At 66.8% G+C, this 206,051-nt stretch carries 190 protein-coding genes, 1 other RNA gene and 1 pseudogene (1 of these 192 cut by a window edge); 72 read left to right on the top strand and 120 right to left on the bottom strand.

The genetic code is table 11. The annotated features are described in order from the left end of the window. Positions 1–1,383 (bottom strand): DEAD/DEAH box helicase (locus tag AC3WLF_RS09005; RefSeq protein ID WP_492358094.1); only part of this gene is annotated, 1,383 nt, incomplete at its 3' end. 300 nt (positions 1,384–1,683) lie between these two features. Between AC3WLF_RS09005 and AC3WLF_RS09000 the strand changes: the two genes are divergently transcribed. From AC3WLF_RS09000 to AC3WLF_RS08930, 15 genes are all read left to right on the top strand, one after another. Continuing rightward, a complete protein-coding gene (locus AC3WLF_RS09000) occupies positions 1,684–3,369 on the top strand; it encodes a ClcB-like voltage-gated chloride channel protein (RefSeq protein WP_492317657.1) in 1,686 nt (561 codons plus the stop codon). 113 nt (positions 3,370–3,482) lie between these two features. Further along, the gene (locus AC3WLF_RS08995; protein WP_492317658.1) at positions 3,483–3,884 is read left to right on the top strand and encodes a hypothetical protein; all 402 of its coding nucleotides are present in this window, start codon (positions 3,483–3,485) and stop codon (positions 3,882–3,884) included. A gap of 89 nt (positions 3,885–3,973) precedes the next feature. Next, positions 3,974–5,326, top strand: a complete 1,353-nt coding sequence (gene miaB, locus AC3WLF_RS08990; RefSeq protein ID WP_010813861.1) for a tRNA (N6-isopentenyl adenosine(37)-C2)-methylthiotransferase MiaB — start codon at positions 3,974–3,976, stop codon at positions 5,324–5,326. Positions 5,327–5,359: 33 nt separating this feature from the next. Further along, positions 5,360–6,358, top strand: a complete 999-nt coding sequence (locus AC3WLF_RS08985; RefSeq protein WP_010813862.1) for a PhoH family protein — start codon at positions 5,360–5,362, stop codon at positions 6,356–6,358. Beyond that, positions 6,359–7,105 (top strand): rRNA maturation RNase YbeY, encoded by a 747-nt coding sequence (gene ybeY / locus AC3WLF_RS08980; protein ID WP_492351639.1) that lies wholly within the window; start codon positions 6,359–6,361, stop codon positions 7,103–7,105. A gap of 144 nt (positions 7,106–7,249) precedes the next feature. Next, positions 7,250–8,137 (top strand): CorC family transporter, encoded by an 888-nt coding sequence (locus AC3WLF_RS08975; RefSeq protein ID WP_010813864.1) that lies wholly within the window; start codon positions 7,250–7,252, stop codon positions 8,135–8,137. Continuing rightward, on the top strand, positions 8,134–9,744 hold the full coding sequence (gene lnt / locus AC3WLF_RS08970) for an apolipoprotein N-acyltransferase (protein ID WP_492317661.1): 1,611 nt from the start codon (positions 8,134–8,136) through the stop codon (positions 9,742–9,744). The genes AC3WLF_RS08975 and lnt overlap by 4 nt, the downstream gene beginning before the upstream one ends. Positions 9,745–10,335: 591 nt before the next feature. Then, positions 10,336–11,283 carry a glycine--tRNA ligase subunit alpha gene (gene glyQ / locus AC3WLF_RS08965; RefSeq protein ID WP_492317662.1) on the top strand — a complete coding sequence of 316 codons (948 nt, stop codon included), beginning with the start codon at positions 10,336–10,338 and terminating at the stop codon, positions 11,281–11,283. Further along, positions 11,280–11,909 (top strand): hypothetical protein, encoded by a 630-nt coding sequence (locus tag AC3WLF_RS08960; RefSeq protein ID WP_492358093.1) that lies wholly within the window; start codon positions 11,280–11,282, stop codon positions 11,907–11,909. The genes glyQ and AC3WLF_RS08960 overlap by 4 nt, the downstream gene beginning before the upstream one ends. Before the next feature lie 36 nt (positions 11,910–11,945). Beyond that, positions 11,946–14,069, top strand: coding sequence for a glycine--tRNA ligase subunit beta (glyS, locus tag AC3WLF_RS08955; RefSeq protein WP_492317664.1), 2,124 nt, complete (start codon positions 11,946–11,948; stop codon positions 14,067–14,069). Positions 14,070–14,090: 21 nt separating this feature from the next. Then, a complete protein-coding gene (gene gmhB / locus AC3WLF_RS08950) occupies positions 14,091–14,678 on the top strand; it encodes a D-glycero-beta-D-manno-heptose 1,7-bisphosphate 7-phosphatase (protein ID WP_010813869.1) in 588 nt (195 codons plus the stop codon). A gap of 45 nt (positions 14,679–14,723) precedes the next feature. Next, positions 14,724–15,488 (top strand): lysophospholipid acyltransferase family protein, encoded by a 765-nt coding sequence (locus tag AC3WLF_RS08945; protein ID WP_492317665.1) that lies wholly within the window; start codon positions 14,724–14,726, stop codon positions 15,486–15,488. Continuing rightward, the gene (locus tag AC3WLF_RS08940) at positions 15,485–16,345 is read left to right on the top strand and encodes a M48 family metallopeptidase (protein WP_492317666.1); all 861 of its coding nucleotides are present in this window, start codon (positions 15,485–15,487) and stop codon (positions 16,343–16,345) included. The genes AC3WLF_RS08945 and AC3WLF_RS08940 overlap by 4 nt, the downstream gene beginning before the upstream one ends. Before the next feature lie 83 nt (positions 16,346–16,428). Continuing rightward, on the top strand, positions 16,429–16,836 hold the full coding sequence (gloA, locus tag AC3WLF_RS08935) for a lactoylglutathione lyase (protein WP_492317667.1): 408 nt from the start codon (positions 16,429–16,431) through the stop codon (positions 16,834–16,836). Positions 16,837–16,848: 12 nt separating this feature from the next. After that, positions 16,849–17,754, top strand: a complete 906-nt coding sequence (locus tag AC3WLF_RS08930) for a DMT family transporter (protein ID WP_492317668.1) — start codon at positions 16,849–16,851, stop codon at positions 17,752–17,754. Between the two features lie 52 nt (positions 17,755–17,806). Here the strand turns inward: AC3WLF_RS08930 and trpS are convergent, their stop codons facing one another. The 5 genes from trpS to AC3WLF_RS08905 all read right to left on the bottom strand — a co-directional run bounded on the left by trpS (position 17,807) and on the right by AC3WLF_RS08905 (position 24,824). Beyond that, positions 17,807–18,841, bottom strand: a complete 1,035-nt coding sequence (gene trpS / locus AC3WLF_RS08925) for a tryptophan--tRNA ligase (RefSeq protein WP_492297307.1) — start codon at positions 18,839–18,841, stop codon at positions 17,807–17,809. A 63-nt stretch (positions 18,842–18,904) separates the two neighbouring features. Beyond that, positions 18,905–19,747, bottom strand: coding sequence for a 16S rRNA (adenine(1518)-N(6)/adenine(1519)-N(6))-dimethyltransferase RsmA (gene rsmA, locus AC3WLF_RS08920; protein ID WP_018312802.1), 843 nt, complete (start codon positions 19,745–19,747; stop codon positions 18,905–18,907). Positions 19,748–19,764: 17 nt separating this feature from the next. After that, a complete protein-coding gene (gene pdxA / locus AC3WLF_RS08915; protein WP_492358092.1) occupies positions 19,765–20,868 on the bottom strand; it encodes a 4-hydroxythreonine-4-phosphate dehydrogenase PdxA in 1,104 nt (367 codons plus the stop codon). A gap of 29 nt (positions 20,869–20,897) precedes the next feature. After that, positions 20,898–22,373 carry a peptidylprolyl isomerase gene (locus AC3WLF_RS08910; protein WP_492351641.1) on the bottom strand — a complete coding sequence of 492 codons (1,476 nt, stop codon included), beginning with the start codon at positions 22,371–22,373 and terminating at the stop codon, positions 20,898–20,900. Between the two features lie 9 nt (positions 22,374–22,382). Next, entirely contained in the window at positions 22,383–24,824 is a 2,442-nt protein-coding gene (locus AC3WLF_RS08905; RefSeq protein WP_492351642.1) for an LPS-assembly protein LptD, read from the bottom strand. A 216-nt stretch (positions 24,825–25,040) separates the two neighbouring features. On the opposite strand from AC3WLF_RS08905, the gene AC3WLF_RS08900 reads away from it, so the two are divergent. The 17 genes from AC3WLF_RS08900 to AC3WLF_RS08820 all read left to right on the top strand — a co-directional run bounded on the left by AC3WLF_RS08900 (position 25,041) and on the right by AC3WLF_RS08820 (position 40,424). Next, positions 25,041–26,075, top strand: coding sequence for an aminoglycoside phosphotransferase family protein (locus AC3WLF_RS08900; protein ID WP_492317671.1), 1,035 nt, complete (start codon positions 25,041–25,043; stop codon positions 26,073–26,075). 4 nt (positions 26,076–26,079) lie between these two features. Next, complete coding sequence (locus AC3WLF_RS08895; RefSeq protein WP_492317672.1) at positions 26,080–26,883, top strand: AzlC family ABC transporter permease; 804 nt, start codon at positions 26,080–26,082, stop codon at positions 26,881–26,883. Continuing rightward, entirely contained in the window at positions 26,880–27,203 is a 324-nt protein-coding gene (locus AC3WLF_RS08890) for an AzlD domain-containing protein (RefSeq protein WP_010813881.1), read from the top strand. The genes AC3WLF_RS08895 and AC3WLF_RS08890 overlap by 4 nt, the downstream gene beginning before the upstream one ends. Beyond that, complete coding sequence (gene murU / locus AC3WLF_RS08885; RefSeq protein WP_011614547.1) at positions 27,203–27,946, top strand: N-acetylmuramate alpha-1-phosphate uridylyltransferase MurU; 744 nt, start codon at positions 27,203–27,205, stop codon at positions 27,944–27,946. The genes AC3WLF_RS08890 and murU overlap by 1 nt, the downstream gene beginning before the upstream one ends. Positions 27,947–28,052: 106 nt before the next feature. Then, positions 28,053–29,456, top strand: a complete 1,404-nt coding sequence (locus tag AC3WLF_RS08880) for an aminopeptidase P N-terminal domain-containing protein (RefSeq protein ID WP_492317674.1) — start codon at positions 28,053–28,055, stop codon at positions 29,454–29,456. After that, on the top strand, positions 29,453–29,932 hold the full coding sequence (locus AC3WLF_RS08875; RefSeq protein ID WP_010813884.1) for a hypothetical protein: 480 nt from the start codon (positions 29,453–29,455) through the stop codon (positions 29,930–29,932). Before AC3WLF_RS08880 ends, AC3WLF_RS08875 begins: the two co-directional genes overlap by 4 nt. Further along, positions 29,913–31,151 carry a UbiH/UbiF/VisC/COQ6 family ubiquinone biosynthesis hydroxylase gene (locus AC3WLF_RS08870; RefSeq protein ID WP_492358100.1) on the top strand — a complete coding sequence of 413 codons (1,239 nt, stop codon included), beginning with the start codon at positions 29,913–29,915 and terminating at the stop codon, positions 31,149–31,151. The genes AC3WLF_RS08875 and AC3WLF_RS08870 overlap by 20 nt, the downstream gene beginning before the upstream one ends. 284 nt (positions 31,152–31,435) lie before the next feature. Then, positions 31,436–32,497: a tRNA dihydrouridine synthase DusB gene (dusB, locus tag AC3WLF_RS08865; RefSeq protein WP_454749237.1), complete on the top strand. Its 1,062-nt coding sequence runs from the start codon at positions 31,436–31,438 to the stop codon at positions 32,495–32,497. Further along, entirely contained in the window at positions 32,494–32,727 is a 234-nt protein-coding gene (locus tag AC3WLF_RS08860; RefSeq protein WP_010813887.1) for a Fis family transcriptional regulator, read from the top strand. The genes dusB and AC3WLF_RS08860 overlap by 4 nt, the downstream gene beginning before the upstream one ends. Before the next feature lie 22 nt (positions 32,728–32,749). Then, the gene (purH, locus tag AC3WLF_RS08855) at positions 32,750–34,324 is read left to right on the top strand and encodes a bifunctional phosphoribosylaminoimidazolecarboxamide formyltransferase/IMP cyclohydrolase (protein WP_492317675.1); all 1,575 of its coding nucleotides are present in this window, start codon (positions 32,750–32,752) and stop codon (positions 34,322–34,324) included. Between the two features lie 149 nt (positions 34,325–34,473). Beyond that, complete coding sequence (gene ruvC, locus AC3WLF_RS08850; protein WP_492351646.1) at positions 34,474–35,019, top strand: crossover junction endodeoxyribonuclease RuvC; 546 nt, start codon at positions 34,474–34,476, stop codon at positions 35,017–35,019. Between the two features lie 80 nt (positions 35,020–35,099). Then, positions 35,100–36,332, top strand: a complete 1,233-nt coding sequence (locus AC3WLF_RS08845) for a glycerophosphodiester phosphodiesterase (RefSeq protein WP_492317676.1) — start codon at positions 35,100–35,102, stop codon at positions 36,330–36,332. A 77-nt stretch (positions 36,333–36,409) separates the two neighbouring features. After that, positions 36,410–36,991 (top strand): Holliday junction branch migration protein RuvA, encoded by a 582-nt coding sequence (gene ruvA, locus AC3WLF_RS08840; protein ID WP_010813891.1) that lies wholly within the window; start codon positions 36,410–36,412, stop codon positions 36,989–36,991. 58 nt (positions 36,992–37,049) lie between these two features. Continuing rightward, the gene (ruvB, locus tag AC3WLF_RS08835; protein ID WP_010813892.1) at positions 37,050–38,108 is read left to right on the top strand and encodes a Holliday junction branch migration DNA helicase RuvB; all 1,059 of its coding nucleotides are present in this window, start codon (positions 37,050–37,052) and stop codon (positions 38,106–38,108) included. A gap of 208 nt (positions 38,109–38,316) precedes the next feature. Continuing rightward, positions 38,317–38,910 carry a hypothetical protein gene (locus AC3WLF_RS08830; protein WP_492317677.1) on the top strand — a complete coding sequence of 198 codons (594 nt, stop codon included), beginning with the start codon at positions 38,317–38,319 and terminating at the stop codon, positions 38,908–38,910. Between the two features lie 44 nt (positions 38,911–38,954). After that, positions 38,955–39,539 (top strand): BPSL1445 family SYLF domain-containing lipoprotein, encoded by a 585-nt coding sequence (locus tag AC3WLF_RS08825; protein ID WP_010813894.1) that lies wholly within the window; start codon positions 38,955–38,957, stop codon positions 39,537–39,539. Between the two features lie 159 nt (positions 39,540–39,698). Further along, a complete protein-coding gene (locus tag AC3WLF_RS08820) occupies positions 39,699–40,424 on the top strand; it encodes a queuosine precursor transporter (protein ID WP_010813895.1) in 726 nt (241 codons plus the stop codon). A gap of 2 nt (positions 40,425–40,426) precedes the next feature. On the opposite strand, the gene AC3WLF_RS08815 is transcribed toward AC3WLF_RS08820, so the two are convergent. The 4 genes from AC3WLF_RS08815 to tyrS all read right to left on the bottom strand — a co-directional run bounded on the left by AC3WLF_RS08815 (position 40,427) and on the right by tyrS (position 43,577). Continuing rightward, on the bottom strand, positions 40,427–41,101 hold the full coding sequence (locus AC3WLF_RS08815; RefSeq protein WP_010813896.1) for a histidine phosphatase family protein: 675 nt from the start codon (positions 41,099–41,101) through the stop codon (positions 40,427–40,429). Positions 41,102–41,164: 63 nt separating this feature from the next. Then, positions 41,165–41,812, bottom strand: coding sequence for a YbhB/YbcL family Raf kinase inhibitor-like protein (locus tag AC3WLF_RS08810; protein ID WP_010813897.1), 648 nt, complete (start codon positions 41,810–41,812; stop codon positions 41,165–41,167). Positions 41,813–41,863: 51 nt separating this feature from the next. Continuing rightward, positions 41,864–42,325: a D-aminoacyl-tRNA deacylase gene (gene dtd, locus AC3WLF_RS08805; RefSeq protein WP_010813898.1), complete on the bottom strand. Its 462-nt coding sequence runs from the start codon at positions 42,323–42,325 to the stop codon at positions 41,864–41,866. Between the two features lie 10 nt (positions 42,326–42,335). Next, complete coding sequence (gene tyrS / locus AC3WLF_RS08800; protein WP_492317678.1) at positions 42,336–43,577, bottom strand: tyrosine--tRNA ligase; 1,242 nt, start codon at positions 43,575–43,577, stop codon at positions 42,336–42,338. Between the two features lie 245 nt (positions 43,578–43,822). Here tyrS and AC3WLF_RS08795 point away from each other — a divergent pair, with 245 nt between their 5' ends. Both AC3WLF_RS08795 and AC3WLF_RS08790 read left to right on the top strand, forming a co-directional pair. Next, the gene (locus AC3WLF_RS08795) at positions 43,823–45,214 is read left to right on the top strand and encodes a M23 family metallopeptidase (RefSeq protein ID WP_011614541.1); all 1,392 of its coding nucleotides are present in this window, start codon (positions 43,823–43,825) and stop codon (positions 45,212–45,214) included. A gap of 11 nt (positions 45,215–45,225) precedes the next feature. Next, positions 45,226–46,356, top strand: a complete 1,131-nt coding sequence (locus AC3WLF_RS08790) for an anhydro-N-acetylmuramic acid kinase (RefSeq protein WP_492358091.1) — start codon at positions 45,226–45,228, stop codon at positions 46,354–46,356. On the opposite strand, the gene AC3WLF_RS08785 is transcribed toward AC3WLF_RS08790, so the two are convergent. Then, complete coding sequence (locus AC3WLF_RS08785; protein WP_492317681.1) at positions 46,353–47,258, bottom strand: LysR substrate-binding domain-containing protein; 906 nt, start codon at positions 47,256–47,258, stop codon at positions 46,353–46,355. The genes AC3WLF_RS08790 and AC3WLF_RS08785 overlap by 4 nt on opposite strands. Positions 47,259–47,349: 91 nt before the next feature. On the opposite strand from AC3WLF_RS08785, the gene AC3WLF_RS08780 reads away from it, so the two are divergent. Continuing rightward, the gene (locus AC3WLF_RS08780; RefSeq protein WP_492317682.1) at positions 47,350–48,147 is read left to right on the top strand and encodes a phytanoyl-CoA dioxygenase family protein; all 798 of its coding nucleotides are present in this window, start codon (positions 47,350–47,352) and stop codon (positions 48,145–48,147) included. 59 nt (positions 48,148–48,206) lie between these two features. Here the strand turns inward: AC3WLF_RS08780 and erpA are convergent, their stop codons facing one another. The 4 genes from erpA to rplM all read right to left on the bottom strand — a co-directional run bounded on the left by erpA (position 48,207) and on the right by rplM (position 50,254). After that, complete coding sequence (gene erpA / locus AC3WLF_RS08775) at positions 48,207–48,575, bottom strand: iron-sulfur cluster insertion protein ErpA (protein WP_010813904.1); 369 nt, start codon at positions 48,573–48,575, stop codon at positions 48,207–48,209. A gap of 101 nt (positions 48,576–48,676) precedes the next feature. After that, positions 48,677–49,165: a bactofilin family protein gene (locus tag AC3WLF_RS08770; RefSeq protein ID WP_492358090.1), complete on the bottom strand. Its 489-nt coding sequence runs from the start codon at positions 49,163–49,165 to the stop codon at positions 48,677–48,679. A 255-nt stretch (positions 49,166–49,420) separates the two neighbouring features. After that, positions 49,421–49,813 (bottom strand): 30S ribosomal protein S9, encoded by a 393-nt coding sequence (rpsI, locus tag AC3WLF_RS08765; RefSeq protein WP_010813906.1) that lies wholly within the window; start codon positions 49,811–49,813, stop codon positions 49,421–49,423. Between the two features lie 12 nt (positions 49,814–49,825). Beyond that, the gene (rplM, locus tag AC3WLF_RS08760; protein WP_010813907.1) at positions 49,826–50,254 is read right to left on the bottom strand and encodes a 50S ribosomal protein L13; all 429 of its coding nucleotides are present in this window, start codon (positions 50,252–50,254) and stop codon (positions 49,826–49,828) included. A 722-nt stretch (positions 50,255–50,976) separates the two neighbouring features. Here rplM and AC3WLF_RS08755 point away from each other — a divergent pair. Continuing rightward, positions 50,977–51,399 carry an OsmC family protein gene (locus AC3WLF_RS08755; protein WP_492319063.1) on the top strand — a complete coding sequence of 141 codons (423 nt, stop codon included), beginning with the start codon at positions 50,977–50,979 and terminating at the stop codon, positions 51,397–51,399. Positions 51,400–51,453: 54 nt separating this feature from the next. Here the strand turns inward: AC3WLF_RS08755 and rnpB are convergent. The 5 genes from rnpB to AC3WLF_RS08730 all read right to left on the bottom strand — a co-directional run bounded on the left by rnpB (position 51,454) and on the right by AC3WLF_RS08730 (position 56,133). After that, an RNA gene (gene rnpB / locus AC3WLF_RS08750) (RNase P RNA component class A) lies at positions 51,454–51,794 on the bottom strand. A 34-nt stretch (positions 51,795–51,828) separates the two neighbouring features. Beyond that, entirely contained in the window at positions 51,829–52,656 is an 828-nt protein-coding gene (locus tag AC3WLF_RS08745; RefSeq protein ID WP_492358089.1) for a DUF3025 domain-containing protein, read from the bottom strand. Positions 52,657–52,676: 20 nt separating this feature from the next. Beyond that, a complete protein-coding gene (gene pyrC / locus AC3WLF_RS08740; RefSeq protein ID WP_492358088.1) occupies positions 52,677–53,711 on the bottom strand; it encodes a dihydroorotase in 1,035 nt (344 codons plus the stop codon). Positions 53,712–53,755: 44 nt separating this feature from the next. Then, the gene (locus AC3WLF_RS08735; protein ID WP_492358087.1) at positions 53,756–55,063 is read right to left on the bottom strand and encodes a glycerate kinase type-2 family protein; all 1,308 of its coding nucleotides are present in this window, start codon (positions 55,061–55,063) and stop codon (positions 53,756–53,758) included. Next, positions 55,060–56,133 carry a tartrate dehydrogenase gene (locus tag AC3WLF_RS08730; protein ID WP_492351973.1) on the bottom strand — a complete coding sequence of 358 codons (1,074 nt, stop codon included), beginning with the start codon at positions 56,131–56,133 and terminating at the stop codon, positions 55,060–55,062. Before AC3WLF_RS08730 ends, AC3WLF_RS08735 begins: the two co-directional genes overlap by 4 nt. Before the next feature lie 138 nt (positions 56,134–56,271). On the opposite strand from AC3WLF_RS08730, the gene AC3WLF_RS08725 reads away from it, so the two are divergent. After that, the gene (locus tag AC3WLF_RS08725; RefSeq protein WP_010813913.1) at positions 56,272–57,102 is read left to right on the top strand and encodes a class II glutamine amidotransferase; all 831 of its coding nucleotides are present in this window, start codon (positions 56,272–56,274) and stop codon (positions 57,100–57,102) included. A 61-nt stretch (positions 57,103–57,163) separates the two neighbouring features. On the opposite strand, the gene AC3WLF_RS08720 is transcribed toward AC3WLF_RS08725, so the two are convergent. From AC3WLF_RS08720 to AC3WLF_RS08640, 17 genes are all read right to left on the bottom strand, one after another. After that, on the bottom strand, positions 57,164–57,898 hold the full coding sequence (locus tag AC3WLF_RS08720; RefSeq protein ID WP_010813914.1) for an amino acid ABC transporter ATP-binding protein: 735 nt from the start codon (positions 57,896–57,898) through the stop codon (positions 57,164–57,166). Next, positions 57,895–58,578: a glutamate/aspartate ABC transporter permease GltK gene (gltK, locus tag AC3WLF_RS08715; protein WP_010813915.1), complete on the bottom strand. Its 684-nt coding sequence runs from the start codon at positions 58,576–58,578 to the stop codon at positions 57,895–57,897. The genes AC3WLF_RS08720 and gltK overlap by 4 nt, the downstream gene beginning before the upstream one ends. A gap of 9 nt (positions 58,579–58,587) precedes the next feature. Further along, on the bottom strand, positions 58,588–59,316 hold the full coding sequence (locus tag AC3WLF_RS08710) for an amino acid ABC transporter permease (protein ID WP_010813916.1): 729 nt from the start codon (positions 59,314–59,316) through the stop codon (positions 58,588–58,590). Positions 59,317–59,379: 63 nt separating this feature from the next. Further along, positions 59,380–60,279, bottom strand: a complete 900-nt coding sequence (locus tag AC3WLF_RS08705; protein WP_010813917.1) for a glutamate/aspartate ABC transporter substrate-binding protein — start codon at positions 60,277–60,279, stop codon at positions 59,380–59,382. Between the two features lie 266 nt (positions 60,280–60,545). After that, positions 60,546–61,853, bottom strand: coding sequence for a Glu/Leu/Phe/Val family dehydrogenase (locus tag AC3WLF_RS08700; protein ID WP_492358086.1), 1,308 nt, complete (start codon positions 61,851–61,853; stop codon positions 60,546–60,548). Positions 61,854–61,956: 103 nt separating this feature from the next. Further along, a complete protein-coding gene (locus AC3WLF_RS08695; protein WP_011614535.1) occupies positions 61,957–62,940 on the bottom strand; it encodes a LysR substrate-binding domain-containing protein in 984 nt (327 codons plus the stop codon). A 60-nt stretch (positions 62,941–63,000) separates the two neighbouring features. Continuing rightward, the gene (locus AC3WLF_RS08690; RefSeq protein WP_492319057.1) at positions 63,001–63,459 is read right to left on the bottom strand and encodes a nuclear transport factor 2 family protein; all 459 of its coding nucleotides are present in this window, start codon (positions 63,457–63,459) and stop codon (positions 63,001–63,003) included. A gap of 88 nt (positions 63,460–63,547) precedes the next feature. Beyond that, the gene (locus tag AC3WLF_RS08685) at positions 63,548–64,798 is read right to left on the bottom strand and encodes a DUF1329 domain-containing protein (RefSeq protein ID WP_492319056.1); all 1,251 of its coding nucleotides are present in this window, start codon (positions 64,796–64,798) and stop codon (positions 63,548–63,550) included. A 24-nt stretch (positions 64,799–64,822) separates the two neighbouring features. Next, complete coding sequence (locus AC3WLF_RS08680) at positions 64,823–66,415, bottom strand: DUF1302 family protein (RefSeq protein ID WP_492319055.1); 1,593 nt, start codon at positions 66,413–66,415, stop codon at positions 64,823–64,825. A 50-nt stretch (positions 66,416–66,465) separates the two neighbouring features. After that, positions 66,466–68,862 carry an efflux RND transporter permease subunit gene (locus tag AC3WLF_RS08675; protein ID WP_492351975.1) on the bottom strand — a complete coding sequence of 799 codons (2,397 nt, stop codon included), beginning with the start codon at positions 68,860–68,862 and terminating at the stop codon, positions 66,466–66,468. A gap of 40 nt (positions 68,863–68,902) precedes the next feature. Further along, positions 68,903–69,868: a sialidase family protein gene (locus AC3WLF_RS08670; RefSeq protein ID WP_492319053.1), complete on the bottom strand. Its 966-nt coding sequence runs from the start codon at positions 69,866–69,868 to the stop codon at positions 68,903–68,905. Positions 69,869–70,005: 137 nt separating this feature from the next. Continuing rightward, complete coding sequence (locus AC3WLF_RS08665; protein ID WP_492319052.1) at positions 70,006–70,350, bottom strand: YciI family protein; 345 nt, start codon at positions 70,348–70,350, stop codon at positions 70,006–70,008. Between the two features lie 90 nt (positions 70,351–70,440). Continuing rightward, positions 70,441–71,499 (bottom strand): maleylacetate reductase, encoded by a 1,059-nt coding sequence (locus AC3WLF_RS08660; protein ID WP_492319051.1) that lies wholly within the window; start codon positions 71,497–71,499, stop codon positions 70,441–70,443. 18 nt (positions 71,500–71,517) lie between these two features. Further along, positions 71,518–72,156, bottom strand: coding sequence for an alpha/beta hydrolase (locus AC3WLF_RS08655; protein WP_492351977.1), 639 nt, complete (start codon positions 72,154–72,156; stop codon positions 71,518–71,520). A gap of 85 nt (positions 72,157–72,241) precedes the next feature. Next, entirely contained in the window at positions 72,242–73,201 is a 960-nt protein-coding gene (locus AC3WLF_RS08650) for a VOC family protein (RefSeq protein WP_492319049.1), read from the bottom strand. Positions 73,202–73,258: 57 nt separating this feature from the next. Then, positions 73,259–74,047, bottom strand: a complete 789-nt coding sequence (locus AC3WLF_RS08645; RefSeq protein ID WP_492319048.1) for a citryl-CoA lyase — start codon at positions 74,045–74,047, stop codon at positions 73,259–73,261. Then, positions 74,044–75,543, bottom strand: a complete 1,500-nt coding sequence (locus tag AC3WLF_RS08640) for a class I adenylate-forming enzyme family protein (RefSeq protein WP_492319047.1) — start codon at positions 75,541–75,543, stop codon at positions 74,044–74,046. Before AC3WLF_RS08640 ends, AC3WLF_RS08645 begins: the two co-directional genes overlap by 4 nt. A gap of 203 nt (positions 75,544–75,746) precedes the next feature. On the opposite strand from AC3WLF_RS08640, the gene AC3WLF_RS08635 reads away from it, so the two are divergent. Beyond that, positions 75,747–76,517, top strand: coding sequence for a GntR family transcriptional regulator (locus tag AC3WLF_RS08635; RefSeq protein WP_492319046.1), 771 nt, complete (start codon positions 75,747–75,749; stop codon positions 76,515–76,517). Between the two features lie 7 nt (positions 76,518–76,524). Here AC3WLF_RS08635 and AC3WLF_RS08630 read toward each other — a convergent pair whose 3' ends face one another. The 4 genes from AC3WLF_RS08630 to AC3WLF_RS08615 form a co-directional block, all read right to left on the bottom strand. Further along, a complete protein-coding gene (locus tag AC3WLF_RS08630) occupies positions 76,525–77,298 on the bottom strand; it encodes an ABC transporter permease (protein ID WP_010813920.1) in 774 nt (257 codons plus the stop codon). Between the two features lie 12 nt (positions 77,299–77,310). Continuing rightward, positions 77,311–78,165 (bottom strand): ABC transporter ATP-binding protein, encoded by an 855-nt coding sequence (locus tag AC3WLF_RS08625; RefSeq protein ID WP_492319045.1) that lies wholly within the window; start codon positions 78,163–78,165, stop codon positions 77,311–77,313. Continuing rightward, entirely contained in the window at positions 78,162–79,304 is a 1,143-nt protein-coding gene (locus AC3WLF_RS08620; RefSeq protein ID WP_492355828.1) for an ABC transporter substrate-binding protein, read from the bottom strand. Before AC3WLF_RS08620 ends, AC3WLF_RS08625 begins: the two co-directional genes overlap by 4 nt. Before the next feature lie 204 nt (positions 79,305–79,508). Then, positions 79,509–81,407, bottom strand: coding sequence for an ABCB family ABC transporter ATP-binding protein/permease (locus AC3WLF_RS08615; RefSeq protein ID WP_492351980.1), 1,899 nt, complete (start codon positions 81,405–81,407; stop codon positions 79,509–79,511). Positions 81,408–81,515: 108 nt separating this feature from the next. On the opposite strand from AC3WLF_RS08615, the gene AC3WLF_RS08610 reads away from it, so the two are divergent. Then, positions 81,516–81,920, top strand: a complete 405-nt coding sequence (locus AC3WLF_RS08610; RefSeq protein WP_492355829.1) for an acyl-CoA thioesterase — start codon at positions 81,516–81,518, stop codon at positions 81,918–81,920. A gap of 398 nt (positions 81,921–82,318) precedes the next feature. Here AC3WLF_RS08610 and AC3WLF_RS08605 read toward each other — a convergent pair whose 3' ends face one another. The 9 genes from AC3WLF_RS08605 to AC3WLF_RS08565 all read right to left on the bottom strand — a co-directional run bounded on the left by AC3WLF_RS08605 (position 82,319) and on the right by AC3WLF_RS08565 (position 91,745). Continuing rightward, positions 82,319–82,924 (bottom strand): type VI secretion system amidase effector protein Tae4, encoded by a 606-nt coding sequence (locus tag AC3WLF_RS08605; protein WP_492351981.1) that lies wholly within the window; start codon positions 82,922–82,924, stop codon positions 82,319–82,321. Then, positions 82,917–83,174 carry a hypothetical protein gene (locus tag AC3WLF_RS08600; RefSeq protein ID WP_492351997.1) on the bottom strand — a complete coding sequence of 86 codons (258 nt, stop codon included), beginning with the start codon at positions 83,172–83,174 and terminating at the stop codon, positions 82,917–82,919. Before AC3WLF_RS08600 ends, AC3WLF_RS08605 begins: the two co-directional genes overlap by 8 nt. After that, positions 83,062–83,490 carry a PAAR domain-containing protein gene (locus AC3WLF_RS08595; protein ID WP_492351982.1) on the bottom strand — a complete coding sequence of 143 codons (429 nt, stop codon included), beginning with the start codon at positions 83,488–83,490 and terminating at the stop codon, positions 83,062–83,064. Before AC3WLF_RS08595 ends, AC3WLF_RS08600 begins: the two co-directional genes overlap by 113 nt. A gap of 202 nt (positions 83,491–83,692) precedes the next feature. Continuing rightward, positions 83,693–84,469, bottom strand: a complete 777-nt coding sequence (locus AC3WLF_RS08590) for an enoyl-CoA hydratase (protein WP_492351983.1) — start codon at positions 84,467–84,469, stop codon at positions 83,693–83,695. Between the two features lie 31 nt (positions 84,470–84,500). Next, positions 84,501–85,457 carry a DegV family protein gene (locus AC3WLF_RS08585; RefSeq protein ID WP_492351984.1) on the bottom strand — a complete coding sequence of 319 codons (957 nt, stop codon included), beginning with the start codon at positions 85,455–85,457 and terminating at the stop codon, positions 84,501–84,503. Between the two features lie 112 nt (positions 85,458–85,569). Then, positions 85,570–86,769 carry an acetyl-CoA C-acyltransferase gene (locus AC3WLF_RS08580; RefSeq protein WP_037025321.1) on the bottom strand — a complete coding sequence of 400 codons (1,200 nt, stop codon included), beginning with the start codon at positions 86,767–86,769 and terminating at the stop codon, positions 85,570–85,572. A gap of 21 nt (positions 86,770–86,790) precedes the next feature. Beyond that, on the bottom strand, positions 86,791–89,214 hold the full coding sequence (locus AC3WLF_RS08575; RefSeq protein ID WP_492319039.1) for a 3-hydroxyacyl-CoA dehydrogenase/enoyl-CoA hydratase family protein: 2,424 nt from the start codon (positions 89,212–89,214) through the stop codon (positions 86,791–86,793). A 76-nt stretch (positions 89,215–89,290) separates the two neighbouring features. Next, positions 89,291–91,078 carry an acyl-CoA dehydrogenase C-terminal domain-containing protein gene (locus tag AC3WLF_RS08570; protein ID WP_492319038.1) on the bottom strand — a complete coding sequence of 596 codons (1,788 nt, stop codon included), beginning with the start codon at positions 91,076–91,078 and terminating at the stop codon, positions 89,291–89,293. Positions 91,079–91,154: 76 nt separating this feature from the next. Then, positions 91,155–91,745: a TetR/AcrR family transcriptional regulator gene (locus AC3WLF_RS08565; RefSeq protein WP_026201385.1), complete on the bottom strand. Its 591-nt coding sequence runs from the start codon at positions 91,743–91,745 to the stop codon at positions 91,155–91,157. A 92-nt stretch (positions 91,746–91,837) separates the two neighbouring features. On the opposite strand from AC3WLF_RS08565, the gene AC3WLF_RS08560 reads away from it, so the two are divergent. Continuing rightward, on the top strand, positions 91,838–92,113 hold the full coding sequence (locus AC3WLF_RS08560; protein ID WP_492358085.1) for a hypothetical protein: 276 nt from the start codon (positions 91,838–91,840) through the stop codon (positions 92,111–92,113). On the opposite strand, the gene clsB is transcribed toward AC3WLF_RS08560, so the two are convergent. After that, entirely contained in the window at positions 92,107–93,450 is a 1,344-nt protein-coding gene (gene clsB, locus AC3WLF_RS08555; protein WP_492358099.1) for a cardiolipin synthase ClsB, read from the bottom strand. The two genes, AC3WLF_RS08560 and clsB, sit on opposite strands and share 7 nt — an antisense overlap. Positions 93,451–93,542: 92 nt before the next feature. Here clsB and mobB point away from each other — a divergent pair, with 92 nt between their 5' ends. Beyond that, on the top strand, positions 93,543–94,058 hold the full coding sequence (mobB, locus tag AC3WLF_RS08550) for a molybdopterin-guanine dinucleotide biosynthesis protein B (RefSeq protein ID WP_010813932.1): 516 nt from the start codon (positions 93,543–93,545) through the stop codon (positions 94,056–94,058). A gap of 2 nt (positions 94,059–94,060) precedes the next feature. Here the strand turns inward: mobB and AC3WLF_RS08545 are convergent, their stop codons facing one another. From AC3WLF_RS08545 to AC3WLF_RS08465, 17 genes are all read right to left on the bottom strand, one after another. Continuing rightward, a complete protein-coding gene (locus AC3WLF_RS08545) occupies positions 94,061–94,843 on the bottom strand; it encodes an endonuclease/exonuclease/phosphatase family protein (protein ID WP_492319037.1) in 783 nt (260 codons plus the stop codon). Then, positions 94,840–95,328 carry a dihydroneopterin triphosphate diphosphatase gene (gene nudB / locus AC3WLF_RS08540; protein ID WP_010813934.1) on the bottom strand — a complete coding sequence of 163 codons (489 nt, stop codon included), beginning with the start codon at positions 95,326–95,328 and terminating at the stop codon, positions 94,840–94,842. Before nudB ends, AC3WLF_RS08545 begins: the two co-directional genes overlap by 4 nt. 98 nt (positions 95,329–95,426) lie before the next feature. Beyond that, entirely contained in the window at positions 95,427–96,338 is a 912-nt protein-coding gene (locus AC3WLF_RS08535; protein ID WP_492297330.1) for a hypothetical protein, read from the bottom strand. A 212-nt stretch (positions 96,339–96,550) separates the two neighbouring features. Next, positions 96,551–98,359 (bottom strand): aspartate--tRNA ligase, encoded by a 1,809-nt coding sequence (gene aspS, locus AC3WLF_RS08530; RefSeq protein WP_011614526.1) that lies wholly within the window; start codon positions 98,357–98,359, stop codon positions 96,551–96,553. Positions 98,360–98,425: 66 nt separating this feature from the next. Beyond that, positions 98,426–99,148 carry a DUF502 domain-containing protein gene (locus AC3WLF_RS08525; RefSeq protein ID WP_035822762.1) on the bottom strand — a complete coding sequence of 241 codons (723 nt, stop codon included), beginning with the start codon at positions 99,146–99,148 and terminating at the stop codon, positions 98,426–98,428. Positions 99,149–99,162: 14 nt separating this feature from the next. After that, positions 99,163–99,507, bottom strand: a complete 345-nt coding sequence (locus AC3WLF_RS08520) for an FmdB family zinc ribbon protein (RefSeq protein ID WP_492319034.1) — start codon at positions 99,505–99,507, stop codon at positions 99,163–99,165. Between the two features lie 164 nt (positions 99,508–99,671). Further along, positions 99,672–101,108 carry a high affinity choline transporter 1 gene (locus AC3WLF_RS08515; RefSeq protein ID WP_492319033.1) on the bottom strand — a complete coding sequence of 479 codons (1,437 nt, stop codon included), beginning with the start codon at positions 101,106–101,108 and terminating at the stop codon, positions 99,672–99,674. 293 nt (positions 101,109–101,401) lie between these two features. Continuing rightward, a complete protein-coding gene (locus AC3WLF_RS08510) occupies positions 101,402–102,022 on the bottom strand; it encodes a methyltransferase domain-containing protein (RefSeq protein WP_492358084.1) in 621 nt (206 codons plus the stop codon). 33 nt (positions 102,023–102,055) lie between these two features. After that, positions 102,056–103,633, bottom strand: a complete 1,578-nt coding sequence (ubiB, locus tag AC3WLF_RS08505) for a ubiquinone biosynthesis regulatory protein kinase UbiB (RefSeq protein ID WP_492319031.1) — start codon at positions 103,631–103,633, stop codon at positions 102,056–102,058. Between the two features lie 67 nt (positions 103,634–103,700). Beyond that, positions 103,701–104,399 carry a ubiquinone biosynthesis accessory factor UbiJ gene (locus tag AC3WLF_RS08500; protein ID WP_492355834.1) on the bottom strand — a complete coding sequence of 233 codons (699 nt, stop codon included), beginning with the start codon at positions 104,397–104,399 and terminating at the stop codon, positions 103,701–103,703. A gap of 129 nt (positions 104,400–104,528) precedes the next feature. Continuing rightward, on the bottom strand, positions 104,529–105,518 hold the full coding sequence (locus AC3WLF_RS08495; protein ID WP_492358083.1) for a Tim44 domain-containing protein: 990 nt from the start codon (positions 105,516–105,518) through the stop codon (positions 104,529–104,531). 63 nt (positions 105,519–105,581) lie between these two features. After that, positions 105,582–106,313 carry a bifunctional demethylmenaquinone methyltransferase/2-methoxy-6-polyprenyl-1,4-benzoquinol methylase UbiE gene (gene ubiE / locus AC3WLF_RS08490; protein ID WP_010814445.1) on the bottom strand — a complete coding sequence of 244 codons (732 nt, stop codon included), beginning with the start codon at positions 106,311–106,313 and terminating at the stop codon, positions 105,582–105,584. Between the two features lie 34 nt (positions 106,314–106,347). Continuing rightward, positions 106,348–106,770, bottom strand: coding sequence for a gamma-butyrobetaine hydroxylase family protein (locus AC3WLF_RS08485; protein WP_492319028.1), 423 nt, complete (start codon positions 106,768–106,770; stop codon positions 106,348–106,350). A 72-nt stretch (positions 106,771–106,842) separates the two neighbouring features. Continuing rightward, the gene (locus tag AC3WLF_RS08480) at positions 106,843–108,708 is read right to left on the bottom strand and encodes an ABC transporter ATP-binding protein/permease (RefSeq protein ID WP_492319027.1); all 1,866 of its coding nucleotides are present in this window, start codon (positions 108,706–108,708) and stop codon (positions 106,843–106,845) included. A gap of 123 nt (positions 108,709–108,831) precedes the next feature. After that, complete coding sequence (locus AC3WLF_RS08475; protein WP_492319026.1) at positions 108,832–109,269, bottom strand: HIT family protein; 438 nt, start codon at positions 109,267–109,269, stop codon at positions 108,832–108,834. Between the two features lie 9 nt (positions 109,270–109,278). Beyond that, the gene (locus AC3WLF_RS08470) at positions 109,279–113,253 is read right to left on the bottom strand and encodes a DUF3683 domain-containing protein (protein WP_492355835.1); all 3,975 of its coding nucleotides are present in this window, start codon (positions 113,251–113,253) and stop codon (positions 109,279–109,281) included. A 180-nt stretch (positions 113,254–113,433) separates the two neighbouring features. Further along, the gene (locus tag AC3WLF_RS08465) at positions 113,434–114,012 is read right to left on the bottom strand and encodes a YqaA family protein (RefSeq protein ID WP_011614517.1); all 579 of its coding nucleotides are present in this window, start codon (positions 114,010–114,012) and stop codon (positions 113,434–113,436) included. A gap of 336 nt (positions 114,013–114,348) precedes the next feature. Here AC3WLF_RS08465 and AC3WLF_RS08460 point away from each other — a divergent pair, with 336 nt between their 5' ends. The 8 genes from AC3WLF_RS08460 (at position 114,349) to AC3WLF_RS08425 (ending at position 122,495) form a co-directional block, all read left to right on the top strand. Then, on the top strand, positions 114,349–114,846 hold the full coding sequence (locus tag AC3WLF_RS08460) for a (2Fe-2S)-binding protein (protein WP_492319023.1): 498 nt from the start codon (positions 114,349–114,351) through the stop codon (positions 114,844–114,846). Between the two features lie 12 nt (positions 114,847–114,858). Continuing rightward, a complete protein-coding gene (locus AC3WLF_RS08455; protein WP_492358082.1) occupies positions 114,859–117,234 on the top strand; it encodes a xanthine dehydrogenase family protein molybdopterin-binding subunit in 2,376 nt (791 codons plus the stop codon). 27 nt (positions 117,235–117,261) lie between these two features. Continuing rightward, positions 117,262–118,062: an FAD binding domain-containing protein gene (locus AC3WLF_RS08450; protein WP_492319021.1), complete on the top strand. Its 801-nt coding sequence runs from the start codon at positions 117,262–117,264 to the stop codon at positions 118,060–118,062. Between the two features lie 94 nt (positions 118,063–118,156). Beyond that, the gene (locus tag AC3WLF_RS08445) at positions 118,157–119,053 is read left to right on the top strand and encodes an AAA family ATPase (RefSeq protein ID WP_010814436.1); all 897 of its coding nucleotides are present in this window, start codon (positions 118,157–118,159) and stop codon (positions 119,051–119,053) included. A gap of 2 nt (positions 119,054–119,055) precedes the next feature. After that, positions 119,056–120,312, top strand: a complete 1,257-nt coding sequence (locus AC3WLF_RS08440) for a vWA domain-containing protein (protein ID WP_492355838.1) — start codon at positions 119,056–119,058, stop codon at positions 120,310–120,312. After that, the gene (locus tag AC3WLF_RS08435) at positions 120,303–120,860 is read left to right on the top strand and encodes an SRPBCC family protein (protein ID WP_010814434.1); all 558 of its coding nucleotides are present in this window, start codon (positions 120,303–120,305) and stop codon (positions 120,858–120,860) included. Before AC3WLF_RS08440 ends, AC3WLF_RS08435 begins: the two co-directional genes overlap by 10 nt. Then, positions 120,833–121,870: an XdhC family protein gene (locus AC3WLF_RS08430; RefSeq protein ID WP_492358081.1), complete on the top strand. Its 1,038-nt coding sequence runs from the start codon at positions 120,833–120,835 to the stop codon at positions 121,868–121,870. Before AC3WLF_RS08435 ends, AC3WLF_RS08430 begins: the two co-directional genes overlap by 28 nt. Before the next feature lie 19 nt (positions 121,871–121,889). Next, entirely contained in the window at positions 121,890–122,495 is a 606-nt protein-coding gene (locus tag AC3WLF_RS08425; protein ID WP_492319016.1) for a nucleotidyltransferase family protein, read from the top strand. Positions 122,496–122,506: 11 nt separating this feature from the next. On the opposite strand, the gene AC3WLF_RS08420 is transcribed toward AC3WLF_RS08425, so the two are convergent. From AC3WLF_RS08420 to otsB, 4 genes are read right to left on the bottom strand one after another with little or no spacing between them, the layout of a single operon-like run. Continuing rightward, the gene (locus tag AC3WLF_RS08420) at positions 122,507–122,851 is read right to left on the bottom strand and encodes a 4a-hydroxytetrahydrobiopterin dehydratase (protein ID WP_492319015.1); all 345 of its coding nucleotides are present in this window, start codon (positions 122,849–122,851) and stop codon (positions 122,507–122,509) included. Between the two features lie 35 nt (positions 122,852–122,886). Then, entirely contained in the window at positions 122,887–124,278 is a 1,392-nt protein-coding gene (gene otsA, locus AC3WLF_RS08415) for an alpha,alpha-trehalose-phosphate synthase (UDP-forming) (RefSeq protein WP_492319014.1), read from the bottom strand. A 48-nt stretch (positions 124,279–124,326) separates the two neighbouring features. Then, the gene (locus tag AC3WLF_RS08410) at positions 124,327–126,192 is read right to left on the bottom strand and encodes a glycoside hydrolase family 15 protein (RefSeq protein ID WP_010814429.1); all 1,866 of its coding nucleotides are present in this window, start codon (positions 126,190–126,192) and stop codon (positions 124,327–124,329) included. A gap of 13 nt (positions 126,193–126,205) precedes the next feature. After that, positions 126,206–127,006, bottom strand: a complete 801-nt coding sequence (otsB, locus tag AC3WLF_RS08405; protein ID WP_492319013.1) for a trehalose-phosphatase — start codon at positions 127,004–127,006, stop codon at positions 126,206–126,208. Positions 127,007–127,317: 311 nt separating this feature from the next. On the opposite strand from otsB, the gene ilvA reads away from it, so the two are divergent. Then, positions 127,318–128,856 carry a threonine ammonia-lyase, biosynthetic gene (gene ilvA, locus AC3WLF_RS08400; protein WP_492351993.1) on the top strand — a complete coding sequence of 513 codons (1,539 nt, stop codon included), beginning with the start codon at positions 127,318–127,320 and terminating at the stop codon, positions 128,854–128,856. A 17-nt stretch (positions 128,857–128,873) separates the two neighbouring features. After that, a complete protein-coding gene (gene queF, locus AC3WLF_RS08395; RefSeq protein WP_492358080.1) occupies positions 128,874–129,707 on the top strand; it encodes an NADPH-dependent 7-cyano-7-deazaguanine reductase QueF in 834 nt (277 codons plus the stop codon). Between the two features lie 15 nt (positions 129,708–129,722). On the opposite strand, the gene AC3WLF_RS08390 is transcribed toward queF, so the two are convergent. Then, positions 129,723–131,093, bottom strand: coding sequence for a carbohydrate porin (locus AC3WLF_RS08390; protein WP_492358079.1), 1,371 nt, complete (start codon positions 131,091–131,093; stop codon positions 129,723–129,725). A 183-nt stretch (positions 131,094–131,276) separates the two neighbouring features. Here AC3WLF_RS08390 and AC3WLF_RS08385 point away from each other — a divergent pair, with 183 nt between their 5' ends. From AC3WLF_RS08385 to AC3WLF_RS08365, 5 genes are read left to right on the top strand one after another with little or no spacing between them, the layout of a single operon-like run. Next, positions 131,277–131,972, top strand: a complete 696-nt coding sequence (locus AC3WLF_RS08385; RefSeq protein ID WP_492358078.1) for a TetR/AcrR family transcriptional regulator — start codon at positions 131,277–131,279, stop codon at positions 131,970–131,972. Beyond that, positions 131,969–132,949: an HlyD family secretion protein gene (locus tag AC3WLF_RS08380; protein WP_492355841.1), complete on the top strand. Its 981-nt coding sequence runs from the start codon at positions 131,969–131,971 to the stop codon at positions 132,947–132,949. The genes AC3WLF_RS08385 and AC3WLF_RS08380 overlap by 4 nt, the downstream gene beginning before the upstream one ends. Next, positions 132,946–133,914 carry an ABC transporter ATP-binding protein gene (locus AC3WLF_RS08375; RefSeq protein WP_492358077.1) on the top strand — a complete coding sequence of 323 codons (969 nt, stop codon included), beginning with the start codon at positions 132,946–132,948 and terminating at the stop codon, positions 133,912–133,914. The genes AC3WLF_RS08380 and AC3WLF_RS08375 overlap by 4 nt, the downstream gene beginning before the upstream one ends. Beyond that, positions 133,911–135,074 (top strand): ABC transporter permease, encoded by a 1,164-nt coding sequence (locus tag AC3WLF_RS08370; protein WP_492358076.1) that lies wholly within the window; start codon positions 133,911–133,913, stop codon positions 135,072–135,074. The genes AC3WLF_RS08375 and AC3WLF_RS08370 overlap by 4 nt, the downstream gene beginning before the upstream one ends. A gap of 11 nt (positions 135,075–135,085) precedes the next feature. Further along, a complete protein-coding gene (locus AC3WLF_RS08365; protein ID WP_492358075.1) occupies positions 135,086–136,576 on the top strand; it encodes an efflux transporter outer membrane subunit in 1,491 nt (496 codons plus the stop codon). Positions 136,577–136,586: 10 nt separating this feature from the next. Here the strand turns inward: AC3WLF_RS08365 and AC3WLF_RS08360 are convergent, their stop codons facing one another. The 6 genes from AC3WLF_RS08360 to AC3WLF_RS08335 are packed head-to-tail and all read right to left on the bottom strand — an operon-like array spanning position 136,587 to position 143,170. Beyond that, complete coding sequence (locus AC3WLF_RS08360; protein ID WP_492358074.1) at positions 136,587–139,859, bottom strand: pilus assembly protein; 3,273 nt, start codon at positions 139,857–139,859, stop codon at positions 136,587–136,589. A gap of 40 nt (positions 139,860–139,899) precedes the next feature. After that, complete coding sequence (locus tag AC3WLF_RS08355) at positions 139,900–140,457, bottom strand: pilus assembly protein (protein ID WP_492319004.1); 558 nt, start codon at positions 140,455–140,457, stop codon at positions 139,900–139,902. 34 nt (positions 140,458–140,491) lie between these two features. Then, positions 140,492–141,535 (bottom strand): PilW family protein, encoded by a 1,044-nt coding sequence (locus AC3WLF_RS08350; protein WP_492319003.1) that lies wholly within the window; start codon positions 141,533–141,535, stop codon positions 140,492–140,494. Then, a complete protein-coding gene (gene pilV / locus AC3WLF_RS08345) occupies positions 141,532–142,155 on the bottom strand; it encodes a type IV pilus modification protein PilV (protein WP_492358073.1) in 624 nt (207 codons plus the stop codon). The genes AC3WLF_RS08350 and pilV overlap by 4 nt, the downstream gene beginning before the upstream one ends. After that, positions 142,152–142,646 carry a GspH/FimT family pseudopilin gene (locus AC3WLF_RS08340; RefSeq protein ID WP_492319001.1) on the bottom strand — a complete coding sequence of 165 codons (495 nt, stop codon included), beginning with the start codon at positions 142,644–142,646 and terminating at the stop codon, positions 142,152–142,154. The genes pilV and AC3WLF_RS08340 overlap by 4 nt, the downstream gene beginning before the upstream one ends. A gap of 2 nt (positions 142,647–142,648) precedes the next feature. After that, complete coding sequence (locus AC3WLF_RS08335; protein WP_492319000.1) at positions 142,649–143,170, bottom strand: type IV pilin protein; 522 nt, start codon at positions 143,168–143,170, stop codon at positions 142,649–142,651. A gap of 287 nt (positions 143,171–143,457) precedes the next feature. Here AC3WLF_RS08335 and AC3WLF_RS08330 point away from each other — a divergent pair, with 287 nt between their 5' ends. Then, positions 143,458–144,366, top strand: coding sequence for a MurR/RpiR family transcriptional regulator (locus AC3WLF_RS08330; RefSeq protein WP_010814413.1), 909 nt, complete (start codon positions 143,458–143,460; stop codon positions 144,364–144,366). A 23-nt stretch (positions 144,367–144,389) separates the two neighbouring features. On the opposite strand, the gene AC3WLF_RS08325 is transcribed toward AC3WLF_RS08330, so the two are convergent. The 4 genes from AC3WLF_RS08325 to AC3WLF_RS08310 form a co-directional block, all read right to left on the bottom strand. Continuing rightward, complete coding sequence (locus AC3WLF_RS08325) at positions 144,390–144,740, bottom strand: hypothetical protein (protein ID WP_035822695.1); 351 nt, start codon at positions 144,738–144,740, stop codon at positions 144,390–144,392. Between the two features lie 45 nt (positions 144,741–144,785). Next, a complete protein-coding gene (locus AC3WLF_RS08320; RefSeq protein WP_492358072.1) occupies positions 144,786–146,234 on the bottom strand; it encodes an HdeD family acid-resistance protein in 1,449 nt (482 codons plus the stop codon). A 101-nt stretch (positions 146,235–146,335) separates the two neighbouring features. Further along, complete coding sequence (locus AC3WLF_RS08315; protein ID WP_010814410.1) at positions 146,336–146,836, bottom strand: potassium transporter Kef; 501 nt, start codon at positions 146,834–146,836, stop codon at positions 146,336–146,338. A gap of 179 nt (positions 146,837–147,015) precedes the next feature. After that, on the bottom strand, positions 147,016–148,047 hold the full coding sequence (locus tag AC3WLF_RS08310) for a collagen-like protein (RefSeq protein WP_492358071.1): 1,032 nt from the start codon (positions 148,045–148,047) through the stop codon (positions 147,016–147,018). A gap of 487 nt (positions 148,048–148,534) precedes the next feature. On the opposite strand from AC3WLF_RS08310, the gene AC3WLF_RS08305 reads away from it, so the two are divergent. After that, on the top strand, positions 148,535–148,783 hold the full coding sequence (locus AC3WLF_RS08305; protein WP_492318996.1) for a PA2433 domain-containing protein: 249 nt from the start codon (positions 148,535–148,537) through the stop codon (positions 148,781–148,783). A gap of 85 nt (positions 148,784–148,868) precedes the next feature. On the opposite strand, the gene AC3WLF_RS08300 is transcribed toward AC3WLF_RS08305, so the two are convergent. After that, positions 148,869–149,207, bottom strand: a complete 339-nt coding sequence (locus AC3WLF_RS08300) for an RcnB family protein (protein WP_011614497.1) — start codon at positions 149,205–149,207, stop codon at positions 148,869–148,871. A gap of 398 nt (positions 149,208–149,605) precedes the next feature. Here AC3WLF_RS08300 and AC3WLF_RS08295 point away from each other — a divergent pair, with 398 nt between their 5' ends. Continuing rightward, complete coding sequence (locus tag AC3WLF_RS08295; RefSeq protein WP_492358070.1) at positions 149,606–150,778, top strand: GGDEF domain-containing protein; 1,173 nt, start codon at positions 149,606–149,608, stop codon at positions 150,776–150,778. Positions 150,779–150,805: 27 nt separating this feature from the next. Here the strand turns inward: AC3WLF_RS08295 and AC3WLF_RS08290 are convergent, their stop codons facing one another. Further along, complete coding sequence (locus AC3WLF_RS08290) at positions 150,806–151,414, bottom strand: BMP family lipoprotein (protein WP_492355850.1); 609 nt, start codon at positions 151,412–151,414, stop codon at positions 150,806–150,808. 180 nt (positions 151,415–151,594) lie between these two features. Between AC3WLF_RS08290 and AC3WLF_RS08285 the strand changes: the two are divergent. From AC3WLF_RS08285 to AC3WLF_RS08275, 3 genes and pseudogenes are all read left to right on the top strand, one after another. Further along, positions 151,595–151,873 (top strand): annotated as a pseudogene (locus AC3WLF_RS08285) (NAD(P)H-binding protein); the annotation flags it as partial. A gap of 166 nt (positions 151,874–152,039) precedes the next feature. Further along, entirely contained in the window at positions 152,040–152,555 is a 516-nt protein-coding gene (locus AC3WLF_RS08280) for a flavodoxin family protein (RefSeq protein WP_492352536.1), read from the top strand. 366 nt (positions 152,556–152,921) lie between these two features. Then, entirely contained in the window at positions 152,922–153,701 is a 780-nt protein-coding gene (locus AC3WLF_RS08275; protein WP_492318991.1) for an IclR family transcriptional regulator, read from the top strand. Between the two features lie 39 nt (positions 153,702–153,740). On the opposite strand, the gene AC3WLF_RS08270 is transcribed toward AC3WLF_RS08275, so the two are convergent. From AC3WLF_RS08270 to AC3WLF_RS08245, 6 genes are all read right to left on the bottom strand, one after another. Beyond that, positions 153,741–154,544: an IclR family transcriptional regulator gene (locus AC3WLF_RS08270; protein ID WP_492318990.1), complete on the bottom strand. Its 804-nt coding sequence runs from the start codon at positions 154,542–154,544 to the stop codon at positions 153,741–153,743. 70 nt (positions 154,545–154,614) lie between these two features. Beyond that, positions 154,615–155,781: an acyl-CoA dehydrogenase family protein gene (locus AC3WLF_RS08265; protein ID WP_492358069.1), complete on the bottom strand. Its 1,167-nt coding sequence runs from the start codon at positions 155,779–155,781 to the stop codon at positions 154,615–154,617. Between the two features lie 24 nt (positions 155,782–155,805). After that, the gene (locus tag AC3WLF_RS08260) at positions 155,806–156,267 is read right to left on the bottom strand and encodes a MaoC family dehydratase (protein ID WP_183300181.1); all 462 of its coding nucleotides are present in this window, start codon (positions 156,265–156,267) and stop codon (positions 155,806–155,808) included. 26 nt (positions 156,268–156,293) lie between these two features. After that, entirely contained in the window at positions 156,294–157,169 is an 876-nt protein-coding gene (locus AC3WLF_RS08255; protein WP_375790502.1) for an HpcH/HpaI aldolase/citrate lyase family protein, read from the bottom strand. A gap of 180 nt (positions 157,170–157,349) precedes the next feature. Next, positions 157,350–157,820, bottom strand: a complete 471-nt coding sequence (locus AC3WLF_RS08250; protein WP_492318988.1) for a MaoC family dehydratase — start codon at positions 157,818–157,820, stop codon at positions 157,350–157,352. Between the two features lie 162 nt (positions 157,821–157,982). Then, a complete protein-coding gene (locus AC3WLF_RS08245; protein WP_354673583.1) occupies positions 157,983–158,918 on the bottom strand; it encodes a LysR family transcriptional regulator in 936 nt (311 codons plus the stop codon). 429 nt (positions 158,919–159,347) lie between these two features. Here AC3WLF_RS08245 and AC3WLF_RS08240 point away from each other — a divergent pair, with 429 nt between their 5' ends. Continuing rightward, entirely contained in the window at positions 159,348–160,691 is a 1,344-nt protein-coding gene (locus AC3WLF_RS08240; RefSeq protein ID WP_492358068.1) for an MmgE/PrpD family protein, read from the top strand. A gap of 81 nt (positions 160,692–160,772) precedes the next feature. Continuing rightward, complete coding sequence (locus AC3WLF_RS08235; RefSeq protein ID WP_492355852.1) at positions 160,773–161,474, top strand: nitroreductase; 702 nt, start codon at positions 160,773–160,775, stop codon at positions 161,472–161,474. Between the two features lie 81 nt (positions 161,475–161,555). Here the strand turns inward: AC3WLF_RS08235 and AC3WLF_RS08230 are convergent, their stop codons facing one another. Both AC3WLF_RS08230 and AC3WLF_RS08225 read right to left on the bottom strand, forming a co-directional pair. Next, positions 161,556–162,539 (bottom strand): Bug family tripartite tricarboxylate transporter substrate binding protein, encoded by a 984-nt coding sequence (locus AC3WLF_RS08230; RefSeq protein WP_492355853.1) that lies wholly within the window; start codon positions 162,537–162,539, stop codon positions 161,556–161,558. Beyond that, positions 162,536–163,690, bottom strand: a complete 1,155-nt coding sequence (locus AC3WLF_RS08225; RefSeq protein ID WP_492318985.1) for a CaiB/BaiF CoA transferase family protein — start codon at positions 163,688–163,690, stop codon at positions 162,536–162,538. Before AC3WLF_RS08225 ends, AC3WLF_RS08230 begins: the two co-directional genes overlap by 4 nt. 299 nt (positions 163,691–163,989) lie before the next feature. Here AC3WLF_RS08225 and AC3WLF_RS08220 point away from each other — a divergent pair, with 299 nt between their 5' ends. Next, positions 163,990–164,961, top strand: a complete 972-nt coding sequence (locus tag AC3WLF_RS08220) for a Bug family tripartite tricarboxylate transporter substrate binding protein (protein WP_492352529.1) — start codon at positions 163,990–163,992, stop codon at positions 164,959–164,961. A gap of 61 nt (positions 164,962–165,022) precedes the next feature. Here AC3WLF_RS08220 and AC3WLF_RS08215 read toward each other — a convergent pair whose 3' ends face one another. Next, positions 165,023–165,925, bottom strand: coding sequence for a LysR family transcriptional regulator (locus AC3WLF_RS08215; RefSeq protein ID WP_492355854.1), 903 nt, complete (start codon positions 165,923–165,925; stop codon positions 165,023–165,025). A gap of 236 nt (positions 165,926–166,161) precedes the next feature. Between AC3WLF_RS08215 and AC3WLF_RS08210 the strand changes: the two genes are divergently transcribed. Further along, the gene (locus tag AC3WLF_RS08210; protein WP_454739885.1) at positions 166,162–166,809 is read left to right on the top strand and encodes a TetR/AcrR family transcriptional regulator; all 648 of its coding nucleotides are present in this window, start codon (positions 166,162–166,164) and stop codon (positions 166,807–166,809) included. A gap of 74 nt (positions 166,810–166,883) precedes the next feature. Here AC3WLF_RS08210 and AC3WLF_RS08205 read toward each other — a convergent pair whose 3' ends face one another. The 5 genes from AC3WLF_RS08205 to AC3WLF_RS08185 all read right to left on the bottom strand — a co-directional run bounded on the left by AC3WLF_RS08205 (position 166,884) and on the right by AC3WLF_RS08185 (position 173,598). After that, entirely contained in the window at positions 166,884–167,849 is a 966-nt protein-coding gene (locus AC3WLF_RS08205; protein WP_492318982.1) for a tripartite tricarboxylate transporter substrate binding protein, read from the bottom strand. 98 nt (positions 167,850–167,947) lie between these two features. Then, positions 167,948–169,192, bottom strand: a complete 1,245-nt coding sequence (locus AC3WLF_RS08200; RefSeq protein ID WP_492318981.1) for a CaiB/BaiF CoA transferase family protein — start codon at positions 169,190–169,192, stop codon at positions 167,948–167,950. 230 nt (positions 169,193–169,422) lie between these two features. Next, positions 169,423–170,607, bottom strand: a complete 1,185-nt coding sequence (locus tag AC3WLF_RS08195; protein ID WP_492358067.1) for a CaiB/BaiF CoA transferase family protein — start codon at positions 170,605–170,607, stop codon at positions 169,423–169,425. 131 nt (positions 170,608–170,738) lie between these two features. Next, entirely contained in the window at positions 170,739–171,569 is an 831-nt protein-coding gene (locus tag AC3WLF_RS08190) for an enoyl-CoA hydratase/isomerase family protein (RefSeq protein ID WP_492352526.1), read from the bottom strand. Positions 171,570–171,657: 88 nt separating this feature from the next. After that, on the bottom strand, positions 171,658–173,598 hold the full coding sequence (locus tag AC3WLF_RS08185) for an AMP-binding protein (RefSeq protein WP_492318978.1): 1,941 nt from the start codon (positions 173,596–173,598) through the stop codon (positions 171,658–171,660). 334 nt (positions 173,599–173,932) lie between these two features. Here AC3WLF_RS08185 and AC3WLF_RS08180 point away from each other — a divergent pair, with 334 nt between their 5' ends. The 4 genes from AC3WLF_RS08180 to AC3WLF_RS08165 all read left to right on the top strand — a co-directional run bounded on the left by AC3WLF_RS08180 (position 173,933) and on the right by AC3WLF_RS08165 (position 178,831). Next, the gene (locus AC3WLF_RS08180; RefSeq protein WP_492358066.1) at positions 173,933–175,021 is read left to right on the top strand and encodes a porin; all 1,089 of its coding nucleotides are present in this window, start codon (positions 173,933–173,935) and stop codon (positions 175,019–175,021) included. A gap of 357 nt (positions 175,022–175,378) precedes the next feature. Continuing rightward, entirely contained in the window at positions 175,379–176,347 is a 969-nt protein-coding gene (locus AC3WLF_RS08175; RefSeq protein WP_492355859.1) for a Bug family tripartite tricarboxylate transporter substrate binding protein, read from the top strand. A gap of 72 nt (positions 176,348–176,419) precedes the next feature. Beyond that, a complete protein-coding gene (locus AC3WLF_RS08170) occupies positions 176,420–177,847 on the top strand; it encodes an MmgE/PrpD family protein (RefSeq protein ID WP_492358065.1) in 1,428 nt (475 codons plus the stop codon). Positions 177,848–178,387: 540 nt separating this feature from the next. Then, the gene (locus tag AC3WLF_RS08165; protein WP_492318974.1) at positions 178,388–178,831 is read left to right on the top strand and encodes a YybH family protein; all 444 of its coding nucleotides are present in this window, start codon (positions 178,388–178,390) and stop codon (positions 178,829–178,831) included. Between the two features lie 741 nt (positions 178,832–179,572). Here AC3WLF_RS08165 and AC3WLF_RS08160 read toward each other — a convergent pair. The 21 genes from AC3WLF_RS08160 to AC3WLF_RS08060 all read right to left on the bottom strand — a co-directional run bounded on the left by AC3WLF_RS08160 (position 179,573) and on the right by AC3WLF_RS08060 (position 203,721). Beyond that, positions 179,573–181,030, bottom strand: coding sequence for an NAD(P)(+) transhydrogenase (Re/Si-specific) subunit beta (locus AC3WLF_RS08160; RefSeq protein WP_492358064.1), 1,458 nt, complete (start codon positions 181,028–181,030; stop codon positions 179,573–179,575). A 20-nt stretch (positions 181,031–181,050) separates the two neighbouring features. After that, on the bottom strand, positions 181,051–181,392 hold the full coding sequence (locus AC3WLF_RS08155) for an NAD(P) transhydrogenase subunit alpha part 2 (protein ID WP_492358063.1): 342 nt from the start codon (positions 181,390–181,392) through the stop codon (positions 181,051–181,053). 15 nt (positions 181,393–181,407) lie between these two features. Further along, positions 181,408–182,526 (bottom strand): Re/Si-specific NAD(P)(+) transhydrogenase subunit alpha, encoded by a 1,119-nt coding sequence (locus AC3WLF_RS08150; RefSeq protein ID WP_492358062.1) that lies wholly within the window; start codon positions 182,524–182,526, stop codon positions 181,408–181,410. 34 nt (positions 182,527–182,560) lie between these two features. Continuing rightward, complete coding sequence (locus tag AC3WLF_RS08145) at positions 182,561–183,340, bottom strand: SDR family NAD(P)-dependent oxidoreductase (protein WP_492358061.1); 780 nt, start codon at positions 183,338–183,340, stop codon at positions 182,561–182,563. A 41-nt stretch (positions 183,341–183,381) separates the two neighbouring features. Beyond that, positions 183,382–184,449: a phosphotransferase gene (locus AC3WLF_RS08140; protein WP_492358060.1), complete on the bottom strand. Its 1,068-nt coding sequence runs from the start codon at positions 184,447–184,449 to the stop codon at positions 183,382–183,384. 13 nt (positions 184,450–184,462) lie between these two features. Further along, positions 184,463–185,134, bottom strand: a complete 672-nt coding sequence (locus AC3WLF_RS08135; RefSeq protein ID WP_492358059.1) for a hypothetical protein — start codon at positions 185,132–185,134, stop codon at positions 184,463–184,465. A 37-nt stretch (positions 185,135–185,171) separates the two neighbouring features. Further along, a complete protein-coding gene (locus tag AC3WLF_RS08130) occupies positions 185,172–185,831 on the bottom strand; it encodes a c-type cytochrome (RefSeq protein ID WP_492358058.1) in 660 nt (219 codons plus the stop codon). A 10-nt stretch (positions 185,832–185,841) separates the two neighbouring features. Further along, on the bottom strand, positions 185,842–187,311 hold the full coding sequence (locus AC3WLF_RS08125; RefSeq protein ID WP_492358057.1) for a flavin monoamine oxidase family protein: 1,470 nt from the start codon (positions 187,309–187,311) through the stop codon (positions 185,842–185,844). A 23-nt stretch (positions 187,312–187,334) separates the two neighbouring features. Beyond that, complete coding sequence (locus AC3WLF_RS08120; RefSeq protein ID WP_492358056.1) at positions 187,335–187,703, bottom strand: hypothetical protein; 369 nt, start codon at positions 187,701–187,703, stop codon at positions 187,335–187,337. 25 nt (positions 187,704–187,728) lie between these two features. Further along, positions 187,729–189,018 (bottom strand): acyl-CoA dehydrogenase family protein, encoded by a 1,290-nt coding sequence (locus AC3WLF_RS08115; protein ID WP_492358055.1) that lies wholly within the window; start codon positions 189,016–189,018, stop codon positions 187,729–187,731. Between the two features lie 160 nt (positions 189,019–189,178). After that, entirely contained in the window at positions 189,179–189,889 is a 711-nt protein-coding gene (locus tag AC3WLF_RS08110; protein ID WP_492358098.1) for a TetR/AcrR family transcriptional regulator, read from the bottom strand. Between the two features lie 112 nt (positions 189,890–190,001). Then, positions 190,002–191,342, bottom strand: a complete 1,341-nt coding sequence (locus tag AC3WLF_RS08105; RefSeq protein ID WP_492358054.1) for an NAD(P)/FAD-dependent oxidoreductase — start codon at positions 191,340–191,342, stop codon at positions 190,002–190,004. 11 nt (positions 191,343–191,353) lie between these two features. Beyond that, positions 191,354–192,595, bottom strand: coding sequence for a thiolase family protein (locus tag AC3WLF_RS08100; protein ID WP_492358053.1), 1,242 nt, complete (start codon positions 192,593–192,595; stop codon positions 191,354–191,356). 42 nt (positions 192,596–192,637) lie between these two features. After that, entirely contained in the window at positions 192,638–194,191 is a 1,554-nt protein-coding gene (locus AC3WLF_RS08095; protein ID WP_492358052.1) for an AMP-binding protein, read from the bottom strand. 71 nt (positions 194,192–194,262) lie between these two features. Then, positions 194,263–195,396 carry a saccharopine dehydrogenase family protein gene (locus AC3WLF_RS08090; RefSeq protein WP_492358051.1) on the bottom strand — a complete coding sequence of 378 codons (1,134 nt, stop codon included), beginning with the start codon at positions 195,394–195,396 and terminating at the stop codon, positions 194,263–194,265. A 121-nt stretch (positions 195,397–195,517) separates the two neighbouring features. Continuing rightward, a complete protein-coding gene (locus AC3WLF_RS08085; protein WP_492358050.1) occupies positions 195,518–196,381 on the bottom strand; it encodes a WD40/YVTN/BNR-like repeat-containing protein in 864 nt (287 codons plus the stop codon). 208 nt (positions 196,382–196,589) lie between these two features. Further along, positions 196,590–198,968, bottom strand: coding sequence for an efflux RND transporter permease subunit (locus tag AC3WLF_RS08080; RefSeq protein ID WP_492358049.1), 2,379 nt, complete (start codon positions 198,966–198,968; stop codon positions 196,590–196,592). After that, positions 198,968–200,923, bottom strand: coding sequence for a DUF1302 domain-containing protein (locus tag AC3WLF_RS08075; RefSeq protein ID WP_492358048.1), 1,956 nt, complete (start codon positions 200,921–200,923; stop codon positions 198,968–198,970). Before AC3WLF_RS08075 ends, AC3WLF_RS08080 begins: the two co-directional genes overlap by 1 nt. Before the next feature lie 30 nt (positions 200,924–200,953). Continuing rightward, the gene (locus AC3WLF_RS08070) at positions 200,954–202,318 is read right to left on the bottom strand and encodes a DUF1329 domain-containing protein (protein WP_492358047.1); all 1,365 of its coding nucleotides are present in this window, start codon (positions 202,316–202,318) and stop codon (positions 200,954–200,956) included. A gap of 134 nt (positions 202,319–202,452) precedes the next feature. Then, on the bottom strand, positions 202,453–202,854 hold the full coding sequence (locus AC3WLF_RS08065; protein ID WP_492358046.1) for a RidA family protein: 402 nt from the start codon (positions 202,852–202,854) through the stop codon (positions 202,453–202,455). A 33-nt stretch (positions 202,855–202,887) separates the two neighbouring features. Continuing rightward, positions 202,888–203,721, bottom strand: coding sequence for a phytanoyl-CoA dioxygenase family protein (locus AC3WLF_RS08060; RefSeq protein ID WP_492358045.1), 834 nt, complete (start codon positions 203,719–203,721; stop codon positions 202,888–202,890). A 244-nt stretch (positions 203,722–203,965) separates the two neighbouring features. Here AC3WLF_RS08060 and AC3WLF_RS08055 point away from each other — a divergent pair, with 244 nt between their 5' ends. Together AC3WLF_RS08055 and AC3WLF_RS08050 are read left to right on the top strand one after the other, a co-directional pair. Beyond that, the gene (locus AC3WLF_RS08055; protein WP_492358044.1) at positions 203,966–205,501 is read left to right on the top strand and encodes a flavin monoamine oxidase family protein; all 1,536 of its coding nucleotides are present in this window, start codon (positions 203,966–203,968) and stop codon (positions 205,499–205,501) included. Next, positions 205,502–206,051, top strand: partial view of a c-type cytochrome gene (locus AC3WLF_RS08050; protein ID WP_492358043.1) — the 5' portion only. The gene runs 125 nt beyond the window's last position; the window shows 550 of its 675 coding nt (coding positions 1–550); it begins with the start codon at positions 205,502–205,504; the stop codon falls past the right edge of the window.

Genomic DNA, 206,051 nt, shown 5'->3' with positions numbered 1-206,051 from the left:
GTTGCCGCGCTGGCCGCCTTCGGCAGCGCGCGTGCGCGGCTGGCCGCCCTGGGCTTGCCGCGGCGCAGCCTGCGCTTCGCGCGCCGGGCGCTGGCGCTGGGCGCCCTCGCCTTCGTTGCCGGCCGGACGCGCCTGGGCGCGTCCGCGGCCCTGGCCTTGTCCTTGCCCCTGGCCACCACCGCCACGCTGTTGGCGGCCCTTCTGGATCGGCTCGGGCGCGATGCTCGGGTCGACCTCGAAGCCCGGCAGCACAGTCTGCTCGAGCTTGCGCTTGATCAGGCGTTCGATATCGCGCAGCAGCGCAATCTCGTCCACGCAGACCAGCGAGATTGCTTCGCCCTCGGCGCCGGCGCGGCCGGTGCGGCCGATGCGGTGCACATAGTCCTCGGGCACGTTGGGCAGGTCGAAGTTGACCACGTGCGGCAGCTGGTCGATGTCGATGCCGCGCGCGGCGATATCGGTTGCCACCAGCAGCCGCAGCGTGCCGGACTTGAATTCCGACAGCGCGCGCGTGCGCGCCGACTGGCTCTTGTTGCCATGGATCGCCAGTGCCGACAGGCCGTCCTTGGTCAGTTGCTCGGCCAGGCGGTTGGCGCCGTGCTTGGTGCGCGTGAACACCAGCACCTGGTGCCAGTCATGCTGGCGCACCAGGTGGGCCAGCAGTTCGCGCTTGCGCTCGCGGTCCACCGGATAGACGCGCTGGTCCACGGTCTCGGCCGTGGTATTGCGCCGCGCCACCTCGATCGAGGCCGGGTTGTTCAGCAGGCGGTCGGCCAGCGCGCGGATATCGTCCGAGAACGTTGCCGAGAACAGCAGGTTCTGGCGCTTGGCCGGCAGCACGTTGAGGATCTTGCGGATATCGTGGATGAAGCCCATGTCGAGCATGCGGTCGGCTTCGTCCAGCACCAGCAGTTCCACCTGCGACAGGTCGATGGTGCGCTGGGACACGTGGTCCAGCAGACGGCCGGGCGTGGCCACCACGATCTCGACGCCGCGCTTGAGCTGTTCGATCTGCGGATTGATGCCGACGCCGCCGAACATCACCATCGAGCGCAGGCGCAGGTACTTGCCGTAGTTGCGCACGCTCTCCTCGACCTGGGCGGCCAGTTCGCGCGTGGGCGTCAGCACCAGTGCGCGCACCGGCAGGCGGGCCGGACGCTGCGCGCCATTGGCGCCGCGCGCCGCGGAATCGGACAGCAGCTGCAGCATCGGCAGCGTAAAGCCGGCGGTCTTGCCGGTGCCGGTCTGCGCGCCGGCGAGCAGGTCACCGCCCTTGAGGATGGCGGGGATCGCCTGGGCCTGGATGGGAGTCGGCGTGGTGTAGCCCTGTTCGGCCACGGCACGCACAATCTTGTCGGACAAGCCGAGTTCAGAAAAAGACATGAATTGCTGCTTGGGCCATCGCTGCGCACGCGGTGCGCCAAACGCCGGATGGCTCCTGGTAATCGGATCGGAATCGGAACGCGAACGCCGGGAAGCCGGCATGGCAGGGCACCGGCCCGCCCGCGAAGGAAAGAGCGGTAGTGTACCAGTCCGGGACCAGCGGGTTCTGCACCGCGCGCGGCCCCGCATGCGCGCCGGCGCACATCGGATCTGCGCGGGTGGCGCTGCGCTATCATGACAGCCTCTGCCCGCCCCCTCTCCGGCTCCGCACCCGCGCCACATGTGCCCCGGAAAGCCGCCATGCGCTTGCGTTTCCTCGAAGACCAGGAAGTCACCCTGTTCGCGGCCATCCCGGTCGGGATCGTCGCGGCCATTGCCACCACGCTGTTCAAGGAGGCGCTGGATGGCGCGGGCGTGGTCCTGTTTTCCAGCCATGCCGACGTGGTCGCCGTATTCGCCACGCTGGCGCTGGCGTGGCGCGTGGTGGTGCCGGCCGTGGGCGGCGCGCTGGCGGGCGGCCTGCTGGTGCTGGCCAATCGCCTGGCCGGCAGCCACGGCGGCGCCACCGACTACATGGAAGCGGTGGCCAACGGCAGCGGCCGCCTGCCGGTGCGGATCACCTTGCTGCGCGCGCTCTCGTCGTTTTTCTCGATCGTCAGCGGCAGCTCGGTCGGCAAGGAAGGCGCGATGATCCAACTGGCGGCGCTGTGCGGCTCGCTGTTCCCGTCGACCCGGCTGGAACGCGGCGGCGGCTCGAACATGCGTCGCATGCTGACCGCCTGCGGGGCCGCGGCGGGCCTTGCCACCGTTTATCACACCCCCTTCTCCGCTGCCGTCTTCGTTGCCGAAGTGGTGTTCGGGGCGCTCGCGGTGCAGCGCCTGATGCCGCTCTTCCTGGCTTCGGTGGCCGGTGCCATGGTCAGCCAGTGGCACGGCGGCCTGCAGCCGCTCTACCCGGGCCTGGATATCGCCCCCGACCTGCGCCCGCACATCCTGCTGGCCGCGGCCGCGCTGGGCGTGGCCGCCGGCATTGCAGGAGCGCTGTTCATGCGTGCGGCGGGCTTTGCGCGCAGCCGCTTTGCAGCGATGCCTGGCGGCCCGGTGGCCCGGCTGACGCTGGGCGGGGCGCTGGTCGGCGTGCTCGCGATGGCGGTGCCCGAGGTGGTTGGCAACGGCTATTCCACCATCCAGACCATCCTGCAGGAGCAGCCGCTGAGCGTGCCGGTGGCCGGCGTGCTGCTGGCCAAGCTGGTGGCTACGGTGATCAGCATGGGCTCGGGGGCGGTCGGCGGCGTGTTCACGCCTTCGCTGTTCGTGGGGGCGGCGCTCGGGCAGTTGCTGGCCATCGGCATGCAGGACACGGCGGCCGCTGCGGCGCCGCTGCTGCCGCTGGTGGGCATGAGCGCGTTCCTGGCGGCCACCAGCCAGGCGCCGCTGATGTCGGTGCTGATGGTGTTCGAGATGACGCTGGCGCCCGCGCTGCTGCTGCCGTCGATGATCGGCGCAGTGGCGGCGTACTACACCGCGTCACGCTGCCAGACGCTGTCTCTGTACAGCGTGATCGCCGAGCGCGCGCAGGCCTCGGCCGCGGCCGAACACGCCCGCACGCTGACGCTGGCGGGCCTGTGCGACCCGACCGATACCGTGCTCGACCCGAACGCCACCCTGGCGGCCGCGGCCGACAAGTTTGCCGAGACCGGGACGCGCTACCTCTATCTGGTCGAAACGGATGGCCGCCTGCTGGGCGCGCTGTCGATCCATGCGCTGCAGCGCGCCCAGCGCGAGGGCGCCGCGGACGACGTGCTGGCGCTGGCCGAACGCGACTTCCCCGCACTGACCCCGGATTCGGGCCTGCGCGACGCCCTGGCGGTGTTTGCCGAGCACGGCATCAACCGCATCCCGCTGGTGCGCGACAGCGCCGGCCGCGAACTGATGGGCACGGTGTCCAAGCAGCGTGTGCTGCAAGAGGCATCCTGCCTGTTCTGAGCCCCGCCGCATCGCCGACCCTGTCAGGCCGCCAGCGGGGTAAAATGCCGGGTTGCGCCCGCCTTTGGGCCATTCCCGCCAACGCGTCGACCCATTAGTCGGAGTTCTCCCCCATGCCAGCAGGTCGTGATGCGCGCCGCGAGGCGCCGGAGTCTGTCCAACCCGGGCGCGCCCGCAGGCTGTTGCCAGCGCTGGCCTGCGCCGCCGCCCTGCTGCTCGGTGCGGCAAGCGCGATGGCCCAGCCGGTGCGGGCGATCCCGGACGATGCGCAGGCGGCCAGGCTCGTTATCGCCACGCCGTCTGCCGGTGCCCCGCAGACGGCCACGCTCGACGGCAAGACCGTCGGCGTGGCGCCGGGCCTGCGCCTGTTCGGCACCGACAACCAGTTGCTGGCCAGTGCCGCGGTGGCGGGCCAGAAGCTGCCGGTGCGGTACAAGCTGGACCTGTACGGCCAGTTGCTGACCGCCTGGGTGCTGAGCGAGCCGGAACAGAAGGCGCTGAAGAAGAAATCGTAGTCCCCCGGAAGTGCGACCGGCGTACCCCACGCGCCGGCCGTGTTGTTGCAACACCCTGATGCCCCCAGGTCAACCACTGAGATCGGCATATGAAGAAAGTTTTCGTCAAGACGTACGGCTGCCAGATGAACGAGTACGACTCGGACAAGATGGTCGACGTCCTCAACGCCAGCCAGGGGCTGGAACCCACCGACAACGTCGAAGACGCCGACGTGATCCTGTTCAACACCTGTTCGGTGCGCGAGAAGGCGCAGGAGAAGGTGTTCTCGGAACTCGGCCGGATGAAGGCGCTGAAGGCGGTCAAGCCTGACCTGGTGATCGGCGTGGGCGGCTGCGTGGCCAGCCAGGAAGGCGCCAGCATCGTCTCGCGCGCGCCCTATGTCGACGTGGTGTTCGGCCCGCAGACGCTGCACCGCCTGCCCGACCTGATCGCGCGGCGCCAGCGCACCGGCCAGTCGCAGGTGGATATCTCCTTCCCCGAGATCGAGAAGTTCGACCACCTGCCGCCGGCACGCGTCGAAGGCCCGAGCGCCTTTGTCTCGATCATGGAAGGCTGCTCCAAGTACTGCAGCTACTGCGTGGTGCCCTACACCCGCGGCGAGGAAGTGTCGCGCCCGTTCGAGGACGTGCTGGCCGAAGTCGCCGGCCTGGCCGAACAGGGCGTGCGCGAAGTCACGCTGCTGGGCCAGAACGTCAACGCCTACCGCGGCAAGATGGGCGACACCACCGAGATCGCCGACTTTGCGCTGCTGATCGAGTACGTGGCCGAGATTCCCGGCATCGAGCGCATCCGCTACACCACCAGCCACCCGAAGGAATTCACCTCGCGCCTGGTCGAGCTGTATGGCCGCTGCGACAAGCTGGTCAACCACCTGCACCTGCCGGTGCAGCATGCGTCCGACCGCATCCTGATGGCGATGAAGCGCGGCTACAGCGTGCTGGAGTACAAGAGCATCATCCGCAAGCTGCGCGTGCTGCGCCCGGATATGTCGATGTCTTCGGACTTTATCGTCGGCTTCCCCGGCGAGACCGATGCCGACTTCGAGAAGCTGATGGCGATGATCGAAGAGATCGGCTACGACACCTCGTTCTCGTTCATCTTCAGCCCCCGCCCGGGCACGCCCGCTGCCAACCTGCACGACGACACCCCGCACGAGGTCAAGCTGCGCCGGCTGCAGCGGCTGCAGGCCACCATCGAGGAAAACGTGCAGCGCATCAGCCAGAACATGGTCGGCACGGTGCAGCGCATCCTGGTGGAAGGCCCCGCGCGCAAGGATCCGACCGAGCTGCACGGGCGCACCGAGAACAACCGCGTGGTCAACTTTGCGCTGCCGGGCGTGCCGCAGGCAGGCCGCGACCGGCTGGTCGGCCAGCTGGTCGATGTCAGCATCACGCAGGCCTTCCCGCACTCGCTGCGCGGCGAGATCGTGGTTCGGCAGTAACCAGGCACCATCCAGCGAGGCCATCGCCAACCGATGAAAATCCCTTCCGCAGAATTCGTCGCCCCCAAGGACGACAACACCCGGCTGCAGAACCTGTGCGGGCCGCTCGACGAGAACCTGCGCCAGATCGAGCAGGCGCTGGACGTGAACATCCAGCGCCGTGGCCACCGCATGACGGTGCGCGGCGGCAACGCGCAGGATGCGGCAACGGCGCTGGAGCGCTTCTACAACCAGGCGCGCACGCCGCTGTCGATCGACGACGTGCAACTGGGCCTGGTGGAAACACGCCAGCTGTCCGCGCATGGCAGCTACCTGCCCGGCAACGGCGACAATGTCGAAGAGCGCGAGATCGGCGACGAATCGCCGGTGCTGCACACGCGCCGCACCGGCCTGCAGGGCCGCACCGTGGCGCAGCGCGACTACCTGCGCAATATCCTGTCGCACGACCTGACCCTGGGTGTCGGCCCTGCCGGCACCGGCAAGACCTACCTGGCAGTGGCGTGCGCGGTCGACGCGCTGGAGCGCGACGCGGTCAAGCGCATCGTGCTGACCCGCCCGGCGGTGGAAGCCGGCGAGCGCCTGGGCTTCCTGCCCGGCGACCTGGCGCAGAAGGTCGACCCCTACCTGCGCCCGCTGTATGACGCGCTGTACGACCTGCTCGGCTTCGACCGCACGCAGAAGATGTTCGAGCGCCAGATGATCGAGATCGCGCCGCTGGCCTACATGCGCGGGCGCACGCTGAACCATGCCTTCATCATCCTGGACGAGGCGCAGAACACCACGCCCGAGCAGATGAAGATGTTCCTTACGCGCATCGGCTTCGGCTCCAAGGCGGTGATCACCGGCGACACCACCCAGATCGACCTGCCCAGGGGGCAGAAGAGCGGCCTGGTGGAGGCGCTGCACGTGCTGCGCGACGTGCGCGGCATTGCCTGCACCCGCTTTACCAGCATCGACGTGGTGCGCCATCCGCTGGTGGCCCGCATCGTCGATGCCTATGACGAATACCACGCCCAGCACAAGGACGCTTAATTGAAATCCCAGAAATCCAAGTCTTCCGCCGTGAGCCTGACCCTGTTCGACGGCGACGGCCGCGCGCGCAAGAGCGCCGCGCACGCGCTGCGCGTGCAGCTGCCCGACGGCCGCAGCCTGACGCTGGACCTGTCGCAGGCAGCCGACGGCGTGGTCGCGCTGCTGGCCGAGCACACCGACACCAACCAGCAGGCTGGCCTGCTGGTGCGCCCGGACAACCATGACTCGCTGTCGGTGGCCGTGACCGCCACGCCGGTGGTCACCACCACCGGCACGCCGGCCACTCCGCCCGGGCTGGAGCTCGAGATCCAGAACGGCGACGGCGTCGGCAAGCGCGCCGGCCTGCCGCCGCGCCGCAAGATCGAGACCTGGGTCAAGTCGGCGCTATATGCCGACGCCGCGCTGACCATCCGCTTCGTCGACGAGGAAGAAGGCCGCACGCTGAACCGCACCTATCGCGGCAAGGATTACGCCACCAATGTGCTGACCTTTGCCTATGCGGAGAACGAGGAAGACCCGGTCACGGGCGATATCGTGCTGTGCTGCCCGGTGGTGGAAACCGAGGCGCGCGAGCAGCGCAAGCCGCTGGAAGCGCACTATGCGCACCTGATCGTCCACGGCGTGCTGCACGCGCAAGGCTACGAGCACGAGGAAGACGTCGAAGCCGAGGAAATGGAAGCGATCGAGACCGAAACGCTGCTGGCGCTCGGTTACGCCGACCCCTACCACAGCGACCGCGCCGCGTGATCCCCGCGTAATCCCTTTCTCACGGGCGGCGCCGACCGGGCGCCGCATGCTGCACATATCGTCGCAGGACACCGCCCGCCGTCACGGGACGGCCAGGCTTTTAGTGTATCCTTCAGACGATCTCCACCACGCGCTCGCCGCGAAATGAACGACCCTTATCCCAGTTCGAAGCCCGCTTACCTGAAGCAGGCCGATCGTCCCAGATCGCTTCTCGAACGCCTGTCAGACCTGATTTCCCCCGAGCCGGACACCCGCGCGGAATTGCTCGAAGTGCTCCAGGAAGCGCATGAGCGCAACCTGATCGACGCCGACTCGCTGTCGATGATCGAGGGCGTGTTCCAGGTCTCCGAACTGACCGCGAGCGACATCATGGTGCCGCGCGCGCAGATGGATATGGTCAATATCGCGGATGCCCCGGAGGCGTTCATCCCCTTCATGCAGCAGACCGCGCACTCGCGCTTTCCGGTCTATGAAGGCAGCCGTGACAACATCATCGGCATCCTGCTGGCCAAGGACCTGCTGCGCTACTACACCGACCCCGCCTTCGACCTGCGCGAGACCCTGCGCCCGGCGGTGTTCATCCCCGAGTCCAAGCGCCTGAACATCCTGCTGCGCGACTTCCGCATCAACCGCAACCATATCGCCATGGTCGTCGACGAGTACGGCGGCGTGGCCGGCCTGGTGACGATCGAGGACGTGCTGGAGCAGATCGTCGGCGACATCGAGGATGAGTTCGACCTCGACGAAGACCAGGACAATATCCTGCCAATGCCCGACGGCAGCTGGCGCGTGCACGGCCTGACCGAGATCGCCCAGTTCAACGACGCCTTCGGCACCGCCTTCTCCGACCACGACGTCGATACCGTGGGCGGGCTGCTGTCCAACCACGTGGGCCACGTGCCCCACCGCGGCGAGGTCATCACCCTGCCGCCGATCCGCTTCGAGGTGCTGCGCGCCGACGCGCGCCAGGTGCACCTGCTGCAGGTGCACCGGGAATCCAACGGCGACAACGCGGGCGCGGCCGGCGCATGAAGCGTTCCGCCCCGATCCTCAACGGCGCCGCCGCTGCCGACGCCGCCCCGGCGGGTGTGCCTGGCACGCGCGCGCATTCGCGCACGGCGACCATGGCGCGGCTGCTGCTGGCCGGCGTGCTCGGCATCGCCCATACGCAAGCCTTCGCCCCCCATGACTGGTGGTGGCTGCAGATCCTGTCGCTGGCCGGCCTGGCCGCGCTGATGGCCGACGCGCCGCGCGCGCGCCTGGCCGCCGCCACTGGCTACGCCTTCGGGCTGGGCTGGTTCCTGTCCGGCATCTGGTGGCTCTATATCAGCATGCACGTCTACGGCGAGATGCCGGCGTGGATGGCCGCGCTCGCGGTGGTGCTGTTCTCTGGCTTCCTGTCGCTCTACCCGGCGCTGGCCGGCGCGCTGTGGCATCGGCTGACGGCGCGCCTGCCCGGGGCCACGCTGCTGGCGCCGCTGGCCTTCGGCGCTGCCTGGGGTCTCACCGAATGGCTGCGCGGCGTGGTGTTTACCGGCTTCCCGTGGCTGTCGGGCGGATATGCCCATGCCGATGGCCCGCTGGCCGGCTTCGCGCCGCTGCTTGGCGTATACGGCATCGGCGCCCTGGCAGCCGCGGTGGCGGCACTGCTGGCGGCTGCCGTACGCGGGCTGGGCCGCGGCGAGCGCGGCCGGGCGCTGGGCGCCTTGGCACTGGCACTGGCCCTGCCCGCCGCGGGCGCCGCGCTGGCGCCGCTGGCCTGGACCACGCCCGCCGGCAAGCCGCTGTCGGTGCGGCTGCTGCAAGGCAACGTGGCCCAGGACATCAAGTTCGAGCCCGCCGGCATCCAGCGCTCGATCGAGCTGTACCGCGACATGATCACCGCCGCGCCGGCCGACCTCGTGGTCACGCCGGAAACCGCGTTCCCGGTCATCCTGCAGGAGCTGCCGGTCGACGTGGCCGTGGCGGTGCGCGACTACGCGCTGGCCAGCGGCACCACGGTGCTGTTCGGCGCCGCCGGCGCCGACTCGCCGGTGGACTTCACCAACAGCGTCTTCGGCCTGGGCCCCGAGACCGAACGCCTGTACCGCTACAACAAGCACCACCTGGTGCCGTTCGGCGAATTCATCCCGCTGGGGTTCCGCTGGTTCGTCGACATGATGAAGATGCCGCTGGGCGACTTCCGCCGCGGCGGGCTCGACCAGGCCTCGCTGCCGGTGCGCGGCGTGCGCGTGGCGCCCAATATCTGCTACGAGGATCTGTTCGGCGAGGAGATCGCGCAGACGCTGCGCCAGCAGCCGGCGCCGGCCAATGTCCTGGCCAACCTGACCAACCTGGCGTGGTTCGGCGACACCATCGCGCTGGACCAGCACCTGCAGATCTCGCGCATGCGCGCACTGGAAACGCGCCGGCCGATGCTGCGCTCGACCAATACCGGCATGACTGCGGTGGTGCGTCCGGACGGCTCGGTGCAGCAACGCCTGCCGACCTTCACGGTCGGCACGCTGGCGGCCGAGGTGCAGGGCATGCAGGGCTTGACGCCCTATATCCGCTGGGGGAACGCGCCGGTGCTGGCGCTGTTTGCACTGGTGCTGGGGCTTGCTGCCTGGCGTATGCGCAAGCTGCGCGGTGCAGGCTGAAGGCACAGGCTGGCGCAGGCACCGGACGCGGCGGGATCGCCGCCGCCGTCCGGCGCTGGATTGCGGTGCCGGTGGTGGCGCCTCAGGTGAGCGCCAGCCGGTTCAGTTCAGCAGCCCGGTCGCCACGGACACGGTGGCCGCGGCGATCATGACCGCGATTGCGACCAGGTAAGGTTTGCGAGAAAGAAGTGCCATGATGCCAAGTCCCCATCAATAATCAGTTACCGACAAACGGCCACTGCGGTGCCAGCCAGCAGCCGCCGTGCCCGCCATGCCGGCACGGACTGTCAATCGCAACGCTCTGAAACGGGTTGCTTACTCATACTGTATACAAAAACGTTATCGGCCAGCAGCGGCCAAACCTGAAATCCGCCTCGGTATTTTCCCGATGCGTTGCGTAGGACCGACATTGGCGGGCATCCTCCACCATCGGTGCGTGACCTAGCCGGCCCCGCCAAACGGGGCGCCTCGCCAAAAAGCCGATAGAATTCAGGGTTTGGCAAAATCCGCATGCGCCGGCTCCGGCACGCGCCGCGCGGCCTGCATGCCGGGCGCCGCGACCGCGCCCGGGTGCCTCTACCTAGTCTTCATATGCTGACCTTCCAACAAATGATTCTGACCCTGCAGGCCTATTGGGACCGGCAGGGCTGCGCGCTGTTGCAACCCATCGATCTGGAGGTCGGCGCCGGCACATCCCACGTACACACCTTCCTGCGCGCGCTCGGCCCCGAGCCGTGGCGCGCCGCCTACGTGCAGCCGTCGCGCCGCCCCAAGGACGGCCGCTATGGCGAGAACCCCAACCGCCTGCAGCACTACTACCAGTACCAGGTGGTGCTCAAGCCCGCGCCGGAGAACATCCTGGAGCTGTACCTGGGCTCGCTCGAGGCGCTCGGCCTGGACCTGAAGCAGAACGACATCCGCTTCGTCGAGGACGACTGGGAGAACCCCACGCTGGGTGCCTGGGGCCTGGGCTGGGAAGTCTGGCTCAACGGCATGGAAGTGACGCAGTTCACCTACTTCCAGCAGGTGGGCGGGATCGACTGCAAGCCCATCACCGGCGAGATCACCTACGGCATCGAACGCCTGGCGATGTACCTGCAGAAGGTCGAGAACGTCTATGACCTGATCTGGACCGAGTGGGTCGAGAACGGCGAGACGCGCCGCCTGACCTATGGCGACGTGTACCACCAGAATGAAGTCGAACAGTCGACCTACAACTTCGAGCACAGCAACACCGAGATCCTGTTCCGCCATTTCGCCGAGCACGAAGGCGAGGCCAAGCGGCTGATGGGCAACGGCGAAGGCACCGAGGAAGGCCAGGCCGCCGGCACGCGCCTGGCGCTGCCCGCCTACGAGCAGGTGCTCAAGGCCGCCCACACCTTCAACCTGCTGGACGCGCGCGGCGCGATCTCGGTGACCGAGCGCGCGGCGTATATCGGCCGCATCCGCAACCTGTCGCGCCAGGTGGCGCAGGCCTACTACGACTCGCGCGAGGCCCTCGGCTTCCCGATGTGCGGCAACGGCGGAGCCCGGGCATGACGCAACTGGCGCGCAGCGCGTTGTGCTGCGCCACGGCGATCGCCGCGCTCGCCGCCGCCGGCAATGCCATCGGCGCGCGCGCGCAGGCGGCACCCAGCGCGCAGGTGCTGATGCTGCCGGCCGAACTGAGCAATGTGTGCGAGGCCGATCCGCAGGCGCTGCAGCTGGCCATGGCGCGCCAATGGCGCCCGTCGCTGAATGCGCTCGACCAGTGGACGCAGCTGGTGCGCTCGTTCTCGTGCGACCTGTCCGGCCAGCGCGACCTGGGCTGGCACCGCGTGCCGCTGCGCGCCTATGAAAGCGCGATCCGCTACCCGCTGACGTGGGTGGAGATGGAGACCCACAACGGCCGCACCCGCCGCACGGTCAAGACTTACTACTCGGCGGCGCAGCTGCCGCCGAAGATCGATTTCTGGGTGGGCGGGCGCATCGACGAGATCCGCTACGACAAGCGCCTGCGCCGCATCGACGCACGCTTCCCGGCTGCAGGCAGCCGCGGCGGCGGCAACGGCGCGGCCAGCGCCGCGGCGGCCGCGCAATGCGCCTACACCACGCTGCAATTCCGGCAACAGAACGGCCTGTGGCTGCTGTCCGGAGTGGAACCTAATCTTTCGCCACGCTGCTGATAAGCGGCGCGCGCTACAACCTGTTGGATACGATTCATGTCGCAACCCATGACCGACTCGCTGCTGATCGAACTGTTCACCGAAGAGCTGCCACCCAAGGCGCTGGCGCGCCTGGGCGACGCCTTCGCGCAGGGCCTGTTCGCCGGCCTGGGCGAGCGCGACCTGCTTGAGCCGGGCGCCACCGTGACGCCGTTCGCCACCCCGCGCCGCCTGGCCGCGCTGGTGTCGGGCGTGCGCCGCAGCGCGCCGGACCGCGAGCAGCGCGAGAAGGTCCTGCCGCTGTCGGTGGCGCTGGACGCCAACGGCGAGCCCACCGCGCCGCTGGCCAAGAAGCTGGCTGCGCTGGCCAAGTCGGTCGGCGTTGCCGAGATCGACTGGCAGTCGCTGGAGCGCGCCTCCGACGGCAAGGCCGAGGCCTTCTTCTACCGCTATACCGCACGCGGCGCCGAACTGGCTGCCGCGGTGCAGGCAGCGCTGGAAGACACCATTGCGAAGCTGCCGATCCCCAAGGTCATGAGCTACCAGCGCCCGGACGGCAGCACCGTGCATTTCGTGCGCCCGGCGCACAGCCTGATCGCACTGTTCGGCGCCGAGATCCTGCCGGTGACGCTGCTGGGGCTGCAGGCCAGCAACCTGACCCAGGGCCACCGCTTCCTGTCGCATGGCGTGATCGAGATCGCGCATGCCAATGACTATGCGCAGCGGCTGGAATCCGCCGGCCACGTGGTCGCCAGCTACGCCGAGCGCCGCGAGCGCATGCGCGCCGCGCTGCTCAAGGAAGCCGGCGCCGACCAGGTGATCATGCCCGAGCCGCTGCTCGATGAAGTCAATTCGCTGGTGGAATGGCCGGTGGTCTATGCCTGCCATTTCGAGGAAGCCTTCCTGGCAGTGCCGCAGGAATGCCTGATCCTGACCATGCAGACCAACCAGAAGTACTTTGCGCTGACCGATGCCGACGGCCACCTGCGCAACCGCTTCCTGATCGTGTCGAACCTGGCCACCGAGACGCCGCAGTCGATCATCACCGGCAACGAGCGCGTGGTGCGCCCGCGCCTGGCCGATGCCAAGTTCTTCTTCGACCAGGACCGCAAGAAGACGCTGGCGTCGCGCGTGCCGCAGCTGGCCAGCGTGGTCTACCACAACAAGATCGGCACCCAGCTGGACCGCGTGCAGCGCCTGCAGCAGATCGCCGGCCATATCGCCGATGCGCTCAACGCAGTCGGCGTGCCTACCGACAAGGCCGCCGCGATGCGCGGCGCCGAACTGGCCAAGGCCGACCTGCTGACCGACATGGTCGGCGAGTTCCCCGAGCTGCAGGGCACCATGGGCACGTACTATGCCCGCCACGACGACGAAGCCGAAGACGTGGCGCTGGCCTGCTCCGAACACTACCGACCGCGCTTTGCCGGCGATGCGCTGCCCGCAGGTGCGGTCAGCACCGCCGTGGCGCTGGCCGACAAGCTCGAGACCCTGGTCGGGATCTGGGGCATCGGCCTGCAGCCCACCGGCGAGAAGGATCCGTTCGCGCTGCGCCGCCATGCGCTGGGCATCCTGCGCATGCTGATCGAAAAGCCGCTGGCGCTGTCGCTGACGTCGATGCTGGCGCTGACGCAGCAGGCCTTTGCCGGCATCGCTGCAGTCAAGCCGGCACCCGAGGCGATCGCCGACTTCCTGTACGACCGCGTGCGCGGCTACCTGAAGGACAAGGGCTACACCACCAACGAAGTCGAGGCCGTGGTCAGCCTGCGCCCGGACCAGCTGCACGACATCCTGGGCCGCATGGAAGCCGTGCGCACCTTTGCCGCGCTGCCCGAGGCCGAGGCCCTGGCCGCCGCCAACAAGCGCATCACCAACATCCTGCGCAAGAACACCGAGCCGGTCGGCACGGTCGATCCGACGCTGTTCCGGGAAGAGGCCGAAGGCGCGCTGCACGCCGCCATCGAGCGCGTGCGCCCGGCCGTGGAAGCCGCCTTCGCCAGCGGCGATTTCACCGCCGCGCTGCGCGACCTGGCCCAGCTGCGCGATGCCGTCGACCGTTTCTTCAATGATGTGATGGTGATGGCCGAGGACGCGCAGCTGCGCGCCAACCGCCTGGCGCTGCTGGCTTCGCTGCACGCGATGGCCAACCGCGTGGCCGACATCTCCAAGCTGGCCGCCTGATCTCAGCCACCGGAGCCGCACATGCCGCAGACGCCGCCCAAGTTTGTCATCCTGGACCGCGACGGGGTGGTCAACCTCGACAGCGACCAGTTCATCAAGACGCCCGATGAATGGGTGCCGATAGACGGCAGCCTTGAGGCCATCGCCGCGCTGAACCAGGCCGGCTACCGCGTGGTCCTCGCCAGCAACCAGTCCGGCATCGGCCGCGGGCTGTTCGAGATGAGCGCGCTCAACGCCATGCACGAGAAGATGCACACGTTGCTCGCGCGCCTGGGCGGGCGCGTCGACGCGGTGTTCTTCTGCCCGCATACCGCCGCGGACGGCTGCGATTGCCGCAAGCCCAAGCCCGGCATGCTGGAGCAGATCAGCGAGCGCTTCGGCATCGAGCTCCGCGGCGTGCCCATCGTTGGCGATTCGTTGCGCGACCTGGAAGCCGGCGTGGCGGTCGGTTGCGCGCCGCACTTGGTACGCAGCGGCAAGGGCCAGAAGACCCTCGACCAGGGCGCCCTGCCGCCGGGCACGCAAGTGCACGACGACCTGCTCGCGTTTGCGCGCTGGCTGACCGGCAACGGCGGCGCACAGCGCCCGCCCACTCATAGCGCCGGCTGACCGCCCGCATCCATTCCCTATTCGCACCCCCGCGCGCCCCCCCGCATGACGTTTCTCCGTTCCCTGTTGTTTGCGCTGTACCTGCTGGTGCTGACGCCGCCGTACGCCTGCGCCTGCTTCCTGGTGTTCCCGTTCATGAATGCCGACCAGCGCTTCCGCTTCGTGCGCGGCTGGCCCCTGCTGGTGATCTGGGCCGCGCGCGGCATCTGCGGCATCCAATACCGCATCGAAGGCCATGAGCATATGGACGTGATGCTCGACAAGCCGGTGGTGCTGCTGTCCAAGCACCAGTCAGCCTGGGAAACCGTGGCCTACGTGGCGCTGATGCCCAAGCCGCTGTGCTTCGTGTTCAAGCGCGAGCTGCTGCTGGTGCCGTTCTTCGGCTGGGCGCTGGGCATGCTGAAGATGGTCCATATCAACCGCAAGGAAGGCACCCGCGCCTTCGCCTCGGCCGCGCGCCAGGGCCGCGAGCGGCTGGCCGAAGGCGCCTGGATCATCATGTTCCCGGAAGGCACGCGCACGCCTTCGGGCCTGGAGAAGGCACGCTACAAGAGCGGCGGCGCGCGCCTGGCGGTGGAAACCGGCGCCTGGGTGCTGCCGATGGCGGTCAACTCGGGCCGGGTGTGGCCGCGCAATTCGTTCCTGAAGCACCCGGGCATGGTGACGATCTCGGTCGGCCCGGCGATCGCCTCGGCCAACAAGACCGCGGACCAGCTCAACCAGGAGGTGGCGGAATGGATCGAGCGCGACATGCGCCGCATCGATCCGCAGAGCTACCGGAGCGCGGCCCCGGCCGGGCCCGCCGCATGAAGCTGCTGCGACCCGCCACCGACGCCGACGGCGCGCAGCTGGAGCTGCCGCTGGCGGAGTCCGCCCAGGCGCCGCAGCCTGCGGCCCCGCTTGCGCCGGAGCCCCCGCAGCAGCCCGCCTGGCCGGTGCCGCAACCCAACGCACGCCTGCTGCGTATCGGCGAACGGCCGCTGCACTACACGCTCAAGCGCTCGGCGCGCCGCACCATCGGCTTCACCATCGACGACCGCGGCCTGTCGATCACGGCGCCGCGCTGGGTCACGCTGGCGGACATCGAGTCGGCCATCCTGGAAAAACAGCGCTGGATCTTCAACAAGCTGGGCGAGTGGCGCCACCGCGAGTCGCGCCGCATCCTGCCCACGGTGCAATGGCGCGACGGCGCCAGCCTGCCCTTCCTGGGGCAGCCGCTGACGCTGTCGCTGGAGTCGCCGCTCGGCGCGCTGCTGTTCGATGCCGACCGCCGCGTGCTGCACCTGGCGCTGCCGGGCCATGCCGACGAGCAGCAGATCAAGGACCGCGTGCAGGGCTGGCTGCAGCAGCAGGCGCGCCGGCTGCTGGCCGAGCGCCTCGATATCTACGCCGACAAGCTGGGCGTGCGCCACACCGGCTTTGCGCTGACCTCGGCCGCCACGCGCTGGGGCAGCTGCACCGCCGACGGCAAGATCCGGCTGAACTGGCGCCTGATGCATTTCCCGCTGTCGATGATCGACTATGTCGCCGCGCACGAGCTGGCGCACCTGAAGGAAATGAACCACGGCCCGCGTTTCTGGCAGACCGTGGAATCGATCTTCCCCGAGTTCCGCGATGCGCGCGCGCAACTGCGGGCGCACCCGCCCGAGCTGTTGCCGACATTCTGAGCGAGCGGGAGCGGGCCGGTACGTTTCGGCCAAACGCACTAAAATGGCGCCTTCCTATACCTAAAACAGTTGAAGGCCCTCAAATGCGACTCCTCCACACCATGCTGCGCGTCGGCGACATGCAGCGCTCCATCGATTTCTACACCCGCGTGCTCGGCATGCAGCTGCTGCGCCAGAGCGACAACCCTGAGTACAAGTACCGCCTCGCCTTCGTCGGCTACGGCCCCGAGAGCGAGACCGCGGTGCTGGAGCTGACCTACAACTACGGCGTCGACCAGTATGACCTGGGCACGGCCTACGGCCATATCGCGCTGGAGACCGACGATGCCGCGGCCGCCTGCGAGCGCATCCGCGCCGCCGGCGGCAAGGTCACGCGCGAAGCCGGCCCGGTCAAGGGCGGCACCACCGTGATCGCCTTTGTCGAAGACCCGGACGGCTACAAGATCGAACTGATCGAGCGCCATTCCACCCGCGACGCCAGCCGTCCCTGACGGACGCTGACGATGAGCACGCAAGCCCTGACCCGGCAGCCGCTCGACGGCATCGCCGTGGGCCTGATGGTGGTGCTGTGCGCCGCCTGGGGCCTGCAGCAGGTGGTGATCAAGGTCACCGCGCCGCTGATGGGCGCGGTGCTGCAGGCCGGCGTGCGCTCGGCGGTGGCGGCGTTGCTGGTGTTCGGCTTTGCCGCCTGGCGCGGCACGCCGCTGTGGCGGCGCGACGGCACGCTGAACGCCGGCTTGCTGGCCGGGCTGCTGTTCGGCGCAGAGTTCTTCTGCATCTTCGTCGGGCTGGGACACACCACGGCCTCGCGCATGGCGGTGTTCCTGTACACCGCGCCGATCTTCACCGCGCTGGGCCTGCATTTCGTGGTGCCGGGCGAGCGCTTGCACACCGGGCAATGGCTGGGCGTGGCGCTCGCGTTCGCGGGCATGGCGCTGGCCTTTGCCGATGGCATTGCCGCGCCGTCGGCGCAGGGCAGCACGCTGCTGGGCGATGCGCTTGGCATCCTCGCCGGCGCACTGTGGGCTGCCACCACCGTGGTGGTGCGCGCCAGCCCGCTGGCCAGCGCCCCGGCCAGCAAGACCCTGCTGTACCAGCTGGCGGTGTCCGCGGTGATGCTGCTGGCGATGGCGGTGGCCGCCGGCCAGACCGCAACCGTGCAGATCGACGGGGTGGTGCTGGCGAGCCTGTTCTACCAGTCAGTGCTGATCGCGTTTGCCAGCTACCTGACCTGGTTCTGGCTGCTGCGGCGCTACCTGGCGTCGCGGCTGTCGGTATTTTCCTTCCTGACGCCGCTGTTCGGGGTCGCCTTCGGCGTGGTGCTGATGCACGACGCGGTGGGCCCGCGCTTTGCCATGGCGGCACTCCTGGTGCTGGCCGGCATCGTGCTGGTCAATCGCCGCGCCTGAGCGGCGCGGCAAGCGCAATACTGCGGCGGCCGGAGCCGCCGCTGCCTGACGCTCAGCGGCGTGCCTCGAACGAAAACATGCCGAGCGCGTCGCGCACTTCGTCCAGCGTCTGCTGGGTCAGCGCGCGTGCCTTCGCGGTGCCCTGGCGCAGGATGTCGAACACATAGTCCGGATCCTTGGCCAGTTCTTCGCGGCGCGCGCGGATCGGGGCCAGCATGTCCTGCAGGATGCCCTCGACGCGGCGCTTGAGCACCATGTCGCCCAGGCCGCCCTTCTGGTAGTGCTCCTTCAGCGCCTTGACTTCCTCGGTGTTGGGATCGAACGCATCCAGGTAGGTGAACACCACGTTGCCCTCGACCTGGCCCGGGTCCGACACGCGCAGGTGGTTGGGGTCGGTGTACATGCTGTGCACCGCAGCCTTGATCTGCTCGGGCGAAGCCCCCAGCGCGATCGCGTTGCCCAGCGACTTGCTCATCTTGGCCTTGCCGTCGACGCCAGGCAGGCGGCCGAACTCGGGGATCAGGGCCTTGCATTCGGGCAGAACTTCGCGGCCGACCTGGTGGTTGATGCGGCGCACGATCTCGTTGGTCTGCTCGATCAGCGGCGCCTGGTCTTCGCCCACCGGCACCACGTGGGCCTTGAAGGCAGTGATGTCCGCGGCCTGCGATGCCGGGTAGCACAGGAAGCCGGCCGGGATGTCGCGGCCAAAGCCACGCGCCTGGATCTCTTCCTTGATGGTCGGGTTGCGCTCGAGCCGCGCCACCGTGACGAAGTTCAGGTACATCAGCGTCAGCTCGGCCAGCGCCGGCAGGTGCGACTGCACGGTGATGGTGGTCTTGGCCGGGTCGATGCCCACGGCCAGGTAGTCCAGCGCCACTTCCAGCACGTTGCGGCGCACCTTGTCGGGATCGTGCGCGTTGTCGGTCATGGCCTGGGTGTCGGCCAGCAGCACGTATTGCTCATGCGTGTCCTGCAGCGTCACGCGGCTCTTCAGCGAGCCGACATAGTGGCCAAGGTGCAGCGGGCCGGTGGGACGGTCGCCGGTCAGGATCACGGGACGCCGGTTGGTTTGGGTCTGGGCTGTCATGGGACGGTCTTGCACGAAATAGTCGCGGGAAACTCGGGATTCGGGAATCGGGATGTGCGGGCCTCAGGCGGCCTGTCCGGCCTGGCCGGATGGCGTACCACCGAGGCGCCGGGCCAGTTCGACATATTCGCCGACGGGCACTTCCTCGGCGCGGCGGCCGAGGTCGAAGCCCATCGCATCGAAGTCGACCTGGTCGCGCAGGAACGAGAGCGTGTTGCGCAGCACCTTGCGCCGCTGCGAGAACGCTGCAGTGACCACGTCGCCCAGCACGGTGATGTCGCAATCGGCATGCGGCGAACGCAGCCGGCCGTCGCTGTGGCGCGGCCACGGGATCATGCGGACCACGGCGGAATCGACCTTGGGCGGCGGATTGAAGGCGCCCGGCGGTACGTCCAGCACGTGTTCCATGTAGTAGCGCACCTGCAGCATGATCGAGAGCCGGCCGAAGGCCTTGCTGCCGGGTTCGGCCACCATGCGCTCCACCACCTCTTTCTGCAGCATGAAGTGCTGGTCGCGCACCTGGTCGGCGAAATCCATCAGGTGGAACAGCAGCGGGCTGGAGATGTTGTACGGCAGGTTGCCGACGATGCGCAGCGGGCGGCCGGGCACGGCGAGCTTGTCGAAATCGAACGCCAGCGCATCGCCGGCGTGGACCTGCAGGCGCTCGCCATAGCGGCGGCGCAGGCGCTCGACCAGATCGCGGTCCAGCTCAACCACCTGCATCTGCGGGATCCGTTCGAGCAGCGGGTCGGTCAGCGCGCCCAGACCGGGACCGATCTCGACCAGCACGTCGTCGGCCTGCGGGCTGATGGCATTGACGATGCCGTGGATGATGGTGTCGTCGACCAGGAAGTTCTGCCCGAATCGTTTGCGGGCCACATGGCCCTGGTGCACGTTTGAACGCATGGGTTATTCGTCCAGCTTCAGCATGGCGGCTGCAGGCCGGAATGGGTGTGGCCAGGATGGCTGCCCGTGGCACCGTTGCTGCCAGGGCGCCGGCCATTGGCGTGGCCGGCCATGGTGACCGCACTGCGGATGGCCTCGATCATGCTGCCGTGTTCGGCCTGGCCGGTGCCGGCAAGGTCGAGCGCGGTGCCATGGTCCACCGAGGTGCGGATAAAGGGCAGCCCCAGCGTGATATTCACGCCGTGGCCGAAGGTGCCGTATTTCAATGGCGCCAGCCCCTGGTCATGGTACATCGCCAGCACGCAGTCGGCATCGCGCAGGTGGCGCGGCTGGAACAGCGTGTCGGCCGGAAAGGGCCCGCGCGCGTCGATGCCGGCATCTTTTGCCTGCGCCAGCGCGGGCGTGATGATGTCGATCTCTTCGCGGCCCATATGGCCGCTTTCGCCGGCGTGCGGGTTCAGGCCCGTGACCAGGATGCGCGGCCGCGAGATGCCGAAGTAGTGGCGCAGGTCGGCATCGATGATCGACAGCGTCTGCACCAGCAGCGGCACCGACAGCGCATCGGGCACCGCGCGCAGCGGCAGGTGGGTGGTGGCCAGCGCCACGCGCAGCATGGCGCCGTCGTGCGCGGGCTGCGGGCCGGCCAGCATCATCACCACGCGCGGCACGCGGGCGCTCTCGGCCAGGTATTCGGTATGGCCGGTGAAGGGGACGCCGGCGTCGTTGATGGTGCTCTTCTGCACCGGCGCCGTGATCATTGCGGCATACCGGGGCGCGGCCTTGCCGCGCGCGCGGCAGCCGCGGATGGCGGCATCGAGCAGCTTCAGCACATAGGGGCCGTTGCGCGCGTCGAGCCGCCCGGCCTCGCACGCGACCGCCAGCGGGATATCCTCGACCACCACGTCGCCGTCGGCAATGCGCCGCTCCCAGGCGTGCGTGGCGCCCAGCGCCGCCGCGCGGTCGGCCAGCAGGCGGGCATCGCCCAGCACATGGAAGCGGTATTGCCCGCCGCCGACGCCATTGTTGGCGCCCGCCAGCTGCAGCAACGCCCCGATGGTGATATCGGGACCGATGCCGGCGGGTTCTCCGGTCGAGATGGCAAGGGCTAGCGGGTCGGGCATGTCAGGTCAGCGGATCGGGGACCGGCGCTTCAGCGCTGCCGGTTGACCCGGTACTCCACGTACGCCTGCGAACGCAGCTGGCGCACCCAGTCATCATAGGCTGCGCGCAGCTTCTGTTCGCGGACTTCGGCACGGGCGAAGTCGCGCTGCTTCTCGGGCGACATCTCGGTCTCGCGCCGGTTGAGCACCTGGATCAGGTGCACGCCGAACTGCGTGACCACCGGCTCCGAGATCTCGTTCGGGCGCAGACGGCTCATGGCCTGCTCGAACTCGGGCACCAGCTCTCCCGGCGAGACCCAGCCGAGGTCGCCGCCGTTCTGCGCCGAGCCGTCCTGCGAGAAGCGCTTGGCCGCGTCGGCAAAATCGCCGCCGTGGGTGATGCGGTCGCGCAGCGTGCTGAGCTGGCGGCGCGCCTCGGCCTCGGGCATGTTGGGGCCGGTGCGGATCAGGATATGGCGCACCTGGGTCTGGGTGATCTTCGAGGCCGCGGCCGGGCCGGATGCCGGCGCCGCGCGCTTGGCCACCAGCTTGACCACATGGAAGCCCGCCGCGCTCTCCACCACCTGCGGCGCCACCCCGCCAGCCTGCAGGTCGACCACGGCGTTGGCGAACAGTGCCGGCAGGCGGCCGATCTCGCGGAAGCCCATCGCGCCGCCCTGGGCCGCCTCGGGGCCCTCGGAGTTGGCCTGCGCCAGCTGTGCGAAGTCGGCACCGCCCTGGGCCTGCTTGAGCAGCCCTTCGGCCTTGGCGCGCTGCGCCTGCTTCTGTGCGTCCGAGGCATTCTCGGGCACGCGCACGAGGATCTGCGCCACGTTGTATTCGGTCGGGCCGCTGGCGGCGCCCTGTCCGCCGCGGGCCGCCAGGTAGTTGTCGATCTCGCCGTCGTAGACCTGCACCTTGGAATCGACCTCGCGCTCGCGCAGGCGGATCACCTGCACCTGCTTGCGCAGTTCCTCGCGGTACTTGGTCCAGGTCATGCCGCTGGCCTCGACGCGGCGGCGCAGCTCGGTCGCGTTCAGCCGGTTCTGCTGTGCCACCGATTCGATGGCACGGTCGATTTCCTGGTCGGTCACGCGGATGCCGGCCTCCTGCGCGGCCTGGGTCTGCACGCGCTCCATTACCAGGCGCTCAAGCACCTCGCCCAGCAGGTCGGCGCGCGCGGGCGCCGGGCGGCCGGCGGCACGCAGCTGGCCTTCGATTTCATCGGCACGGTCGAGCAGCTCGCGCCGCGTGATCACGCTGTTGTTGACGACCGCGACCACTTCGTCGACCAGTTGCGAACGCTTCTGGCCCCCGGCCTGGGGCACGCCCAGCTTGGGCTGGCTCGACGGCGCCGCGACGTCAGACGCCTGCGGCACGAAGATGCCACTGGAGCGCGGCGCCGTCCCGGGCGCCTTGAGCTGCGCCGCAGCCGGCACCGTCATGGCGGCCAGCACGGCCGGCAGCAGCAAGCGGTGCCAGGACGTCAGGAGAAAGGAAAACACGGCGAATTCTTGACGTTTCATCGTAATCCGTCATTCATAGTGATCGAACTGGGTCGTCGGCACCGGCTTGGCCGACACCGGCTCATAGCCGGGCACGTTCAGGCGCAGGATGTTCAACGGGTTGGAACCGATCTTGGAAAGGCCACGGAACTCCACCTGCAGGAAGACCCGCCCGGTGTAGCCTTGCGTGGTGTTGCGGAAGCGCTGGTAGACCACGCGGCCGACCCAGCAGTCGGCGGCGTACTCGACGCCGGCCAGCGCATCGACCATCTGGCTCGCGGTCAGGTCGAAGGCAAAGCGTGCGATGCCGTAGGCACGGCGCGTGATCGGCCACTGGCTTGACACCTCGAACTGGTCGATCGCGGTGTTGTCGGTCACCGAAGTCGGGCGGCGGTAGCGGTAGCCTGCATTAATCACCTTGCGCGACTCGGGCCGGTAAGAGACCGCCACGTTGCCGTAGTTGATCCGGTCGCTGTCCGGGTTGTACTGCACGCCCGCGTCCAGGTAATAGCCGCGGAACATCTGGATGGTGGTGGCCGCCAGCAGGTCCGAGAAACCCGCCTTGGGATCCGCCAGCGTGCCGTTGATCTGCACGCGCTGGCCGGTGAAGTCGTAGCGCTGCGCGATGGTGCCACGGAAGCGCTCGATTCCGGTGTCGGCTTCGATCAGGCGCGTGGTCAGGCCGCCGGTCAGCTTGTTGTTGTCGGCGACGCGGTCGTAGCCGGTGAACGGGTTCTCGCTGAAGATCTGCCCGTAGCCGAAGTCGGACTGCACCGTGTCGAACAGCGGGAACTGGCTCTGGTCGCGGAACGGGGTGTACACGTAGAACAGGCGCGGCTCCAGCGTCTGCACATAGTTCACGCCGAACAGGCGGCTGACAGTCGGTGCTTCGCGCTCGAACGTCATGCCCGAATCCAGGCTCATGGTCGGCAGCACGCGCGAGAAGTTATTCTGCGCCGTAGGCGCATTGGAAGCCGCCTCCATCTGGTACTGCGCCGCGTTGAAGGTAACCTTCGGCGTCACGAACCAGCCCGCCCGCACGATCGGGTAGCTGATGCTCGGCTGAATATACATGCGCTCGCCCTGCGGCTGCTGGAAGCCGGTGGACGTCAGCGGAATGCGGAAGCGCGTATAGTCCGCTTCCACCTGCACGTCGAAACCGCCCAGGTCATAGCGGATGTACTTGCCGTTGAGCTGCGGCACGCGCTCGTACGAGGGTTCGCTGGGACGCAGCGTCTGGAACTTCTGCACCCGCGCCAACAGCGTGAAATCCTGCCAGTTGTAGGTAACGCCGCCTTCTTGCGTGTACTGGCGTTGCGCGGACTGCGCAACGCTGCGGTTGAAGTCGTCCGGATATCGGTCGTCCGATACCCGGTTCACGTTCAGGTAGGCATTGAGCCCCTTGGCCAGGTTCTGGCTATGCTGGATCGAGTAGGCCCAGCGGTCCGAATTGGTCCTCTTGTCGTCCGGCAGGAACTCGGCGCGCAGGCGCCCGCTGTAGCCCTGACCGAGATAGCGGTACTCGCCGCCGAGCTGCAGGCCACGCTCGGTCATCAGCCGTGGATAAATGGTCAGGTCGCGGTTTGGCGCAATATTGACGTAGTACGGCGTGGTCAGGTCGAAGCCCGCACGCGAACTGTAGCCCATCAGCGGCGGCAGGAAACCGCTGCGGCGGTCGTCGTTCAGCGGAAAGCTGAACGCCGGCGCCGCCGCGATCGGCACGCCGAAGAAATTCAGCACGCCGCCGTAGGCCACGCCCACCTGGCGGTCGTTGTCCAGGTCGATCCGGTTCGCGCTGAAATACCAGTCGGCGTTGTCCGGCGAACAGGTGGTGTATGACGCGTGCCTGGCGGTGCTGCGGTCCTTGTCCAGGAAGTCGATGCGCTCGGCCTTGCCCGAGCCGCCGGTCTGCTGGAAATAATAGTCCGGCGACAGCATATAGCCTTCGTTGGCCTCGACCTTCATCCGCGCCTCGGGGCCGACCGCCAGCGTGCCGCTGCGCGACATGCGCACATTGCCCTGCGCGAAGGCTTCGTCGGTGTCCTGGTCGTAGGTCAGCTTGTCGCCCTTGATCGCACCGCCGTCACGGCGCAGCTCGGCATGGCCTTCCAGCTCGACGCCGCGCTCGCTGTAGCCGGTCATGCGGTCGGCCTCGATAAAGGTCGGGGCGTCGGAGCCGGCGTCAGACTGTTTGCCGGGTTCGGCAAGCCGCGGCACCAGTTCGCCGGATTCCACGGGAAGCGGCGGCGCTTTCGGCGCGGCTTCGAACACCGGCTCGACCTGGTCGAGATCGGGGATCGCCGAACCGGACATCTGCGCGTGTGCGCCGGCCGAAAGGCTGGCCATGGCCAGCACCAGCGGCCGCAGCGCGCCCGCGTGCAGGCCGCCGGCGCGCCTGGCTCGGGCAGGAACGCTGGTTGGGGCAGGCGAAGGCAAGGCCCTGTTGTTCGGTGATCGTCGTTGTTCGGTCATTCGCACGGGTTGTCAGTCTCGGCGTCGGCTGCGGCCCGCCTGCAAGCCGCCAGCCCCCGCCGGAGCAGGCTGCGGGGCACCGAATGGCCCCACCCGGGGGCCGCCCGGCGCCCGGGTCTGGTCGGGTATTATACGGGGCAACCTAGGGTCGCCTTCCCGCTTACTTTCGGTTTCATTTACGTTTCCACTCTGCGCCCGTTCCCCACACGTATCTGTATGGCAGCTCTCCCCCACGACCCGCGCCTGGACCAGCTCAAGGCCTGGGTATCCGGACTTGGCCCGACTTGGTCCGCCGATCCCGATTCCTGCGCCCCCGCCTCGGCCGACGCCAGCTTCCGGCGCTATTTCCGCGTCAGCACCGGCCATCCGGCGCATCCCACCGCCATCGTGATGGACGCCCCGCCGGCGCACGAGGACTGCCGCCCGTTCATCCACGTATGCGGGCTGTTCGGCGCGGCCGGCGTGACCGTGCCGACCGTGCTGGCGCAGGATCTGGAGCAGGGTTTCCTGCTGCTGGCCGACCTTGGCAACCAGACCTACCTGTCGCGGCTCGATGACTCCACCGCCCACGGCATGTACGCCGACGCGGCCGCCGCGCTGGTCCGCATCCAGGCCGCCACCCGCCCCGGCGAGCTGCCGGCCTACGACCGCGCGCTGCTGCAGCGCGAGCTCGACCTGTTCCCGCAGTGGTATGTGGCCAGGCACCTCGGCGCCACCCTGACCGAGGCTCAGCAGGCGGACCTGCGCGAAGTGACTGAAGCGCTACTCGCGAATATCCTGGCGCAGCCGCAGGTCTACGTGCACCGCGATTTCCACTCGCGCAACCTGATGGTGCTCGACGGCGGCGCCAACCCGGGCGTACTCGACTTCCAGGACGCGGTGATCGGCCCGATCACCTACGACGCGGTCTCGCTGTGGCGCGACGCCTATATCGAATGGGACGAGGAGCAGCAGCTGGACTGGCTGATCCGCTACTGGGAGCGCGCGCGCAAGGCCGGCCTGCCGGTCAGCGCCGACTTTGGCGAGTTCTATCGCGATTTTGAGTGGATGGGCCTGCAGCGCCACCTCAAGGTGCTGGGCATCTTTGCCCGCCTGTACCACCGCGACGGCAAGGACGGCTACCTGGCCAACCTGCCGCTGGTGATGAAGTACACCCGCCAGGTGGCCGGCCGCTACACCGAACTGCGCAAGCTGATCCGGCTGCTGGACGCGCTCGAAGGCGTGGCCAGCCCGGCCGGCTACACGTTCTGACGCCGTGCCCGACAACCAGCCCGTTCTGCCCGACCACCGCGCGCCCGCCATCACCGCCGCCGGCGAATGGCTGGCCGGCGCGCGCGCGCTCGCGCCGATGCTGCTGGGCGTGGTGCCGTTCGGCCTGATCTACGGCGTGCTGGCCGTCGGCGCCGGCATGCCGGCGTGGCTGGCCTGCGCGATGAGCGTGGTTGTGTTCGGCGGCGCCTCGCAGATGATCCTGACCCAGTTGTGGACTGCCGGCACGCCGGCAGTGGTGATCACGCTGACGGTGGCCATGGTCAACCTGCGCCACGCGCTGTATTCCGCCACCATCGCGCCCACGCTCGCGCACCTGCCGCGGCGCTGGAAGGCGCTGATCGCCTACCTGCTGACCGACGAAGCCTTTGCCGCGATGACGCACCGGCTTGGCGACAGCGGCCCGCGCGCCCGCTACCGCCACTGGTACTACTTCGGCGGCGGCTTCGCGCTGTGGGCCAGCTGGCAGCTGTCGACGCTGGCCGGCGTGCTGGTCGGCGCCCAGGTGCCGCGCGACTGGCCGCTCGATTTCTTCCTGCCGCTGACCTTCATCGGCATCATCGTGCCGGGCCTGAAGCACCGCTCGCACGTGGCCGCGGCGCTGGCCGCCAGCGTGCTGGCGGTGGCCTGCTACAGCCTGCCGCACAAGCTCGGGCTGATGGTGGCGGCGCTCGGCGGCATTGCCGTGGGCATGCTGGTGCTGGGCCGCGGCAACCGCCCCGGGCAACGCCCGGCCAGCCGTGGCGCCGATGCCACGCCAGGCGGAACAGCCGGCAAGGAGGCCGCATGAGTGCGATGACCCTGCTGTGGGTCTTCCTTGCCGCGGGCCTGGCGACCTTCCTGATCCGCCTGTCGTTCATCGCCGTGGAAGGCCGCGTGCGGCTGCCGTCGTGGTTCCGCACCGCGCTGCAGTTCGTGCCGGCAGCGATGCTGTCGGCGCTGATCGCCCCTGACCTGCTGATGCAGCATGGCGAGCTTGCCCTCACCCCCGCCAACGCGCGGCTGGTGGCCGGCGTGGTGGCCATCCTGATCGCCGCTCGAACCCGCAGCGTGGGCTGGACCATCGCCGGTGGCATGGCCGCGCTGCTTGCCCTGGAGGCTCTGTTCTGATGAAGGCCATGATCTTCGCCGCCGGCCGCGGCGACCGCATGCGTCCGTTGACCGATACCTGCCCCAAGCCGCTGCTGGCAGTGGGCGGCAAGCCACTGATCGTCTGGAAGATCGAGGCGCTGGCGCGTGCCGGCCTGCGCGACATCGTCATCAACCATGCCTGGCTGGGCGGACAGATCGAAGCCGCGCTGGGAGACGGCAGCCGTTTTGGCGTGCGGCTGGCCTATTCTGCCGAGGGCACTGCGCTGGAAACCGCCGGTGGCATCGCACAGGCCCTGCCGCTGCTGTCCGCGCACCCGGAGCGCGGCGAGATCTTCCTGGCCGTGTCGGGCGACATTTTCTGCGACTACGACTTCCGCAGGCTGTTGCCTCGCGCGCACGACATGGCCGGCGCGCCCGCCCCGCGCATGCACCTGGTGATGGTGCCCAACCCGGACTTTCACCCGAACGGCGACTTCACCTTGCAACCGAACGGGCTGCTGACGCTCGACGGGACACTGGCCAACGGTGGCGAACGGCTGACATTCGGCAATATCGGCCTGTACGACACGCGCCTCTTCACCGCCATCGAACCTGGCACCAAAATGCCGATGACACCCTACTACTGGGAGGCCATCGAGGCCGGCGCCGCTACCGGCGAACGCTTCGACGGACGCTGGGAGAACGTGGGCACGCCGGCGCAGCTGGCCGAGCTGGATGCGGCGCTTGCGACAGCAGCGCCTGTGGCGGCGCACGGGCGCTAGGTCGACTGACTGGGCGGGGGCTGGCAAGGCGCCCGGACGATCCCGCGGCCAGCGAGGCGCCAGCGGCGGTAGAATCGCCCTGATCCTCCTCATCCCAGGCCCTACCATGTCCTCACCCGACAACGCCCTCCTCGCCGCCTGCCGCGACCGCCGCGCCCGTGTGCTGCAGCACCTGCGCGCCGGCGGCGGCGGCGTGGCGATCCTGCCCACGGCGCCGGAAGCCATGCGCAACCGCGACAGCGACTACCCGTACCGGCACGACAGCTATTTCTATTACCTGAGCGGCTTTACCGAGCCCGATGCCGTGCTGGTGCTGGTGGCCGGCGCGCCGGGCGACCCCGCCGATGCCGACCGCAGCATCCTGTTCTGCCGCCCCAAGCATGAAGAGCGCGAGATCTGGGACGGTTTCCGTTTCGGCCCGGATGGCGCGCGCGCCGCGTTCGGCTTCGATGAAGCGCATTCGGTCGAAGAGATCGACGCCGCGCTCCCGCCGCTGCTGGCCAACCGCGCGCAGATCGCCTACCCGCTGGCCGACTCGACCCGCACCGACGTGCAGATGCGGCGCTGGATGGACGCCGTGCGCATGCAGGGCCGCGCCGGGGTGGCCGCGCCGTCGGTTGCGCTCGACATCCGCACCGTGCTCGATGAAATGCGCCTGTTCAAGGATGCCGGCGAGCTGGCCACCATGCGCCGCGCGGCGCAGATCTCCGCCGGGGCCCATGTGCGGGCCATGCAGGCCACCCGCGCCGGGCTGCGTGAATACCACCTGGAGGCGGAACTGCTCTATGAGTTCCGCCGCCATGGCGCGCAGAGCGTGGCCTATAACTCGATCGTCGCGGCCGGCCCCAACGCCTGCGTGCTGCACTACCGCGCCGGCCCCGCCGAACTGAGGGACGGCGACCTCTGCCTGATCGATGCCGGCTGCGAGTTCGACGGCTACGCCTCGGACATCACCCGCACCTTCCCGGTCTCGGGCCGCTTCTCGCCGGCGCAGCGAGAGCTGTACGACCTGGTGGTGGCCGCGCAGGACGCCGCCATTGCCGAGACCCGCGCCGGCGTGCCCTACAACGTGCCGCATGACGCCGCCGTGCGCGTGCTGGCACAGGGCATGCTCGATACCGGCCTGCTCGACCGCAACAAGGAGGGCACGCTCGACGATGTGCTCGCCAGCGGCAGCTACCGCCGCTTCTACATGCACCGCACCGGCCACTGGCTAGGCATGGATGTCCATGACGTGGGCGAATACCGCGTGGCCAGCCACGGCGGCGAAGGCGAGCGTCCGTGGCGACCGCTGCAGCCGGGCATGGTGCTGACCATCGAGCCCGGCATCTATGTGCGCCCGGCCGAGGACATACCCGAGCGCTATTGGCATGTCGGCATCCGCATCGAGGACGACGCCGTGGTCACCGAGGGCGACTGCGAGCTGATCACGCGCGGCGTGCCGGTGCTGGCCGACGAGATCGAGGCGCTGATGCGCGACAACGCGAGCGTTGCCGGAGGTCTGCGATGATCGGCTGGCTGCGCAGGATCTTTCCGGGCCAGGCCCGCAGCGGCAGCAATGCTGGCAGCGACCGCCGGCCCGATCCGTCCGAACCCTTCATCATCAACCTGTACGACGACCGCGTGGTGGTGCACCGCCCCGACGGCCAGCGCGAGGAAGTCGCCTGGGACACGCTCGAGCGCGTGGTGGTGCGGGTGTCCGACCGCGCGCCCTGGGCCGGCACGGCCTGGCTGATCCTGATCGGCACGCCCGATTCGGGCCAGGGCTGCGTGGCGCCGCTGAATGCCGCCAACCATGGTGCACTGCTTGAGCAGCTGCGCGCACTGCCGGGTTTCAACCACCAGAAGCTCGAGAACGCGCTGCGCGACGCTGCGGCCGGCAAGTCGCGCTCGGATGCGATCTGCTGGAAGCGCGATGCGGCAGCACCAACGGAGGCGGATGCGGGTCATGCAGGAGGCAGCGACGATGCCGGCCGCGCAGCCTGATTTCCAAAGCCTGCGCGATATCGCCATCGTCGGCGGCGGCCCGGTCGGGCTGGCGCTGGCCTGCCAGTTGCTCCGCACTACCGGCTGGCGCCTGACACTGGTCGATGCCGCCACGCCGGCGCGCGCCGCGCGCGATCCGCGCGCGATCGCGCTGTCGCATGGCAGCCGCCAGCTGCTGGAGCAGATCGGCGCCTGGCCGGTGCCCGGCAGCCCGATCGAGCATATCCATGTCTCGCAGCGCGGCCGCTTCGGCCATGTGCGGCTGCACCATGACGACTACGGCGTGCCGGCGCTCGGTTACGTGGTCCGCTACGGCGACTTGTGCGAGGCACTGGAGCGCGCGCTCGCCCATGCCGCGCAGGCGGCGGGCGAAGACCGGCTGCAGCGCGTGTTCGAGACCCGCATCGACCAGATCGCACAGGAGCCCGCGCCGAGCGCCGCGGACGATCCCGATGCCGGCGCCGTGCGACTGGCCGGCACCGGCCACGACGGCCAGGTGGAGCACCTGGCCGCGCGCCTGGTGGTGCAGGCCGAGGGCGGGCTGTTCCACCAGCAGGCCGCCCACCAGGGTCGCGGCGCGCGCACGCGCGACTATCGCCAGACCGCGCTGATCGCCCATGTGACCTGCTCGCGCCCGCAGCCGGGCTGGGCCTGGGAGCGCTTTACCGACGAAGGCCCGCTGGCGCTGCTGCCGCACGAGGAGCACGGCGTGCCGGGCTATGCGCTGGTGTGGTGCTGCCCGCCGGAGCAGGCCGCGCGGCGCATCGCGCTGCCGGAAGCGGAGTTCGCGGCGGAACTGGGCCGGGCCTTTGGCGACCGCATGGGCCATTTCACGCTGGCCGGCAAGCGCCATGCCTTCCCGCTCGGCCTGAATGCGGCCCCGGTGACCGTCAACGGCCGCGTGGCGGCCGTCGGCAATGCCGCGCAAACGCTGCACCCGGTGGCCGGACAGGGGCTCAACCTGGGCTTGCGCGACGCCTTCGCGCTGGCCGATTCGCTGCGCAGCGCCTGCACGCCGCAGGCGCTGCAAGCCTTCGCCAGCCGCCACCGGCTCGACCGCGCCGTCACCATCGGCGTGACCGACCTGCTGCCACGCGTGTTCGGCATCTCCTACCCGCTGGCCGCGCACGCGCGGGGCGCGTCGCTGGCCGTGCTGGCCTGCCTGCCGCCGCTGCGGCACGCGCTGGCGCGCCACATGATGTTCGGGATGCGTCGCTGACCTCGCCAGTGGCGCAAGCGCCACGCGCATGGCGGCGTTTGCGCCACGGTCCCTGCCGGGTTGCGCTCCGGATGCTCAAATCTTGGGCAATGGCGATGGTTTGGCGGTAGAATCCTGCCCTCGCACATGTCCCGATCCAACGCCGGCAGCAGTTTCGGCAGGGGCATGTTTTTCCGTTTCGTCTTCCGTCTCAGAGCAGGCTGTCCCGATCCCTTCCCTGGCGCCATCCGCGCCGCGAGGGCGCTACGGTCACCGGGACGGCCTCTCAGAACCGCCGCCCAACCGTGCAGATCGGACCTCACCAACTCCGCAACAACCTGTTTGTCGCCCCGATGGCGGGCGTGACGGACCGGCCCTTCCGCCAGCTGTGCAAGCAGCTCGGCGCGGGCTATGCGGTGTCGGAAATGGTGGCGTCCAACGCACAGCTGTGGAAGAGCGAGAAAACCATGCGCCGCGCCAACCACGCCGGCGAGGTCGAACCCATCGCCGTGCAGATCGCCGGCGCCGAGCCGTCGATGATGGCCGAGGCCGCGCGCTACAACGTGGACCGCGGCGCGCAGATCATCGACATCAACATGGGCTGCCCGGCCAAGAAGGTGTGCAACGTCGCCGCCGGCTCGGCCCTGCTGCAGAACGAGCCGCTGGTGGTGCGCATCGTCCAGGCCGTGGTCGGCGCCGTGGGCGACCGGGTGCCGGTCACGCTGAAGATCCGCACCGGCTGGAACCGCGAGAACCGCAATGCGCTGCGCATCGCGCACATGGTCGAGGATGCGGGCATCAGCATGCTGACCATCCACGGCCGCACCCGCGCCGACCTGTACCACGGTGACGCCGAGTACGAGACCATTGCCGCGGTCAAGGCAGCGGTCTCGATCCCGGTGGTCGCCAACGGCGACATCACCACGCCGCAGAAGGCCAAGCAAGTGCTGGCGCTGACCGGCGCGGACGCGATCATGATCGGCCGCGCGGCGCAGGGCCGGCCCTGGCTGTTCCGTGAGATCGAGCACTTCCTGAAGACCGGCGAGATGCTGCCGTCGCCGGAAGTGGCCGAGATCCGTGCCATCATGAATGCGCACCTGGAAGACCACTACGCTTTCTATGGCGAATTCACCGGCGTGCGCACCGCGCGCAAGCATATTGCCTGGTACACGCGCGGGCTGCGCGGCGCCAACCTGTTCCGCCACCGCATGAACACGCTGGAGAGCACCGCCGAACAACTGGCGGCGGTCAATGCGTTCTTCGACGAGCAGGCGCAGATCTCTGACCGGCTGGTGTACGTGGACGACGCAGCACAAGACCAAGACGAAGCGAACAACAACAAAAACGGGGAGTTGCTTGCCGCATGAGCCGCAACGCTATCGACCAGTGCATCCGGGAAAGCCTGGACACTTATTTTCGCGACCTGGACGGCGAAGAGCCGTCGAATATGTACAACATGGTGCTCGAGGCGGTCGAACGGCCGCTGCTGGAAGCCGTGATGGTGCGCGCCGAGCGCAACCAGTCGCTGGCCGCCGCCTATCTGGGCATCAATCGCAATACGCTGCGCAAGAAGCTGCAGCAGCACGGTTTACTTTGAATTTGAAGCGTCTCCCACAGCCATGATCAAGCAAGCCCTACTCTCCGTTTCCGACAAGACCGGCATCGTCGATTTCGCGCGCGAACTGAACGCGCTCGGCGTCACGCTGCTTTCCACCGGCGGCACCGCCAAGCTGCTGGCCGACAGCGGCCTGCCCGTGACGGAGGTGGCCGACTACACCGGCTTCCCGGAAATGCTCGACGGCCGCGTCAAGACGCTGCACCCGAAGGTGCACGGCGGCATCCTGGCGCGCCGCGACCTGCCCGAGCACATGGCCGCGCTGGCCGAGCACGACATCCCGACCATCGACTTGCTGGTGGTGAACCTGTACCCGTTCCAGCAGACCGTGGCCAAGGATGACTGCACCCTGCCCGACGCGATCGAGAACATCGACATCGGCGGTCCGACCATGCTGCGTTCGGCGGCCAAAAACCATCGCGACGTGACCGTGATCGTCGACCCGGCCGACTATGGCGTGGTGCTCGACGAAATGCGCGCCAACGCCAACAGCGTCGGCTACGACACCAATTTCCGCCTGGCCACCAAGGTGTTCGCGCACACCGCGCAATACGACGGCGCCATCACCAACTACCTGACCAGCCTCGGTGCCGACAAGTCGCACCAGGGCCGCAGCGCCTACCCGCAGACGCTGAACCTGGCCTTCGACAAGGTGCAGGAAATGCGTTACGGCGAGAACCCGCACCAGTCGGCCGCGTTCTACCGCGACCTGAAGGCCGTGGACGGCGCGCTGGCCAACTACGTGCAGCTGCAGGGCAAGGAACTGTCGTACAACAACATCGCCGACGCCGATGCGGCCTGGGAATGCGTCAAGTCGTTCGACGCCGCCAGCGGCGCCGCCTGCGTCATCATCAAGCACGCCAACCCGTGCGGCGTGGCGCTCGGCGCGAATGCGCTGGAAGCCTATGACAAGGCCTTCAAGACCGATTCGACCTCGGCCTTCGGCGGCATCATCGCCTTCAACGTCGAGCTGGACGAAAGCGCCGCGCAGGCCGTGGCCAAGCAGTTCGTCGAAGTGCTGATCGCCCCGTCGTTCAGCGCCGGCGCGCGTGCCGTGTTCGCGGCCAAGCAGAACGTGCGCCTGCTCGAGATCCCGCTGGGCAAGGGCATCAACCAGTATGACTTCAAGCGTGTCGGCGGCGGCCTGCTGGTGCAGAGCCCGGACGCCAGGAACGTGCAGCCGTCCGAGCTGCGCGTGGTGACGCGCCGCCACCCGACCCCGAAGGAAATGGACGACCTGATGTTCGCCTGGCGCGTGGCCAAGTTCGTCAAGTCCAATGCCATCGTGTTCTGCGGCGGCGGCATGACGCTGGGCGTGGGCGCGGGCCAGATGAGCCGCGTCGATTCGGCCCGCATCGCCAGCATCAAGGCGCAGAACGCCGGCCTGACGCTGGCCGGCTCGGCAGTGGCATCGGACGCGTTCTTCCCGTTCCGTGACGGCCTGGACGTGGTGGTCGACGCGGGCGCGACCTGCGTGATCCAGCCTGGCGGCTCGATGCGCGACGACGAAGTGATCGCCGCCGCCGACGAGCGCGGCATCGCCATGGTGGTGACCGGCACGCGGCATTTCCGCCACTAAGCACTGGCAGTGCTTGCAGTCTTGCCTGGCAAGGCCGCCGGCTCCCGAAGCGGTTTCGTTCTCCTGCAAGGGAAAGCGAAACCGCTTTTTGCATTAGGTGCCGGCGCAAAAGGCAATACACTAGCGACGGCATCCACCCTACCCACCCAATGCGAATCCTAGGCATCGACCCCGGCCTGCGCACCACCGGCTTCGGCGTGATCGAGAAGCACGGCAACAAGCTTGCCTACGTGGCCTCGGGCACGATCAAGAGCGACGGCAATTCAACGCTGCCGGAACGGCTGAAGACCCTCTACGACGGCATCAGCGAAGTGTCGCGCACCTATGCACCCGACTGCGCCGCGATCGAGAAGGTCTTCGTCAACGTCAACCCGCAGTCCACGCTGCTGCTCGGCCAGGCCCGCGGCGCGGTGATCTGCGGGTTGGTGGGCTACGGCTTGCCGGTGTTCGAGTACACCGCGCTGCAACTGAAGGTGGCGGTGGTCGGCTATGGCCGCGCCAACAAGGCGCAGGTGCAGGAAATGGTGACGCGGCTGCTGATGCTGCCCGGCCAGCCCGGCAGCGATGCGGCGGATGCGCTCGGCGTGGCGATCTGCCATGCCAACGGCAGCGATACCCTGGGCACGCTGTCGGGCCTGGCGCCCGACCTGGTGCGCAAAGGCATGCGCGTGCGGCGCGGGCGGCTGGTCGGCTGAGCACGCCAGCGGCTGGCGCTTGCTGCGCCCGCTTCCCCATCTTTTACAATCGGGCCTTGGTCTCACCACAGGAACGCTGCATGCCTAGCCAGTCCCGATTGAGCGCGCCGCGCCGGCGCCCCAGCCTCTTCCCTGTTCTTGCCTTCCGGCGCTGGCTGTTTCCGGCCGCCGCGGCCTGCGCCGCGCTGGTCGCGGGCTGCGCCACCGCGCCGCGCCCTAAGCCCGTGTCCGCGGCTCCGGTGCCGGCACCCACCGCGAGCGCTGCGCCTGCGGCCGCCGCCACCCAGCCTCCCAAACCGCTGGTGATCGCCCATCGCGGCGCCAGCGCACTGCGCCCCGAACATACGCTTGCCGCCTACGCCAAAGCCATCGAGGACGGCGCCGACGCCATCGAGCCCGACCTGGTCATGACACGCGACGGCGTGCTGGTAGCGCGCCACGAAAACGACATCACCGGCACCACCAATGTGGCCGAGCTGCCGCAGTTTGCCGAGCGCAAGCGCACCAAGGTGATCGACGGCGAGCGCGTGAGCGGCTGGTTCACCGAAGACTTCACGCTGGCCGAGCTCAAGACGCTGCGCGCGCGTGAGCGTATCCCGCGCCTGCGCCCGGACAATGCGCGCCTGAACGACCAGTTCGAGGTGCCGACCTTCGACGAGATCGTGCGCCTGGCCGAGCAGGCTGCGCTGCGCACCGGCAAACCCATCGGCATCTACGCGGAGCTGAAGCACCCGAGCTACTTCCGCGGCATCGGGCTGCCGCTCGAGGACAAGCTGGTGGCCGCGCTCCGGGCACAACCCTACCTGCGCAACGCACCCGTTTTTATCCAGTGCTTCGAGACCGGCAGCCTGCGCGCGCTGCGGCGCACGCTTGGCAGCGGGCAGCCCAACGTGAAGCTGGTGCAGCTCATCGGCAACCCGCGCAAGGGCCCGGCCGACTGGAAGCTGGCGGGCGACGGCCGCACCTTCGGCGACATGCTGGGCGCGACCGGCCTGCGCGAGGTGGCGGCCTATGCCGACGGCATCGGCCCCGAGAAGAGCAGCGTGGTGCCGCGCGATGCGCAGGGCGCGCTGGCTGCGCCGACGCCGGTGGTGCGCCAGGCGCATGCTGCCGGGCTGTTCGTCCATCCCTACACCTTCCGTCCGGAAAACAGCTTCCTGCCCAAGGCGCTGCAGACCGGCGGCGACGACGCCACGCGCAGCCCGTCCGGCATGGAGCGGGAGGTGCAGGCCTTTATCGCGGCCGGCATCGATGGCTTCTTCACCGACGACCCGGCGCTGGGCCGGCGCGCGGTGGATACGCCGGCGCGCTGACCCGGCCGTGCGGCCGCTGGGCTACACTTGCGGCCGCCTGTTCCCTGACCCCCACCTTCCATTCCCTCCTCCGCACCATGATCGGACGCATCGCCGGCACCCTTATCGAGAAGAATCCCCCGCACCTGCTGGTCGATTGCCACGGCGTCGGCTACGAGGTGGACGTGCCGATGAGCACCTTCTACAACCTGCCCGCGGTGGGCCAGCCGGTGACGCTGCTGACGCAGCTGATCGTGCGCGAGGACGCGCACCTGCTGTACGGCTTCGGCACCGCATCGGAGCGCAACACCTTCCGCGAGCTGATCAAGATCACCGGCATCGGCGCGCGCATGGCACTGGCGGTGCTGTCGGGCATGTCGGTGCCCGAGCTGGCGCAGGCCATCACGCTGCAGGAAGCCGGCCGCCTCACGCGCATTCCCGGCATCGGCAAGAAGACCGCGGAGCGGCTGCTGCTCGAACTCAAGGGCAAGCTGGGCGCGGAGCTGGGCCACGTGCCGGGCACGCCGGCGGTGCCGGACAGCGCCGTCGACGTGCTCAATGCGCTGCTGGCGCTGGGCTACTCGGAGAAGGAAGCCGCCGCCGCGATCAAGCAGGTGCCGGCGGGGACCGGCGTGTCGGATGGCATCAAGCTGGCGCTCAAGGCATTGTCCAAGGCTTGAGACCTGCATAGGCGCGTAGAATGGCGGATTGTTGCCGCTGTCCGGGCCCCTGACCACCATGATCGAAACTGACAAGCTTGCCGCCCCCGCCCGCGTAATTGCCGCCACCCCCGCCTCGTCGCAGGAGGAGGCGTTCGAGCGCGCGCTGCGGCCCAAGCTGCTGGACGAATATGTCGGCCAGGAAAAGGTGCGCGGGCAGCTCGATATATTCATGCACGCCGCGCGCAACCGGCGCGAGGCGCTGGACCACGTGCTGCTGTTCGGCCCGCCGGGCCTGGGCAAGACCACGCTGGCCCACATCATCGCGCGCGAGATGGGCGTCAACCTGCGCCAGACCTCGGGCCCCGTGCTGGAGCGCCCGGGCGACCTGGCCGCGCTGCTGACCAACCTGGAAGCCAACGACGTGCTGTTCATCGACGAGATCCACCGGCTCTCGCCGGTCGTCGAGGAAATCCTGTACCCGGCGCTCGAGGACTACCAGATCGACATCATGATCGGCGAGGGCCCGGCGGCGCGCTCGGTCAAGCTCGACCTGCAGCCGTTCACGCTGGTGGGCGCCACCACGCGTGCCGGCATGCTGACCAACCCGCTGCGCGACCGCTTCGGCATCGTGGCGCGGCTGGAGTTCTATACCGCCGATGAGCTGGCCCGCATCGTCACGCGCTCGGCGCAGCTGCTGCATGCACGCATCGATCCGCAGGGCGCGCTGGAAATCGCCCGGCGCGCGCGCGGCACGCCCCGTATCGCCAACCGGCTGCTGCGCCGGGTGCGCGACTACGCCGAGGTCAAGGGTGACGGGAACATCACCCGCGCCATGGCCGACGCGGCGCTGGCCATGCTGGACGTGGACAGCGTCGGCTTCGACCTGATGGACCGCAAGCTGCTGGAAGCCGTGCTGCACAAGTTCGGCGGCGGCCCCGTGGGCGTGGACAACCTGGCCGCGGCCATCGGTGAGGAGCGCGACACCATCGAGGACGTGCTCGAGCCCTACCTGATCCAGCAAGGCTACCTGCAGCGCACGCCGCGCGGGCGCGTGGCCACGGCTGCCGCCTACCGGCATTTCGGCCTGGCCAACCCGCAAGGCAGCGGCGCCAGCGAGCTGTTCGGCGACGCCTGACAGGCGAGCTGCAGCGCAGAACTGACGCCTTGGCAGGGCCCCGGCGCAGCACCAATTAAACGTTTTAATTTCGCGCTCCAAATTTTTTCGAAGTGGATTGCTGGCCCGTGGCCGATTGTCCACAATGGCTTTATCGGCACCGGCCCGGTGCTGCGATGGCCGCGCCCCGCCAGGCACGGCACCTTTACAAATACGTCAAGGAAAGCCAATGATTCGCCATTCGTCCAGCCTGCTCGCCGCAGCCCTCGCCGCCACCGCGTTCGCCGCCGGCAGTGCCAACGCCCAGCGCCCGCCGGCGCCAGTCGGCGTGGCCGAAGAGGCGGTCATCAGCGGCAAGATCGTCGATATCGATCCCCAATCCAAGGCCGTGCTGGTCCAGGGCCCGCGCGGCAACGTGGTCGAACTGGTGGCTGGCGACGAAGCCCGCAACTTTGGCCAGATCCGCAAGGGCGACATCCTCACGGTGGCGCGTGGCGCCGCGCTGGTCGCCGCGCTTGAGCCGGTCGACAGCAAGGCCACCGCACTGGCCGAATCGGTCGACCGCACCACGCGCGCCGCCGAGGGCGGCAAGCCCGGCATCATGCGCGAGATCACCACCACAGTGACCGCACAGATCACCAAGGTCGACCCGGCCAAGCGCCTGATCACCTTCCGCGGTCCGCGCGAGACGCTGCGCACCGTGAAAGTGCAGGATCCGGCCATCGACCTGAACGGCATCAAGCAGGGCCAGATGGCCAAGATCGTCTACCGTGAAGTCGTGGCCATTACGGTCAAGGCACCCGCGGCAGCCGCAGCCAACTGAGCCACTGAGCCAGACGCGGTACTTTTCCCATCAGGAGGTTACCTATGAATCGTCGCCACTTTGTTACCCGGGTTGCCGGATCGGGCCTGCTCGTTGCCACCGCAATGGCGGCAGGCTGCACCACCACCGGCACCAGCGCCTCGAAGGACCCGGTCGCCAAGAAGCAGGAAATCGATGCAGGGGTGGACGGAGCGCTGAACCGGCTGTTCTCCGCCAATCCCGGCGCACGCGACCTGGCGCAGCGTGCGCAAGGGGTCCTGGTGTTCCCGCGTGTCATCTCGGCCGGCCTGGTGGTAGGCGGCGAGTACGGCGAGGGTGCGCTGCGATCGAAGGGCGCGACGGTCGGCTACTACAGCACGACGCAGGCCTCGGTCGGGCTGACCGCCGGCGGGCAGTCCAAGGCCGTCATCATCATGTTCATGACCCCGGAGGCCTACAACAAGTTTGTTGCCAGCAAGGGCTGGACCGCCGGCGCCGATGCCAACGTGGCGGTGGCCAAGGTCGGCGCGGACGGCAGGCTCGACACCCTGACCAGCCAGCAGCCGGTGATTGCCTTTGTGCAGACCAATGCCGGCCTGATGTTCGACGTCTCGGTAAACGGCTCCAAGATCAGCAAGCTGGATATCTGACCCGGCTGCGCCGCTCCACCTGAAGTTCCCGGCTTCGGCCGGGAATTTTCATTTCAGGCGGCCGCAGCAACGCTTGCGCACGCCGCGGCAGAATCCGGGGCCCGCTGGCATAATCGCGCCCAAAACACCGCGCGCCAGCGCGTCCGACCGGGAGCCCCCATGTCCGCCATCCCCGCCAGCGCAGGCCCCGCCGGCCGCGTCTACCGTTACTATGACTTCGTCATGGTGGCCTTTGTCACCGTGCTGCTGTGCTCGAACCTGATCGGCGCGGCCAAGGCGGCACAGGTGACGCTGCCCGTGATCGGCACGGTGACCTTCGGCGCCGGCGTGCTGTTCTTCCCGATCTCCTACATCTTCGGCGACGTGTTGACCGAGGTCTACGGCTACGGCCGCGACCGGCGCGTGGTCTGGGCCGGCTTTGCCGCGCTGGCTTTCGCCACCTTCATGAGCCTGGTGGTGCTGAACATGCCGGTCGCGCCCTTCATGGCGGACTACCAGAAAAGCCTGCAGGACGTGTTCGGCAACACCTGGCGGATTGCACTCGGCTCGCTGATCGCCTTCTGCTGCGGCAGCTTCACCAACAGCTACGTGCTGGCCAAGATGAAGCTGTGGACCTCGGGGCGGTGGCTGTGGACGCGCACGATCGGCTCCACGCTGGCCGGGGAGCTGGTCGACTCGTCGCTGTTCTACGTGATCGCCTTCTACGGCATCTGGCCGCTGGAGAAGGTGATCCAGGTGGCAGTGGCGCAGTACGTGCTGAAGACCGGCTGGGAAGTGGTGATGACACCGGTGACGTACAAGGTGGTGGGGTTCCTGAAGCGGGCCGAGAACGAGGATTATTTCGACCGCAATACCGACTTCACCCCGTTCCGCGTCCGCGTGTAGCGCTAAGGCACGCGCCGGTCCACCTCGTCCAGCGCCAGGTTTTCAAGGTGGCTGACATCGCCCCACTGCGCCAGCGTCAGGTGGCTGCTGTCGCTGCGTAGCCGGTTGACGCTGGCATTGAGCAGTTCATGCTGGCGCGGCGCTTCCAGCGTCATGCCGGTGGCCTCGCGGTACAGGCAGTCGAGCACGCCGCCGTGCGCCACCAGTGCGATACGCTCACCGGGATGCCGGCGCGACAGCGCCAGCACCACCTCGACCGCGCGCTCATGGAAGCCCAGCAGCGACTCGCCTTCAGGCGGTGCGTAGTCCGGCACGCGCGCCTGCCAGCGGGCGAAATCCTCGGGCAGGTGCTCGGCCACTTCGGCGTAGGTCTTGCCCTGCAGCGTGCCGTAGCTGCGCTCGCGCAGGCGCGCATCGGGGCGCACCTGCAGCCCGAGCACCTCGGCCAGCGGCGCAGCGGTTTCCATCGCACGCGACAGGTCGCTGGCATAGACCGCATCGATCGGCTCGCCCGCCAGCGCCGTGGCCAGCGCGCGCGCCTGGGCGCGGCCGGTCTCGTTCAGGGGAATGTCGAGCTGGCCCTGCAGCCGGCGCTCCCGGTTCCAGGCCGTTTCGCCGTGGCGGATCACGATCAGGTGGGTATAGGCCAGCGAATGCGGCCCGGGGCTTTGCGACATGCCGTTTCCTTCGGGATTTCCTTGAGGCCGGCGCCGCGCGGCTGGCGCGGCGCCGGCCAGGCGTTATTTCGCCAGATTAGGGTTCAGCGTATAGGTGCCGGTGAGGCTGGCCTGCGCCAGCACATGGCCCTGGATCGCCTCGCGCACCTGCGCGCCGGTGAAGGTGCCATCGAGCGGCAGCCGGTCGATGTCCAGCGCATACAGCGTGAACACGTAGTGGTGCAGCAGCGTGTCGTTCCACGGGGGGCACGGGCCGTCATAGCCGTAGTAGTCGCCTTTCATGTCGGCATCGCCGGCGAACCAGCCGGTGTAGTCGTTGATGCCGTGGCGCAGGCCGCCCGCGGTGGCGGTGCCGCCGGTGGCTTCGGGGCCCGGCTTGCCGCGCGCGATCACGCCGTCGCTGTGCGAGCCCGCCGCGATCGAGGTCAGCCCCGGCGGGATGTCGACCAGCACCCAGTGGAAGAAGTCCACGCGCGGCAGCGCGGCCGGCACTTCGCGGCCTTCCTGGTTGACGTCGTCGCCCTTGCTGGGGACGTCGCGGTCGTGGCAGATCAGCACGAACGAGCGCGTCTCGGCCGGGGCGTCTTCCCAGCGCAGGTCGGGATTGCGGTTGTTCGACAGGGCCACGTGGGCAGCGGCGTCGGGCACGCAGAAGGCGAACTCGCCGGGAATCGGCGCGTTGTCGTTGAAGGACTTGCTCCAGAGTTTCATTTGTCTCTCCTGTCTTGATGCCGCGCCGGAGCGCGGCAGCTTGAAATCTGTTCAGGCCGGCGGCACCCGCAGCCAGAAGGTGACCGGGCCGTCGTTGACCAGGCTGACCTGCATCATCGCGCCGAACTCGCCGGTCTGCACTTGCGGATGGGCGGCGCGCGCCTGCGCCACGAAATGCTCGTACAGGCGCCGGCCGTCCTCGGGCGATGCCGCGGGCGTGAAACTCGGCCGCGTGCCGCTGTTGGTATCGGCCGCCAGCGTAAACTGCGACACCACCAGCAGCCCGCCGGCGTTGCCGTTGCCGTCCATGTTCTGCACCGGCAGGTTCATCTTGCCGGCCGCATCGGAAAACACCCGGTACGACAGCATCTTGGCCAGCAGCCGCTCGGCCTGCGCCTCGGTGTCGCCGCGCTCGGCGCAGACCAGCGCCAGCAGGCCGGCGCCGATTTCACCGGTGGTGCGGCCTTCGACCGTGACGCGGGCCTGGGCCACCCGCTGGATCAGCGCGATCATCCCGGCCGCCTCAGGCCAGCGTCACGCGCGCGAAGCGGCGCTTGCCGACCTGCACGACATAGGTGCCCGCCGCCACCCTGGTGGCCTTGTCGCTGACCGTGGCGCCGTCGATCTTGACGCCGCCCTGCTCGATATTGCGGTTGGCTTCCGAGGTGGACGGCACCAGGTTGGCCTGCTTGAGCAGCTGCGCGATGCCCAGCGGCGCGCCAGTCAGACTCACTGCCGGGATATCGTCCGGCACGCCGCCGCGGGCGCGGTGGTTGAAATCTTCCAGCGCCTTCTCGGCATCGGCCTGGCTGTGGAAGCGCGCCACGATCTCCTGCGCCAGCAGCACCTTGCAGTCGCGCGGATTGCGGCCCAGCGCGATTTCCTGCTTCATCAGCTCGATCTCGGCCAGCGGGCGGAACGACAGCAGCGTGTAGTACTGCCACATCAGGTCGTCCGAGATGCTCATCAGCTTGCCGAACATCTCGTTGGGCGCCTCGGTCACGCCGACGTAGTTGCCCTTTGACTTGGACATCTTCTCGACGCCGTCCAGGCCAACCAGCAGCGGCATGGTCAGGATGCATTGCGGCTCCTGGCCGTATTCCTTCTGCAGCTCGCGCCCGACCAGCAGGTTGAACTTCTGGTCGGTGCCGCCGAGCTCCAGGTCTGACTTGAGCGCGACCGAGTCATAGCCCTGCATCAGCGGGTAGAGGAACTCATGCACGGAGATCGGAATCCCGGAGCGGAAACGCTTGGTGAAGTCGTCGCGCTCCATCATGCGCGCCACGGTGTACTTGGCCGCCAGCTGGATCATGCCGCGCGCGCCCAGCGGATCGCACCACTCGCTGTTGTAGCGGATTTCGGTGCGGGCCGGGTCCAGCACCAGGCTGGCCTGGCGGTAGTAGGTCTGGGCGTTGGCCTCGATCTGCTCGCGCGTGAGCGGCGGGCGCGTGCTGTTGCGGCCCGACGGATCGCCGATGGTCGAGGTGAAGTCGCCGATCAGGAAGATCACCTGGTGGCCGAGGTCCTGCAGCTGGCGCAGCTTGTTCAGCACCACGGTGTGGCCGATATGGATGTCGGGCGCGGTCGGATCCAGGCCCAGCTTGATGCGCAGCGGCACGCCGGTGGCCTCGCTGCGCGCCAGCTTCTGCGCCCACTCGGATTCGATCAGCAGTTCGTCGCAGCCTCGCCTGGAGACTTCCAGGGCCTGCATCACCGACGGCGTCAGGGGGTATTTGGCCGTGGGGCCCGTGGCAACTTCAGTCATGACGTAAGTCTTTGAAATACTTGAAATTTTAGGAAATTTCCTGACAGCCGCCAGGGCCGGATTTTGGTATAATCCCCGATTCCCGGCGCCTACGGAAGCCTTTCCAGTGCGCTACCCGCCACTTTATGCAGCAATGCAGGCGGCCAAATAACAGTGAAGAGCCCGCGCCGCACCTCGGGGGAGGAAGGCAGACGAGACACATCGTCCCCGGCAGCGGTGCTCAGACCAAGGTTGAATTTTACGTGATGTGGTCCAGACTCCGCGAAGTTTTCGCGCGTGAGCTGGTGGTTCTTGTCGATCCGACCAACCCCCAGCACGCGCGGCGGCGCAAACAACTGACGGCCTCGGTGGGCGCAATCTTCACGCTCGGCATGGCCGCGGCGATGGGCGTTGCGCCGCGCAGCGCCTTTGACGATCCGCTCGCACCGCGCACGCAGCAGGCGCTGCGCATGCCCGACGTGCGCGAGCAACTTGAACAGCTTACCGACAGCCAGGCCGTCTACGTGCGCGAAGAACGCATGCAGCGCGGCGACACCATCGCCAGCCTGCTCAAGCGGCTGGGCGTGGACGATGCCGATGCGCAGGCGTTCATTGTCAAGAACCCGACCGCGCGCGGCCTGTTCAACCTGAACCCGGGCCAGGCGGTGCAGGCGGAGATCGACGAAAGCAACACGCTGGTGTCGCTGCAGGCCAACCTGGGCGGCGACGCAGCCGCCTCGCGCGAGCTGGTGATCGAGCGCGTGCGCGCGGCCAGCGACAACACCGCCGCCACCTACAAGGCCAAGGTGCAGCGCGTCGACAATGACGTGCACTACGAGATGGCCTCGGGCGCGATTTCCGCGGGCGGCTTCTTCAAGGCCATGGACGCGGCCAACGTGCCCGACGAAGTCGTGCAGCAGATGCTGTCGATCTTCTCCGGCGTGATCGACTTCCACCACGACATCGCCAGCGGCGACCGCTTCCGCATCATCTACGAAGCGGGCTTCCGCGACGGCACCTTCGTGCGCAACGGCCGCGTGGTCGCACTGGAGCTGATCAACCGCAACCAGCTGCACCAGGCGCTGTGGTTCGCGCCCGAAGACAGCAAGGACGGCGGCGCCTACTACACCTTCGACGGGCGCAGCATGAAGCGGCCGTTCCTGCGTTCGCCGGTGGAATTCTCGCGCGTGTCGTCGGGCTTCGGCGGCCGCGAGCATCCGCTGCATCATGACTGGGCGCAGCACAAGGGCGTGGACTTCGCCGCCCCGACCGGCACCAAGGTGCTGGCCACCGGCGACGGCGTGGTCGAGTTCGTGGGCCAGCAGAACGGCTACGGCAATATCGTCATCCTGAACCATGCCAACGGCTACTCGACCTACTACGCGCACCTGTCCGGCTTTGCCGGCATGCGCCAGGGCCAGCCGGTGCGCCAGGGCCAGCTGATCGGCTATGTCGGCTCGACCGGCTGGGCCACCGGCCCGCACCTGCACTATGAGTTCCGCTTCAACGACGTGCCGCAGAACCCGCTGACCATCACGCTGATGGAATCGCCGACGCTGACCGGCAAGTCGCGCCAGGAATTCCTGACCTACACCAGCGGGCTGCTCAGCCGCATCAATGCGCTGCGCACCTACAACGTGCTGACCGCCTCCAACTGACCGCGCCCATCGTGACCCAGCCCGTGACTGTCAGCGAACGCTATATCGGCATCATGTCCGGCACCAGCATGGACGGTGCCGACGCGGTGCTGGTGGATTTCAGCGGTGCGCGGCCCGCCGTGCTGGCGGCCGCCAGCCAGCCCTTCCCCGACACGCTGCGCGCGGCCTTTGCCGCCCTGCAGCAGCCGGGCGAGGACGAGATCCATCGCGAGGCGCTGGCAGCCAATGCGCTGGCGCAAGTCTACGCCGGCTGCGTGGCGACACTGCTGAGCGAGGCCCAGGTCGACGCGGCCGCGGTGGCCGCCATCGGCGCCCACGGCCAGACTATCCGCCACCGGCCGGGCCTGTACGACGGCATCGGCTACACCCGCCAGAGCCAGCATCCGGCGCGGCTGGCCGAGCTGGCGGGCATCGACGTGGTGGCGGACTTCCGCAGCCGCGACCTCGCCGCCGGCGGCCAGGGCGCGCCGCTGGTGCCGGCGCTGCACCATGCGCTGTTCCGCAGCGACACCGAAACCCGCGTTGCCTGCAATATCGGCGGCATCTCCAATATCAGCATCCTGCCCGCGGCAGGCGGCGCCGTCAGCGGCTTCGACTGTGGCCCGGGCAATGCGCTGCTCGACTACTGGATCGGCCGCCACCGCCAGCTTCCCTTCGACAGCAACGGCGACTGGGCCGCCAGCGGGCGTGTCGACGCCGCACTGCTGGCGCAGTGCCTGGCCGAGCCCTACTTCAGCGCGGCGCCGCCCAAGAGCACCGGGCGCGACCTGTTCCATCCGGGCTGGCTCGAAGCCCGGCTTGCCTCGTTCCAGCACCTCACGCCTGCCGCTGTGCAGGCGACGCTGGCGGCGCTGACGGCCGAGGCCATCGCGCGCGACGTGCGCACCCATGCGCCCGATGCGCGCCGCCTGATCGTCTGCGGCGGCGGCGCCCGCAATGCGTTCGTGATGGCACGGCTGGCGCAGGCATTGCCCGGCGTGGCCATCGAGACCTCGGAAGACTATGGCGTGCCGGTGTCGCAGGTCGAAGCGATCGCCTTTGCCTGGCTGGCACGCCAGTGCCTGCTGCGCCTGCCCGGCAACGTGCCCACCGTGACCGGCGCCGCCGGGCCGCGCGTGCTGGGCGCGATCTATCCGCGCTAGGGCAGGCGCATCGCGCCGCCCGCCTCCACCCAATCCATGAACGCCTGCGCCAGCGGCGAGGCCCGCATGGCCGGCGAGCGCGCCAGCACCACGCGCTGCGGCGTCACTGGCTCGCGCAGCGGCAGGCAGGCGATTGGCACGCCGTCGTAGCTTTGGTCGCCGGCCGGGCGCGTGCACGACAGCGCCACGCCATAGCCGTGCGCCACCAGTCCGCGCTGCATCTCGAAGGTCTGCGTGTACTGGTGCAGCACCGGGTGCAGGCCATGCGCCCAGAACAGCGACAGGAAGTACTCGCGCGTTTGCGGGATGTCCTCGAGGATCAGCCGTTCGCCGGCCAGGTCGGCCAGGCTCACATCGGTGCCGCTTGCCAGCGGATGGCCGGCGGGCAGCAGCGCATAGGGTGCCAGTTCCGCCAGCGTGCGGCGCTCGGTGCGGGCATCGAGCCCCAGTTCATAGGTCAGCGCCAGTTCGGCCTTGCCCGCCTGCAGCGTGCGGTGGACGGTGGCCAGGTCGGCCTCGAACAAGGTCACCGAAATGCCCGGATGGTGCCGGCGCAGCCCCGCCAGCAGGCGTGGCGCAAAGTACGGCCCAAGGTCCTGGAAGCAGGTCAGCGAGAGCTGGCCGATCAGCCCCCGGCCGGTGGCGTCGTCCACGGTGAGGCCGGCCGCCAGCGCGAGGATGTCTCGCGCCCGCCCCAGCAGGCGCTGCCCTGCCGGCGTCAGGGACAGCCCGCGGCTGACCTGGCGCTTGAACAGAGGCTCCCCCAGGGTGTCTTCCAGCTGCGCGATCGCGGTGGAAACAGAAGGCTGCGACACATGGCGCGCACGAGCCGCCGCGCTGATGCTGCCGTGCTCGGCTGCAGCGACAAAGTATTCGAGCTGGCGGAAGGAGAAGGGAATCATGATTTCCTATATCGCAACATAGGAAATATATGCTTTTCCTATCCACTATGCATGGCGATACTGGGCACATCGCCCCCCACACAAGATCGCCATGAACATCACCCAGGAACAGATCGACACCTACCAGCGCGACGGCGTGCTGGTGCTGCGCGGCGCCTTCACCGACTGGGTCGAACGGCTGCGCGACGGCTTTGCGCAGAACCTGGCCGAGCCCGGTCCCTTCGCCATCGAGAACGTAAGGCCCGGCGAAAGCGGGCGCTTCTTCGAGGACTACTGCAACTGGCAGCGCATTGCGCCGTTCGATGACTTTATCCGCCAGTCGCTGGCGGCCGCCATTGCCGGGCGCATCATGCAGTCACAGGCGGTGCAGGTGTTCCACGAACACATCCTGGTCAAGGAGCCCGGCACGGCCAAGCCCACGCCGTGGCACCAGGACCTGCCCTATTACTGTGTCGACGGCACCCAGACCGCGAGCTACTGGATCCCGCTGGATCCGGTGACGCAGGCCAACACCCTGCGCGTGGTGGCTGGCTCGCACCGCTGGCCGCGGCTGGTGCGGCCCAAGCGCTGGGCCAGCAACGAGAACTTCTATGGGGGCGACGATGCCTTCATGGAGATGCCGGACGTGGAGGATGGCAGCCACACCCTGCTCGCCCCCGAACTTGAGCCAGGCGATGCCGTGGTGTTCGACTTCCGCACCGTGCACGGCGCCGCCGGCAATACCGGCACCGGGCGCCGGCGCGCGTTCTCGGCGCGCTTCCTGGGCGACGACGTGCGCTTCATGCAGCGGCCCGGGCGCACTTCGCCGCCCTTCCCCGGCATCGATCAGCAGACCGGCGAGCGCATGCGCGAAGACTGGTTTCCCGTGGTCTGGCGCGCCGCGCAGTAAGCCATCGCGGAAAAGAAAAAACGCACCCGAAGGTGCGTTTTTTTGGGGACCGGTGCCAGTCAGACCGAGAACGACGAGCCGCAACCGCAGGTGGTCGAGGCATTCGGGTTCTTGATCACGAACTGCGCGCCGTTGATGTCTTCCTTGTAGTCGATCTCGGCGCCGACCAGGTACTGGTAGCTCATCGAGTCGATCAGCAGGGTGACGCCGTTCTTGACCATGGTGGTGTCGTCTTCGTTGACTTCCTCATCGAAGGTGAAGCCATACTGGAAGCCGGAGCAGCCGCCGCCCTGCACGAACACGCGCAGTTTCAGTTCGGCATTGCCCTCTTCCTCGATCAACTGCTTGACCTTGTCGGCGGCGCTGTCGGTAAAGACGAACGGTGCCGGCACGTCCTCGGTAACGGGTGCCTCTGCGACTGCGTTCATGGGGTGTTCTCCTGTTTAGATACGCCTGTATTCTAAGCGCTACTGGAAGATCGTGCCGAAACCCTGTGCTTTCAAGGGGTTCCCGGCATGGCGGATGCCGCTCAGGCGGCCTTTTCAGTGGGATGGGCGTCGGCAGCGGGGGTTGTGTGGTCCGTGGCACCAGCCTCGTCCGCCGCTTCCGTCACTTCAGCCGCAGGCGCGGCCTCGACCAGGTTCGGCAGCGCCTTGACCTCGCCTTGCAGCAGCGGCATCAGGCGGCCTTCGACCAGCGCACCCTGGTGCATTTCGAGCGCCGCATAGCGCACGTCGCCCAGCACGCGGGCATGCGGCTGCAGTTCGAGCAGGTCGGTGGCCTGCACCGGGCCCTTGACGGTGCCGTTGAGCACCAGGTGGCCGACGCTGATCTCGCCCTCGACCATGCCTTTTTCGCTGACCACCAGCATGCTCGGCTTGCCCGGCGCCGCGGTGACGTTTCCGCGCACGCGGCCGTCCAGGCGCAGGCCGCCAGCAAACACCAGGTCGCCGTCGATGGCGGTGTCTTCGCCGATCAGCGTATCGATCGAAAGGCCCTTCTTTTTCGAAAACAGCATCACTCTCACTCCTCTCTCGTTCGTGCCGACCCCTCCGGCCGTGGCGCATTCGCGCCGGCAAGCAGCACTTGCCGATGGCGACAGGGCGTGATTGTAGCCGCGCGCAGCCCATACCCCACAAAAGTATGGCTGCCCCATCGCTTTTTCGGCAGGCCAGAGTATTTTCGTACCCCTGCGGGCGAAAAAAAACCGCACGGCCAGCGTGCGGTTTTTTGGTCTCGCAAGATCCGGCAGTACCGGACCCGCGAAAACGCATCAGCGCTTCGAGAACTGCTTGCGACGACGCGCCTTGTGGAAGCCGACCTTCTTACGTTCGACTTCACGTGCATCGCGCGTGACGTAGCCAGCCTTCGACAGGGCCGACTTCAGGGTCGCATCGTAGTCGATCAGGGCGCGGGTGATGCCGTGGCGCACTGCGCCGGCCTGGCCGGTTTCGCCACCGCCGGTCACGTTGACCTTGATGTCGAACGTTTCAGCGTGAGCGGTCAGTTCCAGGGGCTGGCGCACGATCATCAGCGAGGTTTCGCGAGCGAAATACTCTTTGATGGGCTTGCCGTTGACGATGATGTCGCCCTTGCCCGACTTGATGAAGACACGAGCCACAGCGCTCTTGCGGCGGCCAGTACCGTAATTCCAGTTACCGATCATGGATTGGCCTCCTTAGATTTCCAGCGCCTTGGGCTGCTGCGCTTCATGCGGATGCTCGGCTTCGGCGTAAACCTTCAGCTTCTTGATCATCGCATAGCCCAGCGGACCCTTCGGCAGCATGCCCTTCACAGCCTTTTCCAGGGCACGGCCCGGGAAACGCTGCTGCATCTTGCCGAACGTCGTTTCGTAGATACCGCCCGGGTAGCCCGAATGGCGATAGTACTTCTTGTCCGTTTCCTTGGTACCCGTGACACGCAGCTTGGCTGCATTGACGATGATGATGTAATCACCCGTGTCGACGTGCGGAGTGAATTCCGGCTTGTGCTTGCCGCGCAGACGGCGTGCCACTTCGCTGGCGACACGGCCGAGGACTTTGTCCGTCGCGTCAATCACGTACCAGTCGCGCTTTACCTCATGAGGCTTGGCGGAAAAGGTCTTCATGATTTTTCCTGACTATTAGTTCGTACCCGAAATCCGACTCGCGAAGGCTTGTGCTCGCCCCTGCAAGTCTTGTGGCTGGCCCGTGAAGGCTGGCCTGATCCTGCTCTTTCTTCCGCGGGTATGACGGAAAGCCTTCCATTATACTGGCGGCTGCCGGAACCGCACAAGCAAAGACTGACCTTTTCGTCAAGGTTGCCGCCATGGCGGGACCAAACCAGGGCAGCGTCGCGCACTTGTCAGTGCTTAGCGCACCAGAACGCAGGGGCGAAAAAAAACCCAAGCGGTTGAGCTTGGGTTTGAATCCACCAAAGGAGGAGGGTGGAGGAGACACTGGGAGATCGACGGAGGGACTGGCGGGCGGTGCGGCTTGCCCTGGAGCTTCGCTTTCGCACTCTGGCGCGCTGTCAGTGCCGTCGTTCAATGATTCAAATTATACATGGGGTTTTCCCCAGTGCAAGGGGAATTTGCACTGCGAAATGCAATTTCGTATTGCGGAAAGAAGAACGTGGCGCACCAGGCAGGATATTTCATTTAAAAATCAATGGTTTATGCAAAATCAAGGCATGTCATTGAGCTGTCATACTAGAGGAAACCCTCAGATTTCGTAGGGATATGGGCGTCAGCAGCCCAAGCTTGGCGATGCCATATACTGAGAATTGCAAGATTCGTGATCATGCGCTTGTGATCGGAAGCACACAATATAAACGACAGGAACGAACAAAATGGAATGCAAAGTGACATGGATGGGTGCCGACGGCATGAGCTTCGTGGCCCAGACCGGCAGCGGCCATATCGTGGCGATGGACGGTGCGCCCGAGGGCGGCGGCCATAACCTGGCGCCGCGGCCGATGGAAATGGTACTGCTCGGCACCGGCGGCTGCACCGCCTACGACGTGGTGCTGATCCTCAAGCGCGGCCGCCAGGACGTCTCCGGCTGCAGCGTGCAGCTGCAGGCCGAGCGCGCCGGCGAGGACCCCAAGGTCTTCACCCGCATCAACTTCCATTTTGTGGTGACCGGCAAGAATCTCAACCCCGCCACGGTCGAGCGTGCCATCAAGCTGTCGCACGAAAAGTACTGCTCGGCGTCGATCATGCTGGCCAAGACGGCCGAGATCACGCACACGATGGAAATCGTCGAAGCCTGAAGGGAAGATGCAGACCCGGTACGCCGTGGTGGCGCCGGGTCATGCCGGAAGAAGAAGCAAAGCAGGCCGATAAGCCGGATTCTGTGCGCCCCGCCCGCCTTGCGGCAAACGGTGCGTGACAACCATTCCTCTAGGCCGGCTGTTACCAGCCGGCTCCAGCTCCCTACCCGCAGACTCAGCGGGCCGCTTCATCGCCTGCCTATTTGGGATTGCTCCAGGTGGAGGTTACCGCGTTTCACCCTTCCCGCCGGGCGAACCCGGCGGCAAGACTCGTCTCTGTGGCCCTATTCCGCACGTTGCCGTGGATGGCTGTTAGCCAACACCCTGCCCTGTGGAGTCCGGACTTTCCTCCCCCTGCACCTTGCGGTGCAGGCAGCGGTTGCCTGGCCTGCTTTGCGGCCCGCAGTCTAACACCGATTGGCGGCGCCTTCAGCCAGAGCGACGTCCCGGCCGGAATACCGCGGTATCGGCATAGAAGCCAGGTTCGGCGTTATCGCTGCACCAGCCCGGAATGCCCATCACCGGCAGCGGCGCAAAACTGCGCCCGCCGCGCAGCGCGCCAGCCTGGGCCGCAGCGGCAAGGGATTGCGCCAGCATGGCGTCCAGCGACGGGCCTGCCGCCTGCTGCGGCGCCAGCGGCAGCACCCATGCATGGGCAGTGACCGACTTGTACGGCTGCACCAGTTTTTCGAGTAGCGCATGGCCGAACGGCACCACCGTGCAGGCCCTGCCCCACGCCGGCCTGGATTCGACCAGCAGGCGCTGCCACGCAAACCCCTTGAGCGCATCCGCCAGGTCCCGGTCGGTGCTGACAAACAGCACCGCGTTCTCGTCGAACAGGGTCGCCGCATCGCGCACGCCGCCGCGCGTGGTCTGCACGCCATCGCGCGCGATGACCTCGGCCTGGATCTGGTTGAGCACGCGCTTGGCCTGCGGGAAATGCAGCCAGGTCAGCGCGTTGAAGAAATCGTGGAGATTGTCGCGGGTCGGGATCTCGCCGGTGGCATGGATATGCGCCTCATAGGCGCTGCCTTCCGGCAAGGCATGCTGGGCGATGAAACGCAGCGGCAGGCCGCGGGCATTGCACAGGCGGAGTTGGGCTGCATACGCGCTTAGCAGCGCGCGCAGATCGGCGCCGCCCTGCACCGCCGCAGCGAGCGCGGCACCCTGCGCAGCAAACGGCTGGAACCACGGCCGGGACCAGTCGATCCCGGCCAGCGCGGCGACGAAGCGCTCGTCGCCCGCTTGCACCTGCATGGGCAAGGCCGCAGCAGGGTTTAGCGGGCCTTCCAGCGCAGCGTCTCGCCGCCGCGCAGCGGCACCAGCGTGGTGTCGCCATAGGGCAGCTCGGCCGGCAGTTCCCAGTCCTCGCGCTCCAGCGTCAGCATGCCGGTGTTGCGCGGCAGGCCGTAGAAGGCCGGGCCGTTGAAGCTGGCAAAGGCTTCCAGCTTGTCCAGCGCGCCGGCGCCGTCGAAGGCCTCGGCATACAGCTCCATCGCATGCAGCGCGGTATAGCAGCCGGCGCAGCCGCAGGCGTGCTCCTTCAACCCGCGCGCGTGCGGCGCGCTGTCGGTACCCAGGAAAAAGCGCGGGCTGCCCGAGACCGCGGCCGCCACCAGGGCCTCGCGATGGGTCTCGCGCTTGAGCACCGGCAGGCAGTAGTAGTGCGGGCGGATGCCGCCGGTGAAGATGGCGTTGCGGTTGTAGAGCAGGTGGTGCGCGGTGATGGTGGCGCCCACCGGACCGCTGGCGTCGCGCACGTATTCGGCCGCGTCCTTGGTGGTGATGTGCTCGAACACCACCTTCAGCTCGGGCATGTCGCGGCGCAGCGGCGTCATCACGCGGTCGATAAAGACGGCTTCGCGATCGAAGATGTCGATGCTGGGGTCGGTCACCTCGCCGTGCACCAGCAGCGGCAGGCCCGCGCGCTGCATCGCTTCCAGCGCCGGGTAGCAGCGGCGGATATCGGTCACGCCGGCGTCGCTGTTGGTGGTGGCGCCGGCCGGGTACAGCTTGACGCCGTGCACGAAGCCGCTGGCCTTGGCCGCGGCAATCTCTTCGGCCGTGGTGTTGTCGGTCAGGTACAGCGTCATCAGCGGCTCGAACTGCAGGCCGGCCGGCAGCGCCGCCAGGATGCGGGCACGGTAGGCCTGCGCCTGCGCCACCGTGGTCACGGGCGGCTTCAGGTTGGGCATGATGATGGCGCGTGCGAACTGGCGCGCGGTGTCGGGCAGCACGGCGGCCAGGGCCGCGCCGTCGCGCAGGTGCAGGTGCCAGTCGTCCGGGCGGGTGATGGTGAGCTTCTGGGTCATGGCTAGCTTGGGCCTGCCGCGGCGGCGGCTGGCGTTCGTCGAAATCAGAGAATCAGGATGGCGCGGTAGTCGTTCACATTGGTGCGCGTCGGGCCGGTGACCACCAGGTCGCCGATGGCATCGAACAGGCCCCAGGCGTCGTGCGCGTCCAGCTGGCGCAGCCCAGGCAGGCCGGCGGCCGCGGCGCGCGCCAGCGTGGTCGGATCGGCCAGCGCACCGGCATTGTCTTCCGAACCGTCGATGCCGTCGGTGTCGGCCGCGATCGCATGCACGCCGGGCATGCCGTCAAGTTCGACCGCCAGCGACAGCAGGAATTCGGAGCAGCGCCCACCCCGTGCCTTCATGGCACCACCGCCGGCAGGCAAAGTGACCGTGCACTCACCTCCGGAAATCAGCGCCACGGGCGCGGCAAACGGCGCATTGTACGCGCGAATCTCGCGCACCAGCGCAGCGTAGACGCGAGCCACTTCGCGCGCTTCGCCGGTCACGGTATCGCCCAGCACCACCGGCGTGATGCCGCGTTCGCGGAACAGCGCCGCGGCCGCCTGCAAGCTGCCATGGGCGGTGGCGATCATGCGGTTGTCGACCCGGGCGAACAGCGCATCGCCCGGCTTGGGCGTCTCCGGCACCTCGCCGCGGGCGCCGCGCTCCAGGTGCGCCTGCACGCTGGCCGGCACCTGCGCGCCCCAGCGGCGCAGGATCTCCAGCGCATCGGCAAAGGTGCTCGGATCGGCCACGGTCGGGCCCGAGGCGATCGCGCTGGGATCGTCGCCGGCCACGTCCGAGACGATCAGCGTGGTCACCGGCGCATGGCTTGCCTGCGCCAGCCGCCCGCCCTGGATGCGCGAGACATGCTTGCGCACGATATTCATCTCGGTGATCGGCGCGCCACAGCGCAGCAGTTCCCGGGTGGTGGCCTTCAGGTCAGCCATCGGGATGCCTTCGGCCGGCAGCGACAGCAGGCTGGAGCCGCCGCCCGACACCAGCACCAGCAGCCGGTCCTGCGGCGTCAGCGACTGCACGCTGGCCAGGATATCGGCGGCGGCCTGCTCGCCTGCCTCATCGGGCACCGGATGGCCGGCTTCGATCACGCGGATATGGTCGGTCGGCAGCCCGTGCGCGTAGCGCGTGACCACCAGCCCCTCCAGCGTGGCCTTGCCGGCGTAGGCACGCTCGACCGCCGCCGCCATCGACGCCGCGGCCTTGCCCGCGCCCACCACCAGTGTGCGGCCGCCCACGTGGGGGGGCGGCAGGTGCTGCGCCACGATCTGCAGCGGATCGGCCGCCGCCACCGCGGCGTGGAAGCTGTCCAGCAGCAAGGCGCGGGGATCGCCCGTGACCGCCGCGCTCACAGCGCCTCCGCGATAGCCAGGCCCAGGTCGGCCGTGCCGGCCCTGCCGCCGATGTCGCGCGTCAGCGGCGCATGTTCGGGGCCCGCGGCCAGCACCTTCTCGATCGCGCCCAGCACGGCGGCTCCGGCTGCTTCATGGCCCAGGTGCTCCAGCATCATGGCGCCGCACCAGATCTGGCCGATCGGGTTGGCCACGCCGCGCCCGGCAATATCCGGGGCCGAGCCGTGCACCGGCTCGAACAGGCTGGGGAAGGTGCGGTCGGGGTTGATATTGCCCGACGGCGCGATGCCGATGGTGCCGGTGCAGGCCGGGCCCAGGTCGGACAGGATGTCGCCGAACAGGTTGCTGGCCACCACCACGTCGAACCAGTCCGGATGCTGGACGAAATGCGCGGTCAGGATGTCGATGTGGTACTTGTCGACCTTGATGCCGGGATAGCTGGCCGCCATCGCCTCGACGCGCTCGTCCCAGTACGGCATGGTGATCGAGATGCCATTGGACTTGGTCGCCGACGTCAGGTGCTTCTTCGGCCGCTTCTGCGCCAGTTCGAAGGCAAACTTCAGGATGCGGTCGACGCCGGTACGGCTCATCACGGTTTCCTGCACCACGATCTCGCGCTCGGTGCCCGGGAACATGCGCCCGCCGATGCTGGAATACTCGCCCTCGGTATTCTCGCGCACCACGTAAAAGTCGATATCACCAGGCTGACGGCCGGCCAGCGGGCTCCTGATCCCGGGCATCAGCCGCACCGGGCGCAGGTTCACATACTGGTCAAACGAGCGCCGGAACTGCAGCAGCGAGCCCCACAGCGAGACGTGGTCAGGCACGGCATCAGGCCAGCCCACCGCCCCGAAGTAGATGGCGTCGTACTTGACCAGCGTGTCGAACCAGTCGTCCGGCAGCATCTTGCCGTGGCGGGCGTAGTAGTCGCAGCTGGAAAAGTCGAAGTGGTCCCACTGGAAGTCGATGCCGAAGCGGCGCGCCGCGGCGTCCATCACGCGGATGCCCTCGGGCATCACTTCCGTGCCGATTCCGTCTCCGGGAATCACGGCGATCTTGTATTGGCGCATGGTTATTGGGGAGATACGTGCAGGATGGCCGGTCGCCGCGCGCGGCCGGCCGACGCTGCTTGGCAGCGGCCCGGGTGCGCGGGATAATGTCTGCATTCTATTGCAAAGCGGCAGCCCGCTGCCGACCGGTGCCCCGATATGTGCCAGCTGCTAGGCATGAACTGCGCCACGCCGACCGACGTGACGTTCTCCTTCACCGGCTTCGCCGCGCGCGGTGGCCTGACCGACCATCACGCCGACGGCTTCGGTGTCGCCTTCTTCGAGGACAAGGCCTGCCGCCTGTTTATCGACAACCAGTCCGCCGGCACCTCGCCGGTGGCGGACCTGATCAAGCGCTACCCGATCAAGTCCAAGAACGTCATCTCGCATATCCGCAAGGCCACGCAGGGCACCGTGCTGCTGGAGAACTGCCACCCTTTCATGCGCGAGCTGTGGGGCCGGCACTGGATCTTTGCCCATAACGGCGACCTGAAGGGCTTCACCCCGTTCCTGTCCGGCGTCTACCAGCCAGTGGGCGATACCGACAGCGAACTGGCTTTCTGCACGCTGATGCAGGGCCTGCGCAAGCGCTTCCCGGGTTCGCAGCCGCCGCTGAACGAGCTGTGCCATGCGCTGGCCGACATCACCCGCGAGATCACGCTGCATGGCGTGTTCAACTACCTGCTGTGCAACGGCCAGGCCCAGTTCGCGCACTGCTCCACGCACCTGTACTACATCGTGCGGCAGTGGCCGTTCTCGACCGCGCACCTGATCGACGCCGACCTGTCGATCGACTTCGCCCAGGTCACCACGCCGGACGACCGCGTGGCGGTGATCGCCACCCAGCCGCTGACCGACAACGAGACCTGGACCCGCTTCGCCCCGGGCGAGCTGATCATGTTCGAGGACGGGCACCCGACCATGACGCTGACGGTGCCGATCCCGCCGGAAGTGCAGGCGAAGAACGCGGCCAACACGGCCTGCACCTGAGCCATCGGGAACGAAAAAAGGGACGCCGAGGCGTCCCTTTTTGATTGCCCTGCGAGGCCGGTCAATGATGCAGGATCTTCGACAGGAACTGCCTGGCGCGCTCGGAGCGGTGTTCGATATTGCCGAAGAACTCCTCCTTCTCGCAGTCCTCGACGATCTTGCCCTGGTCCATGAAGATCACGCGGTTGGCCACCTTGCGCGCGAAGCCCATTTCGTGGGTTACGCACATCATGGTCATGCCTTCCTGCGCCAGCTGCACCATCACGTCCAGCACTTCGTTGACCATCTCCGGGTCCAGCGCCGAAGTCGGCTCGTCGAACAGCATGCAGATCGGGTCCATCGACAGCGCACGGGCGATCGCCACGCGCTGCTGCTGGCCGCCCGACAGCTGGCCCGGGTACTTCTCTGCCTGGCTCTTCAGGCCCACGCGGTCCAGGTACTTCAGGCCCTTGGCCATGGCCTCGTCCTTGGAGCGGCCGAGCACCTTCATCTGCGCGATGGTCAGGTTCTCGGTGATCGACAGGTGCGGGAACAGTTCGAAGTTCTGGAACACCATGCCCACGCGCGAGCGCAGCTTGGGCAGGTTGGTCTTGGGATTGCCCACCGAGGTGCCGTCGACCAGGATATCGCCCTTCTGGAACGGCTCAAGCGCGTTGACGGTCTTGATCAGCGTGGACTTGCCCGACCCGGACGGGCCGCACACCACCACCACTTCACCCTTGGCGACCTTGGTGGTGCAGTCGGTCAGCACCTGGAAGGCGCCGTACCACTTGGAGACATTGTTGATTTCGATCATACAGCCACCTTTTTCTGGTAACGCTTGACCAGCAGCGAAGCGGAGAAGCAGATAACGAAGTACACCACGCCGGCGAACAGCAGCATCTCGACGATGCGGCCGTCACGTTCGCCGATGCCGTAGGCCTGGCCGAAGAAGTCGGCCAGCGCGCTGACGTAGACCAGCGACGTATCCTGGAACAGGATGATGCCCTGGGTCAGCAGCAGCGGCACCATGTTGCGGAACGCCTGCGGCAGGATCACCAGCCGCATCGACTGGCCATAGGTCATGCCCAGCGCCTGCGCCGCGAACATCTGCCCGCGCGACACGCTCTGGATGCCCGCGCGGATGATTTCCGAGTAGTACGCGGCCTCGAACAGCGCAAAGGCCACCAGCGCGGACGTCATGCGCAGGTCGGTCGCCGGCGACAGGTTGAACAGGTTCTGCAGCACCTGCGGAATGATCAGGAAGAACCACAACAGCACCATCACCAGCGGGATGGAGCGGAAGATGGTCACGTACCCCTGCGCAAACCAGTTCAGCAGCCTGAACGACGACAGCCGCATCATCGCCAGGATGGTGCCCCAGACGATGCCCACCACCACCGCGGTGACGGTGATCTTGAGCGAGACCATCATGCCCTCGCCCAGGACCTCGAGCGTGGCAGGGGTGATGGAAGTGAAATCGAAGGAATAAGCCATGGCGCCCCCTTACTTGCCGCCGATAAAGCCGGGCACGCGCGTGCGGGCTTCCACCCAGCGCATGATCAGCATCACCGTCACGTTGATCAGCGCGTACATCAGCGTGACCGCGATGAACGATTCATACGGGCGCGCGGTGTAGTCCACCAGTTGCCGGCCCTGCGCCGCCAGTTCCAGCAGGCCGATGGTCGAAGCCACCGCCGAGTTCTTGAAGATGTTCAGGAATTCGGAAGTCAGCGGCGGCACGATCACGCGGAACGCCATCGGCAGCAGCACGTGGCGGTACGTCTGCGGCAGCGTGAAGCCCATCGCCAGGCCGGCATTCTTCTGCCCGCGCGCCAGCGAGTTGATGCCCGAGCGCACCTGCTCACAGACCCGCGCGGCGGTGAAGGTGCCCAGGCACAGCATGGCGGCCAGGAACTGCTGCGCGAACGGGTTCATCTGCTTGATCGCCTCGCCGCCGGGCAGCAGCTCGGGCGCGACGAAATACCAGATGAACAGCTGCACCAGCAGCGGGATGTTGCGGAAGATTTCCACATAGGTGGCGGCGATGCCCGCCAGCCACTTGTTGGGCACGGTGCGCAGCACGCCGAGCACCGAACCGATGACCAGGGCGATGACCCAGGACGAGAGTCCCAGGGCGAGCGTTACCTTCAGGCCCGAGATCATCCAGTCCAGGTAGGTCTCGTTCTGGGCGGCCTGTTCGAGGAAAACTGCCCAATGCCAGTTGTAGTTCATGTTGCGTCCTCAAAAAGAAACGGAAGGACATGCCTTCCGTTTCACACTGCTGTCAACGGCAGGTCAGTCCAGCGCCTTGTCGTTCGGCGTCTTGAACAACGCCTTCATGTCTTCGGACAGCGGGAAGTCCAGGTTGAGGCCCTTCGGCGGCACCGGCGTCATGAACCACTTGGTGTACAGGGTGTTGATCGAACCGTCCTTCATCATGCCGGAGATCACGGTATCGGACAGCTTCTTGAACTGCGGATCGTCCTTGCGGATCATGCAGCCATAGGACTCGCGCGATTGCGGCTTGCCCACCACGATCCAGTCGGCCGGGTTCTTGGCCTTGGCGCGCTCGCCGTACAGCAGCGCGTCGTCCATCATGAACGCGACCGCGCGCCCCGACTCAAGCGTCAGGAACGACTGGCCATGGTCCTTGGTGCTGATGATGTTCACGCCCAGCTTCTGGTCGTCGTTCATCTTGCGCAGCAGGCGCTCCGACGTGGTGCCGGCGGTGGTGACGACGTTCTTGCCCTTCAGGTCGGCCCAGTCCTTGATGCCGGCGTCCTTCTTCACCATGATGCGCGTGCCGATGATGAAGATGGAGTTGGTGAACCCAACCTGCTTCTGGCGCTCCAGGTTGTTGGTGGTGGAGCCGCACTCGATGTCGATGGTGCCGTTCTGCAGCAGCGTGATGCGGTTCTGCGAGGTGATCGGGATTTCCTTGACCTGCAGGTTCGGCAGCTTCAGCTGGTCCTTGATGGCTTCCACGATCTTCATGTTGATATCGTAGGAATAGCCGACCTGGCGCACGCCGCCCAGGTTGTAATTGAACGGAATCGACGACTCGCGCACGCCCAGCGTGATGACGCCGGTGTCCTTGATCTTCTTCAGCGTGCCCGTCAGTTGTTCAGCTGCCTGTGCCGTCCCGCACATCACGCCCCCGGCAATCATCAGGGCAGCCAGCTTGGCAAAATTCATAACATCTCCTTGACCATGAAGAGAAAGCGGGATTCTAGAGATAAAACCCCCACTGGTGAAACAGTATTGCGCAGCATCCGCCGCAATACAACTGGGTTTTCTCCTAGAACCCCACTTTAGGGCAATCACTGCGCACGGCGTCCGGATACGACAACGCGGTCTCCGGCGCTTGCCGGAGACCGCGTCTGGCGGTCATGAGCCATGGGGAGCGGGACGATTATTGCATTGCACCATGGCAGTGCCTTGTCCCGTTTCCCGTGCCCAGATCAGGGATACAGGCCGCGCATCTCGCGCGCCTGCAGGATCCGCGTGCAGGCCACGATAAACGCCGCCGTGCGCAGCGTCACCTTGTTGTCCTGTGCCACTTGCCAGATTGCCCGGAAGGCTTCTTGCATGATCCGTACCAGGCGCTGGTTGATCTCCTCCTCGGTCCAGAAGAAGCTGGAGAAGTCCTGCACCCATTCGAAGTAGGACACGGTCACGCCGCCGGCGTTGGCGATCACGTCGGGACAGACCAGGATATTGCGCTCGCGCAGGATATCGTCGGCTTGCGGCGTGGTCGGGCCGTTGGCGCCTTCAATCACCAGCTTTGCCGTGATCTTGGGCGCGTTCTGCACCGTGATCTGGCCTTCCAGCGCGGCCGGGATCAGGATGTCGCAGTCGACTTCCCAGAACTGCTCGGTACGCAGGACTTCGCCGCGGAAGCCTTCGATGGTGCCGCTGTGCGAGGCGTATTCCATCATTGCCGGCACGTCCAGGCCGGCCGGGTCGAACAGCGTGGTGCGGTGGTCCTGCACCGCCACCACCTTGGCGCCGGCCTCATGGAACAGCTTGGCCGCCACCGCGCCCACGTTACCGAAGCCCTGCACCGCCACGCGCGCGCCCTTGATCTCCAGGCCGATATTGCGCGCGGCCTCGGAGCCGACCACGAACACGCCGCGGCCGGTGGCTTCGTGGCGGCCGAGCGAGCCGCCCAGCGAGATCGGCTTGCCGGTCACCACGCCGGTGGCCGTGCTGCCGGAGTTCATCGAGTACGTGTCCATCATCCAGGCCATGACCTGGGCGTTGGTGTTCACGTCCGGCGCCGGAATATCCTTGCTCGGCCCGATGATGATGTTGATTTCGCTGGTGTAGCGGCGCGTCAGGCGTTCCAGCTCGGCGTGCGAGAGCGTGCGCGGATCGACGCGGATGCCGCCCTTGGCACCGCCGTAGGGCACGTTGACCGCGGCATTCTTCACCGACATCCAGGCCGACAGCGCCATCACCTCGGACAGGGTCACGTCCTGGTGGAAGCGCACCCCGCCCTTGCCCGGGCCGCGCGACAGGTTGTGCTGCACCCGATAGCCCTCGAAATGGGCAATGGTGCCGTTATCCAGTTCGATGGGAACGTCGACGATCATCGCGCGCTTGGGGCGCTTGAGGGTTTCGACCCAGCGTGCCAGCGAGCCCAGGTAAGGCGTGACACGGTCGACCTGCTGCAGGTAGATGCCCCAGGGGCCGAGATTGTCGGCATTGAGGTAAGACGGGAGTGCGTGCTTTTGGCCACCAATATTGGTCGGTGCTGCGGAAGACATCGGTTGGTTCCGGTGTGAAGAATGCCCGCAAGCTTAGGGCTGGCGCCCCGCCCGAATCCAATGCCGTTTGCTCATCCGGTCATGCAAAACCTGCATAACGTTGTCATCTGGCGGAAACTGGGGAGCCGGCCGGCTGGGCGGACTGGGCCGCCGACAAGGTCGACCACACCTGGTCGACCAGCTGGCGCTTGCGCCGTGCGCCGGCGCGGCGTTCGTTGCCGTTCTCGCCCGGGCGCTCGCGGTACAGGCGGATTTCCATATCGATCGACAACGGCAGCCCGCGCGCCGACTCGGCCCGCACCAGCCGGCCCGCGGCCACGTCCTCGCGCACCGCGCTTTCGGGCAGGAAGGCCATGCCGTGGCCGGCCAGCGCCATCACCTTGAGCGCCTCGGCCATGTCGGTCTCGTAGCATTTGTCGAGCTTGAGCGCCTCGGAGGTGTCGGCCAGCAGCAGGTCGACCATGCGGCCGAGGAAGGCGTTGGGCGTGTAGCTGAGGAAGGGCACCGGCTTCTTGTCGGTGCCGGGCAGCCGGAACTGCGGCTTGCCGGCAGCGTCCGGCACGCTGTAGGGCGACAGCCGCTCGGTACCAAGCACCAGCATGTCGTACCGGGCCGGATCCAGCTGGATCGCCTGGCGCGCGTGGTGGTAGACCATCACCAGGTCGCAGCCGCCTTCCACCAGCATCAGCACCGCGTCGTGGACGTTGAGCGCGCGCAGCCGGCACGGCAGCGTGCCGATCCTGCGCTCCAGCGCCTTGAGCCATTCCGGGAAGAAGGTCAGCGACAGCGTATGCGGCACCGCGAACTCCAGCACCTGGGCGTTGGCCGAGCGCTGGCCGCGCATCAGCGCGCGGGTCTCGCTGACCTGCGCCAGCATGGCCAGCGCCTGCTCGTAGAACACCTTGCCGGCCGGGGTCAGGCTGGTGGGGTAGCTCGAGCGGTCGATCAGTTCGGTGCCGACCCACGCCTCCAGCGACTGGATGCGGCGCGAGAACGCGGGCTGCGTGACGTGGCGCAGCTCGGCCGAGCGCGAGAAGCTGTGCGTCTCGGCCAGGCTGACGAAGTCTTCAAGCCATTTGATTTCCATGACGCGGATTATCCACCCGCGGCATGGGGGCCGTCACCTGGCCCCGGGGAGCACGGCGGACTACGCTGCCCCGCCCTTGCCCTCGTGCCGCTGGCGCAGCCACGGATAGCGCCCGACATCCTGCCCGCCATAGTCGGGATCCAGGTAGACATAGCAGCGCTGGATGCGGAAGTCGCGGATTTCGAACACATCGCACCAGCGCCCGGCGTGGGTGACGTCCGCGCGCCAGGTCTCGCCGCTCTTGAGGCTTCCGGCCGAGGTGCCCTCCACCACCAGCAAGTCGCCCTGCTGGATGAAGTTGGCATGGGCGATATCATGGCGGACCGACTCCAGGATTCCCATCAGGTCCCCGAACAGCTGCTCGATCTGCGCGCGGCCGTGCGCCACTCCCCATTTGGGAAAGCAGAACTCGGCATGCTCGTCAAAGAGATCGAGCACGCTCTCGCCGCGGTCCATGCGCTTGAAATACTCCAGCGCAACCGCCTTGCGCTGTTCATCCGTCATTATCTTGATTTCCATGATCCCTGAATCCTTGGCCGGCACGCCCCCGGGCGGGCCTGGCACCAGAAGAAGCGCGGTCCGGGCCGCGCTTGTGAAGGTCGGCTTGTTACTTGGCGATGGACTCCAACGCGCTGTAGGTCATGTCGCCTTCCTTGATCTTCGCTTCATTGAGCTTGTAGCCGCGGAACATGTAGATCGAAGCGTGGCGCGCCTTGAAATCGATGATGTCGCCCTGGATCGAAGAAGAGTACTTGGTACCGTCCTCGCCCACTGACGGGGTCATATGGAAGTTGATGAACTTCCAGAACTCGCCCTTCTTGTCATAGGCTTCGCCCATGTAGACGCGCGGATAGTTCACGTCCATATAGACCACCTTCTTGCCGTACGGGTGCTCGCCCGGCGGCGTGCCTTCGATCACCCACACCTCGCGCGGTTGCCAGGTCTGCACCGGGTTCCAGTACGGCGCGTTTTTCAGGTCCACGGTCTTCCATTCGTCCGGCGTCCCCTTCTTCGACGGGGTGTAGCCGAGCCTGGCATCCGAAATTGCCAGGATCCAGCGCTTGCCCACCAGCTTGATCTTCGGATACCACGAGGGCCTGGCGTTCCAGACGTAGATGTCGTCGTTCAGCACATCGAGCCCGCCCACCGGGTCCATCCACGCCCCGCCGGACAGGCGCCGCGTGCGCCGGGCCGACTTGATATAGGCCCAGCTGTCTTCCACCTTCGGGCTGTCATAGCGGATGGTGAACGTGCCCAGCCCGCGGATATCCTCCGGCGCGGTCGCGGCGAACAGCGTCTTGCTGAGCACGCTGCCATCCCCCAGCACCGGCTTGTCGCCGCTGAGCCGTCCCTTCATGTAATAGCGCTGGAACACCCAGTCCTGCGTCGACTCCAGGCCCTTGTCGCCGCTGATCATCAGGAAGGTGACCTTGTTGTTGATGACGTCCCCTTCCGGTGAGGCGTAATAGAAGTTCCAGATCAGCTTGTCGCCGGCAAAGGGGTCGTTCTGGCTGACTTGCGGGAAGGGAATGCCGGCCTCCCAACCCGTGACCTCGCGCGTCTTTTCATCGAACTGCGCCTTGCCCGCGTTCTTGCGGGTCGCCTCAAGGTACTTGGGATCGAGCTGCACGGGCTTGGCGTGGCCAAGCGGAATCGTCAGGCCGGTATTGCGGATCTGCCATTCAAGCTTCTCGGTCAGCAGGCTCGCAATGGTGTGGCCGTCGAAGGTGTCGTTCTTGACCTTGTCGATGTTGGCCTTGTCGATCACGGTGCCGGCGGGCAGTTCAGCGGCGACGGCAAGAGTGCCGCCTAGCGCGGCAAGCATGCACAGCGCGAGTGTCTTCTGGATGCGATACATGATGTGTCTCCTTATTTGGAACTGTCAGAACTGTCGCGTCAGGCGGGCCAGGAACTGACTATTGTTGGCAAAGGTGCCGAACAGGCGCGTCGACCCCTCCACCTGGCCGGGCTGACGTTTGTTCTTGGAAAAGAACAGATCCGCCTCCAGCACCAGGCGCCAGTGGTCGCCGTAGACGAACTCCACGCTCGGGATCAGGAAGCCCCCGCGGCCCTGCAGGTCCACCCCCGCGGCAAGCTGCGGATTGATCTTGTCGTTCCTGTAATTCAGCCCCAGTATCACCGTGGCGATGGTGGAGTGCTCCTTGGCCGCGGCGCCATAGCCCACCAGGTTGACGATATCGTCCGACCGCTTGTAGTTCTGGATCCATTTGTCGAACACCTGGACCGAGAAGAATGACGGCCGGCTGGTGCCCAGCAGCTTCGTCAGGTTCAGGCTCTTGTCGATCCGGAACATAGTGGTGACCACGTCCTTCTTGATGATCCCGCCAAAGCCCGGCAGGGCACCGCCAAAGAAGCTGGTGCCGATGTTGTAAGGCGCGTTGCGCGTGTAGACCAGCTCCGTGCTCAGCACGGAGTCGATGGCGGGCACATAGCCGCTGACGGTGGCGCCGAACAGGTCGATCTTGGGGAAGATGAAATCCCCGAGCGCGCCGGTCGGCGCGGCACCCGAAGGCGCGAAGGCCGAGTTCACCACCGGGTCGTTGTTGAATGTCTTCAGGTAGGCCAGCGAATAGTTCACCGGTCCCGCGATCCCTTCCCAGCGTACGCCTCCGGTCTGATCGCTGACATTCGCTCCCGGGTGACGATAGTTGTAGTTCAGCGCGCCGGGCGCCAGGAAGTCGACGCCCTTGTAAGGCTGCCCCGCCCAGCGGCCGCCGTAGAGATCGTAGCTGTTGCCGATGTCCCGGTTCCGGTCGATGCCTGGCCGATACAGCAATTGCAGGCTGCCGTCCGCCTCCGGCACATTGACCTTTGCCTTGACCAGGAACAACGGCTTGCGCAGTTCGTCGCCTTCGCGCTCGAGGAAGGAGCGCCAGCGGTAATCGAAGCCATTGACGAGATCCAGGGCGCGGAAGAAATCGGTCTCGCCCCAGACGACCTGCTGCTTGCCGATGCGGAAGTTGACCCGCTCCACGGGCGCGAACTCCATGTAGTACTCGCGCAGGTCGGCCCGGTCATACTGGTCCATCAGCCGGCTGCCCGGCCCGCCTGGCGAGTTGGACCGATTCAGTTGCTCCAGGTCCTTCAGGTATCGCGTCTTGTACTCCCCTTCGGCCCGCCCGACCACCTTCCATGTGACCGGTCCGGTTTTCGCGTCGGCATTGAGCAGCAGCGCCGCGCGCAGCATGGATGGCGAAAACCGGTCATTGCGGCTGGTCTCCGGCGGGTTCTGCAGATTGAAAGAGGCCCACGTGCGCGCATAGCCGCCCAGGCGGAAGCTGTAGTCATCTGATTTACCGTCGCCGCCGTCGGCGCTTTCCGCGCTGGCCGCGGCCGTCGCGCCAGCCTCTTCCGCATCCGCGGCGAGCGCGTTTGGCGACGCCGCCAGCAGCATCAGCGCCAGGCCTGCGGCGCCGGACTTCATGCGCCGCTCTCCCCAAGAATTCAATGTCACGGTCTCCTCCTGTTGGTGTTTGCTTTTATTTCTTATGACTGGCCGAGGCGCTAGGCCTCGGGCACTGCGCGCATGGCGAGATCCTGGCCGCCGCCGGGCGCCGTTCGCTCGCCTGCCGCCTTCACGATGAATGCCGGCCGGAACACCAGCACCATCGCCGGCATGATGAACAGGGCACTGAGCGCCGAGACGAAGAGCCAGATCGCCATCAACACGCCCATATCGGCCTGAAACCTCAGCGAGGATGCGCACCACAGCACAACGCTGGTGGTCAGCGTCAGCGCGGTCACGACCACGCCACGGCCGGCGCCCAGCAGCGAGGCGATGGTGGCCGCGGACAGGTCCTTGCCCTCGGCGATCTTTTCCTTGATGCCGTCGACGATGTAGAAGGCGTAGTCGACCCCGAGGCCGATACCCAGCGCGGCCACCGGCAGCGTGCTGAGGTTCATGCCGATGCCTTTCCACGCCATGTAGCTGAAGGTGATGGTGTTGGACAGGATCACCGGCACCATGAAGAAGATGCCCGCCGTGACCGAGCGGTAGGCGACCGCGCAGCAGATCACCAACACCAGCAAGGCCAGCGCGATGCTTTCGATCTGGCCGGCGAGAATCACCTCGTTGACCGCAGCCAGCACCCCGACCAGGCCGCCCGCCAGGCGGTAGCTGCCCTCCGCCAGCGGATGGGCATCGACGTAGGCCTTGAGCCGCGCCATGGCGGTGCGGATGCTCTCGCCCTGGTGGTCGCGGAAGTAGAACGTCACCGATGCATCCCGGGCCTGGGCATCAGTGAAGCGCGCCATGTCGCCGGGATCGGAACCCGACACGAACATGTACATCAGCTCGCCGTTCTCCTGTGCCGTGCGGCCGAGCTCCTGGTAGCGCGGGTTGTTCTCGTTCAGTACGCGGCGCACCATCGGGATCACGTCCGCGATCGACGCGCTGCCGCCGATCTCTGGCTGGGCCGCCATGTAGCGCTGCATGCCCGCCATGCTCGCCAGCACCGCGGGCGACTTGACCGCGTTGGGCTGGTGTCCCGCGAACACCGCGTACAGCCGGTCAGCGCCCTGGAACTGCCGGTTGATGGCCGCCGCATCGCGGTTGTAGGCAGAGTCCTGCCAGAGGATGGGTGAGCCAGGCTGGGCATCTCCCACCTGGATACGGGTCGCGTACCACGCCGACACGCCAAACACCGCCGCCGCCCCGGCCAGCACTGCATAGCGCCAGCGCGAGGTGGCGCTGCGCACGCAGACGCCCAGGATGCGGTCGATGCCGGGTCCGAGATCCAGCCGATGGGCATACCCGCGCGGGTAGTGCACCCACGAAAGCAGCACCGGCGTCATCACGCAGGCACTCAATGCGATCGTCATCACCCACACCGTGCCGATGATTGACACCTTGTGCATCAGCGGAATCGGCGTCAGCACCACCACGATCATGCAGCCCGCGTCGGCCACCACACCCAGCATGCCTGGCTTGAACAGCTGCAGCATGCTGGCCTTGGCCGCCGCGCGCGTGGTGTCCGCCCCCGCGGCAAGCTCTTCATCGAAGCGCGACACCAGCTGCACCGAATGCGAGATGGCGCGCGCGGTGATCAGGAAGGCGATCACGATCACCAGCGGATCCAGGTTATAGCCCAGCAGGCGCGCGGCACCGAGCGCCCAGATGGCACTGCTCAGGCCCGCCAGCAGCGGCAGCAGCGTGCCGCGCCAGGTACGGGCGATGACGAAGAGCAGCAGCACCAGGCAACCGATCGTCAGCAGGAAGATGTGCAGCGTCTCCGGCAGGAAGTGGTTGACCCAGCCGTAGAGGATGGGCTCGCCGGTCACGCGCACCCGCACGCCGTCGCCGCGCGCGGCATCGGCGATCGCCCTCACCTGCGGAAAGATCTTGTTGTAGTCGGCGGCGCCTTCATAGAAATCCACCGTGACCAGCGCAGCCTTGAGGTCCTTCGAGACATAGGCGCCATAGACCAGGGGATTATTCAGCACGGCCTGCTTCAGGGCCTCCAGCCCCGACTGGTCCTGCGGGACATCGGGCCACATCAGCGGGCTGGAATCGATGGCCTCGGTCGAGCCGCGGATTTCCTTGAGCTTGCGCGATGCCAGCGAAACGATCTGGAACTGGTTCGCCCCGTCCACCTGTTGCAGGGCGGACGTGACCGACTTCACCTTGGTGAGGAACGCGGTGTTGAAGATGTCGCCCTGCTCGGCCTCGAGCACGAGGCTGACCACGTTCGAGCCGCCGAACGCTTGCTTGTACTGCTCATGGACCTGGATATAGGGATGGCTGCGCGGCAGCAGGTCTTCGAAGACCGTCCTGACCTCCACCCGCAGCGCGGCCACCAGCATCACTGCCGTGACCAGCAGGAAGATGCCGGTCACGTAGGCCCGCCGGCGTATGCAGGACTCGACGAAGCGTTCGAGCCTGCCCTGTTCTGTCGTATTCATGTTCTCCTCCATATTCTTCGGTCGTCCCTGGACAATGCGTCTACAGGGCTGCCGCTTCCTTGACGGCAAGGCGCGAGCCCGTGGCGTAGTACTTGCCGCCGTGCGGCTGCACGCGCGTGTACCAGCGGCGGTCCAGCGGCTCGAACCGCGTCAGCCGCCAGCTGCCTGCATCCGGGCCGGCCACCAGCACCACCCCCTTGTCTCCCACGGCGATCCATTGGCTGCCGTCCCAGGCGACGTCGAGCAGGTCCTCGTCGGTGGCCCTGGCGGCCTGCGTCCAGCTGGCGCCGCCGTTGTCGCTGACCAGCACGGTTCCGCCGAGGCCCACGGCAATGGCGTGGCTGGAATCCCTGAACCTGACCGACATCAGGCTGTGCTTGACCGGGCTGGCGACGCTGGTCCAGCGCTCGCCGGCATCGCCGGTGATGCGGATGCGGCCGAACTCGCCCACCACGCAGCCGCGCGGCCCGTCGAAGGCGATGCCGTTCCATGCGGTGTCCTCGCCCTGCGCCGCGGACTCCCAGCGCTTGCCGTAGTCCCGCGAGCGCAGCAGCACGCCGCCGCTGCCGACCGCCCACGCACTGCCGTCCTGGCTCACATGGACGCGCATCAGCTTGTTGCTGATGGCTGACCTGGGTGCCTGCGCCGGGGCCCAGGTCAGGCCGGCGTCGGCCGTGGTCAGGACCACACCCTCATTGCCGACCGCCACCGCGCGGCGCGCATCCCAGGCGGCGATGTCCTGCAAGGTCTCCTGGCTGGCGGTGCGCTGCATGTGCCAGCCCTGTCCCGCATCGTCGCTGTGCAGGATCTTCCCGTTCGTGCCCACGGCCCACATGCGGCCATCGGGCAGCACGGCGAGGCCGTAGAAGGCGTCGCCGCGTTCCACCAGCGGCTGCGCGACGGACTTGCCTGCCGGCTTGGGCTTGACGAACAAGCCGGCATAAAGAAGCCCGCCAATGATGGCCACGGGCAAGCCGGACAGCAGGATGCGTTTGATACGTTGCATGGTTCAGGTCTTCTGTCTGAATTGGATGCGCAAGGCTGCGCCGGCCGCGGGCGAATTCCGCCCCGCAGGGTTTCACTGCATGGCAAGCTCAGGGGATACGCGGCGGCTACGCGGACGCTAGCCGGCGCCGGGCAGGTTTATCGCGCAGCCATGGTTGCGCTCTGCAGCGCGCGCTCCAGTTCCTCGTGCAGGATGCGCGGGTTGGGATGCGGGACGAATTGCAGGAAGGGTTCGATCTCGATCCGTTCGAACAAGCCTGCGCGGCAGTACGGATCGTCCGCGATCAGTAATTGCGCCTGCTCTCTGTCGGTGCAGCCGACGGCGAGAAACAGGCCTTGCGGACGCTGGTCCTCCCCGCACAACGCACCGGCGCAGACGATCTCCGGCAACCTGGACAGGATGTGGCGGATATGTTCAGGGCGAAGCTTGAGGCGCGCCTGCGCAACGTCCTGCCGGAAGTAGCCGCGAATGATGTATGGCATGGCAAGTAACTCCACTGCGGCGCCCGGTCATCGGACCCTGCGCGCTGGTATGGGATCAGGATGGGTGTTCTCGTTCAGGCGGCTCGCCGGTCAGGCTGGATCGGCGCCTTCGTAGGCCCGCTGTAACAGCTCCCGGACCTGCCCGCGTTCGATCGGGCGCGGATTGGGATATGGCGTCTGCACCACCAGGTCCGCGGCATGATCGAGGCCGTGCGCCGGCATGCCGATCTCGCGCAGGGACCGCGGCACGCCAAGCGCCGCGCCCAGCTCGCGCAGGCCGGCGGGGGCGGGCCCGCGACCCAGTGCGCGGGCAATGCGCGCCATCGCCTGCGGCGCCGACGCGGCGTTGTAGGCCAGCGCGTAAGGCAGCATGACGGTGTGGACTTCCGCATGCGGCAGGTTGAAGCTGCCACCCAGCGTATGGCACAGCTTGTGGTGGAGACCCATCTGCAGGTTGCCCAGCACGGTGGCGCACAGCCAGGCGCCGTACAGCGCGTCGCCGCGCGCATCGGCATCCGTGGGAGCGCGCTTCAGGCATGTCAGCGCACTGGCCAGGGCGCGGATGCCCTCCTCCGCCATCAGGCTGTAGACCGGGTTGCCGTCGCTTGCGTACAGGCCTTCGGCCGCATGGGCGATGGCATTCATGCCGCTGGTCATGGTGAGGCCCTGGGGCAGCGTCAGCGTCAGATCCGGATCGTAGATAACGCTGCGCGGCGCCACGCGCCAGTCGCGGCCGGCGTGTTTCAGACCGCCCTCGGTGATGGCGTAAAGCGGCGTCATCTCGGAGCCGGCATAGGTCGTCGGCAAGGCGATGATAGGCAAATCCGCGTTGAGCGCGATCGCCTTGGCCAGGCCGATGGTGGAGCCGCCGCCAACGGCCACGCAGCCATCGCCGCCGGCCCGATGCACGGCTTGGACCGCGGCGCGGGCGACGTCTGCGGGCACATGCATCACGGCTTCGCCGTAGACGCCGACGCAGCGGTCCCCGAGGAGATCGGCGATTTGCTGGCCGAGCGCCACCTGCTCCGGGGTGGTCAGCACCAGCACCCGCCGCAGCCCCAGTTGGTCCAGTTCGCGCGGAAGGTGTTGCCGTGCGCCGCGGCCGAAGACGACGCGGCAAGCGCGGGATTCATGCACGAATGACTGCATGGTGACTGCTCCAGATGATCAACAGGTTCCCGGCGCGCAAGCAGCCAGGAGGGTATTGGCATAGGTGATTTCCGCGTCGCGGATGCCATGCTCGCTGCCCGGCTCCACCTTGAGGGTGACGTCGGCGCCGACCGCGCTGAACCATGAGGCCGACTCGCGCACGCTGTCGGCGGGCACATGCGGATCCTGGTCCCAGGTGGAGAGCAGCACCGGCATGCCTTCGAGTTCGCGATGCGAGCCGTCGCGGGGCATGCCGGGCGGTCCGATCAGTCCGCCGGTGAAGGCGATCAGCCCCGCATACCTGCGGCGCTGGCGCCAGAGGAACTCGCTGCAGAGGCAAGCGCCCTGTGAAAACCCGACCAGCACCTGGGATGCGTAAGGAAAGCCCATGGCCAGCAGCGCCTCGGATAGGACGTCGATGCGCTCCAGCGCCTGCGAGAGCCTCGGCTCATTGGTGTCGAGGGGGGCGATGAAGCGCTCTGGGTACCAGGAATTGTCCGCCGCCAGCGGCGCGAACCATGCGACCCCGGGGTGGCTGATGCGGCTGACCAGCAGCTCGCGCATCAGCGCGGGGGACTGGCCGCGCCCATGCACCAGGATCGCGGCGAGCTTCGCGTTGCCAGCCGGCGCATCGAACACGCTCAGCGGCGTCTGCATGTGGGGATTGATGTCAGGCATAGTCTTCCCGGCATAACGGGCGATGGGCGAGCGGCAGGGCGTTGGCCCTGCCATGCCCGTTCTCTCAATAGTTCAGGGTTTCCAGCGACTGCAGGATGCTGGCGCGCTGGCTCTCGAACTGCGGTGCGATTTTCAGCTCCGAGCCCAGGCGTTCGTAGGGCTCGTCGATCAGGAAAGCTTCCGGCTTGGATACCGTGGCCTCGAACATCGCACCGCTGGGGGTGCGCACGTAGATCGACTCGAAATACCCGCGGTCCTTGCGCTCCGACGTATCGGTCAGGCCCATCCCCTCGAGACGGGCCTTGACCAGGTCCTGGACCATGCGATCCTCGACCTGGAACGCGCAGTGGTGCACCGTACCCTCGCCGTAAGTCCAGCTCGCCTGGGGCATGCCGGGTTCGAGCGCATAGTCGACGAACTTGCCGGAGCCGCCGTCGCCAAATGCGTAGCGGGTGTACTTGCCGTCGCGTGCCACCTCGCGGCCCGACCAGCCGGTCTGCATGAACTCCTGCGAAGTCTCCATTTCCCGCACATTGACCGCGATCGTATGCAGGCCGCGGACGGCCAGCTCCGCAGGCACTTCGCCGTTGGAGTAAGGCTTGCGAGCATCGTCGGCAATGCCGATCAGCTCGTACTCGACACCGCAGGGATGCGCGAATGCCAGCACCGTTTCCCCGAACCGTTCCGAACGGCGGACCTCGAAGCCATGGTCGGCCAGGCGCTTCTCCCAGAACGGAATCGCCGATACCGGCACCGACAGCGCCAGGCTGCCGATCTGCCCCGTGCCACGCTTGCCCTTGCGCCCGAAATGCGCCACCGGGAAGCAGGTGATCAGGGTGCTCTCCTCGCCGACGTCGTTGCCGTAGTACAGGTGATAGAACGGCGTACCGCCGTCATAGATCAGCGTCTTCTTCACGCTCTTGAGCGACAGCACCTTGGTGTGGAAGTCATAGTCGTCCTGTGCGGTGCCCACGCTCAGCGTGATGTGGTGATGGCGCTGAATGGACTGGTCCGTTTGTGTCATGTTGTCTCCTCTTGCTGTTTTCTGATGGAACAGGTGCGCAAGGCCGTACCGGGATCGTCAGCCTGGCTGGTCCGCGGGATGTGGGGGCTTCATCGCGTGGTCAACGAGGTCCCAGATGAACCGCCCCGATGGCTCGCGCTGCTCTTCGGCAATATGGGCGATCAGGCCAGCCGTGCGGCTGAGCACGGCGAAACCGCGCATCAGCCTGGCCGGGATGCCGATGTCGCCGAGCACGGCGGCGATCGCACCGGTGGCGTTGATGGTGATATGGCGCCCGGCGGCGGCATCCACCTCGGCGGCAAGCAGCGCCAGCGCGGCGCAGCGCGAGCCATGGGTGCCAAGCTCGCGCGCCAGCGCCAGCAAGGCCAGGGCGCGTGGATCGTCCGGGCGGTGCAGGTGGTGGCCAAAACCAGGCACCGCCTCGCGCCTGGCGCGGTAGTCCCGGGCAATGCGCTGCGCCTCGGCAGCGCCCGCTTCGCCGGCAACCGCGATCTGGTCAAGCAGGCCGGCGGCCGGCTCCATGGTGCCGATGAACTGGCTGGCCACCGCAAGCAAGCCGGCTGCCACACCCGCCTGCAGGTTTTCCGGCGAGCTCGCATAGATCATGCGCGTGGCGATGGCACTCGGCGTCATGCCGTGCTCCATCAGCGTGACCAACACCGCTTCGACGATGCGGCGCTGGGCCGCGGTCGGCGCGCTGCCGAAGGTCTGCTTCATGAAGACATCGACAAAGCTGGCCTGGCCGAGCAGGTCGCCCACCAGGTCATCGTCGCCGTAGTAGACCGCCTCCGTGGTGTAGTGGCAGAGCTTGGTGCGGGGCGCGGCGCCCGCTTGCGGCTGGCTCATGATGCGCTCCCGATGCCCACGATGGTTGCCCGGACCGCGGGCTTCAGCACCTTGCCCACCGCACTGCGCGGCAGCGCATCGAACAGGTGTACTTGCTTGGGCGTCTTGACCGAGCCCAGCTCGCGCTTGACCAGCGCAATCAGGTCGGCGGCGTCGACACGCATGCCCGGGCGCAGTTGCACGGCCGCGTGGACGGCCTCGCCCCACTTGGCATCCGGGATGCCGACCACCGAGCAGTCGGCGACAGCGGGGTGCGCGGACAGCACCACCTCGACATCGCTGGGGTAGACATTGAAGCCGCCGGTGATGATCACGTCACGGATACGGTCGCGCAGGAACAGGTAGCCGCGCTCATCAAGGACCCCGGCATCGCCCGTGCGCAGCCAGCCGTCGACCAGCGTCTTGCGGGTCTCTTGCTCCGCCTTCAGGTAGCCGCTCATCACCAGGTCGCCGCGCACGGCGATTTCACCCTCCTCCCCGGCCTTGAGCACGTTGCCGTGCTTGTCGACGATGGCAACCCGGGTCAGCAGCGATGGCTTTCCAACGGAAGCCAGGTTGGTGCCCGTCATGTCGCCCGGCGGCAGGAAGGTGATGATCTGCGGCGCCTCGGTCTGGCCGAAGGACGTGCAGAGAATCGGACCGAACACCGCCTGGGCATCGCGGATCTGTTCCGGGCGCATCGGCGCGCCGCCGTAGACCAGGTAGCGCAGTGAACGCAGCCCACGGGGCGCGCGGCGCTGCTCTTCCACCAGCGACAGAATCAGCGTCGGGGGCGCGAAGAACAGCGTCGCGCCATGGGCCTGCGCCGCATCAAGCAATGCCGCCGCCTTGTTGTGCGCCGGAAAGATCAATGCGCCGCCAGCGCCCAGCAACGGCAGCATGTAGGTCGAGGTGCCGTGCGTGATCGGCGCGGCCACCAGGTAGCGGTCATCCGGCGTCAGGCCCAGTTCATGGATCTGGGTGGCGATGTTCGCGTTCCAGGCGCGCAGCGGCTGGATCACGCCCTTGGGGAACCCCGTCGAGCCGCCGGTGAACTTGATCGCCTGCGCGGCGTCGAGGGGGACACCACCGCGCCCGTGGGGTCCCATCATGACCGTGTTGACGTCACCCGCATGGCAAGCGAGGTCTGCCAGCGGACGCACTGGCACGGTGATACCCACCAGCCGCGCCGCCATCTCGGCATCGGCCAGCACCAGCGACGGCTCGACGAAATCAACGATGCGGTGCAGCTCGGGGTCGCCGTTGCGCGGGTTCAGCGGTATCCACACCTTGCCGGCGGCCAGGATTGCCAGGATCGCCACCAGGTGGTCAACCGTGTTCGCGGCCCCGACGCAGACCCGGCTGCGCGGCGCAGGGTCGATCGCGGTGAGTGCGGCGGCTCGCTGCAGCACCATGTCTGCCAGCGCCCGGAACGACAGCTCGCCGGCGGGGCCGATGATGGCCACCCGGCCGGGATACCGGTGGGCGGCGCGCCACAGGAAGTCGATGGGATACATGCTTGGGAATCTCCAGGAAACAAGGACGGCATCGAGGCGAAAAACGGCTCGCCGCCCTTCGATGGCTCGAACTATAGAAGTTTGTTCGAACATTCGAATATTAGGAAAAACCCTGCCGCCCGTGCTAGCATTGGCAAAAGGCTGGAGGCAGCCTGTTCCCTCTGCCCCGCGACCATGAAGCGACTCTGAAAGCGCTTGAAAGCATGCAAGACGACACCGACGCCTACGCGGCCGCGCTGGCCGCCAACACTCCGCGCCACCTGGACCTGGCACGCACATTGATGCAGGAAATCATCGGCGGCCGCCCACCGGTCGGCGAACTGCTGCCGACCGAGGCCGAATTGTGCGAAAGGTGGAATCTGAGCCGGTACGCGGTGCGTCAGGCCGTGCAGAAGCTGACCAGCCTCGGCATGGTGACCCGGCAAGCAGGCGTGGGCACGCGCGTGATCGCGGACCGGCCGCAGAGCCGCTTCATGCAAGTCATGGACTCTCCGGCCGACCTGGTCAGCTACGCCAAGGGCACGACGCTGCGCACCTCAGGAAGCAGCACCATCCAGGCTGATGAAGCCCTGGCGGCACTGCTGCGCTGCGCGCCCGGCGCCGCGTGGCTCCACATTGCCGGCACGCGCTATGGCTGCCCGCCCGCCCTCGAGCCGATTGCGCTGGTCGACATCTACGTCGACGGCACATATGGTGCCCTGTCCCAGCTCGGCGAGACCCTGGACGTGCCGGTGTACACGATGGTCGAGAAGCAGTACGGGATCAAGATCACCCGCGTCGAGCAGAAAGTGGAAGGCTGGCTGATCGAAGGCGCTCAGGCAAAGGCCTTGCAGGTCCCCGACAAATCGGCCGGGCTGCGCATCACCCGGACTTATTTCCTGCGTGAACAGGCCATTGTCGTGACCACCGGTGTCCATCCGGCCAGCCGCTTCAGCTATTGCACGAGCTACCAGTTGACGCAGGCCGGCAGCTGAAGCATGGCTAGCCTCGGTGGGCCCAGCCGGTCATGCGCTTCTCGACCACCGCAAACAGCTCGTACATCGCCATCGCCATCACCGCGATCACCACCAGCCCGGCAAAGGCCAGCGGCATCTTCATGGCCGAGCCGGCCGACACCAGCAAGTAACCGATGCCTTCGTTGGCGGCGTTCATCTCCGACACCGTGGTGCCGACAAAGGCCAGCGTGATCGCCACCTTCAGCGATGCGAAGAAATACGGCATGGCGCGCGGCAGACCGACCTTGAACAACACGTCGCGCCGTTTGGCGCCGAGCACGCGCAGCACGTCCTCCAGCTCCGGCTCCAGCGTGGCCAGGCCGGTGGCGATATTGACCATGATCGGGAAGAACGAGATCAGGAACGCGGTCAGGATGGCCGGACCCGCGCCCAGGCCGAACCACACCACCAGGATCGGCACGAAGGCGGCCTTGGGCAGCGCGTTGAAGGCCGTCATCAGCGGATAGCTGGCGGCATAGAGCAGCCGCGACGAGCCCATTGCCAGCCCCAGCAGCACGCCCACGGCGATGGCTACGCCGAAGCCCACCATGGTGGTCCAGAAGGTGCGCCACGCATGGCCGGCGATTACGTCGGCATATTCCACCAGCGAGGCCACGATCGCCGATGGTGTCGGCAGGATAAAGTCGGACACGCCGAAGGCCATGCACGCGCCCTGCCACAGCAGCAGCACCGCGGCCAGCAGCAGCCAGGGCGCCACGCGCTGCACGCGGCGCTCCTGCGCGGAAGTGAGAGTCATCATGGTAGCTTTGCCTCAGTGTTGGCGCACATGGCCGATCTTCTCGCGCAGCACGTGCACCAGGTCGGCAAAGGGCTCGGTATAGGTCAGTTCCAGGTCGCGCGGGCGCGGCAGGTCGATCTCCTTGCGCATCAGGATGCGGCCCGGGCGCTGGCTCATCACGTAGACGGTGTCGGCCAGGAACACGGCCTCGCGCAGGTCGTGCGTGACCAGGATCACGTTGAAGCGCTGCGCCTGCCACAGGTCGCGCAGCACGCACCAGAGCTCCTCGCGCGTAAAGGCGTCGAGCGCGCCGAAGGGCTCGTCCAGCAGCAGCATGCGCGGCTGGTGGACCAGCGCGCGGCAGATCGAGGCGCGCTGCTGCATGCCGCCGGACAGCTGCCACGGGTACTTGTCCTCGTAGCCGGCCAGGCCCACCGTATGCAGCAGCTTGCGCGCGCGCTCGACGTACTCGTCGCGACGTGCGCGCAGGGTGGAGCGATATGGTTCGACGATCTCCAGCGGCAGCATTACGTTGTCCAGCGTGGTGCGCCACGGCAGCAGCGTGGGCGCCTGGAAGGCCATGCCGACCTGCTTGAGCGGGCCGGTCACCTTCTGGCCGGCAATCTTCACGACGCCGCGCGTGGCCGGCTTGAGCCCGGTCGCCAGCTTCATGAAGGTGGACTTGCCGCAGCCGGACGGGCCGACGATGGCGATGAACTCGCCCGGCGCCACCTGCAGCGAGATGTCCTCGACCGCGAACTCGCCCTTGTGCGCGAGCTCGTCGTTATAGGCCAGCCAGACCCGGTTGAAATCGACAAAGGGTTCCACGGCCGCGGGCGCGGCGCTCCCGCCAGAGGCGGGCATGAAGGCAGCCTGGCGTGTCATCATCGCAGCACATCCAGTTCGGCCGCGCTGGGCAGGAACGCATCGGTCCACAGCGCATCGGGGTTGATGCGGCCCTTGGTGCCGAAGGCATCGGCCACCTGCGAGGCCATCAGCGACAGGCGCGGCTTGCTGATGCGCCCGAAGCCCTCGGCCTTCGCATCCGGCGACTTGACCACGCTGTCCAGCGCCAGCTTGAGCCGGCGCACTTCCAGCTTCTCATCGATGATGCCGTCGCGCGCCTTGACCGCCTTGATGCCCTCTTCCGGCCGCGCGATCACGTCGCGCGCCGACTTGCTGAAGGCGCGCAGGAAGGCCTTCACTGCCTCCGGGTTCTTCTTCATGAATTCCTCGGAGGCGATCACCGCGTTGCCGTACAGCTTCACGCCGAACTGCGGGTACGGCAGCACCACGATGTCTTCATCCTTCACGCCGCGCGCGTTCAGGTTCAGGATCGATGTGAACGAGAACCCGGTGATGGCATCGAGGTCGCCGCGCGTGAGCATGGTCTCGCGCAGCGTCGGGTCCATCGCCTGCCAGTTGAACGAGGACGCCTGCAGGCCGTTGGCCTTGGCGAAAATCGGGAAGGCGCGGCGGCCGGCGTCGAACACCGGCGCGCCCATGCGCTTGCCGGCGAGGTCCTTCGGCGCGCGGATGCCGGACTTCTTCAGCGCGAGAACGGCGGCGGGCGTGTTGTTGTAGACCATCATCACGGCCACCGGCTTGTTCTTCGCGTCGGGGTTGTTGCCGTAGAACTCCATCACCGACGACATATCGGCGAAGCCCATGTCGTACGTGCCCGAGGCCACGCGGTTGACCACGTTGCCCGAGCCGTTGCCGGCGTCGATCGAGACGTCGAGCTTCTCGGCCTTGTAGTAGCCCTTCTGCTCGCCCAGCAGGAACAGCGCCGCCGGCCCTTCGAAGCGCCAGTCGAGCTGGAAGCGGAGCTTGGTTGGTGCAGCCTGCGCGTAGGCCGCGCCGGCGAATTGTGTCGACAGCACCAGGCTGGTGCCGATCATCACGCCGAGCTTCAGCAGGCGGCGCCGTGCCGTAGTGCGGGACGCGCGCGTGCCGGTATGTTCATGGTTCTCGGCGGCAGCAGCGCAAACGCCGGCGGACGCTAGCGCAGCGTGGAAATGAGGCATGGAATCTCTCCGTTGATCGTGATCTCGGAGGGATTCGTCCGCAAGGGACGTGCCAGGTTTTTCAGCCCCGTTTCAGGGCGGGCCCGCAAGCGATTGCCGAACCAAAAACGTGCGAGGCGATTGCCGCAGCGCCATCGTCGGCAATGATTGTCGACAATGCCCGCCACCCCTTGGTGCACGCGGATGCAGGAGAATGCAGCCCCGTCAGGCGTCCTGCGTGGCGTCGCCCACGTCGAGTGCCAGTGCATCCGCGCCCACGGCTTCGCCGCCCTTGGCGGCGGCGCGCGCCTGGATGTCCCACATCTCGGCGTAGCGGCCACGCGCGCGCATCAGCTCGGCATGGGTGCCGCGCTCGACGACGCGGCCGTGGTCCATCACCAGGATCTGGTCGGCATGCACGACGGTGGACAGCCGGTGCGCGATCAGCAGCGTGGTGCGGTTCTGCGCCAGCCGCATCAGCTCGGCCTGGATCGCCTGCTCGGTGCGTGAATCCAGCGCCGAGGTGGCTTCGTCGAAGACCAGCACCGGCGGGTTCTTCAGCAGCGTGCGCGCGATCGCCACGCGCTGCTTCTCGCCACCGGACAGCTTCAGGCCACGCTCGCCCACCGGGGTGTCGTACCCCTGCGGCAGCTCGCGGATGAAGCTGTCGATCTGCGCGGCGCGCGCGGCGGCGATGACCTCGTCGCGGCTGGCGTCTGGCCGGCCGTAGGCGATGTTGTAGAAGATGCTGTCGTTGAACAGCACCGTGTCCTGCGGCACGATGCCGATGGCGCGGCGCAGGCTGTCCTGCGTGATCGCGCGGATGTCCTGGCCGTCGATCTCGATGGCGCCGCCGTTGACGTCGTAGAAGCGGAACAACAGCCGCGCCAGCGTCGACTTGCCCGAGCCGCTGTGACCGACCACGGCGGTGGTGGTGCCCGCCGCAATGGTGAAATCCACGCCATCCAGGATCAGCCGGTCCGGCTCATAGCTGAAGCGCACGTCGCTGAAGCGCACCTGCGCGCCGCTGACCTGCAGCGGCTGCGCGCCGGGCGCGTCGGCCACCTCCTGGTTGGTGCCCAGCAGCACGAACATGCGGTCCATGTCGGTGGTGGCCTGCTTGATCTCGCGGTAGATCACGCCGAGGAAGTTCAGCGGGATATAGAGCTGGATCATCAGCGTGTTGACCAGCACCAGGTCGCCCAGCGTGAGCTTGCCGTCGACCACGCCCACGGTGGCGCGCCACAGGATCAGGATCAGCCCCAGCGCGATGATGGTCTGCTGGCCGAAGTTCAGGAACGACAGCGAGTTCTGCGAGCGGATTGCGGCGGTGCGGTACTTGCGCAGGTTCTCGTCGTAGCGCTGCGCCTCGTACTCTTCATTGCCGAAGTATTTGACGGTCTCGAAGTTGAGCAGCGAATCGATCGCCTTCTGGTTGGCGCGCGAATCGAGCTCGTTCATGCGGCGGCGGAAATGCGTGCGCCATTCCGTCACCACGATGGTGAAGACGATATACCCCACCAGCGCGCAGCCGGTGATGGCCGCGAACCAGATGTCGTAGTGCAGGATAAAGAAGCCGATCACCAGGCCCATCTCGACCAGCGTGGGCAGGATGCTGTACAGCGAATACGAGATCAGCGACTGGATGCCGCGCGTGCCGCGCTCGATGTCGCGGCTCATGCCGCCGGTCTGCCGGTCCAGGTGGAAACGCAGCGACAGCGCGTGCAGGTGCCGGAACACCTGCAGCGCGATCTCGCGCACGGCGCTCTGCGTGACCTTGGAAAAGAGCATCTCCCGCAACTCGGTGAACAGCGTCGCCGACAGCCGCAGCAGCCCGTAGGCGACGATCAACCCGACCGGCACGGCCAGCAGCGCGCGCGGGTCGCCCGGCTGCAGGTTCATGCTGTCGATCAGCTGCTTCATCAGCACCGGCACGCCCAGGTTGGCCACCTTGGCCGACACCAGGCACGCCAGCGCCAGCATCACGCGCCACTTGTAGTGCCAGACATAGGGCAGCAGGTTGCGCACCGTCTGCCAGTCGCTGCGGGGCGCGCGCTGACCGGGAAAGAGCGTGTTTGAAGCAGGAGCGGGGGCCGGCTCAGCGGTCGTGGAATAGCGGCGCATACGTTAGAATTCGAGCCAATGCGCGATTGTCGCAGAGTTCGCATTACGTGGCAGGCGAAGGGTCTTTCGCCGCGCTCCGCCTCCTTCCGCAGTCCACCACACACCGTCATGAACGCTCCCCACACCGTCCCCGCCCTGCCCGCCGGCAAGAATCCCGCTCTGCGCGTGGTGCCCATGCCCGCCGACGCCAATGTGCACGGCGACGTGTTCGGCGGCTGGATCATGGCGCAGGTGGATATCGCCGGCTCGATCCCGGCGGTGGAACGCGCCCAGGGCCGCGTGGCCACGGTCGCGGTCAACTCCTTCCTGTTCAAGCATCCGGTGTTCGTTGGCGACCTGGTCAGCTTTTATGCGGACATCGTCAAGACCGGCCGTACCTCGATCACGGTGTCGGTCGAGGTCTACGCGCAACGGATGCGCCACAGCAATGAGATCGTCAAGGTGACGGAGGCCACGCTGACGTATGTGGCGACGGATGAATCGCGGCAGCCGCGGGCGTTGCCGTCGGCTTGAGGGGCGGCAGGTCAATACATTCCTTCCAATGTCCTGTCCATTTGCGCCGCCCCCTTGGCACTACAGCGCAATGATCCTGGTTACAGTGAACACAACCGCCCAATGTGCGAGGACCGCCCCCGCCAGCGCGGCAGCCAGCACGGTGACTCTATCGACACGCGCGCAAAGCAGGAACCCCAGGACACCAAACAAGGCTGGTGGCACAGGTATCAGCAAGATCAAACCCAGCAGCATCCGGATATCAGAAGGGCATATATCGATTCCAACGCAAGTCCCAGGCCGCGGCATGCACAGGCTCGGGAACATGTCGCAGAGGTAAACATCGACACGGGACCATGTGAGAACACTGGCCAGACCAGTGCCGACGAATGCTGCTTTGATGGCAATGCGCCGCTTGTTCACTTGATTTCCCAGAAAAGTATCTCCGTTGACCGCCCGAGATCCGACCACCCGTAGTGGGTGCCGGGAAACAATGCGTCCCAGCCCAAGCTGCGACCAATTGTTGCAATAGCACCGGGCGCACTGCTGATGGTCAGCCTCGATCCGTTCCACAGGTCAACGTGACCGCCTGTCGCATTGCCAGCCGATTCACCGTCCCGCCTCCAGTAGCTCTTGAAGGCAACGATTCCTGTGCGCCCCTTGATCTTCTTCTGCCAATCGGCCCCCGTGACGTTTTCCGGCGCGCCGATGCCCGCCAGCGGCTTCAGCCGCAGCCAATCCGCCATCTCGGACGCCAGGACTGCCGTGCGCTTGCCGTCCAAGCGAATCTGGCCCTTGCCGCGAAAGGACTTCATCTCGATGCCGACCCGGTGCAGGGTCACGCTCATGCGAATCGCGCACTGGTTCTCGAAACCTGGCGGTATGTCTCCTGTCTTTGGATCGACGTACGGTGCGCCTTGCGGATAGGCCGTCCACAGCTCAGCGAATGTAACAGCCTTTAGTGATACCTCCTTGATGGAATCCGGGGTCGAATTTGTCCTAACGATTGTTCTCTTGTTAGGCATGCTCGGACCCCTCGCACTGCTTTGCCAGGGCTTCGTCGCCCCAATAGACCGAGTACTCGTCGGCGTTCTCCGTATATACGCGAGGCAGCTTTCCGCTTTCGTCCAGGCGCCCGGCGAACGTCCGGCCATCGGAGATCTCAACGAAGTACGGATAGCCTGCGACGAGGGCCGCTCCCGATCGCGCTCGAATTTGTTCGTCGTACCTGACAGTCACCGGCGAGGTGGGAAAGCCGGCGCTGTTTCCGCGCATGCGCCTTATGCCACTGCGCAGCATCCTCTGCCGTCATGGTCATCGTGTACGGTCGCGACGCAAAGAAGACAGGCCGCGGACTGCAACCGCACGCGCAGATGTCACCGCTCAAGGCTTCTTCCTTGCCCTCATCCGTGCTGGGCCAGCGTGGGCCGACGCAGACGCTGACTCCCGTTCGCTTGCAGACTGGGCAGTACACCGGATCGCCTTCACGCGCTGTCGGGTTGCCTTCGTAGCTGGATCCGAGGCTGCCACCAACGATCGTGGCCCCATTGTTTGCTTTGTCGCCCTTGATGAGATAGGTTCTGGTAACCATGGCCGCACCTTGCTTGGAGATAGGTTTTCACCGCACGCCATTGCGCCAGAGCTTCCATAAGGAATCAATCAGCGAAACCTGATACTTCTTTGTCGATTAGGCGACTAGTCCCACCGGTTCAGCCATCCAGAGATACAGGAGCGTGGAGTCGCCAGGAAAGGGCCCCCCGGCATTGCATTACCGAGGGGCGAATCGGACAGGTTTACTCGAACTTCGTAAAATCCGGCTTGCGCTTCTGGAAGAAGGCAGCAAACGCCTCTTTCGCCTCCGGCGCCACCAGCATCTTCCGGAACACCGCGCCCTCGTCGGCCATCTGCTTTTCCACTGCCGTCATATCGCCCGCCTTCATCAGCCGCTTGCTCTCGCGCAGCGACGACGCCGGCAGGGCTACCAGCTTGCGCGCCTGCTGCAGCGCAAAGTCGTGCAGCTCGGCCACCGGCAGCACCCGCGTCACCAGCCCGATCTCCAGCGCCTCCTGCGCGCTGAAGGCTTCGCCCAGCAGCAGCTTCTCGGCCGCGCGCTGGTAGCCGACCAGCCGCGGCAGCAGCAGGCTCGAGGCCGCTTCAGGACACAGGCCCAGCTGCACGAACGGCAGCGACAGCTTGGCCGTATCGGACGCGTAAACCAGATCGCAATGCAGCAGCATGGTGGTGCCCACCCCGACCGCGGCACCGCTGACGGCTGCCACGATCGGCTTGGTGGCGTGGCTGATCTGGTAGAGGAACTGGAACACCGGCGCCTGCTCAGTGCCTTCACCCCCGGCAGGCGGGCGCTGCATGAAGTCTTCCAGGTCGTTGCCGGCGGTAAAGATCTCCGGCTTGCCGCGCAGCAGGATGGCGCGCACGCTGCGGTCGGTTTCGGCCGCGCGCAGCGCGTCGGCCATGGCCTGGTACATCGCCGCGGTGATGGCGTTCTTCTTGTCGATGCGGTCGAACTCGATGGTCAGGATGCCGTGCTCGATGCCGGTGCGGATGCTCATGGTGTCCTCGTCTGTGGATGCATTGCTGGGGTTATTCAAAAGGCGGCGGCGATTCGGAAAGATAGCTCAGCCCGAACGCGCGCGCGCCGACATTCAGCGCCACCGTCAGGCTCATCGGCGCCAGCATCAGTGCCACGCCCTGGCCGTGCGCGGTGCGCTCCAGCGACTGGAAGGCTGGCATCGCGCGCACGGCGTCGAGCGGGCCGGCATAGCAGACCGAGATCGCCGGCACCATCAGGTCGCCGCCGCGGATGCACTGCTCGGCATGCTGCAGCACGCGGCGCGCACCCTCCTCGGAGCCGCGTGCCCTGGCGATGGCCTCGGTGTGCCCGCGGTGCATGCGCACCACCGGGCGGATATTGAAGGCGCTGCCCATCACATAGCGGCCCCAGGTGATGCTGCCCTCGCCCTTCTGGCGCGCGCGCGTGTACATGTAGAGCAGCTCGTCGGGCACCAGGAACATATGGGCGGCATCGCGCAGGCGCGTCTCGACCGCTTCCCGCACCGCTTGCGGGCTGGCGCCTGCGGCGGCCATGCGCGCGGCTTCGCGCACGATCAGTGCCTGGCCCGGTCCGATCGCGCCGGTGTCGACCACGGTCAGGTCGAACAGGCCGGTGCGCCCGGCTTCCTTGCGCAGGCGCACGCTGCGCGCCACGGTGCCGATCACCGCGCCGGTGGCATGCGCATACAGCTTGCTGCGCGAACTGGCGATGGTGAACAGGATGGCGCGGTCGCAATGGGCCACCACGTTGCGCAGCAGGTGTTCTTCCAGCTCGCGCTCGAGCAGCGGGATCGATTCGGCGTAGTGGTCCTGGCGGCCAACCAGGTATTGCTGGTAGAGCGTGGGCAGCGCGTCTTCATCGCGCGTATCGGCGACAAAATGTTCGCCCGCGCGGATGCGGAACGGAATGGTGTGGACCTTCAGCTGGGCCATGATGTCGCGCGGCAGATCGCACGCGGCATCGGCCAGGATGGCTGTCTCCTGCATATTATTGTCTCCCCTACCTGGTGACCCGCATGGCGGGCGGCAGCCCCGGTACTGCTTTCTTCACCTGACAGAAGGGCGGGACAGCCCCGAGGAGCCGTCCCGCAGGCGCGTTTTAGACGCGCTCGAAAATACCTGCGGCGCCCATGCCCGTGCCAACGCACATGGTCACCATGCCGTACTTCAGGTTATGGCGGCGCAGCGCGTGCACCACCGTGGCCGAACGGATCGCACCGGTGGCACCGAGCGGGTGGCCCAGCGCAATCGCGCCGCCCATGCGGTTGACCTTGGCCGGATCCAGTTGCAGATCGCGCATCACCGCCAGCGACTGCGCGGCAAAGGCCTCGTTCAGTTCGATCCAGTCGAGCTGGTCCTGGGTCAGGCCCGCGGCCTTCAGCGCCGCCGGAATCGCTTCCTTGGGGCCGATGCCCATGATCTCGGGCGGCACGCCGCGCACCGCGAACGAGACGAAGCGCGCCAGCGGCACCAGGTTGAACTGCTTGAGGATCTTTTCCGAGACCAGGATCAGCGCGCCGGCGCCGTCAGAGGTCTGCGAGCTGTTGCCGGCGGTGACGCTGCCCTTGTTGGCAAACACCGGGCGCAGCTTGCCCAGGCCTTCCAGCGAGGTCTCCGGGCGCGGGCCTTCGTCCAGCGAGATCGTGCGCGACTTCACGTTCACCTGGCCGCTGGCGAGGTCGGGGAAGCGCTCGACGATCTCGATCGGCGTGATCTCGTCCTTGAACTCGCCGGCCTGCTGCGCCGCGATGGCCTTCTGGTGCGAGGCCAGCGAGAACGCATCCTGGTCCTCGCGGCTGACCTGCCATTGCTGCGCCACCTTCTCGGCGGTCAGGCCCATGCCGTAGGCGATGCCCACGTTCTCGTCGCGGGTGAAGATCTCCGGCGACATCGACGGCGAGTTGCCCATCATCGGCACCATGCTCATCGATTCCACGCCGGCGGCGATCATCACGTCGGACTCGCCCACGCGGATGCGGTCGGCCGCCATCGCCACCGCGCTCACGCCCGAGGCGCAGAAGCGGTTGACGGTGATGCCGCCCACGGTATTGGGCAGGCCCGACAGCAGCGCGCCGATGCGGGCCACGTTCAGGCCCTGCTGCGCTTCAGGAATCGCGCAGCCGACGATGGCGTCTTCGATCAGTTTCGGGTCCAGGTCCGGCACCTGTGCCACGGCAGCCTTCAGGATGGTTGCCAGCAGGTCGTCCGGGCGCGTGTTCTTGAACGCGCCCTTCGGGGCCTTGCCGATCGGCGAGCGGGTGGCCGCAACGATATATGCGTCTTGCAGTTGTTTCATGATGTCGGTTCCTCGCTTGCCCTGTTAGTTACGCACCGGCTTGCCGGTCTGCAGCATGCCCATGATGCGCTCCTGCGTCTTGCCGGTGCCGAGCAGGTCGACAAAGGCCTTGCGCTCCAGCGCCAGCAGCCAGTCCTCGCTCACCAGCGAGCCGGCCTCGACGTCGCCGCCGCACACCGCTTCGGCGATGCGGCTGGCGATCAGGAAGTCGTGCGCCGAAATAAAGCCGCCGTCGCGCATATTGACCAGCGATGCCTTGATGGTGGCAATGCCCGAGCGGCCGGCCACCGGGACCAGCGTCGGCAGCGGCGCGCGGTAGCCGGCGCTGGCCAGCGCGCGCACTTCGTTCTGCGCCACGTACAGCAGCTCGTGCACGTTGAAGACGATCTTGTCGGACGGCTGCAGGTAGCCCATCTGGCGCGCTTCCAGCGCCGAGGCCGAGACCTTGGCCATGGCCGCGCTCTGGAAGCGGCTGGTCAGGAACTGCAGGATGTTGGTGCTGCCCGCGGCCTGCGCCGCGCGCGCGGCCGCCAGCGCGGCTTCCTTCAGGCCGCCGCCGGCCGGCACCAGGCCCACGCCCACTTCGACCAGGCCGATATACGTCTCCAGCGCGGCCACGCGCGAAGCCGAATGCAGCATCAGCTCGCAGCCGCCGCCCAGCGCAATGCCGGACGCCGCGGACACCACCGGCACCGAGGCGTACTTCACGCGCATCATGCCGTCCTGGAACTTCTTCACGAACGGTTCGATGCCCTTGGCGCCGCCCATCATGAAGGCGGGCATGGCCGCTTCCAGGTTGGCGCCGGCGGAGAACGGGCCACCCGGTGCGCCCAGCTGCAGCGAAGTCGGCTGCCACACCACCAGCCCCTTGTAGCCGGTTTCGGCCAGGTCGATGGCGCGGGTCAGGCCGTCGATCACGTCCGGCCCGATGGTGTTCATCTTGCTCTTGAACGAGACCACCAGCACGTCGTCCTGGCCTTCGCTCACCCAGATGCGCACGGCGTCGTTCTCTTCGACAGTGCGGCCGGCCTTGCGCGGATCGGCCGCGGCAGTGCCCTTGATCGCGGCACGGAATGCCTGGCGCTGGTACACCGGCAGCTTGCTGCGCGCGACGAAGGACTGCGTCGCCGGCGACCACGAACCGGCAGCGGCGTGCACGCCCTGGTTCTCTGCCACCGGGCCCTCGAATACCCATGCCGGCAGCGGCGCAGCCGACAGCGCCTTGCCGGCTTCCACGTCTTCCTTGACCCACTCGGCCACCTGCTTCCAGCCGGCCGACTGCCAGTCTTCGAACGGACCCGAGTTCCAGCCGAAGCCCCAGCGGATCGCCAGGTCGATGTCGGCGGCGGAGCCCGCGACCTGCTCCAGGTACACGGCGATGTAGTGGAACACGTCGCGGAACACCGCCCACAGGAACTGCGCCTGCGGGTTGGTCGACTCGCGCAGCAGCTTGATGCGCTCGGCCGCATCCTTCTTCAGCATGCGCACCACGATCTCGTCGGCCTTCTTGCCGGCATCGACGTACTGGCCGGTCTTGGCGTCGAGCACCTTGATGGCCTTGCCTTCCTTCTTGTAGAAGCCGGCACCGGTCTTCTGGCCCAGCGCGCCCGCGTCGACCAGGCCCTTGAGTACGGCCGGGGTCTTGTACACCGGCGCGAACGGGTCGTCGTGCAGGGTGTCCTGCATGGTCTTGATCACGTGCGCCATGGTGTCCAGGCCGACCACGTCCGCGGTGCGGAAGGTGGCGGACTTGGCGCGGCCCAGCTTGGAGCCGGTCAGGTCATCGACCACGTCGAACGGGATGCCGAACTTCTCGGCTTCGGCAAACACGGCCAGGATCGAGAAGATGCCGACGCGGTTGGCGATGAAGTTGGGCGTGTCCTTGGCGCGCACCACGCCCTTGCCGAGCGTGGTGGTCAGGAATGCTTCAAGCTGGTCGAGGATCTGCGGCTGCGTGGTCGCGGTCGGGATCAGCTCGACCAGGTGCATGTAGCGCGGCGGGTTGAAGAAGTGCACGCCGCAGAAGCGCGACTTCAGGTCCGCATCAAACCCGTCGGACAGCGCTGTGATCGACAGGCCCGAGGTGTTGGTCGCGAAGATCGCATGCGAGGCCAGGTGCGGCGCGACCTTCTTGTACAGGTCGTGCTTCCAGTCCATGCGCTCGGCGATCGCCTCGATCACCAGGTCGCATTCCTTGAGCAGCGCGATGTCGTCCTCGTAGTTGGCCGCCTGGATCAGGCCGGCCTCTTCCTTGATGCCCAGCGGCGCGGGCGAGAGCTTCTTCAGGTTCTCGATGGCGCGCAGCGCGATGCCGTTCTTGGGGCCTTCCTTGGCGGGAAGGTCGAACAGCACCACGGGCACGCGCGCATTGATCAGGTGGGCGGCGATCTGCGCCCCCATGACGCCGGCACCCAGCACGGCGACTTTCTTGACGATGAAATTGGACATGCTCGCTCCTGGATTAGTGAGCGTTAGACAGATGCGAAGCCGTCGTTCCCGGCCGGGAACGACGCGTAGAGTCGACTCAGAACAGGTCTGCGTCCAGCGCCATCAGCGTTGCCGCACCAGCGCGCGCCTTGCGGATCTCGGCGGCGGTTTCCGGCAGCAGCCTGGCAAAGTAGAAACGTGCCGTGGCCAGCTTGGCGGTGTAGAACTTGTCGCCGCTCGCTTCCTTCTCCAGCGCGATCTTGGCCATGCGGGCCCAGAAGTACGAGAACACCAGGTGGCCCACCACGCGCAGGTACGGCACCGCGGCGGCGCCCACCTCGTCGGCATTGCCCATCGCCTTCATGCCGATTTCCATGGTGAGCTTCTGCACCTTGTCGCCAATGTCGGCGAGCGGGTTGATGAACTCCTGCATGGCTTCGTTGGTGCCTTCGGCTTCAACGAATTCCTGCACGATCTTGCCGAAGGCCTTCATCCTGGCGCCCATGTCGCCCAGGATCTTGCGGCCCAGCAGGTCCAGCGCCTGGATGGTGTTGGTGCCTTCGTAGATCATGTTGATGCGCGCATCGCGCACATACTGCTCCATGCCCCACTCGGCGATATAGCCGTGGCCGCCGAACACCTGCATGCCCTCGTTGGTGGACGTGAAGGCGTTGTCGGTCAGGAAGGCCTTGATCACCGGCGTGAGCAGCGCGACCAGGTCGCCGGCCTGCTTGCGCACGGCTTCGTCGGGGTGCGACAGCTCGCGGTCGATCTGCAGCGCGGTCCAGTAGCTGAAGGCGCGGCCGCCTTCGGCGTAGGCCTTCTGCGTCAGCAGCATGCGGCGCACGTCCGGGTGCACGATGATCGGGTCGGCGGGCTTGTCCGGCGCCTTCGGGCCGGTCAGCGCGCGCATCTGCAGGCGGTCCTTGGCGTAGGCCAGCGAGTTCTGGTACGCCACTTCGGTCAGGCCCAGGCCCTGCGCGCCCACGCCCAGGCGCGCGGCATTCATCATCACGAACATGGCGTTCAGGCCCTTGTTGGGCTCGCCCACCATCCAGCCGCGCGCGCCGTCCAGGTTCATCACGCAGGTGGCGTTGCCGTGGATGCCCATCTTGTGCTCGATCGAGCCGCACTTGATGCCGTTGCGCTCGCCCGGGTTGCCGTTGGCATCGGGGATGAACTTGGGCACCACGAACAGCGAGATGCCCTTGGTGCCGCCCGGCGCGTCCGGCAGGCGTGCCAACACCAGGTGGATGATGTTCTCGGCCATGTCGTGCTCGCCGGCCGAGATGAAGATCTTGGTGCCCGAGATCAGGTACGACCCGTCGGCCTGCGGCTCTGCCTTGGAACGCAGGATGCCGAGGTCGGTGCCGCAGTGCGGCTCGGTCAGGCACATGGTGCCGGTCCACACGCCGGAGACCAGCTTGGGCAGGTAGGTCTGCTGCAGTGCGGGCGTGCCGTGCGCGTGCAGCGCCTCGTACGCGCCGTGCGACAGGCCCGGGTACATGGTCCAGGCCTGGCCGGCCGAGTTCAGCATCTCGTAGACCACATTGTTGATCACGATCGGCAGGCCCTGGCCGCCGAATTCGGGATCGCACGCCAGCGCCGGCCAGCCGGCCTCGACGTACTGCTGGTAGGCTTCCTTGAAGCCGGTGGGGGCCTTGACCACGCCGTCGCCGACGTAGGTGCAGCCTTCGCGGTCGCCCACCTGGTTGAGCGGGAACACCACGTCCGAGCAGAACTTGCCGGCTTCCTCGATGACCTGGTTGATGGTGTCCGCGTCGATGTCCGCGTGCGGCGGCATCGCCTTGAGTTCGGCTTCGGCGCCGAGCAGTTCATGGAGCACGAACTGCATGTCGCGCAACGGTGCGGTGTACTGGCCCATCTGAGACTCCTTGGAGTTGTGCGATGCCGCCACGCCGCCCGTCCCGCTTGCGCGATACGGTCCGACCGGGGCGACCTCAGGTACGGTAAGACTGAATCAGCTTGTTGAGCGCGACCATGGCAAGCTCGGCACTGTCAGGCAGGCGCAGGAAACGGGCGTCATGATGCAAGCCTAGTTCAAGGCTGTACATCTCGAACAGCATCAGGCGCGGATCGCAGTCCGCGCGCAGGTGCCCTTCCTCCCGCGCCTGGTTGATGGCGCGCGTGAGCGCTGCCCGCCAGATGGTGACGCTCTTGACCAGCTCGTCACGCACCAGGCTGCCGGCACGGTCGTCGTACTCCACGGCGCCGCTGATGTAGATGCATCCAGTCGTCACTTCCTGGATGCGCTTCTCCATCCAGCGCCGCACCATCGACCACAGCCGGGGCAGGCCGCGCGGCTCCTGCAGCGAGGGATAGAACACCTCCTGCTCGAACCGGCGGTGATACTCCCGCACCACCTCCACCTGCAGGTCTTCGCGCGAACCGAAATGCGCGAAGACACCGCTCTTGCTCATCTGCATGCGTTCCGCGAGCAGCCCGATGGTCAGACCTTCGAGCCCGTCGCGGGACGACAATTCCAGTGCGGCATCCAGAATCGCCACGCGCGTCATTTCACCCTTGCGCATTGGCGCGGGGGAGGCGGCGGCGGATTCGAGACGGGCTGACTGGTGTCGCATGTTTTTTCTCCGTTCTGCGGGGCCCTGCTGCGGCCCCGCGTATGACCCTGACGTTGCATTATTTGCTTGCGGCCGAACCGGCGGATTTGCCGGTGCATACCGCGAATGCACGCAGTCTAAGCCAAAAAAGAACGGTCGTTCAGATTATTCTGGCGCAGCAGCCGACCATCAAGCTTTTAATTAGACCGCTGTTTCTAAACGGACTGCAATGCAGCATGTCCGTCATGTCGGTCTGGCTTGCGCCGCGACCGGTTGCAGCGAGCGCCGTGCCGCATGGCAGCAAACGCACACCGCGCTCGCGGCTTATCGTTCAGTAGCGCCCCGCGACACCGGCAATGACGACACCCAGGCGCAGCAGCATATAGGCCGCCCAGTTGGCCAGCCGGTGCAGCGGCGAGCGGCGCGCATGCACCTCCGGCATCACGCGCACGCTGCGGTGCGCAATGGCGTATTCCAGCGCGGTGCGCAGTTCAGCGGCGAAGGCCGCATCATAAACGGCGACGTTGGCTTCGCGCGCGAGCAGCAGGCTGAACGGGTCCATATTGCTCGACCCGACCGTGGCCCAGGCCTCGTCGACCACGCCCACCTTGGCGTGCAGGAAGCTCTCGGCATACTCGTAGATCTCGACGCCGGCCTCCAGCAGCGAGGCATACAGCGCATGGGTGGCGTAGTGCTGCAGCCGGTATTCGACCCGCCCCTGCAGCAGCAGCCGCACGCGCACGCCGCGCGCGCGGCACGCCAGCAGCGCGCGCCGCATCTTGTGGCCAGGCAGGAAGTAGGCGTTGGCAAGGATCACGTCGTGGCGCGCGGCGCCCAGCGCGCGCAGGTATTCGCGCTCGATGGTGCGGCGGTTGCGCAGGTTGTCGCGCAGCAGCAGCGCGGCGCGTACGCCGCCCGCGGCTTCCGGGCGCGGCGGCAGGTCGGTGACGAGCGGGTAGTCGGCCACCGCGGCGGCGCGTTCGGTGCCGTGCATATCGCGCAGCGACAAGCGCCACCAGAGCCGCTCGGCGGACAGCGCGATGCCGTCCACCAGCGGGCCGCCGACCTGCACCGCGAAGTCATAGCGCGGCCCCAGGTTGGCGCCTTCGAACGGGCCGTGGTTGTGGTCGTCGATGATATTGATGCCGCCGACGAAAGCCACGCGCCGGTCGATCACCGCCAGCTTGCGGTGCAGCCGGCGCAGGTGGCGCCGCGCCAGCCGGAAGCCGCGCAGCATGCGGAACACGCGCAGTTGCACGCCGCCGGCGCGCAGCCGCGCGGCCAGCTCGGCGGGCATGTCGCCGGCGCCGAATCCGTCCACGGTCACGCGCACGGTCACGCCGCGCGCGGCGGCGCGGATCAGCGCGTCGCTGACCGCGCGGCCGACTTCGTCATCGGCATAGATGTAGGTTTCCAGCATCACCTGGAACGCGGCCTGGTCGATGGCGGCGATCAGCGCGGGGAAGAAGTCCTGGCCGCCGTGCAGCAGCCGCACCGCATTGCCGATGGTGGGCTTGCCGCGGCGCCAGGTCCAGCGCAGCATGTGGCGGCGCGGCGCGTGGTCGCCGGCCGCGGCGGAGTCGTGCGCGCTGGTGTCGGCATGAGCGGAGTGGGAGATCCGTGACATGCCGTGATTATCGGACAGATTGCCGGGCGCAAGGCGCCGCGCGCACATTGGCAGGCGCATCTCTGCTATCGTCGAGACTGATGCTTGCCCGCGCAGCCAGCGACGGGCAATCGACGACTGACGCCCCCACGGAACCCATTGTGAAGGTATTCGGCATTACCGGATCGTCCGGCAGCGGCAAGACCACGCTGCTGGACCAGCTCATCCCCTGTTTCGTCGCCGCCGGCCTGCGCGTGGCCGGCGTCAAGCATACCCATCACGGCTTTGACCCCGACACGCCCGGCAAGGACTCCTGGCGCATGCGCGAGGCCGGCTGCGCCAATGTCGTGCTGGTCGGCGCGCGCCACCTGACGCTGATGCGCCACTACCCGGAAGCGGTGCCCTCGCCCGAACTGGACGATGCGCTCGCCGTGCTGCCGGCCGACACCGAACTGGTGCTGGTGGAGGGCTACAAGCGCAGTGATTTTCCCAAGCTGGAGGTATATCGCCCGGCACTGGGGCGCACGCCGCTGTGGGACGAGGTGCCGGGCGTGGTGGCGGTGGCAAGCGACGACCCTGCCGCGGTCGCTGCCATGACCGCGCTGCCGGTGCTGGACCTGAACGACCCGCAGGCGGTGTTCGCCTTCATCCGCGACTATCCGGACAGCGCGCGCTGAGTTCAGGCGGCCTTGCCGGCGGGCTCCGCGGGCATGGCCAGCTCGCCCTGCGGATGCCCCAGTTCCGCCACCAGCGGCACGTGATCCGAGCGCTGCGCCCAGTCGCGGCCGGTCAGCGCATGCGCGCGCTCGATCTCATAGCCGCGCACATAGATGCGGTCGAGCTGCCACCACGGCATATGGCTGGGGAAGGTATGCAGCCGCGCGCCGCGCGCGTGCGAGGCCTCGACCGCGCCCAGCGTATTGCAGATCTGCGCATCGAGCCGGTGGTTCCAGTCGTTGAAGTCGCCGGCGATCACCAGCGGCATGCCGGCCGGCACCACGGTGCGCACACGCTCCACCAGGGCCTCGGCCTGGCGTACGCGGCTGCGCGCGAACAGGCCGAAATGCACGCAGATCAAGTGGGTTTCCACCCCGTGCACATCCGCCACCGCATGAAGCAGCCCGCGCTGCTCGAAACGGTGGTCAGAAATATCGAGGTTTTCGGACATCAGGATCGGGTGGCGCGACAGGATCGCGTTGCCGTGATGGCCGTAGTCATAGACCGCGTTGCGGCCGTAGACCGAATGCGGATAGGCGTCAGTGGCCAGGTAGTTGAGCTGCGTATGCTCCGGATCAAACAGCGCCGCGGCCACCAGCCGGTCGTTGCGGTCCTGCACTTCCTGCAGGAAGACGATGTCCGCATCCATCGCATGCAGGCCGGCGCGCACGTTCTGGATGCGCGGGCGCCGCGAGATGCCGGTCACTCCCTTGTGGATGTTGTAGGTGACCACGCGCAGCTTCATGGCTGCGCTCCGTACACCGCCTGCCGCTCGCCAGCGCCAGCCCCGGCCGCGCGCCAGGCGAGCTGGCGGATGGCCTCGGCATTGCTGCTGGAAAAGCATTGCTGCGCGGCCTGCTCCCACGGTAGCCACTGGTATTGCAGATGTTCGCGTGGCGCCAGCGTCACCGGCAGCGCCTGCTGCACACGCAGCCCGAACCAGTGCTCGGTATTGCGCGTGACGCCTTCGGCATAGCGGTGGCGCCACTGCGGGTAGATCTCGTACTGGATGGTGTGGGCCCAGTCAGTCAGCTGGTGCTCGCCGGCGATGATGCCGGTTTCCTCGGCCACTTCACGCGCGGCGGTCAGGGCCAGGGGTTCGTCCAGGGTGTCGAGGCTGCCGGTCACGGACTGCCAGAACCCCGGGCGATCGGCGCGTTCCAGCAGCAAGACTTGAAGATCTGGCGTGTAAATCACCACCAGCACGGATTCCGGGATCTTGTAGGACATGGGTCTGGGCGAAAGGACAAACCCAAGGATAGCGCAGCCGCGCCACGTTGCCACGCGAAAGCGTGGCGGCGCACGCCCGAGGCGGCCCGCGGCAGCCTTCAGGCGGCGCTGCGCGCGCCATAGGTGGCACGGGGTGCCAGGTACGGCTCGTCGGCGGCGGTGCGCTGCCAGGTGTCGAACACCTGGGGCGAATCGCCGTGGCCCCAGGCCGCACGCAGCTGGTCCATCAGCGGCGCCAGCGCCTGGCGGTAGCGCTTGGACGCGCCATGCGCGTGCGTGGCCAGGGCGTCGGCGCGGTGCCGGACCTCGCCCTGCAGCCGCGTGCGCTCCAGCGCGATTTCCTTCTCGCGCTGTCCCAGCGAGTTGTACTTCTGGATCAGGAAGCGCTGGTAATCGCCGCCGTCCATGCCCTGCGCCGCCTGCGCGTTGACCTGCTCGAAACGCAGCACGATGCTGCCGGTTTCCTGCTCGATATGGGCAACCTCCGCGTCCAGGGCCTGCAGCGCCTCCTGCACACGCTGGGCGTCGCGGCGCAGCGCCTGCACCTGCGCGGCCTCGTCCTCGAACACGCGCTGCGCATCCAGGTAGGCCTGCACCACCGGCTGCGGCGCCACCACCAGCAGCGGGTCGGCGCCGTCGGCGCGCTGGCCGGCCAGCAAGGCGTCATCAGCCAGGCGCAGGTTGCCGAGCTCGTCCAGCCAGCGCCCGCGCGTCATGACCACGCCGACGGTATCCAGCGCCAGCCGGCGCAGCGCTTCGGCGCGCTGCATTTCCACCGGCTCGGCCGCCGCGGCGGGCGCGGCCGACTGCACCGCATGGGCGATGTCGGGCACGCAGGCGGCCACCGTGGTGGCCACCGATTCAGACATGGCCTGCGCCGAGCGGCGCACGGCGCGGCGCAGCTCGAAGCGTGCCAGCAGCATCATCACCAGTCCGGCCACCAGCCAGGTCAGGATGGTTTGGTCATGGGCCAGCAGGAACTGGCGGATCAGGTCGATATCCAGGGTCACGAATTTCCTCCCGAGTGCCGGAAGCCTTCATTGCGAGGCCGCTCGGCAAATTACGTGTCAAAGAGAGCAGACCCCGCCGCGGCGCCCTTCGTTCCGACCGGTAACAAATCGAAACCAATGCGCCGCGCGCCTCACAGCGCAGGCGACCCGACGTTGCGCATAAAGCAAAAAAGCCGCGCAATCGCGCGGCTTCCTTGCGGGCTCCGGGCAACTCAGGCCGTCGGCTTGGGCTCCGTGGCGCGCAGGCGGATGTGCAGTTCGCGCAGTTGCTTCTCGTCGACCGAGCTCGGAGCCTGGGTCAGCAGGTCCTGGGCGCGCTGGGTCTTCGGGAAGGCGATCACGTCGCGGATCGAGTCGGCGCCGGCCATCATCGTGACGATGCGGTCCAGGCCGAAGGCCAGGCCGCCGTGCGGGGGCGCGCCGTACTGCAGCGCGTCCAGCAGGTAGCCGAACTTGGCGCGGGCTTCGTCGTCATTGATGTTGAGCGCGCGGAACACCTTGCTCTGGATGTCCGAACGGAAGATCCGCACCGAGCCGCCGCCCATTTCCCAGCCGTTCAGCACCATGTCGTAGGCCTTGGCCAGGCACTTGCCCGGGTCGGTCTCCAGGTATTCCAGGTGCTCGTCCTTGGGGCTGGTGAACGGGTGGTGCATGGCCACCCAGCGCGCGTCTTCCTCGTCGTACTCGAACATCGGGAAGTCGACCACCCACAGCGGCTTCCAGGTGTCTTCGAACAGGCCGTTGGCCTTGCCGAAGTCAGAGTGGCCGATCTTCAGGCGCAGCGCGCCGATCGAGTCGTTGACCACCTTGGCCTTGTCGGCGCCGAAGAAGATGATGTCGCCGTCCTGGGCACCGGTGCGCTTGAGGATCTCGGCAATGGCGGCGTCGTGCAGGTTCTTGACGATCGGCGATTGCAGACCGTCGCGGCCCTTGGCCACTTCGTTGACCTTGATCCAGGCCAGGCCCTTGGCGCCGTAGATGCCGACGAACTGGGTGTAGGCGTCGATCTCGCCGCGCGAGATCGCACCGCCGCCCGGCACGCGCAGGCCGACCACGCGGCCGTTGTCGCTGTTGGCGGGGCTTGAGAACACCTTGAAGTCGACATCCTTCATCACCTCGGTCAGCTCGGTGAATTCCAGCTTGACGCGCAGGTCAGGCTTGTCCGAGCCGAAGCGGGCCATGGCCTCGCGGAACTCCATCACCGGGAACCTGGCGTCCAGGTCGACGTCGATGGCGTTCTTGAACACCGTGCGCATCATGTCCTCGAACAGGTCGCGGATCTCCTGCTCGGTCAGGAACGAGGTCTCGCAGTCGATCTGCGTGAACTCCGGCTGGCGGTCGGCGCGCAGGTCTTCGTCGCGGAAGCACTTGGTGATCTGGTAGTAGCGGTCAAAGCCGGAGACCATCAGCATCTGCTTGAAGATCTGCGGCGACTGCGGCAGCGCGAAGAAGTGGCCCGGGTTGACCCGCGACGGCACCAGGTAGTCGCGCGCGCCTTCGGGCGTGCTCTTGCCCAGCATCGGGGTCTCGATGTCGATAAAGCCCTGCGCATCGAGGAACTTGCGCACTTCCATCGCCACCTTGTAGCGCAGGCGCAGGTTGTACTGCATCTGCGGGCGGCGCAGGTCCAGCACGCGGTGCGTCAGGCGCGTGGTTTCCGACAGGTTGTCGTCGTCGAGCTGGAACGGGGGCGTGACCGACGGGTTCAGCACGGTCAGCTCATGGCACAGCACCTCGATCTTGCCCGAGGTCAGGTTGGCGTTCTCGGTGCCGGCCGGGCGCGGACGGACCTTACCGGTGACGCGGATGCAGAACTCATTGCGGATCTCTTCGGCAGCCTTGAACATCTCGGGGCGGTCCGGGTCGCACACCACCTGCACCAGGCCTTCGCGGTCGCGCAGGTCGATGAAGATCACGCCGCCATGGTCGCGGCGGCGCTGGACCCAGCCGGTCAGGGCCACTTCCTGGCCCGAGAATTGTTCGGTCACCAGACCGCAGTAGTGAGTACGCATGGAGGACATAAGGAGATTCCCGGTAAAACGCGGCCGCCCGAAGCACATCGGGCGGCCCGTGATCAGATTGGATGCTTAAGGATCGGTCGTCTCGACCGTTTCCTCGCTGCTGGCCCTGCCGGCCGGATTGGCCGGACTGGCCGGGGCTGCCGGCCGGGACATGCTGCCGTTCTTGCGCGGCAATTCCGCCGGTGCCACCACGCCCATCGAGACGATGTACTTGAGCGCGGCGTCGACGGTCATGTCGAGTTCGATGGTGTCGGCCTTGGGCATCATCAGGAAGAAGCCCGAGGTCGGATTCGGCGTGGTCGGCACGTAGACGCTGACGTATTCGCCCTGCAGGTGGTTCTGCACGTCGCCGCCGGGGCGCCCGGTCAGGAAGGCGATAGTCCACGAGCCCTCGCGCGGGTACTGCACCAGCAGCGCCTTGCGGAAGGCATTGCCCGAGGACGACAGCAGCGTGTCCGAGACCTGCTTGACGCTGGTGTAGATCGGGCCCACCACCGGGATATGGCCCAGCAGCGCTTCCCACCAGCGCACCAGGCGCTGGCCGATGAAGTTATGCGCCAGCAGGCCGACCAGCAGGATCACCAGCAGCGTGAGGATGGCGCCCAGGCCGGTCACGCGCTTGCCGAACATCAGCCGGTCCGGGCGCCAGGCCTCGGGCAGCAGCGCCAGGCTCTGGTCCATCGTGCCGATGATCAGGCTGAGCACCCACAGCGTGATGCCCAGCGGCACCAGCACCAGCAGCCCGGTCAGGAACCAGGTTTTCAGGGCGGAAGTCTTCTTGGCAACCACGGGGCGGGTCCGGCTCAATGGCAGGCGCAGGCGCTGCCGCAGCCGCCAGCTGCCGCGGGCGTGGCCGAAGCGGACGTGGCAGGACTGGCCGGCGATTCAGCCGCCGCCGGGGTGCTGGCCGCCGCTGCAGTGGCGCCACCCGCGGCGCCGGTCGCTGCCGGCGCGCCGGCGCTGCCGCCGCGGAAGTCGGTCACGTACCAGCCCGAGCCCTTGAGCTGGAAACCAGCAGCGGTCAGCTGTTTCTTGAACGCGCCGGCGGTGCCGCACGACGGGCAGTCCGTCAGCGGGGCATCGCTCATTTTCTGCAGCACATCGCGCCCGTGGCCGCAGGCGTCGCAACGGTAGGCATAGATCGGCATGGTGTTATTTCGCGAGAAAACTTCGGAATTGGTACAAAGGCGGACATCGGCGCGGGCCATGGCGGCCGCGGGAAATTCCCGTGCGACGATGCAAAGCCTTGAATTATAAACCGTTCCGGGGCCGCCTGATCGCCGGAAATGAGGGGGTGGCAGACCCCGGGCCGTCAGGCGATATGCACTTCCTTGACCGGCGCGTGATCTGCAATCCACTGCGGCAGCAGTGAACCGATCACCATGCCGCTGATCGAGAACAGCAGGCCCACCATTTGCGGCGGCACCACGGCATCGGCAAAGGCCACCTCGCAGGTCAGCCACGAAGACAGGCCCAGCAGGATCGCCGCCAGCCCGCCCTGGCGGGTGGCGTGCTTCCAGAACATGCCGAAGGCCAATGGCACGAACGACGAAACCAGGGTGACCTTATAGGCATTTTCGACCATATGGAAGATCGACAGGTGCGAGTTGAGCGCGAACAGCGTCACCAGCGCGGTGAATACCAGCACCACGGTCTGCATCACGCGCAGGAACTGCCGGTCGTCGAGGTGGCGGAAGTACGGGCGCAGGATGTTCTCGGCAAAGGTCACCGACGGCGCCAGCAGCGTGGCCGACGCGCAACTCTTGATCGCCGACAGCAGCGCGCCGAAGAACATCACCTGGGCGAACATCGGTGCGTGCTGCAGGATCAGCTTCGGCAGGATCAGCTGCGAATCGGTGTCGATGTACTTGGCCACCATGCCGGGGTCGATCATTGTGGCCGAATACGCCAGGAACATCGGGATGAAGGCGAAGCAGAAGTACAGCACGCCGCCCAGCACCGAGGCGCGCCCGGCGATCTGCTCGGTGCGCGACGAGGTCACGCGCTGGAACACGTCCTGCTGCGGGATCGAGCCCAGCATCATGGTGAACAGCGCCGCCGCAAAGCCGATGATCTGTATGAAATCCAGCGATGGCAGGAACTCGAACTTGCCGGCCGCGGCCGCGTGCGACACCACCGCCGTGACGCCGCCGGCCTGGCCGCTGACCTCGTAGCCGATATAGAGCATGCCGATCACGATGATGATCATCTGGATGAAGTCGGTGATGGCCACCGACCACATGCCGCCGAACAGCGTATAGACCAGCACGCTGGCCGCGCCGATCATCATGCCGGCCTCCTGCGACAGCGCGCCGTCCGAGACGGTAAAGAACACCAGCCCGAGCGCCTTGATCTGCGCCGCCACCCAGCCCAGGTAGGACACCACGATGCACAGCGTGGTCAGCACCTCGGCCAGCCGGCCATAGCGGTTGTGGTAGTAGTCGCCGATGGTCAGCAGGTTCATCCGGTACAGCGGCCGGGCGAAGAACAGGCCCACCAGGATCAGGCACAGCGACGAGCCGAAGGGGTCGGAGACCACGCCCGACAGGCCTTCCTTGAGAAATACGGCGGGGATGCCCAGCACCGTCTCTGAGCCGAACCAGGTGGCAAAGACGGTGGCGGTGACGATATGGAACGGCAGGCTGCGCCCGGCGACGGCGAAATCGGTGGTGTTGCGTACGCGCAGCGCCGCCCACAGGCCGATGCCGACCGAGATTACCCAGTAGATGATGACGAACCAGATCAGCATGCCGCTGCCCTATGCAGAAGTGCCCTTGTGGCGAAAAACCGAATGCCGGGCGGCGCATGAGTGCACGTTGCTTGCGCGCATCTGCCCGGAGTCCAATTCATCGGTCGGGGCCGCATATCGAGCTGCCTGGAGTTCTCGCGCTGGGCGGAAAACGCGGCCGGGGCTGCGGTCGTAGCCGAATCAAAACGCGGATTATAGCGACGCAGACCAGCGTGGGCGAAAAAAATTCCCTGCTGGCGCAAAAGCGCCACGCGGAGCATCGCCTGCGCCACAAGGGCTGGCCGGCGGCTGCCTCAGCCGGACCGGCGGCGCCAGACCTGCCAGCGCTCCTGCCCCTGGAACACCGGCAGCGGCGCGGCCGAGGGCCGGTCCTCCAGTCGCTCGAAGGCCGGTGCCAGCAGCGCGTCCAGCGCCTCGGCCGGCATCGCGAACGGCGGCCCGCCGCGGTTTTCGCCGAGGTAGAAGTAGCCGGCCAGCAGGCCGCTCGGCGGCAGCAGTTGCGCGACCCGGGCGGCATAGTCGGCCCGCATCGCCGGCGGCAACGCGCACAGGAAGGCCCGTTCGTAGATCAGCTCGCACGCCGGCTGCGGCGTGAAGGCAAAGAAATCGCCCTGCTGCACCACTACCCCCGCCGGCCCCAGCGTCCGCCGCGCCGACGCCACCGCCTGCGGCGAGAAGTCGATTGCCGTCACCGGCCAGCCACGCTCGAACAGCCACGCGGCCTCCCAGCCGTTGCCACAGCCTGGCACCAGGGTCGGACATGGCGCGCGGCCTTCAATGAACTGCCGGAATTCCTCGGGCACGCCGCCCTGGTCCCAGGGCGTGAAGCCCTGTTCGAAACGCTCGTCCCAGAACGCCGGGTCGGCGGCGTTGCGGGTGGCGAAGGTCGGCGCGGGCTTGGCAGGGTCGCTCATGGTCATCTCTAATATGGATCAGCCAGGGGTGCGCTACCAGTAGCCCGCCCAGCCCAGCACATGCGTCAGCACGATGCCGGCGACAAAGCCGCCCAGCAACAGCAGCCCGGTGCCGAGCAGCCGGTTGGTGCGGCGCTGCTCCACCACCAGCATCGCCAGCAGCTTGTCCTGCTCGCCGTTGCTGGTCAGCGCGCGCCGCTCCAGGAACTGGTGCGCCAGGCGCGGGAAGTCGGGCAGCATTTTGGCCCACAGCGGCGCCTCCACCTTGACCCGCTCCCAGGCGCCCTTCCAGCCCACCTGCTCGTGCATCCAGCGTTCCAGGAAAGGCTTGGCGGTCTTCCACAGGTCCAGGTCGGGGTCGAGCTGGCGGCCCAGGCCTTCGATATTGAGCAGCGTCTTCTGCAGCAGCACCAGCTGCGGCTGGATCTCGACATTGAAGCGGCGCGAGGTCTGGAACAGGCGCATCAGCACCATGCCCAGCGAGATTTCCTTGAGCGGCTTGTCGAAGTACGGCTCGCAGCAGGCGCGCACCGCGCTTTCCAGCTCTTCGATGCGGGTGTCGGGCGGCACCCAGCCGGACTCCACGTGCAGCAGCGCCACGCGGTGGTAGTCGCGCCGGAAGAAGGCGATGAAGTTCTGCACCAGGTAGTTTTTGTCGAACTCGGACAGCGCGCCGACGATGCCGAAGTCCAGCGCGATATAGCGGCCGAAGGTCTCGGGCTGCACCGACACCAGGATATTGCCCGGATGCATGTCGGCATGGAAGAAACCATCGCGGAACACCTGGGTGAAGAAGATCTCGACGCCCTCTTCCGCCAGCAGGTGCATGTCCACGCCGGCGGCCTTGAGCGACTCGGTGCGCGAGATCGGGATGCCGTGCATGCGCTCCATCACGAACACGGTGCTGCTGCACCAGTCCCAGAACACCTCGGGCACCAGCAGCAGGCTGGAGTCGGAAAAATTGCGGCGCAGCTGGCTGGCGTTGGCCGCCTCGATCATCAGGTCGAGCTCGTCGTGCAGGTATTTGTCGAACTCGGCCACCACCTCGCGCGGCTTCAGGCGCTTGCCGTCGGCCCAGAAGCGTTCCATCCAGGTCGCCATGTCGCGCATCAGCGCCAGGTCGCTGTCGATCACCGGCAGCATGCCCGGGCGCAGCACCTTCACCGCGACCTCGCGGCCGTGGCAGGGGCCACCCTTGAGCGTGGCGAAGTGCACCTGCGCAATCGAGGCGCTGGCCACCGGCTGGTGCTCGAAGGTCTCGAACAGCTGGTCCAGCGGCCGCCCCAGCGCGCGCTCGATGATCTTCACCGCCACCACCGAATCGAACGGCGGCACCTGGTCCTGCAGCTTGGCCAGTTCGTCGGCAATGTCCGCCGGCATCAGGTCGCGCCGGGTCGACAGCACCTGGCCGAACTTGACGAAGATCGGGCCCAGCCGCGTCAGCGCCAGCCGCAGGCGCTCGCCGCGCGGCATCTCGAGCTTGCGCCCGATGGTGATGACGCGCACCAGGAAGCGGATCCTGCGGCTGCTGAAGCCCGAGAGCACCAGCTCGTCCAGGCCGTAATAGAGGATGACGAAGAGAATCTTGCCAAGACGCAGGAGGCGGGTCATTCGGGAGTCTTCACAGGGCCGGGCAGGCAGTCATGTTGTTGGTGGATGGGATCGGGGCGCGGCCGGCTCAGCGGTGCGGCGACGGCAGCTTGCCGGACTGGCCCGACTGGCCCGACTGGCCGGAAGCCGGCCGCGGGCCGGCGCGCTCCAGCCGCTCCAATCGTTTTTCGAGCCGGGCCAGGCTGTCGCGCAGCCGGCCCACGTCGGTGCCGAAGGCATCGAGCGCGGCGTGGCGCACCAGAGTCGGATGCTCGTCCAGCAGGTAGTCGGTGACGTTGTCGACCAGGGCGCGGCCCACGCGCGTGGCCTGCTCATGCACCTGGCGCGCGCCGTCGACCACGCGCTGCGCCACGCTGTCGCTCACCGGCCCGCCCAGGATGCCGCGCAGCGCGCGCGACAGGTCTTCGGCGGCGTCCCAGCGCAGGTTGCGCGCCAGCGTCGAGACGGTGTTGGCCAGCTCGGCGTCGCCCTCGATACGGACATGGCGCATGGCGGCGGCCTGGCCGCCTTCGGCCACGTCGGCGGCCACCAGCGGCCACTGCTGCACCGGCACGCGCAGCGTCACCGCGGGCGCCTCGGCCTCGGGCGCCGGTTCGGTGCAGCCGTGCTCCGTCACCTTCAGCGACAGCACGAAGGCGGCCGCATCGAAGCGGATCACGCGCCCGGCAAACGGCGTGAGCTGGTTGCGGGCCCACGGCTCCTGCTCAAGCAGGTGGTTCAGCGCCGAGATGGCGGGCATGGCCAGGGCGGAAGGCAGAGTATTCATGACAGCGCGGTTGGCGGGCAGGCAGCGACGCCGCAGGTCGGGCGTCCCAAACAAAAAAGGCCCACGCTTTCGCGTGGGCCTCCATTCTAAGCTACTCCCCCCGGCGCATCACCGCCGCGGGGTGCGGCATCAGGACTCTTGCTGGATGCCGGCCAGCAGCCAGCCGCCGGTGCCGCTGGCAGGCTTGGCCAGGTTCCAGACCTCGCCGAACGGCTGGGCCGCCTCGCCGGACTTCTCGCGGATCATGCCCGAGAAGCGCACGCTGGCGATATGCTGGGCCGCGGCCGACTCGATGCCGAGCAGCTGGGCTTCGAGCGTGACCACGTCGGTCTTGTTGACCTCGGCGCCGCGGTCGGCCAGGTCCATCTTGATCTCGGCGAACATCTCCGGCGTGGTGAACTCGCGGATGTCGTCCAGGTTGCCGGCATCCCACGCGGCCTGCAGGCGCACGAAGTGGACCTTGGCGTTGCGCAGGAAGGCTTCGGTATCGAAGTCGGCCGGCACGCCCCACGGCTGCTGGGCCACCGCATCGGCCGCGACCGGGGCTGCCGATGCTGCCGGCAGTACCGTATTGGCGGCCGGGCCTGCCGGGCTACCCGACGACACAGGCGTCGGCTCGCCGCGGAACATGGGCTCGGCGTTGCGGCCCAGGTTCGGCGCGTTGCCGGCGCCGGCGTAGGCCGGCTGCTGGGTGCGCTTGCTGCCGCCACGGAACTTGCGGATCAGCCAGATCGCGGCGAACGCCACCAGCGCGATCAGGATCAGGTTGGACAGGAAGCTCAGCGCCGCGCCGCCCAGGCCGAAGTGCGACAGCAGCCAGCCGATACCCAGGCCGGCGGCGATGCCGCCCAGGATGCCGCCCCAGTTGCGCTTGGGCGCCGCGGCCGCGGCCGCGCCGGCTGCACCGGCCGTTGCCGGAGCCGCCTGTTGTGCGGGCTGCTGCGCCTGCTGGGTCGGCGAAGTGGGCTGCGGCGCCTGCTGGCGCTGCGTGACCGACTCAGATTGCTTGCCGATGCTGCGCGAACCGCCCATGCGCTTGGCATTGGCGTCGAACATCACTCCCAAGGCAATCGCGGCAATCAGCGACCCAACCAGGAACTTTCCACGAAATGACGACATATTCTGCTATCCCCTGTCAGTTTCACCCTATATGCGGGCGAGGCATGGCGATTTCAAGTCTTCTTAATACTTGCGCCCGACGTGGAGCGCCACCACTCCGGCCGTCAGATTGAAGTATTCGACATTTTCCAGGCCGGCATGTTCCATCAAGCGTACAAGTGAAGCCTGGTCTGGATGCATTCTGATCGATTCCGCGAGATAGCGATAGCTGGGGGCATCCCCTGCCACCCGCTCACCCAGCCACGGCAGCACCTTGAAAGAATAGACGTCGTAGGCCTTCTCCAGGGGTTTCCACACCTTGGAGAACTCCAGCACCATGACCTTGCCGCCCGGCTTGACCACGCGGCGCATCTCGGCCAGCGCGGCATCCTTGTGCGTCATGTTGCGCAGGCCGAAGGCCACGGTCACCAGGTCGAAATGGTTGTCCGGGAACGGGATGCGCTCGGCGTCGCACAGGCACACCGGGGTGACGATACCCTTGTTCAGCAGCCGGTCGCGGCCCACGCGCAGCATCGACTCGTTGATGTCGGTCAGCCAGACCTCTCCGGTCGGACCGGCCTGCTTCGCGAACGCCTTGGCCAGGTCGCCGGTGCCGCCGGCGATGTCCAGCACCTTGTGGCCGGGGCGCACGCCGGCCTGGGCGATGGTGAACATCTTCCAGAGCCGGTGCATGCCGCCCGACATCAGGTCGTTCATCACGTCGTACTTGCTCGCCACCGAATGGAACACGCCGGCAACCTTGTCGGCCTTTTCCGCTTCGTCGACCTTTTCAAACCCGAAGTGGGTTTCACTCATCTTTCAGACTCCAGGGTAATCGGTTCGGCGCGGCTCAGTGATGGCCGCAGCCGTGGCCGCCGGCAGCGCCGGCGGCGGGCATCGGGCTGTCGCGGTCGGCGCCGGCGGCTTCCAGGCGCTGCAGGTAGTCCTGCCAGAGCGCATCCTGGTTGTCGCCGAGGCGGTATAGCAGGTCCCAGGAATAGATGCCGGTATCGTGGCCGTCGGTAAAGCGGATCAGGATCGCGTAGTTGCCGACCGGCTCGACCGCGTTGACGCCCACCTCGCGCTTGCCGGTCTGCAGCACTTCCTGCCCCGGGCCGTGGCCCTGGACTTCAGCGGACGGCGAATACACGCGCAGCAGCTCGAACGGCAGCCGGAAGCTGCGGCCGTTGTCGAAGCCGATCTCCAGCACGCGGGATTGCGTATGGACGGTCAGCGCGGTGGGATGAGGGGTGTCTTTTTCCAGGCCTGCCATGATGATCGCGGCCCGGTTAGGGTCGCTCCTGAGGGGGTGATTGCCGCGCGATGCTGCCGGTACGGCACGGCATCACGCATCGCATACGACCCGATAGCTTACCCCAGGCTCGCCGGCTTGCGCAGCCCGGGCCGCTTCCCCGTCCTGCGGCACGTAACGCAGGCGCCGTTGATGATAGGCCGCCACGGTGCTGCGGTGGGCAATGCTGATGATGGCCGCCTGCGGCAGCGACTCCACCATCAGCCGGTACATGGCGCCTTCGGTTTCCTCGTCCAGCGCGCTGGTGGCTTCGTCCAGGAACAGGTAGTCCGGCTTCTGCAGCAGCGCGCGCGCAAAGGCCAGACGCTGCTGCTCGCCCGGCGAAAGCCGCAGCGCCCAGTTGTCGAACACGTCGAGCTGGTCCGCCAGCGCCGCCAGCCGCGCCTGGCGCAGCGCCGCCTGCAGCGCTTCCGCGCTATGCACGGTGCCGGCGTCCGGGTAAGCCAGCGCATCGGCCAGCGTGCCGATCGGCAGGTAGCTGCGCTGCGGCAGGAACAGCATGCGCGCGCCGTCGGGCATGGTCACGGTGCCGCTGCCGTACGGCCAGATCCCCGCCAGCGCGCGGAACAGCACGCTCTTGCCGCAGCCGGACGGGCCGCTGACCAGCCAGCGCTCGCCCGGCGCGACCGACAGCGAGAACGGCGCCACCAGCGGCCGCTGGCCCACGGCCGCGCTGCGCGCGGCGCGTACCGGCAGTGCCAGCGCCAGGCCGTCGATGGTGATGCCATTCTGCGGCTTGCCGGTATGTTCCACCTCGATATCGCGCACGCCGCCCGGCGCCAGGTCCTGGCGCTCGGCCACGCGGATCGCTTCCTGGAAATCGATCAGGCGGTTGGCGGCCGCCTTCCAGCCCACCAGCGTGGCGTAGCTGTCGACAAACCACGACAGCGCGCCCTGTACCTGGCCGAAGGCGGAGCTGGTCTGCATCAGGCCGCCGAGCGTCATCTTGCCGGCGAAGTAGCGCGGCGCCGCCACCAGGATCGGGAAGATGATGGCGAACTGCGCATAGCCGGAGCTGACAAAGGTCAGCCGCCGCGTATAGCGCATCAGCTGGTTCCAGTTGGCGCGGATGCGGTCGAAGCGCGCGCGCAGGCCGGCCTGCTCGGTGGGCTCGCCGCGGTACAGCGCCACCGGCTCGCTGTTCTCGCGCAGGCGCACCAGCGTGAAACGGAAATCCGCCTCGTACTGCTCTTGCTGGAAGTTCAGCCCGATCAGCGGGCGGCCAACCACGTGCGCCACCAGCGAGCCGATCACCGCATAGCCCGCCGCGAACCACACCATATAGCCGGGGATGGTCCACTCGGTGCCGCCCAGCGCAAAGCTGATCGGCCCCGATACCGTCCACAGGATGCCGACGAAGGACAGCAGCGTCACCACCGAGTTGAGCAGCCCGAGCGACAACGACAGCGCGCCGTCGGTGAACTGGCGCAAATCGTCGGCGATACGCTGGTCAGGGTTATCGGTGGTGTGGGTCTGCTCGATGCGGTAATAGGCCTGGTGCCCGAGCCAGTGGCCCATGAAGCGGCCGGTCATCCAGGTACGCCAGCGCATCTGCAGCATCATGGTGTAGTACTGGCGCGAGATCGCCGCCACGATGAAGAACGCCGCGATCCACGAGAAGCGCAGCAGCAGCACCTTGAACGAGGCGTAGTCGCGCTGCTCCAGGGCGTTGTAGAACACGCGGTTCCACTCGTTGAGCAGCACGTTGATATAGACGATGCCAAGGTTGAGCACCACCACCAGCGCCAGCAGGCCAAGCCCGGCGACGCGGTCTTCGGATTTCCAGTAAGGCTTGATCAGCGCCCAGGTGGCGGCCATGCGCAGCCGGCTCTGGATCTTTAGGGCCCGGGCAGGGACGGCAGGGCCCGGTACGGTGACTGAGGTCGGAGTGGAGGACATAGCGGCAGTGCTTGGCCCGTCAGCGGATGCCGGCCGGGCTTGTTGTTCTGGATACCGTGGCGGCAGGCCACGGCGGCAACAGCATTCAGACGGTCACGGCCAGGCGTGGGTTCCGCGCGCCCCTCAGGCGTCGCCGGCTTCGAGCAGCGAAAGCGCCGTACGCAGCGCCGGCAGCCGGCTGGCCAGCTCCTGCACGCGCACGGCATCCGCCGCGCGCTGCGGCGCGGCCCAGATTGCCTCGGGGAAATGGGTGTCCCAGCGGTAGCGCGGGATAATGTGCCAGTGCAGGTGCGGCACCATATTGCCAAAGGCCGCCAGGTTGACCTTGTCCGGCGCCATGACCTCGCGCACCACCCGTTCGACACGTGCGACCAGCCGCATCAGCCAAGCCTGGTCGGCATCGTCCAGGTCGCTCAGCTCGGCCACGTGATCGTTCCAGACGATGCGGCAGAAGCCCGGGAAACGGTCATGCTCGACCAGGATCAGCCGGGCGCGGTCGCCCATCCAGACCAGTTCGCCGCCGTCGGTCTCGCACAAGGGGCAGTTGGATACGCGCGCCATCGTCGAGACTCAGACCAGCACCCGCTCGATACCGCCGGCGTTCGCCTTCGCGACGTACTCAGGCATCCAGTTCTCCCCGAGCAGATGCTTCGCCATCTCGATCACGATGTAGTCAGCCTGCACCGTGGCATCTTCCTTGTAGCGCGACAGCCCCTGCAGGCACGACGGGCAGCTGGTCAGGATCTTGACGTCGCCGGTGAAGCCGTCGGCGCGCAGCTTGTCGGCGCCCTTGGTCATTTCCTCTTCCTTGCGGAAGCGGACCTGCGTCGAGATATCCGGACGCGTTACCGCCAGCGTGCCCGATTCACCGCAGCAGCGCTCGTTCTTCTCGATCTTGCCAAGGCCGGTGTTGCCGCCCATCAGGTCATTGACCAGCTTGGTCGGGTCCATGGTCTTGATCGGGGTGTGGCAGGGATCGTGGTACATGTAGCGGGTACCGGTCACGCCTTCCAGCTTCACGCCCTTCTCGAGCAGGTATTCGTGGATGTCGATGATGCGGCAGCCCGGGAAGATCTTGTCGAATTCATACCCGGCAAGCTGGTCGTAGCAGGTGCCGCAGCTCACCACCACGGTCTTGATGTCAAGGTAGTTCAGGGTGTTGGCCACGCGGTGGAACAGCACGCGGTTGTCGGTGACGATCTTCTCGGCCTTGTCATACTGGCCGTTGCCGCGCTGCGGATAGCCGCAGCACAGGTAGCCCGGCGGCAGCACGGTCTGCACGCCGACGTGCCACAGCATCGCCTGCGTGGCCAGGCCCACCTGCGAGAACAGCCGCTCCGAGCCGCAGCCCGGGAAGTAGAACACCGCTTCCGTTTCCGGCGTGGTCGCCTTCGGGTCGCGGATGATCGGCACGATCTCGTTGTCTTCGATGTCGAGCAGCGCGCGCGCGGTCTTCTTGGGCAGGTTGCCCGGCATCTTCTTGTTGATGAAGTGGATCACCTGCTCGCGCACCGGCGCCTTGCCCACGGTCGCGGGCGGATGCGCGGTCTGCTTCTTGGCGAACTTCTTCAGCACGTCGTTGCCGAGGCGCTGCGCCTTGTAGCCCCAGTCGATCATGACCTTGCGGGTCAGGTTGATGGTCTCGGGGTTGGTGGCGTTGAGGAAGAACATCGACGCCGCGGTGCCGGGGTTGAACTTCTTCTGCCCCATCTTGCGCAGCAGGTTGCGCATGTTCATCGACACATCGCCAAAGTCGATCTTGACCGGGCACGGCGTCACGCACTTGTGGCAGACCGTGCAGTGGTCGGCCACGTCGGAGAATTCGTCCCAGTGCTTGACCGAGATGCCGCGGCGGGTCTGCTCTTCGTACAGGAAGGCCTCGACCAGCAGCGAGGTCGCCAGGATCTTGTTGCGCGGGCTGTACAGCAGGTTGGCGCGCGGCACGTGCGTGGCGCACACCGGCTTGCACTTGCCGCAGCGCAGGCAGTCCTTGACGCTCTCGGCAATGGCGCCGATATCGCTCTGCTGCATGATGATCGACTCATGCCCCATCAGGCCGAACGACGGCGTGTAGGCATTGCGCAGGTCGGCGCCGGGCAGCAGCTTGCCCTTGTTGAAGCGCCCTTGCGGATCGACCTTCAGCTTGTAGGCGCGGAAGTCGCCGATCTCTTCCTCGGTCAGGAATTCCAGCTTGGTGATGCCGATGCCGTGCTCGCCCGAGATCACGCCGTCCAGCGAACGCGCCAGGTCCATGATGCGGGCCACCGCGCGGTGCGCGTCCTGCAGCATGTCGTAGTCGTCGGAGTTGACCGGGATATTGGTGTGCACGTTGCCGTCGCCGGCGTGCATGTGCAGCGCCACGAAGACGCGGCCGCGCAGCACCTGCTTGTGGATCTTCTGGGCTTCGTCCAGGATCGGCTTGAACTCGCCGCCGTTGAAGATCTTGCGCAGCTCGGCGCGGATCTCCGACTTCCACGACACGCGGATGGTGCGGTCCTGCAGCAGGTGGAACACGTTGGCGTCCGGCTGCTGCTGCAGCCGCGCCTCGAACTCCTGCCCGAGCAGCCCCAGCCCATGCCCGATCAGCGAGGCTTTGGCCTGCACCAGCGGCAGGTCCAGGTGGTCCTGCAGGTAGCGCCAGCGCGCGCGGACCTCGCGCAGCAGCGTCAGCGCGTGCTGCACGCGGTCTTCCAGCAGCTCGGCGCTGGGGATCTCGTTGGCGTCGTCGCTGCGGCCCAGCGGCAGGTTGCCGCGCGCAAAGAATGCTTCGAGCGTGTCGACCAGCTTGAGCTTGCTCTTGATCGACAGCTCGATATTGATGCGCTCGATGCCGTCGGTGTACTCGCCCATCCGGTTCAGCGGGATCACCACGTCTTCATTGATCTTGAAGGCGTTGGTGTGCTTGGCGATGGCGGCGGTACGCGAACGGTCGAGCCAGAACTTCTTGCGCGCCTCCGGGCTGACGGCGATAAAGCCTTCGCCGCTCTTGCCGTTGGCCATGCGGATCACTTCCGAGGTGGCGCGCGCCACGGCGTCTTCATCGTCGCCGACGATATCGCCGATCAGCACCATCTTCGGGAAGGCGTTGCGCTTGCTCTTGGTGGCGTAGCCGACCGCGCGCAGGTAGCGCTCGTCCAGGTGCTCCAGGCCGGCCAGGATGGCGCCGCCGGGCTTCTTGGTCTCGGCGTCGAGGAAGTCCTTGATCTCGACGATGCTGGGGATGGCGTCGCGCGCCTGGCCGAAGAACTCCAGGCACACCGTGCGGATGAACTTCGGCATGCGGTGCAGGATCCAGCGCGCGCTGGTGATGATGCCGTCGCAGCCTTCCTTCTGCACGCCGGGCAGGCCCGCCAGGAACTTGTCGGTGACGTCCTTGCCCAGGCCTTCCTTGCGGAACTTGCGGCCTTCGATCGCCAGCGTCTCGGTGCGCAGCACCTTCTCGCCCGGCGCACGGTTGCCGTCCGACCACTTCAGTTCGAAGGTGGCCACCGGCACGTCGTGGATCTTGCCCAGGTTGTGGTCCAGCCGGGTGATTTCCAGCCAGTTGCCCTCCGGGTCCACCATGCGCCACCAGGCCAGGTTGTCCAGCGCGGTGCCCCACAGCACGGCCTTCTTGCCGCCGGCGTTCATGGCCACGTTGCCGCCGATGCACGAGGCATCGATCGAAGTCGGGTCGACCGCGAACACCAGGCCGGCCTTGTCGGCGGCATCGGCCACGCGGCGCGTCACCACGCCGGCGCCGGAGAAGATGGTCGCAACCTGATGCGACACACCGGGCAGGTCGGTCTGCTCGACCGGGCCGAGCTGTTCCAGCTTCTCGGTATTGATCACCGCGCTCATCGGCGTCAGCGGCACGGCGCCGCCGGTATAGCCGGTGCCGCCTCCGCGCGGGATGATGGTCAGGCCGAGTTCGAAGCAGCCCTTGACCAGGCCGGCGATCTCTTCCTCGGTATCCGGGGTCAGCACCACGAACGGATATTCCACGCGCCAGTCGGTGGCGTCGGTCACGTGCGACACGCGCGACAGGCCGTCGAACTTGATGTTGTCCTTCTGCGTGACGCGGCCCAGCACGCGCTGCGCGCGCTTGCGCAGGTCGTAGGCGGCGGCGAATTCGTTCTTGAAATCCTCGATCGCCTGCTTGGCGAAGGCGACCAGCTGCTCCACGCGGTGCGAGCGGTCCTCGGCGGCGGGCTCGGCGTGCTCGGCACGGTCGGCGGCGCGGCGCTTCTCGATCTCGTTCAGGCGGTGGTGCAGCGCGCTGACCAGCATCTGGCGGCGCTTGGGATTTTCCAGCAGGTCGTCCTGCAGGTAAGGATTGCGGCGAACCACCCAGATATCGCCCAGCACCTCGTACAGCATGCGGGCCGAGCGTCCGGTGCGGCGCTCGCTGCGCAGCTCGTCCAGGATGCGCCAGGCTTCCTCGCCCAGCAGGCGGATGACAATCTCGCGGTCCGAGAAGGACGTGTAGTTATAGGGGATTTCACGCAGGCGCGGCGGGGCGTCCTGCGCGGCGAGCTTGGCGTCGAGCACGAGTGGGGCGTTCATTGGGGGACCGCTTCCTGCTGCGCACGGGGACTGTGCGCGAATCGTTCATTAAAGGGCGATTGTACTTCAACCCCTGCTTTCGCTGCACCGCAACATAGAGGAATCCTTGTCGGAACAAGGGATTAGGCGGCTTTCTGGCCTGGCAATTGCGCCCCATGGTGGTGCCTGCAGCGCACCGGATCAGAACCAGGCCTTGAACGTTTGCGCAATGTTCTGCCAAAAACTGTCCGGGATCCAAAGCAGGCTGGCGGTCATGAACAGGTAGCGGATGAACTTGCCGACCGCCATCCAGGCCAGGCTGGGCCAGAAGGACAGGCGCAGCCAGCCGGCTAAAGTGCACAAAGGATCACCAATGCCGGGCAACCACGAGAACAGCAGCGTAGGCGGCCCAAGCCGGCGCATCCACCGGAAGTAGCGCGCGTCGAGCTTGGGCTTGGGCGGTTTGCGCGCGTGCTCGCGGTGCTCCAGGTGCTCACGGTCGTGCTCGCGCGCCCGGCGCCGCTTGTGGTAGCGCACCAGCGCCAGCTTGGCGGCATAGCCCAGCCACCAGTCGATGGCGCCGCCCACGGTGTTGCCGGCAGTGGCCACCACGATCGCCGGCCAGAACATCTGCGGGTTGAGCTTGACGTAGCCGAACACCGCCGGCTCCGAGCCCAGCGGCAGCAGCGTGGCCGAGATCAGGCTGACCACAAAGATCGCGGGCAGGCCCACCTTGGGCAGGGCAATGGTTTCGAACAGCCAGTCGAAGAAAGCTTCCATGTAAGGGGGGCAGGTGCCAGTGGGCGCGGCTCATTCTAGCTGCTGTGCCCCGAACGGGGCGCGGGCAAACCACATGGCAGCGCCCCACGATTTGTGATTAACTGTTAGAGCCTGTTGCGGCCAATCGTTCGCCGGCCGCAGCATTCGCGCCAGCATTGAAGCCGCTCGCCGCGTGCGCTGGCGCACCTACAGCAGTTGTAGCGGCAGCACCAATATCACGAATTAGCCGTCCTATAGCCGTCTTAAGCGGCAGTACCGCGTCGTGGCCAGTCCCGCGCAGTTCTTTCGGGATTTCGGGCAATTGGTCATGCGCGTCCACCCCACATGGAGACAAGCATGGCGATTCCGATCCGCCTGACGGTCAACGGCAAGCCCGTTGACGCGCAGGTAGAACCCAACACCCTCCTGGTCCAGTTCCTGCGCGAACAATTGCGCCTGACCGGCACCCACGTCGGCTGCGACACCGCGCAGTGCGGCGCCTGCACGGTCCACCTGGATGGCCGGGCGGTCAAGTCGTGCAATATCCTCGCGGTCCAGGCCGACGGCGCCGCCGTGACCACCATCGAAGGCCTCGCCGGCGACAAGGCCGGCAACGGCCTGCACCCGATGCAGGAAGCCTTCCGTGAATGCCACGGCCTGCAATGCGGCTTCTGCACGCCCGGCATGGTGATGAGCGCCACCGCGCTGGTGCAGGAACATCCGGGCGCCGACGCCGCCACCATCCGCGCCCACCTGGAAGGCAACCTGTGCCGCTGCACGGGCTACCACAACATCGTGCGCGCAGTGCAGCAGGGCCAGGCGGCCATGCAGGGCACCGCCGCCAGCGCTGAATAAGGGGGACCGGCCATGAACGCACCCGAAAGCCAGCGCCTGGTAGGCGCGCCGGTCAAGCGCAAGGAAGACTACCGCTTCCTGACCGGCAACGGCCAGTACACGGACGACGTCGTGCTGCCGCAGCAAAGCTACGCGTACTTCCTGCGCTCGCCGCATGCGCATGCGCGCATCCGCTCGATCGACAAGACCGAGGCCCTGGCCGCGCCCGGCGTGATCGCCGTGCTGACCGGCGACGAGCTGGCGGCCGACAAGGTCGGCGGCCTGCCCTGCGGCTGGCTGATCCACAGCATCGACGGCACGCCGATGAAGGAGCCGCCGCACCCGGTGATTGCCCACGACAAGGTGCGCCACGTCGGCGACCAGGTCGCGCTGGTCATCGCCGAGACCCTGCAGCAGGCGCGCGACGCGGCAGAGAAGATCGACGTCGACTATGAAGAACTGCCCGCCGTGGTCAGCGCCGCGGATGCCGCCAAGGCGTCCACCCTGGTGCATGACGACGTTCCCGCCAACACCTGCTACACCTGGGGCCACGGCGACAAGGCCGCCACCGACGCCGCCTTTGCCAAGGCCGCGCACGTGACCACGCTGGACATCGTCAACAACCGGCTGATCCCCAACGCGATCGAGCCGCGCGCGGTCAACGCCAGCTACACGCGCCACGACGACAGCTACACCGTCTACGTGGCCAGCCAGAACCCGCACGTCGAGCGGCTGCTGATGGGCGCGTTCGTGCTGGGGCTGCCCGAATCGCGCCTGCGCATCATCGCGCCCGACGTGGGTGGCGGCTTCGGCTCCAAGATCTTCCTGTACCCGGAAGATGTGGCGCTGACCTGGGCTTCCAGGAAGATCGGGCGGCCGGTCAAGTGGACCGCGGACCGTTCCGAATCCTTCCTCACCGATGCGCACGGGCGCGACCATGTGACCAGGGCCGAGCTGGCGCTCGACGCCGACGGCAAGTTCCTGGCGATGCGCGTGCATACCACCGCCAACATGGGCGCCTACCTGTCGACCTTCGCCAGCTGCGTGCCGACCATCCTGTATGCGACGCTGCTGGCGGGCCAGTACGCGACGCCCGCGATCTACGCCGAGGTGCAGGCGGTGTTCACCAACACCGCGCCGGTGGATGCCTACCGCGGCGCCGGACGACCCGAGGCCACCTATGTGGTCGAGCGCCTGGTCGAAACCGCCGCGCACGAGATGAAGATCGACCCGGCCGAGCTGCGCCGCAAGAACTTTATCCGCCAGTTCCCGCACGCCACGCCAGTCGGCCTGACCTACGACACCGGCGACTACGAGCCCTGCCTGGCACGCGCGCAGGAGCTGGCCGACGTCAAGGGCTTCCCGGCCCGGCGTGATGAAGCGAAGCAGCGCGGCAAGCTGCGCGGCTTGGGCTACTCCTGCTACATCGAGGCCTGCGGACTGGCGCCGTCCAACATCGCCGGCGCGCTGGGCGCGCGTGCGGGGCTGTTCGAAGCGGGCGAGATCCGCGTGCACCCGACCGGCACCGTGACCGTGTTCACCGGCTCGCACAGCCATGGCCAGGGACACGAGACCACCTTTGCGCAGGTGGTCGCCGACCGGCTCGGGCTGCAGCTGGACCAGGTCGAGATCGTGCACGGCGACACCGGCCGGGTGCCGTTCGGCATGGGCACCTATGGCTCGCGCTCGCTGGCGGTGGGCGGCTCGGCCATCGTCAAGGCGCTCGACAAGATCGAGGCCAAGGCCAAGAAGATCGCCGCGCACCTGCTGGAAGCCGCCGACACCGACATCGAATTCAGCGACGGCGTGTTCCGCGTGGCCGGCACCGACCGCACCAAGACTTTCGGCGAAGTCGCGCTTTCCGCCTACGTGCCGCACAACTATCCGCTCGACAAGCTGGAGCCGGGCCTGAACGAAAACGCGTTCTACGACCCCACCAACTTCACCTACCCGTCCGGCGCCTATGTGTGCGAGGTGGAGGTCGATCCCGATACCGGCGAGTCGCAGGTGGTCAAGTTCTCCGCGGTGGACGACTTCGGCAACATCATCAACCCGATGATCGTCGAAGGCCAGGTCCATGGCGGCATCGGCCAGGGGCTGGGCCAGGCCATGCTGGAGCAGTGCGTCTACGACAACGACAGCGGCCAGTTGCTGACCGGCTCATACATGGACTACGCCATGCCGCGCGCCGGCGACCTGCCCGACTTCACCGTCGAGACCGCCACCGGCACGCCCTGCACCCACAACCCGCTGGGCGTGAAGGGCTGCGGCGAGGCCGGCGCGATCGGCTCGCCGCCGGCGTTCATCAACGCGCTGGTGGATGCGCTCAGCCCGCTGGGCGTGAAGGACATCCAGATGCCCGCCACGCCGCACCGGGTCTGGCAGGCCATCCAGGCCGCCCGGCCGTGATCCACGCACACCGCAAAGGAAACCGACATGTACGCATTCAATTTTGAACGCGCCGCGGATGCCAAGGCGGCCGTGGCCACGCTCAAGGCCGATCCCGACGCCAAGTTCCTCGGCGGCGGCCAGAGCCTGCTGGCCGCGATGAAGCTGCGGCTGGCCGCGCCCTCCGTGCTGGTCGACGTGGCGCGTATTCCCGGCATGGCCGAGATCCGCGTCGAAGGCAATGAGATCGTGGTCGGCGCCGCCGCGCGCCATGCCGACGTCGCCGAGCATGCCGAGGTGCGCCGGCGCATCCCGGCGCTGGCGGCACTGGCCGGCGGCATCGGCGACCGCCAGGTGCGCGCCATGGGCACCATCGGCGGCGCGCTCGCCAATGACGATCCCGCCGCCGACTATCCCGCCGCTGTGCTGGGGCTGGGGGCGACCGTGGTCACCGACCGCCGCACCATCGCCGCCGACGACTTCTTCAAGGGTCTCTATGAAACCGCGCTGGAACCGGACGAGCTGATCACCGCGGTGCGCTTCCCGATCCCGGAGCAGGCGGCCTACGCCAAGTTCCGCAACCCGGCCTCGCGCTTCGCGCTGGTGGGCGTGATGGTGGCGCGCACCGGCAACACGGTGCGCGTGGCGGTGACAGGCGCGGCCGACAGCGTGTTCCGCTGCCAGCCGCTGGAGCAGGCGCTGTCGGCCGGCTTCACCGCGCAGGCGGCGCGTGGGGTGAAGGTCGATGCGTCGACGCTGAATGCCGACCTGCATGCGTCGGCGGAGTACCGGGCGCATTTGATCCCGGTGCTGGCGGCAAGGGCAGTGGAGGCGGCGGCGAAGGGGTAGCGCTTCGCCGCCGCATGTTGTCTCCCCTCTCCCGCACGGCGGGAGAGGGGCGCAAACCGCCGGCGTATTTCCGCATCGGCACACAAGATTGCTCATGCTTCCCACCTCCATCGACGACACCATCGCCCAGCTGGAACGCCAGCAATACTTCGCCGACCGCGAGACCGCCACGGTGCTCTATCTCGCCCTGCGCATGCAGCGGCCGCTGTTCCTGGAAGGCGAGCCCGGCGTCGGCAAGACCGCCATGGCGCAAGCGATGGCGGGCGTGCTCGGCACGCGGCTGCTGCGGCTGCAATGCTATGAAGGGCTGGATGCCGCCAGCGCGCTGTACGAATGGGACTACCCGCGCCAGATCATGGCGCTGCGCCTGGCCGAGGCGCGCGGCGAGCGGCCCGAGGCGCAGTCGCTGTACCACGATGACTACCTGCTCAAGCGCCCGCTGCTGGAATCCCTGCTGCCCGATCCCGCCGCGCCGGACGTGCCGCGCGTGCTGCTGATCGACGAGATCGACCGCGCCGACGAGCCCTTCGAGGCCTTCCTGCTGGAGGTGCTGTCCGAATTCCAGGTGTCGATCCCCGAGATCGGGGTGATCCGCGCCGAGCGTCCGCCGCTGATCGTGATCACCTCCAACCGCACCCGCGAAGTCCACGACGCCCTCAAGCGCCGCTGCCTGTACCAGTGGATGGGCTACCCCGAGCGCGACCGCGAACTGCAGATCGTGGCCGCGCGCGCCCCCGAGGCCGCCGCGGCGCTGCAGGCCCAGGCCATCGACTTTATCCACCGGCTGCGCGGCATCGACCTGTTCAAGGCGCCGGGCATCGCCGAGGCCATCGACTGGTGCCGCGCGCTGTCCGCGCTGGGCGCGACCGAGCTCGATCCGCAATCCGTGCGCGACACGCTGGGCGTGCTGCTCAAGTACCAGGACGACCTGGCGCGCGTGGACGGCCCCACCGTGGCCGAGCTGCTGGCGGGTGCCACGCCGGGAGGCTGACCGTGGCCACGCTGCATGCCGCCGCACGGCCCGCCGCACCGGCCCTGCCGGTGCTGGCGCGCAACGTCACGCACTTCATGCGGCTGTTGCGCGACGGCGGCTTCGCGCTGTCGCCGGCCCATGCGGTCGATGCCTTGCAGGCGCTGCGCCATGTCGATATCGGCCAGCGCGACGAGGTACGTGCCGCGCTGGCGGCGCTGGTGCTTTCCGGCCCCGACCAGCGCCCGCTGTTCGATGCCGCCTTCGACCTGTTCTGGCGCGATCCCGACTGGGAAGGCAAGCTGCGGGCGCTGCTGCTGCCGCGCGTCGACAGCGGCGCGCCGCCACCGAAACGCAGCAACCGGCTTGCCGATGCCCTGGCCGCGCGCCAGCCCGAAGCGCAGTCACGCCCGGCACAGGCCGAAGCCGAGCGCATCCATGTGCCGCTGACCTTCTCCGACCAGGAACGCCTGGCGCAGCGCGACTTTGAAACCCTGACCGCGCAGGAATGGCGCGCGCTGCAGCACCTGGTGCGCACGCGCCGCGCCCACCTGGCCTTGCAGCGCACCCGCCGCCTGCGCGCCGCCACTTGCGGCACCCATGCCGACCTGCGCGCCAGCGCGCGCCTGGCGGTGCGCCAGCATGGCGAGTGGCTGCGCTGGAAATTCCGCAAGCACGCCGAGCGCAAGCCGCCGGTGGTGCTGCTGCTCGACATCTCCGGCTCGATGAGCCAGTACTCGCGCGCGGTGCTGTACTTCTGCCATGCGCTGATGCAGTCGCGCGAGCGGCTGTCGGTATTCCTGTTCGGCACGCGGCTGACCAACATCACGCGCTCGCTGCGCGAACGCGACCCCGACGAGGCCGTCGCGCTGATCACCGGCCAGGTGCGCGACTGGGCCGGCGGCACCCGCATCGGCGCGGCGCTGGCCAGCTTCAACCGCCATTGGGCGCGGCGCACGCTGTCCGGGCGCGCCACCGTACTGCTGGTCACCGACGGCCTGGACCACGAGCATATCGACCTGCTCGGCGACGAAATGGCACGGCTGCGCCGCTTTGCGCACCGCATCGTCTGGCTCAACCCGCTGCTGCGCTACCCCGGCTTCACCCCGCAGGCGCGTGGCGTGCAAGCCATCCTGCCGCACGTGGACGCACTGCGCCCGGCCCATAACCTGGACAGCCTGCTGGCGCTCGAGACGCTGCTGTCCGACCATGGCGGCCCGCCCCGGGCCGCCACCCCTGCCCTCGCCAGGCACAACAAGGAAGCCCCGCCATGGAAATGAACCAGAGCCAGCGCCTGCCGGTCCCGCAGCAGGTGGCATGGGAAGCGCTCAACGACACCGAGCTGCTCAAGCACTGCATCCCGGGATGTGAGAGTATCGAGCCCGACGGCGACAACGCCTACCAGCTGGCCCTGACGGCCGCGGTGGGCCCGGTCAAGGCGCGCTTCAAGGGCCGCATGGCACTGGAAGACATCCAGGCCCCCGACAGCTACACCATCCGTTTCGATGGCCAGGGTGGCGCGGCGGGATTCGGCAAGGGCAGCGCCCAGGTCCGGCTGGAAGCAGACGGTGACGAGACCGTGCTGACCTACACCGTCAACGCCCACGTGGGGGGCAAGATCGCACAGATCGGCTCGCGGCTGGTGGACGCCGCGGCGCGCAAGATGGCAGACACCTTCTTTGCGCGCTTCACCGAGGCCGTCACCCCTGACGCCACCGACGACACGCCAGCGGCCGAGGGCGCCCCCGCCGCAGCCGCCGGCGACAATGAACCAACAGAGGAACCGAAGCGGAAACGATCATGGACAGCGTGGATCTCGAAGTCCTGAAGAACAGTGTGCAGTGGCAGCAGCAAGGCCATCGCGTGCTGCTGGTCACGGTAGTGCGGACCTGGGGCTCGTCGCCCCGGCCCGAAGGCGCGATGCTGGCCGTGCGCGACGACGGCCTGGTGGTGGGCTCGGTCTCGGGCGGCTGCATCGAGGACGACATCATCGACCGCGTGCGCCGGCAGGGCATCACCGCCGACCACCCGGAAGCGATCAAGTACGGCATCAGCGCCGAGGAAGCCCACCGCTTCGGGCTGCCGTGCGGCGGCACCATCGAGCTGGTGACCGAACCGCTGACCCCGGCCAGCGGCATCGCCGAGCTGCTCGATGCCGTTGAGAACGGCCGCCTGGTCGCGCGCACCCTCGACATGGCCACCGGCACCGCCACGCTGGGCCCGGCCAACGCCACCGACGGCCTGGTGTTCGACGGCAAGACCCTGCTGACCATCCACGGCCCGCGCTACCGCATGCTGGTGATCGGCGCCGGGCAGCTGTCCAAGTACCTGTGCCAGATCGCCGTGGGCCTGGGCTTCCAGGTCACCGTGTGCGACCCGCGCGAGGAATACACCGAGACCTGGGACATCCCCGGCGTGACCATGGTGCGCACCATGCCGGACGACACCGTCACCGACATGAAGCTGGACGAGCGCTGCGCCGTGATCGCGCTCACGCACGACCCCAAGCTGGACGACCTGGCGCTGATGGAAGCGCTGCGCACCCGGGCCTTCTACGTAGGCGCGCTGGGTTCGCGCCGCAACAACCAGGCGCGCCGCGAACGGCTCAAGGAATTCGACCTGACCGGGCTGCAGCTGGCGCGGCTGCATGGCCCCGTGGGCATCTACATCGGCAGCCGCACGCCGCCCGAGATCGCCATCTCGATCCTGGCCGAGGTGATCGCGGCCAGGAACCACGTATCGCTGCCCGACATCCTGCAGGTGGAAGGCGCCAAGGCCGCACGCGAGATGGCTGCCGGCACCAGCAGCAGCTGCGACGTCGCGCCCGATCCCACCTGACGACCTCGCGAGTGCCGCCATGACTGCCGCCCCCAACGCTCCCCTGCTCCGCACCGACCTGCCCACCGGCATCCTGCTGGCCGCAGGCTACGGCCGCCGCTTCGACGCCGCCGGCAAACGCAACAAGCTGCTGGAGGTGCTGCCCGGCGGCCGCTCCGTGGCCTGGCGCAGCGCGCGCACGCTGGCCGCGGCGCTGCCGGAATCGATCGCCGTCATTCGTCCGGGCAACCCGGCACTGGCGGAGGAACTGCGCCGCGGCGGCTGCCGCGTGCTGGAGTCGCCCGACGCCGAGGCCGGCATGGGCGCAGCCCTGCGAGCTGCCGTGGCCGCCACGCCCGAAGCGCGCGGCTGGGTGGTGGCGCTGGCGGACATGCCCTGGCTGCCGATGGAGCTGATCCGGGCGGTGGCGTTGACGATCACCACGCCGGACACCATCGCCGCCCCTTGGCGCAACGGGCAACGTGGGCATCCGGTGGGTTTTGGCGCGGCCTGGCGCGAGGAATTGCTGAAGCTGGATGGGGATGAGGGGGCGCGGGCGTTGCTGAAGGACAAGCCTGTGACGCGGATCCTGACCGAGGATGAAGGGGCGTTTCGGGATATTGATACGCCCGGGGATCTGAAGTGACCCCACCAACCTCACCCGATCCCCTCCGCCAACTCGCTCGTCTTCACCGCCATGATGAAATCATTCCGGTGCAAGCCCTTGATCTTCTTGGTCCGCCACGACACTGTGGCATGCCCCCAGCCAAAGCTGATCTCGGGATGATGCCCCTGCGCCTCGGCCAGTTGCCCGACGCCGTTCACGAACGCCAGCGCCTGCGCGAAATTGCCGAAGGTGAAACGCCGTTCGAGCCGCGTCGCGCTATCGACCAGCTCCCACCCCGGCGCCTGCTGCAATAACGCCTCGGCTTCAGCCGGCGCCAGCGGCGGCACCCCGCCACGGCAAGGCGTGCACGATTGCGCTGCCAGGTCTTCGCTCATGGTCATGCTCCCCGACCGGAAGAACAGCCCGCGCCTCAGGCCCCTTCGGTCTCAGTCAGTGCGCGCAGGAACTCGCTGCTCCACCAGTGCACATCCTGCGCGCGGATGCGCTCCAGCAATTTCCGGTGCCGCTGCTGGCGCTCGGCCAGCGGCATGTGCAGCGCCTGCTGGATCGCCTGCGCGGTGGCACGGGTGTCGTACGGATTGACCAGCAGCGCCTCGCGCAGTTGCTCGGCGGCGCCGGCAAAGCGCGACAGCACCAGCACCCCCGGGTCCTCCGGGTCCTGCGCGGCGATGAACTCCTTGGCCACCAGGTTCATGCCGTCGCGCAGCGGCGTCACCAGCGCCACGCGGCTGGCGCGGCACAGGCCGGGCAGCCGCTTGCGCGCGGTGGTGCGGTGGATATAGCGCACCGGCATCCAGTCCAGCTCGCCGAACTCGCCGTTGATGGAGCCGCTCAACTGCTCCATCTCGCGGCGCAGGTCAACGTAGGCATCGACCGACTCGCGCGAGGGCGCGGCGATCTGCACCAGCGTTGCGCTCGAGCGGTTCTCCGGGTACTCGGCCAGCAACCGGTAGAACGCCTTGAGCCGATGCGGCAGGCCCTTGGAATAGTCGAGCCGGTCGATGCCAAGCAGCAGCCTGCGGCGCGCGTACTGCGCGCACATCATCTCGTAGGTTTCCTGCGCGTCCGCGCCGCGGCCCAGCTCCATGAACTCGTCCACGTCGATACCGATCGGAAAGGCCTGCGCCCGCACCGTGCGGTGGAAGGCGCGGTAGCGGTGCTCGCCCATCGGCTCGGCCTGCGCTTCGGCCTGCACATAGCGCGAGAAGTGCTCGACATCCGCATGGCTCTGGAAGCCGAGCAGGTCGTAGGCGAACAGCGCGCGCATCAGCCACTCGTGCTGCGGGATGGCGGCCAGGATCAGCGGCGGCGGCAGCGGCACATGCAGGAAAAAGCCGATCTTCTGCCCGCAGCCGATGGCGCGCAGCTCTGACGCCAGCGGGATCAGGTGGTAGTCATGGATCCAGATGATGTCATCGGGCTGCAGCAGCGGCGCCAGCTTGCGCGCGAACAGCTGGTTCACGCGCCGGTATCCGTTCAGGAAATTGGAGTCGAAGTCCGCCAGGTCCAGCCGGTAGTGGAACACCGGCCACAGCACGCCGTTGCTGTAGCCCAGGTAGTAGGCGTCGTGGTCCTCGCGGCTCAGGTCGACGGTGGCCAGCGTCACGTTGCCGGCCTGCTGCAGGTGCAGGTCGCCTTCACCGGGCGTGCCGCCCTGGGCGGTTTCCAGTGCCTTGCCGCTCCAGCCGAACCACATGCCGCCGGTCTGGCGCAGGGCTTCGGAAAGCGCGACGGCGAGGCCGCCCGCCGCCACGTTGCGGGGGTCGGCGACCCGGTTGGATACCGCTACAAGTCTTGGCATATGTTGTTCTTGGAGTCCTCTGTTCTGGTTGCCGTGGGCGCAGGCGGTTCAGATCACCGTGTCCCACGGCGCCGACAGCCGCATCGCGCCATTGATCAGCCCGACCATCGAATACGTCTGCGGGAAATTGCCCCACATCTCGCCGGTCACCGGATGGGTATCCTCGGACAGCAGCCCCAGCGGATTGCGCGAGGCCAGCATCGACTCGAAGATCTCGCGCGCTTCCTCGCGCCGGCCGATGCGCGCGAGGGCATCGATGCGCCAGAACGTGCAGATGTTGAACGCGGTCTCGGGCTTGCCGAAATCGTCGGGCGCCTCGTAGCGGCGCATATAGGGTCCGTCGCACAGCGATGCCTCCAGCGCCTTGACGGTGGCGATGAAGCGCGGATCGCGCGGCTCGATGAAATTGACTTCGGCCATCAGCAGCACGCTGGCATCCAGCTCGCGCCCGCCGAAGCTCTCGGCAAAGGCCTGGCGCTCCTCGCTCCAGGATTCGGCCAGGATGCGCTCCTTCATGCGCTCGGCATGGTCGTGCCAGTAGGCGGCACGCGCCTGCAACTGGAGCTTGTCGGCAACCTTGGCCAGACGGTCGCAGGCGGCCCAGCTCATCAGCGCCGACGACGTATGCACGCGCGCCCGCGTGCGCAGCTCCCACATGCCGGCATCGGGCGTGCCGAACACTTTCACTGCCTGTTCGCCGACCTCTTCCAGCCGGCGGAATTCAGCGGGGCCGCCGCGGTGCAGCAGCCGGTGGTCATGGAAGGCCTGGGCCGCGCCCAGCACCACGTTGCCGTAGACGTCGTGCTGGAAGTGCTCCTGCGCCTGGTTGCCCACGCGCACCGGGCCCATGCCGCGGTAGCCGGGCAGATGGTCGAGCATGCTTTCAGGCAGCTCGCGCTCAAGGCCGATGCCGTACAGCGGCTGGATATGCCCGTCCTGCGACTGCATCACCACGTTGGACAGCCAGCGCAGGTAGTCCTCCATGGTGCCGACCTCGGACAGGCTGTTGAGCGCGCGCACCACGAAGAAGGCGTCGCGCAGCCAGCAGAAGCGGTAGTCCCAGTTGCGGCCGCTGCCCGGCGCCTCGGGGATGCTGGTGGTCATCGCCGCGACGATGGCGCCGGTCTCTTCGAACAGCGACATCTTCAGCGTGATGGCCGCGCGGATCACCGCGTCCTGCCATTCGCGCGGCACCGCCAGGCGGCGGCTCCACAGGCGCCAGTAGGCGGTGGTCTCCTGCTCGAAGTCACGCGCGGTTTCTTCCACGCCGTGCGCGAGGGTCTCGTCCGGGCCGAGGATGAAGTTGTACCCGCGCGTGACCAGGAACGGCGTATGCGACAGCACATAGGCCATCGGCGCGTCGGTGGTCATGCGCAGGGTCATGTCGTCGCCGATATAGCGCACGTGGCTGCTGCCGCGCGTCGTCTGCGGCGCCTTGCGGCCCCACTCGAAGCGCGGCGCCACCACCACGCGCACGCGCGGCGCGCCGCGCACCGGGCGGATGCGCCGGACCAGCGTGGTCGGGCGGAAATAGCGCCCGAGCCGGAAGAAGCGCGGCGCAAAGTCGGTGATTTCCAGGCAGTTGCCGTGGATGTCCGTCAGCCGCGTGCGCAGCACCGCGGTATTGGGCTCATACCATTGCCGCGACGACTGGAAGTCCTCGATCTCGATCGAGAAATGGCCGGCGTTCTCGCTCGGGTCCAGCAGGGCGTTGAACACCGGGTCGCCATCGAAGCGCGGCAGGCACGACCAGACAATGCGCGCGCGGCAGTCCACCAGCGCGGAGATGGCGCAGTTGCCGATCATGCCAAGCGACAACGACGGATTGGCAAAGCGGCTGCCGCCGTCCACGGTCTTGTGCACGCCTTCGGTCGGCGGCTGGCCCGGTTCGCTCGGGCTGCTCGGATTGGTCACAGCGATACCTCCCTCAGGATGTCGTTGTGCGCCGGGCCGGGCCTGGCTCGGCCTCATTCGGCACGGCGCGCGGCTCGCCGCCGGCGCCTTCCAGCGCTCGGGCCGAGCGGTGCAGCCAGCTGCGCAGCGCGGCCGGTCCGGGCACGCTGACGCTGGCCACGGTCTCGCGCTGGCCCACCAGCACGCCCAGCCCGCCAAGCTTGCGCACAGCGGCAAAGCCCGGCTCGTCGGTCAGGTCGTCGCCGGCAAAAAGCGGCACGCGCTCGGCGAAGGGCGCGGATTTCATGAATGCGGCAATGGCGTCGCCCTTGTCGACGCCGGCCGGCTTGATCTCGACCACCATCTTGCCGGGCAGCGCCTCCAGTCCGACGGCATGGCGCAGCACCTCGGTGACCGCGGCATCGACCACGCCGGCCAGTTCAGGCGCCTGGCGGTAGTGGATGGCGACGGCAACGGACTTGCGCTCCAGCCGCAGGGCGGGATAGGCGCGCACCAGCGCTTCCAGGTGGGGGATCAGCGGTTCCAGGCCGGGGGCGGAAGTCTTTGACACCATGCCGCCGTCGGTGCGGAATTCAGCACCATGCACGCCGGCGGCCGGCAGCCGCAGGGGCTGCAGGAAGTGGTCGAGTTCAGAGATCGGCCGCCCGGAGATGACGGCCAGCGCGCCGTCCAGACGCTCGAATAGCGTGTGCAGCGTGCCGACCAGTTCCGGTTCGACCTGCACCAGTTCCGGGCGCGGGGCCAGGTCGGCCAGGGTGCCGTCGAAGTCGAGAAACAGGGCGGTATTGGGTTCGATTAGCGGTAGTTGTGGCATCGCGTTACACCGTAACACGTCGTTTTGACCGGCGTCCACCGGACGCCGTCCTACATGGCGCGCACGCAACCTGGCCTCGACGCAAGTCCAGGGCCAAGCGTCTGCGGCCCCGCCCCGCGTGGCTCGCCGCGCCCCGCATGAGTGCACCGTCATCCACACGAAGAGCGACCTCCGCGCGGCCCGGGCCGCCCGCCGCGGGCGGCGGGAGCGTCGCCCGGGCCGGGTGGAAGTCGCCGCCATCCTTTATCATTGACGGTTTCCGCCAGAATTTCCGCCTTTTTTTGCGCCGCCCCACGGCCCGCCCCGAGACCATGACCCGCACGTCCGCCGCCCGACCCGATTACCTGAAGAAGATCCTGACCGCCAAGGTCTACGACGTGGCGCAGGAGACCGAACTGACCTACGCGCACCAATTGTCGGCGCGCACCGGCAATGCAGTCTGGTTCAAGCGCGAGGACACCCAGCCGGTCTTCTCCTTCAAGCTGCGCGGCGCATACAACAAGATGGCCTCGCTGACGCAGGAAGAGCTCAAGCGCGGCGTGATCGCCGCCTCGGCCGGCAACCACGCGCAGGGCGTGGCGCTGTCCGCGGCGCGCCTGCAGTGCAAGGCCATCATCGCCATGCCGGTCACCACGCCGCAGGTGAAGATCGACGCGGTGCGCGAACGCGGCGGCCAGTGGGTGGAAATCGTGCTGCACGGCGAGTCCTACAGCGACGCCTACAACCACGCTGCGGAGCTGGAGAAGAAGCACAAGCTGACCTTCATCCATCCGTTCGACGATCCCGAGGTCATCGCCGGCCAGGGCACCATCGCCATGGAGATCCTGCGCCAGCACCCGGGCCCGATCCATGCCGTGTTCGTCGCCATTGGCGGCGGCGGGCTGATCTCTGGCATCGCCTCGTACATCAAGGCGGTGCGCCCCGAGATCAAGGTGATCGGCGTGCAGACGGTGGACTCTGACGCGATGAAGCGCTCGGTCGACGCCGGCAAGCGCGTCGAGCTGAAGGAAGTGGGACTGTTCTCGGACGGCACCGCGGTCAAGCTGGTCGGCAAGGAGACCTTTCGCATCACGCGCGAGCTGGTCGATGACATCATCCTGGTGGATACCGACGCCATCTGCGCGGGCCTGAAGGACGTGTTCCAGGACACCCGCAGCATCCTGGAGCCGGCCGGCGCGCTGGCCGTGGCAGGCCTGAAGGCCTATGCCGAGCGCGAGAAGCTCAAGGGCCAGCACCTGGTGGCGATCGCCTGCGGCGCCAACATGAACTTCGACCGCCTGCGCTTTGTCGCCGAGCGCGCCGAGGTGGGCGAGGCGCGCGAAGCCGTGTTCGCCGTGACCATCCCCGAGGAGCGCGGCAGCTTCAAGCGCTTCTGCGAGCTGGTGGGCACGCGCAGCGTGACCGAGTTCAACTACCGCATCGCCGATACCAGCATGGCGCATATCTTCGTCGGCGTGCAGATCGCCAGCCGCGCCGAGAACGACAAGATCGCGGCCAGCTTCCGCAAGCACGGCTTCGACACGCTGGACCTGTCCAACGACGAGCTGGCCAAGCAGCATATCCGCTACATGGTGGGCGGGCGCTCGGCGCTGGCGCATGACGAGCTGCTGTACCGCTTCGAGTTCCCCGAGCGGCCGGGCGCGCTGATGCGGTTCCTGTCCAGCATGAGCCCGAACTGGAATATCAGCCTGTTCCACTACCGCAACCAGGGTGCGGATACCTCCAACATCCTGGTCGGCATCCAGGTGCCGAAGAACGAGAAGCGCGCCTTCCGCGCCTTCCTTTCGACGCTGGGTTACGTACACTGGGACGAGACCGACAACCCGGTGTACAAGCTGTTCCTGTCCTGACACCTGCTGAGCGCCCCATGAGCCTCCCTGAACACTCGCCGCTGGGCAAGCCCTCGGCCTACAAGACCGAATACGACGCCTCGCTGCTGTTCCCGATCCCGCGCCAGCCCAAGCGCACCGAGATCGGCCTGCCCGAAGGCAAGCCGGTGCCGTTCTTCGGCGTCGATATCTGGAATGCGTACGAGCTGTCGTGGCTGAACCTGAAGGGCAAGCCGCAGGTGGCGCTGGCCAGCTTCATCATCCCGTCGGACACGCCCAATATCATCGAGTCCAAGTCGTTCAAGCTGTACCTGAACTCGTTCAACCAGACCAGGATTGCTTCACCCGAGGCGCTGCAGCAGCTGCTGCACCACGACCTGTCCGAAGCCACCGGCGGCACCGTGCAGGTGCGGCTGGTGACTGAAGCGGACCTGGGCAAGCAGAAGATGGGCGAGCTCGACGGCCTGCTGCTGGACCGGCTCGATATCGAGGTGGACCGCTATGAGCCCGCGCCCGATCTGCTCAGCGCGGACCAGGAAGAAGCCCCGGTTGAAGAAACGCTGGTGTCGCATTTGCTGAAGTCCAACTGCCTGGTCACCGGCCAGCCGGACTGGGGCAGCGTGCAGATCCGCTACGTGGGTGCGCCGATCAACCAGGAAGGGTTGCTCAAGTACCTGATCTCGTTCCGCAACCACAACGAGTTCCACGAGCAGTGCGTGGAGCGGATCTTCATGGACGTGATGCGCGAGTGCAAGCCGGTCAAGCTGGCGGTGTATGCGCGCTATACGCGTAGGGGCGGGTTGGATATCAATCCGTTCCGGACCAACTTCAATACGGCGTGGCCGGATAACAAGCGCAACGCGCGGCAGTGAGGCAGGCGGGGAGGATCAGAACTCCCCGTGAAACCGCACCCCGTAGAACTTCACCGGCCCGCGGTCGCGGTTGTAGCCCGGGTTGCGCACGTACTGGAAGTCGGGGCTGATGCTCAGGTACTTCACCGGCTGGAAGCTGTAGTAGATCTCCAGGATCTGCTCGGGCCCGTAGCGCAGCGCACCGTCGCCCAGGAACGCGCCCTGCCCGCCCGCGGCCAGGTAGTTGCGGTGGTTTGGGCCCAGCATGTTGATGGCCACCGCCACGCCCAGCGCATCGCGCGCCCGTCCCCACGCATCGCCCTTCAGCACGCCGCCGGCCGACACCTGGCGGCCGATTTCCGTGAAGGCGTAGGTCTCGGTCTTGTCGTCGGACAGGCTGGCGCGCGCGAACATCCCCAGTGAATCGGTGACCTGCTGCAGCAGTGTCACGCCCACGCCGCTCTTGGCGTGCTCGCGGCGCACGTCGGCGACGTCCGGGGTGGTGTTGTTGGCCATGCCGAAGCCGATGGCATCGCTGAACGCGCCCATGCGCGCCTTGTTGCGGAACCACAGCAGCCGCGCGGTGCCGGGCCGGCCAGCGAGCTGGTAGCGCTTCTCCACTTCGATGATGTCGCCGTAGTGCTCGAACATGCGGGTGTCGAGCCGCAGCCCGTTGGATTCCAGCGGCTGCAGGAAGCGCCCGATGCGCGCCGACCAGCCGTCGCCGATGTATTCCAGCGACAGGCCCCAGCTATAGCCGCGTGCATCGGCCGGATAGTCGAAGGCGCCATGCGTCATGAACGACCAGTTCATGAATTGCGTGCGCGGGTCCGAGCCGAACTCGTTCTGGTCGAAGACATCCAGCACGCCAAAGTTGCCCGCCGTCAGCACCACGCGCTGCTGGTCGACCGTGCGCGCAAACTGGTTGAAATCCGCTTCCAGTGCCTCGCTGCGGCCGCCCAGGCCCCAGGTCTGCCGCACGAACGCGCGCGCGCGGTAGAACACCGGATTGGTGCTGGCGGCCTTGCCCAGTTCACCGTTGGACAAGCCGCCCAGGCCGTGCAGGCCGGCAAACGGCACGCCTTGCGTGGCCTCCGGGTTGAAGTGGAACTCCGCGCCTTGCCACAGCTTCAGTCCCAGATCCAGCGTCGCGCTGAACGAGTAGCTCTTGGCTCGTTCGGTACCCAGGCTGTTGGGGCCGGAGTAGGCCGCGCCGAATGATGGCTTGCGCTGCCAGATGTAGGTGCTCTGGCCGTGAAAGGCGAACGGGCTCTCCGCTTCAGCCGGGCCTTGCACCGGCTCCGCTTGCTGCGCCATCGCTGGCAGGCACGCACAACAGGCCAGCGCGGCCAGCACACGACGAAAACGGAGACGAACGGGAGCGGTGGCAAGTGGCGGAAACGGCATCGGCAGAGGCGATCGGCAAGGGAAGTGCCCGAGACGGCGCGCTCCGGCGCCCGCAGCATAGCCAAGCGCCCATGACATGTCTACCTGCCAAAGGGTGTGCCGGAAGGCCGACGTTGTAACCGTCCTTGAATTAATTAACGCAAAAATTAATATTCACTGGAGACCGCTTGCATCCGTTTGCCCATGCCGCGCCCGCCCGCCAAACCGAAACCCTCCGCCGGCCGCAGCCCCGGTCGTCCTGCGGCCGGCCAGCCCGGCCAGCGCGAACGCATCCTCGATGCGGCCACCGACCTGTTCTCGCGCCAGGGCGTGGCCGGCACCCCGGTCAAGGCGATTGCCACCCAGGCCGGCGTAACGCCGGCGCTGGTCCATTACTACTTCAGCGACCGCGAATTGCTGCTGGACGCCGTGGTCGAGGAAAAGCTGCAGCCGCTGGTGGCCAGCGTCTTCGCTGCCGCCGGGGATGCCGAGCCGATGGCCATGCTGATCGGCATCGCCGGCCAGCTGATCCGCACCGCGGCCGCCACGCCCTGGTTTCCCGGGCTGTGGATCCGCGAAGTCGCCAGTGCCGACGGCGCCCTGCGCGAGCGCGTGCTGGACCGCTTCGCGCTGCAGCGCGCCGGTGCACTGAGCGCGCCGCTGGCGGCCGCGATCGCGCGCGGGCAGCTCAATAGCGGACTGGAGCCGGCGCTGGTGATGCCGTCGCTGATCGGCCTGACGCTGCTGCCGCTGGCCACCACCCATATCTGGCGCCGGCTGCCCGGCGGCGAAGCGGTCGATACCGACACGCTGGTGCGCCACGTATCCGCGCTGCTGACGCACGGGCTGGCGCCGGCGCCCGACGCCGGCAAGTCCAGGCCTTCTCCGGAGCCATCATGAACCACGCCCTCCCCACCAGCCCGCAACTGCCGGCAGCGGTGCTTGCCGTGCTTGCGGCGGTGCTGCTGGTCGCCGCTTGCAGCCGTGAGCGCGCCGACACCTGGCAAGGCTATGTCGAAGGCGAATTCGTCAGCGTGGCCTCGCCGTTCGCCGGGCGCCTCGACACGCTGTCGGTGCAGCGCGGCCAGCAGGTCGGCCAGGGCGCCGCGCTGTTTGCCCTCGAATCCGACGACGAGCGCGCCGCGCGCCAGCAGGCCGAAGACCAGCTGCGCGCGGCCGAGGCACAGCTGCAAGACCTGAAGACCGGCAAGCGCCCGGTCGAAGTCGAGGTCAGCCGCGCCCAGCTGGCGCAGGCACAGGCCCAGGCGCAGCGCAGTGCCGCGGCCTTGCGGCGCGACCAGCGCCAGTATGAGATCGGCGGCATCGCGCAAGCGCAGCTGGACGAATCGCGCGCGCAAGCCAGCAGCGACGCCGCACGTGTGCGCGAACTGCAGCGCGATATCGACGTGGCCCGGCTGCCGGGCCGGGATGCGCAGCAAGCCGCGCAGGCCGCGCAGGTGGCCGCCGCGCGCGCGGCGCTGGCGCAGGCCGAGTGGAAGCTGTCGCGCAAGACCGTTGCCGCGACCCAGGCGGGGCTGGTCTACGACACGCCCTACCGCCTCGGCGAATGGGTGCCGGCGGGCAGCCCGGTGGTGCGCATGCTGCCGCCGGGCAACGTCAAGGTGCGCTTCTATGTGCCGGAGACCGTGGTGGGCGCGCTGCGCAACGGCCAGGCGGTGCAGGTGCGCTGCGACGGCTGCGCCGCGCCGGTGGCGGCCACCATCAGCTACGTCGCCAACGAGGCCGAATACACGCCGCCGGTGATTTACAGCAACGAGACGCGGCGCAAGCTGGTGTTCCTGGTCGAAGCGCGCCCGGCGGCGGCCGATGCGCCCAGGCTGCGGCCGGGCCAGCCCGTTGAAGTGGTGCGGCAATGAACACGACAATCAACGGCAGCGCAAGCGAACTCGCCATCGACGTGCGCGGCCTGAACAAGCACTTCGGCGACAAGCACGTGGTCAACGACCTCAGCATGCAGGTCGCGCGCGGCGAGATCTTCGGCTTCCTCGGCCCCAACGGCAGCGGCAAGACCACCTCGATCCGCATGATGTGCGGGCTGCTGACGCCCGATTCCGGCGAGGGCACCTGCCTGGGCTACGACATCCGCAGCGAGTCCGACGAGATCAAGCGCCGCGTCGGCTATATGACGCAGAAGTTCTCCTACTGGGACGACCTGTCGATCCGCGAGAACCTGGACTTTGTCGCGCGCGTCTACGGCATGCCGAACCGGCGCGAGGCGGTCGACCGCGCGCTGGAAGACCTGGGCCTGGCCACGCGCTCGGCGCAGCTGGCCGGCGCGCTGTCTGGCGGCTGGAAGCAGCGGCTGGCGCTGGCGGCGTGCCTGCTGCACGAGCCCGAGCTGCTGCTGCTCGACGAACCCACCGCGGGCGTGGACCCCAAGGCCCGGCGCGACTTCTGGGAGCAGCTGCACCAGCTGGCCGCGCGCGGCATCTCGGTGCTGGTCAGCACGCACTACATGGACGAGGCCGAGCGCTGCCACAAGCTGGCCTATATCGCCTACGGCAAGCTGCTGGCGCAGGGCACCGCCGATGAAGTGGTGGCCAGCCAGAAGCTGTCGACCTGGAGCGTGGAAGGCGACGACCTCGCCGCGCTGTCCGAGCAGTTGCAGGGTGCGCCGGGCGTGGAGCAGACCGTGGCCTTCGGCACCGCGCTGCATGTGACCGGGCGCGATGCGCAGGCGCTGGCCGATACGCTTGCGCGGCTGGCGGGACCGGGCCGGCGCGTCGAGCAAACCCAGACCAGCCTGGAAGACGTGTTCATCCACATGATGAGCGGGGCCGAAGACAATATGGCTGTCCGCAAGGCCAGGGAGGCGTCATGACAGCCGCCGCCCGCAAGCCGGCCGCGCAACAGCGCTTCTCGTTGCAACGCTGGTGGAGCATCGTGCTCAAGGAATTCCTGCAGCTGCGGCGCGACCGCGTCACCTTCGGCATGATCATCGGGCTGCCGATCATGCAGCTGCTGCTGTTCGGCTTTGCCATCAACACCGATCCGCGCCACCTGCCGACCGCGGTGATCGCCGCCGACCAGAGCGAATTCACGCGCTCGTTCATCGCCAGCATGGAGCAGTCCACCTACTTCAAGCTGGTCGGCACGCTGCCGGACGAACAGGCCGGGCGCGAGGCGCTGATGAAGGGCGAGGTGCAGTTCGTGCTGACCATCCCGCCCGACTTCACGCGCCGTCTGCTGCGCGGCGAACGGCCCGCGCTGCTGGTCGAGGCCGATGCCACCGATCCCTCCGCCACCGGCCAGGCCATCGCCGCGCTGCCGCAGCTGCCCTACCGCGTGGCCGCGCATGACCTGAACGGATCGCTGGCGCCGTTGGCCGGCGGCAAGCCGCCCTTCGACGTGCAGGTGCAGCGGCTCTACAACCCGGAAGGCATCACGCAATACAACATCATTCCCGGCCTGATGGGCGTGATCCTGACGATGACCATGGTGATGATGACCGGCCTGGCCATGACGCGCGAACGCGAGCGCGGCACCATGGAGAACCTGCTGGCCACGCCGGTGCGGCCGCTCGAGGTGATGACCGGCAAGATCGTGCCCTATATCTTCATCGGCCTGATCCAGTCGACCATCGTGCTGCTGGCCGCGCGCTGGATCTTCAGCGTGCCGTTCGTCGGCTCGGTGCTGGCGGTGTACCTGGCGGCGCTGCTGTTTATCGCGGCCAACCTGACGGTAGGCATCACGCTGTCGTCGCTGGCGCAGAACCAGCTGCAGGCGATGCAGCTGACGTTCTTCTACTTCCTGCCCAACATCCTGCTGTCCGGCTTCATGTTCCCGTTCGCCGGCATGCCTGGCTGGGCGCAGGCCATCGGCAACATCCTGCCGATGACGTATTTCCACCGCATGGTGCGCGGCATCCTGCTCAAGGGCAACGGCTGGGTCGAGCTATGGCCCAATGTGTGGCCGATGGCGCTGTTCATCGTGGTGGTGATGACGATTGCGGTGCGCTTCTACCGCCGCACGCTGGACTGAAGGGGTTGGCCATGCAACGACTCACGCCTCTGTTTGCCGCCGCGGCACTGTTGTGCGGCTGCGCCGTAGGCCCCGACTTCCGCGCGCCCGCACCGCCGGACGACGCCGGCTACGTGCCGGGCCCGCAGCCGGTGGCAACCGTCGCGGCCGACGCCGCGGACGCGGGCAGGCAATCCCACGCGCAAACCCTGGCCGCCGGCGCCGACGTGCCCGCGCAGTGGTGGACACTGTTCCGCAGCCCGGCACTGGACGCCACCATCCGCGGCGCGCTGGATGCCAGCCCGACGCTGGCGCAGGCGCGCGCCCGGCTGCGCGAGGCGCAGGAGAACCTGGCCGCGCGCACCGGCGCGACGCGCTGGCCCGCCGTCGACGCAAAACTGAACACCACGCGCCAGCAGGTCGACTTCCAGTCCCTGGGCATCACCGCGATCCCCAGCCCGGGCCCGTTCACGCTGTACGGCGCCACGGTGCAGGTGTCGTACGTGCTCGACCTGTTCGGCGGCCAGCGGCGCGAACTGGAAGGACTGCAGGCAGCGGTGGACTACCAGCGCTATGAACTGGAAGCCGCGCGCCTGGCGCTGGCCGCCAACGTGGCCACCGCGGCCATCCGCGAAGCCGGCCTGCGCGCGCAACTGGCCGATACCGCCGCCGTGGCGGCGGCCCAGCAGCGCCAGCTTGGCATCACCGAGGAACGCCTGCGCGCGGGCGGCGTCGCGCGCGTCGACGTGCAGCGCCAGCGCGCGGAGCTTGCGCAAACCCAGGCCCTGGTTCCGGCCCTGCAACGCCAGCTCGATGCCACGCGGCACCAGCTCGCGGTGTACACGGGCCAGACCCCAGCCTCGGCCACGCTGCCCGAATTCCGCCTCGACGACCTGCACCTGCCCGACACGCTGCCGGTCAGCCTGCCGGCCACGCTGGCACGCCGCCGTCCCGATATCCGCGCGGCCGAGGCCCTGCTGCACCAGGCCTCGGCCAATATCGGCGTTGCCACCGCCAACCTCTATCCGCAGATCACGCTGAGCGCCAGCGGCGGCACGCAAGCCACCGCGGCGCGCGACCTGTTCAGCAGCCTGAACGTATGGAGCCTGGCCGCGGGGCTGGTGCAGCCTGTATTCCGCGGCGGCGAGCTGCAGGCGCGCAAACGCGCGGCGGAGGCGGCTTATGAGCAGTCGCTGGCCGCGTATCGGCAAGCCGTGCTGCAGGGCCTGCAGAACGTGGCCGATTCGCTGCGCGCACTCGAAACCGATGCCGCCGCGCTGCGCGAACGCGCCGACAGCGCGCGGCAGGCGCGCGATACGCTGGCGGTGGTGTCGGAGCAGTACCGGCTCGGCGGCGTCAGCCAGCTGGCGGTGCTGGATGCCGAGCGGCAGTCGCGCCAGGCGTCGCTGGAACTGGCGCAGGCGCGCGCCGACCGGCTGGCGGATTCGGCGGCGCTGCTGCAGGCGTTGGGGGGCGGGTGGTGGGAGGAGGAAGGCGGCGCTGTGGCGGCAGCGCCGCGGTGATGGCGGCCGGCTAGGTCTTGTCGCTCTGCGTGTGCCAGTAGGTGCGCTTGCGCTTGCCGGTGCTGGCGGGCTTCACCTCCTGGCCGCCCAGCGATGACTTGTCGTCGCCGCCCGAGGCACCAGCCTTGCCGCCCCCGATCAGCACCGGGACCAGCCGGGTCGATCCGTCGGTCTGCGTGACCGACACCATGCCGAACACCGGCGACGGCGGCAGCCCGCCGTTGTCGAACCTGACGAACCGCGGCCCGTTGTTCACGCCAAGCCCGGTCAGGAATGACACCGCGTAGCCCCGCGCAACGCCCAGGTCGGGATAGCAGGCCCCGGGCTCGACCTTGGAAGGCGTGTTGGTGCCGAAGTACGTATAGCCCGCCACGGTCAGCGGCGCATTGACCGCCTTCTCGCCGAATTCCAGCGACAAGTAGAAGCCGCTCGCCACCGCCGAATCGCGGTAGGCCACGTTGGTCGCGTCGACAAGATCGGCCGCCTTGACCGCCGTCCAGGTCGAAGGCAGCTTCCCGTCGACGTTCGGGTCCTTGACCATGAAGAAGCGGTTCTGCACGTTCTGCGCCGCGCCAGGGGTCTGGCTCAGCGAGTACAGCGGCTTTTCGCGGTCGCCCGAGGCGATCATCACAGCGTCGTACTTGCCGGTGGCGACGACATCGGGCGGATAGAGAAACTTGCGCGCATCGTTGGTGTCCACTGCGCCGCCCAATTGCGCGAGCTTGCCGACCGTCCACGTCGACGGAGTATCCGTATCCGTCGATCCGAAGTCGATACGCCAGAGATTGCCGCCGACGTCGCCGACGTAGGCCTTTTCGGCATAGCCATCGCCATTGCGGTCCACCACGGCAACGTCGGAAGGAATCGCGCGGCTGTCGATGGTGACGCAGGTGCCCGTGCTGATGCCAGCGCAATTGGCCAGGGCTGCCCAGACCACATCGCCCGTCCCGGCGTCGAGCACGATCACGCCGCGGCCCTGCTTGTTCTTGGCCGAGGCATCGCCGTTGAGCGCCGGGTCGATATCTTCGCCATCCGGGTCGTAGCCCGCACCCATGATCAGCACAGGCGTCGGGTAGCCGCGCACGCGCATCACCCGCGGCTGCGACCAGGTCTGCCCCAGTTCAGGGATGTCGGCGTTGGTCTTGCTCCAAAGGTACTCCGGCTTTGCCGGATCCTTGACGTCCAGCGCATAGATCAGGCGGCCGCCGCGCCGTGCGGTCAGGTAGATCTTTACCTGCGGCGTGGCTGGACTGCTCAGGTCCTGGTAGACCGTGGTGGTGCCGTCGAAGAAATAGTCGCGTGGAGCGAACTGGACCTCGGCGGTGTCCTGCGGGCTGCCCGTCAGCCGCACCTCGGGCGCGTTGCTATAGATCCGCGCCAGCTTGCCGTAGAACTCGGGAGCGATGAAGCCCCAAAGTTCACCGCCCGCGCGCACCGTGCCCGCGGTGGTGGAAATGGCTGCAGTGCGGTTGCCGTTGACGGCATGGAACACGCCGTCATTGGCACCGTAGAAAACCACCACGCCAGTGGTGCCGCCGTAGTCGACCACCACCGGACGCGAATGCAGCACGTCGCCGTGGATCGAGCCGCGCACCGTGACGTTGCCGCCGGGGCCGGGCTCCGCCTCTTTCTTGGGGTCGGTGCCGGTCAGCGCGGCGAAGACGTCCTTGCCGCGCACCCAGTCGATCATATTGGCCACATCCGCGGCAGTGGTCTTCAGCAGCGACGGACCGTTGCCCTCGGTGAGGGCCTTGTTGGCGGTATCGAAATTTGCCAGCGCGGTCCCCTTGCTGCATTTCGCGTCGGCGCAGGTCAGCAGCCGGCGCCCGGCCTGACTGGTCAGGTAGTCTGCGCGCAGCATTTCTCCGGCGCCGCCCTTCTCGACGACCTCGCCGTCGGGTGAATCCTTGGCATTGCGCAGCAGCGACGAGGCATTCTTCCAGAACCCGTCCGAGGGCCAGTCCGTCACGATGCTGGAGCTGCCCACCGCCTTCGGCGGATCCTCGGTCCAGTAGCTGCGGGCATTGGGCGATATGAACCCGGTCCCCGCGTTGCTAACCGCATTCTTCGGGGGCTGGTCGATCGCGCCTTGCACCCCGGCGTCGAGCATCACCAGATTGCCGTTGCTGTCATAGCCCAGCTTGTACTGTTTGAGGTTGCCCACCCAGCGCGGACGGGCCTTGCCGTCCGGGCGGAACATGCCGATATAGACCTGGTTCAGGTACGAACCCTGCCCGTTCACGCTGACCGGCAGGCTGACCGAGGCAAACACGTTGTTGACCGCCTGCATCTCGTTGAAGATGTCCTTCAGCGCCTTCGAAAGCGCGTCGTCATCTCCGGCCCGGACTGTAAAGTTGCCGCCCCCGCCCTTCTGGGCCATGCTGGTGACGAACTGCAGGTAGTCCTGGCTTTGCTGGCTACCGTCAGTGACACCGATGGTGTAGGTAATGATGTTCTGGCGCGTCGCCGTGGTCGAGCCCGCGTTGTTGGCGGCGTTCAGGTCCAGGTCGTTCAGGAAGCGCGCCCACTCATCGCCCCAGTTGTCGATGTTGTTGCCCCTGGGCAGCGGGATCGGAGTGAGCTGCGCGGTGGTGGCGCCCGCCTCCTTGAGCTTGTTGTAGGCATCCTGGCCGGAGTCCTGCGGCTTGCCGTTGTTGAGCGCGTTGGCGATGTAGATGATGAAGTTCTTCTGGCACGGGTTGGTGATCGGCGACTTGTATGTGGTGCCGGACAATCCCGTCTTGCCGGAGAAGAAGGCCCATGCCTCCTGCATGGCGCCGCCGACCTGCGAGTTGTTGGCACTGTCCTTGGTTCGGTCGATGGTCTTGATGTAGTCGAGCATGTCCTGTCCGCCCGCACCTTTCTCCATCAGCACCAGCCCGGACGGCGCGGTGGGCGGCGTCACCTTCGGGAAGCGGAACTGGCCACCCGTATTGGTGCCCTGCCCGAACATCATCACGCCAAGGTTGATCTTGCCGTTCGTCTTGTCATCATTGATCAGGTCCGACACCGCCTTGTACAGCGCGCACTGCTCGGCGCCAACGTTGGTGTTATCGTTGTTGGCGCTCACCACGTTCTGCGTTTCGCAATCGACCTGGGCATTGGCATTCCACGCCGATGCGTTGTCGAGTATCAGCAGCACGTTGGGACGCGACCCGGAGTTGGCCTGCAGGCCGGTGAACAGGTCGATGTCTTCGGCTATCGCCGCGGGCGCGGCAGCCAGCCCGAGCAGGGCTGTGGCACAGGCGGCGGAAGCGCGAAGCCGGCGAGCGGGCATGGACATGCTGGTTCTTCCTTTCAAGATCCGGATCTGGCCCGAGACTTCAGGGGCAAGTGGAGCCATAGAGCGTGCGCACCGCCACGCCCTGGTGCACCGTCGCGACGGCGCCGGTTGTATTGACGTCATTGACGGTGGCTGCCACATCCCACTGCGTATCGTTGCAAAGCGAACTGATCGCACTGACACCGCTTGCGCCCATGACCAGGTTGCCATTGCCGGTGCTGCTGCCCAGCGTGCATTCGGCATCCTCCGGGTGCTTTTCCGGATCGATCACCTTGGCCACTGGCTTGCTGGTCACGCAGGTCGGTGCCGCCACCTGCGCGATGTAATCCGCCTTGCCGTCACCCGTCACGTCCACCGGCACATCCACCGCAACCGGCGCCTTGGTGAAGTCATCGCTGATCACCTGCTCGATTGCCTGCTGCGCCACGTCGCGTGCTTCGGCGCTGTGCTGCTGGTTGGCAGCCACCTTGACGTTGACCAGCCCGGAATTGACCATGGCCACGGCGATCAGCAGGAACAGCACCATGAACACCAGCGTCACCACCAGCGTGACCCCGGATTGCCTGCGGCGCAGCGGCCTGCCCGTTGACTTCATCATTGCTCGCTCTTCGCTGTGTTGAATCGGTATGGCGTTATTGCTCGCGCAGCCCGGCCACATTGACCAGCCGCGCCACCTGCGCGTAGACGTGGCGCTTGTAGCCGTCATTGAACGGGCCTGCGGCCGCCGCGCGGCCGAGGTCATAGGTGCGGTTGTCTGAATGCCCGCCCGAGGGCTTCAGCGTGCGCGCCAGCAGGTGCACGCGCACCGTGGTGACATTGGCCAGGTTGTTGAGCACCACGCCCCAGTCATAGCCGGGAACGGCGGTGCAGACGGCGCTGTTGTTCGCGCGGGGATCGGACACGTAGCAGTCGGCCGAGCCGTTGCTGTCCTGGTCGACGCCGTACAGCACATGCATGTCCTGCACCCCCTGCGCGACCGAGCGCGACTGGAACGCACCGTTGACCAGTTCGGCCATCTTCAGCGTGGGGATGCCGTCGCCGCCGTTGCTGCAGCGGTCGCAGCCGGCCAGGTAGAAGATGCGCACCATGGCGCGGCGCAGTTCGGCCGGCTGGGCCGGATCGCAGGCCTTGGTGCGCAGCCCGAAGGCCGCCGCGCCGCTGGCATCGAAGACAAAGGTCTGCGTGTCCTGCGAACAGGCCGATACCTGCAGGTAGGGCACGCCCGGCGCCGGGGCGGCAACCGCCGTGGTCGACACGCGCCGGATCACCAGCACCTCGGAAGTCGGCGCCAGATCCGGCAGGCATGGTGCCGCGACGCCCGGCGCATAGCCGGTCAGCGCCACCGGCACGGTTTCGGCAGTAGGCGAGAAGCCAAGGGCGGCGGAATCCGTCGCGCACAGCGCCGGATCCGCGGCCTTGGTGCTGCGTGCAATGTTGCCGACGCCGAAGAACCCGGCCAGCTCCACTTCGCGCCGGATCTGCTCCAGCGCGTAGCGGCCGTTCTCGACCTGCTCGGCAGACTTGGTGAATTCGGTGCGCGACAGGCTGTTGGCCAGGTACAGGCTCGCCAGCGCGGTCAGCAGCACCAGGCCGATGGTGATGCCGATCATCAGCTCGACCAGCGAGATGCCGCGCTGGCGGCGCAGGCGGCGCGCGGACAGGCGCAGGGGGCTCATGACACGGTTCCCAGGGTGCCGATGCGGATCTGCGTGCTGACCGCGCGGCGATAGGCATCGTTGCCGTACTGGCCCTTGCCGCAGCCCAGAGCGGGCGCGCCGGTGGTGGCCAGGCCCTGCCAGGCCACGGTGATGCGGTAGATATTGTTGACGGCGTCGACGGTCTCGATGCAGCCGCGCGCGCCGATCATGGCGCCGACGGCCTGGGCGGCATCAGCGGCGCTGGCACCCAGGCGCATCTCGGCACTACCCAGCAGCGCCGTGTTCCAGGCCTGCAGGTCCGCATCGGCGGTAGCCTTCTGCGCGGCGGTGCCCTGCGTGCACGCCGCCGGCGGCGCCGCCGCGCTGCCCAGCTGCATGCCGGTCGCGCCGTTGGCATAGCACGATGCCACCTGGCGGTTGGCGTTGAGGCGCGCAACCATGTCCTGCAGCAGCGCCAGCGCCTGCACGCGCTGGTAGGACTCCATCTCGGTCTGCCCCGAGCGCGCCACCAGCCCGGCGGTGCCAAGCAGCGCGACCAGCAGGATCACCACCGCCACCAGCACCTCGATCAGCAGGAAGCCGCCCTGTGTGCGGCGGCCAGTCATGCGCGGCCGCGGCCGCGGAATTCTTTGCTTCATGAGCAGGCTCCCGTGGCGGAGGCGACGCGGCCAGTCTCGCTGACCTGCACGCAGACGCGCGACGTCGCTGCCGTATCGCCGTTGGGCGCCACTTCGAAAGTCATGGCCGCGCCCGTGAGCCGGCCATCGTTGCCAAGCACCAGGGCCCCTGCAGCGCTGGGCGTGATGGTCAGGCCGCCATAGGGCCCGAAGCTGCGCACCGTCTCGGCGCCCGCGGTGACCGCCCAGCCGGCAGTCCAGGCGGCACCGGTGGCTGCCAGCGTGACCGTGGCATTGCGCTTGACCGCCTCGCTGCGCGCCAGCAGCAGCGCCGAGGTCAGGTCAAGCGAGGCACCGCGCACGCGCTGGTTGGCGATCAGTGACGAGAACGACGGCGCCGCCGCGACCGCGAGGATCGCCAGCACCGACATGGCGCACAGCAGTTCGACCAGGGTGAAGCCGCGGCGGCTGGGCCGGCCTGGCAAAGACGGCGGGAATGTGGCGCGCCGCATGGTCAGTTCCAGCAGTCGGTGCCTGCACCAGACGCGGATTTTGCGCCGGCACTGGTCAGCGTCAGCGAGCCGCAGTCGGCGTCGGCGGCGAGCTGGCTGCCCTTGGGCGTGGCCACGATGCTGTAGCCGGGCGGCAGCGCCGCGTTCGGCGTCACGGCGACGTCGTAGCGCGTTGCCTGCGCGGCCGGCACCGACATGCCCAGCGCGCCCAGATTGGCGGCGTAGGCGCGGTTGTCGACCAGGTAGCGCTCCTGGGCGCCCGAGACCTCCAGCATGAAGGACTCGATTGCGGCCCGGTGCGAGCGCACGACGTGACGGCTGTAATTTGGAATGGCGACGGCGGCAAGAATGGCAATGACTGCCACGGTGATCATCACCTCGATCAGCGTGAAGCCATGCGCTGCCCTGGCGCCGCGCAGGCGCCAGCCCCGGCACGGATTGCCGGTTGCCCCAACTTCCCCAATGACCCGAAACGACGGGTTGACCCTCCCGCCGTGTCGCACTGCCGGGCTTCTATGTCCCATGCCGCGCTCCGATACCAATTATGTTCCGGATGACCAATTCCGGAGGTTATGGCGCGGAGTGTAAGTCACGATCTGCTAAGCGGGTAAGGAAAATATGATGCCGGCCGACCGGCGTTGTAGCGAACAGACAGTGGTGTTACGAGACCTGCTCAGGACATACAGCCAAGGCATATGCAGACGTTAACTGTCAGCGAGGGGTAACCCTGACCCGCCCTGTTCGACCGGCCCGATGCGCGCCCGGGCGCACCTGTGCAACAATCGTTACAAACACCGAATCCGGAATGCCCATGCCGCCCGACAGCCCTACCCCATCGCCGCAAGCGCCGCCGCAGGACCTGGACGCCCTGCTGGCGCTGCTGCGCAGCAACTTTCCCACGCTCAGCACGCAGTTCCAGGGCGGCGCGCGCTACCTGCTCGACCATCCGCAGGACGTGCCGGTGCTGTCGATGCGCAAGATCGCGGCCAGTGCCGGGGTGCAGCCTGCCACCCTGGTGCGGCTGTCGCAGCATCTCGGCTTCGAGGGCTGGCAGGGGCTGCGTGAATTGTTCGTCGATGCGCTGCGCGGCGGCAGCCAGCCGTACGCGCGCCGCGCGCGCAAGGTGGTGCGTGAAAGCAGCTCCAGCCGCATGCTGGGCGAGATGCTGGACGCGCAGCACCACAACCTGGACATGATTGCCGCCAACAACGAGAAGACGCTGCAGCAAGCGGCGGAACTGCTGTCGCATGCGGCGTGCGTGCATGTGGCGGGTTTCCGCTCGTGCTTTCCGATCGCGTTCACCTTCCATTATGTCTACCGGCTGTTCCGCAGCACGGTGCACCTGATCCGCGCCGATGCCGGCACGCTGGAAATGGAGCTGCGCGGCCTGGCGCCCAAGGATGCGGTGCTGGTGGTCAGCTTCGCCCCCTACTCGCAGGAAAGCATCCGCGTCGCCGCCGCCGCGCGCGAGTGCGGCTGCAAGGTGATCGCGCTGACCGACAGCACGGTCGCGCCGATCGCGCTGGCGGCGGACTGCACGTTGCTGTTCTCGGTGGAAAGCCCGTCGTTCTTTCCGTCAGTCACCGCCGGCGTGGCCGTGGTCGAGGCCCTGGTCGAGCAGCTGCTGGCGCGCAAGGGCAAGGGCGCGATCCGTGCGCTGGAGCAGGCCGAGGGCGAGCTGCACCGGACCGGGGCGTATGTGGTGGCGGGGCGCGAGTGAAGGTGGCCCCCAGTCACTCATCACTACTGCGTGCACTTCTCCCGGTACGCCTGCTGCAGCGACTTCTTCGGCCGGTCACGCTCCAGTTCCGGAATCATGCGGCCCTGCGCGGTCTCGATGGCCGGCTGGGTGGCACGGTATTCGCGCTTGGGCGCTTCGGCGATCTGCGCGGCCAGGGCGCGGCATTCGTCCGACTGGATGCTGCCCGGCGTCGCGGCCGGGTCGGGACGGTAGGGCGTGGTGCCCTGCTGCACCGCTTCGTTGATGGCGGCGGCGGCAGCGCTGTCCCCGTCCGGCCTCTGCGCATGCGCGCTGCAGGCCATCGCCAGGGCAGCGATGGCGGCAATGCGGGTCAGGGTTCGCTGGCTCGGCATGACTTCTCTCCTGTGGCTCGATGAATTTATGCAAAGGCTGCCAGCTTAATCGTTCGCGGCCTGTCTGACACTACCGGCATTTCCGGCATTTGCGGCGTCGATGCCACCTGCGCCTGCCTGGGTACGCGCCGCCTCGCGCCAGTCCTGGCGCCGGCGCCGCATCTGCCCCAGCGCCAGCCGGGTCATGCTGGCCCAGCCGGACGGCCGCGGATCGGCCAGCATGCTGAGCGCGCGCGCGTAGTCCAGCGTCAGGCCGGGCGTCCAGGCCATGGTCTTGGCGCGCTTGCGGATCTGCGCCGCCACCCACAACTCCGGCGTGGTCAGCAGGCGCCAGAGCGGCCGCCAGCCCCTGGCCTCGCGCCAGACCCGGGCCGACGCGCCTTCCAGCGCCGCTTCCAGCGCGTGCGAGACGGTGCTGGAACAGTTGCGGTGGGTCAGGTTGTAGGTGGTGTTCCGGCGGTAGGCGTTCCAGAAGCGGTCCAGGCGCCCGGGGTCATAGTTGCGGATGCGCACCTGCACGGTCGACGGGCACCAGGCGCGCGATTCGGTCTGGTAATCCGGCTGGAACTTGCCGCCCACGTCGTTTTCGCGGGTGGCGCGCAGGATGCGGGTGAATTCGTCGGGCGAGCGGTCGATCTCCTCGGCCGGGTACAGGCTGATATAGATGCCCTCGGGCGATTCCAGCGCGGCATGGCCGGTGGAGATCACGCCGTCGCGGTCCACCGCGGCGATATAGCGGTCGACCAGCGGCTGGCGGCGCGCTTCGCCGCGGGCGGACCCAACCGGAGTCCAGACATGGACGGTCAGCGCGTGCTCGCCGGGTCCGGGCGGACCGTCCCAGATGGTCATGTCGGGCGCATCTGCGGCAGCAGCCGTATCGGTTGCCGGGCCGGCGGCGGAAGCGGCTGGTGCGGCGTCGGCTTCGTCCATGCCGGGGTTGCGGTCCAGCCGGCGCAGGCGTGAGGCCAGCAGCAGCATGTTCCAGCCGCCGAAGATCAGCCCCAGGGCCAGGCAATAGGGCACGGTGCCGACATAGTGGGTCGGGTACGGCTGGTAGAAGAAGATGGCCAGCGCGATCTCGAACACGCCGACGGCTACCGCCAGGCGCCAGGTGCGGAACCGTATCACCCGGGCCGATACGACCTGCAGCAGCCCGTCCGCCAGGAACAGCGTGCCGAAGATCATCGACAGCACGAAGTTGCCGTGATGATGGCCGGCCACGATCAGCACCGCGGCAAAGCAGAACGACACGCCCTTGACCTGCCGCAGCGTGCGCTGCCCGCCGATGCCGGTGCGCGCCACCACCAGCGTTGCCAGCCCTTCCAGCAGCAACACCACCGCGAACGGCGTCATCGGGAAATAGATGGCGTTGTCCAGCGCATCGACAAACATGGCCAGCCCCAGCAGCACGCTCAGGCAGCCCAGCCGCAGCAGGCCGCGCCAGCGCGTGCGCAGGTAGTCTACGCCCAGCAGGATCATCACCAGTCTTGCCATGTCCGGTCTTCCTCCTTCCGTTGCCGGCCGCCGCCGAGGGCGGCCCGTGGTTGGGCCACAGGACAATACGGCCAACAGCAAGCTGTGGCGCGGAGATTCCGCTAGGGCGCGCGGCGCCCGCCGCCCTCGTCGCGCTCGAGCTCCCAGTCGCGGCGCATCATGACATAGGTGAACGAGGTGGACCAGCCGATCAGGATCAGGCCGACCAGAGGCTCGATGCTGGCGATCAGGCGGCTGGCGCCCACCGGGACGATGTCGCCCAGGCTCTGCGTGGTGAAGGTCTCCAGCGCAAAGTAGGCGTAGACCAGCGCGCCTGGCTGCGTGTGGACGCCGGACACGCCGGCAACGCCCATCGCGGTCAGTCCGCCCAGGCCCAGCACCTGGTCGGCGAACCAGAAACCCAGCGCGAACACCAGCGCTTCCAGGCAATGGACCACGATGATGCAGACGATCAGCACGCCGATGTTCATGCGCCCGCTCCAGCGCCGGGGGTGTATCGCTGACAGCAGCCGCAGTGCCTCGTAGTGGATGCCGACCACGGTCACGGTCAGGACGGCGGCGCACAGCAGGGCCAGCGAATAGTGTTCGGCGGAGGTTTCCATGCGCAGCGGCAGGCCTGGTCAGTGTCCGTGACGATCGGGAACAACGCGGAAAAAAAAGCCGCCCTCCAAAATAACACTGGAAGGCGTGCAGGAAAACCAGGGAGCGGGTGCGGCTGGCGCGCGGCCGTGCTCGTAGCCCTGGCAGAGGGTCGGTGGCGGCCGGGTGGCCGCCGCATGGATCAGATGCTGCTCTTGCAGGAGAGGTTGACGTACAACCCGCCGCCCCATTTGAAGTTGCGGTTGCCACTGACCTGCACCTGGACAATGTCGTTGGCCGCCACCGCCGTCGTGGCCGGCGCCGAGCAGGTCCGCACGGTGGCGCCGAGCGAGCAGGCGGACGCGTCGGTGATGGCAAGCGGAGCGATCGTTTCCAGCGCCGCGCCGCTGGCGACACGGTATGCCACCAGGGCGTACTTGACCTCGTCATCGGGCACGGGGCCCGCCAGGCTCGCGTTCAGGGTCAGGCCGCCGCTGCAGCCCACCGGCATCACCGCGCCGAAATTCGGATCGTTGCTTTGCCGGTCCAGCGCGGTGCCGGTCATGACATAGGTGCCATTGCCATCCGGCGAGTCGTACACAGCGAAGTTGGCGGTGTAGATCGTCGCTCCGGCGCCTGTCTCTCCTTGCTGGCCCTGGGGGCCGGTGGCGCCAGTTTCGCCGGTGTCGCCCTTTTCGCCCTTCTCGCCCTGCGGACCTTGCGCCCCGACCGGACCAGTCAGGCCAACCACGGAGACCCCGGCCGGCCAGCCCTCGCCCGTCTTCGGGCCGAACAGCGTATTGGTGGCCGTATTCAGGTAGAAGCTGCCTTCGCTGCCATCGGCAGCGGTGGGATCTGCCGCGCCGTGCAGCAGCACGGCGCCGGGCGCCCCGGCCACGCCTTGCGGGCCGACCAGCGACACGCCGGCAGGCCAGGCCCCGTCAGCCTTGGGTCCGTAGAGCGTCGAGGTCGAGGCATTGAGGTAGAAGTCGCCGTCCGTGCCAGCGTCCGCCGCGGGCGCATTGGCGCCGGACAGGATGGTCTTGCCGTTCGCGCCGGCCGGGCCGGCCGGGCCGGCCGCGCTGGCGGATGGCGCGGCGCTGGCTGGCGCGGAATCGCCGCCGCCGCCACCGCATCCTGCGAGCAGGATGGCGAGGCAGGCGAGCGGGATCGCCGCGAGTTTCAGGTCGATGTGTTGCACGATGGAAGCCCCCCGGTTTCTCATGAATGGCATGCCCGGATCCGTGCCGGGTGAGTTCAATCTAGAGATCGCGGCGATTCCGATAAATCGTGCATTTGCACGGGCTGTTTCATTAATGAAGCGCGTTTCCCGGAGCAGCGAAAAGCTGCCACCGCCCTAATAGCGTCAACGCCCGTTTGAAATCCCGGATGACTCGGGATAATGATTATGAAAGTACCCGGGTTGCCGCGCCTGGCGGTAACACGGCGGGCACCTGGCCCGATTCAGAGCGGGCGAATTCAAGCACCACACAACCGCATCCGTGCGCGCCGGTGCGGCCAGGAAATACCGGCAATATCTCGCCCAAACGGTTGATTTGCGGATGGGATAGCATGGCTCCGGGCTGTTCAAAGGAGAAACGAATAATCGCCATTTACCCCTTCGTGGGGGGATATGCGCGGCACCGGCAAACGGCCAGGCGCAGCATGGCGCGGCGATGGACTATGCTGGAAATCCCAACAGCGTCCTCGCGGAGGCCATCGTGCGCAAACCTGTCCTTGTCCTTACGGCACTGCTGCTGGCCGGCGCCCCCGGCCTGGCGCTGGCCCATAACTGCCCCAACGAGATGAAGGCGATCGACGCCAAACTGTCGACCAAGCCGGCGCTGTCGCCGGAAAATTCCGCCAAGGTTGCCAAGCTGCGCGCCGACGGCGAGGCCTATCACAAGGCCGGCAAGCATGACGAATCGATGAAATCGCTGCTCGAAGCGAAAAAGATCCTGGGTATCTGAGACCCATCGCAAAGAAGAGCCGCCACGCGCCCAGGCGTGGCGGCTTTGTTTATTTTTCCCGCGGTCGTCGCCGCTGCAGGACGGGTCAGGACCCCGATCCGACCTGCTGGACCACACCGTTGGGCGCCACCAGGTAGTATTCGGCGCCAATCCCGACCCAGCGCGTGCCCTTGCGCGGCGCGGGCAGGTTGTATTGCTTGTAGTCGTCGATCACATACTGGCGGTCCCTGAACTCGGTGGGCAGCCGGTCACCCTTCTTCCACTGCTGCACCTGCATATAAGGCGAGTTCTGCGCCGCCGGCGCGGAGGCGGCCATGGGATCTGCCATCGGCTTGGACTTGGCACCACCCTGCGCCATCGCAAACGGCGCCGCCAGCACGCTTGCCGCCAGCAACAGTGCCGGCATCGCTTTCTTGGTCTTCATCGTGATCTCCTTGCGTACGGGAAAACCGAACTGCCGGAGGATCCGGACAGCATCTACCAGATTAGTCACAAATACGGACAACTGCGGCATCCGCCGTCCATGCGCCGGCGCTCGATATGATCGACGGGGCATTCGCGCCCTGACAGATTGTTCACAATTGTTTGCCGGTTGGCACCCATTGGGGGGGAGCCGCCGACGCCACCCGTGACTAGAATGGGTCCTGACAGAAACAATTTGTTACGGGCGGCCGCTACTCAGTCTGTCAGCGGGCCGCGGCCCCGCGGCCCGCGCCGCGGGCGCGTACCGCCCTCGATGTTCCCTGGCTTACGCCCTGTTCACGGCGCTTCGCACGCGGGCACCCGTCCCTGCCAGAGAACCATAAAAACTGGGGACTCTCCGTGTTGCACGATACTGGTCAATTCCTGGCCCTGGTCAATCCCGCCATGGCCATCCTGCTTTCGCTCTGCTTCCTGCTGGCCTGGAACCAGGGGCGCACGCGGCACTACCTGCTGGAGCTAGGTGCCTGCTATTTGCTGTACGCGGTTGCCATCACCGTGCAGATCATCTGGCAGCCGCGCAACGGCGGCGGCAACGCCACCGTCACCGGTGCGCTCTACCTGGGCAGCGCCGTGCTGATGCTGCGTGGCATGCTGGCGCGCATCGGCGCGCGCGTCGATACCTGCGCGCTGGTGTCGCTGCCGCTGGCCCTGTTTGCTGCGCTTGCCTGGTTTGATTTCATGCAGCCCCAGCTGGTCGCCCGCATCTACATCCTGAATGTCGGCATCGCGCTGATCCTGCTGCTGGGCATCGCGCCGCTGGCCCGCCTGCGCACAGGCAGCACTGCGGACCAGGTGCTGTTCTGGGTCTTCCTGCTGTTTGCCCTCCATTTCCTGCCACGCACCGTGCTGACCATTGCTCCGGTCATCGGACAGGACGCTGCCGCCCTCACCCGCTCGGCCTACTGGCTGTGGCTGCAGGTCACCATGGCATTGCTGCTGCTCACGCTGGCGCTGGCGCTGCTGGCGGCGACCACGCTGGACGTGATCGACGGCCTGCGGCATGAACGCGACACCGATCCGCTGACGCAGCTGCACACGCGCCGCAGCCTGGAGGCGCTGGCCGCGCGGGAAATCCCGCCACCTCAGGGCAAGCCGCTGAGCGTGCTGCTGTGCGACCTCGATTTCTTCAAGTTCATCAACGACAACTACGGCCACAGCGCCGGCGACGCGGTGCTGGCGCAAATCGGCCGGATCATCGCCGCCGGCATCCGGCGGCGCGATATCGCCGCACGCCTGGGCGGCGAGGAGTTCGTCGTGCTGTTGCCCGATACCCCGCCCGATGCAGCCTTGCATCTGGCCGAACGCTTGCGCCAGACGCTGGAGAGCACGGAAATGGACGTCCTGCCGGGCATGCACACAGTGACCGCCAGCTTTGGCGTGGCCACGCTGCGGCCCGGCGAAGACCTGGAAGCGCTGCTGATGCGCGCGGATAACGTGCTGTATGCGGCCAAGAACAAGGGCAGGAATTGCGTGGAGTGGGAACGGGAGGCCGGCTTGCCGGTGCTGGCATGATGCTGCCGTGCCTCCCGTCCGGCGCGGCTAAGCAACCGTGGGCGTGCCCGCCACCGCAAACTCCGGCCCGTCATAGCCCTGCGCCACGGCCACGCCGCCATCGAGCAACCGCTGGCTCCAGTGGTCGATCGCCGCGCGCGCGGCCTGGCTGACATCGCGGCCCAGGGCAAGGCGGACGGCCGCCGGCGCTTCCAGCCCGAAGCTGCGGGTGGTTCCCCACGCAATTTGGTCCCGTTCGAAATCCCCGATCGCCTGCTCGACGCACAAGCCGCTGTCGGCCACCGCGGAAGCCAGGAAGACATCGGGATGCCTGCTGGTCCAGTCGACCACGTTGCCGATCTGGCGGATGCCCGCGGCACGGCAGGCGGCGATGGCACCGTCGCGGCCGCCGTCGATCATCGCAAAGACGATATCGGCACCGGCGCGGGCCTGCGCGGCAACCGCGTCGGCGGCCAACGCCGGATCGTGCTGGTTGCCGCAGAAGGTCGTGAGTGCCGGCAGGCCAGGCACCACGCTGCGCACGCCATGGAGAAACGCCGCGCGCCCCTTCAGCCCGGGGCGCACCTTCTCGCCCGACAAATGGGCGACCACGCCGGTGCGCGAATCCGTCGCCGCCAGCACGCCGGCAAGCGCCATGGCGTGACTGCGCCTTGTGTTCTCGGACTTCACGCACCACCCTCCGTTTTGCATACAAATTAAGAATGCAAAATATAGGGTGTGGCCGCACATCCGCATACGAATGTGTGCGCATGAGGAAATACGGTTTGCGCGGAAAATGCGGACGCAAAAAAAGCCCGCTTATGCGGGAACCGGGCCACCGTCGGTGAAGACCTCAAGCCGTTCCGCCGCGCCGCCGACGCCATCGAAGCCTCGGGCCTGGATTACACCATCCTGCGTCCGGCCTGGCTGACCGACGAGGATGAGGTGGACTACGAGTTGACTGAGCGCCATGAGCCTTTCAAAGGTACCGTGGTGTCGCGCAAGAGCGTAGCGGATCTGATCGTGAAGGTCATCGAATCGCCCCAGTTGCATTCCGGCGCCAACCTCGGCGTGAGCAAGCCAGACAGCGATAGCGACAAGCCATATTTCATGTAAGCCTGTACGGATGAAATCCTGTCACGATGGCCGCAAATGTGAGAAAACCGATGTCCATCATGCAATGGCTATTCATCGCACTGGGGCTGGCCCTGGTCGCTGCGGCACTGGTGCTGATCACGGTCACCTGGATCGAGAATCGCCAGGCGCGCCACAGACTGCGGTGGTGTACTTCTCTCGCTCGGGCAACACCGGGCTGGCCGCACGCCATGTGGCGCAGCGGCTGAACGCCCGACTTTTCCAGCTGCACTCGACCGACTATGCACTTGGCCTGGCGGGTTGGGTACATGCGATGAACGACGCGCGCGGGCACGTGGCGGACATCACGCCGCGCACCATCGACTTGACGCAATTCGACACGGTCTATCTCGGCTCGCCTGTCTGGCTCTACAGCCCGGCTCCGCCCATGTGGGCCTTCGCGGAAAACAACCGCTTCGACGGCAAGCGCGTCGTCCTGTTCAACACCTTCAACAGCCATTTCGGCCCTGAGTACATCGAAGCCTTCCGCGCGACGGTGATGCAGCGCGGCGCCGGCTCCTTCGAGCACCGTTACATCCTGCGAGGGCGCATGGGCCAACAGATTACGCATGGCGAGATGCTGAAGGCGATCGATGCCGAGTGGTTTTCGGATGGAATCACCGCCTCGAGCACGGAGTCGGGATACCAAATGCAACGTCCCTAGCCCACTGCTCCTTATTGGTCGCGGCGGCGGATGCCATCGCGATAGACGGGCGGCCCGGCACCAGGGCAGGACGGATACTGGACTCGGATAAGCCGTACCGCATCGCATCGCATCGCATCGCATCGCATCGCATCGCATCGCATCGCATCGCATCGCATCAAAGGATAATCGGCGAAACCATGATTCGCTCCCCGCGAATACCGTTCGCGTTCCGGCAATCGCCGGCTCGTGAATTGGCATTTGAGCCGTGCGGTTGCCGCCTCTACCATCGATTCCAGTGGTATGGAAAACGCCGCGCACGACGGCGCCGACAAGAGATCAGACAAGCACCCTCCCGGACTGGTACGCTGAAAGGGCAACACATTCATGACACGTCCCGCACAGATCACGATGACCTTGGAACGGGGCCTTCATGTGCTTCGCGCCTTCCGTGCCGAGCGTGCCTCGCTCACAAACAGCGAGATCGTCAAGCGCACCGGCCTGCCAAAAGCGACGGTGTCGCGCCTGACCACCACCCTGATCGCGCTGGGCTTCCTGCGCCGCGTTGCCGGCAGCACGCAGTTCGAGCTGGCCCCGGCCTCCCTCCACATCGGGGACACCTACCTGGAAACCAACCCAGTCACCGATCGCGTGAATCCCTTACTGCAGGAGCTGGCGGACCGGCTTAATGTGTCGGTCGCCCTTGCCGTGCCTGATCAGCTCGACATGCTCTATATCGCACATCGAACCAGTTCGCGCATTGGAACGCTACGCCTCGGCGTTGGCTCGCTGCTGCCGATGGGCTGGACGGCGACCGGCCGCGCCTGGCTGTGGGGCTTGCGCCCAGAAGCTCGCCATGGATACCTGGAATCCCTCAAGCGCGTGGACGGCGCGCGCATCGCCGAACTCGAACGCGGCATCGCTGGGGCCTTCCAGGAACTTCAGACCCTCGGGGTCTGCACTTCCCTGGGCAAGTATCAGCGCAATGCTTACGGGATTGCCCTCCCTGTCACGGTGGGACGTTCGGCCACACTGATGTCGCTGAGCTGTGGCGCTGTTGAGTTGGAGCCAGACATGGCAGCCATCACCGAACGCCTCGCGCCTGTGCTGAAGGCCGCAGCTGCCGATCTCGTGGAACTGCTGCGGGATGTTGATACGCAGATCTGACGGTCAATCCGCGGCGCCTTTGAGGGCGCCACTGCGGCACTAGTGATGGGTGCTCAAGCGCTCCTCCAAGGCATGTGCCGTCGCAGCGAGCCTCGGACCCAGTTCCCGCTCCATCCTGGCGCGATTCATACCCGCGCTGCGGCCAACGCTGGCAAGCACCACCGACGGATGTCCCGGCACGCTGACAGGCACCGCAACCGAAGCCAGTTCGCGCCCGCATGGCGACATGCAGAACCCGTACTGGTGGAGCTGTGACATGCCCTCGGCCATCTGCCTGCGCAGCAAAGGCCAGTCACGGCCGCTCTTGCGTTCGACGTTGCTCTGGAGGTAGAAACGCTCCCGTTCCGGCAATGCTGCGAGCAGCGCCCAGCCCATCGGGGACGAAGCGATCGGCACGCGGATCCCGGCAGCAAGGTGGGTATCGAGACAGGCGTTCTTGCCAACCTGCGATTCGCTGACAATGACATCGAGCCGGTCGCGCGCACCCAGGATGACATGGGTATCGCTGGCGTCGGCAAATTTCTGCATCTCGATGCGGGCGGCGCGTTGCACGCTGTCGCTCGAGACGGCCGCGTAGCCCAGGGTCAATGCGGCCGAGGCAAGCCGGTACTTGCGCCGGCTCCCGTCGTAGCGCAAATAGCCCAGTGCTGCCAGAGAATGCAGCATCCGGGACACGGTAGGCGCCGGAATGTCGGTCTCCGCGGCAATCTCCTGGTTGCCCATCCACGGATGCTCGGCGCTGAACGCAGCCAGCACGGCCAGGCCGCGGGCCAGCGGCACCACCCGCACGTCATCCTTGTGGATATCACGGTTCGATTGCTTCACCGCCTGAATGGTTGCCATGGCTGTCTCCATCTTTTCCGGCCCGGCCTTCATTGGGCCGAGCCGTTATTCCAACTGCCTGCCCGGGACCTCAGTACGACTTTGGCAGTCCGAGCTTGCGCTCGGCAATGTTCGAAAGGATAAGCTGCGGGGTGACGGGCGCAATGTAGCCAATCCAGGCTTCGCGCATGAATCGCTCCACGTGATACTCCTTCGCGTAGCCGAAGCCGCCATGCGTGAGAATCGAGGTCTGGCAGGCATTCATGCAGGCTTCGGATGCCAGCAGCTTCGCCGCGTTTGCCTCGGAGCCGCAGGAGAGTCCTTTGTCGTAGAGGTCGGCAGCGGCGAGCAGCATGTGGTTGGCAGCCTCGAGCTCCGCCCAGTTGCGGGCCAGCGGATGCTGGACACCCTGGTTCTTGCCGATCTGACGTCCGAAGACGACGCGCTCCTTGGCGTATTGCGTGGCAAGCTTGAGCACGGCGCGGCCGATACCGACCTGCTCGGCGGCAACAAAGACACGCTCGGCGTTCATGCCGTGGAAGATATACTTGAGGCCCTTCCCTTCTTCACCGATCAGGGAGTCCTTGGACACCGGCAGATCGTCGATGAACAATTCGTTGGTGTCGACAGCGGCACGGCCAAGCTTGTCGATCTCCCGGATTTGGACATATTTCCGGTCAAGCTTGGTGTAGAACAGGCTCAATCCTTCGCCGTGCTTCTTGACGTCCTCGACCGGCGTGGTGCGTGCGAGAATCAGCATGTGGTCGGCGACCTGCGCGGTCGAGATGAAGACCTTCTTGCCCGAGAGCAGGTAGTTTCCATCGGGCTGCTTCTTCGCCACCACCTTGAGCTTGGTGGTATCAAGGCCAGTGTCCGGCTCGGTGACCGCGAAGCAGGCCTTGTTCTCGCCACGGCCAAAGGCCGGCAACCAGGCCTTCTTCTGCGCCTCGGTGCCGAAATGCACCACCGGCTGCAAGCCGAAGATGTTCATGTGGATGGTGGAAGCTGCCGCCTGCCCGCCGCACTCAGCCACGGTACGCAGGAAGAGCGCGGCTTCGGTTACGCCAAGGTTCGCGCCGCCGAATTCCTCGGGCATGCAGATTCCGAGCCATCCGCCGCTGGCAACTGCCTCGAAGAATTCGTGCGGAAACTCGTGATTCTTGTCCTTGTTCCGCCAGTATTCGAGCGGGAAGTCCGCGCAGATCTTTTCCGCTGCATCGACAATGGCGAGCTGATCGGCGCTGAGTTGGTAGTCCATCGCAATACTCCTGCAGGTATGAAATCAGGCCTTGTCGGCAGGACGCAGCATCATCAGGCCGGTGCGCACGGCAGTGCAGACGATTTCGTCGCGCTGATTCCTGGCAACGTGCTTGAAGGTGACGATGCCAGAGTCTGTGCGGCTCTTGGAGATGCGGGTTTCGATGATCTCGGTTTCGACGCGGATGGTGTCGCCGTGGAAGGTGGGCTTGGGGAAAGCAATCTCGCCAAAGCCCAGGTTGCCCAGTGTGGTGCCCAGCGTGGTCTCGTACACCGTGATGCCGGCCACCAGCGCCAGCAGGAACATGCTGTTGACCAGGCGCTGGCCGTAGAACGTGTTCTTGCTGTATTCGGCGTCGATGTGCAGCGGTGCACAGTTGTAGGTCATGGCCGAGAACAGGACGTTGTCGGTCTCGGTTACGGTGCGGCGGATGGCGTGCTCGATCACCATGCCTGGCTTGAATTCTTCGAAGTAAAGGCCTGCCATTTTTCTATCTCCTTGAGTGGTCGCAATCAGCTGTTGAACGAGCGTGCGAGCTCGATAATTTCGCGCGCCGTCTTCACATGTGCGATGTCGATGTGCTCGCCGTCATAAATGCACGAGGCACGGCCCTCGGCCTGGGACTTTTCCAGTGCATCGATCATTCCCTGGTAGAAGGCCACTTCTTCCTCGGTGGGACTGTAGGTCTGGTTGACGATCTCGACGTTGGAGGGGTGCAGCACTAGTTCACCGCTCATGCCCAGTTGGCGGTCGTTGGCAGACGAGACCTTTAGCCCTTCCAGGTCATGCACCTGCTGCCATACGCCGCCGATGGGCAGCTTGCCCGCGGCGCGCGCGGCCATGACGATGCGCGATTTCAGGTACAGGGTCTCGCGTCCTTCGAGCGACCAGACTGTCTTGAGGGCACGGGCCACGTCAGCGTTCTTGGCCGTGGCGCCGACGATGGCGGGCACGCGCTCGTGCTGGGCGATCTCGTAGGCGTATTGCAGCGAGCGGGCGGTCTCCAGCAGCGGAATCACCCGGGTGTGGCCGACCGGCACGCCGGCGCGGTACTCTGCCTCAGCCAGCATGGACGAGACGGTATGGATGTCCTCGGGCCCGCAGGGCTTGGAGATCACGATGCCTTCTACCACAGGATTGACGATGGCCAGGATGTCATCGAAGTCATATAGATGTGCGCTGCGATTGATGCGCACCCAGATGCGCGGTTTCTGCCCTGCCAGCCAGTCCAGCCTGGACTTGACGATCTCACGCGCCTCGGCCTTCTGGGCCGGCGGCACGCTGTCCTCCAAATCCAGGATCAGCGCATCCGCTTTGGCTGCCACCGATTTTTCAATCCAGCCCGGCTTGTTGCCCGGTACGAACATCATGGATCGCATCGGTTTCATGGCACTCATACTCATCCTCGTCTCCTGGTAATGATTGTGGCCTTACAATCGTTAGATAAACAGCAAAAAATTTTTGGGAATCCCGTGGCCTTGATGCTAGGTGGGTCAGACGGTTTCACTCAAGTGGTGACTGGCGAACCACCGATTCGCGTTGCGCGAATCGGCGATGCATGGGTGGGTTCAGCCTGCCGGATAGCGTCTCGGCAACCGTTGCAGGCAGCGAAACTTGGCCACCACCTCGTTGCGCTGGTTATAGGCGCGACGCTCCAGCTCGACCAAGCCGGCGTCGGCGCGGGCGGGATCGTCGTGCTTGTCCAGCACCTCGCTTTCAACATGGATGGTGTCGCCGATGAAGACTGGCCGCGTGAATCGCACGTCGCTGAAGGCAATGGTGCCTGACACCAAGCTCCGTTCCAGTCCGGCCGCACAGATGCCGCTTGCCAGCCCCAGCAGGAGGATGCTGTTGACGGCACGCATGCCATATGCCGCGGCTTCGGCATACGCCTGGTCCACGTGCAATGGCTCCATGCCATAGGTCAGCGTGCTGAACAGAAGGCTATCGGCCTCCGAGATGGTCTTGCGGATGGCATGCCGGCAGGCGCTGCCAATGACAAAGTCCTCGAAATAACGGCCGCTCGCGGCGTCGGGCATGGGTGCATTCCCTTGAAAGACGGGACTTGCATGTGCATGCCACGACGCAGCGTCCCATTACGCTTCAAGGGTAATCAGCAGGCGGCGATGCGCCAAGTGGTGTTCCGCGACGGGGCGCTTCGCCATCCGCGATCCGGCATTCAGGTGTGCCGGACGGCGGACTCAGGATGACGCCGGCTCAGGCTGCTCGGTCAACTGGCGGATCAGCGCGCGTGTCGCCGCCGTGATCGCCTTGCCGCGGCGCGTGCCGATCCGCACGCTGCGGATCGTCCATGGTTCGGGAATCCGCAGCACCGTCGAGCGTGTACTGGCTTCTAGCGAGACCATGCACTCCGGCAGGATTGTCACGCCAAGGCCCGCCTCAACCAGGCTGCGCGCCGCCTCGGGACCATTGATCGTGAACTTGGGATGCACTACCTGGCCGATCTCGCGCGCCGCGCGGTTGACGTCGGACATCAGCGTGGTGTTCGGGTGCATGGCGATGAACGGCTCGCGGATCAGGTCTGCCAACGCCACCTCGGGTTGCTCGCCAAGCGCGTGGCCATGGGGTACCAGCGCGACCAGACGGTCGACGCGATACGGGAGGCTGTCCAGCGGTCCATCATCGATATCCGGGCTGACGATATACACCGCCAGGTCGACATCACCCGCCAACACAGAACGCACCAGATTCGTGTTGGCGTCCTGTTTCAGCTCCAGCTCGACCAGCGGGAAGTTGCGGGAAAACTCGCCGATCTCGCGCGCCAGGTACTGGATGATGACGGCGCCTGTAGTGCCCACAGTGACGTGGCCACGAACGCCTTCGGAGAACTCGCCGAGTTCCCGGCGCATATCCTCCAGATTATCGAACAGCAGGCGCAGATGGCGCGCGAGGACTTCGCCGGCCGCACTCGGCGCCACGCCGCCGGGATTGCGCTCGAACAACTGCACGCCCGCGATATCTTCCAGGTCCTGGATGCGCTTGGTTGCCGCGGAAGCGGCAATGTTCTCGCGGATGGCGGCGCGGCGGATCTGGCGCTCTTCCACCACGGTCAGGAACAGCCGCAGGGTAAACAGGTCGACCCGCCGGGTCAGGCCATGCACGCTCAGCGTGCTCATGGTGTCTCCTTTATTTCTGGCGCCGGTCTGCTGCCGGGCCGGGCGGCACGCGCATGCTGCGCAGCAGCATCGCGCTACTCAGGCCGAATCCCCCCGCGAGTATACCGTCATGTCCGGTGAGCCGGCACTGCCGCGGCCCAGGCGCGTACACGCTTGATGCAAAGGCTCTTGTTTTCGATTTCCGGAACCATCCGGCGAATAACCCCGTCACCCGGGGCGCGGCATCCGCTCAGTGTACGGAACCGGAGCCCGCCTCGAATTGACACGCCCGATGCTTGCGAGGAATCTGGTCGCCAAGCCAATGCACATCGCTCGTCAAACGAGCGATGCATCCACGACAATTTCCTCAGGGACGCTTCTGTGACTACCAGCCAACCCGATTCCAGTTCGCCGGCCAACTGCCCACCCCTTGAGCAGGCAGTGGTTCGCATGATTCTCGAGCTGACCTCCGATCAGCTCGACGCGCCGGCGCATGCCGGGGTAAGCCGGCTCATGCGCGACCAGCTCGCGCTGCAGATCGGCACCTCGCAGATGCCCTGGTCGCAACAGGTGCTGGCCTTCGCCACCGCGCAGCAACGACCCGGGCGCAGCCGGGTTGCCGCCAGCACCGCCACAATGAGTGCCGCGGACGCCGCCTTCATCAATGGCGCCTATGGTCATGGTTTCGAGTACGACGACGCCCACGGCGCCAGCGCCAGCCATCCCGGCAGCTGCGTCATTCCCGCAGCGATCGCGATCGGTGAGGAACTGGGTTCGACCCTGGAGGAAGTCATTACCGCGATCGTGGCCGGCTACGAGGTCTACACCCGGATCGGCGTGCTGGCGGCGCCGGACCTGCTCAAGCGCGGCTATCACCCGCATGGCGTACTGTCCAGCTTCGGCGCCGCGGCAGTCTCGGCCAAGTTGCGCAAGTTCGATGCGGAAACCACCCTGCACGCGCTCTCCATCGCACTGAGCCATGCGGCCGGCACCACCGAGTACACCTCCACCGGCGGCTCGGTCAAGCGCGTGCATGCGGGCATTGGCACGCGCAGCGGCATGATCTCCGCGGACATGGCGCAAGCTGGCATCACCGGACCGCGCGCGTTCCTGAGCGGCAACAAGGGCTTCTTCCGCACCTTCCTGCAGCGTGGCCCTGGCGATCGGGCCGAGGAACGGTTCCGCCTTGACCAGCCGTTCGAAATCGGCACGGTCTGGCTCAAGGCGTACTGCGCCTGCTATTGCACCCATGCATACATCGACGCGATCCGCCCGTTCGCCGGTCGCCGCGCCGACATCGCCGATATCCAGGCCCGCATCCACCCCGCCTTCAACGTGGTGGTCGGCACCGCCAACGCCAACGCGTACGAGCCGAAGAACATCGAGCACGTCCAGTTCAGCCTGCCAACGCAGATGGCATTCGCCGTGCTCGGCATGGGCAATGGCTACAAGGTGCATCGCGACTACCTGGACGGCAAGCTCGACATGGGCCTCGTGAAGGAAGTGGCGCGCGGCATCGGCATTACCGAGGCGCCGGAACTCGAGCAGCGCTACCCGGGCAAGTTCGTTGCCGATGTCACCGTGACCTTCCGCGATGGCACGTCCGAGCATGTGTTCGTGGAAGATCCGATCGGCTCCCTGGCGAACCCCATGTCGGAAGCCGAGCAGGACACGAAATTCATGGAGCTGACGGTTGACGTGCTTGGCGAAACCCGGGCGCAGACGCTGTTGGCCACGCTCAGGAAGATGGATCCGCGCATCAAGGCTGCAGATCTGATGGCGATGACGCACTAAGTAGTCATGGCATTAGGCAGTAAGCGCGCCGACCCGGCACAGTGGGCCAGGTCGCCGCTCATGATAGTCAGGAGATCAGCAATGCAGCAACACCCCGCCAGCAGCCCGCCCGGGAGCGACGTCGACACCCTCGCAAGACTGATGTCCGAGCGCTTCACGTGCCGCGCATACCTCGACAAAGCCGTGCCGGATGCGATGATCCGAAGCATCGTCAACGTTGCCAAGAAGAGCGCATCCTGGTGCAACGTGCAGCCCTGGCATCTGGTCATCGGCTCGCAGGCGACCACGGAGCAGTTTCGCAATGCGCTGGTCGAGCACGCCGCCGGCTCACCCGAGGTCGATTCGGACCTGCCATTTCCTGAGGAATATCGCGGCGTCCACGCTCAGCGCAGGCAGGAAACGGGTTACCGGCTCTATGAAGCGCTGGGCATCGAACGCCACGACCGGGAGCGCCGCGCCAGCCAGGGCTTCGAGAATTTCAGGCTGTTCGGGGCGCCGCATGTGGCGATTGTCACGATGGCCGCGGATCTCGGGCCGTACGCCGCTGTCGATTGCGGCGGGTTTATCGCATCGTTCCTGCTGGCCGCGCACGCGCATGGTGTTGCCACCACGCCGCAGGGGGCGCTGGCACGGCATGCCAGGTTCGTGCGCTCGCACTTTGGCATTGGCGACGACCGGAAGATGATCTGCGCGATTTCGTTTGGCCACGCGGATCCCGATCATGCGGCGAACAGCTTCAGGACGAGCCGGGCGCCTGATGAGGAGATCCTGCGACTGGTGTAGCCACCGGCGTTTTCGTCATAAGGCAAGCGAGCCGACCCTGGCTCGGCTCGCTCTCCTTGTCGGAGACTTATCGGCCGGCTTTCAGCCGGCCTTTGACTTGGCTTCCGTCAGGGCCACCAACTTTTTCCAACGTTCCAGTTCAGCCGGCGCACTGGCGCGCACCGCAGCGGCATCCGCGATATCGACCTCCAGGCCCTGCCCGATGCAGTAGGACTTGAAAGCGGGCGTCGCAGCCGCCGCGGTCATGGCCCTGGACAACTGCGAGACTATGGCAGGCGGCGTGCCCCGCGGCGCCATGACCCAGATCGGCGAGATCAGCTCATAGCCCTTTAGCCCGGCCTCGTCCATCGTCACGACAGCCGGTAGCTGGCTCGAGCGCTGCAGGCTGGTGACAGCTAGCACACGCAAGCGTCCCGCCTTGACCAGAGCCAGCGACGAAGCCACGCCCCCGATGCCGATGTCGATTTGGCCGCTCGCCGTATCGACCGCGACCTGCGCCGGCCCCTTGTAAGGGACGTGGGTCATCTCAATGCCGGCCATGCTGCTCATCAGCGCCGCGGCCATGTGCGACGTGGTGCCATTTCCGGAAGACCCGAATGACACGCTCCCGGGCTTGCGCTTCGCCGCCGCGATGACATCCTGCACCGTGCGGAACCGCGAATTGGCCGCGGTCGTCAGCAGCAGCGCCGACATGCCCAGCCGCGCGACCGGCTCGAAGTCCCTGACCGCATCGTATGGCGTCTTCTCGACCCACTGGTTCGAATAGTGCGCGGCATAGGTGCACAGCAGCGTGTAGCCGTCCGGTGCCGCCTTGGCCACGAAATCCGTTCCGATGATCCCGCTCGCGCCAAGGCGGTTCTCCACGACAAATGCAGAGCCCAGGGCCTTCGTCAGCTCGGCGCTCATATAGCGCGCCACGACATCGCTGCCCGAGCCAGGGCTGACGGGCACGATGATTCGCACGGGGCGGGAGGGATAAGCCTGTGCGAGCACTGAAGCCGGAAATGATGCCGGGATAGCCGCCAGCGCCGGCAGCGACTGCAGGAAGGTACGGCGTGTCATCATCGCGTTGCCCCCTTCTGGACGAGGCCGACGGTAAACTTTTCGAGTTCCTCTTTGGAAAGCCATTCCGCCAGCGCCAGTGCAGCGTTCTCCGGGGTGGCCGCAGCCGGGGGAACCGGATCAGCCGGTCTGGTACGCGAAAAACGCGGCGCCGGGCGCGGCTGCACTACGCCATCCACCTCGACAAAGGTGCCGCGCGCCTTCAGGTGCGGATGTTCAAAGGCCTCCTCCTGGTCGAGCACTGGTGCGAAGCACACATCGCTGCCTTCGAGCAGTTCGGTCCACTGCGCGCGGGTCCGCGTCCTGAACTGCGCAGCAAACACGTGGCGAGCGACCGGCCAGTCGGCACGGTCCGCCTGCTTGCCCAGCGCGGACGCATCCAACTCAAGCCGTTCGAGCAGCTGCTGGTAGAACTTGGGCTCGATCGGACCGATCGACACGTACTTGCCGTCGGCACACTCGTAGACATCGTAGAAGGGTGCGCCCGAGTCCAGCAGGTTGGTGCCTCGCTCCGATCCGGTCAGGCCGGCCGCGCGCAGCCCGGTATGTACAGTCAGCAGCGACGCCACGCCGTCGACGATTGCCGCGTCGACGACTTGACCCTTACCGGAGGTACGCGCCTCCAGGATGGCGCTCACGATGCCGAGTGCGGCATAGACCGAGCCGCCGGCATAGTCGCCGACGACATTGAGCGGTACCGTCGGCGGCTGGCCCTCACGCCCGATCGCATTAAGCAGTCCGGTGATCGCGATGTAGTTGATATCGTGCCCCGCCGTCTGGGCCAGCGGGCCGTCCTGGCCCCAGCCTGTCAGCCGGCCGTACACCAGTCTCGGATTGCGCGAGAGGCAGGCATCAGGCCCCAGTCCGAGCCGCTCGGTGACACCGGGGCGGAATCCCTCGATCAGTGCGTCCGCCTTGTCGATCAGCGTGCGAACCAGTTCCAGCTCAGCCGGATCCTTCAAGTCGACCTGGATCGACTTTCGGTTGCGCAGCACCAGATCAAATTGCAGCGGCCGTGACAGGCCGAGCCCTGATGGCTCTTTGCGGTCGACGCGGATGATCGTCGCGCCGAGATCGGCGAGCAACATGGCGCAAAAGGGAGCCGGCCCGATGCCTGCCAGCTCCACGATGCGCACTCCAGCAAGTGGTCCCACGATGGTCTCCTGATAGTTATGCCCGGTTTCCGCGCGCCACCTATATTGGGCGCGAGAGCGGTCCGAATTGTCGGGGGGCCGATCCGCCTGACTCGGGCTCGCGGATGCCCGCGGCGCGTACTTCCGCCACATGCCGATCGTGCGCGCCCTCTCCGTGGAACTCAACTCGCCAGCCCATGCCGTTCCGTGCTTTGAGAGGTGAACCCTGCGCCTGCTCTCAAAGCACGGAACGGTGCACCGGCGCCGATTGCCCAGTCCACCTGCCGCGCCTATCTTCGAGACATAAGAGAGGAGGCATTATGTTTAGCAGAAGGCATTTCCTGAAATCACTGGCGTCACTAGGGGCAATCGCCTGCGCGCCAGCAGCGTTTGCGCAGCAATATCCGTCGCGGCCGATTCGAATCGTCGTGCCAGCCTCTCCAGGCACAGCGGTCGACATTACTGCACGCTTTGTTGCCGAAGCACTGGCAAAGAACCTGAAAACCCCGGTCATGGTGGATAACCGTGCTGGTGCCGGCGGGCTCATCGGCACGGACACCGTCGCCAAGGCTCCCGGGGACGGCTACACGCTGCTGTTCGCCGGTGTTCCCCACCTGACCACGCGGTGGTTCGCAGATGGTCCGGTCACGTTCGATCCGGTCAAGGACTTCGTGCCGATTGCCAAGGTGAGCAGCTCCGCGCTTGGCATCGTGGTCAAGGCCGACTCGCCTTACAAGACCCTGAGCGACCTGGTCGCGGCAATGAAGCGCAAGCCGGGCGAGATCACCTACTCATCCGGCGGAGCGGGCAGCACCTCTCATCTTTGCGCAGTGATGCTGAACGACCTGACGAAGACGCGCGCGCGGCATATCCCTTACAAGGGCAACGGCCCGGCCGTGACCGACGTCATTGCCGGCCAGGTGGACTTTACATGCCAGGGTGCACCCAGCGTGGTGCCGATGATCAAGGCGGGCAAGCTGCGCGGTCTGGCCGTCACGAGCGCCGGGCGGTGGGGCGAGATTGCCGATGTCCCGACATCGGCGCAAGCGGGGGTTGCGGGCTTTCAGGTCGCGTCGTGGATCGGCGCCCTGGCACCCGCTGCGACACCGGCCCCCATCGTCGAGCGCCTGTCCGAAGAACTGGTACGAATCGCCCAGTCGCCCGCGTTCGAGGAGTTCTGCGCCCATCAGTCGATGTACGTTGATATCGCGGATCGCCGCCAGTTCCTGGCTGACTTGCCGAAGGAGGACGCGCACTGGAAGCGCATCGCGCAACTGTCGAAGGAGTCCTGAGTTCGCGTCTGCACTGGTCGCGACCTCACCTACTCTCAGCTGTGGGGCATCTGGGTGCCCTTCAGTCCTGCCGCCCGACGCCATCTTCGACCAGCAGGTCCACCAGCTTGCGCGCAAACAGCGGCAATGCGCCGAGGTCCGCGACGCATATCTGCAGCTTGCGCTCGGCCCACTCGTCGTTGAGTTGGACGATCCGCAGCGCCATCGTACCCGCGTGACGGGCGGCAGTGCTCTCCGGCAGCACGCCGATGCCGACATTCGCCTCGATCATCCGGCAGGCGGTCTCGAAGTTGCTGACCTGGACGCGCCAGCGCAACTCACGCTGCAAATCCGCGGCGGCCCGCTTGAGGAAACTGTGGATCGCGCTTGCTTCTGGCAGGCCGATGAAGTCGTAGTCCAACGTCTCGATGAAATCCACGCTGTTGTGCTCGGCCAGGGGGTGGCTCAGCGCGGTGGCAAGGACCAGGCGGTCGCGCCGGTATGGCATGACCTCCAGCCCTTCGGTACGCACGTTGCCGGCAATGATGCCGATGTCCACCATCCCCTCCTGCACCGCGCGCACGATGTCCGGACTCAGCCGTTCGTGCATATCGATGGTCACGTCCGGATGGTTTACGAGGTAGGTGCGCAGCAAGGCCGGCAGGAACTCGCTCATTGCCGTGGTGTTGGCGAAGACGCGCACATGGCCCTTCACGCCCGACACGTACTCCTGCAGATCGCCGCTCAACTGCTCCAGCTGGCGGAGTACGCGGCGCGCGTGGGCCAGCAGCGTCTCCCCCGCTCCAGTCACTTTCACGCCCTGGCTGCTGCGGCTCAGCAGCTTGACGCCAACGTGTTCCTCCAGGTTCTTGATGCGGGTACTGGCCGCAGCCAGGGACAGGTGGGAGCGTTGTGCACCGCCGGTCAGGCTCTTGGCCTCCGCAATATGGGTGAACAGTTTCAGATCGACCAGATCAAAGCGCATCACATCCTTCCCCAAGCGTCGTACCGGATTATCTCCAAAGCAGCGCGCAGCAAACGAACACGGCGCGAATGCCGGACGCGCCCGGCGTGAATTGCCGCCCTCCTCCAGGGCGGACTGGGGGCGGTGGGCCACGGCCACCTCTCACAAACGTTAGGTAGATTTTGAGCGCCCGATGGAGTAACTTCCATGAGGACGAACCCCACGGCGCATACGCCGCTTCCAGACCCTCCCTTACCATGACAAAACGCCAGGTCAATGCCACCAACGTGGACACCCGCGAGAAGCTGTTGCGCCTCGCGGCACGCGCCTTTGGCACGCAAGGCTATGCCGCTACGACCATGCGCGGGATTGCCGACCAGGCCGGCATCGAAGCGGCCAGCATCTATTACCACTTCTCCTCGAAGGAAGAATTGCTGGAAGCGGTGATGGAGCACGGGGCCCAAAGCATCTTTGCGCATACGCGGGCGCGCATCGCGGCACTCCCGGCCGGCGCCGACGCCGAGCAGCGTTTCCGCGCCGGCCTGCTCGGCCTTATCGGCGCGATGATCAAGTATGGCGACTACACGCTGGCGCACGGGCGCCAGCTCGCAGAGTTGCCGGACAAGGTGCGCGAGCGGCAAATCAAGCGACGGGCCCAGCATCAGGACTTCTGGAACGGCATGCTGGAAGACCTGCGCGCCGAGGGCCGCCTGCGCGAAGACATCGACATCGCCTTGTGCCGGGTCTTTGTCCTGAGCACGATTGCCTCGGTGCAGACCTGGTTCAACCCCAGGAAGGGTTCGCCCGAAAAGGTGATCGACGAACTGTGCACGATCCTGTTTGAAGGGGTGCGGCCCAGGGAGGTGCGCAAGCCAGCGCGGCGGGCGCAGGCCGTGGCTTCGTAAGCCGGCCGCTTCTGCGCCCCCTTGCCGGCTGGGTTCTCTCTCCATTTGCCGGAGAGAACCTCAACCTTGGCGCGTCACCCCGCCTTCACCTGGGAGAGTGCCACGAGCTTCTTCCAGCGCTCGAGTTCGGCCGGTGCATCAGCGCGGGCTTGCGCGGCGGACTGGATGTCGACCTCCAGTCCCTGGCTGGTACAGAACGCCTTGAAGGCGGGCGCGGCGGCAGCCTTGGTCATGGCGCCAGACAATTGCGTGACGATGTCCTGCGGCGTACCGCGCCGGGCAAACGCCCAGATCGGCGTTTCCAGCGCATAGCCTTTCAGGCCAGCCTCATCCAGGGAGGGGGCGTCCGGAAAATAGCTCGACCGGCGCAGGCTGGTGACCGCAAGCACCCGCAGGCGCCCTGCCTTCACCAGTGGCAGCGATGTCGCCACACCGCCGAAGCCGACATCCAGCTGCCCGCCCGCCACATCGACCACGACCTGCGCCGGCGCCTTGTAGGGAACGTGGGTCATCTGGATACCGGCCATGTTGCTCATCAGGGCCGCCGCCATGTGTGGGGTGGTACCGTTGCCTGGCGAACCGTAGGTCAGCCCGCCCGGCTTGCGCCTGGCGGCGGCGATCAGGTCCTGCACCGTGTGCAGCGGCGAATTGGCGGCCGTGACCAGCACCATCGCCGAGGTCGCCAGGCGCGCGATTGGCTCGAAGTCACTGACCGCGTCGTATGGCGTCTTGTCGACGAACTGGTTTGAGTAGTGGGCGGCGTAATTGAACAGGATGGTGTAGCCGTCGGCGGGTGCCTTGGCGACAAAGTCAGTGCCGATGACCCCGCTTGCACCGGCACGGTTCTCGACGACGAACGAGCCGCCCATCGCTTTGGACAGTTCGCTGCTCATGTAGCGCGCAACGACGTCCGTACCCGACCCGGGGCTGAGCGGTACGATGATGCGGACCGGGCGCGCCGGGTAAGACTGCGCGAGCGCCGTAAGCGGTAGCGTGGCCAGCGCTGGCAAGAGCTGCAGGCAAGTACGGCGTGACATCATTGTTCTTGTCTCCTTTATGTTCGGTGAGAAGCAGGCGGTTTGCTCGCCTCGCCCATCAATGGAAGAGGCGAGCAAACAAGCTGCCGTCGGGCGGCCGCTTAGACGACTCCCTCCTCGCGCAATGCCGCAATCTCTGCGCGACTGAGCTTGAGCAAGCCCCCGTAGATCTCTTCATTCGCGCCGCCCAGCGCCATCGCGGGCTTGTCAAACTGCGAAGGCGTGGCCGAGAACCGGATCGGCAGGCCCATGCCCACGGCATCCACCGGGCCGAACTGGGGGTGGGCAAGGTTCATCAACGCGCCGCTGTCATGCAGGCGGCGGTCGTGCAGCACCTCGTTGGGCTTGCGCACCGGCGCGCAGGGTACCCCGCGCTTGTCGAGCAGCTCGGCCACCACATCGGCAGTGCTGCGCTGGCTGGTCCAACCCGCGATCGCCTCGTTCAGCACCGAGGCATTGCGCATGCGCGGCCCACGGCTGCTGAAGCGCGGGTCGTCGAGCAGATCGGGCTGGCCGATCGACTCCAGCAGCCCGCGCAACCAGTCCGGCTGGAACGCCACGATCGCCACATGCCCTTCCTGCGTCGGGTACACCCCGAACGGCGCCAGCCGGTCGTGGTAGTTGCCGGTGCGCGACGGGTAGCCTTCCCGCCCCATGACGTCAAAGTGCTCTTCGGCGACCCACGACGCCAGGCAATCCAGCATCGACACCTGCACGCGCTGTCCCTCGCCGGTGCGGCCGCGGTGGATCAGTGCTGCCAGAATGCCGTTGACGGTATACATCGGCGCCACCAGGTCCGCGATCGGCAGGCCGCAGCGCGTCGGCGGGCCGTCGGCGTAGCCGGTCACTTCCATCAGGCCGCTGAGGGCCTGGACGATGATGTCCATGCCCTTGAGTCCGGGGAAGGCACTGGGCTCCCCCATGGCCTTGATCGACGCATAGACGATGCGCGGGTTCCGCTGCCTGACCTGCTCGTAGTCGACACCGAGCTTGGCGGTGGTGCCCTCGCTGAAGTTCTCCAGCACCACGTCGCATTCCTGCGCCAGCCGCATGAACAGCTCGCGACCCTGTTCGGACTTCAGGTCCAGCGTAATGCTCTTCTTGTTGCGGGCCCGGTTCAGGACCGTCAGAGATACCTCGTCGTCCTCACGCTGGCCGAAGTGGATGCCATGGCTGCCCACGAAAGGCGGGTTGGTGCGTGCAATGTCGCCACCGCCCGGCGCTTCCACGCGGATCACCTCCGCGCCCATCCCGCCAAGCAGCAACGAGCCATACGGCCCGGCAAGCGCCACGGTCAGGTCCAGTACACGAATGCCCTCAAGCGGCCGTGATTGATTTGCTGGCACTACTGTCTCCTTTCTTGTCGGCCCGCCGTCATGCGGCCGGACCCGTGTCACTTCCATTGCCTTACAACTGTTAGCTAGGTGCCGGCGCCGTGCTTTCCCGGCCTGGCTTGGCTCGGGCAGCCCCCTTTGCTTTGGTTCAATGCTAGTGGAGCCGGCCGGTTGCGCTCAAGTAGTCCCTGGCGAACCACCAGTTCGCATTGTGCGAATTACTCGTGGTGCGGATCGTGCCGTCAGACAATGCCGGCCTTGCGCATGGCTTGTACCTGCGAGCGGTCGTAACCTACCTCAGCCAGCACTTCTTCGGTGTGTTCGCCAACCGTGGGCGGCCGTCGCATAACATCGGGCGGGGTGCGCGACAGGACTGCCGGTGGCGCGACGATCGGTGCCTTGCGCGGCAAGCCGGGGTAGTCGAGCCAGATGTAAGCGCCGGACTCCTGGATCGACGCATCGTCCAGCGCCTCGCGCGGGGAATAGATCGGCGCCGCCGGGATCCTGGCCTTCTCCAGTTCGCACAGCGCGTCATCGCGGGTGCGGCTGGCGCACCATTTGCCCATCAGGTCGCTCAGGAACTCGCCGTGCTCGCCGCGCCGCAAGTCGTCGCTGAAGCGGGGATCGTCCACCAGTTCCGGCGCGCCTATCAGGTTGGCCCAGCGCCGGAACAGCGGCTGTCCGATCACCTGGGCGATGATCCAGCCGTCGGCCACGCGGAAGATGTCCGAGGGCCCATAAGAGGGGCTGCGGTTGCCCATCGCCTGCCGGTCGATAGCAAGCGCCGCTTCCTCGATCAGCGCTCCGCTGGAAAGGTTCAGCGCCGTCTGCAGCAGCGACGCCTCGACACATTGCCCGCGCCCGCTGTTGCGCCGCTCGTACAGCGCCATTACCGTGCCGAGCGCGCACGACAAGGCAGTCGAAAAATCGACCACCGGCACCATCGCCTTGGTGGGGCTTTCGGGTGTGCCCGACATGTAGACAGCGCCGCTCATGGCCTGCCCCACCCCGTCGAAGCCGACCCGGTGGCCAGCGCCTTCATGCGAGCCGAAGGCCGTCGAAGCAGTCAGGATGATGGCTGGATTGATCGCACTCAGCGTCGCGTAGTCGAGTCCCAGGTTCGCCAGCGTCTTCGGCGGCATGTTCGCCACCACCACGTCGGCGGTCTCCACCAGGCGGCGGACCGCCTCGCGGCTCTCCTCGCTGTCGATGTCCAGCGTGATCGACCGCTTGTTGCGATTGCACTGGAGGAAAAGTGCCCCCTCCCCCGATTCCGTGACCGGCACGATGAAGCGGTCTTCGCTGCCACCTACGCGGTCGATCCGGATGACATCGGCACCGTAGTCCGCGAGCAATGCTGCGCAGAACGGGCCGGCGATGAAGCGTCCGAAATCGAGGACGCGGATACCTTCAAGCACCTTGGACATCTTGTTCGTTTCCATATTTGACTGGCTGCCGCGCCCGCAGAAGGCGAGGGTTGGAGGAATCGATCGTGACCATCGACCCTGTGCGCCAGTGCACGGGACCGGCTCGCCCGTCCCGCTGTCGGCCTTCCCGCTCAGGCCGTGGTGGTGCGCGGGAACACCGGACCGCGCTTCTCGCGGAACGAGGCCACGCCTTCCTTGACCTCCGGTCCACCGAAGCCAAACATCTCCAGCGCCAGCGAAGCATCGAAGGTCGGTCCCGCCTGGCGCAGCCAGTTGTTCAGCGCATACTTGGTCCAGCGGATTGCTGACGGCGCGCCATTGGCCAGGCGCGTGGCGATCGACACTGCCTTGTCCTGCAGATCCGCTTCATCCACGGCCAGCGACACCAGGCCCATCTGTTCCGCCTTCTCGCCGCTCACCGGTTCGCACAGCAGCAGGTGGTACTTGGCCTTAGCCATTCCGCACAGCAGCGGCCACACGATCGCGGCGTGGTCGCCGGCGGCGACGCCGAGGCGGGTATGGCCATCAACCAACCGCGCGGTGCGCGCCGCCACCGAGATATCCGCCAGCAGCGCGGCAACCAGCCCCGCACCGACGGCGGAGCCGTGGATCGCCGAAACGATCGGCTTGGAGCAATTGATGATGTTGTAAACCAGGTCCTTTGACTCGCGCCAGACGCGGGCGCGGGCGTCGAAGGAATCGATCATTTCTTCGACCATCTCGAAGTCGCCGCCGGCAGAGAAGGCCTTGCCAGCGCCGCACAGCACCACGGCGCTCACGGTCGGATCGGCATCGATATCGCGCCAGACGCGGGCGATCTCGTCGTGGCCGCGAGCGTCCAGCGCGTTCAGGCGCTCGGGACGGTTCAGCGTGATGCGCAGGACGCCCTCGCCAGGGCGGTCAAACGCCAGGCTCGAATAGTTCTCATAGGCCGCGCCTGCGGCGGCATTGCTTTTCGACATGGAATCTCCTGAACAAAAGTGCGGGGCGTGTGCAGCGAACAAGGGAAATACACATGCTCCCGTCAATCAATGCGCCCGCATGGCGGCATCAATGTGCGGCAGCGGCGCGAATCTCTTCAAGTGCCGGCGGGTTGTCCAGCGCGGACAGGTCGCCGGGAGGCAGCCCGTTGTAAACGCTGCGGATCACGCGGCGCATGATCTTCGAGCTGCGCGTCTTGGGCAGCTGCGCGACCACGTGGACCACCGAAGGGCGGAACGGGCGCCCCAGCCGGCCATCGACATGTTTGCTGACAGCGGCCGTCAGCGCCTCATTCGACTGCGTCACGGCGGCCGATGGCACCAGGAACACGACCAGCTTCTGCCCCTTGACCGGGTCCTCCACGCCGATGGCGGCGGCTTCGGCGATCTCGGGCAATTCGAGCAGCACGTCCTCGATCTCGGCGGGACCAAGGCGCTTCCCGGCCAGCTTGATGGTGTCGTCAGAGCGGCCCATCATGAACCAGGTGCCGTCGTCGCGGCGCAGCGCGAGATCACCGTGCACCCAGATGCCCGGCACGGTGTTCCAGTAGGCGTCCAGATAGCGCTCGTCGTCCTGCCAGAACGAGTGCGTCATGCCGACGAATGGCCGGCGGATCGCCAGCTCGCCCACGGTGTTGGTCAGCGACTTGCCGTCCCCATCCACCACGTCGGCAGCCACCGACGGCGAGGCGGTGTTGAACCCGGCCGGGCTGATCGGCCTGACGATCACGCTGGACAGCAGCGCCCCCGACACCTCCGTGCCGCCGGTGTAGTTGATAACCGGGCGGCGGCCGCCGCCGAACGCCTTCTGGAACCACAGGAAGTGTTCTGGATCGATGCCCTCGCCGGCGGTGATCAGCAGCCTGACCGTCGACGTATCGCCTTGCGTGGCAAGAGCCTCGTTCGCCGCCAGGCCCCGGATCAGCGTCGGCGCCGAGCCAAAGTGCGTCACGCCGTGGCGTTCGACGATGCGCGACATGCGTGACCAGTCCGGGAAATCCGGGGCGCCGTCATAACACACCAGCGTTGCGCCACGCAGCAACGCGCACGACATCACCAGCGTGCCGGCGACCCACCCCATGTCAGCGGGCCAGCAGAACACATCCTTCGGGCTGACATTGAAATGGATGGCCGAATCGTGCGCGATCTTCATCGGGAAGCTGCCGTGCGTATGCACGGTGCCCTTGGGCTTCCCGGTGGTGCCGGAGGTATAGATGATCATGAAGGGGTCGTCCGGCGACATCCGCTCCGGCGCGGCATCCGGCTGCGCGCTGGCCACTTGCTGCCAGTCCAGCACCTTGTCGCCGAAGGCAATCGATTCGCCCGCATGCTTCCAGACCGTGGTGCCGATGTCCGGCAGGCGCGACAGCGCTTCGTCCACCAGGCTGCGCGTATCGACCCACTTTCCCCGGCGGGAGAAGCCGGTCGTAGCGACCAGCGCGCTGGCCGAGCACGACGACAAGCGCGATACGATTGCATCGACACCGAATCCGCTGAACAGGGGCACCGTCACCGCGCCGATCCATGAAATGGCCAGAGAGGTCACGGTCGCTTCGACGCCATTTTCCATCAGCAGGCCAACCCGGTCGCCGCGCTTGACGCCCAGCGCCTTCAGGCCGCCGGCGAAGCCGGCTACCTTGTTTGCCAGTTCGGCATAGGTCAGTTGCTCGATCGCACCGCTCTCTTTCTCCGCCACCACGGCGGTGCGCCACGCCATCGAGGGATCGTCCGCCCACTTGAGCGCGGACTTGACCCAGTTCAGTTGCCCGCCCGGGAACCATTTTGGAAACGGCTTACCCTTGGGGGCATCCATGTACTGCGTGTACGGAACATCCCACACCATTCCGCAGAATTCGATGACGGCGTTCCAGTAGGCGTCGGGCTTCTCGTTGGAGAAAGCCAGCAGTTCGTCGTAGTCCTTCAGGCCGAGGCGGGCGACCAGCGCCGACACGTTCGCCGTGGCGATATCGTCTCCCGTAGGGATCCAGTCATTGTGCAGAGGGTCACTCATCGAAAATCCAGCATGTTGGTTGCACAGTTGCTGCGGCGCGACGTGGTCAGCACAGTTCATGCAGCATCAGGAGCGCCATGGCATAGATCCAGCGTGCGCGACGCACCGAAGCAAGTCAATCCGCGGCGCGGTGTTGTGCCGTACTTTGGAATGCCGTGGCGCAGTCCGGAGCGCCGTTCGTGTCCGTGTGTATCGACTGCCTGGAACAGACGACGGCGCGGGCGTCCAAGTGCTCTCATTTCATTGCACGGCACAGTTGTCGGATGGGCTTTGACGCCATCACGCGACGTCTCACAGACTTCGCACACACAAGACCACAACAACGGAGGAGCCCATGAAGAGTCGTTATTACGCTGCAGTGCTGTTGTCCATGACTGCACCATTCGCCACTGCGCAGTCGTCAGTCACGCTGTATGGCGTCGCCGATATCGGGATGGAATACCTGAACAACGCCAATGCCGCCGGCGACAAGCTGGTTCGCATGACGTCCGGCAACGTGTCGGGCTCGCGCTGGGGCCTGCGCGGCGTGGAGGACCTGGGCAGCGGCATGAAAGCGGTCTACGCGCTGGAAAGCGGCTTCGATCTCGACAGCGGCGTATCGAGCCAGGGCGGCCGCCTGTTCGGCCGCCAGGCCTTCGTGGGCCTGGACCACCAATGGGGCCGCGTCACGCTCGGCCGACAGCAGAACGCGCTGTTCGACTTGTTGATCAACTATGAGCCGATGGTGCTGGCGGCGCGCTATTCGGCGCTGTCGATCGATACCAGCCTTGCGGGTCGCTACGACAACACCGCCAAGTACACCGGCAAGTTCGGCCCGGTCACGGCAACTGCCCTGTACAGCTTTGCGCGCGGTACCAGCATCGCCAGCGGCGGCACTACGTCGTTCGGCACCGAGGTCCCCGGCGACGTCAAGAGCGACCGTGCCTTTGGCGGCGGCCTGGAGTACGCCGGCGGAAAGTTCGGCGCTACCGTGATCTATGACCAGCAGCAAGGTACGCGTGGCATCACCGGGCAGAGTTCGGGCCAGACAGACCGCCGTATCGCAGCAGCGGCCAACTTCAGCGTCGGCAGCTCGACGATACTGGCCGGCTATCGCTGGTTCAATGGCGACATTGGTGTCGCGCCGGGCCAGCCGCAGCGCCGCAACGACCTCTTCTGGCTGGGATACCGTTTCCGGGCTACGCCTGCCCTCACTTTGACCGGTGCCGGCTACTACCTGAATAACCGGCGTAACGGACAGGATCCGTGGATGCTGGTCGCATCCGCCAATTACGCCTTGTCCAAGCGCACTGATGCCTTCCTGAACGTGGGATACGTGCGCAACAAGGACAACTCCAACCTTGGCCTGAACGGCTTCCGCAGCACCATCACGCCGGGCGAAAACCAGACGGGGGTCATGGTCAATATCCGCCATAAGTTCTGACGGATTGGCTCCGGCCGCGTCACTTCAATGCCGCGCGGCCAGGCAGCGAGATAAGAAGCAAAAAAGGGAAGTGGTAAAGGGAACTGGCGCCGGTTCGCGTGACAAGACGCGGTCAGGCGCATTTTTTTGGTGAACGCAACTTGCCTGAGCGCGGGGCCCTTTGTGCGCGCGGCACTCACGCACGCAGACGCCACACCCCCGGCGCCAGCACCTTCGGCTCCGCCTTACCCGCTCATTGCACGGAACGCCCGCAAGCCGGGCATTGACCTCGCCTGCCTCGCATTCCCACCATGCATGCATACCTGCACCCTTCACGCAGGGCTGCCAACAAAGATAACGAAACAGGAGGCCACAGCAATGACCCATTCCCTTCATCACCTGTGCGGCGCGATCATCATGTCGCTGGCAGGGCCGACATTGGCTGTGGACGCCTATCCGGCCAGGCCTGTGCGGATCATCGTCAACTCGGCGCCGGGAGCGCTGCTCGACGTCACGACCCGCGCCGTGGCGCAGCAGATGGCCGACAACCTCGGCCAGCCTGTGGTCGTGGAAAACATGGCGGGGGCCGCCGGAATGCTTGGCATCCGCTATGTGAAAGCCCAGAAGCCGGATGGCTACACCATCCTCGCCACCGCCAACACCCTGGCGCTGGCGCAGGCCACCAAGCTGGAGCCGGGCTATGACCTGGCACGGGACTTCACCGGCATTGGCATGATGAACAAGGCCCCGCTGATCATGGTGGGCTTCTCCGCCCAGCCGGACAAGACCCTGCCCCAGTTGATCGCGCATGCGAAAGCCAGCCCGGGCTCGATGTCCTATGCCACCGCGGGCATCGGCACCAGTACCCATATGGCCGCCGCGCTGTTCGTGCACCAGGCCGGCATCAAGATGCTTCACGTGCCCTACAAGGGCAACGCCGGCGCCATGCCGGATGTGCTTGGCGGCCGCGTCAACATGATCTTTGACGGCGCCAACTCGTCGGGCCCATACGTCCAGGACGGCAAGCTGCGCGCGTTCGCGGTCTCCTCCCCCAAGCGCCTGCCGGCATTTCCCGATATTCCGACACTGGCCGAACAAGGCCTGCCCAACTACAGCTTCTACGTCTATATGGGCCTGACGGCGCCGGCCGGTACGCCAACGCCGGTCGTCATGCGGCTGGCGAAGGCATTGAAGGCGGCGCAGGCTAGCGACGCCGTGCGCGAGCGGTTCCGCAAGGACAGCGCCGAAGCCGGCAACATGTCCCCGGAGGAATTCACCGAGTTTTTGCGTCAGGATCTGCAGCGCAATATCAAGGTCGTGGCGGACCTGGGCATTCCGAAGGAGTAAGTCGGACGACAAGCCGAACTCCCCTGCCAGCCCCTGCTGCAGGGGCGCGACACCTTACCTGGAGAGAATGCAATGGCAACAACCATCGTCGAGCAACTGGCCGGCTTTACACAGCAAAGCACCTACGACACGCTGCCGCCGGCGGTCGTGGACGAATGCAAGCGCATCGTGCTCGATTCGCTGGGATGCGCGCTGGCCGCCGTCGACCAGCCCAAGGGCAAGATCGGGATCGACTACGGCGCACTGATGGGCGGCGCCGCGGGCGACGCCACCATCATCGGCACCGACCAGCGGGTGTCGGTCGTCGGCGCGGCCTTTGCCAACGGCGAGCTGATCAACGCCCTCGACATGGATGCGGTGGTGCCGCCGGGCCATGTGACGCCCTATGTCCTGCCCGGCGCGCTGGCGGTCGGCGAAGCCATGGGCCGGTCCGGCCAGGACCTGATTGCCGCGCTGGCGGTCTCGCATGAGATGTCGTATCGGCTCGGCAAGGCCATGGACTACCTGCGCGACACCAAGGACGGCAAGGTCTCGCCACCGAAGATCTATGGCTACAGCAGCACCGTCTTCGGCGCGACCGCGGCCGTCGCCAAGCTGAAGGGACTGGGCGCGGAGACGACAGCGCATGCGCTGGGGATTGCAGGCAGCATCAGCCCGGTGAACTCGCAGGTCGCCTGGTTCCAGCATGCGCCCAGCTCCACCATCAAGTACCTGCTTGCCGGCGCGCTGACGCAGGCGGCGATGGCCGCCGCGCACATGGCCGAGTTCGGCCACCGTGGCGACCTCCAGATACTTGATGACCGCGAATATGGTTTCCCGCGCTTTATCGGCACTACGCGCTGGGAACCGGATCGCATCCTCGCGGCACTCGGCACCGACTGGCAGTTCCCCACCGAACAGGCCTACAAGCCCTACCCGCACTGCCGCATCCTGCATGCGCTGCTGGACAGCCTCAACGAGATCGTCGACCAGAACGAACTGCGGCCGGACGAGATCGATGGCATCAGGGTCTGGGTCGAGGGATTTGTCGAGCAGCCCGTTTGGCTCAACCGTGAGATCCGGCATGTGCACGACGCACAGTTCAGCATCGCGCACGGCATCGCACTGGGTGCGCATCGTGTGCCGCCGGGCAAGGCCTGGCAGGAGCCCGAACTGGTGTTCGGCGAATCCGTGATGCGTCTGATGGATAAGGTCGAGCACGCGGTACACCCCGACTATGTGGCGCTTCTGACCGGCCACGCAGCCAGCCGGCCGGCGAAGATCGAGGTGTCGGCGCGCGGCCAGACCTTTGTCGGCGAGCGGCGCTATCCGAAGGGAAGTCCGTCCCCCGACCCGGCCAGCCATATGAGCACGGAAGAGTTGGTGCAGAAGTTCCGCGACAACGCGCGGGACGCCATCCCCGAGGCCAAGATCGATCGCGTCATCGATGCGGTGCGGGACCTGGAGAACGTGGGGAACATTGCGTCGATCCTGGCGGACATGCGACCCGGCGAACGCTAAGACCCGGCATCACCTGGCAGCGGACGTCATGCGCAGCATGGGGGAAAGGCCTTTGGTCGAACGTGGCGCCAATGGCGCAAAAAAGGAAGCCCCGCGGCAAGCCGGTCGGGGCATAAGCTCGCTCGGACGCGAGCATGGAGACAACAGATGCCGTTTCCGGCACGCACACATTCACTATGCCGCAGCTGCGGCAGATGACCAATGGTTTTGCGCCAACTCTCCCGTACTTTGAAACATCTCGGCAAGCACCGCCGTCAAACCGGCGCGCCCGTTATCCTGACAAACGTTAGGTAAATTTCATGAGCCCGATGCAGTAAGTTCATGTGAATAACTCCTGACTTGCTGCCTTCCTCATGCCTACCCGCCTTACTGGAGCCGGTCGCATCCAGACTGCGGGTGCGGGCGCCGGTGCTGCGGCGTTCCAAGGTACGGAACGCCCCGCCTTTTCGGTTGAACTGGCGACCGTCATCGTCGTAGCATTGCTGCAAAGCCAACAAGGAAGGCATGGATGGGAACGCCCGGGGAGCGCCAGGCAATGACATGGCAATCATGACCGAACACCAAGCCACATGCGAGAACGCCTCGCGAGCGCAGGCCGCCCTGCAAGACGTCGAGCGCCGCTGGAACGCCGCCGCGCTGACATGGAATTCCGACGCGCTGACCGCGCTGTACGCGCCCGAAGCCTTGTTCTTCGGGGGCCGCCCTGGCCACGCCGTGGGCCAAGCGGCAATCCAGGGATACTTCGCCTCGTACGCCGGGACGTTGCGCTCGGCATCGATGTCCCTGGTCGATCAAACTCTGGTCGAGCTTGGCGCGGACACGCTGCTGGCGCAGGGGCACGCCAACTTCCACTTTGTGCTCGCCGACGGGCGCGAAACCGCCTCGGCACTACGGACGACGTGGGTACTGACAAGGCGGCTGGGGGCGTGGCAGATTCTGCAGCACCACTTCTCCGCTACACCAGAAGGGCCCCCTATCCAATAGCCGGCGTTCCCTCATCGAGAAGACCCGATGATCGACGCATGCCAGCTTTTTGCGGCGCTTACCCGCATACGAGAGCGTGCAAATACCCCGTGAACGCCAGCAGAAAACAAAAAAGCCCGCAGCAAGCGGGCTTCAGGGCAAAACCTAACAAAATGAGGAGAGGTAGCCTTTAAAAAGGTTCTTTCTACCCAATCGCCCAGAAAGTTTTGGTATCTTTTTGATTATTAAACCAAATGCTGTCAAAAAGTTACATCTCTGCATCAAAATGTATCGTTACCGACATCCCCATCGCACTGCATACCGCGGAGCGAACTGCCAGCAATCAAGCAAGCTCCAGTGTCGAGGTAGAGTTGCACGTGCCTAACCATTGATCGACGATCGCGTCGCAGCCGGGACTGCAAGCACAGATGGAATCAAGAATGGTCAGGCAATGTAAACTGATCAAAGCTAGCTGATTGCAGCCAATTCACTGTGCATCCACCCTTCAGAGCCTCGGCATTTACTTATGCCGGCGGTGCGTCGGAAGCTTGAGTCGCAAATGGAGGCGCTCACGGTCCCCTTCCGGCGAAGCGCCCCCGCGCGACGATGGGTCCGCCGAATTCGACAATACTCTTGCCTTCACGTTCGACCACGACTTCGGTCGTGGCTTCTTTACCGCCGCTCGCTCACACCCAACTTACGGCCAACGGTATCGGCAAAGCGGCCGTACACACCTGGCAGTTGGCCGCACAAAAATAAAAATCACTCAACCGCCTTGAACATGTCCTCGACCACCTTCTTGGCGTCGCCGAACACCATCATGGTCTTGTCCATGTAGAACAGCTCGTTGTCCAGGCCGGCATAGCCGGCGGCCATCGAGCGCTTGTTGACGATGATGGTCTTGGCCTTGTACGCCTCCAGGATCGGCATCCCGGCGATCGGCGACTTGGGATCGGTCTTCGCCGCCGGGTTGACCACGTCGTTGGCGCCCAGCACCAGCACCACGTCGGCCTGCCCGAACTCGCTGTTGATGTCTTCCATCTCGAAGACCTGGTCGTACGGCACCTCGGCCTCGGCCAGCAGTACGTTCATGTGGCCCGGCATGCGGCCCGCCACCGGGTGGATCGCGTACTTCACGGTCACGCCCTTCTCGGACAGCTTCTCGGTCAGCTCCTTCAGCGCGTGCTGGGCCCGTGCCACCGCCAGGCCGTAGCCGGGCACGATGATCACGGTCTCGGCGTTGCCCATCAGGAAGGCGGCGTCGTCCGCCGAGCCCGACTTGACGTTGCGCTGCGCCTGCGCGCCGCCCGCCATGGCCGCCGCGGCGTCGCCGCCGAAGCCGCCCAGGATCACGTTGAAGAACGAGCGGTTCATCGCCTTGCACATGATGTACGAGAGGATCGCACCGCTGGAGCCCACCAGCGAGCCGGCGATGATCAGCATCGGGTTGTTCAGCGAGAAGCCGATGCCGGCGGCCGCCCAGCCCGAGTACGAGTTCAGCATCGACACCACCACCGGCATGTCGGCGCCGCCGATCGGGATGATGATCAGCACGCCCAGCACGAAGGCGATCGCCAGCATCACCAGGAACGGCAGCCACTCCTGCGTCATGAAGAAGGCGATGCCGAAGCCGACCATGGCCACCGCCAGCGCCAGGTTCAGCATGTGCTGGCCGGCAAACACCACCGGCGCGCCCTGGAACAGGCGGAACTTGTAGCGCCCCGCCAGCTTGCCGAAGGCGATCACCGAGCCCGAGAACGTGATCGCGCCGACGAAGCAGCCGATAAAGAGCTCGATGCGGTTGCCCAGCGGGATCAGGTGCGAGCCGGCCGGGCTGATGCCGAACGCCGCCGGCTCGGCCACCGCCGCCACCGCGATGAACACCGCGGCCAGGCCGATCAGCGAGTGCATCGCCGCGACCAGTTCCGGCATCTTCGTCATCTGCACCTTGCGCGCGACGTAGGCGCCGATGCCGCCGCCGACCACCAGCGCCGCGAAGATCAGCGCCAGGCCAGTGCCCACCGACGACTGGGCCGTGCCCGCCGCGAGGAATTCATTCTTCAGCTTGACGATCAGCACCAGCGTGGTGACCACCGCGATGGCCATGCCGATCATGCCGAAGGCATTGCCTTTGCGCGCCGAGGCCGGGTGCGACAGGCCCTTGAGCGCCTGGATAAAGCAGACCGAGGCCACCAGGTAGAGCATGGTGACGAGGTTCATGCTGACGAGTCCGGCTGCCATTACGCGCCCTCCCCGGCCAGTGCCTGCTTGGCTTCGGGCGCTTTGGCCTTCGGCTCTTTCTTCTTGAACATTTCCAGCATGCGCTGGGTGACCAGGAAGCCGCCGAACACGTTGACAGCGGCCAGCGCCACCGCCAGCGTGCCCATGATGCGGCCCGTGACGCCTTCGGTCAGGCCCGCGGCGAGCATCGCGCCGACGATGATGATGGCCGAGATCGCGTTGGTTACCGCCATCAGCGGCGTATGCAGGGCTGGCGTGACTGTCCAGACCACGTGGTAGCCCACGTAGATCGCCAGGACAAAGATGATCAGGTTGATCACCGTGTGGCTAACCATTTCCATTGATTTCTCCTTGAATCATCCGGCCAGCGCCGCTTCCCTGCGTCCCGCCACCAGGCAGGCGGCGACGATGTCGTCTTCGAGGTTGAGCGTGAACTGGCCATCCTTGTCGACGACCAGCTTGAGGAAATCCAGCACGTTGCGGGCATAGAGCGCCGAGGCGTCGGCCGCCACCATGCTGGCCAGGTTGGTGTGGCCGATGAGGGTGACGCCATGGCGCTCGACCACTTCGTCGGCCACCGTCAGCGGGCAGTTGCCGCCCTGCGCGGCGGCCAGGTCCACCACCACCGAGCCCGGCTTCATCTGCGCCACGGTCGCTTCCTGCAGCAGCACCGGCGCCTTGCGGCCCGGGATCAGCGCGGTGGTGATGACGATGTCGGCCTGGGTCGCGCGCTGGTGCACCAGCTCGGCCTGGCGCTTCATCCAGTCCGGCGGCATCGGGCGGGCATAGCCGCCCACGCCCTGGGCGATCTCGCGCTCTTCATCGGTGAGGAACGGCACGTCGAGGAATTTGGCGCCGAGCGATTCGATCTGCTCCTTGACCGCGGGGCGCACATCGGAGGCCTCGATCACCGCGCCCAGGCGCTTGGCCGTGGCGATTGCCTGCAGGCCGGCGACGCCGGCGCCCAGGATCAGCACGCGCGCGGCCTTGACGGTGCCGGCGGCGGTCATCAGCATCGGCATGAAGCGCTGGTAGTGGTGCGCGGCCACCAGCACGGCCTTGTAGCCGGCGATGTTGGCCTGCGACGACAGCACGTCCATGCTCTGCGCGCGCGTGGTACGCGGTGCGGCCTCGAGCGCGAAGGCAGTCACGCTGGCCGCAGCCATGCGCGCGTTGTTCTCGGCATCGAAGGGATTGAGCATGCCCACCAGTACGGTCCCCGGCTTCATCTGTGCCAGTTCCGCGTCGTCCGGCGCGCGCACCTTGAGCACCAACTGTGCGCCCAGCGCTTCGACAGCGGTGCCGATGGTGGCGCCCACCGCCTCATACGCGCCGTCAGGCTGGCTGGCACGAACGCCGGCGCCGGCCTGGACGATGACCTTGTGGCCCTGGGCGATGTACTTCCTGACCGTCTCGGGCGTGGCGGCGACGCGAGTTTCGCCGGCCCGCGTTTCCAACGGGATACCAATTTGCATATCAATATATCCAGCAGGTCATGACTAAACTCGGTCAGGCCAGCGTCAGGCCGCCGTCGACGACCAGGGTCTGCCCCACCATGTAGGACGCCAGCGGCGACGCCAGGAATAGCGCCGCACCGGCGACCTCGTGCGGCAGGCCCATTCGCCCAAGGGGCAAGCGGGAGAGGGTTGCGTCGAGCCGCGCCGGCGAACTGGTAGTGACTTTCGTGAGCTTGGTATCCACCAGCCCCGGGGCGATGCCGTTGACGCGGATGCCATCCGGCGCCCAGGCTTCTCCCAACGTGCGGGTCAGCCCCACCACGCCAGATTTGGATGCGGCATAGGCAGGATTCCCGCGCACGGAACGGAAGCCCGCGATCGAGCTCAACGTGATCAACGCGCCGCCGCTGTCGCGAAGCAGCGGTCGGAACTTGACCGCGCAGGCCATCACGCTCGACAGGTTGACACGCAGCACCTCCTCGAAGGTCGCCATTTCGAATTCGGCGCGCTTGTAAAGGATGATGCCTTGCGCAAGCACCAGCGCATCCAGGCGATCAAAGGCGGGTTGCACGGCGTCGACGGCCACCCGGTCGGAAACGTCCACCTGCGCATAGTGCAGGCCGGCAAGGTCGGAGCCTTCGTCGATGCTGTAGTCGGACGCGCTGGCGCGGGTGCCCCAGGCATGTACCTCGGCACCGAGCTGCCGGAATGCCTGCGCGATGCCGTTGCCGATGCCGCTGGACCCCCCAACCACCAGCACGGTCTTGCCGGTGAAATCGAGGGCTTCAGGAAAGCAGGGGTGACCCGGCGGGGTCGAAATTGCATTGCTCATGAACGGGTTGATCCAGGTGTGTTTGGCAAAACGGAGCCGCTTCAGCGCTGCAGGTACTTCCAGGCCATCGCGGCCATCGGACGGGCGAGCTTGCCCGCCTCGAGCGCCCGCGCCGATGACGCCGTGCCGTCCGCGGCCCGCTTCAGGATCCCCTGCAGGATCCCTGCGATCCGGAACATGCTGAAGGCGAGGTAGAAATTCCAGTCGCCGGCGATCCTGCGCCCGGTGCGTTGCTCGTAGGCGCGGCGATACGCCGCTTCGTCCGGGATGCCAAGGCCGGCGGGGTTGGCGCCCGCCATGCCGCGCAGCGGGCCGGGGGCGACGTGCCAGCTCAGGCAGTGGTAGCTGAAGTCCGCCATCGGATGGCCAAGCGTCGACAGCTCCCAGTCGAGCGCCGCGAGTACACGGGGCTCGGTGGGATGGAAGATGAGGTTGTCGAGCCGGTAGTCGCCATGCACGATGCAGACCTGCTCCTGCGTTTCGTGCGGTATGCGCTCCGGCAAGCATTCAATGAGCGCATCCATCGCCGGAATGGATTCGGTCTCGGAAAGCCTGTATTGCTTGCTCCACCGTTCGATCTGGCGCGAGAAATAGCTGCCCGGCTTGCCAAACTCGCCGAGGCCAACGGCCTTGTAGTCGACGCTGTGCAGCGCCGCGATGACGCGGTTCATCTCGCCGTAGATGGCGGCGCGCTCAGCGTGGCCCATGCCCGGCAGCGCCGGATCCCACAGCACGCGCCCTTCGACGTACTCCATGATGTAGAAGGCCCGGCCGATCACCGTCTCGTCCTCGCACATGGCGTACATCCTCGCCACTGGCACGTCGGTACCCGCAAGCGCCGCCATCACGCGGAATTCACGCTCGATGGCGTGCGCCGACGGCAGCAGCCTCGCCTGTGGACCGGGCTTGGCACGCATGACGTAGGCGTGGCGTGGCGTGGCCAGCTTGAACGTGGGATTGGACTGTCCCCCGTTGAACTGCTCGACGGTTAGCGGGCCGGTAAAGTCTTCGACATGCCCGGCCATCCAGGCCTCAAGCGCGGTGGAGTCAAAGCCGATGGCATTCGTCACGGGACGCGTGCCGGAGAACGCTGAAAAATCGTTGCTCATACGTCCGTCCGGCTCATCGGAGCGCCGGCATGGGCGCCAGCGATGCCTGGTTTTTCTCTGCGCGCTCCAGTGCACAGTAGGCGTAGTACATCTCCACGCACATGAGCGACCACGTCAGGCAAGCAAGCGTGAAGAAAATGAGGTGCTGCTCGTCGTCGCCCGGGATCTTGTAGAAGTCGTAAACACAGGCGATGGCCTGCGTGGTCACGAGGACCACGAACACGCCGAATGCGTGCCGGCCCTCCCCGGCACTGAGTAACTTCCAAGCGAACCAAGCCAGGTAGACCGAAAAGCCCGACCACGCCACCACGTAGAAATACGGCCTGGGCTGTGCCACGGCATCGACGGCCACAAGTATGATCGTCGCCGCGATCGCGCCGGCGAAAAACACGATATCCATCAGGATGGAAGGCTTGTAGCGATGCGTAACGGCCATCAGTCCTGCCACGGCAATCACCGGGATGCCGAAGCCCCTGGAAAACGCGTCGCAAAAGTACGAGATCTGATAGGAGAACTGTACGCCGCCCAGGGCGAATAGCAGGAAATTCGAGGCTGAGAAGGTCACGATCAGCCATTCAAAACCGAGCAGATAGCTGCCTTTCCTGAGGAACTTCAGGCCGTGGATCAATGAAGTCACCACGAGAACGAACATGGCAAGACAAAGTAGATAAAGGTTGCGGTCCATCACGACTCCCAAGGCTCGAACGGCAGGGTTGGATTCATCATTCTTTTCGCGGGGCAAGGCTGGCGAGGTAGGTTGCCATCGCCTTGCGGTCCTCTGGCGAGGCGGTCGCGGCAATGGTTTTCATCATGCCGGTCGGCTCGCTGCGCGCACCGGCGGCATACGCGTCGAACTGCGCCAGCAGATAGTCATAGCCCTGCCCGGCAAGGCGCGGAAACGCATCGTGTCCCATCAGCCTGCTTCCGTGACACGCCACGCAACCGCCGGACACCACCAGCTGCTTTCCCTTCTCCAGCAATCCGGCATCCGGCTCGAACGACCAGTTGTCCTGGGCCGGCTGCCTGGCGAAGTGTTCCGCCAGATGATTGATCTCCGTTTCGCTCATGGTCATGGCCATCGGGCTCATGGTCGGATTCGCCCGGTCGCCGCTGGCGAACTTGCGCAACTGGGCCGCCACGTACGGCGCCGGCTGGCCGGCCAGGCTGGGGTAGCCCTGGTGCAGCGAGTTGCCGTTGGTGCCGTGGCAGCCGATGCAGGCGTCGGTCACGCGCGGCCATGCGCCGCCGTTCGCGTCATGGCTGGCGGCCGACGCCGAGACATAGCGGTCGAGGCGATAGAGGCCGAGAAGTTCGGGGCCGAACCCGGCGAGCAGCCCTGCGACCGCGAGCGCCGGAACGCCCAGCAGGTAACGTTTCTTCATCGGTTGCCTCCTAATCGCGACGCAGGCCGTTGAGCACCTGCAGCGCGGCCTGGTGGCCCGAGCGCACGGCGCCGTCCATGTAGCCGGCCCAGATCTCGGCCGTCTCGGTCCCGGACCAGATCAGTTTGCCGCAGGGCTGGCGCAGCGCCTCGCCGTGGCTGCTCCAGAAGCCCGGCGGAATTGCGGAGACACAGGTGATGGTCCAGGGGTCGGCGCGGCCCCAGTCGTGGTCGTGGTACGACACCGGGGACAACGCCTCGCGGCCGAAGGCCTGCGCATAAATCTCCGCCATGAACCGCTGTGCTGCCTGGTGATCCGACGGGACCAGCGCGTTCGAGATAAAGGCGTTGATGACGCCGATCTCGCCACCGGGAGGCGAGTTGTCGAAGGCCCACAGGACAGGCCCGTCGACCTGGAAGATATGTCCGTTCAGGCCCTTGTCGCGCCAGAACGGGCGGCGATAGACCATGGCCGTCTTGCGCGCGGGGGAATGGGCTGGCCAGGCGCGTTGCAGCGCGGCACGCCTGGCCGGCAGCGGCGGATCGAACCGCACGCGATCGCACAGGGCCGGATGGATGGCCATGATGACGTGGCGCGCGCGCACTTCGCCCTGGTCGGTGTGCAGCGTGACGACCTCGCGGTCCCAGTCCGAGATCCGGCGCACCGGGCACGAGAGCCGCAGCTTCTTGCCAAGCGGCTGCGCCATCCTGTTGCTGAGGACCTGCGAGCCGCCGATGAAACGCGTTTCCTGTGCGCTGTGCTTGATGCTGTCGAGCTGCATGTAGTCGCACGCGGCCGAATTGATCATCGACAGGAAATGCAGCAGTCCCATCTTGGCCGGCATCACGCCGCCGGACAGCGCGACGCTCGCATTCCACCCCGTCCGTTCCTCGGGCTTGATGTTCTGCCGCGCCAGCCAGTCGCCGACCGACAGCTTGTCCAGTTCCGCTACCTTCGGAGACTTCCACGGCGCGCCAGACGGCACGTCGCGCGACAGTTGGCTGAGCCTGGCACCAATCGCCTCGTCGCTGCCGAACGTCCCCTTCAGGTCAATCGCCAGCCGGCCGTCGCCGCCGAGGATGACCGTCTTGCCCTCGTAGTAGCTCGGGAACGTGCCGACATCGAGTTCGCGCGCCAGATCCACCACGGCGGTCTGGCCGGGGCCGATCCACTGCCCTCCCACTTCCGAGACCTGACCCGAACCGACGTCGTAGTTGAGCGTGCGCCCGCCCACGCGGTTACGCGCTTCCAGCACGACGAAGGACTCGCAGCCTGCCTGGCGCAGGTCGCGTGCCGCGGTCAGGCCCGCCAGGCCGGCGCCGACGATGGCGATGTCCAGCACGCCGTCGTCCGGCCTGGCAGCCGTGGCCAGCCCGGGGCCCAGGCCCATGGTGCCCACGGCGGTCGATGCGCCGGCGATCTTCAGCAGTTGCCTTCGCTGCCTGTTGATGGATTTATCGGGGGACAAGATCTTTCCCATGGTGCTCTGTTGTTTCATGTTGCTCATTGCAGATCGACCGCGAACCGGCGCACGCCGCGCCCACCTCGCATGCTCCTGTGCCGCACGGCCCAGACCAGCCCGCGCAGCGTCTGCTGATTGGCCTGCTGCACGGCGGCCGTGCATTGATCCAGGATGTCCTGCTCCGGAAACAGCATCAGCTCGGCGGCACTGCCCAGCACCAGCGCGATATCGAACGACGATCCCCTCGCCAGCGCGTGACGCAGCAGTTCGGCAAGGCGCCGTTCGATCGCGGTGCCATCCGCGGCGTCAAGGCGCAGTCGCGCCACCGCTGCCCGGATGAAATGCAGCAGTTCTCCCGAAGACGGCTCTCGCCTCCGTGCGTTGCCAGTTGCGCAGGGTTGTGAACTCATGACTGCTTCCGGAAAACGGCGGCGCTCACTCGCGCGCCCATCCTTCCTGGTAGAGCAGCCCGGCCAGCACGCCCAGGCGCGACGTGAGGACATAGTTCTCGCCGTCTTCGATCAGCGCGGAGCGGACATCGCGGAACAGCTTCTCGATCGGGAACTCACGCGTGGTGCCGTTGCCGCCGAAGAGCTGGAACGCCTCGTGCACGATCTTCATCGCCTCCTCGGTCACGCTGACCTTGGCCTGCGCCGTGGCATACGGATGGCTCTGCGGCGACATGCGCGAGAAGGCGAGGCTGCGGCGGGCAATGGCGCGCGCCATCTCCAGCCGCCGCAGCATCTCGCCCACGCGCAGCTGCGTCATCTGGTGCTCCATCAGCAGCGCCCCGCCCTGCTTGCGCTCGTGGCAATAACCCAGTGCCAGCTCGAAGGCCGCGCGCGCCGCGCCGACGAAGACCTGGCACATGTGGGTGCCGGCATACGACCAGGTCGAGGCGAGGTTGCCGAGATAGTCGTCCTGCTGCGCGATGGCGAAGCGCCGCGGCACCCTGACGTTGTCGAAATAGATCTCACCCTGGGGAAGCGTGCGCTGGCCGATCTTGTCCAGCGGCTTGCCGCGCGAGATACCCGGCAGGTCGAGCGGCAGGATCAGGCCGATGCCGTTGGTAAACGCGCCGTGCTCGCCCGAGCCGTGGAAGCCATCGCCATAGTCCGCCGCCATGTAGGCCAGCGCGACCTGCGCGACGGACCCGTTCGACACCCATGCCGAGCTTTGGCCGTTGATGACGATCTCGTCGGCGCCGACCTTCGCGGTGACGTTGCCGACCGGCTGCCTGCCGGCGGCGCTCAGCTCCGCGCGGTACAGGATCGCGGCGTCGGAGCCCCGGTCGGGCTGCGTGTTCATCCAGCAGCCGAGCTTGCCCGCGCACATCTCGATGAGTTCCTGGTCGCCGACCGCCTGCGCCATCATCGATGGCATGGTCGCGGCGCCGATCGAAACGGCCAGGCCCGAATCGCCCCAGCCGAGTTCTTCCCCGATGATCGATTCGATGCGAACCGCCACCTCAGGCGGGAACTGCGCGATCAGCTGCGGATCCAGCCCGAGCTTCGCGCTCTCCATCATTGCCGCCCAGTATGGGGATCCCGGTGCGATCACCTCCTCAGGCGTCATGCGGTCGAGCTCGCGGCCGACCGGGCGTAGCACGTCACGCGCAAACCGATGGACGGTCTGCTGGATCGCGTTCTCCTCTTCGCTCAGCGGCGTCTCGAAACCTGTGATGCCGACCAGCGGCAGCGATACGGACTTGTGCAAACGGATCATTTGAGCCTCGCCTCCTCGTTGGAACTGTGACCGGCCATCGCGCCGGTCATCTGTCATTTACTAGTACACAGCACAAAAGATAGGTCATATTGACAAACATAGGGGCGAAAAAAAAGACAGGGTATTCCCTGCCTTCTCACGCCACCGCAAGCACCAGCAGCTAGTCGGTCTCTTTGGCCAGGTCAGCCTGTCCCAGCACCAGCTGCCTGACGGCAACCAGGAATGCCGCGTCGACGCCGGCCGGGATTTCGCGTCGGCGCCGCCCCGTGCCGAGCTGCAGTGCAAGCCCGTCCGCCATGGCGATCAGCAGCGAAGCTGTCTGCAGGCTCTCGGCACGCTTGCGTTCCGGATTCACCGCGCGCACCAGTTCGGCGATGCCACGCGTCAGCGTGTCATACCACTCGTCGTACATCCGGGCACATTCGGGATCGGTTGACGTCAGCGAGACGAAGTGCCACCACAGCGCCGAATCCTTGGAATTCCGGGCGTCGCTGAGCACCTTCTGCAGCAGCGAGTCGAGCGACTCGCGCGGAGAAACGCTGTTGTCCAGTGCACGCTTGAGGTCATCTAGGTAAGCGTCGATGATCGGCGCCATGACCGCCCGCAAGACGGCCTGCCGCGTGGGGAAGTAGTACTGGAGATTGCTGATGCTGATGCCCGCGCCGAGCGCGACCGCGCGCAGCGAGAATTCCAGGCTGCCGCCTTCGAGCAGCAGCTTGCGTGCGACACGGACAATGGCATTGCGCGTGCGCACGCCCTGCGCCCGCAGGCTGTCGGGGTCCGCTCCGGCGGATGCCGCGCTCGTTGCGCGCCGCTTTCTGGTCCGTGGCTCGGCCCGTGATTCCGCCCGTGATTCCTTTGGCACTGTCATCGTTATTCGCTTTGAGTCAGGACTGGTTTGCCCCGTGGAAGCAATCGCGCCAACGCCGCCCAGGGCGGACAACATTATAGCGGACGCCCCTCAAAGCGCCTGGCCCTGCATTTCAGCGGCGTGCCGCCGAGCGCGCCTTGCGGTTCACCCTGTCGTCCATCGCATTCGCCACGCCAAGCGCGGAGTTGACCACGCACCACTGCAGCGGTTCGGGCAGCGTCGACGGTGTCTCGTGCCGCAACGTCGATAGCAGCGGGGGCTCGGTGCCGCCGATCCGTTCGGCAAGCAGCCGTCCCATCAGCGACTGGGTGCCGACGCCATGCCCGGAACAGCCTGCCGCATAGAGGATGTTCCGCTGGGCGCCGGCCTCGCCGACCACCGGCAGCGCATCATAGGCAAAGCTGATATAGCCGCTCCAGCTTGCGCGGATCGCAACCCCATCAAGGGTCGGGAAGCGCTCGTGCAATCCCTGCGCCAGTTGCCGGTAGGCCGACGTGTCGGGCACATTCGGGGTCTGGCGGCCATAGACATAGTGCAGCCGCTTCGTGGTCAGCACCAGCGTGTCGCGCGCCGTCAGGCGGTGGCTTTCCATCGTCCAGTGCGAGGTCACGATGCCTTCGCGCCGCGCCCACCCCAGCGATGCCAGCTGCCTGGCGGACAGTGGCTCGGTCTCGATCGCCGAGACCCGCAGCGGCATCACCTTGTTGCGCAGCAGGCCGAGCTGCGGCGTATAGGCGTTGGTGGCCAGCACCAGGAACGGCGCGCTGGCGCTGCCGCGCGCGGTCAGCGCCTTGACGACGGGGCCTTCGATCCAGGATTGCAGCGCGGTGTTCTCATAGATCCTGACGCCGGCCCGCAGCGCCGCGCGCCTCAGTCCCATCACATACTTGCCGGGATCCAGGGTGCCGCCACCCGCGGAGTAGGCGCCAAACAGGAACGCCGGCGGGATGCCGCGTGCCCGCATTGCCGCCTGGTCCAGGAATTCCGCGGGCGACCCCAGCTCGATGCCAACCTGCATGCCCTTGCGCAGCTTTTTCTCCTGCGACGGATGCACGGCGGCGCGGATGATGCCCGAGGCGTTGTAGTCGCAATCGATCCCGTAATCGCGGAGCTTGCCCTCCACGTAGCCGACCCCCGCATCGTAGAACCCGACGATACCGCGCGCCTGCTCGCGCCCGACGCGCTTCAGGAACAGGTCGTACTCAAGCCCCTGCCCGCCGGCGAGGTAGCCGGCGTTGCGTCCGCTGGCGCCGAAGCCGGCGAACTCGCGCTCGAGAACGACCACCTTCGCCCCCCGCGCGGCCAGTTCCAAGGCTGTGGACAGCCCGGCAAGGCCAGCGCCGACAATAATCACGTCCGCGCTGACGTCACATTCCAGCTCAGGTTGCGGCGCCTCCGGCATTTCCACCCACCCGCCAAGCGGGCGATACGTGTTCCCAGTACTGCCGGCCATCTCTGTCCCCTTCACGGTTTGCTCAGGATATGAACCGCCAGCGCAGCTTCTTCGACCCCCTGCAACCCGCCGCCGTTCTCCTGGATCGCATGGCGCGCCCCTGCCACCTGGCGCACACCGGCTTCGCCGCGCAGTTGGGTCACCAGCTCATAGAGCTGGCCGATACCCGTTGCGCCCAGCGGATGCCCCTTGGATTCGAGACCGCCGGAGGTGTTGATCGGGATGCGCCCGCCTAGCGTGAAGTCGCCGCGCTCGGCCGCCGGCCCGCCTTCGCCGAACGGCACCAGCCCGAGGTTTTCGGCCTGGATGATTTCGCCCATCGCGGAGGCGTCGTGGACCTCGGCGACATCCATGTCTTGCGGGCCGAGCCCTGCCTGCTCGTATGCCTGCAGCGCGGCGAGGCGGCCGATGCCCCGGTGCGGCTCGTCGACGCTGCGGTGCGTGAAGCTGCGGATCACGCTGGCGGCGATGCGGATGCAGCGGCTGCGATCGGCGCCGATGCGCTTGAGGCCTTCTTCGGTGCAGAGGATGGCGGCAGCCGCTCCGTCCGAGATGGGCGCGCACATCGGCAGCGTGATCGGGTAGGTGATCGGCGGTGCGGCGAGCACCTCGTCGACGGTGAACGCCTGCCGGAACTGCGAGTGCGGATTGTGCACCGAGTGCTGGTGGTTCTTGGCGGACACCGCGGCGATCTGCCGCTGTGTCGTGCCGTACGTCTTCATGTGGTGCCGGCACATCGCGGCATAGATCTTCATGAAGCGGCTGTACGGCCGGTCGGATTCCGACCCGGGCGGCAGCACGATGCCGTCACCCAGTCGCGCCAGCGTGGCGAAATTCTCGTCCACGCGGGACACGTCCCATCCGGCCTCGAACAGCGCGAACGATTTCGCCTTGTCCGCGACGTTCATCTTCTCCGCGCCAAGCGCCAGCGCGACGTCGCAGGCGCCCGCCCTGAGCTGCTGCACCGCCAGGTGGACGGCGGTGCTGCCGGAGGCGCAGGCATTCTCGACGTTGAATACCGGAATGCCATCGATGCCGATCTTGCTGAACACGACCTGGCCCGGGATCGAAGCCTGCCCCTGCAGCGCGCCATTGGTGATGCCGGCATAGAAAGCCGCGCCGATGGCGCTGGTGCCGCAACCGGCGTCTTGCAGCGCCCCGCGCAGCGCTTCTCCCGCGAGATCGTCGATGCTGCGCTCGAAGTGCCGACCGAACACGGTCATGGCGATACCAGCAATGTAGATGTTGCTCATGTTATGTCTTTTCCGGGGCTTCCCGGTCCAGGTTGGTCAGGGTCAGATCTTGCGTTGCAGGCCCTGCCAGTACTGCTCGCGCAGGTCTTTTTTCAATACCTTGCCGACCGAGCTGCGCGGCAGCGCGGCGACGAAGTCAATGCTCTTGGGCGCCTTGACCGACCCGAGCTTCTGCTTGCAGAGCGCGAGCAGCTCGTCGGCGCTGACGTCGTGGCCCGCATTGAGCTCCACGACTGCCTTCACCGCCTCGCCCCAGGTGTCGTCCGGCACGCCGATCACCGCGCAGTCCTGCACCGCCGGATGCCCCCAGATCACCTGCTCCACTTCGCTCGGGTAGACGTTGAACCCGCCGCTGATGATCATGTCCTTCTTGCGGTCGGTAATGTGCAGGTAGCCATCATCATCGAGGTGCCCGATGTCGCCGGTATGCAGCCAGCCGTCGATGATGGTCTCGGCGGTCTTCTCGGGAGCCTTGTAGTAGCCTTTCATGACAAGGTCGCCTCGCACGCAGATCTCGCCGCTTTCGCCGGACGGCAGCACTTCGCCGTGCGCGTTCAGGATCTCGACGCGGATCAGTGGATTGGGACGGCCGACAGAGGACAGACGCTCGTCGGAAGCCAGCTTTCCGCCGACAAAGTGCTCGGCCGGGGTCAGGTAGGAAATCGATGCCGGCGCCTCGGTCTGGCCGTAGCCGCCGGCCATCACTGGCCCGAACACCTCGATCGCGCGCTTGAGCTTCTCGACAGCCATCGGCGCGGCGCCATAGAGAAAGCATTTGAGCGACGAAAAATCCTGCTTCTCGATGCCGGGGATGTCGAGCAGGCGATAGATGACCGTCGGCGGCAGGAAGAACTCCGTGACCCGGTGCATCGCAATCGCGCCGAGCACGGATGCCGGATCCGGCTTGGTGACGACCACCACGGTGCCGCCTCGCGCCGTGCAGGGCAGCGAGAGCATGCCGGCTGTGTGGGTCATCGGCGCGGCGGCCAGGTTTACCGGCCGCTCGGTCCCGTAGGGGAACGCCATCATGAACTGCGCGAAGTAGACCTGATAGGCGCGGTGCGTGTTCATCACGCCCTTGGGCTTTCCTGTCGTACCGCCGGTCGCCGACAACGTCACCACGTCGTCCATCTGGTATTCGATCCGCGGTGCATTGGCGGACTGGCCCGCGCTCCAGGTCGCGAGCGACGGCGCCCACGGCAGGTCCGCATCCACGCATACCCAGAGCCTGACCTTGGGCAGGCTGGCGCGCAGCGCTTCGATCACCGGCGCGAAGACCTGCTGGAAGAAGAGCACCTCACAGTCGAATGCATCGAGTATGTACTGGTTCTCGGCAGGTACGTTGCGTCCGTTGACCGGGATGTACACCATCCCGGCGCGCCACGTTCCCAGTGCACAACTCCAGGCGCGGACGTCGTTGTCCGCCCACACGGCGGCCTTCGTCTCCTTGCCGAACCCCGCGTCGATCAGCCCGTTGGCGATGCGGCACGACAACTCGCCGATCTCCCGGAACGAGAACCGGCGCTCATCCTGGATGTAGGCGATGCCGTGAGGGTTGATGCGCCACCCTCGGTCAAAAAAATCGATCACTGCCATTTCATTTATTCCTCAGAAACTGCGGCGTGGCCAGCTCGCCGCGCTTGCCCCGGGCACGCGCGGCATGGCTGTTACAGGTGCGACACCGTCGCGCGCGCCAGGCTCCGCTGCTCCAGGAAGCCGAGCAGGTAACGGTGCCCGAACGCCTTCGAGCCGGAGGCAAAGCCGACCCTGGCGGTGTCGCCGTCGAGCAGCTTGATGACGCCGGCCGCGTGGATCGCACCGGTGGCGATGTACGGCGTGGTCCCGTGCACGGTCGCCCGCACCGAGGCGAGCTGGCCGCGGCCGATGGCAAAGTCAACCGTGCGCTGCACCGTGGTGCGCTCGCGCGGCGGCATCGCAGGCGTGGTTGAATCGACGATCTGCTTCAGCACCGCGTCCTGCTGCTCGCGCGGCAAGTCCTTGTACTCGGCATCCCATTTCTGGCCCAGCGCATGAACCATCTGCATCGCATTGTTGTCGTAGAAGCCCACACTGGAGATGCAGCTGCGCACGCGCGGGTCCTGCTCGAAGTAGACGGGCAACGACGTGCCGCCCCAGGGCAGGCAGAACACCGGTTGCATGAAAGCGGGATCGACGACATTGAACGACGCATGCGGTGCGTGCGGCGTCAGCCGCTTTTCCCACAGGTAGCAGGATTCGTGGCGATAGCCTTCGAAGATCGTCGCGGTCGAGCCCACGCTGATGCCGGCACTGGCTCCGCGCGGACCGCGCGTCAACGTGGCGGTCTCCAGCGCATCGACGCCGTGGGTCTCGAGCGCCAGTTCGGCCGCGATCTCGGCGAACGTGTACATGTACGCATTGGAAGGCGACACCAGCAGTCCGGCCTGCCGGAACAGATCGCCGAACTGGTCTCGCACCTTGCGGATGTGGGGCTGCTCGCCGGTGGTGTCGAGGTAGTGGCAGCCGGCCTTCAGCGCGGCTTCGACACCGACCAGCCCGACCGTGGAGAACGGTCCCACGGTATTGCATACCACCTTCGCGCCGCTGAAGGCCTTCACGAGCGCGTCCACATCATGATCCGCCTCGATCAATTCATACTCGGCGGACTCGAGCCGGACGACGCGCTGCGCCATCATTTCCCTGGCACGGCCAGCGTTACGTGCGACCGCTGTAAACGGGATATTCTGGTCGATCAGCCAGTCCATGATCAGCATGCCGGTATAGCCGCTTGCGCCGTAGACGACGACGGGGTGCTTTGCCATGGTTGTCTCCTTGAGAGTTGTTTGGCGTTGCTTGAAGAATTCAGGGTGATGAAAGCCATGCCGCTCAGGCTCCTGAGCGACGCATGGAATTGCCGTTTTCGTAGGGGGTGCCCGCCAGCCGCTAGCGCCTGCCGGGACCCGCGACTGGCAGCAGCCCCGCCATCGACAGCAGCAGCGGCCGCGCGCCGTCCGCGAGCACCGCGGTGAGCGATTCCTGGTCCGGGCGTTGCGTGGCCGCGAAGGTTTTGCCCTTGTCGTGGCTGTCGAGCACGGTCCCTCCCATGCCAACCACGACGACGCTGCCGTCGGCAAGTTCCGTGATGCCGGTCAGCGATTGCGTGGTCTGCGAAGCAACCGCCTGCCACGTCCTGCCGTCGTCGCTGCTGCGGTAGAGGTGGCCGCGCATGCCACAGACCAGCAGCGTGCCGTCGGACAGCGCCCGCCCGTACCAGAGCGAACCCTTGTCCGCGCCGGACACCGCCTGCCACGACTTGCCCCGGTCGGCAGAGCGCATGATGGTGCCGGCCTCGCCGGTGATGAACAGCGTGCCGCGGCCGGAGGCGAACAGGTGCAGCAGGTGGCGGTCAGCGTTCTCGCCGGCCTCGATCCGCCGCTCGGTCCAGGTCCGGCCTGCGTCGCGGGTCTCGATCGCCCAGCCATACAGGCCCACGCCGAAGCCGTGTTCCGGCATGTCGAAGTGGAGGGCGAGGATGGGCTGCTCCACGCCGGGTTCGCTGCGCAGCAAGGCCCAGGTCTCTCCGCCGTCCTGCGTGCCGAGCACCACGCCATCGTGGCCCGCGGCATAGCCGCGCCGCGCATCGACGAACTGGACCGAAGTCAGCAGCGTGCGCACCGGCACCGACTTCGCCTGGCGGAAGCGGATGCCGTCGTCGGACAGCAGGATGACGCCATGGTCGCCTACCGCGACGGTGCGGCCGCCGGCGCGTGCGGATGCGAGCAGCGGTGCCGTATTGGCGTTTGCCACGCGCCGGGCCGGCTCCATCGTGGGCCAGCGCGGCGCGGCGGCGGGCTGGGTCGCAGGCTGGGTCGCAGGCTGGGTCGCAGGCTGGGTTGAGGGCTCGCTCGCAGCTTGGTTCGCAGATTCTGCGGCCCGGACCGGGCAGGCAAGCGACAGCGCGATCGCGGCTAGGGAGAGAGATCGGTAAGAAGGCATCGAAAGCATCTCCTTGTCGCTAGTGCTTCAGGATTTCCGGCATGTGCACCGCACCGCGCCGGGGGAAGAACCGCTCCAGCACCGCCGCGAACGCGGGCAGCAGCGTGATTGCCATGACCATGTTGACGAGGAACATGAAGGTCAGCAGCGCGCCCATATCGGCCTGGAACTTCAGGCTTGAGAACATCCAGGTGGCCACGCCGACCGACAGCGTGATCGCGGTGAAAACGGTGGCGAGACCCGTCTCCTTCATCGCGGCTTCCAGCGCCCTGGTGAATTCAAGGCCGTTGGCCAGTTGCACCTGCAGGCGGTTGTAGATGTAGAAGGCGTAGTCGACGCCAATGCCGACCGCGAGCACCATCACCGGCAATGTCGCCACCGTCAGGCCGATCTCCAGCTCTTTCATGAACCAGTAGCCGATCCAGGTGGCCACGGTCAGCGGCAGGCAGCAGGCGACCATCGCGCGCCAGTCCCGATACACCAGGAACACCAACGCCAGGATGGCGGCGTAGACGTAGAGCATCATGGGCAGCTCGCTCTCCTCCAGCACCTCGTTGGTGGCCGCCTGGACACCCGCGTTGCCGCTCGCCAGCCGGATCGCCACACCGTCGAGCCGGTTGGCGTCGCGGAACTCCCTGACCGCCCCGACCACGGACTTGATCGTGGTTGCGCGATGGTCCGGCAGGTAGAGGTTGACGCCCTGCACCCGGCAGTCGCTCGACGAGAGTCCGGCGATGCGGTTGTTCACGCCCTGGAACTGCGAACCCAGCCCGCGCGGATCGCGCGTCACCGTGGCCATCTTGGGGCTGCCCTCGTTCATGCCGACGTTGTAGAGCTTGAGCTGCGCGGCCAGCGAATCGGTCGAGACCACCCCCGTGACGCTGGCCATGCGCCAGGCAAAGTCGTCGATGAACAGCAGTTGGTCGGCACGGGAACAGACCTCGCCCTCCCGCTCCGCCTTGGCCTCGAACACGACGGTCAGCCAGTCCAGGCCCACGTCGAAGCGCTCGATGATCGCCGCGGCGTCCTGGTTGTAGCGCGAATCCGCGCGCAGCTCGGGCGCGCCGGCCTGCAGGCTGCCGACGTGCCGGCCCTGGCTTTTCCAGAACGCCACGCCGAACACCGCCGTGCCGACAAGGGTGACGGCGAGCGCGTAGCGCGGCTGCGCGATCCGCGCGAGCACCTCCAGCCAGCCGTTGTGGCGCTCGCGCCGCGCCAGTGCCCGCCTGGCAAACTCTGGCGTAAAGCGGAAGTACGACGCTGCCACCGGCAGCATCATCAGGTTAGTGACGATCTTGTAGCCCACGCCGATCGCCGCCGTGATCGCCAGCTCGCGGATCATCGGGATCGGGATCAGGATCAGCGTAACGAAGCTCACCAGCGCGGTGACCAGCGCCAGCGACCCCGGAATCAGCAGGCCCGTGAAGCTGCGGCGCGCGGCGATGGCCGAGTCGGTGCCATGCGCAACCTCGCGCACGATGAAGTTGATCTGCTGGATGCCGTGGGAGACGCCGATCGCAAACACTAGGAACGGCACCAGGATCGCCAGCGGATCGAGGCCATAGCCGAGCAGCCGCAGCGTGCCGAACTGCCAGACCAGCGACACCAGCGAGCAGCCGAGCGGCAGCAGCGTCAGGCGCACCGAGCGGCAATACCAGTAGACCGCGAGGCCGGTGAGCAGGAAGGCGATGCCGAAGAAGCGCGTGACGTCGGCGCCGCGGTCGGCGATGTCGCCGATCTGCTTGGCAAAGCCGATGATCTCGATCTCGACCTCTGCGTTCTCGAACGGGCGCCGGATCTTCTCCTCGAGCAGCCGGTTGAACTGAATGTAGTCGAGCTTCCTGCCCGTGCCCGGGTCGACGTCGCCCAGCTCGGCGGTGATCAGCGCGCTGGTCTGGTCACGCGCCACCAGGGTGCCGATATGGCCGCCGGCAGTGGCGCGCTGGCGCACCTTTTCGATGACGTCGGGGGAGAGCTTCTCCGGCACGACGTCGCCGCCGGTCACCGCCTCGGCACGGAAGCCGTCCTCGGTGATCTCGGTGAAGAAGACGTTCGGCGTCCACAGTGACGTCACGCTCGCCCGGTCCACGCCTGGCAGGTAGGTGACGGCTTCGGTGACCTTGAGCACCTGGGTCAGCGCCTGACCGTTCCAGATGTCGCCGTCGCGGGCGTGGACGGCGATGGTCAGCCGGTTGGCGCCGAACAGCTGGTCGCGATACTGCTCGAAGGTCTTGATGTACTCATGGCGCTGCGGCAGCTGCTTTTCGAAGCCGGCCTCGAGCTCGAGCTTCGCCCCCAGCACGCCCATGGCGGCCGTGAATCCCGCCAGCAGCAGCAGGAAAGGAAGGCGATGCCCGAACAGGGCAGCTTCTAAACGGGTTATCAGGCGTGCGAGCATCAGAATGCGGTGGTCATGCTGAGGGAAACAAAGTCGCGGTCGCGCAGCAGGTTGCTGCCGCTACCGCCCCAGTTGTGGGTGTAGTCCAGGCGCATCTTGGTCCCCGGCTTGGTCTTGAAGTCGATGGTGGCGCCGATCACGGCGGCGCCCGCGCCCTGGACGAAGCCCGGCAATGCCGTTGCCGAATAGCCGCCGATGCCCTGCATGAGCGCGATATCCGGCGACAGCGACGCACGCGTGCCGAAGATGTTGGGATAGGTCACGGACGCCGCGAGCACCATGCCCGCCGACAGCTTGGTCGGCAGCTTGTAGTCGGCAGTGACCGCATACGGAATGCCGGCGTTGAGCTTGAGCTTCGGGTAGTACGCCAGCGCACCTTCGGCGGTGAGCGTGCCCTCGGTCGCGCCCAGCGCGCGCAGCAGCCAGCCGAACGACCCCGATGGCGACATGATGTGGATGCCGGTCAGGTGCAGCTGGTAGTGCTGCGTGTCGACCCAGCCCTTGCAGCTGCTGCCAACCGGCTTGACCGTGAAATCGGCCAGCGCATTGCAGTAGTACGGGTTGCCCGGATCGATCACCGTGGTGGGGTCGATCGCAACGCCATCCCGCGGCCGATACGACAGCTCGGTGCCGATCACCCATTCGCCTGCCTGGAAGTTGTACGACAGGCCGAACAGGTCGCGGTTCTTGCCATAGTCGAGCGACGCCTGCCAGCCGAACGGGTTGGCCGTCGTGTTGCCCACCTGGTAGCTGACGAACGGCACCTTGTCGCTGTAGTGCTGGTAGTAGAAGCCGAGTTCGTTGCCCGTATCCGGGAACTTGTAGCGCAGCGCCAGCCCGCCCTGCCCGGCGTTGGTCGGCTTGTTGTCCGGGCCGCGCGGGATGAATGTGCCGGTGCCGAGCAGCGGCCCCACCGGGTTGGTGGCGGGGTTCGCCAGCTCGCCAGCGCTGAGGCGGCGGTTGTAGGGCAGCCCGGTCGCGGGATTGATGCCGACGATCCTGGTGCCGTTGTCGCCGATCGTGGCGCGCGGAAACGGCGGCAAGCCCGCGGCACCCAGCGCCGCGTTGACCGTCGAGGTCGGGATATAGAGGCCGCGCCCGCCGCTGCCCACGAAATCGCTGGTCGAGAAGAAGGTTCCGGGCGCATCGAACACGAAGCTGTTCCACTTCCACTGGTAGAAGGCCTCGATGCCCAGGTCCGGGCCCAGCGAGGAGCTGGCCGACACCATCGGCGACGGGATGAACAGGTTCTTCAGCGGCGTGCCCGGCTGGTGCGCGGACGGCAGGTAGATCGGGTTGATCGAGTTCACGCCGCCCGGGATGTAGAGATTCTCGCCCCAGCTCAGCACCTGGTTGCCGACGCGCACGCGGGCCTGCTGGTCGCCGATGTCGAATTCCTTGGTCACGTAGGCATCGAGCAGCCGCGGGTTGCTGGTGGCGAAGTTCCGCGCGGACGGATCGAGGTCGCTGCGCCGGGTGTGGTCGACCGCGAAGTCGTAGTTGACGACACCGCGCAGCAGCCCGCTCCAGCCGTCCGAGGCCTTGACGTACAGGTCGCTGGTCCACTGCGCATTGGCGGACACCGGCTGCCAGCGCTTGTAGTTCAGGTTGCCGTCGTCCTGGTTCACGCGCAGCACGTCCAGGCTCGACGAAAAGACAGCCGGGTTGCTCTGCTGCAGCGGCGTCGGCGCGTCTCCGACGCAACCGCCGTTGTCGTTGCCGACAAAGCTGCAGTTGGTCTTCGACGTGCGCACCGCCACGCCGAACGAGACCGTCGAATCGAAGGCCACCTGCCAGCCGTTGTCGAGCGTCCACTGCGCGGCGTGGACCGGTCCGGCATCCGCCCACGCCAGCACGCCGAGGATCGCGGTGCAAACCAGCGTCCGGTCCCGTGTCTTCGCGCTTGCTCTTCCGATCGCCCCGGCGACCGGTCCCGCGTCATCACGCAGTTTCATGATGGCCTCTCCGTGTTCGCGTTTGATCGCTCAGCGCGTGGTGATCCGGCGCAGGCCGTCCGGCTCGAAGGTCTTCTCCTTCAGACGCCCTTCGCGCGCGGCCAGCCAGTCCGGCTCCTTGTGGCCGGCGACGACGCGGTCGAGCACGGCGCGCCGGGTCTGGTGGTCATAGCTGGTGTTGGCCGCCCACACGCAGGCCGGGATTTCCCAGGCCATGTACGGACCCATCTCGGTCGTGCGCCAAACCTTGCCTTGCGCGTCGTACATGTCTTCCACCAGGATGGTCCAGGTGTCTTCGTCGAGGTAGAACACGCGCTTGGGGAAGGTATGGCGCATGCCGGACTTGAGCGTGGCCTCCACCACCCACATGCGATGCAGCTCGTAGCGCGTGTGGTCGCGGCTGAGGAACTTCGGCTTGACGACATCCTCGACCTTGTTCGTGGACGAGTTGACGCGGTAGGTGTTGTACGGGACGTACATCTCCTTCTTGCCGACCAGCTTCCAGTCGTAGCGGTCCAGCGGTCCGTTGAACTGCATGTACTGGTCGACCGTCAGCAGGTTCTCCGTATTGAGTTGCGGCGCGTCGTACTGGTACGTCGGCGCGCGGCGCACGCGGCGCTGGCTGGCAAAGTACAGCCAGACGTCGTTGGCCTCGGCAAACTTGTATTGCGTGAGCGTGGCATCGCCGGCAATGGACGGCGGGCTGGTGAAGGTATTGAGGTACAGGCTCTCGATGCCGCGCGCGTCGGCGACGCCCTTGTTCGACGGCGACCACATCGGCGACATCTGCCATTCCTCCTGGCCGAGCGGCTCGCCGATGTTTTCGCTGCCCTTGGGCGGGATATAGCCCGCGTAGCTCATCTGGAAGCCCTCGCCCTTCCAGTGCAGCTTGTGGTTCCACATCGCTTCGGCGCCGCTCCGCGGGACCGGGAACGGCACGCCTGCGCCGAGCGCCTCGGCCAGGTTCTGGCCGTTGTCGGCAAGCCTGGCATTCGCGGCATTCTTTTTCGTGCGCTCGTAGTAGAAGTCGGGGAAGCCGCAGGAACGGCGCGTGGTATAGACGTCCATGCGGTAGCCCGGAATGGTCTTGACCATCTCGACCTGTCCGGGCGCGAGCTTGTCCTTGTAGCGGTCGACGTTGGACGCGTCGATCGACAGCAGGCGCTTGTCGTTCGCATAGGGGTCGGGCCGCGGCGTGCCGGGCTTCCAGCCGCCGGGCGCCTTCATGTCGCCGCCGGTCCATTCCGGAATGGACCCATCCTTGTTGCCCGCGCGTTCGGCACCCACCGGGGTGAGGTCCTTGCCGAGCCGGGCCATATCCTGTTCAGGGGCGGCTGCGTACGCCGCGCCTCCGAGCGCAACGGTCGCGCTGATCAACCACGTTGTGTATTTCATCTGAGTCTCCTACCACCAGGGTCAACCGGTTACTGTTCCGGTTTCTATTTTTTAAACAATGTGCCCAACATAGGACATAATGACAAAGATAGGGCGCAAAAAAATGGCAGGGCGTTGCCCGCCGGCGACCGGGCTCATGCCTGGCCGCAGCCCACTACCGCAACCGCCTGGATCTCGATACAAAGCCCTGGCAGCGCCAGCTCGGTCACGCCGACCGCGGTCCACGACGGATAGCGGTTCGGGATGTACTCGTCCTTCACCCTGGTGAAGTCGGCGAGCTCGTTGCGGAAGCTGGTGTGATAGGTAGTCAGTTCGATCACGTCGTCAAGGCTCGCGCCGGCGGCCGCCAGCACGCCTTTCAGGGATTCGAAGGCAATCCGCGCCTGCGCCTCCATCCCTTGCGCCGGGGCCATGGTGGCATCGATGCCGACCTGCCCGGAGACCCAGATGGTATCGCCCACCCGGGTCGCGGGTGAGAAGTGGAGCGCGTCGTACAGCGCCTCTGCGCCAGGTGGGATGATGGACTGTCGATTCATGGTGAGGGTAGTCATGGTGTGAAACGCTTTGGCTCAGACAATCTGACGGAAACAGGGAGCACGGAAGGGCTCGCCCGCCTTCAGCGACATCAACTCTTCAATGAATAGAACACCCGCCGGCGTGAAGCCTGAATCGCTGTGCTCCGGCAGCGGGCTGAAGACCGCGTCATCGCCGAAGAAGCGCATCACCAGCGTATGACGATTCGGGAAATCGGCATCGACCGCACCGCCCCCATGGAGCGCGCCGGGATGCAGCAGCAGCACGTCGCCGGGCCTGGTCGCCCAGGAAACGATGTCGTAGGCCTCCGGATTGGCACGGCGCTCGGCCTCGATGTTCGGCAGCCGCGGCCAGACCCCGCCACCGTGCAAGGGTTCGGTGGGGTCATCGGGGTTCTGGAAGGTGCTGCCATCATGGCGCGTGCCGCGATGCGAGCCCCTGACGATTTCCAGGGCATTGCGCTTGGGAACGGCCTCGAAGCTGATCCACGCGTTGGCAAAATGCTTCCCCGCCCAGGGCAGATAAGACGTGTCCTGGTGCCACGGCGAGCGCCCCGCATTGCCACCGGCCTTGAGGAACAGTTCCTCGGCGAAATACCAGACGTGCTTCGAACCCCACAGGTCGGCAAGCAGCCTGCCGAAGGGCAGCGTGGCCGCCAGTTCATCCAGCCTGCCCTTGGCGAAGGGATTCGCGTTGTCGACATGCGACTTCTGCACCGAGCCCTCGAACAGGCTGTGGGCGTTGGGCCCGGGGTTCTCGATGCCCCAGTCGAACGCATGCCTGCACAGGTTCAGCTGTTCCGCATTGAGACAGCCTTCGATGAGGACGGCACCGTCCTCATCGAAGGCCTTGCGCTTGGATTCATCCATCGGTGATCTCCTGTTGTTCCGTGATCGCCTCGTTAGTAGGCCAATAAACTAAAGTTAGGTAACTATGACAAAGATTAGAAGAAGAAAAAAGACAGGGTATTCCCTGCCTGAACCCTGTCGGTAGACCGCAAGACGTTCACGAATCACACACAGGTCAACGGCTTTTGACTTGTTTGTCTTTTCGACCTATATTCGGCCATATTTCCTACTTATATATTGTTGCCGAACCATGAGCAAACCAATCATGTGCCGGGATGCGACGCTGGTCGATGCGGTACCGAAGACAGCACCAGCCCCCGGGCCGGACCCACAGGCGCGACGCCGGTTGCTTGGCTGGGCGGCAGCGGCTGGCGCCGCTTCGCTGGCTGTTGCCGCCGCGCCGCGCACAGCGAGCGCTGCGCCACGGCAGCCGAGCCAGGCAACTGCGGAGCGCGGCGTACTGGACGTGGCCATCCTCGGCGCCGGCCTCGCCGGGCTGACGGCCGCGCGAGACCTGCAGCGCGCCGGCTGCCAGTCCTTCGTGGTGCTGGAGGCGCGCAACCGTGTCGGTGGCCGCACCTATAACCATGATCTGGGCAACAGCGTGGTCTCCGAAGCGGGCGGCCAGTGGATTGGCCCCGGCCAGACTGCCATTGCCGACCTGTCACGCGAACTCGGGGTAGACGCCTTCGGCACCTATTACCAGGGCAAGACCGTTTTCCTGGCGGGCGATGCCCGGGTGACGCAGGACCTGCACGGCGGCATCGGCGCGCAGGGAACGGTTGCGGCCAAGCTCAGCAAGCTGGCACGCGGTGTGCCGTCCGGCGCACCCTGGAAGGCACCTAATGCGGCGGAGCTCGACAAGCTCTCGCTGGGTGACTGGCTGGCGCGGCAAAACCTGAACAACGAGGAGAAGTTCTCCTTCAGCATGGCCGCCACGCTATCGCTCGGCGCCCCGCCGGCGCAACTCGGACTGCTGCATTACCTGTCGGTGATCAACAGCGCCAACAGCGACTACGACACGCTCGAGAGGATCAAGGATGGCGCGCAGGAAACCCGCTTCGTCGGCGGCTCGCAGGTGCTCTGCACGCGGATGGCGCTGGGCCTCGGTGACAAGGTGCGACTATCCTGCCCCGTGCGCAAGATCGTCGGCTGGGATCGCGAGATCGTCGAGGTGCACACTGACAAGGGCGTGGTGAAGGCGCGCCATGTGATCGCGGCACTGAACCCCGCACTGTGCAACCAGATCGTCTTCGATCCGCCGCTGCCCGCCGGGCGTGCGCAGTTGCAGCGGCTATGGCCGGGACACGCGCCCATGCGCAAGACCGCGCACGTCTACACGCGCCCGTTCTGGCGCGATGCCGGCCTCAACGGGCAGATCGTCCCGCTCGACGGTCCGCTCATCTGGTCAATCGACAACTCGCCGCCAGACAGTTCGGTCGGCGTGATCGGCGCATTCGTCAAACCGGGATACCTGCCGGCGGATCCCAAGGCCGCCGAACGGATCCTGTCGGCGATCTATGCCAGGGCGCTGGGAGACAAGGCGTTGAAACCGGTGCAGTACCACGACTTCGACTGGGGCACGGCCGACGCCTGGTCGATGAGCTGCATCAACCCGATGCCTCCCGGCTTCTGGACCAAATGGGGCCAGTACCTCCACCCATCGGTGGGACGACTGATCTGGTCGGGAACCGAGACGGCCGACATCTGGGCCGGCGCGATGGACGGCGCGGTGCGATCTGGCCATCGCGCGGCCCTGCAGGCGCTGGGCGCGCTGGCGCATCCGGGCCGGGAGGCATAAATGAAGATGAAGCGCGCTATGTTCGTGGCGGCAGCGGTGTTGGTGGGAGCATCCGCCTGGGTTGTTCCGGATCTGGTGGACTATCACCGGTTCGGAACGTCGCTGGATAACCAGGCCCAGGCAAGTCAGTCCGATGGTGGTTCCTGGCCGCAGTTCCCGGAGACCTGCTTCGCCTGCCATGGCCCGCGCGGGCAGTCCCGCAACGCCGGGTACCCTGCCCTGGCCGGCCAGCCGGCAACATACATCGAGGCGCAATTGCGCGCCTTCGCCAGCGACAAGCGCCACAGCCCGATCATGGGCCCGCTTGCCAGGCACCTCACGGATGGTCAGATCACGGCTCTGGCTGCCTACTACGCCCAGCAGGTGCCCACCGGCAACCCGGAAGTCCCAGCCGACGCCGAGCTCGAGGCGCGCGGAAAGACCGTGGTCCAGGCCCGCAGTTGCCAGGCCTGCCACGGCGAAGGACTAAAGGGCAAAGACCTGGCGCCACGCCTGGCGGGTCAGGGTGAAAACTATCTGGCGCAGCAGCTCGCCGCCTACAAGACCGGCG

Source organism: Cupriavidus sp. FW306-01-F10A (assembly GCF_058782785.1).
Note: the sequence above shows the minus strand (reverse complement) of the source record. Positions and strands in the feature narration are given on the sequence as shown.

Excerpts from the sequence above, each read along its gene's own strand:
- AC3WLF_RS08515 (WP_492319033.1), bottom strand. The coding sequence starts at position 101,108 with ATGCTGATCTGGTTCGTCATCATCTACTGGGTAATCTCGGTCGGCATC.
- AC3WLF_RS08115 (WP_492358055.1), bottom strand. The coding sequence starts at position 189,018 with ATGATCCGTTTGCACAAGTCCGTATCGCTGCCGCTGGTCGGCATCACA.
- pyrC (WP_492358088.1), bottom strand. The coding sequence starts at position 53,711 with ATGACCCAGAAGCTCACCATCACCCGCCCGGACGACTGGCACCTGCAC.
- AC3WLF_RS08385 (WP_492358078.1), top strand. The coding sequence starts at position 131,277 with ATGCCGCGCCCGCCCGCCAAACCGAAACCCTCCGCCGGCCGCAGCCCC.
- AC3WLF_RS08645 (WP_492319048.1), bottom strand. The coding sequence starts at position 74,047 with ATGAGCCAGCCGCAAGCGGGCGCCGCGCCCCGCACCAAGCTCTGCCAC.
- glyS (WP_492317664.1), top strand. The coding sequence starts at position 11,946 with ATGTCGCAACCCATGACCGACTCGCTGCTGATCGAACTGTTCACCGAA.
- AC3WLF_RS08255 (WP_375790502.1), bottom strand. The coding sequence starts at position 157,169 with ATGAAACCGATGCGATCCATGATGTTCGTACCGGGCAACAAGCCGGGC.
- AC3WLF_RS08185 (WP_492318978.1), bottom strand. The coding sequence starts at position 173,598 with ATGAGTGACCCTCTGCACAATGACTGGATCCCTACGGGAGACGATATC.
- AC3WLF_RS08705 (WP_010813917.1), bottom strand. The coding sequence starts at position 60,279 with ATGAATTTTGCCAAGCTGGCTGCCCTGATGATTGCCGGGGGCGTGATG.
- AC3WLF_RS08180 (WP_492358066.1), top strand. The coding sequence starts at position 173,933 with ATGAAGAGTCGTTATTACGCTGCAGTGCTGTTGTCCATGACTGCACCA.
- AC3WLF_RS08780 (WP_492317682.1), top strand. The coding sequence starts at position 47,350 with ATGAACATCACCCAGGAACAGATCGACACCTACCAGCGCGACGGCGTG.
- AC3WLF_RS08605 (WP_492351981.1), bottom strand. The coding sequence starts at position 82,924 with ATGCCTAACAAGAGAACAATCGTTAGGACAAATTCGACCCCGGATTCC.
- AC3WLF_RS08150 (WP_492358062.1), bottom strand. The coding sequence starts at position 182,526 with ATGCAAATTGGTATCCCGTTGGAAACGCGGGCCGGCGAAACTCGCGTC.
- AC3WLF_RS08375 (WP_492358077.1), top strand. The coding sequence starts at position 132,946 with ATGAACACGACAATCAACGGCAGCGCAAGCGAACTCGCCATCGACGTG.
- rpsI (WP_010813906.1), bottom strand. The coding sequence starts at position 49,813 with ATGATCGGTAACTGGAATTACGGTACTGGCCGCCGCAAGAGCGCTGTG.
- AC3WLF_RS08985 (WP_010813862.1), top strand. The coding sequence starts at position 5,360 with ATGAAAATCCCTTCCGCAGAATTCGTCGCCCCCAAGGACGACAACACC.
- AC3WLF_RS08230 (WP_492355853.1), bottom strand. The coding sequence starts at position 162,539 with ATGATGACACGCCGTACCTTCCTGCAGTCGCTGCCGGCGCTGGCGGCT.
- AC3WLF_RS08175 (WP_492355859.1), top strand. The coding sequence starts at position 175,379 with ATGACCCATTCCCTTCATCACCTGTGCGGCGCGATCATCATGTCGCTG.
- ruvA (WP_010813891.1), top strand. The coding sequence starts at position 36,410 with ATGATCGGACGCATCGCCGGCACCCTTATCGAGAAGAATCCCCCGCAC.
- AC3WLF_RS08575 (WP_492319039.1), bottom strand. The coding sequence starts at position 89,214 with ATGTCCAATTTCATCGTCAAGAAAGTCGCCGTGCTGGGTGCCGGCGTC.
- AC3WLF_RS08860 (WP_010813887.1), top strand. The coding sequence starts at position 32,494 with ATGAGCCGCAACGCTATCGACCAGTGCATCCGGGAAAGCCTGGACACT.
- AC3WLF_RS08615 (WP_492351980.1), bottom strand. The coding sequence starts at position 81,407 with ATGCGCCGCTATTCCACGACCGCTGAGCCGGCCCCCGCTCCTGCTTCA.
- AC3WLF_RS08500 (WP_492355834.1), bottom strand. The coding sequence starts at position 104,399 with ATGAATACTCTGCCTTCCGCCCTGGCCATGCCCGCCATCTCGGCGCTG.
- ubiE (WP_010814445.1), bottom strand. The coding sequence starts at position 106,313 with ATGAGTGAAACCCACTTCGGGTTTGAAAAGGTCGACGAAGCGGAAAAG.
- AC3WLF_RS08190 (WP_492352526.1), bottom strand. The coding sequence starts at position 171,569 with ATGTCGAAAAGCAATGCCGCCGCAGGCGCGGCCTATGAGAACTATTCG.
- queF (WP_492358080.1), top strand. The coding sequence starts at position 128,874 with ATGAGCCTCCCTGAACACTCGCCGCTGGGCAAGCCCTCGGCCTACAAG.
- AC3WLF_RS08210 (WP_454739885.1), top strand. The coding sequence starts at position 166,162 with ATGACAAAACGCCAGGTCAATGCCACCAACGTGGACACCCGCGAGAAG.
- AC3WLF_RS08650 (WP_492319049.1), bottom strand. The coding sequence starts at position 73,201 with ATGACACAAACGGACCAGTCCATTCAGCGCCATCACCACATCACGCTG.
- AC3WLF_RS08945 (WP_492317665.1), top strand. The coding sequence starts at position 14,724 with ATGACGTTTCTCCGTTCCCTGTTGTTTGCGCTGTACCTGCTGGTGCTG.
- AC3WLF_RS08370 (WP_492358076.1), top strand. The coding sequence starts at position 133,911 with ATGACAGCCGCCGCCCGCAAGCCGGCCGCGCAACAGCGCTTCTCGTTG.
- clsB (WP_492358099.1), bottom strand. The coding sequence starts at position 93,450 with ATGTGCGCGCGGCGCCTTGCGCCCGGCAATCTGTCCGATAATCACGGC.
- AC3WLF_RS08585 (WP_492351984.1), bottom strand. The coding sequence starts at position 85,457 with ATGCAGGAGACAGCCATCCTGGCCGATGCCGCGTGCGATCTGCCGCGC.
- AC3WLF_RS08065 (WP_492358046.1), bottom strand. The coding sequence starts at position 202,854 with ATGAATCGACAGTCCATCATCCCACCTGGCGCAGAGGCGCTGTACGAC.
- ruvB (WP_010813892.1), top strand. The coding sequence starts at position 37,050 with ATGATCGAAACTGACAAGCTTGCCGCCCCCGCCCGCGTAATTGCCGCC.
- AC3WLF_RS08745 (WP_492358089.1), bottom strand. The coding sequence starts at position 52,656 with ATGCAGGTGCAAGCGGGCGACGAGCGCTTCGTCGCCGCGCTGGCCGGG.
- AC3WLF_RS08625 (WP_492319045.1), bottom strand. The coding sequence starts at position 78,165 with ATGATGACACGCCAGGCTGCCTTCATGCCCGCCTCTGGCGGGAGCGCC.
- AC3WLF_RS08195 (WP_492358067.1), bottom strand. The coding sequence starts at position 170,607 with ATGTCCAAGGTGCTTGAAGGTATCCGCGTCCTCGATTTCGGACGCTTC.
- AC3WLF_RS08590 (WP_492351983.1), bottom strand. The coding sequence starts at position 84,469 with ATGAGCATCCGCACCGGCATCGAGCACGGCATCCTGACCATCGAGTTC.
- AC3WLF_RS08470 (WP_492355835.1), bottom strand. The coding sequence starts at position 113,253 with ATGAACGCCCCACTCGTGCTCGACGCCAAGCTCGCCGCGCAGGACGCC.
- AC3WLF_RS08480 (WP_492319027.1), bottom strand. The coding sequence starts at position 108,708 with ATGTCCTCCACTCCGACCTCAGTCACCGTACCGGGCCCTGCCGTCCCT.
- AC3WLF_RS08685 (WP_492319056.1), bottom strand. The coding sequence starts at position 64,798 with ATGTATCGCATCCAGAAGACACTCGCGCTGTGCATGCTTGCCGCGCTA.
- AC3WLF_RS08930 (WP_492317668.1), top strand. The coding sequence starts at position 16,849 with ATGAGCACGCAAGCCCTGACCCGGCAGCCGCTCGACGGCATCGCCGTG.
- AC3WLF_RS08675 (WP_492351975.1), bottom strand. The coding sequence starts at position 68,862 with ATGAATACGACAGAACAGGGCAGGCTCGAACGCTTCGTCGAGTCCTGC.
- AC3WLF_RS08570 (WP_492319038.1), bottom strand. The coding sequence starts at position 91,078 with ATGGGCCAGTACACCGCACCGTTGCGCGACATGCAGTTCGTGCTCCAT.
- AC3WLF_RS08755 (WP_492319063.1), top strand. The coding sequence starts at position 50,977 with ATGGAATGCAAAGTGACATGGATGGGTGCCGACGGCATGAGCTTCGTG.
- AC3WLF_RS08260 (WP_183300181.1), bottom strand. The coding sequence starts at position 156,267 with ATGGCAGGCCTTTACTTCGAAGAATTCAAGCCAGGCATGGTGATCGAG.
- AC3WLF_RS08235 (WP_492355852.1), top strand. The coding sequence starts at position 160,773 with ATGCAGCAACACCCCGCCAGCAGCCCGCCCGGGAGCGACGTCGACACC.
- AC3WLF_RS08080 (WP_492358049.1), bottom strand. The coding sequence starts at position 198,968 with ATGCTCGCACGCCTGATAACCCGTTTAGAAGCTGCCCTGTTCGGGCAT.
- AC3WLF_RS08700 (WP_492358086.1), bottom strand. The coding sequence starts at position 61,853 with ATGTCTTCCGCAGCACCGACCAATATTGGTGGCCAAAAGCACGCACTC.
- AC3WLF_RS08330 (WP_010814413.1), top strand. The coding sequence starts at position 143,458 with ATGCCGCCCGACAGCCCTACCCCATCGCCGCAAGCGCCGCCGCAGGAC.
- gltK (WP_010813915.1), bottom strand. The coding sequence starts at position 58,578 with ATGGCTTATTCCTTCGATTTCACTTCCATCACCCCTGCCACGCTCGAG.
- AC3WLF_RS08770 (WP_492358090.1), bottom strand. The coding sequence starts at position 49,165 with ATGCTGTTTTCGAAAAAGAAGGGCCTTTCGATCGATACGCTGATCGGC.
- AC3WLF_RS08455 (WP_492358082.1), top strand. The coding sequence starts at position 114,859 with ATGAACGCACCCGAAAGCCAGCGCCTGGTAGGCGCGCCGGTCAAGCGC.
- AC3WLF_RS08465 (WP_011614517.1), bottom strand. The coding sequence starts at position 114,012 with ATGGAAGCTTTCTTCGACTGGCTGTTCGAAACCATTGCCCTGCCCAAG.
- AC3WLF_RS08435 (WP_010814434.1), top strand. The coding sequence starts at position 120,303 with ATGGAAATGAACCAGAGCCAGCGCCTGCCGGTCCCGCAGCAGGTGGCA.
- AC3WLF_RS08300 (WP_011614497.1), bottom strand. The coding sequence starts at position 149,207 with ATGAAGACCAAGAAAGCGATGCCGGCACTGTTGCTGGCGGCAAGCGTG.
- ilvA (WP_492351993.1), top strand. The coding sequence starts at position 127,318 with ATGACCCGCACGTCCGCCGCCCGACCCGATTACCTGAAGAAGATCCTG.
- otsB (WP_492319013.1), bottom strand. The coding sequence starts at position 127,006 with ATGCCACAACTACCGCTAATCGAACCCAATACCGCCCTGTTTCTCGAC.
- AC3WLF_RS08430 (WP_492358081.1), top strand. The coding sequence starts at position 120,833 with ATGGACAGCGTGGATCTCGAAGTCCTGAAGAACAGTGTGCAGTGGCAG.
- AC3WLF_RS08795 (WP_011614541.1), top strand. The coding sequence starts at position 43,823 with ATGTGGTCCAGACTCCGCGAAGTTTTCGCGCGTGAGCTGGTGGTTCTT.
- AC3WLF_RS08545 (WP_492319037.1), bottom strand. The coding sequence starts at position 94,843 with ATGAAGCTGCGCGTGGTCACCTACAACATCCACAAGGGAGTGACCGGC.
- AC3WLF_RS08095 (WP_492358052.1), bottom strand. The coding sequence starts at position 194,191 with ATGGCAGTGATCGATTTTTTTGACCGAGGGTGGCGCATCAACCCTCAC.
- AC3WLF_RS08845 (WP_492317676.1), top strand. The coding sequence starts at position 35,100 with ATGCCTAGCCAGTCCCGATTGAGCGCGCCGCGCCGGCGCCCCAGCCTC.
- miaB (WP_010813861.1), top strand. The coding sequence starts at position 3,974 with ATGAAGAAAGTTTTCGTCAAGACGTACGGCTGCCAGATGAACGAGTAC.
- AC3WLF_RS08560 (WP_492358085.1), top strand. The coding sequence starts at position 91,838 with ATGACCCTGACGTTGCATTATTTGCTTGCGGCCGAACCGGCGGATTTG.
- AC3WLF_RS08075 (WP_492358048.1), bottom strand. The coding sequence starts at position 200,923 with ATGAAACTGCGTGATGACGCGGGACCGGTCGCCGGGGCGATCGGAAGA.
- AC3WLF_RS08830 (WP_492317677.1), top strand. The coding sequence starts at position 38,317 with ATGATTCGCCATTCGTCCAGCCTGCTCGCCGCAGCCCTCGCCGCCACC.
- glyQ (WP_492317662.1), top strand. The coding sequence starts at position 10,336 with ATGCTGACCTTCCAACAAATGATTCTGACCCTGCAGGCCTATTGGGAC.
- AC3WLF_RS08695 (WP_011614535.1), bottom strand. The coding sequence starts at position 62,940 with ATGGAAATCAAATGGCTTGAAGACTTCGTCAGCCTGGCCGAGACGCAC.
- AC3WLF_RS08485 (WP_492319028.1), bottom strand. The coding sequence starts at position 106,770 with ATGGCAGGCCTGGAAAAAGACACCCCTCATCCCACCGCGCTGACCGTC.
- AC3WLF_RS08595 (WP_492351982.1), bottom strand. The coding sequence starts at position 83,490 with ATGGTTACCAGAACCTATCTCATCAAGGGCGACAAAGCAAACAATGGG.
- AC3WLF_RS08335 (WP_492319000.1), bottom strand. The coding sequence starts at position 143,170 with ATGGGACATAGAAGCCCGGCAGTGCGACACGGCGGGAGGGTCAACCCG.
- AC3WLF_RS08670 (WP_492319053.1), bottom strand. The coding sequence starts at position 69,868 with ATGCAACGTATCAAACGCATCCTGCTGTCCGGCTTGCCCGTGGCCATC.
- AC3WLF_RS08565 (WP_026201385.1), bottom strand. The coding sequence starts at position 91,745 with ATGCGCAAGGGTGAAATGACGCGCGTGGCGATTCTGGATGCCGCACTG.
- nudB (WP_010813934.1), bottom strand. The coding sequence starts at position 95,328 with ATGTCCTACAAGATCCCGGAATCCGTGCTGGTGGTGATTTACACGCCA.
- rplM (WP_010813907.1), bottom strand. The coding sequence starts at position 50,254 with ATGAAGACCTTTTCCGCCAAGCCTCATGAGGTAAAGCGCGACTGGTAC.
- AC3WLF_RS08785 (WP_492317681.1), bottom strand. The coding sequence starts at position 47,258 with ATGATTCCCTTCTCCTTCCGCCAGCTCGAATACTTTGTCGCTGCAGCC.
- AC3WLF_RS08720 (WP_010813914.1), bottom strand. The coding sequence starts at position 57,898 with ATGATCGAAATCAACAATGTCTCCAAGTGGTACGGCGCCTTCCAGGTG.
- AC3WLF_RS08450 (WP_492319021.1), top strand. The coding sequence starts at position 117,262 with ATGTACGCATTCAATTTTGAACGCGCCGCGGATGCCAAGGCGGCCGTG.
- AC3WLF_RS08145 (WP_492358061.1), bottom strand. The coding sequence starts at position 183,340 with ATGAGCAATGCAATTTCGACCCCGCCGGGTCACCCCTGCTTTCCTGAA.
- AC3WLF_RS08205 (WP_492318982.1), bottom strand. The coding sequence starts at position 167,849 with ATGATGTCACGCCGTACTTGCCTGCAGCTCTTGCCAGCGCTGGCCACG.
- AC3WLF_RS08240 (WP_492358068.1), top strand. The coding sequence starts at position 159,348 with ATGATTCTCGAGCTGACCTCCGATCAGCTCGACGCGCCGGCGCATGCC.
- AC3WLF_RS08510 (WP_492358084.1), bottom strand. The coding sequence starts at position 102,022 with ATGAGCGACCCTGCCAAGCCCGCGCCGACCTTCGCCACCCGCAACGCC.
- AC3WLF_RS08445 (WP_010814436.1), top strand. The coding sequence starts at position 118,157 with ATGCTTCCCACCTCCATCGACGACACCATCGCCCAGCTGGAACGCCAG.
- AC3WLF_RS08105 (WP_492358054.1), bottom strand. The coding sequence starts at position 191,342 with ATGGCCGGCAGTACTGGGAACACGTATCGCCCGCTTGGCGGGTGGGTG.
- AC3WLF_RS08825 (WP_010813894.1), top strand. The coding sequence starts at position 38,955 with ATGAATCGTCGCCACTTTGTTACCCGGGTTGCCGGATCGGGCCTGCTC.
- gloA (WP_492317667.1), top strand. The coding sequence starts at position 16,429 with ATGCGACTCCTCCACACCATGCTGCGCGTCGGCGACATGCAGCGCTCC.
- AC3WLF_RS08620 (WP_492355828.1), bottom strand. The coding sequence starts at position 79,304 with ATGCCTCATTTCCACGCTGCGCTAGCGTCCGCCGGCGTTTGCGCTGCT.
- AC3WLF_RS08245 (WP_354673583.1), bottom strand. The coding sequence starts at position 158,918 with ATGAGCACGCTGAGCGTGCATGGCCTGACCCGGCGGGTCGACCTGTTT.
- AC3WLF_RS08665 (WP_492319052.1), bottom strand. The coding sequence starts at position 70,350 with ATGCCATACATCATTCGCGGCTACTTCCGGCAGGACGTTGCGCAGGCG.
- AC3WLF_RS08660 (WP_492319051.1), bottom strand. The coding sequence starts at position 71,499 with ATGCAGTCATTCGTGCATGAATCCCGCGCTTGCCGCGTCGTCTTCGGC.
- AC3WLF_RS08290 (WP_492355850.1), bottom strand. The coding sequence starts at position 151,414 with ATGGCGCTTGCCGGCGTGCTGGCGGCGACGGATTCGCGCACCGGCGTG.
- AC3WLF_RS08325 (WP_035822695.1), bottom strand. The coding sequence starts at position 144,740 with ATGCCGAGCCAGCGAACCCTGACCCGCATTGCCGCCATCGCTGCCCTG.
- AC3WLF_RS08320 (WP_492358072.1), bottom strand. The coding sequence starts at position 146,234 with ATGGCAAGACTGGTGATGATCCTGCTGGGCGTAGACTACCTGCGCACG.
- lnt (WP_492317661.1), top strand. The coding sequence starts at position 8,134 with ATGAAGCGTTCCGCCCCGATCCTCAACGGCGCCGCCGCTGCCGACGCC.
- AC3WLF_RS08890 (WP_010813881.1), top strand. The coding sequence starts at position 26,880 with ATGAGTGCGATGACCCTGCTGTGGGTCTTCCTTGCCGCGGGCCTGGCG.
- AC3WLF_RS08160 (WP_492358064.1), bottom strand. The coding sequence starts at position 181,030 with ATGAACCTCGTCACCATGCTCTACCTGGTGGCCTCGGTCTGCTTTATC.
- AC3WLF_RS08710 (WP_010813916.1), bottom strand. The coding sequence starts at position 59,316 with ATGAACTACAACTGGCATTGGGCAGTTTTCCTCGAACAGGCCGCCCAG.
- AC3WLF_RS08350 (WP_492319003.1), bottom strand. The coding sequence starts at position 141,535 with ATGAGCCCCCTGCGCCTGTCCGCGCGCCGCCTGCGCCGCCAGCGCGGC.
- AC3WLF_RS08215 (WP_492355854.1), bottom strand. The coding sequence starts at position 165,925 with ATGCGCTTTGATCTGGTCGATCTGAAACTGTTCACCCATATTGCGGAG.
- AC3WLF_RS08170 (WP_492358065.1), top strand. The coding sequence starts at position 176,420 with ATGGCAACAACCATCGTCGAGCAACTGGCCGGCTTTACACAGCAAAGC.
- AC3WLF_RS08090 (WP_492358051.1), bottom strand. The coding sequence starts at position 195,396 with ATGGCAAAGCACCCCGTCGTCGTCTACGGCGCAAGCGGCTATACCGGC.
- pilV (WP_492358073.1), bottom strand. The coding sequence starts at position 142,155 with ATGAAGCAAAGAATTCCGCGGCCGCGGCCGCGCATGACTGGCCGCCGC.
- AC3WLF_RS08995 (WP_492317658.1), top strand. The coding sequence starts at position 3,483 with ATGCCAGCAGGTCGTGATGCGCGCCGCGAGGCGCCGGAGTCTGTCCAA.
- AC3WLF_RS08425 (WP_492319016.1), top strand. The coding sequence starts at position 121,890 with ATGACTGCCGCCCCCAACGCTCCCCTGCTCCGCACCGACCTGCCCACC.
- ubiB (WP_492319031.1), bottom strand. The coding sequence starts at position 103,633 with ATGACCCGCCTCCTGCGTCTTGGCAAGATTCTCTTCGTCATCCTCTAT.
- AC3WLF_RS08810 (WP_010813897.1), bottom strand. The coding sequence starts at position 41,812 with ATGAAACTCTGGAGCAAGTCCTTCAACGACAACGCGCCGATTCCCGGC.
- AC3WLF_RS08130 (WP_492358058.1), bottom strand. The coding sequence starts at position 185,831 with ATGAAGAAACGTTACCTGCTGGGCGTTCCGGCGCTCGCGGTCGCAGGG.
- AC3WLF_RS08390 (WP_492358079.1), bottom strand. The coding sequence starts at position 131,093 with ATGCCGTTTCCGCCACTTGCCACCGCTCCCGTTCGTCTCCGTTTTCGT.
- AC3WLF_RS08310 (WP_492358071.1), bottom strand. The coding sequence starts at position 148,047 with ATGCCATTCATGAGAAACCGGGGGGCTTCCATCGTGCAACACATCGAC.
- AC3WLF_RS08910 (WP_492351641.1), bottom strand. The coding sequence starts at position 22,373 with ATGAAACGTCAAGAATTCGCCGTGTTTTCCTTTCTCCTGACGTCCTGG.
- AC3WLF_RS08875 (WP_010813884.1), top strand. The coding sequence starts at position 29,453 with ATGATCGGCTGGCTGCGCAGGATCTTTCCGGGCCAGGCCCGCAGCGGC.
- AC3WLF_RS08820 (WP_010813895.1), top strand. The coding sequence starts at position 39,699 with ATGTCCGCCATCCCCGCCAGCGCAGGCCCCGCCGGCCGCGTCTACCGT.
- AC3WLF_RS08475 (WP_492319026.1), bottom strand. The coding sequence starts at position 109,269 with ATGGCGCGCGTATCCAACTGCCCCTTGTGCGAGACCGACGGCGGCGAA.
- AC3WLF_RS08340 (WP_492319001.1), bottom strand. The coding sequence starts at position 142,646 with ATGCGGCGCGCCACATTCCCGCCGTCTTTGCCAGGCCGGCCCAGCCGC.
- AC3WLF_RS08420 (WP_492319015.1), bottom strand. The coding sequence starts at position 122,851 with ATGAGCGAAGACCTGGCAGCGCAATCGTGCACGCCTTGCCGTGGCGGG.
- AC3WLF_RS08905 (WP_492351642.1), bottom strand. The coding sequence starts at position 24,824 with ATGACCGAACAACGACGATCACCGAACAACAGGGCCTTGCCTTCGCCT.
- rsmA (WP_018312802.1), bottom strand. The coding sequence starts at position 19,747 with ATGCGTTCAAACGTGCACCAGGGCCATGTGGCCCGCAAACGATTCGGG.
- AC3WLF_RS08110 (WP_492358098.1), bottom strand. The coding sequence starts at position 189,889 with ATGACAGTGCCAAAGGAATCACGGGCGGAATCACGGGCCGAGCCACGG.
- AC3WLF_RS08880 (WP_492317674.1), top strand. The coding sequence starts at position 28,053 with ATGTCCTCACCCGACAACGCCCTCCTCGCCGCCTGCCGCGACCGCCGC.
- AC3WLF_RS08120 (WP_492358056.1), bottom strand. The coding sequence starts at position 187,703 with ATGAGTTCACAACCCTGCGCAACTGGCAACGCACGGAGGCGAGAGCCG.
- murU (WP_011614547.1), top strand. The coding sequence starts at position 27,203 with ATGAAGGCCATGATCTTCGCCGCCGGCCGCGGCGACCGCATGCGTCCG.
- AC3WLF_RS09000 (WP_492317657.1), top strand. The coding sequence starts at position 1,684 with ATGCGCTTGCGTTTCCTCGAAGACCAGGAAGTCACCCTGTTCGCGGCC.
- AC3WLF_RS08355 (WP_492319004.1), bottom strand. The coding sequence starts at position 140,457 with ATGATGAAGTCAACGGGCAGGCCGCTGCGCCGCAGGCAATCCGGGGTC.
- AC3WLF_RS08220 (WP_492352529.1), top strand. The coding sequence starts at position 163,990 with ATGTTTAGCAGAAGGCATTTCCTGAAATCACTGGCGTCACTAGGGGCA.
- AC3WLF_RS08655 (WP_492351977.1), bottom strand. The coding sequence starts at position 72,156 with ATGCAGACGCCGCTGAGCGTGTTCGATGCGCCGGCTGGCAACGCGAAG.
- AC3WLF_RS08060 (WP_492358045.1), bottom strand. The coding sequence starts at position 203,721 with ATGGATGAATCCAAGCGCAAGGCCTTCGATGAGGACGGTGCCGTCCTC.
- AC3WLF_RS08640 (WP_492319047.1), bottom strand. The coding sequence starts at position 75,543 with ATGTATCCCATCGACTTCCTGTGGCGCGCCGCCCACCGGTATCCCGGC.
- aspS (WP_011614526.1), bottom strand. The coding sequence starts at position 98,359 with ATGTCCTCCATGCGTACTCACTACTGCGGTCTGGTGACCGAACAATTC.
- trpS (WP_492297307.1), bottom strand. The coding sequence starts at position 18,841 with ATGACAGCCCAGACCCAAACCAACCGGCGTCCCGTGATCCTGACCGGC.
- AC3WLF_RS08630 (WP_010813920.1), bottom strand. The coding sequence starts at position 77,298 with ATGATGACTCTCACTTCCGCGCAGGAGCGCCGCGTGCAGCGCGTGGCG.
- AC3WLF_RS08635 (WP_492319046.1), top strand. The coding sequence starts at position 75,747 with ATGCAAGACGACACCGACGCCTACGCGGCCGCGCTGGCCGCCAACACT.
- AC3WLF_RS08940 (WP_492317666.1), top strand. The coding sequence starts at position 15,485 with ATGAAGCTGCTGCGACCCGCCACCGACGCCGACGGCGCGCAGCTGGAG.
- pdxA (WP_492358092.1), bottom strand. The coding sequence starts at position 20,868 with ATGCCCGACCCGCTAGCCCTTGCCATCTCGACCGGAGAACCCGCCGGC.
- AC3WLF_RS08725 (WP_010813913.1), top strand. The coding sequence starts at position 56,272 with ATGTGCCAGCTGCTAGGCATGAACTGCGCCACGCCGACCGACGTGACG.
- AC3WLF_RS08100 (WP_492358053.1), bottom strand. The coding sequence starts at position 192,595 with ATGAGCAACATCTACATTGCTGGTATCGCCATGACCGTGTTCGGTCGG.
- ruvC (WP_492351646.1), top strand. The coding sequence starts at position 34,474 with ATGCGAATCCTAGGCATCGACCCCGGCCTGCGCACCACCGGCTTCGGC.
- AC3WLF_RS08380 (WP_492355841.1), top strand. The coding sequence starts at position 131,969 with ATGAACCACGCCCTCCCCACCAGCCCGCAACTGCCGGCAGCGGTGCTT.
- AC3WLF_RS08600 (WP_492351997.1), bottom strand. The coding sequence starts at position 83,174 with ATGCGCGGAAACAGCGCCGGCTTTCCCACCTCGCCGGTGACTGTCAGG.
- AC3WLF_RS08315 (WP_010814410.1), bottom strand. The coding sequence starts at position 146,836 with ATGGAAACCTCCGCCGAACACTATTCGCTGGCCCTGCTGTGCGCCGCC.
- AC3WLF_RS08250 (WP_492318988.1), bottom strand. The coding sequence starts at position 157,820 with ATGCCCGACGCCGCGAGCGGCCGTTATTTCGAGGACTTTGTCATTGGC.
- AC3WLF_RS08270 (WP_492318990.1), bottom strand. The coding sequence starts at position 154,544 with ATGGCAACCATTCAGGCGGTGAAGCAATCGAACCGTGATATCCACAAG.
- dtd (WP_010813898.1), bottom strand. The coding sequence starts at position 42,325 with ATGATCGCGCTGATCCAGCGGGTGGCCCAGGCCCGCGTCACGGTCGAA.
- AC3WLF_RS08960 (WP_492358093.1), top strand. The coding sequence starts at position 11,280 with ATGACGCAACTGGCGCGCAGCGCGTTGTGCTGCGCCACGGCGATCGCC.
- AC3WLF_RS08165 (WP_492318974.1), top strand. The coding sequence starts at position 178,388 with ATGGCAATCATGACCGAACACCAAGCCACATGCGAGAACGCCTCGCGA.
- erpA (WP_010813904.1), bottom strand. The coding sequence starts at position 48,575 with ATGAACGCAGTCGCAGAGGCACCCGTTACCGAGGACGTGCCGGCACCG.
- AC3WLF_RS08975 (WP_010813864.1), top strand. The coding sequence starts at position 7,250 with ATGAACGACCCTTATCCCAGTTCGAAGCCCGCTTACCTGAAGCAGGCC.
- AC3WLF_RS08460 (WP_492319023.1), top strand. The coding sequence starts at position 114,349 with ATGGCGATTCCGATCCGCCTGACGGTCAACGGCAAGCCCGTTGACGCG.
- AC3WLF_RS08360 (WP_492358074.1), bottom strand. The coding sequence starts at position 139,859 with ATGTCCATGCCCGCTCGCCGGCTTCGCGCTTCCGCCGCCTGTGCCACA.
- AC3WLF_RS08055 (WP_492358044.1), top strand. The coding sequence starts at position 203,966 with ATGTGCCGGGATGCGACGCTGGTCGATGCGGTACCGAAGACAGCACCA.
- gmhB (WP_010813869.1), top strand. The coding sequence starts at position 14,091 with ATGCCGCAGACGCCGCCCAAGTTTGTCATCCTGGACCGCGACGGGGTG.
- AC3WLF_RS08365 (WP_492358075.1), top strand. The coding sequence starts at position 135,086 with ATGCAACGACTCACGCCTCTGTTTGCCGCCGCGGCACTGTTGTGCGGC.
- AC3WLF_RS08070 (WP_492358047.1), bottom strand. The coding sequence starts at position 202,318 with ATGAAATACACAACGTGGTTGATCAGCGCGACCGTTGCGCTCGGAGGC.
- AC3WLF_RS08815 (WP_010813896.1), bottom strand. The coding sequence starts at position 41,101 with ATGTCGCAAAGCCCCGGGCCGCATTCGCTGGCCTATACCCACCTGATC.
- AC3WLF_RS08870 (WP_492358100.1), top strand. The coding sequence starts at position 29,913 with ATGCCGGCCGCGCAGCCTGATTTCCAAAGCCTGCGCGATATCGCCATC.
- tyrS (WP_492317678.1), bottom strand. The coding sequence starts at position 43,577 with ATGACTGAAGTTGCCACGGGCCCCACGGCCAAATACCCCCTGACGCCG.
- AC3WLF_RS08900 (WP_492317671.1), top strand. The coding sequence starts at position 25,041 with ATGGCAGCTCTCCCCCACGACCCGCGCCTGGACCAGCTCAAGGCCTGG.
- AC3WLF_RS08730 (WP_492351973.1), bottom strand. The coding sequence starts at position 56,133 with ATGCGCCAATACAAGATCGCCGTGATTCCCGGAGACGGAATCGGCACG.
- AC3WLF_RS08135 (WP_492358059.1), bottom strand. The coding sequence starts at position 185,134 with ATGGACCGCAACCTTTATCTACTTTGTCTTGCCATGTTCGTTCTCGTG.
- AC3WLF_RS08610 (WP_492355829.1), top strand. The coding sequence starts at position 81,516 with ATGAACGCTCCCCACACCGTCCCCGCCCTGCCCGCCGGCAAGAATCCC.
- AC3WLF_RS08690 (WP_492319057.1), bottom strand. The coding sequence starts at position 63,459 with ATGGAAATCAAGATAATGACGGATGAACAGCGCAAGGCGGTTGCGCTG.
- AC3WLF_RS08495 (WP_492358083.1), bottom strand. The coding sequence starts at position 105,518 with ATGTCGTCATTTCGTGGAAAGTTCCTGGTTGGGTCGCTGATTGCCGCG.
- AC3WLF_RS08520 (WP_492319034.1), bottom strand. The coding sequence starts at position 99,507 with ATGCCGATCTATGCCTACCGTTGCGACGCCTGCGGCCACGGGCGCGAT.
- AC3WLF_RS08275 (WP_492318991.1), top strand. The coding sequence starts at position 152,922 with ATGACACGTCCCGCACAGATCACGATGACCTTGGAACGGGGCCTTCAT.
- AC3WLF_RS08155 (WP_492358063.1), bottom strand. The coding sequence starts at position 181,392 with ATGGAAATGGTTAGCCACACGGTGATCAACCTGATCATCTTTGTCCTG.
- otsA (WP_492319014.1), bottom strand. The coding sequence starts at position 124,278 with ATGCCAAGACTTGTAGCGGTATCCAACCGGGTCGCCGACCCCCGCAAC.
- AC3WLF_RS08125 (WP_492358057.1), bottom strand. The coding sequence starts at position 187,311 with ATGGGAAAGATCTTGTCCCCCGATAAATCCATCAACAGGCAGCGAAGG.
- purH (WP_492317675.1), top strand. The coding sequence starts at position 32,750 with ATGATCAAGCAAGCCCTACTCTCCGTTTCCGACAAGACCGGCATCGTC.
- AC3WLF_RS08140 (WP_492358060.1), bottom strand. The coding sequence starts at position 184,449 with ATGAGCAACGATTTTTCAGCGTTCTCCGGCACGCGTCCCGTGACGAAT.
- AC3WLF_RS08265 (WP_492358069.1), bottom strand. The coding sequence starts at position 155,781 with ATGGACTACCAACTCAGCGCCGATCAGCTCGCCATTGTCGATGCAGCG.